Source organism: Agrobacterium sp. rho-13.3 (assembly GCF_033957765.2).
Taxonomy (GTDB): Bacteria; Pseudomonadota; Alphaproteobacteria; order Rhizobiales; family Rhizobiaceae; genus Agrobacterium.
This window is the reverse complement of sequence record NZ_CP192775.1, coordinates 1,105,172-1,335,857: the sequence shown is the minus strand read 5'-3', so window position 1 is coordinate 1,335,857 and position 230,686 is coordinate 1,105,172. Positions and strand designations below refer to the sequence as shown.

The 230,686-nt window shown below is 54.2% G+C and carries 209 protein-coding genes, 2 tRNA genes, 3 pseudogenes and 1 riboswitch (2 of these 215 cut by a window edge); of the genes and pseudogenes, 120 read left to right on the top strand and 94 right to left on the bottom strand.

Annotated elements, in window-relative coordinates; all coding sequences use genetic code 11:
* Together RMR16_RS21000 and RMR16_RS20995 are read right to left on the bottom strand one after the other, a co-directional pair.
* A protein-coding gene (locus tag RMR16_RS21000; RefSeq protein ID WP_320197556.1) for a PAS domain-containing protein crosses the window boundary here: on the bottom strand, window positions 1–504 show its beginning. Its footprint begins 2,433 nt before the window's first position; 504 of the gene's 2,937 nt are visible here — the first part of the coding sequence; it begins with the start codon at window positions 502–504; its stop codon lies off the left edge, out of view.
* Window positions 505–642: 138 nt separating this feature from the next.
* On the bottom strand, window positions 643–1,857 hold the full coding sequence (locus RMR16_RS20995) for a TIGR03862 family flavoprotein (RefSeq protein WP_320197555.1): 1,215 nt from the start codon (window positions 1,855–1,857) through the stop codon (window positions 643–645).
* A gap of 82 nt (window positions 1,858–1,939) precedes the next feature.
* Between RMR16_RS20995 and RMR16_RS20990 the strand changes: the two genes are divergently transcribed.
* From RMR16_RS20990 to RMR16_RS20980, 3 genes are read left to right on the top strand one after another with little or no spacing between them, the layout of a single operon-like run.
* Window positions 1,940–2,527 (top strand): IMPACT family protein, encoded by a 588-nt coding sequence (locus RMR16_RS20990; protein WP_320197554.1) that lies wholly within the window; start codon window positions 1,940–1,942, stop codon window positions 2,525–2,527.
* A 50-nt stretch (window positions 2,528–2,577) separates the two neighbouring features.
* Window positions 2,578–3,246 carry a pseudouridine synthase gene (locus RMR16_RS20985; RefSeq protein ID WP_320197553.1) on the top strand — a complete coding sequence of 223 codons (669 nt, stop codon included), beginning with the start codon at window positions 2,578–2,580 and terminating at the stop codon, window positions 3,244–3,246.
* Between the two features lie 8 nt (window positions 3,247–3,254).
* Window positions 3,255–3,887 (top strand): class I SAM-dependent methyltransferase, encoded by a 633-nt coding sequence (locus RMR16_RS20980; protein WP_320197552.1) that lies wholly within the window; start codon window positions 3,255–3,257, stop codon window positions 3,885–3,887.
* Here the strand turns inward: RMR16_RS20980 and RMR16_RS20975 are convergent, their stop codons facing one another.
* The gene (locus RMR16_RS20975; protein WP_320197551.1) at window positions 3,888–4,073 is read right to left on the bottom strand and encodes a hypothetical protein; all 186 of its coding nucleotides are present in this window, start codon (window positions 4,071–4,073) and stop codon (window positions 3,888–3,890) included.
* Window positions 4,074–4,310: 237 nt separating this feature from the next.
* Here RMR16_RS20975 and RMR16_RS20970 point away from each other — a divergent pair, with 237 nt between their 5' ends.
* Together RMR16_RS20970 and RMR16_RS20965 are read left to right on the top strand one after the other, a co-directional pair.
* Entirely contained in the window at window positions 4,311–5,498 is a 1,188-nt protein-coding gene (locus RMR16_RS20970) for a PQQ-dependent sugar dehydrogenase (RefSeq protein ID WP_413785939.1), read from the top strand.
* 118 nt (window positions 5,499–5,616) lie between these two features.
* Window positions 5,617–6,633: a DNA topoisomerase IB gene (locus RMR16_RS20965; RefSeq protein ID WP_320197549.1), complete on the top strand. Its 1,017-nt coding sequence runs from the start codon at window positions 5,617–5,619 to the stop codon at window positions 6,631–6,633.
* Between the two features lies 1 nt (window position 6,634).
* Here RMR16_RS20965 and RMR16_RS20960 read toward each other — a convergent pair whose 3' ends face one another.
* Window positions 6,635–7,237 carry a hypothetical protein gene (locus RMR16_RS20960; protein WP_320197548.1) on the bottom strand — a complete coding sequence of 201 codons (603 nt, stop codon included), beginning with the start codon at window positions 7,235–7,237 and terminating at the stop codon, window positions 6,635–6,637.
* Between the two features lie 327 nt (window positions 7,238–7,564).
* Here RMR16_RS20960 and RMR16_RS20955 point away from each other — a divergent pair, with 327 nt between their 5' ends.
* From RMR16_RS20955 to RMR16_RS20940, 4 genes are all read left to right on the top strand, one after another.
* A complete protein-coding gene (locus RMR16_RS20955) occupies window positions 7,565–9,226 on the top strand; it encodes a phosphoethanolamine transferase (RefSeq protein WP_320197547.1) in 1,662 nt (553 codons plus the stop codon).
* A gap of 84 nt (window positions 9,227–9,310) precedes the next feature.
* Window positions 9,311–9,964 (top strand): response regulator transcription factor, encoded by a 654-nt coding sequence (locus RMR16_RS20950; RefSeq protein WP_320197546.1) that lies wholly within the window; start codon window positions 9,311–9,313, stop codon window positions 9,962–9,964.
* A 4-nt stretch (window positions 9,965–9,968) separates the two neighbouring features.
* Window positions 9,969–11,297: a sensor histidine kinase gene (locus RMR16_RS20945; protein WP_320197545.1), complete on the top strand. Its 1,329-nt coding sequence runs from the start codon at window positions 9,969–9,971 to the stop codon at window positions 11,295–11,297.
* A 72-nt stretch (window positions 11,298–11,369) separates the two neighbouring features.
* Window positions 11,370–12,455 carry an RHE_PE00001 family protein gene (locus RMR16_RS20940; RefSeq protein WP_320197544.1) on the top strand — a complete coding sequence of 362 codons (1,086 nt, stop codon included), beginning with the start codon at window positions 11,370–11,372 and terminating at the stop codon, window positions 12,453–12,455.
* A gap of 91 nt (window positions 12,456–12,546) precedes the next feature.
* On the opposite strand, the gene RMR16_RS20935 is transcribed toward RMR16_RS20940, so the two are convergent.
* Window positions 12,547–13,458, bottom strand: coding sequence for a helix-turn-helix domain-containing protein (locus RMR16_RS20935; RefSeq protein ID WP_320197543.1), 912 nt, complete (start codon window positions 13,456–13,458; stop codon window positions 12,547–12,549).
* A 154-nt stretch (window positions 13,459–13,612) separates the two neighbouring features.
* On the opposite strand from RMR16_RS20935, the gene RMR16_RS20930 reads away from it, so the two are divergent.
* From RMR16_RS20930 to RMR16_RS20905, 6 genes are all read left to right on the top strand, one after another.
* On the top strand, window positions 13,613–14,842 hold the full coding sequence (locus RMR16_RS20930) for an ABC transporter substrate-binding protein (protein ID WP_320197542.1): 1,230 nt from the start codon (window positions 13,613–13,615) through the stop codon (window positions 14,840–14,842).
* Between the two features lie 88 nt (window positions 14,843–14,930).
* Window positions 14,931–15,839 carry a carbohydrate ABC transporter permease gene (locus RMR16_RS20925; RefSeq protein ID WP_320197541.1) on the top strand — a complete coding sequence of 303 codons (909 nt, stop codon included), beginning with the start codon at window positions 14,931–14,933 and terminating at the stop codon, window positions 15,837–15,839.
* A complete protein-coding gene (locus tag RMR16_RS20920) occupies window positions 15,839–16,690 on the top strand; it encodes a carbohydrate ABC transporter permease (protein ID WP_320197540.1) in 852 nt (283 codons plus the stop codon). Before RMR16_RS20925 ends, RMR16_RS20920 begins: the two co-directional genes overlap by 1 nt.
* Window positions 16,687–18,792, top strand: coding sequence for an alpha-galactosidase (locus tag RMR16_RS20915; RefSeq protein WP_320197539.1), 2,106 nt, complete (start codon window positions 16,687–16,689; stop codon window positions 18,790–18,792). The genes RMR16_RS20920 and RMR16_RS20915 overlap by 4 nt, the downstream gene beginning before the upstream one ends.
* On the top strand, window positions 18,785–19,876 hold the full coding sequence (locus tag RMR16_RS20910; protein ID WP_320197538.1) for an ABC transporter ATP-binding protein: 1,092 nt from the start codon (window positions 18,785–18,787) through the stop codon (window positions 19,874–19,876). The genes RMR16_RS20915 and RMR16_RS20910 overlap by 8 nt, the downstream gene beginning before the upstream one ends.
* A complete protein-coding gene (locus RMR16_RS20905) occupies window positions 19,876–21,807 on the top strand; it encodes a beta-galactosidase (RefSeq protein WP_320197537.1) in 1,932 nt (643 codons plus the stop codon). The genes RMR16_RS20910 and RMR16_RS20905 overlap by 1 nt, the downstream gene beginning before the upstream one ends.
* Window positions 21,808–21,915: 108 nt before the next feature.
* Here RMR16_RS20905 and RMR16_RS20900 read toward each other — a convergent pair whose 3' ends face one another.
* From RMR16_RS20900 to RMR16_RS20880, 5 genes are all read right to left on the bottom strand, one after another.
* Window positions 21,916–24,612, bottom strand: a complete 2,697-nt coding sequence (locus RMR16_RS20900) for a M16 family metallopeptidase (protein ID WP_320197536.1) — start codon at window positions 24,610–24,612, stop codon at window positions 21,916–21,918.
* A gap of 122 nt (window positions 24,613–24,734) precedes the next feature.
* Complete coding sequence (locus RMR16_RS20895; RefSeq protein ID WP_320197535.1) at window positions 24,735–27,602, bottom strand: TonB-dependent receptor; 2,868 nt, start codon at window positions 27,600–27,602, stop codon at window positions 24,735–24,737.
* Window positions 27,603–27,725: 123 nt separating this feature from the next.
* A complete protein-coding gene (locus tag RMR16_RS20890) occupies window positions 27,726–28,745 on the bottom strand; it encodes a FecR family protein (protein ID WP_320197534.1) in 1,020 nt (339 codons plus the stop codon).
* Between the two features lie 133 nt (window positions 28,746–28,878).
* A complete protein-coding gene (locus tag RMR16_RS20885; RefSeq protein ID WP_320197533.1) occupies window positions 28,879–29,358 on the bottom strand; it encodes an RNA polymerase sigma factor in 480 nt (159 codons plus the stop codon).
* A 286-nt stretch (window positions 29,359–29,644) separates the two neighbouring features.
* On the bottom strand, window positions 29,645–30,571 hold the full coding sequence (locus RMR16_RS20880; RefSeq protein WP_413785938.1) for a GNAT family N-acetyltransferase: 927 nt from the start codon (window positions 30,569–30,571) through the stop codon (window positions 29,645–29,647).
* Window positions 30,572–30,758: 187 nt separating this feature from the next.
* Between RMR16_RS20880 and argE the strand changes: the two genes are divergently transcribed.
* The 6 genes from argE (at window position 30,759) to RMR16_RS20850 (ending at window position 37,320) form a co-directional block, all read left to right on the top strand.
* Complete coding sequence (gene argE, locus RMR16_RS20875) at window positions 30,759–31,883, top strand: acetylornithine deacetylase (protein WP_320197531.1); 1,125 nt, start codon at window positions 30,759–30,761, stop codon at window positions 31,881–31,883.
* A 104-nt stretch (window positions 31,884–31,987) separates the two neighbouring features.
* A complete protein-coding gene (locus tag RMR16_RS20870) occupies window positions 31,988–32,911 on the top strand; it encodes a 2-hydroxyacid dehydrogenase (protein WP_320197530.1) in 924 nt (307 codons plus the stop codon).
* Window positions 32,912–32,932: 21 nt separating this feature from the next.
* Window positions 32,933–33,295 (top strand): cupin domain-containing protein, encoded by a 363-nt coding sequence (locus RMR16_RS20865; RefSeq protein WP_320197529.1) that lies wholly within the window; start codon window positions 32,933–32,935, stop codon window positions 33,293–33,295.
* Between the two features lie 31 nt (window positions 33,296–33,326).
* On the top strand, window positions 33,327–34,790 hold the full coding sequence (locus tag RMR16_RS20860; protein ID WP_320197528.1) for an aldehyde dehydrogenase family protein: 1,464 nt from the start codon (window positions 33,327–33,329) through the stop codon (window positions 34,788–34,790).
* Between the two features lie 14 nt (window positions 34,791–34,804).
* On the top strand, window positions 34,805–35,851 hold the full coding sequence (locus RMR16_RS20855) for a tartrate dehydrogenase (protein ID WP_320197527.1): 1,047 nt from the start codon (window positions 34,805–34,807) through the stop codon (window positions 35,849–35,851).
* Between the two features lie 11 nt (window positions 35,852–35,862).
* Window positions 35,863–37,320 carry an NAD-dependent succinate-semialdehyde dehydrogenase gene (locus RMR16_RS20850; RefSeq protein WP_320197526.1) on the top strand — a complete coding sequence of 486 codons (1,458 nt, stop codon included), beginning with the start codon at window positions 35,863–35,865 and terminating at the stop codon, window positions 37,318–37,320.
* Window positions 37,321–37,371: 51 nt separating this feature from the next.
* Here RMR16_RS20850 and RMR16_RS20845 read toward each other — a convergent pair whose 3' ends face one another.
* Together RMR16_RS20845 and RMR16_RS20840 are read right to left on the bottom strand one after the other, a co-directional pair.
* Window positions 37,372–38,649, bottom strand: coding sequence for an NAD(P)/FAD-dependent oxidoreductase (locus RMR16_RS20845; RefSeq protein ID WP_320197525.1), 1,278 nt, complete (start codon window positions 38,647–38,649; stop codon window positions 37,372–37,374).
* 27 nt (window positions 38,650–38,676) lie between these two features.
* Window positions 38,677–39,345, bottom strand: a complete 669-nt coding sequence (locus RMR16_RS20840; protein ID WP_320197524.1) for a haloacid dehalogenase type II — start codon at window positions 39,343–39,345, stop codon at window positions 38,677–38,679.
* Window positions 39,346–39,659: 314 nt separating this feature from the next.
* Here RMR16_RS20840 and RMR16_RS20835 point away from each other — a divergent pair, with 314 nt between their 5' ends.
* The 7 genes from RMR16_RS20835 to RMR16_RS20805 all read left to right on the top strand — a co-directional run bounded on the left by RMR16_RS20835 (window position 39,660) and on the right by RMR16_RS20805 (window position 48,177).
* On the top strand, window positions 39,660–40,493 hold the full coding sequence (locus tag RMR16_RS20835) for a GNAT family N-acetyltransferase (RefSeq protein WP_320197523.1): 834 nt from the start codon (window positions 39,660–39,662) through the stop codon (window positions 40,491–40,493).
* 14 nt (window positions 40,494–40,507) lie between these two features.
* A complete protein-coding gene (locus RMR16_RS20830; protein ID WP_320197522.1) occupies window positions 40,508–41,881 on the top strand; it encodes an aspartate aminotransferase family protein in 1,374 nt (457 codons plus the stop codon).
* A 189-nt stretch (window positions 41,882–42,070) separates the two neighbouring features.
* Window positions 42,071–42,841 carry an HAD-IA family hydrolase gene (locus RMR16_RS20825; protein WP_320197988.1) on the top strand — a complete coding sequence of 257 codons (771 nt, stop codon included), beginning with the start codon at window positions 42,071–42,073 and terminating at the stop codon, window positions 42,839–42,841.
* Window positions 42,842–42,973: 132 nt separating this feature from the next.
* Window positions 42,974–44,587, top strand: coding sequence for an ABC transporter substrate-binding protein (locus tag RMR16_RS20820; RefSeq protein WP_320197521.1), 1,614 nt, complete (start codon window positions 42,974–42,976; stop codon window positions 44,585–44,587).
* 130 nt (window positions 44,588–44,717) lie between these two features.
* Window positions 44,718–45,668, top strand: coding sequence for an ABC transporter permease (locus RMR16_RS20815; RefSeq protein ID WP_320197520.1), 951 nt, complete (start codon window positions 44,718–44,720; stop codon window positions 45,666–45,668).
* Window positions 45,669–45,670: 2 nt separating this feature from the next.
* Window positions 45,671–46,513, top strand: a complete 843-nt coding sequence (locus tag RMR16_RS20810; protein WP_320197519.1) for an ABC transporter permease — start codon at window positions 45,671–45,673, stop codon at window positions 46,511–46,513.
* Entirely contained in the window at window positions 46,513–48,177 is a 1,665-nt protein-coding gene (locus tag RMR16_RS20805) for an ABC transporter ATP-binding protein (protein ID WP_320197518.1), read from the top strand. The genes RMR16_RS20810 and RMR16_RS20805 overlap by 1 nt, the downstream gene beginning before the upstream one ends.
* A 66-nt stretch (window positions 48,178–48,243) precedes the next feature.
* Here the strand turns inward: RMR16_RS20805 and RMR16_RS20800 are convergent, their stop codons facing one another.
* A complete protein-coding gene (locus tag RMR16_RS20800) occupies window positions 48,244–48,720 on the bottom strand; it encodes an Lrp/AsnC family transcriptional regulator (RefSeq protein WP_320197517.1) in 477 nt (158 codons plus the stop codon).
* Window positions 48,721–48,948: 228 nt separating this feature from the next.
* Between RMR16_RS20800 and RMR16_RS20795 the strand changes: the two genes are divergently transcribed.
* A complete protein-coding gene (locus RMR16_RS20795; protein ID WP_320197516.1) occupies window positions 48,949–50,274 on the top strand; it encodes an NAD(P)/FAD-dependent oxidoreductase in 1,326 nt (441 codons plus the stop codon).
* Here RMR16_RS20795 and RMR16_RS20790 read toward each other — a convergent pair.
* On the bottom strand, window positions 50,271–52,499 hold the full coding sequence (locus RMR16_RS20790; protein ID WP_320197515.1) for a heavy metal translocating P-type ATPase: 2,229 nt from the start codon (window positions 52,497–52,499) through the stop codon (window positions 50,271–50,273). The genes RMR16_RS20795 and RMR16_RS20790 overlap by 4 nt on opposite strands.
* A gap of 214 nt (window positions 52,500–52,713) precedes the next feature.
* Window positions 52,714–52,859: riboswitch (FMN riboswitch) on the top strand.
* Between the two features lie 113 nt (window positions 52,860–52,972).
* Between RMR16_RS20790 and ribB the strand changes: the two genes are divergently transcribed.
* Complete coding sequence (ribB, locus tag RMR16_RS20785; protein WP_320197514.1) at window positions 52,973–53,614, top strand: 3,4-dihydroxy-2-butanone-4-phosphate synthase; 642 nt, start codon at window positions 52,973–52,975, stop codon at window positions 53,612–53,614.
* Window positions 53,615–53,685: 71 nt separating this feature from the next.
* Here the strand turns inward: ribB and RMR16_RS20780 are convergent, their stop codons facing one another.
* The 4 genes from RMR16_RS20780 to RMR16_RS20765 all read right to left on the bottom strand — a co-directional run bounded on the left by RMR16_RS20780 (window position 53,686) and on the right by RMR16_RS20765 (window position 58,121).
* Window positions 53,686–54,474 carry an SDR family oxidoreductase gene (locus tag RMR16_RS20780; protein WP_320197513.1) on the bottom strand — a complete coding sequence of 263 codons (789 nt, stop codon included), beginning with the start codon at window positions 54,472–54,474 and terminating at the stop codon, window positions 53,686–53,688.
* A 14-nt stretch (window positions 54,475–54,488) separates the two neighbouring features.
* Window positions 54,489–55,967 carry a sugar ABC transporter ATP-binding protein gene (locus RMR16_RS20775; protein ID WP_320197512.1) on the bottom strand — a complete coding sequence of 493 codons (1,479 nt, stop codon included), beginning with the start codon at window positions 55,965–55,967 and terminating at the stop codon, window positions 54,489–54,491.
* A gap of 119 nt (window positions 55,968–56,086) precedes the next feature.
* Complete coding sequence (locus RMR16_RS20770; RefSeq protein ID WP_320197511.1) at window positions 56,087–57,016, bottom strand: sugar ABC transporter substrate-binding protein; 930 nt, start codon at window positions 57,014–57,016, stop codon at window positions 56,087–56,089.
* 124 nt (window positions 57,017–57,140) lie between these two features.
* Window positions 57,141–58,121: an ABC transporter permease gene (locus tag RMR16_RS20765; RefSeq protein WP_320197510.1), complete on the bottom strand. Its 981-nt coding sequence runs from the start codon at window positions 58,119–58,121 to the stop codon at window positions 57,141–57,143.
* A gap of 234 nt (window positions 58,122–58,355) precedes the next feature.
* On the opposite strand from RMR16_RS20765, the gene RMR16_RS20760 reads away from it, so the two are divergent.
* The 5 genes from RMR16_RS20760 to RMR16_RS20740 all read left to right on the top strand — a co-directional run bounded on the left by RMR16_RS20760 (window position 58,356) and on the right by RMR16_RS20740 (window position 63,484).
* Window positions 58,356–59,165 (top strand): transketolase, encoded by an 810-nt coding sequence (locus RMR16_RS20760; protein ID WP_320197509.1) that lies wholly within the window; start codon window positions 58,356–58,358, stop codon window positions 59,163–59,165.
* Window positions 59,165–60,121 carry a transketolase family protein gene (locus tag RMR16_RS20755; protein WP_320197508.1) on the top strand — a complete coding sequence of 319 codons (957 nt, stop codon included), beginning with the start codon at window positions 59,165–59,167 and terminating at the stop codon, window positions 60,119–60,121. The genes RMR16_RS20760 and RMR16_RS20755 overlap by 1 nt, the downstream gene beginning before the upstream one ends.
* A 103-nt stretch (window positions 60,122–60,224) precedes the next feature.
* Complete coding sequence (locus RMR16_RS20750; protein ID WP_320197507.1) at window positions 60,225–61,694, top strand: FGGY family carbohydrate kinase; 1,470 nt, start codon at window positions 60,225–60,227, stop codon at window positions 61,692–61,694.
* Between the two features lie 20 nt (window positions 61,695–61,714).
* On the top strand, window positions 61,715–62,668 hold the full coding sequence (locus RMR16_RS20745; RefSeq protein WP_320197506.1) for a sugar-binding transcriptional regulator: 954 nt from the start codon (window positions 61,715–61,717) through the stop codon (window positions 62,666–62,668).
* Window positions 62,669–62,698: 30 nt separating this feature from the next.
* Window positions 62,699–63,484, top strand: coding sequence for an SDR family oxidoreductase (locus RMR16_RS20740; RefSeq protein WP_320197505.1), 786 nt, complete (start codon window positions 62,699–62,701; stop codon window positions 63,482–63,484).
* A gap of 61 nt (window positions 63,485–63,545) precedes the next feature.
* Here RMR16_RS20740 and RMR16_RS20735 read toward each other — a convergent pair whose 3' ends face one another.
* From RMR16_RS20735 to RMR16_RS20700, 8 genes are all read right to left on the bottom strand, one after another.
* Window positions 63,546–64,481, bottom strand: coding sequence for a dihydrodipicolinate synthase family protein (locus tag RMR16_RS20735; protein ID WP_320197504.1), 936 nt, complete (start codon window positions 64,479–64,481; stop codon window positions 63,546–63,548).
* 171 nt (window positions 64,482–64,652) lie between these two features.
* Window positions 64,653–65,372 (bottom strand): GntR family transcriptional regulator, encoded by a 720-nt coding sequence (locus RMR16_RS20730; protein WP_320197503.1) that lies wholly within the window; start codon window positions 65,370–65,372, stop codon window positions 64,653–64,655.
* Window positions 65,373–65,585: 213 nt separating this feature from the next.
* The gene (locus RMR16_RS20725) at window positions 65,586–66,896 is read right to left on the bottom strand and encodes an HlyD family type I secretion periplasmic adaptor subunit (protein WP_320197502.1); all 1,311 of its coding nucleotides are present in this window, start codon (window positions 66,894–66,896) and stop codon (window positions 65,586–65,588) included.
* Window positions 66,883–68,727 (bottom strand): type I secretion system permease/ATPase, encoded by a 1,845-nt coding sequence (locus RMR16_RS20720; protein ID WP_413785919.1) that lies wholly within the window; start codon window positions 68,725–68,727, stop codon window positions 66,883–66,885. Before RMR16_RS20720 ends, RMR16_RS20725 begins: the two co-directional genes overlap by 14 nt.
* Window positions 68,728–68,738: 11 nt before the next feature.
* Entirely contained in the window at window positions 68,739–69,593 is an 855-nt protein-coding gene (locus tag RMR16_RS20715) for a hemolysin (protein WP_320197501.1), read from the bottom strand.
* 124 nt (window positions 69,594–69,717) lie between these two features.
* Complete coding sequence (locus RMR16_RS20710; RefSeq protein ID WP_432355157.1) at window positions 69,718–72,384, bottom strand: TonB-dependent receptor domain-containing protein; 2,667 nt, start codon at window positions 72,382–72,384, stop codon at window positions 69,718–69,720.
* Between the two features lie 117 nt (window positions 72,385–72,501).
* The gene (locus RMR16_RS20705; protein ID WP_320197499.1) at window positions 72,502–73,476 is read right to left on the bottom strand and encodes a FecR family protein; all 975 of its coding nucleotides are present in this window, start codon (window positions 73,474–73,476) and stop codon (window positions 72,502–72,504) included.
* Window positions 73,477–73,574: 98 nt separating this feature from the next.
* Window positions 73,575–74,084 carry an RNA polymerase sigma factor gene (locus RMR16_RS20700; RefSeq protein WP_320197498.1) on the bottom strand — a complete coding sequence of 170 codons (510 nt, stop codon included), beginning with the start codon at window positions 74,082–74,084 and terminating at the stop codon, window positions 73,575–73,577.
* A gap of 240 nt (window positions 74,085–74,324) precedes the next feature.
* Between RMR16_RS20700 and RMR16_RS20695 the strand changes: the two genes are divergently transcribed.
* The 5 genes from RMR16_RS20695 to RMR16_RS20675 all read left to right on the top strand — a co-directional run bounded on the left by RMR16_RS20695 (window position 74,325) and on the right by RMR16_RS20675 (window position 78,850).
* The gene (locus RMR16_RS20695) at window positions 74,325–75,068 is read left to right on the top strand and encodes a FadR/GntR family transcriptional regulator (protein ID WP_320197497.1); all 744 of its coding nucleotides are present in this window, start codon (window positions 74,325–74,327) and stop codon (window positions 75,066–75,068) included.
* A gap of 271 nt (window positions 75,069–75,339) precedes the next feature.
* Window positions 75,340–76,362 carry an ABC transporter permease gene (locus RMR16_RS20690; RefSeq protein ID WP_320197496.1) on the top strand — a complete coding sequence of 341 codons (1,023 nt, stop codon included), beginning with the start codon at window positions 75,340–75,342 and terminating at the stop codon, window positions 76,360–76,362.
* Complete coding sequence (locus RMR16_RS20685) at window positions 76,362–77,246, top strand: ABC transporter permease (protein ID WP_320197495.1); 885 nt, start codon at window positions 76,362–76,364, stop codon at window positions 77,244–77,246. Before RMR16_RS20690 ends, RMR16_RS20685 begins: the two co-directional genes overlap by 1 nt.
* A 3-nt stretch (window positions 77,247–77,249) precedes the next feature.
* Complete coding sequence (locus tag RMR16_RS20680) at window positions 77,250–78,086, top strand: ABC transporter ATP-binding protein (RefSeq protein ID WP_320197494.1); 837 nt, start codon at window positions 77,250–77,252, stop codon at window positions 78,084–78,086.
* A complete protein-coding gene (locus RMR16_RS20675; protein WP_320197493.1) occupies window positions 78,086–78,850 on the top strand; it encodes an ABC transporter ATP-binding protein in 765 nt (254 codons plus the stop codon). Before RMR16_RS20680 ends, RMR16_RS20675 begins: the two co-directional genes overlap by 1 nt.
* Before the next feature lie 23 nt (window positions 78,851–78,873).
* Here the strand turns inward: RMR16_RS20675 and RMR16_RS20670 are convergent, their stop codons facing one another.
* From RMR16_RS20670 to katG, 4 genes are all read right to left on the bottom strand, one after another.
* Complete coding sequence (locus RMR16_RS20670) at window positions 78,874–79,569, bottom strand: FkbM family methyltransferase (protein WP_320197492.1); 696 nt, start codon at window positions 79,567–79,569, stop codon at window positions 78,874–78,876.
* An 84-nt stretch (window positions 79,570–79,653) separates the two neighbouring features.
* Window positions 79,654–81,609, bottom strand: a complete 1,956-nt coding sequence (locus RMR16_RS20665) for a putative bifunctional diguanylate cyclase/phosphodiesterase (protein WP_320197491.1) — start codon at window positions 81,607–81,609, stop codon at window positions 79,654–79,656.
* 9 nt (window positions 81,610–81,618) lie between these two features.
* Window positions 81,619–82,125: an oxidoreductase gene (locus RMR16_RS20660; RefSeq protein ID WP_320197490.1), complete on the bottom strand. Its 507-nt coding sequence runs from the start codon at window positions 82,123–82,125 to the stop codon at window positions 81,619–81,621.
* A gap of 265 nt (window positions 82,126–82,390) precedes the next feature.
* Window positions 82,391–84,592, bottom strand: a complete 2,202-nt coding sequence (gene katG, locus RMR16_RS20655) for a catalase/peroxidase HPI (protein ID WP_320197489.1) — start codon at window positions 84,590–84,592, stop codon at window positions 82,391–82,393.
* A 183-nt stretch (window positions 84,593–84,775) separates the two neighbouring features.
* On the opposite strand from katG, the gene RMR16_RS20650 reads away from it, so the two are divergent.
* The 4 genes from RMR16_RS20650 to RMR16_RS20635 all read left to right on the top strand — a co-directional run bounded on the left by RMR16_RS20650 (window position 84,776) and on the right by RMR16_RS20635 (window position 90,730).
* A complete protein-coding gene (locus RMR16_RS20650) occupies window positions 84,776–85,687 on the top strand; it encodes a hydrogen peroxide-inducible genes activator (protein ID WP_320197488.1) in 912 nt (303 codons plus the stop codon).
* 122 nt (window positions 85,688–85,809) lie between these two features.
* Complete coding sequence (locus tag RMR16_RS20645; protein ID WP_320197487.1) at window positions 85,810–86,367, top strand: TetR/AcrR family transcriptional regulator; 558 nt, start codon at window positions 85,810–85,812, stop codon at window positions 86,365–86,367.
* 73 nt (window positions 86,368–86,440) lie between these two features.
* Window positions 86,441–87,583, top strand: a complete 1,143-nt coding sequence (locus RMR16_RS20640) for an efflux RND transporter periplasmic adaptor subunit (protein WP_320197986.1) — start codon at window positions 86,441–86,443, stop codon at window positions 87,581–87,583.
* Between the two features lie 9 nt (window positions 87,584–87,592).
* Window positions 87,593–90,730, top strand: coding sequence for an efflux RND transporter permease subunit (locus RMR16_RS20635; protein WP_320197486.1), 3,138 nt, complete (start codon window positions 87,593–87,595; stop codon window positions 90,728–90,730).
* Between the two features lie 114 nt (window positions 90,731–90,844).
* Here RMR16_RS20635 and RMR16_RS20630 read toward each other — a convergent pair whose 3' ends face one another.
* The 5 genes from RMR16_RS20630 to RMR16_RS20610 form a co-directional block, all read right to left on the bottom strand.
* Window positions 90,845–91,165, bottom strand: coding sequence for a hypothetical protein (locus tag RMR16_RS20630; protein ID WP_320197485.1), 321 nt, complete (start codon window positions 91,163–91,165; stop codon window positions 90,845–90,847).
* Window positions 91,166–91,297: 132 nt separating this feature from the next.
* Entirely contained in the window at window positions 91,298–91,711 is a 414-nt protein-coding gene (gene mutT, locus RMR16_RS20625; RefSeq protein WP_320197985.1) for an 8-oxo-dGTP diphosphatase MutT, read from the bottom strand.
* Window positions 91,711–92,481, bottom strand: a complete 771-nt coding sequence (locus RMR16_RS20620) for a GNAT family N-acetyltransferase (protein WP_320197984.1) — start codon at window positions 92,479–92,481, stop codon at window positions 91,711–91,713. Before RMR16_RS20620 ends, mutT begins: the two co-directional genes overlap by 1 nt.
* Window positions 92,482–92,499: 18 nt before the next feature.
* Window positions 92,500–93,741 carry a bifunctional glutamate N-acetyltransferase/amino-acid acetyltransferase ArgJ gene (gene argJ / locus RMR16_RS20615; RefSeq protein WP_320197484.1) on the bottom strand — a complete coding sequence of 414 codons (1,242 nt, stop codon included), beginning with the start codon at window positions 93,739–93,741 and terminating at the stop codon, window positions 92,500–92,502.
* Between the two features lie 81 nt (window positions 93,742–93,822).
* Complete coding sequence (locus tag RMR16_RS20610) at window positions 93,823–94,689, bottom strand: peptidylprolyl isomerase (protein ID WP_320197483.1); 867 nt, start codon at window positions 94,687–94,689, stop codon at window positions 93,823–93,825.
* A 243-nt stretch (window positions 94,690–94,932) separates the two neighbouring features.
* On the opposite strand from RMR16_RS20610, the gene secA reads away from it, so the two are divergent.
* The 4 genes from secA to RMR16_RS20590 all read left to right on the top strand — a co-directional run bounded on the left by secA (window position 94,933) and on the right by RMR16_RS20590 (window position 100,703).
* Window positions 94,933–97,650 (top strand): preprotein translocase subunit SecA, encoded by a 2,718-nt coding sequence (secA, locus tag RMR16_RS20605; protein WP_320197482.1) that lies wholly within the window; start codon window positions 94,933–94,935, stop codon window positions 97,648–97,650.
* Between the two features lie 181 nt (window positions 97,651–97,831).
* Window positions 97,832–98,167 (top strand): hypothetical protein, encoded by a 336-nt coding sequence (locus tag RMR16_RS20600; RefSeq protein WP_320197481.1) that lies wholly within the window; start codon window positions 97,832–97,834, stop codon window positions 98,165–98,167.
* A gap of 148 nt (window positions 98,168–98,315) precedes the next feature.
* Window positions 98,316–99,203, top strand: a complete 888-nt coding sequence (locus tag RMR16_RS20595; RefSeq protein ID WP_320197480.1) for a DMT family transporter — start codon at window positions 98,316–98,318, stop codon at window positions 99,201–99,203.
* A gap of 219 nt (window positions 99,204–99,422) precedes the next feature.
* Window positions 99,423–100,703 (top strand): GNAT family N-acetyltransferase, encoded by a 1,281-nt coding sequence (locus RMR16_RS20590; protein ID WP_413785918.1) that lies wholly within the window; start codon window positions 99,423–99,425, stop codon window positions 100,701–100,703.
* Between the two features lie 49 nt (window positions 100,704–100,752).
* Here RMR16_RS20590 and RMR16_RS20585 read toward each other — a convergent pair whose 3' ends face one another.
* Window positions 100,753–101,298 (bottom strand): hypothetical protein, encoded by a 546-nt coding sequence (locus RMR16_RS20585; protein WP_320197479.1) that lies wholly within the window; start codon window positions 101,296–101,298, stop codon window positions 100,753–100,755.
* 677 nt (window positions 101,299–101,975) lie between these two features.
* Here RMR16_RS20585 and RMR16_RS20580 point away from each other — a divergent pair.
* Window positions 101,976–102,339 (top strand): annotated as a pseudogene (locus RMR16_RS20580) (NUDIX hydrolase); the annotation flags it as partial.
* A 29-nt stretch (window positions 102,340–102,368) separates the two neighbouring features.
* Here the strand turns inward: RMR16_RS20580 and RMR16_RS20575 are convergent.
* Window positions 102,369–103,421 (bottom strand): sensor histidine kinase, encoded by a 1,053-nt coding sequence (locus RMR16_RS20575; RefSeq protein ID WP_320197478.1) that lies wholly within the window; start codon window positions 103,419–103,421, stop codon window positions 102,369–102,371.
* Between the two features lie 247 nt (window positions 103,422–103,668).
* Complete coding sequence (locus tag RMR16_RS20570; RefSeq protein WP_320197477.1) at window positions 103,669–104,040, bottom strand: response regulator; 372 nt, start codon at window positions 104,038–104,040, stop codon at window positions 103,669–103,671.
* A gap of 424 nt (window positions 104,041–104,464) precedes the next feature.
* Here RMR16_RS20570 and RMR16_RS20565 point away from each other — a divergent pair, with 424 nt between their 5' ends.
* The 4 genes from RMR16_RS20565 to RMR16_RS20550 all read left to right on the top strand — a co-directional run bounded on the left by RMR16_RS20565 (window position 104,465) and on the right by RMR16_RS20550 (window position 107,089).
* Window positions 104,465–104,674 (top strand): cold-shock protein, encoded by a 210-nt coding sequence (locus tag RMR16_RS20565; RefSeq protein WP_320197476.1) that lies wholly within the window; start codon window positions 104,465–104,467, stop codon window positions 104,672–104,674.
* Between the two features lie 152 nt (window positions 104,675–104,826).
* Complete coding sequence (locus tag RMR16_RS20560) at window positions 104,827–105,102, top strand: hypothetical protein (RefSeq protein WP_320197475.1); 276 nt, start codon at window positions 104,827–104,829, stop codon at window positions 105,100–105,102.
* Between the two features lie 326 nt (window positions 105,103–105,428).
* Window positions 105,429–106,514, top strand: coding sequence for a hypothetical protein (locus RMR16_RS20555; RefSeq protein ID WP_320197474.1), 1,086 nt, complete (start codon window positions 105,429–105,431; stop codon window positions 106,512–106,514).
* A gap of 113 nt (window positions 106,515–106,627) precedes the next feature.
* Window positions 106,628–107,089 (top strand): hypothetical protein, encoded by a 462-nt coding sequence (locus RMR16_RS20550; protein ID WP_320197473.1) that lies wholly within the window; start codon window positions 106,628–106,630, stop codon window positions 107,087–107,089.
* Between the two features lie 225 nt (window positions 107,090–107,314).
* Here the strand turns inward: RMR16_RS20550 and RMR16_RS20545 are convergent, their stop codons facing one another.
* The 9 genes from RMR16_RS20545 to RMR16_RS20505 form a co-directional block, all read right to left on the bottom strand.
* Window positions 107,315–107,575: a hypothetical protein gene (locus RMR16_RS20545; RefSeq protein WP_432355146.1), complete on the bottom strand. Its 261-nt coding sequence runs from the start codon at window positions 107,573–107,575 to the stop codon at window positions 107,315–107,317.
* Window positions 107,576–107,922: 347 nt separating this feature from the next.
* On the bottom strand, window positions 107,923–108,228 hold the full coding sequence (locus RMR16_RS20540; RefSeq protein ID WP_320197471.1) for a hypothetical protein: 306 nt from the start codon (window positions 108,226–108,228) through the stop codon (window positions 107,923–107,925).
* Window positions 108,229–108,249: 21 nt separating this feature from the next.
* The gene (locus tag RMR16_RS20535) at window positions 108,250–109,134 is read right to left on the bottom strand and encodes a glycoside hydrolase family 43 protein (protein ID WP_320197470.1); all 885 of its coding nucleotides are present in this window, start codon (window positions 109,132–109,134) and stop codon (window positions 108,250–108,252) included.
* A 74-nt stretch (window positions 109,135–109,208) separates the two neighbouring features.
* Window positions 109,209–110,516, bottom strand: coding sequence for a glycoside hydrolase family 28 protein (locus RMR16_RS20530; protein ID WP_320197469.1), 1,308 nt, complete (start codon window positions 110,514–110,516; stop codon window positions 109,209–109,211).
* A gap of 15 nt (window positions 110,517–110,531) precedes the next feature.
* Entirely contained in the window at window positions 110,532–111,626 is a 1,095-nt protein-coding gene (locus tag RMR16_RS20525) for an ABC transporter ATP-binding protein (protein ID WP_320197468.1), read from the bottom strand.
* Window positions 111,627–111,665: 39 nt separating this feature from the next.
* Window positions 111,666–112,535, bottom strand: coding sequence for a carbohydrate ABC transporter permease (locus RMR16_RS20520; protein WP_413785937.1), 870 nt, complete (start codon window positions 112,533–112,535; stop codon window positions 111,666–111,668).
* Window positions 112,528–113,448: a carbohydrate ABC transporter permease gene (locus tag RMR16_RS20515; RefSeq protein WP_320197466.1), complete on the bottom strand. Its 921-nt coding sequence runs from the start codon at window positions 113,446–113,448 to the stop codon at window positions 112,528–112,530. The genes RMR16_RS20520 and RMR16_RS20515 overlap by 8 nt, the downstream gene beginning before the upstream one ends.
* Window positions 113,449–113,524: 76 nt before the next feature.
* A complete protein-coding gene (locus RMR16_RS20510) occupies window positions 113,525–114,787 on the bottom strand; it encodes an ABC transporter substrate-binding protein (protein ID WP_320197465.1) in 1,263 nt (420 codons plus the stop codon).
* Complete coding sequence (locus RMR16_RS20505) at window positions 114,780–115,463, bottom strand: hypothetical protein (protein WP_320197464.1); 684 nt, start codon at window positions 115,461–115,463, stop codon at window positions 114,780–114,782. The genes RMR16_RS20510 and RMR16_RS20505 overlap by 8 nt, the downstream gene beginning before the upstream one ends.
* A 568-nt stretch (window positions 115,464–116,031) precedes the next feature.
* Here RMR16_RS20505 and RMR16_RS20500 point away from each other — a divergent pair.
* A complete protein-coding gene (locus RMR16_RS20500) occupies window positions 116,032–116,769 on the top strand; it encodes a FadR/GntR family transcriptional regulator (RefSeq protein ID WP_320197463.1) in 738 nt (245 codons plus the stop codon).
* 197 nt (window positions 116,770–116,966) lie between these two features.
* Window positions 116,967–117,158, top strand: coding sequence for a CsbD family protein (locus tag RMR16_RS20495; RefSeq protein WP_320197462.1), 192 nt, complete (start codon window positions 116,967–116,969; stop codon window positions 117,156–117,158).
* 88 nt (window positions 117,159–117,246) lie between these two features.
* Here the strand turns inward: RMR16_RS20495 and RMR16_RS20490 are convergent, their stop codons facing one another.
* From RMR16_RS20490 to RMR16_RS20475, 4 genes are all read right to left on the bottom strand, one after another.
* Window positions 117,247–117,597: a hypothetical protein gene (locus RMR16_RS20490; protein WP_320197461.1), complete on the bottom strand. Its 351-nt coding sequence runs from the start codon at window positions 117,595–117,597 to the stop codon at window positions 117,247–117,249.
* Between the two features lie 643 nt (window positions 117,598–118,240).
* Entirely contained in the window at window positions 118,241–119,200 is a 960-nt protein-coding gene (locus tag RMR16_RS20485; protein ID WP_432355141.1) for a dihydrodipicolinate synthase family protein, read from the bottom strand.
* A gap of 1 nt (window position 119,201) precedes the next feature.
* Window positions 119,202–119,612: a hypothetical protein gene (locus RMR16_RS20480; RefSeq protein ID WP_320197459.1), complete on the bottom strand. Its 411-nt coding sequence runs from the start codon at window positions 119,610–119,612 to the stop codon at window positions 119,202–119,204.
* 496 nt (window positions 119,613–120,108) lie between these two features.
* Window positions 120,109–120,993, bottom strand: a complete 885-nt coding sequence (locus RMR16_RS20475) for a LysR family transcriptional regulator (protein WP_320197458.1) — start codon at window positions 120,991–120,993, stop codon at window positions 120,109–120,111.
* A 107-nt stretch (window positions 120,994–121,100) separates the two neighbouring features.
* Here RMR16_RS20475 and RMR16_RS20470 point away from each other — a divergent pair, with 107 nt between their 5' ends.
* Window positions 121,101–122,117 carry a YeiH family protein gene (locus RMR16_RS20470; protein WP_320197457.1) on the top strand — a complete coding sequence of 339 codons (1,017 nt, stop codon included), beginning with the start codon at window positions 121,101–121,103 and terminating at the stop codon, window positions 122,115–122,117.
* Window positions 122,118–122,515: 398 nt separating this feature from the next.
* Here the strand turns inward: RMR16_RS20470 and RMR16_RS20465 are convergent, their stop codons facing one another.
* From RMR16_RS20465 to RMR16_RS20455, 3 genes are read right to left on the bottom strand one after another with little or no spacing between them, the layout of a single operon-like run.
* The gene (locus tag RMR16_RS20465; protein WP_413785917.1) at window positions 122,516–123,046 is read right to left on the bottom strand and encodes a flavin reductase family protein; all 531 of its coding nucleotides are present in this window, start codon (window positions 123,044–123,046) and stop codon (window positions 122,516–122,518) included.
* Window positions 123,043–123,933, bottom strand: coding sequence for an aldo/keto reductase (locus RMR16_RS20460; protein ID WP_320197456.1), 891 nt, complete (start codon window positions 123,931–123,933; stop codon window positions 123,043–123,045). Before RMR16_RS20460 ends, RMR16_RS20465 begins: the two co-directional genes overlap by 4 nt.
* The gene (locus RMR16_RS20455) at window positions 123,933–125,090 is read right to left on the bottom strand and encodes an LLM class flavin-dependent oxidoreductase (protein WP_320197455.1); all 1,158 of its coding nucleotides are present in this window, start codon (window positions 125,088–125,090) and stop codon (window positions 123,933–123,935) included. Before RMR16_RS20455 ends, RMR16_RS20460 begins: the two co-directional genes overlap by 1 nt.
* A gap of 101 nt (window positions 125,091–125,191) precedes the next feature.
* Here RMR16_RS20455 and RMR16_RS20450 point away from each other — a divergent pair, with 101 nt between their 5' ends.
* The 6 genes from RMR16_RS20450 to RMR16_RS20425 all read left to right on the top strand — a co-directional run bounded on the left by RMR16_RS20450 (window position 125,192) and on the right by RMR16_RS20425 (window position 132,477).
* On the top strand, window positions 125,192–125,896 hold the full coding sequence (locus tag RMR16_RS20450) for a GntR family transcriptional regulator (RefSeq protein ID WP_320197454.1): 705 nt from the start codon (window positions 125,192–125,194) through the stop codon (window positions 125,894–125,896).
* Between the two features lie 209 nt (window positions 125,897–126,105).
* A complete protein-coding gene (locus RMR16_RS20445; RefSeq protein ID WP_320197453.1) occupies window positions 126,106–127,182 on the top strand; it encodes an ABC transporter ATP-binding protein in 1,077 nt (358 codons plus the stop codon).
* 92 nt (window positions 127,183–127,274) lie between these two features.
* Window positions 127,275–128,510, top strand: coding sequence for an ABC transporter substrate-binding protein (locus tag RMR16_RS20440; RefSeq protein WP_320197452.1), 1,236 nt, complete (start codon window positions 127,275–127,277; stop codon window positions 128,508–128,510).
* 102 nt (window positions 128,511–128,612) lie between these two features.
* Window positions 128,613–129,548 carry a carbohydrate ABC transporter permease gene (locus RMR16_RS20435; RefSeq protein ID WP_320197451.1) on the top strand — a complete coding sequence of 312 codons (936 nt, stop codon included), beginning with the start codon at window positions 128,613–128,615 and terminating at the stop codon, window positions 129,546–129,548.
* A gap of 4 nt (window positions 129,549–129,552) precedes the next feature.
* Window positions 129,553–130,407 (top strand): carbohydrate ABC transporter permease, encoded by an 855-nt coding sequence (locus RMR16_RS20430; protein ID WP_320197450.1) that lies wholly within the window; start codon window positions 129,553–129,555, stop codon window positions 130,405–130,407.
* Window positions 130,408–130,485: 78 nt separating this feature from the next.
* Window positions 130,486–132,477 (top strand): alpha-glucosidase, encoded by a 1,992-nt coding sequence (locus RMR16_RS20425; RefSeq protein WP_413785936.1) that lies wholly within the window; start codon window positions 130,486–130,488, stop codon window positions 132,475–132,477.
* Between the two features lie 84 nt (window positions 132,478–132,561).
* On the opposite strand, the gene RMR16_RS20420 is transcribed toward RMR16_RS20425, so the two are convergent.
* The 6 genes from RMR16_RS20420 to RMR16_RS20395 form a co-directional block, all read right to left on the bottom strand.
* Complete coding sequence (locus RMR16_RS20420; protein WP_320197448.1) at window positions 132,562–132,861, bottom strand: putative quinol monooxygenase; 300 nt, start codon at window positions 132,859–132,861, stop codon at window positions 132,562–132,564.
* A 3-nt stretch (window positions 132,862–132,864) separates the two neighbouring features.
* Window positions 132,865–133,821, bottom strand: a complete 957-nt coding sequence (locus tag RMR16_RS20415) for an ABC transporter permease (RefSeq protein WP_320197447.1) — start codon at window positions 133,819–133,821, stop codon at window positions 132,865–132,867.
* A 1-nt stretch (window position 133,822) separates the two neighbouring features.
* Window positions 133,823–135,427: a sugar ABC transporter ATP-binding protein gene (locus tag RMR16_RS20410; RefSeq protein ID WP_320197446.1), complete on the bottom strand. Its 1,605-nt coding sequence runs from the start codon at window positions 135,425–135,427 to the stop codon at window positions 133,823–133,825.
* Window positions 135,424–136,596: a Gfo/Idh/MocA family protein gene (locus tag RMR16_RS20405; RefSeq protein ID WP_320197445.1), complete on the bottom strand. Its 1,173-nt coding sequence runs from the start codon at window positions 136,594–136,596 to the stop codon at window positions 135,424–135,426. Before RMR16_RS20405 ends, RMR16_RS20410 begins: the two co-directional genes overlap by 4 nt.
* 121 nt (window positions 136,597–136,717) lie before the next feature.
* Complete coding sequence (locus tag RMR16_RS20400) at window positions 136,718–137,839, bottom strand: substrate-binding domain-containing protein (protein WP_320197444.1); 1,122 nt, start codon at window positions 137,837–137,839, stop codon at window positions 136,718–136,720.
* A 54-nt stretch (window positions 137,840–137,893) separates the two neighbouring features.
* A complete protein-coding gene (locus RMR16_RS20395) occupies window positions 137,894–138,706 on the bottom strand; it encodes a sugar phosphate isomerase/epimerase family protein (protein WP_320197443.1) in 813 nt (270 codons plus the stop codon).
* A 322-nt stretch (window positions 138,707–139,028) separates the two neighbouring features.
* Here RMR16_RS20395 and RMR16_RS20390 point away from each other — a divergent pair, with 322 nt between their 5' ends.
* The 3 genes and pseudogenes from RMR16_RS20390 (at window position 139,029) to RMR16_RS20380 (ending at window position 141,972) form a co-directional block, all read left to right on the top strand.
* Window positions 139,029–140,321: an ROK family protein gene (locus tag RMR16_RS20390; protein WP_432355135.1), complete on the top strand. Its 1,293-nt coding sequence runs from the start codon at window positions 139,029–139,031 to the stop codon at window positions 140,319–140,321.
* The gene (locus RMR16_RS20385) at window positions 140,318–141,337 is read left to right on the top strand and encodes a substrate-binding domain-containing protein (protein ID WP_320197441.1); all 1,020 of its coding nucleotides are present in this window, start codon (window positions 140,318–140,320) and stop codon (window positions 141,335–141,337) included. Before RMR16_RS20390 ends, RMR16_RS20385 begins: the two co-directional genes overlap by 4 nt.
* Before the next feature lie 98 nt (window positions 141,338–141,435).
* Window positions 141,436–141,972, top strand: a pseudogene (locus tag RMR16_RS20380) (response regulator transcription factor).
* A 188-nt stretch (window positions 141,973–142,160) separates the two neighbouring features.
* Here the strand turns inward: RMR16_RS20380 and RMR16_RS20375 are convergent.
* The gene (locus RMR16_RS20375; protein ID WP_320197440.1) at window positions 142,161–143,069 is read right to left on the bottom strand and encodes a LysR family transcriptional regulator; all 909 of its coding nucleotides are present in this window, start codon (window positions 143,067–143,069) and stop codon (window positions 142,161–142,163) included.
* 132 nt (window positions 143,070–143,201) lie between these two features.
* Between RMR16_RS20375 and RMR16_RS20370 the strand changes: the two genes are divergently transcribed.
* The 4 genes from RMR16_RS20370 (at window position 143,202) to RMR16_RS20355 (ending at window position 146,026) form a co-directional block, all read left to right on the top strand.
* Entirely contained in the window at window positions 143,202–143,681 is a 480-nt protein-coding gene (locus RMR16_RS20370; RefSeq protein WP_320197439.1) for a carboxymuconolactone decarboxylase family protein, read from the top strand.
* A gap of 66 nt (window positions 143,682–143,747) precedes the next feature.
* A complete protein-coding gene (locus RMR16_RS20365) occupies window positions 143,748–144,500 on the top strand; it encodes an SDR family oxidoreductase (RefSeq protein WP_320197438.1) in 753 nt (250 codons plus the stop codon).
* Between the two features lie 38 nt (window positions 144,501–144,538).
* Window positions 144,539–144,961 (top strand): cupin domain-containing protein, encoded by a 423-nt coding sequence (locus RMR16_RS20360; protein WP_320197437.1) that lies wholly within the window; start codon window positions 144,539–144,541, stop codon window positions 144,959–144,961.
* A 63-nt stretch (window positions 144,962–145,024) separates the two neighbouring features.
* A complete protein-coding gene (locus tag RMR16_RS20355; protein WP_320197436.1) occupies window positions 145,025–146,026 on the top strand; it encodes a mechanosensitive ion channel family protein in 1,002 nt (333 codons plus the stop codon).
* A 2-nt stretch (window positions 146,027–146,028) separates the two neighbouring features.
* Here the strand turns inward: RMR16_RS20355 and RMR16_RS20350 are convergent, their stop codons facing one another.
* The 3 genes from RMR16_RS20350 to RMR16_RS20340 form a co-directional block, all read right to left on the bottom strand.
* Window positions 146,029–146,517, bottom strand: coding sequence for an RrF2 family transcriptional regulator (locus RMR16_RS20350; RefSeq protein WP_320197435.1), 489 nt, complete (start codon window positions 146,515–146,517; stop codon window positions 146,029–146,031).
* A 276-nt stretch (window positions 146,518–146,793) separates the two neighbouring features.
* Complete coding sequence (locus RMR16_RS20345) at window positions 146,794–147,102, bottom strand: hypothetical protein (RefSeq protein ID WP_320197434.1); 309 nt, start codon at window positions 147,100–147,102, stop codon at window positions 146,794–146,796.
* Window positions 147,103–147,354: 252 nt separating this feature from the next.
* Window positions 147,355–148,578, bottom strand: coding sequence for an ATP-binding protein (locus RMR16_RS20340; protein WP_320197433.1), 1,224 nt, complete (start codon window positions 148,576–148,578; stop codon window positions 147,355–147,357).
* A 1,633-nt stretch (window positions 148,579–150,211) separates the two neighbouring features.
* Here RMR16_RS20340 and RMR16_RS20335 point away from each other — a divergent pair.
* The 3 genes from RMR16_RS20335 (at window position 150,212) to RMR16_RS20325 (ending at window position 153,787) form a co-directional block, all read left to right on the top strand.
* Complete coding sequence (locus tag RMR16_RS20335) at window positions 150,212–151,006, top strand: hypothetical protein (RefSeq protein ID WP_320197432.1); 795 nt, start codon at window positions 150,212–150,214, stop codon at window positions 151,004–151,006.
* A gap of 390 nt (window positions 151,007–151,396) precedes the next feature.
* Complete coding sequence (locus RMR16_RS20330) at window positions 151,397–152,905, top strand: alpha/beta hydrolase (RefSeq protein WP_320197431.1); 1,509 nt, start codon at window positions 151,397–151,399, stop codon at window positions 152,903–152,905.
* A gap of 144 nt (window positions 152,906–153,049) precedes the next feature.
* Window positions 153,050–153,787 (top strand): metallophosphoesterase, encoded by a 738-nt coding sequence (locus RMR16_RS20325; protein ID WP_320197430.1) that lies wholly within the window; start codon window positions 153,050–153,052, stop codon window positions 153,785–153,787.
* A gap of 14 nt (window positions 153,788–153,801) precedes the next feature.
* Here the strand turns inward: RMR16_RS20325 and RMR16_RS20320 are convergent, their stop codons facing one another.
* Window positions 153,802–154,536 carry a hypothetical protein gene (locus tag RMR16_RS20320; protein ID WP_320197429.1) on the bottom strand — a complete coding sequence of 245 codons (735 nt, stop codon included), beginning with the start codon at window positions 154,534–154,536 and terminating at the stop codon, window positions 153,802–153,804.
* Window positions 154,537–154,604: 68 nt separating this feature from the next.
* On the opposite strand from RMR16_RS20320, the gene RMR16_RS20315 reads away from it, so the two are divergent.
* Window positions 154,605–154,910: a hypothetical protein gene (locus tag RMR16_RS20315; RefSeq protein WP_320197428.1), complete on the top strand. Its 306-nt coding sequence runs from the start codon at window positions 154,605–154,607 to the stop codon at window positions 154,908–154,910.
* A gap of 45 nt (window positions 154,911–154,955) precedes the next feature.
* Here RMR16_RS20315 and RMR16_RS20310 read toward each other — a convergent pair whose 3' ends face one another.
* On the bottom strand, window positions 154,956–155,189 hold the full coding sequence (locus RMR16_RS20310) for a hypothetical protein (protein WP_320197427.1): 234 nt from the start codon (window positions 155,187–155,189) through the stop codon (window positions 154,956–154,958).
* Between the two features lie 114 nt (window positions 155,190–155,303).
* On the opposite strand from RMR16_RS20310, the gene RMR16_RS20305 reads away from it, so the two are divergent.
* Window positions 155,304–155,822: a PIN domain-containing protein gene (locus RMR16_RS20305; protein ID WP_320197426.1), complete on the top strand. Its 519-nt coding sequence runs from the start codon at window positions 155,304–155,306 to the stop codon at window positions 155,820–155,822.
* Window positions 155,823–155,836: 14 nt separating this feature from the next.
* On the opposite strand, the gene RMR16_RS20300 is transcribed toward RMR16_RS20305, so the two are convergent.
* The 4 genes from RMR16_RS20300 to RMR16_RS20285 all read right to left on the bottom strand — a co-directional run bounded on the left by RMR16_RS20300 (window position 155,837) and on the right by RMR16_RS20285 (window position 159,805).
* The gene (locus RMR16_RS20300; protein ID WP_320197981.1) at window positions 155,837–157,015 is read right to left on the bottom strand and encodes an AAA family ATPase; all 1,179 of its coding nucleotides are present in this window, start codon (window positions 157,013–157,015) and stop codon (window positions 155,837–155,839) included.
* Window positions 156,979–157,770 carry a hypothetical protein gene (locus RMR16_RS20295; protein WP_320197425.1) on the bottom strand — a complete coding sequence of 264 codons (792 nt, stop codon included), beginning with the start codon at window positions 157,768–157,770 and terminating at the stop codon, window positions 156,979–156,981. Before RMR16_RS20295 ends, RMR16_RS20300 begins: the two co-directional genes overlap by 37 nt.
* A 37-nt stretch (window positions 157,771–157,807) precedes the next feature.
* Window positions 157,808–158,275 (bottom strand): hypothetical protein, encoded by a 468-nt coding sequence (locus tag RMR16_RS20290; RefSeq protein WP_320197424.1) that lies wholly within the window; start codon window positions 158,273–158,275, stop codon window positions 157,808–157,810.
* Window positions 158,276–158,572: 297 nt separating this feature from the next.
* Window positions 158,573–159,805 (bottom strand): PD-(D/E)XK nuclease family protein, encoded by a 1,233-nt coding sequence (locus tag RMR16_RS20285; RefSeq protein WP_320197423.1) that lies wholly within the window; start codon window positions 159,803–159,805, stop codon window positions 158,573–158,575.
* A gap of 272 nt (window positions 159,806–160,077) precedes the next feature.
* On the opposite strand from RMR16_RS20285, the gene RMR16_RS20280 reads away from it, so the two are divergent.
* The 5 genes from RMR16_RS20280 (at window position 160,078) to RMR16_RS20260 (ending at window position 167,687) form a co-directional block, all read left to right on the top strand.
* Window positions 160,078–160,557, top strand: coding sequence for a hypothetical protein (locus RMR16_RS20280; RefSeq protein WP_320197422.1), 480 nt, complete (start codon window positions 160,078–160,080; stop codon window positions 160,555–160,557).
* Window positions 160,558–160,968: 411 nt separating this feature from the next.
* Window positions 160,969–161,724, top strand: a complete 756-nt coding sequence (locus tag RMR16_RS20275; protein WP_320197421.1) for an ImuA family protein — start codon at window positions 160,969–160,971, stop codon at window positions 161,722–161,724.
* Window positions 161,645–163,156, top strand: coding sequence for a Y-family DNA polymerase (locus tag RMR16_RS20270; RefSeq protein ID WP_320197420.1), 1,512 nt, complete (start codon window positions 161,645–161,647; stop codon window positions 163,154–163,156). Before RMR16_RS20275 ends, RMR16_RS20270 begins: the two co-directional genes overlap by 80 nt.
* On the top strand, window positions 163,153–166,401 hold the full coding sequence (locus RMR16_RS20265) for an error-prone DNA polymerase (protein WP_320197419.1): 3,249 nt from the start codon (window positions 163,153–163,155) through the stop codon (window positions 166,399–166,401). The genes RMR16_RS20270 and RMR16_RS20265 overlap by 4 nt, the downstream gene beginning before the upstream one ends.
* A gap of 188 nt (window positions 166,402–166,589) precedes the next feature.
* A complete protein-coding gene (locus tag RMR16_RS20260) occupies window positions 166,590–167,687 on the top strand; it encodes a hypothetical protein (protein WP_320197418.1) in 1,098 nt (365 codons plus the stop codon).
* A 195-nt stretch (window positions 167,688–167,882) separates the two neighbouring features.
* Here the strand turns inward: RMR16_RS20260 and RMR16_RS20255 are convergent, their stop codons facing one another.
* From RMR16_RS20255 to RMR16_RS20245, 3 genes are all read right to left on the bottom strand, one after another.
* A complete protein-coding gene (locus tag RMR16_RS20255; protein WP_320197417.1) occupies window positions 167,883–168,128 on the bottom strand; it encodes a hypothetical protein in 246 nt (81 codons plus the stop codon).
* 243 nt (window positions 168,129–168,371) lie between these two features.
* Window positions 168,372–168,914 carry a YcxB family protein gene (locus tag RMR16_RS20250; protein ID WP_432355126.1) on the bottom strand — a complete coding sequence of 181 codons (543 nt, stop codon included), beginning with the start codon at window positions 168,912–168,914 and terminating at the stop codon, window positions 168,372–168,374.
* A gap of 202 nt (window positions 168,915–169,116) precedes the next feature.
* Complete coding sequence (locus RMR16_RS20245; protein ID WP_320197415.1) at window positions 169,117–169,671, bottom strand: ankyrin repeat domain-containing protein; 555 nt, start codon at window positions 169,669–169,671, stop codon at window positions 169,117–169,119.
* 182 nt (window positions 169,672–169,853) lie between these two features.
* Between RMR16_RS20245 and RMR16_RS20240 the strand changes: the two genes are divergently transcribed.
* Window positions 169,854–170,117, top strand: coding sequence for a sunset domain-containing protein (locus tag RMR16_RS20240; protein WP_320197414.1), 264 nt, complete (start codon window positions 169,854–169,856; stop codon window positions 170,115–170,117).
* 616 nt (window positions 170,118–170,733) lie between these two features.
* Complete coding sequence (locus RMR16_RS20235) at window positions 170,734–171,597, top strand: alpha/beta fold hydrolase (protein ID WP_320197413.1); 864 nt, start codon at window positions 170,734–170,736, stop codon at window positions 171,595–171,597.
* A 929-nt stretch (window positions 171,598–172,526) separates the two neighbouring features.
* On the opposite strand, the gene alaE is transcribed toward RMR16_RS20235, so the two are convergent.
* Together alaE and RMR16_RS20225 are read right to left on the bottom strand one after the other, a co-directional pair.
* Window positions 172,527–172,988: an L-alanine exporter AlaE gene (alaE, locus tag RMR16_RS20230; protein WP_320197412.1), complete on the bottom strand. Its 462-nt coding sequence runs from the start codon at window positions 172,986–172,988 to the stop codon at window positions 172,527–172,529.
* Between the two features lie 170 nt (window positions 172,989–173,158).
* On the bottom strand, window positions 173,159–173,818 hold the full coding sequence (locus RMR16_RS20225) for a LuxR C-terminal-related transcriptional regulator (protein ID WP_320197411.1): 660 nt from the start codon (window positions 173,816–173,818) through the stop codon (window positions 173,159–173,161).
* 213 nt (window positions 173,819–174,031) lie between these two features.
* On the opposite strand from RMR16_RS20225, the gene RMR16_RS20220 reads away from it, so the two are divergent.
* Window positions 174,032–174,640: a recombinase family protein gene (locus RMR16_RS20220; protein WP_320197410.1), complete on the top strand. Its 609-nt coding sequence runs from the start codon at window positions 174,032–174,034 to the stop codon at window positions 174,638–174,640.
* Here RMR16_RS20220 and RMR16_RS20215 read toward each other — a convergent pair.
* Window positions 174,623–176,317, bottom strand: a complete 1,695-nt coding sequence (locus tag RMR16_RS20215; protein ID WP_320197409.1) for a flagellin — start codon at window positions 176,315–176,317, stop codon at window positions 174,623–174,625. The genes RMR16_RS20220 and RMR16_RS20215 overlap by 18 nt on opposite strands.
* 258 nt (window positions 176,318–176,575) lie before the next feature.
* Here RMR16_RS20215 and RMR16_RS20210 point away from each other — a divergent pair, with 258 nt between their 5' ends.
* The 3 genes from RMR16_RS20210 (at window position 176,576) to RMR16_RS20200 (ending at window position 180,174) form a co-directional block, all read left to right on the top strand.
* Window positions 176,576–178,480: a hypothetical protein gene (locus RMR16_RS20210; RefSeq protein ID WP_432355122.1), complete on the top strand. Its 1,905-nt coding sequence runs from the start codon at window positions 176,576–176,578 to the stop codon at window positions 178,478–178,480.
* 66 nt (window positions 178,481–178,546) lie between these two features.
* The gene (locus tag RMR16_RS20205; protein WP_432355120.1) at window positions 178,547–179,020 is read left to right on the top strand and encodes a hypothetical protein; all 474 of its coding nucleotides are present in this window, start codon (window positions 178,547–178,549) and stop codon (window positions 179,018–179,020) included.
* Window positions 179,021–179,211: 191 nt separating this feature from the next.
* Window positions 179,212–180,174, top strand: coding sequence for a hypothetical protein (locus RMR16_RS20200; RefSeq protein ID WP_320197406.1), 963 nt, complete (start codon window positions 179,212–179,214; stop codon window positions 180,172–180,174).
* Window positions 180,175–180,385: 211 nt separating this feature from the next.
* Here RMR16_RS20200 and RMR16_RS20195 read toward each other — a convergent pair whose 3' ends face one another.
* Window positions 180,386–180,784 (bottom strand): hypothetical protein, encoded by a 399-nt coding sequence (locus RMR16_RS20195; protein WP_320197405.1) that lies wholly within the window; start codon window positions 180,782–180,784, stop codon window positions 180,386–180,388.
* A gap of 252 nt (window positions 180,785–181,036) precedes the next feature.
* Here RMR16_RS20195 and RMR16_RS20190 point away from each other — a divergent pair, with 252 nt between their 5' ends.
* Window positions 181,037–181,243, top strand: a complete 207-nt coding sequence (locus RMR16_RS20190; protein ID WP_413785915.1) for a type II toxin-antitoxin system MqsA family antitoxin — start codon at window positions 181,037–181,039, stop codon at window positions 181,241–181,243.
* 124 nt (window positions 181,244–181,367) lie between these two features.
* On the opposite strand, the gene RMR16_RS20185 is transcribed toward RMR16_RS20190, so the two are convergent.
* Window positions 181,368–182,261 (bottom strand): LysR family transcriptional regulator, encoded by an 894-nt coding sequence (locus RMR16_RS20185; protein WP_320197404.1) that lies wholly within the window; start codon window positions 182,259–182,261, stop codon window positions 181,368–181,370.
* Between the two features lie 275 nt (window positions 182,262–182,536).
* On the opposite strand from RMR16_RS20185, the gene RMR16_RS20180 reads away from it, so the two are divergent.
* On the top strand, window positions 182,537–183,523 hold the full coding sequence (locus RMR16_RS20180) for an aldo/keto reductase (RefSeq protein ID WP_320197403.1): 987 nt from the start codon (window positions 182,537–182,539) through the stop codon (window positions 183,521–183,523).
* Window positions 183,524–183,694: 171 nt separating this feature from the next.
* On the opposite strand, the gene RMR16_RS20175 is transcribed toward RMR16_RS20180, so the two are convergent.
* Window positions 183,695–184,615 (bottom strand): LON peptidase substrate-binding domain-containing protein, encoded by a 921-nt coding sequence (locus RMR16_RS20175; RefSeq protein WP_320197402.1) that lies wholly within the window; start codon window positions 184,613–184,615, stop codon window positions 183,695–183,697.
* Between the two features lie 229 nt (window positions 184,616–184,844).
* Window positions 184,845–185,591 carry an SDR family NAD(P)-dependent oxidoreductase gene (locus RMR16_RS20170; RefSeq protein WP_320197401.1) on the bottom strand — a complete coding sequence of 249 codons (747 nt, stop codon included), beginning with the start codon at window positions 185,589–185,591 and terminating at the stop codon, window positions 184,845–184,847.
* Window positions 185,592–185,686: 95 nt separating this feature from the next.
* On the opposite strand from RMR16_RS20170, the gene RMR16_RS20165 reads away from it, so the two are divergent.
* Window positions 185,687–186,052, top strand: a complete 366-nt coding sequence (locus RMR16_RS20165; protein ID WP_320197400.1) for a winged helix-turn-helix transcriptional regulator — start codon at window positions 185,687–185,689, stop codon at window positions 186,050–186,052.
* 389 nt (window positions 186,053–186,441) lie between these two features.
* Window positions 186,442–186,948: a hypothetical protein gene (locus RMR16_RS20160; protein ID WP_432355115.1), complete on the top strand. Its 507-nt coding sequence runs from the start codon at window positions 186,442–186,444 to the stop codon at window positions 186,946–186,948.
* A gap of 99 nt (window positions 186,949–187,047) precedes the next feature.
* On the opposite strand, the gene RMR16_RS20155 is transcribed toward RMR16_RS20160, so the two are convergent.
* Entirely contained in the window at window positions 187,048–187,308 is a 261-nt protein-coding gene (locus RMR16_RS20155) for a hypothetical protein (RefSeq protein WP_320197398.1), read from the bottom strand.
* Window positions 187,309–187,515: 207 nt separating this feature from the next.
* Between RMR16_RS20155 and RMR16_RS20150 the strand changes: the two genes are divergently transcribed.
* The 5 genes and pseudogenes from RMR16_RS20150 to RMR16_RS20130 form a co-directional block, all read left to right on the top strand.
* Window positions 187,516–188,019 (top strand): GrpB family protein, encoded by a 504-nt coding sequence (locus tag RMR16_RS20150; RefSeq protein ID WP_320197397.1) that lies wholly within the window; start codon window positions 187,516–187,518, stop codon window positions 188,017–188,019.
* A 23-nt stretch (window positions 188,020–188,042) separates the two neighbouring features.
* Window positions 188,043–188,513 carry a GNAT family N-acetyltransferase gene (locus tag RMR16_RS20145; protein WP_320197396.1) on the top strand — a complete coding sequence of 157 codons (471 nt, stop codon included), beginning with the start codon at window positions 188,043–188,045 and terminating at the stop codon, window positions 188,511–188,513.
* Between the two features lie 138 nt (window positions 188,514–188,651).
* A complete protein-coding gene (locus RMR16_RS20140; protein ID WP_320197395.1) occupies window positions 188,652–189,191 on the top strand; it encodes a hypothetical protein in 540 nt (179 codons plus the stop codon).
* Window positions 189,192–189,250: 59 nt separating this feature from the next.
* Window positions 189,251–189,544, top strand: a complete 294-nt coding sequence (locus RMR16_RS20135) for a transposase (RefSeq protein WP_320197394.1) — start codon at window positions 189,251–189,253, stop codon at window positions 189,542–189,544.
* Window positions 189,511–189,816: pseudogene (locus RMR16_RS20130) on the top strand (IS66 family transposase); the annotation flags it as partial. The gene RMR16_RS20135 and the pseudogene RMR16_RS20130, both read left to right, overlap by 34 nt.
* Before the next feature lie 56 nt (window positions 189,817–189,872).
* Here the strand turns inward: RMR16_RS20130 and RMR16_RS20125 are convergent.
* The gene (locus RMR16_RS20125; protein ID WP_320197393.1) at window positions 189,873–190,268 is read right to left on the bottom strand and encodes a hypothetical protein; all 396 of its coding nucleotides are present in this window, start codon (window positions 190,266–190,268) and stop codon (window positions 189,873–189,875) included.
* A gap of 660 nt (window positions 190,269–190,928) precedes the next feature.
* Between RMR16_RS20125 and RMR16_RS20120 the strand changes: the two genes are divergently transcribed.
* The 5 genes from RMR16_RS20120 to RMR16_RS20100 all read left to right on the top strand — a co-directional run bounded on the left by RMR16_RS20120 (window position 190,929) and on the right by RMR16_RS20100 (window position 196,208).
* Window positions 190,929–193,244: a hypothetical protein gene (locus RMR16_RS20120; protein ID WP_320197392.1), complete on the top strand. Its 2,316-nt coding sequence runs from the start codon at window positions 190,929–190,931 to the stop codon at window positions 193,242–193,244.
* A 303-nt stretch (window positions 193,245–193,547) separates the two neighbouring features.
* Window positions 193,548–194,258, top strand: coding sequence for a helix-turn-helix transcriptional regulator (locus tag RMR16_RS20115; RefSeq protein WP_320197391.1), 711 nt, complete (start codon window positions 193,548–193,550; stop codon window positions 194,256–194,258).
* 75 nt (window positions 194,259–194,333) lie between these two features.
* Complete coding sequence (locus tag RMR16_RS20110; RefSeq protein ID WP_320197390.1) at window positions 194,334–195,020, top strand: acyl-homoserine-lactone synthase; 687 nt, start codon at window positions 194,334–194,336, stop codon at window positions 195,018–195,020.
* Window positions 195,013–195,228 carry a hypothetical protein gene (locus tag RMR16_RS20105; RefSeq protein WP_320197389.1) on the top strand — a complete coding sequence of 72 codons (216 nt, stop codon included), beginning with the start codon at window positions 195,013–195,015 and terminating at the stop codon, window positions 195,226–195,228. The genes RMR16_RS20110 and RMR16_RS20105 overlap by 8 nt, the downstream gene beginning before the upstream one ends.
* Before the next feature lie 299 nt (window positions 195,229–195,527).
* Window positions 195,528–196,208, top strand: a complete 681-nt coding sequence (locus tag RMR16_RS20100) for an SH3 domain-containing protein (RefSeq protein WP_320197388.1) — start codon at window positions 195,528–195,530, stop codon at window positions 196,206–196,208.
* Between the two features lie 104 nt (window positions 196,209–196,312).
* Here the strand turns inward: RMR16_RS20100 and RMR16_RS20095 are convergent, their stop codons facing one another.
* The 5 genes from RMR16_RS20095 to RMR16_RS20075 all read right to left on the bottom strand — a co-directional run bounded on the left by RMR16_RS20095 (window position 196,313) and on the right by RMR16_RS20075 (window position 201,808).
* Window positions 196,313–197,410 carry a hypothetical protein gene (locus RMR16_RS20095; protein WP_320197387.1) on the bottom strand — a complete coding sequence of 366 codons (1,098 nt, stop codon included), beginning with the start codon at window positions 197,408–197,410 and terminating at the stop codon, window positions 196,313–196,315.
* On the bottom strand, window positions 197,407–198,852 hold the full coding sequence (locus RMR16_RS20090) for a methyl-accepting chemotaxis protein (protein WP_320197386.1): 1,446 nt from the start codon (window positions 198,850–198,852) through the stop codon (window positions 197,407–197,409). Before RMR16_RS20090 ends, RMR16_RS20095 begins: the two co-directional genes overlap by 4 nt.
* Window positions 198,853–199,470, bottom strand: a complete 618-nt coding sequence (locus RMR16_RS20085; protein ID WP_320197980.1) for a hypothetical protein — start codon at window positions 199,468–199,470, stop codon at window positions 198,853–198,855.
* Between the two features lie 181 nt (window positions 199,471–199,651).
* Complete coding sequence (locus RMR16_RS20080; protein WP_320197385.1) at window positions 199,652–201,097, bottom strand: hypothetical protein; 1,446 nt, start codon at window positions 201,095–201,097, stop codon at window positions 199,652–199,654.
* Window positions 201,098–201,148: 51 nt separating this feature from the next.
* Window positions 201,149–201,808, bottom strand: a complete 660-nt coding sequence (locus tag RMR16_RS20075; RefSeq protein ID WP_320197384.1) for a thermonuclease family protein — start codon at window positions 201,806–201,808, stop codon at window positions 201,149–201,151.
* A gap of 231 nt (window positions 201,809–202,039) precedes the next feature.
* Between RMR16_RS20075 and RMR16_RS20070 the strand changes: the two genes are divergently transcribed.
* From RMR16_RS20070 to RMR16_RS20060, 3 genes are all read left to right on the top strand, one after another.
* Window positions 202,040–203,983, top strand: coding sequence for a plasmid pRiA4b ORF-3 family protein (locus RMR16_RS20070; protein WP_320197383.1), 1,944 nt, complete (start codon window positions 202,040–202,042; stop codon window positions 203,981–203,983).
* 261 nt (window positions 203,984–204,244) lie between these two features.
* Entirely contained in the window at window positions 204,245–205,078 is an 834-nt protein-coding gene (locus tag RMR16_RS20065; protein ID WP_320197382.1) for a DUF3800 domain-containing protein, read from the top strand.
* 98 nt (window positions 205,079–205,176) lie between these two features.
* Window positions 205,177–205,266: transfer RNA gene (locus tag RMR16_RS20060), tRNA-Trp, on the top strand.
* A gap of 626 nt (window positions 205,267–205,892) precedes the next feature.
* On the opposite strand, the gene RMR16_RS20055 is transcribed toward RMR16_RS20060, so the two are convergent.
* Both RMR16_RS20055 and RMR16_RS20050 read right to left on the bottom strand, forming a co-directional pair.
* On the bottom strand, window positions 205,893–207,791 hold the full coding sequence (locus RMR16_RS20055) for a UvrD-helicase domain-containing protein (protein WP_320197381.1): 1,899 nt from the start codon (window positions 207,789–207,791) through the stop codon (window positions 205,893–205,895).
* Window positions 207,773–210,013: an ATP-dependent nuclease gene (locus tag RMR16_RS20050; protein ID WP_320197380.1), complete on the bottom strand. Its 2,241-nt coding sequence runs from the start codon at window positions 210,011–210,013 to the stop codon at window positions 207,773–207,775. The genes RMR16_RS20055 and RMR16_RS20050 overlap by 19 nt, the downstream gene beginning before the upstream one ends.
* Before the next feature lie 353 nt (window positions 210,014–210,366).
* Here RMR16_RS20050 and RMR16_RS20045 point away from each other — a divergent pair, with 353 nt between their 5' ends.
* The 5 genes from RMR16_RS20045 to RMR16_RS20025 all read left to right on the top strand — a co-directional run bounded on the left by RMR16_RS20045 (window position 210,367) and on the right by RMR16_RS20025 (window position 216,400).
* The gene (locus RMR16_RS20045; protein ID WP_320197379.1) at window positions 210,367–210,537 is read left to right on the top strand and encodes a hypothetical protein; all 171 of its coding nucleotides are present in this window, start codon (window positions 210,367–210,369) and stop codon (window positions 210,535–210,537) included.
* Window positions 210,531–211,214, top strand: coding sequence for a hypothetical protein (locus RMR16_RS20040; protein ID WP_320197378.1), 684 nt, complete (start codon window positions 210,531–210,533; stop codon window positions 211,212–211,214). Before RMR16_RS20045 ends, RMR16_RS20040 begins: the two co-directional genes overlap by 7 nt.
* An 85-nt stretch (window positions 211,215–211,299) precedes the next feature.
* Window positions 211,300–213,612, top strand: a complete 2,313-nt coding sequence (locus tag RMR16_RS20035; RefSeq protein ID WP_320197377.1) for a Mu transposase C-terminal domain-containing protein — start codon at window positions 211,300–211,302, stop codon at window positions 213,610–213,612.
* Complete coding sequence (locus RMR16_RS20030; protein WP_320197376.1) at window positions 213,612–214,592, top strand: ATP-binding protein; 981 nt, start codon at window positions 213,612–213,614, stop codon at window positions 214,590–214,592. Before RMR16_RS20035 ends, RMR16_RS20030 begins: the two co-directional genes overlap by 1 nt.
* The gene (locus RMR16_RS20025) at window positions 214,589–216,400 is read left to right on the top strand and encodes a TniQ family protein (RefSeq protein ID WP_320197375.1); all 1,812 of its coding nucleotides are present in this window, start codon (window positions 214,589–214,591) and stop codon (window positions 216,398–216,400) included. The genes RMR16_RS20030 and RMR16_RS20025 overlap by 4 nt, the downstream gene beginning before the upstream one ends.
* Window positions 216,401–216,642: 242 nt before the next feature.
* Here RMR16_RS20025 and RMR16_RS20020 read toward each other — a convergent pair.
* Window positions 216,643–216,727 (bottom strand) — tRNA-Leu (locus tag RMR16_RS20020).
* A 255-nt stretch (window positions 216,728–216,982) separates the two neighbouring features.
* Between RMR16_RS20020 and RMR16_RS20015 the strand changes: the two genes are divergently transcribed.
* Window positions 216,983–217,498 (top strand): disulfide bond formation protein B, encoded by a 516-nt coding sequence (locus RMR16_RS20015; RefSeq protein WP_320197374.1) that lies wholly within the window; start codon window positions 216,983–216,985, stop codon window positions 217,496–217,498.
* A 6-nt stretch (window positions 217,499–217,504) separates the two neighbouring features.
* Here the strand turns inward: RMR16_RS20015 and RMR16_RS20010 are convergent, their stop codons facing one another.
* Both RMR16_RS20010 and RMR16_RS20005 read right to left on the bottom strand, forming a co-directional pair.
* The gene (locus tag RMR16_RS20010) at window positions 217,505–218,062 is read right to left on the bottom strand and encodes an HNH endonuclease (protein WP_320197373.1); all 558 of its coding nucleotides are present in this window, start codon (window positions 218,060–218,062) and stop codon (window positions 217,505–217,507) included.
* 99 nt (window positions 218,063–218,161) lie between these two features.
* A complete protein-coding gene (locus tag RMR16_RS20005) occupies window positions 218,162–218,809 on the bottom strand; it encodes a DNA-3-methyladenine glycosylase family protein (protein ID WP_320197372.1) in 648 nt (215 codons plus the stop codon).
* Window positions 218,810–218,870: 61 nt separating this feature from the next.
* Between RMR16_RS20005 and gluQRS the strand changes: the two genes are divergently transcribed.
* Entirely contained in the window at window positions 218,871–219,749 is an 879-nt protein-coding gene (gene gluQRS / locus RMR16_RS20000) for a tRNA glutamyl-Q(34) synthetase GluQRS (protein ID WP_413785935.1), read from the top strand.
* Here the strand turns inward: gluQRS and RMR16_RS19995 are convergent.
* A complete protein-coding gene (locus RMR16_RS19995) occupies window positions 219,720–220,628 on the bottom strand; it encodes a YihY/virulence factor BrkB family protein (RefSeq protein ID WP_320197371.1) in 909 nt (302 codons plus the stop codon). The genes gluQRS and RMR16_RS19995 overlap by 30 nt on opposite strands.
* A 284-nt stretch (window positions 220,629–220,912) precedes the next feature.
* Here RMR16_RS19995 and RMR16_RS19990 point away from each other — a divergent pair, with 284 nt between their 5' ends.
* The 7 genes from RMR16_RS19990 (at window position 220,913) to RMR16_RS19960 (ending at window position 226,289) form a co-directional block, all read left to right on the top strand.
* Window positions 220,913–221,746, top strand: coding sequence for an SDR family oxidoreductase (locus tag RMR16_RS19990; protein WP_320197370.1), 834 nt, complete (start codon window positions 220,913–220,915; stop codon window positions 221,744–221,746).
* A gap of 61 nt (window positions 221,747–221,807) precedes the next feature.
* On the top strand, window positions 221,808–222,005 hold the full coding sequence (locus RMR16_RS19985) for a twin transmembrane helix small protein (RefSeq protein ID WP_320197369.1): 198 nt from the start codon (window positions 221,808–221,810) through the stop codon (window positions 222,003–222,005).
* 15 nt (window positions 222,006–222,020) lie between these two features.
* The gene (locus RMR16_RS19980) at window positions 222,021–222,608 is read left to right on the top strand and encodes a cob(I)yrinic acid a,c-diamide adenosyltransferase (protein ID WP_320197368.1); all 588 of its coding nucleotides are present in this window, start codon (window positions 222,021–222,023) and stop codon (window positions 222,606–222,608) included.
* 20 nt (window positions 222,609–222,628) lie between these two features.
* Complete coding sequence (locus RMR16_RS19975) at window positions 222,629–223,405, top strand: rhomboid family intramembrane serine protease (RefSeq protein WP_320197367.1); 777 nt, start codon at window positions 222,629–222,631, stop codon at window positions 223,403–223,405.
* 181 nt (window positions 223,406–223,586) lie between these two features.
* Complete coding sequence (locus tag RMR16_RS19970) at window positions 223,587–224,333, top strand: electron transfer flavoprotein subunit beta/FixA family protein (protein WP_320197366.1); 747 nt, start codon at window positions 223,587–223,589, stop codon at window positions 224,331–224,333.
* A gap of 24 nt (window positions 224,334–224,357) precedes the next feature.
* A complete protein-coding gene (locus RMR16_RS19965) occupies window positions 224,358–225,287 on the top strand; it encodes an electron transfer flavoprotein subunit alpha/FixB family protein (RefSeq protein WP_320197365.1) in 930 nt (309 codons plus the stop codon).
* 120 nt (window positions 225,288–225,407) lie between these two features.
* Window positions 225,408–226,289, top strand: coding sequence for a 3-hydroxybutyryl-CoA dehydrogenase (locus RMR16_RS19960; protein ID WP_320197364.1), 882 nt, complete (start codon window positions 225,408–225,410; stop codon window positions 226,287–226,289).
* Here RMR16_RS19960 and tlpA read toward each other — a convergent pair whose 3' ends face one another.
* Window positions 226,290–226,958 carry a thiol:disulfide interchange protein TlpA gene (gene tlpA / locus RMR16_RS19955; protein WP_320197363.1) on the bottom strand — a complete coding sequence of 223 codons (669 nt, stop codon included), beginning with the start codon at window positions 226,956–226,958 and terminating at the stop codon, window positions 226,290–226,292.
* Window positions 226,959–226,982: 24 nt separating this feature from the next.
* Here tlpA and argH point away from each other — a divergent pair, with 24 nt between their 5' ends.
* The 4 genes from argH to RMR16_RS19935 form a co-directional block, all read left to right on the top strand.
* Window positions 226,983–228,383 (top strand): argininosuccinate lyase, encoded by a 1,401-nt coding sequence (gene argH / locus RMR16_RS19950; protein WP_320197362.1) that lies wholly within the window; start codon window positions 226,983–226,985, stop codon window positions 228,381–228,383.
* A complete protein-coding gene (gene lptM / locus RMR16_RS19945; protein WP_432355102.1) occupies window positions 228,365–228,676 on the top strand; it encodes an LPS translocon maturation chaperone LptM in 312 nt (103 codons plus the stop codon). The genes argH and lptM overlap by 19 nt, the downstream gene beginning before the upstream one ends.
* A gap of 11 nt (window positions 228,677–228,687) precedes the next feature.
* Window positions 228,688–229,956: a diaminopimelate decarboxylase gene (gene lysA / locus RMR16_RS19940; RefSeq protein ID WP_320197360.1), complete on the top strand. Its 1,269-nt coding sequence runs from the start codon at window positions 228,688–228,690 to the stop codon at window positions 229,954–229,956.
* A 177-nt stretch (window positions 229,957–230,133) separates the two neighbouring features.
* Window positions 230,134–230,686, top strand: the start of a protein-coding gene (locus tag RMR16_RS19935) for a TIGR02302 family protein (RefSeq protein WP_320197359.1). The gene runs 2,105 nt beyond the window's last position; the window shows 553 of its 2,658 coding nt (coding positions 1–553); the start codon lies at window positions 230,134–230,136; its stop codon lies off the right edge, out of view.

Below are 230,686 nucleotides of genomic sequence, written 5' to 3'. Positions count from 1 at the left end.
GCTTGTTGCCAGATCGGCAACGGCTTTGACCCTGTCGGTGTTTTCAAGCACCGTGCACAAGACACCATCGACAGTTCCGGCGTCGTTATGAATGGGTGTGTAAAACAAATCAAAGACGACGTCTTCCGGCTTGCCATTGCGGTTCAGAACCATCTTCTGATCGCGGAAAGACTGCACCAACCCACGAAAACCCGCTTCGAGGATTTGTTTGTTCCAGTCCCATATTTCAGGCCATATTCCCGGAACGGTGCCGCCGAGTGCTTTGGGATGGTAGTTTCCAGCGATTTCCACGTACCCGTCATTATAGACCATGACGTGATCTTCGCCCCACATCAAAACCTGCGGAATGGGGGAATTGACGAGCGAATCGACCTCGTGGCGAAGGTTTGCAGGCCATGACGCAATAGGACCAAGCGAGGTCTTCGACCAATCGAAGCTACGCACCAGATCACCGGTCTGGCCACCACCAATTGGCCACTGGCCCACTACAGATACATTGTTCATGCAAGACCACCAACAGAAGCTTCAGCTCCCGTCCACTAAGACATTTTGACCGACGAAACCGGTACTTTGTCGACTTATTCGAAGATTCTTATCAAGCGTTTTTTCAACGCCGACGCAATAGCGCATTTTGCGGTATGCTCAGTCCGGTTTTCCCAGCCATTCGATCATGCCCTTGGCCGCTGCTTTTCCAGTCGCAAAACAAGCGGTTAACAGATACCCGCCGGTTGGCGCCTCCCAATCCAGCATCTCCCCACCCACAAAAATCCCCGGCAATGATGTCAGCATATAACGCTGGTCGATATCCCTCCAATCAACGCCACCAGCACTGGAGATAGCTTCAGCGATGGGACGCGGGGATGTGACGACAATCGGCAATGCTTTCATCAGCGCCGCCATTTCTGGGGCAGAGAGTTCCGGCAGATTGGGCATACACTCTCGCAACAGCGCGGACTTTACAGGAGACAGACCGGCAGCTTTTCGCAATCGGTTCGAAAGACTGTCTTTTCGTGGGTGACGGGCAAGATCGTTGGCAAGGCGCTCTACCGTTCGACCCGGAGCAAGATCGACCGTCAAAGTCGGCGTCTCGCCATTGTTGAGAGCATCGCGAAGCGAGGCGGAATGGGCATAGACCAAACTGCCCTCAATGCCATGACGTGAGACGACAAATTCACCTTCGAAACGACCAGCATTCGACGTCAATGCCACGGATTTCAGCGGCTCACCTGCAAATCTCTCCCGGAAAAAATCGCTCCACGGCACGTCAAAACCGCAATTGGCAGGCTCGAAATCGTTGATCGCGATGCCTTTCTCTCGAAGCCACGGCGTCCACGCAGCATCTGAACCCAGTTTTGGCCAGCTTGCACCACCCAGCGCCAACAAAACGGCATCGCTTTTGATGAGCACGTTTCCGTCAGGCGTATCAAACCGCAATGCGTCACCTTCAAAGCCTGTCCAGCGATGACGGGTTTTTATCTCAACGCCTTGGTCGTGCAATCTCTTCAGCCATGCGCGCAATAACGGCGATGCTTTCATCGCGGTCGGGAACACCCGACCCGACGTGCCAGTAAACGTTTCCTGATCGAGCGAGAGCGCCCAATTGCGCAGCATATCGGGCGTGAAGTCATCCAGCGCAGGGCGGACGTTATCCTGCGTTGCCCCAAACCGGGTGACGAAGCGGTCATAGTCCTCAGCATGGGTGATGTTGAGGCCAGATTTGCCCGCCATCAGAAGTTTGCGCGCGACGGTTGGCATGGCCTCGAACACGGCCACACGCACGCCAGCCGCAGACAGCACTTCGGCGGCCATAAGCCCCGCCGGTCCGCCACCAATGATCGCCACTTGCTTGCCGTGCATAACTCAAATATTTCCGACGTCGTTGCTATCTCTGCGCTTTATAACGATTTGCCCGCTGGCGTACATGCGCTAATGACGTGGCATGTTCACGCTCAATCGTCTCGAAACATTTTCGCAGGACATCAAGAAAAGCCGGTTTATCGCGGTTGCGGCACCCGTTGCAGACGAAGACGCGGCAAAACGCTTCATCGCCGAGCATTCAGACGCCACGGCCAACCACAATTGCTGGGCATGGCGGGTGGGACAGACATACCGTTTTAGCGACGATGGCGAGCCGTCCGGCACTGCGGGCAAACCAATTCTTCAAGCCATAGACGGACAATCACTCGACTGCGTCGTCGTGGTTGTCACGCGATGGTTCGGCGGCGTTCTTTTGGGCAGCGGCGGGTTGATGCGCGCCTATGGGGGAACAGCAGCAACCTGTTTGCGAACAGCCGAAAAAACATTGGTTATCCCGACGATTTCAACGGAAATCGCCTGTGGGTTTTCCGATCTGGCGCTCGTCAAATCAAGGCTGCTTGCCGTACCAAATCTCAAAATCGAAACGGAAACCTTTACCGCTGATGGCGCTACACTGAGCTTGTTCGTTCCCGTGTCTGATGCCAGCGACGTTGCCAAAATGGTGATGGATTTGAGCAATGGTCGCGTGACCATGCCCCTTCCCGATTGAGAGAACGGTTGGAAACCTCGCCATTTTTAAAATCCATGCTATGAGGCAGCATGACATTCGAGCTTGTTACCCCGGTCTATAATCCTCCGATGGAGCCATACGTTTCGATCCTATATCGGGACGATGACCTTATCGTTTTGGACAAGCCAAGCGGCTTGCTTTCCGTCCCCGGTCGCAATCCTGCCCTATTTGACAGCCTTGCGACCCGGGTGCAGAAACAGTTTCCCAAGGCGCTGATGATCAACCGTCTGGACAAAGACACGTCCGGCATTGTCCTCATGTCGTTGAACCGCAAAGCCCATGCTGCGATAGCTTTGCAGTTCGAGAACAGAACAACGCAAAAGTCTTATATTGCCGTGGTTTATGGCGAGGTCGCTGGTGACAGCGGGCATATCGATCTGCCTCTTGCCATCGACCCGGACAACAAGCCGCGCCACCGTGTCGACCATGAAAACGGCCGCGCCGCGCAGACCGACTGGCATGTGCTGGAACGCCTGCCGCTTCCTGCCGCAAGGGTGCGACTTCACCCATTGACGGGGCGAACGCACCAGTTGCGTGTCCACATGAAAGCCCTCGGCCATCCCATCCTCGGTGATGAGTTTTATGCCGATGGTGTAGCTCTCGCCGCCTCAAACCGGCTGCTGTTACACGCCCAGGAATTGAGCTTTCGCCACCCGGACGGTCGCGATGTCACGTTCACGGTCCCCTGCCCCTTTTGAGATAGATGATGCCTGAAAAAGATCGCGACGAGAGTTTCATTGTGGATTTTGTGGGCGGTGCCGTCGGCCATCGTTTGCGCTCCGGCGAAGGGCGCGGCCAAGCCCTGGCAAAAGCGGCGGGACTGAAAAAAGGCAAGCTGCCGAAAATCGTCGATGCCACAGCAGGCCTTGGGCGGGACTCGTTTTTGCTCGCATCTCTCGGCGCGGACGTCACGCTGGTAGAGCGATCACCAGACATGCACGCCATGCTGGCCGAAGCGATTGAACGTGCGCGGGCCAAGGGTGGCATCTATGAAGAAATCGTGTCCAGAATGACATTGCTGCACGGAGATTCGCGCACGCTTATTCCCACGCTATCACCCGAAGTCGTGCTGATCGACCCTATGCACCCGCCGCGTCACAATACGGCTTTGGTCAAAAAAGAAATGCGGGTGTTGCGGGAGTTGGTTGGTTCCGACCCGGACCAGACTGAACTTATGGAGGTTGCGCTGGCCCATGCCAGCAAGCGGGTGGTTTTGAAGTGGCCGCTGCGTGCCGAGCCAATGCCCGGCATCCGCAAGCCTTCCCATCAACTTCTTGGCAAAAGCACCCGATATGACGTGTTTATGATTTTAAACAATACGAACACAGAGCACTCCTAATCAGCGAAACGTCGGTTTTCGCTGCGCATTCATCAAGAGTTCGTGGCGGGAAGCAAAGTCCCCGAACAATGTGCGAAGACGTGCTTCTTCAGCCTCATCCAGCCGATAACGGTGGCAGAATTCGACGACGCTCTGAATTGGCTTGATCTCGGTTGCCTCGATTTCCCTGTTGTCTATGATTTGCATGACACTTTCCTCCGAACAAATTTCAACTGAGAAAAACGCGCTTTGAAACTGGGAGTTCCATCCAAATTTCGACCCGCAAAATATGAGAAGCGGTGAATTTACACGGCGTCTTCAAGTTTTGTTGAGAGAGGTGGATGAAACGAAAATGCCTCCCACATGTTTGCCGCCCGCAACAAACAAATGGAAGGGAGATCTATGCTCCGCGCTCAGCACCTGTTTACGACCACTGTTATTTCGATGCTCATGATCGCACCCATTGCTACGCAGGTCAGTGCGCAATCGAGCGGCCCCGCCGAAACAAAGCAGGCGAACGCGCCTGATCAGAAACCCGCATTCGAAGGACAGACGCGCGCGCCGCAGCCGGCCAAAATGCCGTCACTGCAAAAGACAGTGGTTGCAGATGATCTGCCGCAACTCTGGTCCATGGAAATTCTCCCGGATGGTCGAATGCTGGTTGCCGCCAATGCGGGCGCCATGCACATCGTAGCAGATGGAAAGGCAGGACCGGCTCTGGAAGGTGTTCCAAAGGTCGCCTCTGCCGGACAGGGCGGATTGCTCGACATCGCACTTGCACCCGATTTTGAAACATCCGGAATGATTTATTTCTCGTTCTCAGAACCGCGTGACGGCGGCAACGGCACCTCCGTTGCATCGGCAAAACTGGTCGAAAGCGGCGGCAAGGCTGCGCTGGAAAACACAAAGGTGATCTTCCGCCAGATGCCGACCTATGACGGCGACAAGCATTTCGGCTCTCGCCTCGCATTCGGCCCGAACAAGGAACTGTATGTCACGGTTGGTGAGAGGTCCGACAAGGAACCCCGCGTTCAGGCTCAAGACGTTTCCAGCGGGCTTGGAAAAGTCTTCCGCATCGATACCGAAGGCAAGGCTTTCGAGGGTAATCCGTTTATCGGCAAGGAGAATGCCTTGCCGGAAATCTGGAGCTATGGCCACCGGAACATGCAATCCGCTACAATCGACGGTGAAGGACGCCTTTGGACCGTGGAGCACGGCCCTAAAGGTGGCGATGAACTGAATCTGCCAAAAGCCGGGCTGAACTACGGCTGGCCGGTCATCACCTACGGCGTCGAATATAGCGGCGGAGCGGTTGGAGAGGGTGCCACGGCAAAGGACGGCATGGAACAGCCGGTTTATTATTGGGATCCGGTGATCGGTCCTTCCGGCATGGCCTATTATGACTCTGACGCCATTCCTGAGTGGAAAGGCTCGCTGATCGTCGGCGGTCTCGTCAGCCAGGGTATCGTTGTTTTGAAGGTGGAAGCCGACAAGGTCGTGTCCGAAGGACGCCTGCCGCTTGAAGCACGGATCCGCGATGTAAAGGTTGGCAGCGATGGTTCTGTCTATGCCGTGACCGAGCAGCGTGGCGGTGGAAAATCGCAAATCCTCAAGCTCACACCCGGCGCTTAAACATGTTTTCGGCGAAGCCGCCTCTTCGCGGCTCCGCTGTCGCCAATTCGACGGGCAAACTGGAACAGACGGGATTTTGACGCATTATTCCTCACGACAATGAGGAGCCAAAACAACAATGAACGAGCTTCCAATACGCATTCTGAACAAGGTCGGGCTTACCTATGTCAGCGATCAGGAACCCGGCATTTCCCGCTTGCGGCGCGGCAAAGGATTTTCGTATCGCATGCCCGATGGCATGGTCCTCTCAGACCAGGTCGAGATCAAACGGCTGAAATCGCTGGGCGTCCCACCAGCCTATGAAAAAGTCTGGATTTGCACCGACCCTACCGGTCATCTGCAAGCGACAGGGTATGATGCGCGCGGGCGCAAGCAATATCGATATCACCCCAATTGGCACGCCCTGCGTGGTGAAACGAAGTTTTATCAACTGAAATCCTTCGGCGAGGCGTTGCCCGCAATCCGGCGGCGCGCAACGTCCGACATCGCCAAACATGTCCATGGCGAAAACGTCACCCTCGCTGCCCTCGTACTGCTTCTGGATGCGGCCTATTTGCGTGTTGGCAACAAGACATATCTCGAAACCAACGGCACCTATGGCGCCACGACGCTGTTGAAAAAACACATTTCTTTTGGTGAAACAATCGAACTGCGCTTTGCTGCCAAAGGCGGACAACGCGTGAAACGAAAGCTCAAGCACCCACGTTTGCAGCGTATTCTCGAAACCATCGCTGACCTACCCGGCAAACAATTGTTCGTATGGCAGGACGCAGAAGGCTTCGTACATCCTGTCGATTCCAGCGCTCTCAATGCCTACATTTCAGAGATTGCGGGAGAAGGCATCTCGGCCAAAACATTTCGCACATGGGGCGGCACACTTGCAGCTTTCGGTTACGCCACCAGAGCGCTTGCCAGTGAAGAGCTGCCCACGATAAAAGGTATGTGCGAGGCCGCTGCCGAAGAGCTTTCCAATACGCCAGCCATCTGCCGAAAAAGCTATGTCCACCCGGCGGTACTGGACCTTGCGACGGAGGAAAAATCCGTTAAGCACTTGAAAAAAATCATGAGTATGGAAACAAAATCCATCGCCGGATTAAAAGCCGATGAGCGAAGGTTGTTGGACTTTTTGCCCTGAACTACTTCAGTGCCGCATCAACAATGACTTTTGCGGGATTGATAATTTCATAGGTGCAATGGAAGGCTGCTTCGGCAACGCGATACGTATCACTTTCATCGGTCGGCACCTGCACGATAGCATCGCCCGGCAGCGCCACCATTGGCTCATCCCAAGGTGCCCTGAAGTTGAACGGGCCAATGTCATCCGTGACGATGAAATAGCTCATTTCCACACCCTTCGGTTTGAAGGCGCTGTAGCCTGCGGCGTTGGCGTTTGAAAGTGGCTCCCCATAACGTGTCGAAAAATTGCGCGCTTTCACGAGAATTTCCTCGTTGCCGGTTTCTTCGCAGCGATTGCGAACAACCCAGTCGCCTTTTTCAGCGGGCTTGGAGCGAGTCTCCACCCCTTGTCCCTTGATGAAGGTGATAACAATTTCGCCCGGAGAGGCCGGGCGGGCATCCACTTCCTTGGTTTTTCTGGCGATGCCGACAAGGTGGCTTCTCTTGGCTTGCGCCATCAACTCAATCTGATCTTTTCTCGGCACGTCTTCCACCGCAAAAGCAACGGCGGGAAAAAGGACCGATATCAAAAAAAGTTTTTTCAAAAGCGTGATCGAAGCCATCTGAAATTCCGTTCAATGCGGCGGACAAGCAGGGTTGCAAGAGGACGACCTGAAAGTGCGAAACGGCGGTAAAAACCGAAGCTCACATAAACGTGAAACTTACAGATATGACGACAAAGGAAAACCACGCATTTTTAATGGTCGTTTTTAGCAATCATTTGTCTGCTTAATTCCTGTGCAGTCTCCTTGACGCACACATGCTTTGCAAATGGCGAACGTTCAGCTTCATGTCAGCTACGTGACACAAGCCCGTTTTCATATCGCCGATTTTTGCGCATGTGTGGTGTTCGCTGCACATCTGCCTGTCGGCACAGCGGGAAGATAAACATGGCATCCACATTTATAACAAACAGAAGCGGTCGCAGTGCAATCAAAAGGCCAGTTATCGGCAGCGTAACGCTCAGTATTCTATCAGCATTATACTTGTTGTTTTTTACAAATCACACGTTCTGGGCCAAGATTCACACCTATCTATCGCCGTATCCGGTTGCGATCTTCTCGCTTTACGTCGCCATGAGCGCGATATTTTCCGCAGTCTTCATTTTCTTTTCCGCAAAGTACATCACCAAACCAGTTTTTGCGGTGCTGATTATCATCGCCGCCGTATCGTCCTGGTTCATGGACCGTTTTGGTGCGATCATCGATAGCGATATGATCCGGAATGCTGCCGAGACCACAACCGCCGAGGCGGGAAATCTCATGACGCCGGGCTTTGCTTTACATCTTGCGATTTTCGCAGGCATTCCCATTGCCATACTCATCTTTATTCGTATCGATCATCGACCGATTTTCGGCAAACTGTTGTGGAATACGATCGGCATCCTGGGTTGTCTTGTGATCGCGGGCTCCATTGTCGCCGCAAATTCCAAGACATTTACCACTGCGGTGCGCCAGCACAAAGACATCGCGAAAACACTGAACCCGCTGGCTCCAATTTCGTCCACGTATCATTATGTCTCGCAGGTCGATCATGAAGCCAACCTCACGGTCACACCAACAGGCCAAGATGCAAAGGTCATGCCCGCATTGGGCGGCGTGACTAAACCCCGGATCACTGTCATCGTGGCGGGTGAAACAGGGCGTGCTGCCAGCTTTTCTCTCAACGGCTATGCTCGTGAGACGAACCCGCAACTGAAAATGCGGAATGTGACCTACTTCCCGAACACGACAAGCTGCGGCACGGCCACGGCCATTTCCATACCTTGCATGTTCTCCCGGTTCACACGCTCGGAATATAGCCACAGCAAAGCACTTTCGAACGAAAACGTGCTCGATGTTCTCGTGCACGCTGGCGTCGATGCACGCTGGTGGGACAACAATACCGGCAGCAAAAATGTCGCCGATCGCGTTCCCTATTTCGATCTGAACGCGACCCTGGATCCGAAATTCTGCCCGACCGGCGAGTGCCGTGACGATATTTTTCTCGACAGGCTGGACAGCTGGCTCGACGGCATAACGAAAGACAGTGTCATCGTTCTTCACCAGTTGGGAAGTCATGGCCCAACCTACCATCTGCGATACACGGACGAATTCAGGAAATTCACGCCGGATTGCCAGACGGCGGAACTGGCCAACTGCAAGGATTCGGAAATCGTCAACGCCTATGACAACACCATCCTTTACACGGACCATTTTCTTGCCAGTATCATCGACAAGCTGAAGGCACGGTCTGCCAAGCTTGCGACAGGTATGATTTACGCATCCGACCATGGAGAATCGTTGGGAGAAAACGGGCTGTACCTGCACGGCGCCCCCTACATTCTGGCACCCGCAGAGCAGACCCATGTGCCATTCATCGTCTGGTTTGACGATGATTTTGCCAAGTCGATGGGACTTGATGCGGCATGTCTTTCAAAAGAAGCCAAAGCTGGTGGTCGTTCTCACGACGACTTCTTCCACAGCATTTTGAGCATGATGAACGTCTCGACATCCGTTTATGATCCGTCTCTGGATGTTTTCAGTGGATGCAAACGCAGACCGGCTGCTTAGGATATACGACGCTTGACGGAACAAATCGCAAAGCCTACCCACTATCCTGAATTATCCGTAATCGGGTCTGGAAGTGAGGTAGGCTTGCGTGTTCTCCTTGTCGAAGACGACTATGTACTGGGTGAGGCACTTCGTGACCATGTGGCCGCAGCGGGCCATGCCGTAGACTGGTTCAAGACGGTTGCAGATTCCATCGCAGCGACGCAAACGGTGAGCTACGGGTTGATCCTTCTCGATCTAAGACTGCCGGACGGCGAAGGTCTTTCTGTGTTGCGGGGCTTGCGACAGAAGAACAATCCTACCCCGGTGATCATCCTCACCGCGCATGATCAGGTTTCCGACCGCATAGAGGGCCTGAACGCGGGCGCCGACGACTACCTTGTCAAACCGTTCAATCTGGGTGAGCTGACCGCACGCATGCTCGCAGTTTCGCGCCGTTATGACGGCAGATCAGCGCCGGTGGTGAAGTTACCCGGCATAGAAATCAATCAGATCGCCCGCAATATCGTCGTCAACGGCCAGGCATTGACGTTGAGCGCGCGCGAATGGGCCGTTCTGGACAAGCTGGTGGAAAGACCGGGTGCCGTTGTTTCCAAGGCGCAGCTGCATGAAACTCTCTATGAATTCGGTGCGGAAATCGAAAGCAACACCGTCGAGGTTTATGTCAGCAGATTGCGCAAGAAAATCGGCGCAGACAGAGTAGAAACGGTGCGCGGCCTTGGCTACACGATCAGGTAATGTCATGAAACGCAGCAACAGCATGACCCGGCGAATGGTGATTGCACTGACCAGCGTAGTTGCATTGTCATGGCTGGTCGCATCTGGTCTCGGCATCATGGTGATGCAGGACGAGTTTGCGGAGATTTTCGACAGCGGCGTGCAGGAAACCGCTGAACGCTTGCTGCCATTGATCGCCGATGATCTCAAGGAACGCAGCCCCGAGGCTGAACGCCGTCTCGTGCAACCGGTCAACGGACATGAGTACCTGACCTATCAGGTTCGGGACCGTGAAGGTGAGGTCTTGCTGCACTCCCACGACGGCGCCTCCGAGCCATTCGATGTTCCGTTGACGCCAGGCTTTGCCGATACGGCAACACAACGCATTTACACCGTCGGCACACCGGATGGTGGCCTTTATCTTCAGTTGGCAGATGCTTTTGCCAACCGACGCGAAGCGATTGTCGAGGCAGGAACGGCGTTAATTCTGCCACTGCTTCTGCTTATTCCAGCCAGCATGATTGCGGTTGTTCTGGTTGTCAGGCGCACGCTTGCGCCTATTCAGACATTGCGGGATGAAATTGGCAGCAAGGACAGCGGCAATATGGCCCCCGTGGATGCCATCCACCTTCCCGGCGAGCTGCACCCCATTGCCAGATCGGTCAATCTTTTGCTGGGACGCCTGCGGGCCGCGCTTGAATCAGAGCGAGCCTTTGCCTCGAATAGCGCCCATGAACTTCGCACGCCGATCGCTGGTGCATTGGCGCAGGCGCAGAGATTGCAAGCGGACATTCCGCCGGAATTTGCGCCACGCGTCCACCAAATCGAACGTTCGCTGTCTCATCTGGCACAACTTTCTGAAAAGCTTCTGCAAATGTCGCGCGCCGAAGCGGGGATCGGCGCTTTCGAAACCGAAGTCGACCTTCTGCCCATTGTCGAACTGGTTTTGGAGGATATTGGCCGTTCTGAAATAGGCGGCGGTCGCATTCGGCTGCATCTTGCAACCGATGGCAAGCTATCCGGCATGATCAATCCCGACGCATTCGGGATCGTGGTACGCAATCTGTTGGAAAATGCACTGGTCCACAGCCCCGAGGACAGCTTTGTCGATATTCATGTTGACGACAACAATGCACTTCGTGTCATCAACCATGGAGCCGTTGTCGAGCCGGCACTTTTGCCCAAACTGACCACCCGGTTTACGCGAGGCGCGACACAGGCAAGCGGCTCGGGACTAGGGCTCGCCATTGTAAAGCATCTGGTTGAGCGCATGAACGGCTCACTTGTTCTCGCATCTCCTGCCGCTGACCGCAGCGATGGTTTTGAAGCGAGAGTACTGCTCCCCAAGCTGTAAAAAGACGGGGCAAAAACATATGAAAGCCAAATCCTAAATTGCTTTCATATGCGCCGTATTCTATCAAATTCTATGCTTTACGACGTCCACCACCTGCCACTTCAAAAACTGATTTCGCCGTGCGTTCGCGCAACGGAAGCGCTGGCACGGTTGGATGAACGCATTTCCCGTTCGCCGCTCAAACAGGGTTTCCTGGAGCGGCAAGATTTTACCGATGCGGTGTCATCCCTTTGGGTCGATGGAGAACTGGTGCATATCGAAGATCTGGTTCTCCACGATGCGCATATGGATATTCGCGCGCCGACCCATGAAATGACCATCGCAAACCAGATTTTGCGGACACGCAGGCAGATCATTGGCAATGAACCCAAATGGGCATTGAGCACAGCTGGCCTGTCTCGTCTGCGTGGCGATGAAACAAAAGCTGAAAAAATGGTGACGTCACAGGTCACTATAAGCGATCCTGATGATGATGACGCCCCGTTGAGCGACGAACTTTCCGAAATCGACAAGCTGATTGCGCGCAGCTCTGCAACTTTGGACTCCATCGCGACAGAACAAAGGCATTCACAATCGTCCAACACAGATACGATCATCCGCGACCCAGACTGGAACGAGGACGAGAGGCTGGATGCATGGAGGGCAGTCTTGAAGGCCACCAACGGCCTTCCTCCAACACTGCGCGCCGCGATCGCGCTCGATGCCTGGCACAGACTTGAGGTTCTACAGCGAAGCGCATGGCTTGGACGACAACTTGCGGCAGGACTTTTGAGAGAAGAGATGCTTACCCTTGCCCATCTCACCGCCTTCAATATCGGCTTACGCGCCATCCCTCGTGAACGCCGACATGCACCCGGTCAGACTGAACGGCTGATTGCTTTTCTGGACGGCGTCCACGAGGCAGCAACTCTTGGCATGAAAGAACATGATCGCCTGCTGAATGCCAAAAGCCGCATGGAACGGCGGTTGGTGGGAAGAAGATCAAACTCGCGTCTACCAGACCTCATCGCGCTCGTTCTGGCACGTCCGGTCGTGTCCACATCGATGATCGTCAAGGCCTTAGGCACGACACCGCAAGGCGCAGTCGGCCTCGCCAATCAACTGGAACTGCGCGAAATGACAGGGCGCGGACGTTTTCGAGCGTGGGGCGTGCTGTAACGCCGGTTTTCAGCGCGAGTACGTCTTTGCTCTCAATGAGAAAATTCTGTTTCTGAAGCATGACAATTTGCGGAGCTGAATACCTGCTCTCTTATACCTTGCTTCGCATACTTGCCCGGTACTGTTTTGGGCGCATCGAAAATCGCTCCGAAAATGCCTGATAAAAACGGGACACAGAACCAAAGCCGGATTCGAAAGCCACATCTGTAATCGACAGATCAGTTGCGATCAGCAGAGATTGGGCGGTATCCAGCCGGTGCCGAATAATAGCCTGATTGATCGTCATGCCCACGGCGCGCTTGAACACAGACATCGCATAATTGGGATGCAGCCCCGCATCTCGACCTACATCATCGGCAGAAACATCGTTAAGCGCATTTTCGGCAATGTAGCGCAACATGCGCTCCACATGTTCGATCCGTTCGCTATCGTTCATGCCGAGGCTTGCAATAGCCGAGCCCTCTTCCCGCAAATCACGCCATCCGTCGCGCTCGATACGCAGTACGCGGGCGCCCAGTTCATTGCGAACGATTTCGATCAGGCCTTCATCTCCTGAGCGCAACTCATCGCGCCAACGCTGGAAGATTTCGTTGTCATACGAACGCAACTCCAGCGCCTCGATCATAGCACCGCGAAAAACCGCGTCTCTAAATCGTGTGAGGCTGGCGAGACCGAGAAAGAAGGACATCGGCACATAAAGACAGACAAACCGCGTGCCCTCGGCGCGGGCAATCACCTGATGCGGAATCATTCCCCAAAACAGGCAGAGGCGCCCCTTGTCGATCGTCAGTTCGCGCCCATCGAACCAGTAGGTCATCTGGCCTTCAAGAACGAAATTCAGCTCCACCTGGCTGTGCATGTGCGGGCCGGGCATGAGCTGAACATAAGATGCTTCGCCACCGCAAAAGCGATGATCCCCGAAAACAACCAGCGGATGGCGGGGGTCATGATTGGGATGAACCGGCACCGATTCATCCTGCGGAATAGGCTGCAACGCCACCATAAACTTAGAATCCTAGAAAAAATACCCGAAAACTCGGTAGATTATTGCGGGTTTCAAGACAATGATCAATACGAACTATTATTCACGCTCATGACGTGCGCGCAAAATTCGGCACTCGTCACGGGCAAAGCATAACGGTCATAGGGAGGAAAACATGACCCTTTTGAAAAGCCTTAGCGGGCTTGCGCTTTCTGTCGCGTTGTTCTCATCTGCCTTTGCAGGCGAGATCACCATCAATTCGGATCATTCCGATCCCGTGCCGAAGAAGGCGATGGAAGAGCTGATTGCAGACTTCCAGAAAGCCAATCCGGATGTGACGGTGAAGTGGAACAACTTTGACCACGAAGGCTACAAGTCTGCCATCCGCAACTTCCTGACCGCCGATGCGCCCGATGTCGTTGCCTGGTATGCGGGCAACCGCATGGAGCCTTTCGTCAAGGCTGGCCTGTTTGCTGACGTAACGGACGTATGGGACGCCAATAAACTCGGCGATCAATTGAAGTCCGCCTCCCCCTCCATGACCATCGAAGGCAAGAAGTGGGGCGTGCCCTACACCTATTACCAGTGGGGTATCTATTACCGTAAGGATATCTTCCAGCAGCAGGGCATTACACCGCCAAAGACATGGGCCGAGCTTCTCGCTGCCTCCAAGACGCTGAAGGATGCGGGCATTACGCCATTCACCATCGGCACGAAGGCACAATGGCCAGCCGGTGGCTGGTTCGATTACCTCGACCTGCGCGTCAACGGGTATGATTTCCACATGCAGCTGACATCCGGCAAGGTGCCTTACACCGATCCACGTGTGAAAGCCGTGTTTGAAAAGTGGGCCGAGCTGGTCAAGCCGGGCTATTTCATTGAAAACCATGCCGCCATTGACTGGCAGGATGCCGTGCCACAACTGGTGCAGGGCAAGGCCGCCATGTATCTGATGGGCAACTTTGCAGTGGCAACGTTCAAGAACGGCGGATTGAAGGAAGAGCAGATCGGCTTCCTGCAATTCCCTGAAATCACCCCCGGCATTCCGGTTTCTGAAGAAGCACCGACCGACACGTTCCACATTCCGGCAGGTGCGAAAAACAAGGAAGACGCGAAGAAATTCCTCGCCTATGTTGCCTCTCCTGACGTGCAGTCCAAAATGAACGCAACGCTTGGCCAGCTGCCTGTCAACAACAAGGCGGAAAAGCCGAAGGACGTGTTCCTTGCGGAAGGCTTCACGATGCTCTCCAACGCGCATGCGCTGGCGCAGTTCTATGACCGTGATGCACAGGCAGAAATGGCAAAGGCAGGTATGGAAGGCTTCCAGGAATTCATGGTCAAGCCAGACAAGATCGACGCCATCCTCGCACGTCTCGAAAAGATCCGCGCCCGCGTCTATAAATAATATCTGATCCTCCCAGCAGCGTGTGCCGTGAACGCATCGTTCACGGGACACGGTCGCAATTCCATTCTTTTTTTTAAAAGGTGCCGCGATGAGCAACACCGTTTCACTATCGCCCAGTTTCTGGAAGCGAAATCAGCAAAAGCTAGCGCCTTTGTTGTTCCTTGCGCCCGGCATGTTGATGTTCGTCATCTACGTACTGGTGCCGATCTTCGAATCGATCTGGATCAGTTTTCATGACTGGGACGGAATGGGCGATATGGCGTGGATCGGCCTTGGCAATTATGCCGAGCTGCTTAACGACGACACCTTTTACGTCGCCCTGAAAAACAACCTCATCTGGTTGGTGTTTTATCTGCTGTCCATTCCGGCAGGCCTCGCAGTAGCGCTGTTTCTAAACCAGAATGTGCGCGGCATAAGGCTCTACAAGTCACTGTTTTTCTTCCCGTTCGTGATCAGTCAGGTCGTCGTCGGCCTGATGTTCACGTGGTTCTATGCACCGGATTTCGGGCTGTTTTCCAAGCTGCTGGAATGGGTGACCGGCCAACAAATCGCAATCCTCGCGGATGAGCGGTTTGTAACCTACGGCATCATCATCGCAGGCCTTTGGCCACAGACTGCCTATTGCATGATCCTGTATTTGACCGGCCTTAACAACATCAATTCCGAGCAGGTCGAAGCAGCGCGCATGGACGGCGCCAAGGGCTTTAAGCTGTTGTGGAACATCATTCTGCCGCAGCTCGGGCCCGCGACGTTCATCGCCATGGTCGTCACCGTCATCGGTTCGCTGCGTTCCTTCGACCTCGTTTCGGTCATGACGGCTGGCGGCCCTTATGGCTCCAGCACGGTCCTCTCCTATTTTATGTATGAGCAGGCGCTTTCAGAATATGGCTTCCGCATGGGCTACGGCGCGGCCATCGCCGTCGTGCTGTTCATGATCATGATGGTCTTCATCTCTCTCTTTATCGTGCGCATGCTCAGCCAGGAAAGGAACTCCTGATGTTCCCCGCACCCATTCAAACAGCATCCCCCCTGATCCAGCGGGGCTATAAAATCTTGCTGCCTGTGGCGCTCATTCTCTGGCTTCTGCCATTGATCGGCGTTGCGCTGACCTCCATCAGACCCGCTGGCGATTTTGCCGCTGGCAATTATTTCGGAATTCCATCCGGCTTTGCAGGGGTTGAAAACTACACCGCGGTCTTCCGGGATTCCCCGATTGGTCTCTATATTCTGAACTCGTTCAAAGTGACGATCCCCACCGTCATCGGTGCAGTGGGACTGTCATGCCTCACCGGCTTTGCGCTGGCGGTTTACAAGTTCAAGGCCAATCTCATCCTGTTTTTCATGTTCGTTGCGGGCAACTTCATCCCATTCCAGATTCTGATGGTGCCGGTGCGGGATATGACGCTGCGGGCAGGTCTGTATGACACGACACTCGGCCTTGTGTTGTTCCATGTCGCCTTCCAGACCGGATTTTGCACGCTGTTCATGCGCAATTTTATCAAGGGCTTGCCCTTTGCACTGATCGAATCCGCCCGCGTCGAGGGCGTGTCCGAGTGGAAGATTTTCCGCCACATCGTTCTGCCCTTGATGCGCCCCGCCATTGCTGCACTGTCCGTTCTCGTCTTCACCTTCGTCTGGAATGACTATTTCTGGGCAACGGTTCTGGTGCAAGGCCAGCACGCCATGCCCGTCACCGCCGGTCTTTATGCGCTGAACGGCCAGTGGGTTGCCGCATGGCATCTGGTTTCCGCCGGGTCGCTTGTCGCGGCACTGCCGCCAGTTCTGATGTTCTTCCTGATGCAAAAACACTTCATTGCTGGCCTCACACTGGGAGCGACCAAGGGATGAGCACAATACTCACAATCGGCAAAGGCCGCTTTGCGCTTAGCCTTCGCTTGCCTCCATTCGGAATGCCGGAAATCCTGTCCTTCGGGGCAGAAGCCGTTGCTACGGATGCCCTTTTCGATATCGAACGTTCCAGCCGTGTGAACGGCATGGATATCGCCGTGCCATCTTCGGTACTGCTGCCAACTGGCGGCCTGGGTTTTTTCGGCTGGCCTGCGATATCAGGCCACCGTCAGGGGCGCGATTTCACGCTTCAATTCGGGGAGTGGACAGTTGCAAATGAAGATAAGATCACGACACTGAAAGGTGTGGATCGGATTGCAAAGATCGATATCGCAATCATTTTGACCACACACGACACGGGCCTGATTTCGAGCGCGACAGTTCTGACCAATCGTGGCGACACGGACTATCAGTTGGACCGCTGCATGGCCGCAACCTTTCTCGCACCCGCTGGCGAGGTTGAACTCACCAGCTTCACCGGCATGTGGGGACGCGAGTTCCAGACACGCCGGGAGGTTCTCGGCAATGGCGTATGGTCGCAGGAAAGCCGTCGCGGTCGCACCTCGCATGACCGTTTTCCGATCCTCTTTATCGAAGGCGCCGGCCAGCGTTTCGGCGTCACTCTAGGCTGGAGCGGCAACCACCAGATTGTCATCGACCGCACGGATGATGGCCAGCGACTGATCCATCTGGGAGAACTGTTCGAACCAGGCGAAATGAACCTTGGCTCGGGCGAAAGCTATAGCAGCCCTGTTGCCTATGCGGGCGCGGACACAGAAGCATTCCACGCTTTCGTTCGTGAAGAGCTTGTCACGTGGCCGGGCGGCACGATGTCACCGCGACCTGTTACGCTCAACACCTGGGAAGGCAATTATTTCGACCACCAGATGGATTCGCTTCAAGCTCAAGCGACGGCTGCGGCTGACCTTGGCATTGAACGTTTCGTTCTGGATGATGGCTGGTTCGGCAAGCGTGATGATGACACGACCAGTCTTGGCGATTGGGACATCGATGCCCGTAAATATCCCCACGGTCTGACGCCACTGGTCGATCACGTTACCGGGCTTGGAATGCAGTTCGGCATCTGGTTCGAGCCGGAAATGATCAATCCCGTTTCGGAGCTTTATAAGGCGCACCCAGACTGGGCGTTGCAAATCGAAGGCCGTCCGCTTCTGGAATCCCGCACGCAACTGGTGCTGGACCTGACAAGACAGGACGTGTCCGACTATCTGTTTGCCAAGATCGACGCCGTTCTGGCCAACCACGCTGTTTCCTATGTGAAGTGGGATATGAACCGCGATCTGACCCACGCGGGCGGTCGCGACGGCAAAGCGAAGATCGCCGCACAGACCCGCGCCGTTTATGCGCTGATGGACCGCGTTCGCGCCGCTCACCCCAATGTCGAGATTGAAAGCTGCGCATCGGGTGGTGGGCGTATCGATTTTGGCGCGCTGAAACGCACCCACCGCGTCTGGACATCGGATTGCACCGATGCGCTTGAACGGCTGGAAATTCAGCGTGGCGCAACGATGTTCGTGCCACCGGAAATCCTCGGAAGCCATATTTCCGCATCACCCAATCACCAGACAGGTCGGCGTCACACGCTTTCATTCCGCGCACTGGTGGCCATCGCTTACCATCTGGGCGTCGAGCTGAACCCGCTGGAATTGGCAGACGAAGAGCGTGCCGAACTCAAGCTTTATATTGAAACCTATAAGCGCTTGAGAGGTCTGTTTCATGCGTCTGGCTCTGGTTTCCGGCTGGAACCTCTGGATGGTCGTTATGTCTGGGGTGCGGCCAACGCGGAGAAAATCGTCGTGATCGTCGCTCAAGGCCCGCAGATGGTGGGCGAACAGCCAGCACCTTTGAAGCTGCCGGACAGCGTGACGAAACTCGGCGGCACATGGAAAATCACCAACACGCTTCCGGCACAGCCGGAATTCATTCGTATCTCCGAGGGGCAGACAAAGCTGCTGTCCGGCGACATCAGTTTCGCGCTTTCAAGTGCTGGCCTTGCAGGCCTGCCATTGCCGATGCTGAAGCCGGAAAGCGCACTGCTCCTTGAACTGGAACCTGTAAAGGGAGGCAAAACCCATGGCTGACGTAAGCCTGCGCAACGTCAAGAAAGAGTTCGGCGCACTCAGCGTCATCAAGGGCGTGGATCTCGACGTCAAGGACGGAGAATTCTGCGTTTTCGTCGGCCCATCCGGCTGTGGCAAGTCCACGCTGCTGCGGATGATTGCCGGTCTTGAGCAAATCACATCCGGCGCGCTGTCGATCGGTGGACAGGACATGACGAAAATCGGCCCGTCAGAGCGCGGCGTGGCCATGGTCTTCCAGTCCTACGCCCTTTATCCACATATGAGCGTGGCTGAAAACATCGGCTTCGGCCTGAAGATGACCGGTCATTCCAAGGACATCATCGCGGAGCGCACGGCAACCGCTGCCAAAATGTTGCAGCTTGATGCGCTTCTTCAGCGCAAGCCCGGTCAGCTTTCCGGCGGTCAACGCCAGCGCGTTGCGATTGGCAGAGCCATCGTTCGCAACCCGGAAGTTTTCCTGTTCGATGAGCCGCTCTCCAACCTCGACGCCGCCTTGCGCGTTCAGATGCGCAGTGAGCTTTCCAAGCTGCATCAGGACCTCAAGGCCACGATGATTTATGTGACGCATGATCAGGTCGAAGCCATGACCATGGCAGACAAGATCGTGGTGTTGTCCGCCGGAAAAATCGAGCAGGTGGGAACACCCCTCGAGCTTTATCACCGTCCTGCCAACCTCTTCGTTGCGGGCTTTATCGGTTCGCCGAAAATGAACTTCTTGAAAGTTACGGCAAAGGCGGAAGGCAGCAAAATCAACGTCGCGCTTCCGGGTGGCGTATCGCTTCTGCTAGATGCCCCGGATGGTGCGACGATTTCCGATGCCACTTTTGGTGTTCGCCCGGAACACATCAGTGCCGCCGGTGAAGGCGATGTCGTCATCGAAGGAACGGTGCGGCTTGCGGAATATCTCGGCTCGGAAACGCTGTTCTTCGTCACGCTTGCTGATGGCTCGGACATTTCTGTCAAGGCTGACGGTCTGGCCAGTGCCAAACCCGGTGACACGCTGAGGCTCGGCATCAATGCCAAGTCCTGCCATCTGTTCAACAAGGATGGCCATGCCGTCATCAACGGGGATTTGACGCGATAATGCTGGGTGTATGTTATTATCCGGAACACTGGAATGAAGAGCGCTGGGCAGACGATGCCCGCCGCATGCGTGAATTGGGCATTTCCTTCGTGCGCATCGGTGAGTTCGCTTGGTCCCGTTTGGAGCCCTCGCGCGGCAATTTTGATTTTGGCTGGCTGGACCGCGCCATGGATGTGCTTGCCGCCGCAGGCCTGAAGATCGTGCTTGGCACACCCACCGCCACGCCACCAAAATGGCTGGTGGATGAATATCCTGACATTCTGCCCTATGACGAGCAGGGCAAAGTGCGCGGCTTCGGCTCCCGCCGTCATTACACATTTTCCTCCGACACATGGTGGCGCGAAAGTGCGCGCATCGTCGAGATCATCGCCAAGCGTTATGGCGAACACCCCGGCCTCGTCGGCTGGCAGACGGACAATGAATATGGCTGCCATGACACCACCCTTTCATGGGGCGCAGAAGACCTGAAATCCTTCAAGCGCTGGCTGCGGCTGCGCTACCAGTCCACCGAGCAATTGAATGAGGCTTGGGGCTCGGTTTTCTGGTCGATGGACGTGAACAGCTTCGACGAGGTTTTTCTGCCGAACCTCACGGTTACAGAAGCCAATCCTGCCACGCGGCTCGATTTCTGGCGCTTCCATTCCGATCAGGTCGCCGCCTATGACAAAATGCAATGCGATATCCTTCGCAAGCATTCGCCTGATCGCTGGATCACCCATAATTTCATGGGCTTCGTGTCGGATTTCGACCACTTCAAGGTGGCCGACAATCTCGATCTGGCATCGTGGGACAGCTACCCCATCGGTTTTGTCGAGAAGTTTCCGTTTACGGAAGACGAGCGCAATCGCTGGGCAGAAACCTCCCATCCCGATATCGCCTCCTACCACCACGATCTCTATCGCGGTGTCGGGAAAGGCCGATTCTGGGTGATGGAACAGCAGCCCGGCCCGGTCAACTGGGCACCGTGGAACCCGGTGCCGAAGCCGGGAATGGTCCGCTTGTGGACGTGGGAAGCGCTTGCCCATGGTGCGGAGGTCGTCAGCTACTTCCGCTGGCGTCAGGCACCGTTTGCGCAAGAGCAGATGCACGCCGGCCTCAATATGTCCGGTCTGGACGAGCTTTCCCCCGGTGGAATGGAAGCGCAGCAGGTTGGCGAAGAACTCAAGGCGATTGCTGCGCTGCCTGAAAGCGGCAAGGCACAGGTCGCCCTTGTCTTCGACTATCAGAGCTACTGGACAACGATGATCCAGCCGCAGGGCAAGGATTTCCGTTACGAAGAACTGTGCTTCCGCTGGTACGAAGCCCTTCGCCGTCTCGGTCTGGATATTGATTTCGTTCGTCCGGGCAATTCGCTTGAAGGATACGCTCTGATCGTCGTGCCGTGCATGACGGAAGTGGACGTGGCGACGGAAGCAGCGCTTCGCAAAGCCACCGGCCAGATTCTGGTTGGTGCACGCACCGGCTCTCGCGACCGCAATTTCGTCATTCCCCACAACCTCCCGCCGGGTCCATTGGGCGAACGCACGGGCAACCGGGTCATTCAGGTTTCCACTCTGCGCCCCGGCCTATCGGACGCGGTGGCTGGAGAGGTATCCGGCGCAGCAATCCGTTGGCGTGAAACCGTGCAGACCACATCGAACGTTCTGGCGCATTTTGCGAACGGCGATCCGGCTTTGACGGAAAACGACAATATGCTCTATCTGGCCTGCTGGGCAGATGAAGCCCTGCTGTCAGACGTAATCGCCCTCGTAGCCCAGAAAGCTGGTCTCGATACGATTGCCTTGCCGGATTACATCCGTATCCGCCGTCGCGGCAATCTCACCTTTGCCTTCAACTACGGTACTATGGCATGGAGCATTCCAGCAGGTGTGACACTGGTGCTTGGACGTGATGTGCTTGAACCACAGGCCGTCTCGGTGTGGACAGCCTAATCGCGACTGACTGAAATAAAAAAGGCTGCATTTCCAACGATAACATTGAAAATGCAGCCTTTATCCTGAACACATTGGAATGTTACGACGTAATTGCTGCCCTGGCGTTCATTGCACCACCGCATCGCGGGGAAGCCTGATCATCGTCGCAATATTGTCGGTCTGGAAAATCCGAACCGCATCCGCTTGGAGAGTTTGCACGTCAAGCCGATCAGCAATGCCGCGCATCGTTTGCAGATATCGCGCATCGTCGTACCGCCGGTAGCTGAGCGCCATTCGCCGCAGCCAAAGGTTTGGATCATCCTGCTTGCTGTGTTCTGCAAACACAATATCCGCCCGCACCCGGTCTATATCCGCACTGCGCACGATCTCCGGCATGCGCTCAAAAACGCGCAGCGCTGCATTCTTGAGTTCATCTGCGCGCTCCGGTTCGCAATTGAAAGACAGAACGCCTATTGCGCGATTGGTGTCGGGATCAAGACGCAGCTCGAACTTCGTGCTGTAAACGCCACCAAGCGTTAGCCGCAGTTCGTTTTTCAACGCCTGTTGCGCGATAGGCGTGAGCGTTGAGACCGCAAATGCCTTTTCAGGTGTCCACTCCATGTCCGAGAAGAAGGATATGTCCACCTGCGCACGGTCTTGAGACATCGTCTTGACCGTGGCCGTGTGAGTACCGCCCCGCTGCAACGCCGCATTCGCCGTCACCCCTTCGCGTCGCGAAACTGCGCCGATAACGCCGCCAAAAGCGTCGCGAATTTCAGGTCCGGGCTTTGGTCCAACCGCAAACCAGGTAACAGGCTGGGCGAGCAAATGGCGGGCGGCATCTTCAAGCTGCTGTTGCTTGATATCTTTCAATTCTTCGACCGCCGAAATCGCATGGTCCTCGCCATAAAGCAACTGCGCATAATCATCGGGTTCAGACCCTGGCACACTCTCACTCTTTCGCAGTCCCAATGCGTCCAGCGCATCCTCTCTCACGAGACCGAAGGCAACCGTTGACGCATAAGCGTTCAACATTTCCGGCAGGTGTTTGGGGAGCACGGCGATTCCTGCATCAAGCGACCCAGCCTTCAGCTCGAAACTCCATGAGGCGGGTTGCGCCTTGCGCCAGCGGTCATAATCATCCTGAGACCAGAAGCGGTATCCGCTCTGCGTCCACAATTGCACGCCAACCTGCGAGGTGGCACTTCCAAACTCGGCATTCTGGAAGCCGGGATGGGATTGGCCAGAAAGATAGATTTTTCCATCTGCATTATTGCGCGCAAGCCAAACGACCTTATCGCCATTCGACAGCGTCCACTCACTAATATCGAGATTATCGGCGATCTTTTCAGAGACAATTCGGCCGTCGCTCGACAATTGCGCGTCCTGTGGCCATGCGGGAAGCGACGCTTCCGCTCTTTCTTTTGGCGCGTCTTGAAGCGCTGCAAGTGCAGGCAAGGTGGCAAGTTTCGATAAGGTTTCTCGCCGCGACATAACATCTTCGACCTGAGGAAGCTGAACATCCGCATTCCCTCCAGCCTGAAACAAAACAACCTGATCAGATGCGCGGAGCATTTGGCGCAAAGTTTGATTGAGAGTATCAATTGTCATGCGGTCGAGCAGTTCGCGTGTCCGAAACGAACGTTCCTGTGGGCTTTCCAGTACCGCGCCCATCAAAATGGCCGAGGTAATCTTGTCTTCCCACTCGGCAAACGTCCGGCCGGACGCCGCTTCGATATTGTTTTCGTTTATTTTTCTGGCGGCAGCAATCTCTCGCTGCACAGCGTCCGGCGCGAGGCCTTCCCGCCTCAATCTCTCGATGACCTCCATAAGCGCGTCCAGAGAGACATCATGCTGCGTGGAGCGGGCATTGAAAGCCAAAATCAGGCGCTGTTCAGTGGTTTCCTGCGCCACGAACCCTAAGCTTCCAGCAGATTTGGCATAATGAGGCGCGAGCGCCTGTACGCGATCACGAATGAGCTTCCACAGAAGATATTTTTGAAGATAGGCGAATTGACCCTCTGTAGTTGCCCGCGCTGGCATTTCGGTCCGAAACGCATAGGTAACCTGCGAGGTCGAGCCTTGCGCATCCTGCACAAGCCCAACCTTGAGTTCATTATCCAGCGGCAGAATGACATAGGATCGGTCTGGAGGCATCTTTTTCGGCGCAGACCCGAAAAGACGAACGATTGCTGCTTCGGCAGCGGATTGATCTATCCGCCCGGACACGACAAGCGACATGTTGGATGCAACATAAAAACGCTGATAAAACGCCTGAATATCCTCAATGGTCGTCGCTTTGATGGTTTCTTCCGTTCCGATCGTCGGGCGGTCGACATAGCGCGAACCAATGCGAAGCAGTTCCTTCTTCTGTCTGTTGACGCGGTCCGCAACACTGTTGCCCTGACCCAACTCCTGAAGAATAACCGAACGCTCTTTCTGCCAGTCCGCATCAAGCAATTGCGCACCAAACGCCATATCGGCCACCAACGTGAGAGCGCCCTCTATATCCAGCGCATCTTCCGGCCGGGTCCGGATCATGTATTGGGTTTCTGTCTCGCGCGTTACAGCATTGACCTGCACGCCGGTACGCCAGCCAATCTGCTGGAAATAACGATGCAAAGTTTCCGGATGCGCCTTGGTGGATTGAAAAACCATGTGCTCCAAAATATGCGCTACACCACTCGGCTTATCCTCATCCACAGAGCCGGCATTGACGATCAGCCGGATGTTAAACGGCTCATCGGTTTTGCCACTATCATAGAGATAATAGGAAAAACCGTTGGGAAGCGTACCGTGCCTTACGCGCTTGTCCCATGTCATATCATCCCCCCACGCAGGCGGAGATATGAGCGCTGACAGCAGCAAGCAGAACAAGGACACAATGAAAGAACGTCTATCACGTGTAGACATGACGACCTTATAACCGGCAAAGATATGCATGTTTAAAATGCCGCCTTCGCGCCAACCCATACGGTGCGTCCGATAACCCATGGATTTACGGTGCTGGCGGTCGCGTTACCAGCATCGTCAAACAGGTTCAACACCTTGAAATTCAGAGCAAGATTTGTGTCCTCTTTCTGATAGACGACATATCTCGCGGAAAGATCGACGGTGAAAGTGGGGCTGAAATTAAAATCCTCCCATATGGTATGGTTGATCCCACTCACTGTGATACCCGTTTCTGTATCTCTCACGCCCTTATAGGCAAAGTTATAGTTGCCAGAGAGATCAACGAAGAGGCGCTCTTCGAGCCAAGTTGTCGAAATGCCCGTCTGAAAACGCAAGGGGATATCCAGATTGCCGGTCACAACATTGAAACCTGCTTTCGTATAGGACGTATCGTTGTACCAAATATTATCATCTTCATAGTCATCTTCATAATAACTATCACTTGAAACCTTGGATTTAGACCAAGTGATCGACGTGTTGAATGTAACACTATCGAGTTTCGGCACAGAACCTGTATCGAATTGCTTCGAATACTCCGCCGTTGCAGACTTATAGGTGCCAGACGCATCGTTTGTAAGAGTATAATAATTGGCGTTCGTTTTATCGGACGCGAACTGATCTTTTGCGAAACGATGGAGATAACGCAGGCGCCAGTCGCCGCCAATCAACGGATCTTTGCCGGAAATTCCTAAGGTAATTTCATCATTGTAGGGCGTCTTGAGATCGGCTGCGATCGTTCTGTACGGTGTAGGAGGAGCGCCCACGGTCCAATTATCGCTAACGACCCCTCCTGTCGCTGCAGTTCTGGTGGAAGTAACCTGTCTTGGCTGCTGATCGCGAATTGCGAAGGCCAGACTGTTGGCATTATAATAGCGGTTGAAGCCGGCGGAAAATGAAAGATCGTTTCCGGGTGTGACGGTGCCCACAATGCGAGGCGCCACGTCCAGATTGTTCATATAGTCATTATAAGAGAAGCGCGCGCCCGCTCTCAAATTGAACCAGTCCCACGATTGATCAATTTCCGCATAAGTGTTGAACTCATTCAAAACTGCACTGACATCGAAAGCTGGACGGGTAACCCTTGAGCTGGCGAACATATCTGCATTGCATTCCACGACAGTATTGCAAACATAGTTGGACGTGCTGGAAAGCGGTTGGGCTGTATAAGCCGCGTAATACGTCACCTCTTCAGGTCGACGGCGCCTTGCCTCGGTGTGAGTATATTCTCCACCCAGCTTGAATGAACCATTTCCAATATCGCCATTAATATCCTGAGACCAGCTTGTCTGGTCTTGAGACTGCTCTAAGTCTCCCAGAGCACCATAAAAGCAGTTTGTATAGGCAGTAATACCGGCAATACGTTGGCACCAATCGGAAATTGAATCTATACGATTACTGCCCGTTCTTATAACTCCGCCAACATTTGCGTTTGAATCGTTCATACTCTTGGAACGACTGTAACTGAGCTTGGACGTCAGCTTGACGTTGGAGATTTCAACGCCGCCAATGCTGAAATCTTCGAACTCGTAATCGTTCTGGATTTTGGATGTGAATGAATCTTTCGCAAGATTGATATTCATGTCGCGCCATCCGGCGCTTTCCCAAACCATGTTGTAGTCAGTATAGAAACCTTCAACGGTGAACGTCCCCAGGTCTGTATCAGCTATCACCTGCCCCCGATAAAATTCGTTAGCCGAGTCCTCTTCAATCATGCCTCCCTCCACATATTGTGGATATTTGGCCTTATGCGTTACAGCAGTTTCTTTGCTGTACTGCCCAAGAACTGCAATATTTTCTGTTATCGGGCCTGAAACGGACACAGACAGGCGACGCTTTAGAAACTCCTGCTCAGCAACGTTATTTGGATTAAGGCCTGTCGTTGTGGCGATGTGATAATTCGCCCAGTCGCTTGTGGTGTATTCTGTGCTGACACTGCCGGAAAGTTTCTTCCTGTTCGCATCTTCCAACCTGTATGAAACCACACCGCCCTGAAAGTTGCCGTACTGAGCCGAGGCGTTGCTGTCGATCACGGTTGCTTCGGACAAAAAATCCCCAGGAACATAAATTGTCTGGGAGTGTAGACCGTACATTCGAGCGTCATTCAGCACCAGAGTGTCAGTTAGAGTATCAAAGGAAGCTGAACCGTATCCCTCCTGGGTTCCCGTAACATCGTTGATAGCAATCCCGTTCAAGATGAAGTTGTTTTCGTAAAGACGCGCGCCTGCGATCGAAACCTCGCGTGGACGCAGATCGATAACACTGAGGTCCGTCACACCCGCATCTTCCGAAACATCATTTTGGTACTGTATGTTCGGAAGGTTGCGCAGAATGCCATTGGCGTCGTTGCCCTCCACACGCGCGGCGATCTGCCCGCCGGAAATCGTACTTGTGCCGGTGTCGGCAATGCTGCTCGTTCCAAGCGCGACGCCGCTGCCTGCCGACTTGACGGTGATTGTTTCAAGGACGGTAGAACCATCTGCTGAGTTCGTCTGGGCCGCCGATGCTTCGATGAGTGAAACGGTGCCTGCGCCGGTCACGCGAACGGTGATGCCGGTGCCGGAAAGCATGGCTTGCAACGCAGCAACCGGCGCGTAGTTGCCCGCAATCGCGGTCGACTGTCGCCCTGCCGTCATCGCGCTCTGATATCCCAACTGCCAGCCGGTTACGCGGGCGAAAGCGTTCAATGCGGATGCCAGAGACTGCGACGGAATGGAAAAATTGACCTGTTCAGAGGCCGAAACTATGCTTCTGTTTGCTTGGGCAGATGCGGGGTCTGTGCCAGCAAGTGCAATTTGAAATGCTGTTGATACCAAAAAAAATGCCGTGCGTGTCGCCCACCGACCGTTCGCCCGAAATGCCATGCCCTTAACCCCACACTACACTACTGCCCGGATCCATCCCGGGTTGCTCCGAGCCTTTGTTTTTTAGGCTCTCAGTAGCGTGGACGTTTGAGTTAAGGCGATCTCACAAAAAAAGTTGAGAATTTAACGAATGATTATGAAGCCGCCCGGCAAGTGCGTTGTGTTGCCGCCAGCAGCGGCCACAACGCTGTCTATCGCCGCCTCGATGTTATCGATGCGATAGTTGCCGCTGATGGTGACATTTGCCAGCGATGGATTCAGCGTAATGATCTTGCCTTGATAGTACGCACCGATCTGCTCCAGTGCCGCACGCAGCGGCGTGCCGGTCAGAATAATTCTTCCATCCTTCCAGCCAAGAGCCTCATCCGGATCGAAGGTCGTCACCTCGGAAAGCGATGTGCTTGATGCGCGAACCATTTGTCCGGGCTGGAGATTGACGGGCGCGATGTCAGGTTTTTCGTGTCTGGTCACGACCGCGCCACGCTCCAGAACGATGGTGTCCACACCGGCGCGCACATCCACGGCAAAAGCCGTACCCTTCACCTCGACATCGCTAAATGTCGCAGCGACATGAAAGGGTCGAGAGGCATCGTGAACCACATCGAACCACGCCTCGCCCTTCAGCAACCGCACACCGCGCTTGTTTCCTTCAAAATCCAAAGCGACCGCGCTTTGGGTATTGAGAAGCATGCGCGAGCCATCGGGCAAGGAAATCTCCTGCAACTGCCCAGCATCCGTCCGGTAATCCGCCTGCCAGCGTATTGAGACAGCGTTCAAGATCGGTTGGCCACCAATCAACACCACGGCAGCGGTTGCTGCCGCCAATGCGCCAACCCGCACTCTTGTTCGCATGGAGAAGCCTCTGCGTGAACGAGGCGGTATTGGCGGATTTCGTGGCAGTGCATTTCCCAAGCCAGCTGATGCCAGCAAAACCTCGGGGCTCGCCCATATCCCGGAAATCTCTTCCCAAGCACTTTTATGGTTTGGATTTTCGTTAAGCCAGGCTTCGAACGCGTTGTTTGTTTCAACCGACGGCTTGCCGCTCGCCTTCAGCAAAACGGCCCAATCCAAAGCCTGATCGACGATCGGATCGGCATGACGATATCCCACCGCGTCTTTTGTGTCTGGCATATTGCTGCTCATGGTAGTGATCCGAATCGATGCAATTTTTGCTCTCTTGTCATACAAGACGCATGAGAGGGGTAAAATGCACAAATTTTCTTATCCGGACAGTGAACACATATCTGTGTTTGGGTCGGCATTCCTCTCTCTCCCCTCATCTCTCCAGCTTTGCGCGAAGACTGTACAGAACAGCCATCACCATCTTGATGTCATTGAAAACGGTGTTGGGCGACACACCCAGATGCGCAGCAATCTTGGGGTATGGCCACGCCTGCATACGGCTTAAAAACCACGCATTCTGGGCACGCAACGGCAGTTTTTCCAACGCCTCACGCAAAAGCCGAACATGCTCTTTGTGGATCAAATGCTCTTCTAGCGAAGCTTTTTCATCGGCTATATTTTCGATTTCGAAAAAATCATTGTCCGGCGATTTACCTCGTGATCGGACTTTTTCACGCCGAATATGATCGAAGGCCAAATTGCGCGCAGTTGTCCAGAGGAATGCCTCGATGTTCTGCGGCACAGTCGCCTCGATAGCCCGTCGGGCCCTGAGATAAGCCTCGTGCGTCAGTTCCTCGGCAATCGCTATATCGCCAACGATCCGCAGCAACCTTTTAAACAGAGTCTTCTGCATATCGACAAAAATCAGATCGAGCCGAGTTGCATCATTCTCCATGGAGAGGGAGGGCTTTCATATCGCTGGGAGCGCTTGCTTTTTATACAAGACTATTAAGGTCAAGTTTTATTAACGAGGCCTTTTCATTCTTTCAATAAAAATCTGAAGCTTTTATTACTTCTTGAATGACAGCATTGTTTGCCTGAAATTTCTCGATTTCCGGCATCGTCAGACAAACGCGTCTGACGCTAAAAAAGCGGATGTCCTTATCGACATGGTGGTGGCATCGACGGGTTGATCTGATTTAGCTGAAAGCCTGGCTGGCAAGCGCCCATGTTTTCGGTGCCGCTCCGGTCTCGGCTTCACCATCATGCATCCATGTGCCGCCTAACGACATGGTGGTGACCGTGTCGTAGACCGTCATGCCTGATTGGGCGAGATAGTGAGCAAATGCGCCAGTTTCCTCGCGCGTATCGATGCGCAAGAATTTGCCCGCATGTTCGACGATGTGTGGGTGGATGACGGCAATCGCGTCTGTCTCGTTGGATGCGACGACCGGGCCAATCAGCGCCCCGCGCCCAAAACGGCGACAGAGCGAGAACGCCTCGATACGCTGCCCGCGTACCAACACCAAACCCTTGGAAACCGGCAAAAGAGAGCCATACAAAGCGGCTCTGCCCGCGCCAAAAGCCTGCGCATCCAGCGCAATCACCGCATTAAAATCGGCAGGTGTCATCGCCCGCAACTGGGCACCGGCGGGCAGTGACGGGGTTGCAACCGGTGTAGCCTCGCCCTGACACTGAAACACCGTTTTTTCAATGGTGAAACCCATGGACTGGTACAGCCGTTTTGCGGCCCGCGTCGCGTTAAGGCCGAACCGTCGTTTGCCCGCTTGCTGCATGATATGCAGCATCATCCAGCGGCCTGCACCTCTGGCTTGAAGGCGCGGCGGTGTGATGACCATGCCGAGGGTGGAGAATGAAGGGCCATATTCAAACCACATGGCCGAACCCGCCAGCCGCCCAATGGCATCGACCGCCACAACGCCCTTGCCGTTTTCCAGCAACATCTGCCAATCCTTGGGGCGATGTGGCCAACCGACGCCAATGGAAAGGGCATGCAGTTTTTCGATTTCGACAGTCGCAATGTCCTGAAGTGTCAGTTCAAAGGCTTCAAGCTGTATGGTGTCATGATTGGCCACCGCACCCCCTTTGCAGGTTTCCTGCGCCATCTGCGCACGGCCCGCATCTTCCATCTTGCCGGTTGCTAAAAATCCATTCTTCAAGCTTTAAGCGATCTCAAGCAAATATTTCTCTTGAATCGCGAGGTATTTCAGCAGTTTCCACTGAAGCGACGAGCTTTTCGGCGGCATTTGAGGCAATCGCAGCGTATTTTGAGATAAACGGCAAGAGGCGACCATGACGGAACACGACATACTGGAACGGCTGGTTTCATTCCCCTCCGTCGTTGGACAGCCCAATGCCGACATCGTTGAATGGGTTCGTGATTACGCGCAGAGCCACGGGGCGCATGTCACGGTGGAGATGGGACCGGAAGGCGACCGCGCCAACCTCTTTGCCAGCATCGGCCCACGCGATGTGCCAGGTGTCATCCTTGCCGGCCACATGGATGTAGTTCCGGCTGGCGAGGCGGGATGGACCAGCGATCCATTCACGCTGCGCGCCGATGGCGACCAGCTTTTTGGGCGTGGAACCAGCGACATGAAAGGTTTTTTGGCCTGCGCGCTCGCGGCACTGCCCGAACTCGCGAAAATGCCGCTGAAATGCCCAGTACATCTTGCCTTTTCTTACGATGAGGAAGCCGGGTGCCGTGGCGCGCCGCATCTCATCAAACTGATCCCTTCACTGTGCGCGCTTCCAGAGATGTGTATCGTCGGTGAACCCAGCGGTTTGCTTGCCATTCGCGCGCATAAGGGTAAAGCAGCGGCACGCATTACCCTGCGCGGGCGCTCAGGCCATTCCTCCAGGCCCGATCAAGGCCTGAATGCCATCCATGCCATGAGCGAGGTTTTGGCTAGCGCGGTGAATACAGCCAGCGCCCTGATGCAAGGACCGTTTGATAGTCATTTCGAGCCGCCGTATTCATCACTACAGGTCGGCACCATCAGTGGTGGGCAAGCCGTCAACATCATTCCCGATCTCTGCGTTGCGGATATCGAAGCGCGGGCGATTTCTGGTGTTTCGCCTGCCAACCTGCTTGATCCGCTGCGACAGGCAACCGAGGCGCTAAGGGCAAAAGGCTTCGACACAACATTCGAAACCCTGAGCGAATATCCCGCTCTTTCCCTTTCCGCTGACGCACCTTTAACTGCCCTGATGCGTGACCTGACTGGCATCGAACCACTTGCGGCGGTCAGTTACGGCACCGAGGCTGGGCTTTATCAGGCCGCTGGTATCGACAGCATTATCTGCGGTCCCGGTGATATTGGCCGTGCCCATAAGGCCAACGAGTACATCCTACGCGATGAGCTGGCCGCCTGTTACACGATGATGCTCAACCTCGGAACGCGATTGAGCATCTGACACCCGCAAATCGGTCAGATATGCTGTGATGTGTTGATGCTTCAGTGCATCCTGCCGAACGAAATGCGCCAACTTTGACCACACATCAAGGCAGGGACCGGCGTATGACATTTCTGTTCAATTCCGACGCAGCACGCGCGAAAGTCTTCGCAGCACAATTCGCCAAAGACCTGCCGGAAGTGCCTTTTGCGTCCGATCCAGCATTGGTCGATCCTGAAAGCGTGCGCTATCTGATGACGTGGACTCCACCGGCTGATCTTGCCCGCTACACCAACCTGGAAATCCTGTTCTCGATTGGTGCGGGCGTTGACCAACTCGACGCGTCCAAACTGCCCGCGCATGTCAAACTGGTGCGTATGGTGGAAGGCGGCATTATTCGCATGATGCGGGAATATGTGACGCTCGGCGTTCTGGCCCTGCACCGTCGCTTGCCGGAATATCTGGCGCAGCAGGCGCGAGCCGAATGGAAACCGCAGCCGGTAAAACAGGCGCATGAGCGCCGTGTCGGTGTGCTGGGTCTCGGCCATCTTGGCAAAGCTGTGCTGGAGCAATTGAGGCCATTCGGCTTTCCTCTCTCCGGCTGGAGCCGCAGCGCCCATGAGATTGATGGCGTGACCTGCCATCACGGTGCAGATCAACTCGATGGCTTTTTGGCCAACACCGATATTCTCATCTGCCTGCTGCCGCTAACGCCCGAAACACGTGGTCTGCTGAACGGTGAACTCTTTGCAAAGCTGCCGCAGGGTGCAGCGCTCATTCATGCCGGTCGCGGGCCTCAGCTTGATCAGTCGGCACTCATCGCAGCGCTCGATAGCGGCCATCTGTCTGGTGCAGTTTTAGACGTCACCGACCCGGAGCCATTGCCTTCAGATCACCCGCTCTGGAGACACGCCGGCATTATCATCACCCCGCATATCGCCTCTGTCACGCAGCCGGAAACAGCAGCGAAAGCGGCGATTGAGAACATTCGCCGCCACCAGAACGGGCTTGAGCCCATTGGCCTGATTGATCGCAGCCGCGGTTATTGAACATTACAGAAAGGACTTTCCATGTCGCTTATCACCCGTATCGATACCAACCCGCAGACCACACCCAAAGATGCCAAGCCAACGGCTGAGCGTCTCATCTCCGGTGATCCGTCCTTCAAGACATGGGCGCTGGACGATTGCCGTGACGGCACTGTCCACACCGGCATCTGGGAAGCAACGCCCGGCGAAACCCACTCCATCAAAGGCACGACATACGAGTTTTGCCACATCATTTCCGGCGTTATCGAACTGGTGGAAAAGGACGGCGAAACCGTGACGTACCGCGCCGGTGACAGCTTCATGATGAAGCCGGGCTTCGTTGGCATTTGGCGCACCATCGAAACCGTGCGCAAGATTTATGTGACCGTGACCGATCCGGCATAACGCCGCGCAGTCCAATCAGAAAGATCTGGCAATGACGCTCAGTTTCGATCCCGACAAAATTTCGCTGCCGCACTATCATTTCATCGGCGGCGAAAAGGTGGATGCCACCGAGGGCATTGCCATGCATCGTCCATCCGATGGCGTTGCCTTTGGTGATTGCCCGATTGCCGATGCCGGTCTGGTGGACCGCGCAGTGCAGACTGCAAAGGCTGCGCTGAAAAACAGCAATTGGGGTGGCGTGCGGCCGCGTGAACGCACGCGCGCACTCCAACGATGGGCCGATCTGATCGAGCGCGATGCCGAATATCTGGCAAAGCTTGAGGCGGTGTCTTCCACCCGCCCCGTCGGTCATCTCGTTGCAGGCGATATTGCCGTAACGGCCGAGCAAATCCGCTTTTTTGCGGAGTTTGCGGACAAGGAAGGCAGCGATCTTGTGCCGACTTCCGATAGCAGCCTCGGCATGATCGTGACCGAACCCTACGGCGTTGTCGGTGCCATCACGCCCTGGAATTTTCCGCTGTCCATGGCGGGTTGGAAACTGGGACCAGCCCTTGCGGCGGGCAATGCCGTGGTGATGAAGCCGTCCGAGATGACGCCGTTTTCGACGCTGCGCATCGCCGAACTTTCGATTGAAGCGGGCATTCCTGCCGGTCTCATCAATATCGTGCTGGGCGATGGCATGGTCACGGGCAGCGCCATCACCGGTCATCCTGATATTTCCAAAGTCAGCTTTACCGGCTCCACTGCCGCCGGTTCGTCCATCATGCAGAACGTCGCCAAAACCGGCATCAAGCCGATGACACTTGAGCTTGGGGGCAAAAGCCCTCAGGTGGTGTTTGCCGATGCCGATATTGAGCGGACGGCCAAAGCTGTTGCGCAGAGCATTATTTCCAATGCGGGACAGGCCTGTGTGGCCGGCTCCCGGCTGATCGTCGCCAAGGAAATTGCCGAAGAGCTGATTTCCGCCATCACCGCCATCATGCGTCGGGTCGAGACTGGCCCGACATGGGATGAAAAAAGCCAATATAGCCCGATCATTTCGCAAAAGCAGATTGAGCGGATCGACGCCATCGTGCGTGCCGCCATCGGCGCCGGTGCCGAATGCCTGACCGGCGGGCAGATCATGGACCGCGAAGGTTATTTCTATTCCCCCACGTTGCTTGGCAATGTGACGCAGGATTCGCCTGCCGTGACCGAAGAAATTTTCGGACCGGTACTGACGCTTCAGACTTTCGAAGACGAGGAGGAAGCGCTGGCGCTGGCAGACCACCCGACTTACGGCTTGGCCGCTGGCCTCTTCACTCGCGATTTGTCCCGCGCCATTCGCGTCACCAGAAAATTGCAAGCTGGCACGATCTGGGTCAATCGTTATGGTCGTTCGCGCGACCATATCCTGCCGACCGGCGGTTATAAAAGCTCCGGCATTGGCAAGGACTTGGGACGTGAGGCCTATATGGCGAACCGCAAATCGAAAAGCGTATTGATCGATCTTTAGAACGGATGCAGGACATGAAAAATCACTCCATCGCACTTATTCCCGGTGACGGTATAGGCACCGCCGTGACCGAAGCGGCCTGGCAGGTTTTGCAGGCAGCGGCCAAAAAAGATCGCACCTTCTCCTTGAAGGAAACGACGTTTCCATGGTCCTGCGCCTTCTACAAGGAAACCGGGGCAATGATGCCGCCGGATGGAATCGAGACGTTGCGCGGTTTCGATGCCATCCTGCTCGGTGCCGTTGGCTGGCCTGCTCAAGTGCCGGATTCTGTATCGCTGCACGGCCTCTTGCTACCCATCCGCAAGGCCTTCGTGCAATACGCCAATATTCGCCCGCACCGGCTGCTGCCGGGTGTTCATGGCCCGCTGAAAAAGGAAGGCTTCGATATTCTCTGCATCCGCGAGAATACGGAAGGCGAATATTCCGGCGCCGGCGGGCGTGTACATGTCGGCACCCCTGACGAAGTGGCGGTAGAAACCTCGATTTTCACCCGCACCGGCGTTGAACGCATTCTTCGTTTCGGGTTTGAGCAGGCCCAATCACGCCGGAAGAAACTGGCATCGATCACAAAATCCAATGCCCAGAAATACTCGATGGTGTTTTGGGACGAAGTGACCGCGCAACTCAGCGCCGAATACCCGGAAGTCGAAGTGACGAACTATCACATCGACGCCATGGCAGCGCGCATGGTCATGGCGCCGGAAAGTCTGGACGTGGTCGTCGCGTCCAACCTGTTCGGTGATATTTTGACCGATCTGGGTGCTGCCATTCAAGGTGGACTTGGCTTTGCGGCATCCGCCAACATCAACCCGGATCGCAGCGCCCCTTCGATGTTCGAACCTGTGCATGGTTCAGCACCTGATATCGCCCATCTCGGCATCGCCAACCCCATCGCCGCCATCTGGTCTGGCGCGATGATGCTGGATCATCTGGGCGAGAAACAAGCCGCCGCCGATGTGATCACCGCCATCGAGGCTGCGACGGCAAAGGGCATCGGCACCGTGCCGGGCAAAGACAAAACAGACGTAATTACATCAGCCGTGCTGGCAGCGCTGATATAGGAGGCAGTCATATGGGTTTTCTCAAAGACAATGGTTTGTTCCGTCAACAATGCCTGATCGGCGGTGAGTGGATTGATGCAGCATCGGGCAAAACGGTCGATGTCATCGATCCTGCTACGCAGAAAGTCCTGGGCACGGTGCCTGATGTCAGCGGTGCGGAAACACGCGCCGCGATCGACGCTGCCGCCAAGGCTTTCGCCCCATGGAAGGTAAAAACCCATGCAGAGCGCGCAGCGCTTCTGGAAAAGTGGTTTGCGTTGATGATCGAACACGAAGACGATCTTGGCCTGCTGCTGACCATGGAACAGGGAAAGCCGCTCACTGAGAGCAAGGGCGAAATTCGCTATGGCGCCTCCTTCGTGAAATGGTTCGCTGAAGAAGCCCGCCGCATCAGCGGCCACACCATCCCCTCCCCCACGGCCGACCGTCGCATCATCGTGCTGAAAGAAGCGGTTGGCGTTTGCGGAATCATCACGCCGTGGAATTTCCCGAATGCGATGATCACCCGCAAGGTCGCCCCCGCCCTTGCCGCAGGCTGTACGGTCGTCATCAAGCCATCCGAGTTCACGCCCTACTCTGCGCTGGCACTTGGCGTTCTGGCGGAACGCGCCGGTATTCCGGCAGGTGTGATCAACATCGTCACTGGCATGCCAACGGAAATCGGCAATGAGTTGATGGCCAATGAAACGGTGCGCAAGATTTCCTTTACCGGCTCCACCCGCGTCGGCTCGCTGTTGATGCGCGGCGCGGCAGACAGCGTGAAGCGTCTGAGCCTTGAGCTTGGCGGCAATGCGCCGTTCATCGTTTTCGATGATGCGGATCTCGATCTCGCCATCGAAGGCGCCATCGCCTCGAAATTCCGCAATGGCGGACAAACCTGCGTTTGCTCCAACCGCATTCTGGTGCAGGCCGGCGTTTATGATGCTTTCGCGGCCAAGCTTTCCGCAAGAGTATCGGCCATGAAGGTTGGTGCCGGAACGGATGCGAATGTCGATATCGGCCCGATGATCAACGCCGCCGCTATCGACAAGATCAACCGCCATATTGAAGACGCGCTTTCCAAGGGTGCGACGGTGATTTCAACGCGTCCGACGTTGCCTGAGGGCGCGCAGTTTACAGCGCCCATCGTGCTCGGGGGGGCAACGTCCGATATGCTTTTGGCAGAAGAAGAAACCTTCGGGCCGGTTGCGCCGCTCTTCCGGTTCGAGACGGAAGAAGAAGCGATCACCATTGCCAATGGCACGCCGTTCGGTCTTGCCGCTTATTTCTACACGGAAAGCCTCAAACGCTCCTGGCGGGTAGCAGAAGCACTGGAATTTGGCATGGTCGGCCTGAACACAGGCTCCGTTTCCACGGAAGTCGCACCTTTTGGCGGCGTCAAACAATCCGGCCTTGGCCGTGAAGGCGCGCAGTGCGGTATAGAGGAATATCTGGAAATGAAGTCATTCCACATCGGTGGATTGAACTGACACAAAAAGGCCCGCAACGGTGACGTTGCGGGCCTTTTAAATTCCAGATGCTTACTGAAATTTATCGAGCATCTTGTAGTAAAAACCGACCATCGGCAGGAACCATGGCTTGCCGGAATAGCCCGGCACCGCGTTCCAATCCAGCCCCTTCAAAGGGTTGCGATCCGGCTTGCCGAGCAGCTTATCAGCAATCAACGTTCCCATGTGAATCGACAGCTGCGCGCCGTGGCCGGAATAACCCATTGCGAAATTCAGACCTTCGACTTCACCTGCACGCGGGAAACGGTCGCTGGTCATGCCCACCAAACCGCCCCAGCAATAATCGATATCCACGCCACGAAGCTGCGGAAAAATCTCGCTCAGGGTCTCCTTGAGGATCGTTCCGCTTTTGGCGTCCGAACTGGCGTCGGAGGTCGAGGAAAACCTTGCTCGACCTCCGAAAATCAGGCGGTTATCCGGCGACAGCCGGAAGTAATTGCCGATGTTCATAGAGGTCACGCAGGTGCGGTTGCCCGGCATGGCCGAGGCAACTTCCGCGTCGCTTAATGGACGTGTTGCGACGAGAAAACTGCCAACCGGAATGATGCGCCGCTTGAAATAATCGAAGGGGCCGGACGTATAGGCATTCGTTGCAACGAGAACATTGCGTGCCTCGACAAAGCCGCGTGGAGTGGTCAGGCGATGGATGCCACTTTGCTCACTGCGGCCCGTGACGGGAGCCTTCTCGAAAATCACCGCGCCGTGGCGTACCGCTGCTTCCGCAATGCCATGAACGAAACGGCCCATATGCATCATCGCGCTTTTCTTCGAGAGCATCGCGCCGTGGAAATTGTCCGAACCAATCTCGCCTTTCAGTTCTGCCTTCGAAAGTAGCGCCGTATCGGGATCGATTTCGCGATGAACGACTTCAAAGTTCTTCGCAATCGCATCGAAATGCCCCGGCTTTGAAGCGAGCTTCAATTTACCCGCACGCCGAAAACTGCAATCGATAGTCTCTTCCGCCACAATGGCTTCAATCGTATCGACGGAATCATCATAGGCCCGGTAGAGCGCGCTCGCACGCTCTACGCCCAGATGCTGTTTTGCGGAAATGAAGCTGTGAGCGATGCCGTTGTTGAGATGTCCTCCATTGCGACCGGAGCCGCCAAAGCCGACATGCTGCGCCTCCAACACCACCACCTTCGCACCACCCTTTGCCAGACTGCGGGCTGCCGAAAGCCCGGTAAATCCGCCGCCGATGATGGCGACATCAAAACTTCCCTCAACCTGTCCCGGTGCGGCAGAGGTGAAAACCAGAGCGGTGTCGTGCCAGTAGGATTTGAACTGCATCGTTCTCATTCTTCCCTGTAAACCGCGTTAAAGCCCGACGACGCCGGGCAGACCGGAAATATCCTTGATTTCGGTATAGCCATAATAAGGGTTTGCCGGCTCATGACCGCGATTGACCCAGACCTTGTTTTTGATGCCCAGATCATGTGCCGACATCAGATCGTAGCGGAACGACGAGGAGACATGCAAAATGTCTTCCGGATTACAGCCCAGCATGTCGAACATATATTCGAAGGCCTGGAAGCGCGGCTTGTAGGCGTTGGCCTGCTGGGCCGTATAAACCGCATGGAACGGTGCGCCCAACTTCTCGACATTGTGCATGATCTGCTCATTCATGGCATTTGAAAGAATGACCAGCGGAATTTCATGGGCGATTTTTGCAAGGCCTGCCGGAACATCCGCATGTGGACCCCATGTCGGCACCTGCTCATAAACGAAACGGGCGTCCTCATCCTTGAAGGTCACACCGTTCTTGCGGCAGGTGCGCTCAATGGCATTGTGGACCACTTCATTATAGGGTTTCCAGTCACCCAGAATTTCATCCAGACGATAGGCCGCAAAGTTCTTGATGAACTGCGCCATTTTTTCCGCATCCAGCTGGTCGCCATACAGTGTCTGTGCTGCTTCAGCCATCTGGAAGTTGGTCAGCGTGCCGTAGCAATCGAAGGTAATGTACTTGGGGCGAAACAGGCTCATATCTTCATATCCTCTGGATTGGCCGTGCGGCTGTTTATGACCACTATAATATGTGGGGGAATCCCATTGCGGTCACCGCAATGGCCCTCAACCAAAGCAGATTGTTCCGTATAAGTGCGCTGCTTTGGCAGAGAGTTGCGCGAAGTCACGTCCATACGCCCGCCATGGCCAACCGGTTTCCTTGCGCAGCATAAGATGCGGCGGCCACCGTTGCAGACAGTGTAAACATATCGAACCGTGGCTGAGGTCAGGACGATCTTCTTCGCTCCACGGGCTATCACATAGAAAAGCAACATGCCGCGAGGGAATACGCCATGCTGGCAAGCGAAATCGAGCTCGTTGAATTTACACCCGCGCACCTGGAAGGCGCTTTGATGCTGTCGCAACAGGCGCAATGGCCTCATCGCATCGAAGATTGGGCCATGGTCCTCTCCCTCAGCCGCGGCGTGGCGGCCATCGGCCATGGTCGCGTGGTCGGCACTGCCATGGCGACACTGTATGGAGATGACGTCGCGACCATCAACATGGTCATCGTCGATGAAGCGATGCGCGGGCTTGGCATCGGCAAGCGTTTGATGGATTTTGCGCTGGATGCCGCAACAGATCGTGAATGCAGGCTGGTCGCCACACAAGACGGTTTGCCGCTGTACGAGAAACTCGGCTTTCGCGAAAACGCCCGTATTGTTCAGCATCAGGGCCAAATCGCCGCCATATCTGCCCCTCAAGGCGTGGAATGGGCGACCGCTGCCGATGTGGCAGAATTTGCCGCGCTGGACCAAGCCGCATGCGGCATGAATCGCCGTAACCTTTTTGCTTTGCTGGCCGAACATGGTCGCTTCGCCGTCATCCGCCGCAACGGCCATATTTCTGGTTTCGGCGTACTGCGCAGCTTCGGGCGCGGCGAACTGGCCGGTCCGGTCGTGGCAGATAATGCTGCCGACGCCAAAAATCTGCTGTCCTTCCTGCTTGCCGGACGCGAAGGCAATTTTCTGCGTGTCGACACCTATGATGACAGCGGCCTTGCCACTTGGCTTACCGAAAGTGGCCTTTCCCATGTCGGCGGCGGCATCGCCATGACACGCAACGCGGCGCCGCGTGAAAACACCACCATTCACACATTTGCACTGGCCAGTCAGGCCCTCGGTTGATCCTGGAGATCGTTATGCTCAGCAATTCCCTCATCGAACTCGACCGCGCCCATCTGGTTCATCCCGTCGCATCGTACAGAGGCCATGAAAAACTTGGCGTGCGTGTGCTGAAATCGGCCAAAGGCGCAACTGTGACGGATAGCACCGGCCATCAGATGATCGACGGCTTTGCTGGTCTGTGGTGCGTCAATGCTGGTTATGGGCAGGAAAGCATCGTCGAAGCGGCAGCAAAGCAGATGCGGGAACTGCCCTACGCCACCGGCTATTTCAGCCTCGGTTCGGAATCGGCAATCCGCCTCGCCTCGGAATTGGCGGACCGCGCACCGGGCGATCTCAACCACATTTATTTCACGCTGGGTGGGTCCGATGCGGTGGACAGCACGATCCGCTTCATCCGTTATTATTACCACTCAAAAGGTACGCCGCAGAAAGACCAGTTCATTTCGCTGGAACAGGGTTATCACGGCTCGAGCACGGTCGGTGCGGGCCTCACCGCACTTCCGGTCTTTCATGCCGGTTTTGGCTTGCCGTTTGACTGGCAGCATAAAATTCCGTCGCACTATGCCTATCGCAACCCGGTCGGCAACGACCCGCAGGCCATTATCGCATCTTCCGTTGCCGCTCTCCGCGCGAAGATCGAGGAAATTGGCGCAGAGCGCGTGGCAGCCTTTTATGTAGAGCCCATTCAGGGTTCCGGTGGCGTTCTCGTACCACCCAACGGCTGGCTGAAGGCAATGCATGAGGTTTGCAAAGAGTATGATGTTCTGCTGGTTGCCGATGAAGTGATTACCGGATTCGGTCGTACCGGGCCTCTGTTTGCCTGCTCGGACGACGATGTCGTTCCAGATTTTATGACCACCGCGAAAGGTCTGACCTCCGGTTACGTGCCGATGGGCGCTGTATTCATGTCTGACCGGGTGTATAATACCATTGCCGATGGTGCAGGCAGCGCCGCTGTCGGCCACGGCTACACCTACTCTGCCCATCCGGTCAGTGCTGCCGTTGGTCTGGAAGTTCTGAAGCTTTACGAAAACGGTCTGTTGGAAAACGGGCGCAAAGCCGGTGCACGTTTGATGACTGGCCTTGAAAGCCTGGCTGATCACCCCTTGGTGGGCGATGTGCGTGGGCGTGGCATGTTGGCGGCCGTTGAACTGGTAACCGACAAACAGAAGAAAACACCGCTGCCTGCCGCTGCCGATCCGTCACGCCGCATTTTTGACCGCGCCTGGGACAATGGCCTGGTCATCCGCGCTTTCGGCAATGGTGTTCTCGGATACGCACCACCTTTGTGCTGCACGGAGAGCGAAATCGACGCGATTGTGGAGCGCACGCGCATGACACTCGACCAGACATTGGAAGACCCGGACGTCCGCGCTGCCATGGCGTGAAGCACAGTCTGCGCTGGATATACCGGTTTGCGGTGATATTCAGAAGATTGTGCCGCAGGACTTTGGTGTTTCAGCGAATTCAGTGACAGTTTCTTGAGATGATTAATCTCAATAAGGCGGATTACATGGAAAACATGGCCACCGCCAAGCTGGGAACACAGCGATTGCGGGTTGGCTTTGCAGCATAGAATTCTGCGACGCCCACAAGACAGTCCGCAGACCGCTAAAAACAGGAGCATTGATTTGTCCAAGAGTTTTGCAGATTTCAAATATCTGAGCTTCGATGTGGTTGGTACGCTGATCGATTTCGAAAGCGGATTGACGACGTGCTTGCAGAAGATCGGCGCAGAACATGGCGTTGCTGTCGATGGCGAAGCGGCTTTGGCGCTTTATCGCAAAGCCCGTTATCTGCCTGAAGTCGGCCTGTTCCCAGATGATCTGGTGCGTGTTTACCTGGTGATCGCGGCTGATCTCGGCCTGCCAACCGAGCGCAAATTTGGTGAGCAACTTCGCGAATCCGCCAAAAGCTGGAAGGCATTTCCAGATAGCGTCGAGGCCCTTGCCCGCCTTGGAAAACGCTACAAACTAATTGCCATGACCAACGCACAACGCTGGGCTTTCGAGTGCTTCGCACAGGAGCTTGGCAACCCATTCTACAAAGGCTTTACCGCCGATGATACCGGCACGGAAAAGCCGGACCCTGCCTTCTTCGACCACGTCTTCGATTTCGTTCAGTCCGAAGGCAACTCGAAAGCCGACATTCTGCATGTTGCCCAGAGCCAGTACCACGATATCGGCATTTCCAGAAAACTCGGCATGACCAATTGCTGGATCGAAAGACGCCATGCGCAAAAGGGTTATGGCGGCACGATAGAGCCTGAAAACCTCACGACACCTGACTTTCACTTCACGTCCATGGCGGCTCTTGCCGACGCGGTTGAGGAGAAAGCGGACGCTTAAAGCATATCGCGCAAAAGTGTGCAGCGGTTTTGCGGTAACGACATGCGCATATCTAGAGCCTGCCCGATAGGGGTAAAGACGGCGTCCATAAGCCGTTCAACCCGAATGAGATCAACAAAAAGGGGAATGAACATGACCGACAACACACTCATGAACTGGACCTCCGCAGACGATGCGATGGTTGAGAACGCCATTCGCCGTGGCGCGAGCCGTCGCGAACTTCTCAAGATGCTGATGGCCGGTGGCATTGCCATGACCGCAGGTTCGGCCATTCTCGGCCGCGCCGGTCAAGCGCTCGCAGCGGCACCGGTTTCCGGTGGTGCGCTGAAGGCCGCAGGCTGGTCCTCGTCCACGGCTGACACACTCGACCCGGCAAAAGCATCGCTTTCCACGGATTACGTTCGTTGCTGCGCCTTCTACAACCGCTTGACGACTCTCGATCAGGCAGGCGTAACGAAAATGGAACTGGCCGAGAGCATCGACAGTAAGGATGCCAAGGTCTGGACCGTCAAGCTGCGCAAGGGCGTGACATTCCACAACGGCAAGTCCCTGACTTCAGCAGACGTTGTTTACTCCCTCAAGCGTCACCTTGATCCGGCTGTTGGCTCCAAGGTCAATTCTGTTGCCAAACAGATGACCGGCTTCAAGGCCGTTGACGATCTGACGATTGAAATCACGCTGGAAAACCCGAACGCCGACTTGCCCACCATTCTGGCGCTGCATCACTTCATGATCATTGCCGATGGCACGACAGACTTCACCAAGGCCAACGGCACCGGTGCTTTCGTTTGCGAAGTGTTTGAGCCGGGCGTGCGTTCGCTTGCTACGAAGAACAAAAACTACTGGAAGTCCGAAGGCCCCTATCTCGACTCCTTCGAATTCTTCGCGATTTCGGATGATACCGCCCGTGTCAACGCACTGCTGGCTGGCGATATCCAGCTCGCCGCCTCCGTTAACCCACGCGCCATTCGCCTGATGGAAGGTCAGCCGAACGTCGTTATTTCCAAGACGACTTCAGGCAACTACACCAACCTCAACATGCGTCTCGACATGGCACCGGGCAACAAGGCCGATTTCGTGCGGGGCATGAAGTCCCTGATCAACCGCGAGCAAATCCAGAAATCCGTGCTGCGTGGCCTTGCGGAAATCGGCAACGACCAGCCGGTTTCGCCTGCCAACATGTACCACAACAAGGATCTCAAGCCGAAAGCCTTCGATCCTGACAAGGCGAAGTTCCACTTCGAAAAAGCCGGTCTCATCGGTCAATCGATCCCGATTGTCGCATCCGAAGCTGCCAGCTCCTCGATCGACATGGCAATGGTCGTGCAGGCCGCAGGCGCGCAGCTTGGCATGAAGTTCGATGTCCAGCGCGTACCTTCCGACGGTTACTGGTCCAACTACTGGCTGAAAGCGCCGATCCACTTCGGAAATATCAACCCGCGCCCGACACCGGACATTCTGTTCTCGCTGCTTTATGCGTCCAATGCACCGTGGAACGAAAGCCAGTACAAGTCCGAGAAGTTCGACAAGATGCTGGTGGAAGCCCGTGGCCTGCTCGACGTCGAAAAGCGCAAGACGATCTACAACGAAATGCAGGTGATGGTGGCAGAAGAAGCCGGTACGGTCATTCCTGTCTACATCTCCAACGTCGATGGCATTTCCTCCAAGCTCAAGGGTCTGCAGTCCAGCCCGCTCGGCGGCATGATGGGTTATGCCTTCGCTGAACACGTATGGCTTGAGGCCTGATCCCGGAACTTCGCCCGCCGCTATACATGCGGCGGGCACCCTCCGCTGCTTGCCTCGCATTGCTATCGGCGCCAATTCGCCGGACAATGATGTTTGAGGAAGACAGGATCGTTTCTGAAAGAGAGGCCGCATGAACAGACACGTCCTTGCACTAGTGATGAACCGGCTTTTGGTGGCGATCATTACTCTGCTGATTGTCGCCTTCGCCGTATTCTTCGCGACCGAGATGCTGCCGGGCGATGTCGCGCAAATCCTTCTCGGCCAATCCGCAACGCCAGAAGCGGTGGCGGGCCTGCGAACCGCCATGCATCTCGATGAACCGGCGTTTTTGCGTTTTCTGCGCTGGCTTGCTGGCCTGACCGTGGGTGACCTTGGAAAATCCTACGCCAACAACATGGCAATTGCCGATCTCATCGGCGGACGCCTCGCCAACACGATGAAGCTAGCCGCCGTCACCGCCCTGTTTTCCATTCCCGTGGCGCTGACGCTGGGCATCACCGCTGCCATCATGCGCGGCACAGTTTATGACCGCATCGTCACGACCATCACGATCACCGTCATTTCCGTGCCGGAATTCATGGTGGCGACCTCCGCTGTGCTGATCTTCGCCGTCTACCTTAAATGGCTACCCGCGCTGGCCTTTGCCAACGAAGTTCACTCGTTTGGCGAATTGCTGCGCGTCTTTGCCATGCCGGTCATAACGCTCAGCTTCGTCATTTCCGCGCAGATGATCCGCATGACTCGCGCCGCCGTTATCGAAACGCTCGACACGCCTTATGTGGAGATGGCGTTGCTGAAAGGCGCATCGCGCTCCAGAATGGTGCTGCGTCACGCATTGCCCAATGCACTGGGGCCAATCGTCAATGCGGTGGCGCTTTCCGTGTCCTACCTGTTGGGTGGTGTCATCATCGTTGAGACGATCTTCAATTATCCCGGCATTGCCAAATTGATGGTGGACGCCGTTTCTACACGCGACCTCCCGCTCATCCAGACATGCTCGATGATCTTCTGTATCGGTTATCTCGTTTTGATTACCATTGCCGACATCATCGCCATCGTCGCCAATCCGAGGCTTCGCTGACCATGGCACATTTTGCTCTTTCTCCCCGCAGGCTTGGTTATCGCTTCAACGCCGTCGGCGCGATTGCCCTGACCATTATCGTTTTCTGGGCATTGATCGCGATATTCGCGCCGCTGCTGATCCCCTACCCCGTGGGCGACATTGTGGATTTCGATTATTTCGGGCCAATGTCGAAACAATTCGTCATGGGAACGGACTATCTGGGCCGCGATATCTTCTCGCGCATTTTGATGGGTGCCCGTTACACGGTCGGCATTTCTCTGGCGTCGGTCGCCATCGCCTGTTTCAGCGGCGTCACCCTCGGCATGTGCGCAGCCGTTACCGGTGGCTGGTTCGATACGTGCCTGTCGCGCTTTCTTGACGCGCTGATTTCCATTCCGAGCAAGCTTTTCGGTCTCGTTATCGTTGCCGCCATGGGGCCGTCCATTCCGGTGCTGATCATGACGATGGCGATTATCTACACGCCCGGTTCCTACCGGTTTGCCCGCTCGCTGGCCGTCAATATCAACACTATGGATTTCGTAACGGTTGCCCGTGCACGCGGCGAAGGTGTATTTTACATCATCCGCTCAGAGATTTTGCCCAATATTCTTGGACCAGTGCTTGCCGATCTGGGCCTGCGCTTCGTCTTCATCGTGCTGTTGCTGTCTGGGCTGTCCTTCCTTGGGCTTGGCGTGCAGCCACCCAATGCGGACTGGGGTGCCTTGGTGCGTGAAAACATTGGCGGACTGCCATTCGGCGCACCTGCCGTGATGTTTCCGTCGCTGGCAATCGCGACACTCACCATCAGCGTCAATCTGCTGATCGATAATCTGCCGCAGAAAATTCGGGACCGGAGTGCTTGATGGCCAATCTCGTTGAAGTTCGTGACCTTAAGGTCGAAGCGAAAACCGACACTGGTCGCACGGTGGAAATCATTCGCGGTGTCAGTTTCGATATTGCCGATGGTGAAATCGTCGCGCTGATCGGTGAAAGCGGATCAGGCAAAACCACAATCGCCCTGACCATGATGGGTCACACGCGCCCCGGCTGCAAAATCGTCGGCGGCTCGGTTCGCTTGGGCGATAACGACATGGCGGCGACGTCGCAAAAGGCACTGTCGAAACTGCGTGGTACGGAAGTCGCCTACGTGCCGCAAAGCGCGGCCGCAGCCTTCAACCCCGCGCAACGCATCATGGATCAGGTCATTGAGGTCATTCGCATCCATGGATTGATGAGCGACGCCGAGGCCAGAATACGGGCCGTCGAACTGTTCCGCGCCTTGGCGCTGCCAAACCCGGACACCATCGGCCAACGTTACCCGCATCAGGTTTCCGGTGGTCAGCTTCAAAGACTTTCCGCCGCCATGGCGCTGATCGGCAATCCACGGCTGGTGATCTTCGATGAACCGACAACAGCACTTGATGTGACTACGCAGATTGAAGTGCTGCGCGCGTTCAAATCCGTCATGAAAGCCGGAAACCTTGCGGGTGTTTACGTGTCGCACGATCTGGCAGTGGTTGCTCAGATTGCCGACCGCATCGTCGTTTTGAAGGGCGGCGAGGTGCAGGAAATCGGCACGACCGAGCAAATCCTGACCGCCCCCAAGCACCCTTACACGCAGGAACTGCTCGCGGCCTTCAAGCCCCATATCCACGCTAGCGCAGCGAACAACGTCGAGACACTCAGAAAGCAGCCGCTGCTTGAGGCCAAGGGCATTGTCGCCGGTTACGGCCCAATCCAGCCGAACGGTATGCCGCTGGCGCTGGCTCTGAAATCCGTCGATATCTCGCTGGAAGAAGGCCGCAACCTCGGCATTATTGGTGAATCCGGCTGCGGAAAATCGACCCTGGCCCGCGCTATCGCCGGAATCTTACCGCCTGTTTCCGGCCATATCATTTTTGACGGCAAGGAACTTGCGCCAGATGCGCGCCAGCGCCAGCGGGAAGAGCTTCGCAAGCTTCAGATCGTGTTTCAGTTTGCCGATACGGCGCTCAATCCGTCCAAGCCGATTGGCGATATTCTGGAGCGCCCACTGGCTTTTTATCATGACATGGACAGGGCAGCCCGCGAGGCGCGGGTCGACCAGTTGATGGACATGGTGCGGCTGCCGCGCACGCTCAAATACCGCCGACCCGGCGAATTGTCCGGCGGGCAAAAACAGCGCGTCAACCTGGCGCGGGCACTTGCCGCAGAACCCAAGCTGATCCTGTGCGACGAAATCACCTCCGCGCTTGATACGGTGGTGGCTGCTGCCATCATTGATCTGCTGAAGGAATTGCAGCGTGAGCTGAAACTCTCCTACATCTTCATCAGCCACGATCTGTCGGTCGTGCAGGCCATCTGTGATGAAATTGCAGTGATGTATGCGGGCGAGAAGGTCGAGCAAATGCCGCCGTCTGCTATCGGCAAAGCCGACTCACACCCCTATTCCAAACTTCTCTTCTCCTCCGTTCCACAGCTCAATACCGGCTGGCTGGACGGGTTGGAGCGCGACCCGGAACTGGTGAAGGCTTTCGCGCAGCGTTAAAGCATGTCGCGCAAAAGTGTGCAGCGGTTTTGCGATAACGACATGCGTATAAACAAAAATAGAGCGTTACATCGGGAAAAGGCTGGTGAGCGGCATATGCGGTTTGACGATGGGCGATTTCAGCACCACGAAGCTGAAATATTTGTCGATGCCGATATCCATATCGATCAGCCGCTCCATGATCGTCTGATATTCACCGATGCTGCCGGTGACGAATTTCAGCAAATAATCATAACCGCCTGAAACAAGGTGGCATTCGATGACGGAATCCAGCTTCTCAACAGCGGCCAGAAACCGCGCAAAATCGATCTGCCGGTGGTTCTTTAGCGTCACTTCGGTAAAAACAGTCAGTGTCTGACCAAGTTTGCCGATATTGATCTGCGCGGAATAGCTGGTGATGAAGCCTTCCGCCTGCAATTTTTTGACCCGCATAAGGCAGGGACTGGGAGAAAGGTTCACCAGATCGGCCAGTTCCACATTGGTGATGCGACCGTTCTTCTGGAGTTCATGGAGAATCTTGACATCGATCCGGTCGAGTTTCATATCACCAAACATCCTGCTTTTGCATCACACGACAGCATAATATGCGGCGCAGCCTCATGCGCAAGCAAAACCGCTCATATGGAACGATGGTAATACCCGAAAAAATCAAATTTGGCAGAATGATGCGGCGGCGCGCAGGCTTACAGAATAAAATGCTGCGAACATTGCGTCTTGCGGCAGTCGCAAACCGGCGAGGCTGTTAGAATGCCGCGTCGACAGGAGAACACAATGCCCGCACCGCTTTACAGGATCGAAACCTCACCACAATTGCCGAAAGAAGCCGATGTGGTGGTTATCGGCGGCGGGATCGCTGGCGTGTTTTCAGCCTATTATCTGGCGCAGCGCGGCATGAAAGTAGCTCTGTTGGAAAAAGGGCTGATCGGCGCCGAACAGAGCAGCCGAAACTGGGGCTGGTGCCGCCAGCAGAACCGTGATGCGCGCGAATTGCCGATGTCCACGCACAGTCTGGCGCTTTGGGAACGTTTTGCGGAAGAAACGGGCGAAGACACCGGCTTTCGCCGTTGCGGCCTTCTCTATCTCAGCAACAATGAGGCAGAGCTGGAAGGCTGGGCGCGCTGGCGCGATTTTGCCCGCACAGTGGGCGTCACGACCCACATGTTGAGTGCTGGCGAGGCGAGGGAAAAAGGCCGGGCGACCAATCGCGATTGGAAGGGCGGCGTATTTTCGCCCACTGATGGTATTGCCGATCCATCGCGGGCGGCTCCCGTCGTGGCGCGCGCCATTCTGAAAATGGGTGGCACGGTGCATCAAATGTGCGCTGCGCGTGGTCTGGAATTACAAGGTGGTCGCGTCAGCGGCGTTGTCACTGAAAACGGAGCCATCGCCACAAAAGTCGTGGTTCTGGCAGGTGGTGCATGGGCGTCGTCATTTTGCCACCAACAGGGCATTCGTTTTCCGCAGGCCTCGGTGCGGTCTTCCATCCTCTCGGTCACGCCCGGTGCGAAAGGCCTGCCGGATGCGCTGCACACGGCGGACGTGTCTATCACCAGCCGTGGCGATGGCGGTTATACGTTGGCCATCAGTGGGCGGGCGCGTGTCGATCCCTCGCCGCAGCAACTGCGTTTCTCCCGCGAGTTCGTTCCCATGTTTCTCAAGCGACGCAAAAGTCTCGCTCTTGGCGGCTTGGAGGGCTGGAAAGCGGGGCATGAAACATTGCGCAAGTGGCGTATGGATGCGGTTACACCGATGGAGAAAAACCGTATTCTCGACCCCAAGATAGACCGGACACAGATCGACGAAACATATCGTCGTGCTCTAAGCCTGTTGCCTGAATTGCAAAAGACCAAAATTGCCAGCGCCTGGGCTGGTTTCATCGACAGCACGCCGGACGGTGTGCCCGCCATTGGCGAGGTCGAGGGCATACCCGGCTTCATCCTAGCCGCCGGTTTCAGCGGTCATGGTTTCGGGATAGGACCGGGGGCTGGTCATCTGGTGGCCGATATCGTCACCGGAGCAACGCCAATTGTCGATCCTGCTCCCTACCGCCCAGACCGATTGAACACCTCGGTCTGGGGCAAGGTTGCAGAGTTTTAAGCTGTTGGATTGCGCAGCAACCTCAAAGCATTCAGCGTAACCAGAACCGTCGCACCTGTATCGGCAAGGATCGCAGGCCACAGGCCGGTGATGCCGAGAATTGTCGTCACCAGAAAAACGGCCTTTAACCCCAGTGACATGGCAATATTCTGGTGAATATTGCGCATGGTGCGCTTGGACAAATCCACCATCCGGGCGACATCGCCAACGCGACCGTGCAGAATGGCGGCATCCGCCGTTTCCAGCGCCACATCCGTTCCGCCACCCATGGCGATGCCGATATCGGCAGCGGCGAGTGCAGGCGCATCATTGATACCATCGCCAACCTTGCCAACCACGAAGCCTTGGCTTTTCAGTTCGCCAACAATCCGCTGCTTGTCTTCCGGCATCAATTCGGCCCGCACCTCGATGCCGAGCTTTTCACCGATGGCCGTGGCCGTGCGCTTGTTGTCGCCTGTCAGCATAACAATCTTGACACCGCGTTCTTTCAGCAGCTTCAGACCCTGAACGGCATCGGCGCGAGGCTCATCCCGCATGGCAATCGCACCGGCCAGCTTGTCGCCGACGAGCAGAACCGAAACCGTTTTGCCCTCATCGTTCAGTGCGGCGATGGTGGTCAGATGCTGCTCCGGTATCATCACCCGCTGGGCAGCCGCTTTGGGTGAACCGAGGAATATTTCCTGCCCTTCCACGACAGCCGTTACACCCTTGCCACCCAAGGCTTTCGCATCATTGGCAGGCGGAACATCCACACCATTCTCTTCCGCCTTGGCCAGAATGGAAAGCGCAAGGGGATGGCTAGAGCCTATTTCGAGGGCGGCGGCAAGGCGGAGGATTTCTCCTTCGCTCAAATCAAAAGGCACGATGTCCGTAACCTTCGGCTTGCCTTCCGTCAGCGTTCCGGTCTTGTCCAGGGCAACTGCCGTCAGCTTGCCGAGACCCTCCAGCACCGCACCACCCTTCATCAGAAGGCCGCGACGTGCACCGGCGGAAAGTGATGCGGCAATGGCGGCAGGTGTAGAAATCACCAGCGCGCAGGGGCAACCGATCAAGAGAATGGCAAGACCTTTATAAACCCATTCATTCCAATCCGCGCCCGCAAAGAGCGGCGGAATGATCGCGACCAATGCGGCCACGACGACGACAGCTGGTGTGTAATATTTTGAAAAGCGGTCGATGAAGCGTTCCGTCGGCGCCTTCTTCTCCTGCGCTTCTTCCACCAGTTTCACCACGCGGGCGATGGTGTTGTCTTGCGCGGTAGCGGTTACCCGGACGCGCAAAGCCGCATCACCATTGACGGTGCCTGCGAAAACGACGTCGTCAACCACCTTGTGAACCGGCACGCTTTCACCCGTCACCGGTGCTTCGTCGATAGAGCTTTCACCGGAGACAATGACACCGTCTGCGGAAATCCGATCGCCGGGGCGAACGAGAATGGTTGATCCAACGACGAGGCTTTCCGCAGGCACTTCGCGTGTCTTGCCGTTTTCTTCCAAGAAAGCCGTTTTGGGAACGAGGGCGGCAAGGGATTTGATGCTGTCGCGTGCTTTGCCTGCGGCAACGCCTTCCAGCAACTCGCCGACAAGGAACAGGAAAACAACGGCTGCCGCCTCCTCCGTGGCATTGATGACCAGTGCGCCAATGGCGGCAATCGTCATCAACATTTCAATGGAAAATGGCGTCCCTGCCAGCGCTGCCATAATGGCGCGCCGTGCAATCGGCACCAGCCCGACAAGCATTGCGGCAGCGAAAGCATAAAGCTGAATGGACGGAAACAGATGGCCGACGCCATATGCCACCACCAGCGAAAGACCAGCCAAAATGGTCGCCCGCCCCTTTTTGCCTTTCCACCATGGCCCGCTGCTTGGGCCGTGGTCGTGACCATGCAGACCCTCGACATCGGCTTTGGCCGCGGCCGACCCGTGCGATGTGTGATCGTGATGATGATCATGGTTACAGCTGGCACCATGATCATGGTGCTCTTCGGTCTTTACAGAAGTCCCAGCCCCGAGTTGCTGAACGGCATACCCAAGTCCGCCGACTTTTTTCCCGATGGCTGTCAGGTCGCTCTTCTCATCATGGCTAATGGTCATCGTCCCTGCGGTGACGGACACGGACACATCCTCGACACCAGGCATACGACGCACTGCGGTATCGATCTTGGCGGCGCAGGAGGCGCAATCCATGCCCTCCACTCGAAATCTGGTCTGTAAAGCCGTGCTCATGGGGCATTCCTTTCGTTTATACCCACGTCTTACGACCTCTAGTAACTAGAGCTGCAAGAGGAAAAAGCGCGATTATGGATTTAATCGGATGTGATCGCGGTGAGACACCTGTGATTTTTCGCCTAATGCCGCATCACGCAAATTCTTTTCCCAAACCCGCCTTTGCAAGCAAGCTTTGCCTCTTGCTTCACATCACATCAATGACTTATGTTCACTTTGTTCTCAGGGCGGGGTGTAATTCCCCACCGGCGGTATCGGGATTTTCCCGGAGCCCGCGAGCGCTTCCGGTTCTACCGGAGGGTCAGCAGATCCGGTGAGATGCCGGAGCCGACGGTATAGTCCGGATGGAAGAGAACAAGGTGGCAGAGACCCGCACGCAGCGGGGCAATGTTACGTTGTTCGCCCAAGGGAAATTTGGCGTTTTCAAAAAACGCGAAAGTGCTGGAGACAGCATCACCCTTGAAAGGCATGAAATGACTATTTCTAAAATTGAAGATGCGATTGCAGCCATTGCACGCGGTGACATGGTCATCGTCGTGGATGATGAAGATCGTGAAAACGAAGGCGACATCATCGTCGCGTCCGATAGCGTCACTCACGAACAGGTCGCATTCATGATGAACCACGCGCGTGGCCTCATCTGCGTGGCGATGCCGGGCGAACGTCTGGACGAACTCGATATTCCACTGATGGTGCCCCGCAATACCGAGTTTCACAAAACGGCATTCACCGTTTCCGTAGACTATATTCCAGGCACGACGACCGGAATTTCCGCAAGCGACCGGGCCAAAACCGTTCGTGCACTGGTGTCGCCAGATACCAAGCCGGATGACTTTGCACGGCCCGGCCACATCTTCCCGCTGCGCGCCAATCCTCTCGGCGTGCTTGGCCGCACAGGTCACACGGAAGCTGCTGTCGATCTCTGCCGCCTCGCTGGCAAGTTCCCTAGCGGAACAATCTGCGAAGTTGCAAACGACGACGGCACCATGGCCCGTCTTCCGCAGTTGGAAGTCTTCGCCGACCGCCATGGTCTGCTGGTGGTGACGATCAAGGATCTGGTCGATTATCTCACTGTGCGTGAGCACGGCGACATTGCTGAAAAGCAGGTTGCCTGATCCGATCGAAGCCTGAAAAGCAAATGCGCCCTTTAAGGGCGCATTTTTCATTTCGATAATTGTTTACAGCGTTACCAGCAGCAGAATCCGCCATCCACCAAAAGATCAACGCCGGTAACGTAGCTTGCGGCATCCGACAGCAGGAAGATCGCCGGGCCAACCATTTCGTCCACATTCGCCATGCGCTGCATGGGTGTCTGTTCTTCAAACAGCTTTGTCTGGTGCACCATCTCGGGCCGTGTGTTCATTGGCGTTGCGGTGTAGCCGGGAGAGATGGTGTTGACGCGGACGCCGCGAGCCACCCACTCCATGGCCATGGACTTCGACATGTGAATGACACCCGCCTTGGACGCATTATAATGGCACTGCATCAAGCCGCGATTGACGATGACACCGGACATGGACGCGATGTTGACGATGGCACCGCGACCGTGTTTGAGCATGGCCTGCGCTTCCGCCTGACAGGACAGGAAAACGCCCTTCAGGTTGATGTCCATCATGGTCTGGAACTGGCTTTCGTCCATCTCCTCCGCCGGATTGGCGTTGGCGATACCAGCCGCGTTGACCGCCACCGACAACGCCCCAAGGTCTGCTTCCGTGCGGGCCACCGCATCGGTCAGCGCCTGTTTGCTTGTCACATCGGCAGCGATCTGCACGGATTTGCGGCCAGCCTTGGCAATGAAATCTGCCGTCTGCGCCAAACCATCATCGGTGCGGCGATCCAGCAAAGCCACGTCGGCACCGGCTTGCGCCAGACCCATGGCAATGCGCTGGCCGATGCCGGAGCCTGCGCCGGTGACGAGCGCGACTTGCCCTGACAGATCAAAAAGTTTTGGCGCATTGAGCGTGATGTTGGACATCGATATTTCCTTCTTTAGATTGTCGCCAGTTCCATGACCGAAACGTCATTGGCTTCGTCGCGGTTGAGGATGCCGGCCTGATTTCCCTGGGCAAGAACCAGAATACGATTTGACACGCCGAGCACTTCTTCGAGGTCAGAGCTGACCACGATAACAGCCACGCCCTGTTTCGCCAGATCAACGATAATGTCGTAAATGCCTGCGCGTGCGCCGACATCGATGCCACGTGTCGGTTCATCCAGAACAACGACACGCGGATGACGCGCCAGCCATTTGGCAATCACGACCTTTTGCTGGTTACCACCGGAAAGATCGGAGGCCGACTGTTCACTGCGGCCTTTCACGCCGAATTTGGCAATAGCAGCCGCGCTGAATTTTCGCTTGACGCCGGGCGTGACCCAGCATGTGCCCAACTGATCGAGATTGGCATAAATGATGTTCTCACCAATCTCATGGTCGACCACCAGCCCCTGAAGCTTACGATCTTCCGGCACCATGGCGATGCCTTCCGCGATGGCGTCAGCTGGGCTTTTTAGCGCGAGCGGCTTGCCGTTCAGCAAAATCTGCCCTTGGCTGATCGCATCTGCACCGGCAATGGCCCGCACCAGTTCGGTGCGGCCAGCGCCGATCAAACCGGCAATACCCAGAATTTCACCTTCGCGAACGCTGAAGCTGACATTGCGGAAAGCATTGTTTGCCCCCGTCAGCCCTTTAACCTCCAGCACCAGCTTGTCTTGCGGCTGCGGCAATGCGGGGAACATGCGCTCCAGCGAACGCCCAACCATGCTTTCCACTACGGTGCGGACAGGCGTTGCGCTATCGGCAAATTCGGCAACCCGCTGGCCGTCCCGAAGCACGACGATGCGGTCCGTGATCTGGCGGATTTCTTCCATGCGGTGGGAAATGTAGATAATGCCCACGCCCTCGGCGCGCAGCTTGCGCACCTGCTCGAAAAGCGCCTGCGTTTCTGCACCGCCAAGAGCCGCCGTCGGCTCATCGAGGATCAGAAGTTTGGCATTGAGCGCCAGTGCCTTGGCAATTTCGATAAGCTGCTGATTGGCGGTCGAAAGACCTGCCACTTTACGGGTCGCGGGAATGTGCAGATTGAGACGCGCCAGTTGCTCCTGCGCACGACGCACCATTTCCGCCCGGTTCACCACGCCGTTCTTCATGGGCCAACGGCCAATGAACACGTTTTCGGCGATCGAAAGCTCCGGCAGAAGCTTCAGTTCTTGGTGGATCAGGACCACGCCCTTGTCGATGGCATCCCGCGGAGAAGCGGGCGCGTAAGGCTGGCCTTGCCACGTCATCGTGCCTTCGGACGGCTCTCGCGAACCCGCGATAATGCCTGAAATCGTTGACTTGCCCGCGCCGTTTTCACCCAGCAGAGCAAGCACCTCTCCCGGATAAACATCGAGATCGACGTTCTTCACAACTTCGAGCGGGCCGTAGCGTTTGGTGATGCCACGGAGCGAAAGAACCGGCTCACGCATGACGGGGAACCTCCCTTGAGCACTTCAAATTGAAGAGCCACGATCTCACATCTCGTGAGACGGGGCTTCAAGACATCGAAGCGCCGCACCTCAACAGAAGGCGCGGCGCTTTGAAAAGATTAAGGATGGTTGGCGATGAAGCCAGCAACATTATCCTTGGTTGTCAAGGTCGCATCCATCAACTGAACCGGAGGAACCTTCTCGCCAGCAACGATCTTCACGGCCATTTCAACCGCGGTGCGGCCCATCTTCTGGGTCTGCTGTGTGGCTGTGACGTTGAAGACGCCATTTTTCAAAGCTTCCAGAGCAGCCGTGTCGCCATCAAAACCACCGACGATGATCTTCTGGGAAGGATTGCCAACCTTGATGGCCTGCGCTGCGCCAAGCGCAAGACCGTCCGCCTGTGCAAACACGATGGAAACGTCAGGGTTTGCTTGAAGAAGGTTCTGCATGATCTGGAAACCTTCGTCCTGGCTCCACATGTTCGACCACTGTTCTGCAACAACCTTCACACCAGAATTGGCCTTGACGGATTCCATGCAGCCCTTGGTGCGGTCCACTTCCGGCGTCGTGCCCTTCTGGCCGTGGATGATGACCATATTACCTTTGCCGCCCGCTTCCTTGATGATGTGATCGCAAACAGCCTTGGCGGATGTGACGGAATCGGTTGCCAGGAACGTATCGCCCGGTGCGCCGTCCGCATTGCGGTCAACGTTGATCACTGGAACGCCAGCAGCCTTGGCAAGCTTGACCGGAACGGTGGCTGCTGCTGCACCGGCAGGAATGTAGATCAGTGCATCAATGTTCTGCGTCAGAAGATCTTGGATCTGGTTGACCTGCGTTGGGCCATCGCCCTTCGCATCAACGGTCACGACAGAAATGCCGCGGGTCTTGGCTTCAGCTTCAACCGCCTGCTTGATCTGGTTGAAGAAGTTTGCTTGCAGGTTGGCAACGGCCAGGCCGATTTTTTTGACTTCAGCCGCGTTTGCGGAACCGAGAGACAGTGCCAGAAGTGCTGCGGATGTCAGCAGGATGCGCGAAAATTTCATTGTTATTCCTCCGGTTTGTTATGGCCTTCGGGAGACTATGCCTCCTCCCCTCTGGCCGTTTATCCTCTCCCCAACCGGGGAGATGGTTCTTCCAAGGCAGAAACTCTCCGCCAAAGCTGTAGGATCAGGCCTTTCTGCGGCGCAAGGTTTCAGCACCCACGGCAAGAACAATGACCACGCCGATGATAACCTGCTGCAAGAAAGGGGAAACGTTGAGAAGGTTAAGGCCGTTGCGCAGCACGCCGATGATCAACACACCAATCAGCGTGCCACCGATGCCGCCTGCACCGCCGGAAAGCGACGTGCCGCCAATGACCACCGCAGCAATCGTGTCCAGTTCATAACCGAAACCGCTGGAGGGCTGCACGGAGTCTAGACGCGCCGCAAGCACGATACCGGCGAGACCAGCCAGTACGGCGCAGGCCACGTAAACAAAAATCGTCACCAGTTGCACGTTGATACCGGCGAGGCGAGCAACCTCAGCATTGCCGCCAACCGCATAAACCGTTCGACCTTCCGCACGAAAACGCAGGAACAGCCACGACACCAGCGAGACAACCAGCATCAACAGCACGGTTGCTGTCAAAACACCGAAATGGCGGTCGATGGCGAGCATCATGAACCAGTCTGGAAAGCCGACGATCTGCTGACCGTCCGTAATCATATTGGCGACGCCACGCGCCACAGACATCATGGCAAGTGTTGCGATGAACGCCGGCACACGGAAGGTCGTGACGAGAACACCGACGATCAGGCCGCAGACGGCTGAGGCGAGAAGCGCCAGAACGATTGCAGCGCCCATGGGCATACCAGCAATATTTGCCGTCCAGCCCATGATCATCATCGAGAGAGCCAGAACCGAACCGACCGAAAGGTCGATACCGCCCAGCAGAATAACGAAGGTCATCCCGATGGCCATAATGCCGAGAACCGTGATCTGGTCGAGAATGTTCAGACCATTGCGCAGAGACAGAAAATTGTCGCTGGCGAAGGACAAAAACAAACATAGCAGCACGAGGCCCACCAATGGTCCGGTCGCACCACTCAACCACGCGAGCGGATTTCTGACCTGACTGACCGCGTCCTTGCGCTCTACCACAGACATAACTCCTCCCACCATTTGACGATACTTGCGATTTTTAAACCGATTAGAATATTTATTCACAGTCGGTGAAACATGCATAAAGCAGTTTTGAGAGGCTTGTCAATAGTTATGGTGGCGGCGGAAAAGGAATTAAAATGGGCTGACCAATATGGATTAAGCTTGACAGGCTTTCCAAATTTGCAATTATATAGGCATATGTATAAATATTCACACATGTATCATAATGAGGATGCCATGGAACCCAAAGAGCTGGAACGCGTCGCCCGACAGATTCGTCTGCGCGATGTTCAAGCCGTATTCGAAGCTGGCGCGGGTCATGTGGGCGGAGAAATGTCAGCTATCGACATCATGACCGCACTGTATTTCCGTGTGTTGCGTATTTGGCCGGATGAGCCGAAAAACCCGGCCCGTGACCGTTTCGTGCTGTCGAAAGGTCACACGGCTTGCGCACTTTATGTGACGCTCGCCAAGCGTGGCTTCATTCCGGAAGAGGAAATTTCAACCTTCCTCAAGCCGAATTCCCGTCTCAACGGCCATCCGAACTGCAATAAGGTTCCGGGTGTGGAAACCAACACCGGTCCACTCGGCCACGGCCTGCCGGTTGCCGTCGGCATGGCAAAGGCCGCCAAGCTGTCTGGTGCAGATTACCACACCTACGTCATGACCGGTGACGGTGAAATGCAGGAAGGCTCCAACTGGGAAGCCATTATGGCTGGCGCGCAGTTTGCACTGAACAACCTGACGCTGATCATCGACCACAATCGCTTCCAGCAGGGAGCATCCATCTCCGATACCAATGATGTTGCACCGCTGCGCCCCAAGCTTGAAGCCTTTGGCTGGGAAGTAACCGAAATCAACGGCAACGACATGGCGCAGGTGGTTCCAGCACTCGAACATCGTGGCACGCGCCCGCATTGCATCGTCGCGCATACAAATAAGGGCCACGGCATTTCCTTCATGCAGGATCGCGTGGACTGGCACCACAAGGTTCCGAGCAGGGAACAATATGACATTGCCGTCAAAGAACTTTCGGAGGCATTATAATGAACGCGCCCGTATCTGCCGCCAAGCTTTATGATTGCCGTGACGCCTTTGCCGAAACATTGGAAACGCTTGCAGCCAACGACCCGCGGATTGTTGCCGTTTGCAATGACTCTGTCGGCTCTTCCAAACTCGGCGGTTTCAAATCGAAGTTTCCAGAACGCCTCATCAATGTCGGCATTGCTGAACAAAACATGGTCGGCGTCGGTGCTGGTCTTGCCAATGGCGGGCAACTGCCTTTCGTCTGCGGCGCATCCTGCTTTCTGACGGGCCGTGCGCTGGAGCAGATCAAGGCTGATCTGGCGTATTCCAATGCGAATGTGAAACTGGTCGGCATTTCCTCCGGCATGGCTTACGGTGAACTTGGACCGACGCACCATTCCATCGAGGATTTTGCATGGACTCGCGTTCTGCCCAACCTGCCAGTGATCGCACCGTGTGACCGCATCGAAACCGCAGCGGCGATCAAATGGGCTGCGGAATATGCTGGCCCCTGTTTCCTGCGCCTTTCGCGTGTTGGTGTGCCGGATCTTCTGCCGGAGGGCCATGTCTTCGAGCTTGGCCGCGCCAATCTGTTGCGTGACGGTTCAGACATTACACTGATTGCCAATGGCACGCTCACACACCGCATCGTCAAAGCTGCCGATCTTTTGGCAGAACGGGGCATCAAGGCGCGTGTGTTGAACATGGCAACCGTGCGCCCGATTGACGAAACTGCCATTATTGCCGCGGCGAACGAAACCGGCGCAATCCTGACGGCAGAAGAACATTCGATCTTCGGTGGCCTCGGCTCCGCTGTTGCCGAGGTGGTCGTGGATCATGCTCCCGTGCCCATGAAGCGTCTCGGCGTACCGGGCGTGTTTGCTCACACCGGCTCCGCAGAATGGCTGCTTGATGAGTTCGGCATGGCGCCAGCCGCAATCGCGGATGCTGCCGTGGCTCTGCTGAAAAGAAAATAAGGTCTCTCCCAAGCCGCTGCGTGTCTTGCCGATGCGTGGCGGCTCCCTTTTTTTTGTGACCGTCCTTCTTCGAATTGCTCCAGTTCAAGGCTAGAATATTTTGATGCGCGCTATTCTCTCCGTCGATCAGGGTACGACAAACTCCAAGGCTATTCTTGTGTCCGAGAAGGGCGCACTGCTGGCCAGAGGTTCATCACCTGTCGGCATCACCTACCCGCAACCGGGTTGGGTTGAGCAAGACCCCACGCGCATTTGGGCATCCGTCTGCGAAGCGATTGCCGCTTGCCTTAAAACGGCACCGAACGACATCACCGTCGAAGCCATCGCCATTTCCAATCAGCGCGAATCCGTTACCATCTGGGATGCCGAAACCGGAGAGCCGCTTGGCCCGGTTTTGAGCTGGCAGTGCCGCCGCACGGCGGATGAGTGCGCAGATTTGATCAACAAAGGCCACTCCGAACGCGTCATGGCGCTGACCGGCCTGCCCATCGACCCGATGTTTCCCGGCGCTAAAATGCGTTGGCTTCTGGATCGTGCTCCAAAGGGACGTAGAGTGCGGCTCGGCACGATCGACAGCTGGCTCATTCACTGCTTCACCGCCGGCAAAGTCCATGCTTGCGACGCCTCGAACGCCGCCCGCAGTCAGGTGCTGAACCTCAACCGGCAAATTTGGAGCCAGGAGCTTTGCGATCTGTTCAGCATCGATCTCGACGCTCTGCCACAGGTTCGCGACAGCAGTGGTGACTTCGGCACGACACTTAACGTTCCGGGCATCAAGGACGGCACGCCCATTCTGGCCGCGATTGGCGACAGCCACGCGGCATTGTTTGGCCACGGCGCCTTCAACCCCGGCGATGGCAAGGTGACGTTCGGCACCGGCTCTTCTGTCATGACCACGCTGCCCCACTTCATCGCGCCTGAACGTGGCATCACCACCACCGTTGCATGGCGGCTGGGCGGCAGGCCAACCTTCGCATTCGAAGGCAATATTCTGGTTTCCGCCGCCTCGCTTCCATGGATGGTGGAAATTCTGGGACTGCCAGATGTGGCAGCGCTCGTCGATCTTGCCGCAACGGCAGCACCGGGCGGTCCCGGCTTCGTGCCTGCCTTCGTCGGCCTCGGCGCACCCTATTGGGATTCCGACAGCCGCGCCCTGTTCTCGCAAATTAACTTCTCCACAACCCGTGCACAGATGGCGCGTGCGGTCACGGATTCCATCGCTTTTCAGGTCCATGACGTGTTTGCCGCCATGGGCGCGCAATCGCCTACCGGTTTTGGACGCCTGTTCGTGGATGGCGGCCCCAGTCAGAACCGTTTTCTGATGCAATGCGTGGCGGATATGCTGGAACATCCCGTTATTCAGCGTGACGCGCCGGAAGCGTCGGCCCTTGGTGCGGCTTACCTTGCGGGGCTTGCGCTGGGCATCTGGTCTGATCTTGAGACCATCGCGAGTCTCAATTCTAGCGGCAACACGATTGAACCGGTACCATCCAGTCGAAATGAACGACTTGCCACATGGGCCGATGCAATTGCCCGCTCGACGTTACCGACGGCCTCGTCTAATGGTGAATAAAAATTCACCATGGAGGGCTTATGGGTAGGGTCAACGAATTGCGCCTCATCTCGCGCGTTGCGCAGATGTATTATAACGAGCACAGGCGACAGGCAGAAATTGCCGAACATCTTCATCTCTCGCAAGCCACCGTTTCGCGGATGCTGAAACGTGCCGAAGCCGAGGGCATCGTCCGCACCAGCATCATTCCGCCGGTCGGCACCTTTGGCGATCTGGAAACACGCCTGCGCGAACGCTTCAATCTGCCGGAAGCCATCGTCGTGGATTGCAGCGAGGACCGCGACGGCGCGATCATGGCGCGTATCGGTGAGGCGGCAGCGCATTTTCTGGAAGTGACGCTTTCGCAAAATGAAGTTATCGGCGTTTCGAGCTGGAGCCAGACCATTTTCAAGATGGTGGAGAACATCCACCCGCTGAAGGGTGCGAAGGCAAAATACATCGTGCAGACGCTGGGCGGCATGGGTGATCCATCGGTGCAGACACACGCCACACAGATTACCACGCGGCTGGCACGGCTGACGGAAGCAGAACCCAAACTGCTGCCGGTTCCCGGCGTCTCGACGTCGCGTGAAGCCAAACTACTGATGCTGGCTGATCCTTACGTACGGGAAACCATCGATCTTTTCGGCACGATTACGCTTGCCATCGTTGGCATTGGTGCAGTGGAACCGTCCGAACTTCTTGCCCGCTCCGGCAACATTTTCTCGGCGAAGGAACTGGCCGATCTTTCACATGCGGGTGCGGTTGGCGATATTTCGCTGCGCTTTTTCGACAAGGACGGCAAACCCGTCAAGACACCACTGGACGAGCGGGTGATTGGGCTGCCGCTTGAAAATCTGTCCAACGTCGACCGCGTGATAGCGTTGGCAGGCGGCGCCAAGAAAACCGAGGCGATAGCAGGCGCACTCCGAACCGGTGTGATCGACGTTCTCGTCACCGACAAATTCACAGCTGAACGACTGGTCGGCACATAGACACAACACAGATTTCCATGAGGAGGAGAGATGAGACGCTTTGAAGGTCAATCCGTTTTCATTAGCGGCGGCAACAAGGGCATAGGGTATGGCATCGCCCGGCGTTTTGCCGAAGAAGGCGCCAAGGTGGCAATCGCCGCCGTGGAGAAAGACACACCGGACATCGCCGCCCGTTTGGGGCAAGACACCGGCGTTGCCACATCCGGCATCACCCTTGATGTACGGGATGCCGAAGCGGTACGCGCAGCCTATGATGAGGCCGAAAATGTCTTGGGCGCATTGTCTATTTCTGTGCAGAATGCGGGCGTCATCACCATCTCCAAGATTGAGGAACTGACCGAAGCACAGTGGGACCTCAATCTCGACGTCAACACCAAGGGCGCATTTTTATGCTGCAAGGAAGCCATTCTACGTTTCCGCGCCAGCGGCACCAAGGGACGTCTCATCAACACCGCATCCGGCCAGGCACGCCAGGGCTTCATCTATACGCCGCATTACGCGGCTTCGAAATTCGGCGTCTTGGGTCTCACGCAGAGCCTTGCCAAAGAACTGGCACCAGAGGGTATTACCGTCAACGCCATTTGCCCCGGCATTATCCAAACCGAAATGTGGGACTACAATGACCGCGTCTGGGGCGAAATGCTGGGAGACTACAAACCCGGCGAGTTGATGGCGGAATGGGTGCGCAATATTCCGATGCGCCGCGCCGGAACACCTGCCGAAGTTGCAGCGCTCGTTGCATTTCTGGCTTCAGAAGATGCAGCCTATATCACCGGCCAGACAATCAATGTCGATGGCGGGCTTATCATGTCCTAAAGGACATTCAGTCTGCTTTGCCACTCGGTGTTATGCACCGAGTGGCAAATAACATGTTCAATCAGTTCGGGTAACGCGATGCGTACCAAGCCTTGAACAAGGAATACTGATTTTCAAGCTGGCGACGCTGGGAAGCGCTCAATTCATCTGTTTCATTGAAGTGCAGCGTGTATTCCGTGTCGCCGTTCAGCACCATCAGATACTTGTAATGCAGAACGAGGTCAGGGCCTTCATCGTACTTGGAAAGCACGGTGAGCGCTTCTTCCAGCTCCAACGCATCGCGACGTGCCGTTGCGTCACCCTTGGCAGCCTTTTCGCAAAGTGAAACAAGGTGCAGAACCTGCTGAGGCAGCGCATTGCCGATGCCGGTGATAGCACCGCCTGCACCGCAATTGACAAAGCCATGGTAGACGCCTGTATCGACACCGACCATCAACGTCAGATCATCATCGCCAGCGGTGATATTTTCCGCAGCATAGGTCATATCCTGTTTGCCGCCGAATTCCTTGAAACCAATCAGGTTGGAATAACGCGAGCGAAGATCGAAGAACAATTCTGCACGTGTGGCAAAGCCGTAATAAGGGCTGTTGTAGATAACCGCTGGCAAGCCGTTCGCCGCTTCAAGAATGGCCGAGAAGTGTGCCTTCTGCGCGGAAGAGGAAGAGCCGCGAGACAGCACACGGGGGATAACCATCAAGCCCTTCGCACCAACTTTTGCAGCGTGAGCCGCATGGCTGACGGCCGATTTCGTATTGATGGCGCCGGTGCCGACGATAACGGGAATGCCCGCTTCCGCCAAGCGACGCACGCCTTCCTGACGCTCATCATCTGTCAGAAGCGGCCAGTCACCCATCGATCCACAATAAACCACCGCCGACATGCCAGCAGCAATCAAATCTTTGCCCTTTTTCACCAAGGCATCGAAATCGGGCGTGCGGTCTGCCTTGCAGGGCGTCATGAGAGCGGGAATACATCCCGTAAAAATCGTATCAGCCATTTTCTCTAGCCTCGTGTAACAAGTGGCGTGAACGCCAGAACCAATCTGGTTTTGTTATTTATCACCAGAGTAAGATTTTGTCGACAAATAAAATACAAAAGATTTTAATGCAGAAATCAGCAGCGCACGGACTGTAAGATGGGCCGCAACGGCACGGTTGGCGCAGATCGATTAAAGCGAAAGGCTTAGACTTTGGCGAGAGTCTGCTGCAATATATGAGCGGATCTGCTGAACGATCTGGTCAGCGTGAGCAATGGCAATGCGGTCGGCTTTTTCGACATCGCGCTCTATGATCGCCTGTATCATATCCTCATGCTCCGTCACATAGTGGCGCGGCAACACATCGCTGAATGACGAGTAATAGAGCCGAAGAATGCGCCGGCCTTCGTCCAGCAATCGGGTAAAAAGCTCGATGTAATGGCGGTTGCCACCGGCCACGGCAATGGCGACATGAAAATCACGATTCGTCGTGATCATGCCTAGCACGTCCCGTTCATCCACAGACGTCTCGAAAGACTTTTGAAATGCACGGATGTTGATGATGTCCTCGGGTGTATGCCGTGCAGCGGCAAGCCGGATCGTTACACGGTACATCAACGTCAATGCGTCAAAAAACTCCGGTAGGCCCAAGAAATCGATTTGTGAAACGATGGTTGCGCGGTTCGTCAGTGTGGTAATCAGCCCTTCAGAAGACAGCTTGACCAAGGCTTCACGGATTGGGGTTCTTGAAAGCTCGAAGCGTTCGGAAAGTTGAACCTCATCAATCGGGCTTCCCGGCGCAAGCTTAAGCTCGATGATTTCATTGCGCAGGGTTTCATAGACGGTCGAAACGCCAAATCCGCGACGATGCGTCTGCTTTTCTTTGTCGTCCGTCTTTTCCTTAGCAGTCATCCGGCACATACCCCGCAACCATATCGATATGTCCATTTACGATATTCAAGGTCATAGCGAAATCCCCATAAAACGCTTGCCCCTGGGCGTGGACCGAACTTTTGGAACCGCCAGTAAGCTTTAGCTGGTCGAGAAATCGGCTTAGCATCACAAGTAAGGTCAGGATCGTGGACTTTGTTCGCTAAGCTAGAGCTTCTGACTACAAATTTATTATTATTCCTCACGAAATGCTCGGTTGATCTGGTCGGACAGCGGCTTCATAAGATACGAAAGCGCGGTGCGATCTCCGGTCTGGATCATAGCCTCTGCCGGCATTCCCGGAACCAGCGTCAGTTCTCTCAGCTTTGCCAATTCGGCCTCCGGAACGGTAAGACGCACGACATAATAGGACATGCCGGTTCGTTCATTCGTCGTCAGGTCTGCGGCAATACGGGTGACGTGTGCATTCAACTGCGGTGTGGTTCGTTGGCTGAAAGCAGACATTCGCAACACGACCGTGTGGCCAATGCTGATTTGATCTATATCCTTCGGTGCGATTTGCACTTCAAGCGCCAGATCGTCTCCTTCCGGCACGATGGACATAATCGGTTCTGCTGGGCTGATGACACCACCCACCGTGTGTACCGTCAATTGATGGACCACACCGGACTGAGGCGCAATAATATCGATGCGCTTCAGATTGTCCTCTGCAGAGACTTTACGCTCGACATATTCACCAATTTGCGCCTGAACTTCTCTCAATTCGCGCCCAACCTCACTTTTCAAATCCTGATCGATTTGAAGAATTTGAAGCTTGGTCTCGGATATACGCCCTGCGACCTGAGCCTGGTATGCGATCTTCTCCCCACGTTCCCCGCCGAAGGTCGCAACCTGCGTTTTCAAACCATTCAAGCGTTGATCGGACACGACACCCTGTTCTCGAAGGCCGGTCAGAGAGGTGATTTCCTTGTTCAGAACCTCCATGCCGTCTCTGTAAGCAGCCTCTTGCGCTTTCAGCCCTTCAATCTCATGGAGAAATTGTGCGATGCGCTCCGAAAGCTGTGCCTTTTTCCCTTGCCGGGATTCCTTGCGAAATTCGAAGAGGCGCGTTTCACTATGGATGGCAGAGGCCACATCCACGTTGGCACGGCGCGCGAGAATGGATTCGGGAAAAACAATCTCGGCCAGATCATCACGCTCTGCTTCCAGCCTTGCAAGGCGAGCGTTCATTTCATCCAGCCGTTTTGTAACGATCGAGAGATTGGCGCGGGTCTGCGTGGCATCAAGCCGCATGAGTACGTCACCGGCTTTCACCACATCGCCATCGCCCACGAGGATTTCTCCGACCACACCGCCCGTCGGGTGCTGCACCTTCTTGACGTAGGAATCGACAACGAAGTGACCCGGCGCGACAACGGCACCGGACAGTGACGTGACAGACGCCCACGCACCGGCCCCGCCTACCAACACCACGCCCGCAACAACACCTGCAAGCAAATGGTGACGAATGGATCGGGAAACATCAAAGGGTTTAGTGTTTGACATCTTTTGCCTCTTCGGTGTCCGGTCCAGTCGTTTCAACGTCTTCAGGCTGTGCGGTCGGCTGTGCAACAGCACGCAGCGGCCTCATTCCATAGCCCGTCACTGGAAAGCCCTTTGCCGCCGGTGCAGTTGCCCCACCGCCTTTGAGAACCTTCGAAAGAATGTCATCACGAGGACCGAACGCTTTTTGCTGACCGTTATCCATCATCAAAACGAGATCGACGACCCCTATAGCGCTTGGGCGATGCGCAACCACGATGGCAATACCGCCGCGAGCCCGAACCGACGCTATCGCGTTGACAACCGCCGCCTCACCCTCGGCATCGAGATTGGCGTTTGGTTCGTCCAGCACCACAACGAAGGGATCACGATAAAGAGCGCGTGCCAGCCCGATGCGCTGCCGCTGGCCTGCCGAAAGCGCCGATCCAGCTTCGCCGATGCGGGTTTCATACCCCTTCTCGAAACGCAGGATGAGATCATGCGCACCTGCCGCCTTTGCAGCAGCCACGATTGCTTCGGCATCGGCGTCCTCCTCAAACCGGGCGATGTTTTCGGCGATATTGCCGTCGAAAAGCTCAACGCCCTGTGGCAGATAGCCGATGTGGCGACCAAGCACCTCACGGTCCCATTGGTCAAGACTTGCCCCATCAAGCCGCACCTTGCCGGAGGCTGGCACCCAGGCATTGACGAGGGCGCGTGACAGTGTCGACTTTCCAGAACCGGATGGCCCGATAACACCCAGCGCACTGCCCGCCCGAACAGCGAAGTTGAGCCCCATGACCGTGGGCTTCTTTTCGCCGGGCGGCACGACAACAACGCCTTCGACACGAAGTTCTTTTATCGGCGCAGGCAAAGCGGTGACGGGCAAATCTTGCGGGATTTTTGCCAGCAAATCCTGCAACCGCGCCCAACTTTGGCGCGCCATCAAAAACGGCTTCCAGCTTGCAATGGCCAGATCGACCGGTGCCAATGCTCGCCCCATCATGATGGAGCTTGCGATCATGACGCCGCCGGTGACTTCCTGACGGATCACGAGATAAGCCCCGACACCCAATATTGCCGATTGCAGCATGACTCGCAGCGTTTTCGAGATGCCACCCAACACGTTGGAAACATCACCCGCCGCCCGGTTGGCCGCAAGGTAGTCGCCGTTGGCGTTACCCCAAAGGGACGCGATACGCTTGCCCATGCCCATGGATTGAACGACTTCGGCATTGCGCCGCGCGCCTTCAAGCAGGGCATTGCGTTTCATGTTGTGCGTGATCGTATCGCGAATAGGCTTTTGCGACAGCGCATTCGTCAACAGCGTCAGCGCGACAAGAATAACAGCGCCGACAAGCGCAGTAATGCCGATCCAGAAATGAAAGAGAAAACATATGCCGAGATAAAGCGGCATCCAAGGCAGATCAAAGAACGCGGTCGGACCCTGCCCCGACAAGAAACCGCGAACATTATCCAGATCCCTCAACGGCTGAAGCCCATCTCCCGGCATCCGCGTCAACAGCGGCAAACGCACGACGGCGTTGTGAACGTTGCCCGATAATTGATTGTCGAACTGCTCACCAATGCGCAGCAGCACACGCGCACGGATGATTTCGAGGGCGGCTTGAACAGTATAAAGTCCGACCGCGAGGATTGCGAGCCCGGCCAGCGTCGGCACACTGCCGCTGGACAGCACGCGGTCATAGACCTGCAACATGAAGATGGGCGAGGTCAATGCGAGAACATTGACCAAACCGCTTATCAGAGCTATTCCGAAAGACGCTCGTCTGAGGGGTGAAACGACCGTCGCAGCCAAAAGCTGCGACGACGTTTGCTGTGGCGCTTGCGACACTACAGCGTTCCTCAGGCGGCTTCTGCCAAGGCAGCAGCGGGCGTAAACAGGAAGTTGCTTGCTGCAAGCGCTGTCTTCGTGACGCCTTCAAGCGTTACCGAACCAAGGCTGCCGAGATCGATGACAGTGTTGGAACCAACCTGCGATGACGCAGCATAAACTTCTGCAAACGTATCGAACGCAGCACTTTCAATACCGCGGAAATCGATCCAATCACCACCAGCACCAGCCGTAAAGCCTGTGACTGTGTCGTGACCGACCGTGCTGGAGAGTGCGCCATCGATATCTCGGTCGAAGACGAAACGATCACGTCCGGCACCACCATTCAGCGTATCGTTGCCATCGAAGCTGTAAAGTACGTCATTGCCAGCAGTACCGTTCTGAACCGTTCCGCTGTTGCCGAAGAAGTCAAATAGACCGGCTTGCTGGTTACCACTTGCAGCTGTAACACCTGTGAAGCTAAGAAGTGGGTCAGATGCCTGATTTGCATTGTGTGTCAGTGAATAGATCGCACCACGGAATGAGGCATCTGGCACACCGCCACCCAGGTTAACGCTGACACCGGTATTGGCGAGGCTATAACCAGTGCTCGCCGAGCCGGAAAGACCGGTACCAAAATACAGATTGTTGACGCTTCCGGTGAAAGCTCCACCAACGCCGTAGCTGAATTGACCATCGAAGATCGCACCGCTTCCGCCGGATACACCTTCGGCCCATTGCGAATAAGCATAGCCCGAACCGGCAGGGGCAGCAACCAAGTTACCATTGCCAACGTAGGAACCGAGACCTTGCGCCCATGTCGTAAGGCTTTGAACCAGATTGAAGCTGGTTGCTCCCGCTGCGGCATTAATTGTGACGACTGGCATTTCCTTATCCTTTTAGTTTTCGTGCTTTCACACTTCTCTTCATATGTTCGCCTTCTGGCGAACCTCCGGGCCACGACATCTCTATCGTAACGATAACGCAGGCTTTTTAAACCCCAAGATTGCACTAGAATTTCACGCTCAACGATGCAGTGAATGTTCTTCCTGGTGCCGGAATTGCACTCGTCCCAAGCGAGGGCCAATAGGCTTCATCCGTGACATTGTTCACCGCAAAACGCAGCTTGGTATTTTCGTTGAAAGCATAAGAACCGTAGATGTCATAAACTCTATAGGCATAAGCAGAGTACGTGGGCGCAAGCACGCCAACGGTCGGCTGGGTTTGCTGAACGTAGGTCATCCGTCCTCCGAGCACAAAACGCTCATCCAACATGCGAACACCAGCATCCAGTGAGAAACGTTCTTTGGGCACGACAAAGATCACAGACGAACGAATTTCGTTTCCACTCCCCGGCGTCGCGTTGATATCACTTGGGCCATCATAGGTGTAAGTGCTGGCTAGATCCGTATTGGTTCTGGTGTACGACACACCGCCATAAGCAAGCCCAATGTCGTAATTCACCTCAAGTTCCAGGCCACGCATACGCGTAGTTCCATCGAGATTGACATTCACGTCGTAGACCTTCTCGAATGGCGCATAGTAACCTCGCGCCATAGCAATATAGTCGGTGATATCACGACGGAACCAGAGGGCCTTTAAGCGAAAGCTATCATCACTTGATAATAGCCCATCCGTCTTGATATTGGCTCCGAGCTCCCAGGTTTTGGCCTGTTCAGCCCGCAAATTAGGGTTCGGCATATTTGCTGTAGGCGATGTATTGGGGTGCCCGCCCGAAAAGAGCGTCTCCATGATCGAAGGGGGGCGATAGCTTTCGCTATAATTGACAAAGGGTTGCAACCAGTCGAAGGGCTTGATGGAGATAGAGGCCGATGGCAACCAAGCCCCGCCAGACTTATCGATCTCAAAATTTGTATACGGAGCAGGCTCCTGTCCCAGTTGCTCATCGATTTCGATGATACAAAATGTCGGATCAAAATCGTCCCATAACTCACAGCCCGCTGGACTGATGACAAACGATTTTCCGACACCCGCTATTTGAGTAGCGCCTTTCAAACGGTAATGATCATAACGCAGTCCGCCCCGAACGGTCAGCCAGTCATCGTGCTCTAAGGTCGCATTGAGAAACCCACTCGCCATATCGGCGCGACCAGACGGGTTCATGCCCTTGTAGCCATACGCTTCGTCAATACCTGAGGCGTTGATGCGGGCTATTGCGTCGGTCTCACCACTATCCCGGAATGCCTCCACTCCGTAATTCAGAGAAAACGCGCCGACAGGCAATTCGAACCGGCTGGTGTTTTCAATACTGCCACCCCAACTTCTCATGCCGTAGGACACAGGATCGGGGATGGTGTAATTGCGGACTTCGTCATTCTTGGTATCGGAGAACCAAAGTTTTGCCTTGAGGTCAACGAGTGCCGATTCTGGATCCCACGAAAGAGACGATGTAATTGTATTGTTCAGATAGTCTTCGTCATCGATACGTGTACCTTCGCTAAGCGACGAGGTAATATCGTATCGCATCCAGCTGAGGTCGATCTTGACATCATCAACCGGCGTGGCCTCCATCTTGAACAGGGAGCCAACACTTTCAAAACCGGTGGAAAGAACTTCGTCCCCGACAATCGTCGACCATTCAATCAACTTACTGTCGCGCTTACCGACCTTATATTCGCCCAGCCTCTTGTGGCTGACGCCACCAAGGATGGAAAAATCCTCTGAGAGACGAATGCCTGCGATAACATTGCCATCGAAGTCGAAGGCATTGGTGCCGCTACCGGCGGTAATCGTGCCACCCCATTTTTCTCCGGATTTGATGATGTCATCTGCGGTAACTGAGCGGAAGTTGACTGAACCGCCAAGCGACCCTGCACCGCCAACGCCAGAGCCTGTGGCTTTTTCGATTTCCACGGAGCGGATGAACGAAGAGTCCACGAATACTTGCTGCGAACCACCATGACCGGCGCGTTGAAAATTCTGTCGCGCGCCATCGATCATAGCGACAACGCGGTTATTGTCTTGAAGGCCGCGAATGTTGACCTGAACGCCGGGTTTCTGCGATTCCGAACGGTTGACCTGAACACCGGCCACATGATCCAGCACATCACGCGCACTGCGCGCACCAGAGTTTTCAATGGCTTCTTTCGAAACCACACTCACACTCGCAGGTGCTTCGTAGACCCAGTCGGGTGTTCCCTGAAAGCCTGACCCCGTCGCGGCGTTGCGGTCTGTTTTACCGGTGACAACGATGGTTTCGAGGACGGTTGAGCCATCTAATGTCTGCGCTCCGCCGACCGTCTGGCGTTCACCGATAACGGCTGCGCCATTTCCAGTGAAGTAGAAGCTAACGCCAGTACCGGCCAATAATTTTTCCAGCGCCTGCTGCGGTGTGAAACGTCCGCTGAGGGTATTGACCCTCACACCCTGCTGCGTGGCGTTGGCAGCGGAGGTGATTTGCATACCGGATTGGCGGTTAAATGTAAGAAGTGCGGATTGGAGTGGCTGGGCTGGAATGTTGAAATCCCGCGCGACAGGGGATGCCTGTTGCGGCGTCTGCGATCCCATTGCTGTTTGCGCGACAGCGCCGTTGATATTGGCAAAAACGGCAAGTGCAACAGAACCAGACAAGAAGGCGCGTTTCGCCTTTATCAATCTTTGACTATCAACACGCTTACTGACTGACCGGCACTTCATAACGTCTTGGTATCCCCACATCCGCACCGCCTCATGGGTGCTTCCGATGTGATAGACACTTGGTCGAAGCCGTTTTTTCACCGTCTGAGCGAAAAAATCGCTAAATCATGATTTTTATTGTCAAATTTATTATGCAGTTCAAAACCGGGTTACGATGCGCGCGAAATCAGAGACTTTACGCACTTTTCCACCATAGGGATCAACCAGGGCTCCGAGCGCTTTTTCTGGGTCATCCAGATTATAGATTCCGCTAACCCTTTGCTGTGAAAGAGAAATATCCGGAGTTGAAATCCATGCCGGATGATATCGCTGAATTTGCTCAATGACTGTGCCGATTTTTTCGTTGGTGACGATGAGGCGACCAGTCCGCCACGCGCCGATGCCAGCAACGCCGATCATCTCGTCACTGATAGCCCCAGTGCTGCGATCTACCGTCAGCAACTCACCGGGAACGAGTACCCGGTCTATGACCGCGCCCGCAACCTCACCCGTGGCTTTTACCGAGCCATGTTCCAGCCCGATCTGGGTGTTCTCACCCGTCAGGCTGACGTTGAAAGCGGTGCCGAGAACGGCAACCGTCAGCTTTCCAGCCTCGACACGAAACGGTTTTGTTGTGTCAGGCGCCACATCGAAATAGGCTTCGCCCTCCAACAGTCTGACCTTTCTTTCGCCTGAAGAAAAATCGACGGCGAGCGCACTTGCGGGTGAAAGAAAAACTTTGCTGCCATCTGCCAGCACCACCTCCCGCGTTTGCGCGGTGGCAGTCGTGTAGTCGGCTTCGAAACGAAGCAACAATGTGGGTGCCGCGAGGGCGACAAGACAGATTGTGATTACCGCTGCACCAACCGCGCCGACCGCGCGCGACATCCACTTTCGTCTTGAGCGAACCGGCACCGAGGAACGGTTCTGCTGATCTTGCGGTATCTCACCGACGGCCCGCCACATTCGGCAGGTCTTTTCCCATTCACGACGATGCTGCGGGGAGGCAAGAACCCAGCTTTCGAACTCCGCACGCAAACCTTGCAGATCAGGGTTTTCCCTTATCCGTATCAGCCAGTCGGCTGCCTCATCTGCGATTGCTTGCATGCGCTGGCTGTCTTGATCGGATGTCATCTTGCAAACTTTTCAAAGTTCAGTGTCCGGATGATAATAGACACTTCGGCGAGGGATTTTTTTCACGGCAACGCAAATTTTTATGAAATATTGCCTTTTCAAAGATCAATCGCCATTTTTTCCCTAATCGTCTTCATCGCTTCTTTCAGCAGTCGATGCACCGTGGATATGGAAATATCCATGCGTTCCGCGATGTCTTCCATCGTTTTCCCCTCGAAACGATAGAGCTCCATGACCAAGCGCATTTGTGGCGGAAGATTTTCCAGCACATGTGCCGCAATTCTGACCTGCTCGCAAAAAAGGAGATGGTCCTCCGGCGTGTCTACGGTTTGATATTGCGTCCACCAGGGCAAGTCATCGGGGTGGGCGGCATTCTTCACTTTCTGGTGGCGCTTCCGGTTGAACGACAGATTACGCACGATGCGAAACAGATATGCTTTCGGCGGCACCGGCTGGTCGTGTTCTTTTGGCATGAAATGCAGAAATGCCTCCTGCACCACATCCTCAGCCTCATCCCGTGATTTGGTCAGCGGGGCGGCATAGTCCACCAGTGCCCTGCGGTTTTGCAGGTACATGGCATACCATTCATTCTTTTTACCCAAGCCCATAGGACAACCTGAACACGCGGAATCGCAACAAGGCGACCCGTCCAACTTTGAGGTGTTTCGGATCGCACGATACAAAATGCTGTAGCATCACTCTGTCTCGGAACCAACAAAGTTGATTAAATAAATCATATTATTTCCGCAACCGTTGCTGTCTGTGATTCAAGCCTCGTCACAAGAAAACTTGCATTGCTGCAACGAATTGCTAACATATCAGACAAGTAGGAAGCAGATGGGGCAAAAATGGACGCCGTGCGCACATACGAGCAAGGAACATCACTCGCAGCCAAAATCAGCACCGCATTGCGGCGCGATCTGGTCGGCGGTGTTTTCCGTCCTGGCGACAGGCTTCCCAGCGAAAGCGCCCTGACGCGGGAATATTCCGTCAGTCGAACGGTTGTTCGGGAGGCTATTGCCATTCTGCGCGCGGATGGATTGGTGGAAGCCCGCAAGGGTGCTGGTATTTTCGCCCTCCAGATCCAGCCAGCAAAAGACGAGCCTTTCAAGGATTTAACGACAGAGCGGATATCCTCCGTCATTGAGCTTCTTGAATTGAGAACGGTTTTCGAAGTTGAATCCGCCGGTCTAGCTGCGTCCAGACGCTCCGCCACTCAGATCGAAGCCATTCTTGACGCCCACAATCAGATTGGCACCTGTCTCGCGGAAGGGAAGTCCACCCGCGATTCGGACTTCGACCTGCACTTCAAGATCGCAGAAGCCACGCAAAACAGGCGTTTTCCCGAATTTTTGCGGTTGATCAGGTCGGGCATCATTCCCCGCGGGGAATTGCAGGGTGCGGCACCCGGCGCTCGCCCCAAGGATTATAACCTGCACTTGCAGGAAGAGCATGGGCGGATCGTCGATGCGATCATCGAAGGCGACGCAGAAGCCGCGCGTGAGCAAATGCGCGTTCACCTGCGTGGAAGTCTTGAGCGCTATAAGGTGCTGTTGAGATCCAAGACCGCCAACGTGGAAGACAAGGCCTAGCGTCTGCCCAACCGCATAAAATAGTGTTTATTGCTTTGCGGACCCCCCACTCAATTAGATCAAACGATCTCATCAAGCTTCGCGCCGAAGTCTCACCATGTCTGAGACGCATATAGAGAGAGTGAAATCGATTTTCCACATCAATCTCACCTGACATGTATCGCAACCCAGCACGCCCGCGCTTGACAGATACGACAACATGTGACAGGTTTTGGGAAATTTGTCAGACATGAAGCCTTTCGCTTTCTGAAGACTGACAGAGGGAGGAATTATGCACATACGAAGCCCGCGCCTTGCTGGCGCGGCCGGGCAGGTTGGTACTATTGCCATCACGCTACTCGGCCTGCTTTTGCTCACCTTCTTTATCGGACGCCTGATGCCTGCGGACCCTGTTCGCGCTATCGTCGGTGAAGATGCGACCCGTGAAACCTATGAACAGGTCTTCCGGTCACTGGGCCTCGACAGGCCGGTTTGGGAGCAGTTTTTCTATTATCTCGGTGATGTTTTTACCGGCAACTTTGGTACTTCCATCCGCACGGGCCAACCTGTCATTCAGGATATCCTGCATGTCATGCCTGCGACGATGGAACTTGCGACATTTGCGATCATCATCGGTGCCGGGCTTGGCATACCGATGGGCGTCTTTGCGGCCGTCAACAAGGATCGCTGGCCTGACCACCTCGTTCGCGTCATTAGCCTGTTCGGCCACTCCATGCCGATCTTCTGGACGGGCATGATTGCGTTGATTGTTTTCTACGCGAAACTCGACCTCGTCGGCGGAAGCGGACGAATGGACCAGTTCTACATCGGCCTTATTGACGAGCGCACCGGCTTCCTGCTGATAGACAGTCTTCTGGCTGGCGATATGGACGTCTTCTGGTCCGCCGTGAACCATTTGATCTTGCCTGCATCGCTCTTGGGCTATTCATCGTCTGCCTACATCACTCGCATGACCCGCAGCTTCATGCTCGACCAGCTTGGTCAGGAATATGTGACGACGGCGCGTGTGAAAGGTCTTTCCAGCAGACAGACCATCTGGCGGCACGCCTTTGCCAATATCCGCGTCCAACTCGTTACCATTGTCGCCCTTGCTTACGGCTCCTTGCTTGAGGGTGCGGTGTTGATTGAGACCGTGTTTGCATGGCCCGGTTTTGGTCAGTACCTGACCAACAATCTTATTATTGGCGATATGAATGCCGTTATGACCTGCGTGTTGATCGTCGGCGTCATCTTCATCGGCCTTAATCTTCTGTCCGACATTCTTTATCGCTTCTTCGACCCGAGGACACGCTGATGACCGCGAAAGCAGAAAAAATCAGGCTGCCAGCCTCCGTGAATGCGTTGAAGAACATCATTCTTTTCCTTCTGCGCAGTCCAACGTCAACATTCGGCTTGGTGGTTCTCTCCATCCTCATCTTCGTCGCAGTCTTCGCGCCGTTGATTGCCACGCATGATCCTTATGTGCAAAACCTGGCAAATGTGCTGAAGGCGCCCGGCGACGGACATCTCTTCGGCACGGATGACCTGGGCCGCGATATCTTCAGCCGTCTGGTTTATGGCGCACGTATCACGCTGACCATCATCTTTCTGGTGTCCATCGTGGTCGGCCCGATCGGCCTTATCATCGGCACGGCTTCGGGTTATCTCGGTGGAAAGTTCGATACGGTCATGATGCGCATTACCGATATCTTTCTGTCCTTCCCAAGTCTGATCCTGTCGCTTGCCTTCGTTGCGGCGCTTGGACCGAGCCTCAACAATGCGATCATCGCGATTGCTCTCACATCATGGCCACCCATTGCACGTCTTGCACGCGCAGAAGCCATGACGTTCCGCAACGCCGATTACATTGCAGCTGCCCGTCTTCAAGGTGCTTCGCCCGTCCGCATCATCGTCAAGTCAATCATGCCTATGTGCCTGCCTTCAGTGCTCATTCGCCTCACGCTGAACATGGCAACGGTCATTCTGACCGCGGCTGGTCTTGGATTCCTTGGCCTCGGCGCGCAGCCGCCATTACCGGAATGGGGCGCCATGATCGCAACGGGTCGTCGTTACATGCTGGACAATTGGTGGCTGGTGACATTTCCGGGCATTTCGATCCTGACCGTCAGTCTTGCTTTCAATCTTCTGGGTGATGGCTTGCGTGACGCGCTCGATCCCAAGCAGATGAACCGGAGATAAGCCATGGAACGGACAATACTGGACGTCAAAAATCTCCGCATCCGCTATGGCGGCTCAGAAACAGAAGCCGTGCGCGGCGTTTCCTTCACACTTGGCCGTGAACGGCTGGGCATCGTTGGCGAAAGCGGCTCGGGAAAGTCCACCGTTGGTCGTGCACTTCTACGCCTCCTGCCGGGTGCTACCATCACTGCCGATACGCTTCGTTTCGAAGAGCTTGAACTGCTTTCCCTCTCGGAAAAGGAAATGCTGAAGGTTCGCGGCAGACGCATGTCGATGATCCTTCAGGATCCGAAGTTTTCGCTTAACCCCATCAGACGCGTTGGTGATCAGGTAGCGGAAACCTATCTGCGGCATTTCAAATGCGCAAAATCGGAAGCCAAGGCAAAAGCGCTTGCGATGCTGGAAGCGGTGAAAATCCGCGATCCCGAGCGTGTTTATGCGCAGTACCCGCATGAGATTTCCGGCGGCATGGGCCAGCGCATCATGATCGCCATGATGCTTCTCGCGGACCCCGATCTGGTCATCGCCGATGAGCCAACCTCGGCACTGGACGTCACTGTTCGCCTGCAAGTGCTGAACATTCTGGATAGTCTGGTTCGAGACCGCGGCATCGGCCTTATCATGATCAGCCATGACCTCAATCTCGTGCGCAATTTCTGTGATCGCGTTCTCATCATGTATGCCGGTCAGGTCGTTGAAACCCTGTCTGCCGGCGAGTTGGATAAGGCCCAACATCCGTACACACGCGGCCTGCTGGCAGCTCAGCCCCGCATCGGAGGCTCACGCTCACAGCTTGCCGTGCTGGACCGCCGCCCGGAATGGATGGAGGAAAACGTCTAATGTCAGTTTCTGTTGAAATCCGTGACCTGTCGATTAGCTTCGGCACCGGTCCCACAGCAATAAAAGTCCTGCCTTCCGTTTCCTTTTCCGTCAATCCGGGCGAATGTTTTGGCCTCGTCGGTGAATCCGGCTCGGGCAAATCCACCGTCCTGCGCTGCGTCTCCATGCTGACGGATTTCTGGAGCGGCGACATACTGATCAACGGAAAATCCGTGCGCGACATGCCATTGATCGACCGTTGCCGCACACTGCAAATGGTGTTTCAGGACCCCTATGGCTCGTTGCACCCGCGCCAGTCTGTCCGAACTGTGCTCAGCGAACCACTGACCATCCACAAGCTTGGCGACAAAGAAGAGCGGATGCGCAAGGTCATCACCGATGTTGGCTTACCGGTCTCGTTTCTGGATCGTTTTCCGCATCAGCTTTCCGGCGGTCAGCGTCAACGTGTGGCGATTGCCCGTGCGCTGATCCTTGAACCGTCGCTGCTGCTGCTGGATGAACCGACATCGGCACTTGATGTTTCGGTTCAGGCCGAAATTTTGAACCTTCTTCAGCGCCTGCGCGAAGAACGGGGTTTCACCTACATCATGGTGACGCACGATCTCGCGGTCGTCGACCATATGTGCGATCGTTTTGCAGTGATGTTGCGCGGCGAAGTGACAGAAATACTTCCGCGTGAAGCCATTGCCCGCAACGGTGCAACGCACCCCTACGCCCGCGAACTCATCGGCGCATCGCTGGAATATGAAGGCGTAAATTCTTAAACGCCTTCATAGATTAAGCTATATCAATCCACCTCGGGATCATATTCCCGAGGTCCGTCGTCTTTGGTGAACAGAACACAGGGTCCGCGAGAGCCACGCGGATCATAGGAATATCCCTTCGCCGCCAGAGCTTGGGTGATGTCCCGGATGCCAGACAGGCTGTAGAGATGATCGTGCAGTTCCACGAAGATGCGCTCGACACCTTCAAGCTTGGCGTTCTGGAGCAAATCATGCTCAGCGCCTTCGATATCCATCACCAGCGCATTGATCTTGTGGCGTTCGATAAACTCATCGATGTTTTCAGAGGGGATGTCGATGCGATGCTCATAAGGCCCCTGTTGCTCATCCATGGATGACATCCAGAGGTCTTTACGAACGTAAAACGCATGTGTGTGTGGCGCGTGCGCAGTCAGAAGCCCTTGGGAAAAGGCAACGTTATCCTCGCAGTTTTCCCGGATCACCCGCTCGGCCAGCGCTGCGGTTCCGGGGTTTGCTTCGAACGCCCAAACCGACACGTCTTTAATTCCGGCAATGATGGATGTGATGATCCCGATACCCGAACCAAGTTCAAGAACGCGATCTCCGGGCTTGATGGCTTTTAGAATGCTGCGGGCTTCTTTCGCTTCATAGCTGCCATCTTCCAGCGCCTGCCAGATGATTGGCGAAACCTCATCTCGCGATAGCTCCAGCTTCACGCCATGCACTTCAAGCCGTTCCATTCAAAAATCCCTAATTAATGACCAACCATGACGCAAGCAGCAGTACTGCTCTGCTCGCTTAACGACACGTTCAATGACGAACATTCAAGAGACATTGCGGCCATTCTCGCCCGAACGAATGCCAAAAACATGGAGCTTTTCCGCTGGTATAGGCCTGCCGATCAAATAGCCTTGCATTTGATCGCACCCAAGACGAGAGAGGCATTGGTATTGCTCTTCGGTCTCGATACCTTCTGCTATCGTGGTCATGCGCAGGCTGCGCGCCATTCCCACCACGAATTCAACGATTGCAAGCGCGTCCGTATCCGTCGTGACGTCTCTGAGAAAAGACTGATCGATTTTGATCTTGTCGAAAGGCACGCCTCTTAGATTGCCGAGTGAAGAATATCCCGTGCCAAAATCATCCATGGCGATCTGTATGCCGACGGCTTTCAGTTTGCGCAGCGTATCCAAGGTCTGATCGCTTTTCGCAAGCAGTACAGACTCCGTAATCTCAAGCTCAAGCCTGCTGGGGTCGAGACCACTTTTGTCCAGCGCGCTAACGACATTGTGGATGAGATTGGTGCTGTGAAACTGGACCGGTGACAAATTGATCGCCACCTTGAAGTCTCCACTCCATGTCGTGGCTTCCAGACATGCGGTTTCCATAGCCCATTTTCCCAGCGAATGGATCAGGCCTGTTCGTTCAGCGACAGGAATGAACGCCGACGGCGGCACACTGCCGCGCACAGGGTGCGTCCAGCGCAAAAGCGCCTCGAAACCACAAATCTCACGGTTGGGTGTCAGCACCTGAGGCTGGTAATAAACTTCCATCTCATTATTCTGAAGCGCCATCTGAAGATCGGCCTCAAACGACCTCTTTTCCGTCAACTGCCTCTGCATGTGGACTTGAAAGACGCTGGCGCGTCCAGGGCCAAGTGCCTTGGCTTCGTAAAGCGCCAGGTCGGCTCGCTTGAACAATTCGTCGGCATTCATATCGCCACAGGACACGGCAATACCAACACAGGTGCCAATTTTGATTTCCAGTTCGCCCAGATTGTAGGTCTGGCTTATCTGCGAAATCAGTTGAGTCGCAAGATCAAGCGCTTCGTCCTCATTCTCACCGCTGGAGATGACCGCAAACTCGTCGCCGCCAAGGCGGCAGACCATATCGTCATCGTCATGCAGGGCAGACAATCGCAAGGCGACGGACTGGAGCAGGGCGTCACCGACGTCATGGCCGAGTGTGTCATTGATGTCTTTGAACCCGTCCAGATCGAGCAACAGAATGACGGCCGTTTCTCCGCTTGCGGAACCAAGCCTTTCATTCAGCTCTCTTCTGAACAGTGCGCGGTTTGGCAGTTCGGTTAGCGCGTCGTGATAAGCATCATGCGCCAACCGAATGTTGTTTGCTTGCAACTCCAATGTCGCCGCGCGCAAATCGTCGGTCAAACCGCGCATATCTTTTTGCGCACGGTCCAGCAGATTATTGTGCCGATTCAAAAGGAAGATCAGCGCAACGCCGCAGACAATCAGACCGCCCGCCAAGGCGGTATAAATGATGTGAAGCCTGCGAACTTCAGACTGGGCAGCATCAATAAGATCAACATCGTAAGCCACCGATGACGACGCCAGCGTGGTCAAAGGTCCGTCCAGAGCGCTCATGGACCGAATGAGAGGCGCAACGTCGGCAGGTTGCAAATTTTCGAGATTTTTGTCGAGATCGAAAAGAATTTTATTGAGCTGTGCGACCAAATCGCGCGAGTCAGGATGCTCTCCGATAAAAGCGCCCAGCTTTCCATTCTTTAAAAGCTCCAGCCGGCCCAGCATCAGATCAAGACGCAGGCGCAAATCATCCCGGCTTATCCGTTCCGGGTCCAGCACGAAACCGGACAGCTTGTTCTGAAGGCGCAAATATTCGGCGACGGTTTGGCTTACCGCCCAAGAATCATTGTACCGCGCGAATTTTTGCAGCGCAGTTTGCCGCTGTGCAATGACGTAGGCGAAATAGCCTGTTGCCAGCACAAAGCAGCAAATGATAACCGCAAGTATCTTTCGCAAACGGCACCTTTACTCGACTATCAGCTTTGCAACTTGCCACGCGGAGCGTGTGTAATAGGTCTGGGTTTGAAGTTCGGGGGAACTGTCGTAGGGGTAGATGACAAACAGGGGGCCTTTTTCGCGGACTTCCATGTAGTTTCCATCACGCTTCATAGCGAGAATAACATTAAATTTATTGAAATCTTCCATCGGAATCGTACTGACATAATCATTCAGGGCAACAGCCGTCACAATGGTGCCTTTGGCGCCCACGAATGCCATTAATTTCTTGAGCGGTACACCCTCAAAACGTACCCGTCCGTCATACCATGGTGAATTTGTTTCTACGGCCACGACGCCAATAGATTCCAACATCTCACGATCAAACTGAGCCGCGCCATTGATGTTGGTGTTGGCGATGTTTCCAGATATCGTCAGAATGGTTTTGCCTGCGGGCTTCGGTAATGTACCCGCTTGAGCGCAGGAGAGCCATGTTATTGACAGAATCGCAGTAATGATTAATCGCGAAAAGCTCATTGTTTGTGTCCCTCGAAAGACGTCAAAAGCTAGCAACCCGCCAATATGCGAGTTCGGCGCATGAGTCTTATATCAGGAATCAATACAATATTGTTACCGAGATTTGATCGGTATTTTAGTGGTTTATGAAACCTCAGTTCGATACCGCAGTCACGGCCTACCAAAATCTCCAATAATTACAAATAAAACGTGAAAATATCTTTCGTGCAATCAAATTCGTATTTACCGGGCGTGCTTTTTCATCACGCCCGGCATTCTTTTCACGTTAGTTCAAGTCGAACCGATCTGCATTCATCACTTTGTTCCACGCCACGACGAAATCCTTCACGAATTTCGCTTTCGCATCGGCAGACGCATAGACTTCCGCCAAAGCGCGAAGTTGGGAGTGCGAACCGAAAATCAGATCGACGCGGGTGCCAGTCCATTTGGCTTCATTGGTGGTGCGGTGACGCCCTTCGTAGACACCGTTCTTGCCGGGAACCGGCGCCCACTGTGTATCGATATCGAGCAGATTGACAAAAAAGTCGTTGGTCAAAGCTTCGGGGCGGGAAGTGAAGACACCATTCTCCGGGTTTCCTGCATTCAGTACACGCAAACCACCGACGAGGATCGTCATCTCAGGTCCAGTCAATCGCAGAAGCTGAGCGCGATCAACCAACGCCTCTTCTGGCTTCATGAACTGGTGTCGGCTTGTGCTGACGAAGTTGCGGAAACCGTCTGCGCGTGGCTCAAGAGCTGCGAAGGACGCAACATCCGTCTGATCCTGAGAGGCGTCTGTACGACCCGGCGTAAATGGCACGGTAACATCATGCCCGCCCGCTTTCGCAGCCTTCTCGACACCCGCAGCACCCGCAAGGACGATCAGATCGGCAAGCGATATTTTTTTCCCGCCTGTCTGAGCCGCATTGAAATTACTCTGAACACCTTCCAGAATACCAAGCACCTTTGCGAGCTGCGCGGGCTGGTTGGCCTCCCAATTTCTCTGTGGCTCAAGACGGATACGAGCGCCGTTAGCACCACCACGCTTGTCAGAACCGCGGAACGATGAAGCAGAGGCCCAGGCTGTGGAAACCAGTTCCTGCACGGTAAGACCCGTTGCAAGCACTTTGGCCTTGAGGTGGGCAATATCCGTATCATCGATTAGCGGATGATCGACCGGAGGGATAACGTCCTGCCAGATCAGGTCTTCTGCCGGAACTTCGGGTCCGAGATAGCGAACCTTCGGCCCCATGTCGCGATGGGTCAGCTTGAACCATGCGCGGGCAAAGGCATCTGCGAACTGGTCCGGGTTTTCTAAGAACCGGCGCGAAATCTTTTCATAGGCCGGGTCGACACGTAGCGCCAGATCGGATGTCAGCATGGTGGGCAGATGCTTGCGCGATGGATCATAGGCATCGGGAATGGAGGCTTCGGCGTTCTTCGCGACCCATTGCTTGGCACCCGCAGGACTTTCAGTGAGTTCCCATTCGAAAGCGAAGAGATTTTCGAAGAAGAAATTGCTCCATTGCGTGGGTGTTTGCGTCCATGTCACTTCCGGGCCGCCGGTAATGGCGTCCTTGCCAATGCCGGTGCCGAATTTGCTTTTCCAGCCGATACCTTGATCTTCAATGTCTCCGCCTTCCGGCTCTGCACCAATGAGCGAAGGATCGCCTGCACCATGTGTCTTGCCGAACGTATGGCCGCCGGCAATCAGCGCAACCGTTTCCTCGTCATCCATGGCCATGCGCGCAAACGTAGAGCGAATGTCACGGGCAGAGGCCAACGGATCGGGGTTGCCGTTCGGTCCTTCGGGGTTGACATAGATCAGACCCATCTGGACGGCGCCCAGAGGCTCGGACAATTCGCGTTCACCACTATAACGTTCATCGCCGAGCCATGTGCCTTCCGGTCCCCAGAAAAGCTCTTCCGGCTCCCAGACGTCAGCGCGACCGCCGGCAAAACCGAAGGTTTTGAAGCCCATGGATTCCAGCGCCACATTACCGGTCAGGATCATCAGATCCGCCCAGGAAATGCTGTTGCCGTATTTCTGTTTGATCGGCCACAGCAGGCGGCGCGCCTTGTCCAGATTGGCGTTATCAGGCCAGCTATTGAGCGGCGCGAAACGCTGCTGACCGGCACCGGCGCCACCGCGTCCGTCAGTGATGCGGTATGTGCCCGCGCTGTGCCACGCCATGCGAATGAAAAGGCCACCGTAATGGCCAAAGTCCGCTGGCCACCAATCCTGAGAATCGGTCATCAGTGCGTGGAGGTCTTGCTTCAACGCGTCAAGATCGAGCGCCTTGAACGCTTCGGCGTAGTCGAAATCCTTACCCAGCGGGTCGGAAAGGGAAGAGCCCTGATGAAGAATCTGCACATTCAACTGATTGGGCCACCAGTCCCGATTCGATCTGCCACTTTTGGGCGTCGATGTCGCTATCTGGCCGTGGGCCACGGGACACTTGCCTGCGCTATCGGTTTTCTGGTCCATGATTTTCTCCATATAACTTCATTCATACGAGGCTTTGAAAGAGAGCTTACTTGACTAAATCGACAGGCCGAAAATGGTTCGCCCGCCATGTCTTGAAATACCTACGCTTCCGTCATGTCCTTTTAACGAATGATGCTCATAAATTTAAGTTGGATTTACTGATCAATACGATAAGCTAAGATTATGACAAATCTGACGCTGAAACAGCTCCGTTATTTTGAAGCGCTTGCGCGCCACAGACGTTTCCGAATTGCAGCTGATGCCTGCGCCATTTCCCAACCGGCACTTTCCATGCAGATCAAGGAGCTGGAACAGGACGTAGGACACGACCTGTTCGAGCGCAGTGCGCGGGATGTCAAACTCACCGCTTTTGGCCAGATATTTGCATCCAGAGTTCGCGAAATCGTGCGCGCCGTGGATGAGTTGGGTGACTTGGCCCGCGCTTCGAAAAACTCGTTTCTGGCCCATTTGCGGATCGGCATCATTCCAACCGTCGCACCCTATCTTCTGCCCACTGTTATAAACGATCTGAACAATGCGTTCCAGGGTATAGAAATCCGCGTTCGTGAAACACAGACTGCAAAACTGATTGAGGAACTGAAACAAGGCGATCTGGACCTAGCGATCGTCGCCTTGCCAATCTCCGAACCGTCCCTTACCGAGTTGACCTTGTTCGATGAGGAATTCGTGCTGGTCAGACGGCACGAAGACGAGGGAAAACCAGTGCCAGACCGTACCGCATTGCCGCACATGCGTTTGCTGTTGCTGGAAGAAGGACACTGCTTTCGCGATCAGGCGCTGTCTTTCTGCCATGTCGGCTCATCCCAACCGCGCGAAGTCATGGAGGGCAGTTCGCTGTCCACTTTGGTCCAGATGGTCGGCGCAGGCATTGGCATCACGCTTATTCCCGAGATGGCCGTGCCGATGGAAACGCGCTCCGCGCATGTGTCGATATCGCGCTTCGATGCACCAGCGCCTGTCCGCACCATTGGAATGATCTGGCGCAACTCAACATCGTTGACTGCCCAGCTGCTCCAGATATCCGAGGTTATCCGTCGCTCCTCGGAACGGATTAGACAACTCTCCACCGCTTGATCCCTAAGCCTCACCCACCACAAGACCTTGAATAGCATCCATAAAAGTCAGCTACATTTTTTCCGCTTGATTAAAAACACGAACGTTCGTATTTAAATCAACTTCCGAGATTGTGGACGACTATGGCCAGAACACGAAAAATTACCGCAGACGAGATTTTGGACGCAGCCGAGCGCGTGATCCTTCGCGTCGGTGCCGCTGGTATTTCCATTGACGCGGTGGCGCAGGAAGCTGGCATCAGCAAATCGCGTGTCGTTTATGATCACAAGTCCAAATCGGCCCTTCTCGAAGCGCTGATCGATCGGCGCCTCAATGCTGAGGAGCAACGCGTTCGCGCATCTGTGCAAAGCAATTCCGACACATCGCATCCCGAGCTTTTCGGACGGATTGCCGTTGCCGAAAAAGCGCCAGATGACACTGACAAAGCCGTCTGCCTTGCCATCAGCGCGGCGGTGTCCAGCGAAGAAAAGCTTCACGACAGAATGCGTGAATGGACACGCAAAGACTTGGCAGACATAGGCAAGGGCGCTAGACCAAAAGCAGCCCTGATTGCTTATCTTGCTCTGACCGGTTTTTGTTGTACCGAATATTTTAATTTATACCAATGGGAAACAGAATCCAGGCTGGCCATTCTCGACAGTATACGTGAAATCTACACCACTTCTCCCGACGAAACATGACGATCACCTTGGGTGATATGACGAGGACTATACAATGCACAGCAGAATAGCTCTGCCGAGACTGCTAACCTTGATGACTGCCGGTCTTTTGGTGTTGGCACCAACCATGGCGCACGCACAGGAGGGCATGCAGATGCCGCCCCCCGGCGTCAGCGTCATGGAACTGACCGCGAAGTCGGTTCCTGTTGTCAATGAACTTCCAGGCCGCATTGCTGCAACCCGCGTGGCCGAAGTTCGCGCACGGGTTTCCGGAATTTTGCTGGAGCGCGTGTTCCAGCAGGGAACGCTCGTTCAGAAGGACGATGTCCTCTACCGTATCGACCCGCGACTGTTCAAAGTGCGTGTGACGAGTGCCGAAGCTTCCTTACAGCGTGCCAAGGCAACGCAAGACAATGCCCGCCAGCAGCTTGAGCGCCAAAAGAACCTGCGCGAACGCAATGTCGCAAGCGGCATAGATTTCGACACGGCGGCGGTCAATCTCGCGCAGGCTGATGCAGATGTGCTGCTTCAGCAGGCAGCACTGGAAGAAGCACGCATCAACCTCGAATATACCGAGGTTCGCGCTCCGATTACTGGCATTATCGGTGCCGCACTGATTACCGAAGGCGCGCTCGTCACCGCCGATGGCACACAGAACCTTGCGCTGATCCAGCAGATTGATCCAAGCTACGCGGACTTTACGCAGTCGGCGCAAGATATGATGGCGCTAAAGCGTGCGGTTGCGGAAGGAAAGCTTGCCAGCCCCGCCCCTGATCAGGCCAGCGTGCGCTTGGTCTTCGATGACGGCACTATCTACGCCGATGCGGGTCGCCTGCTGTTTGCCAGTGCCAGCGTCGATTCTACCACCGGTCAAGTCACGCTGCGCGCGGAGTTCCCGAATGCACACCGCGATCTTTTGCCCGGCATGTATGTGCGGGTGAGAATTGAACAAGCCGTTCGTGAGAACGCCATTACCGTTCCACAGCGATCCATTGTTCGCGCAGCGGATGGCAAGCCATCGGTGTTTGTGGCCAAGGCTGACAACACAGCCGAAGCCCGCCCCATCGAGCTTGGTCAGACGATTGACGCGGATTGGGTTGTCGAGAAGGGTTTGACTGCAGGTGAGAAGGTCGTGGTTGACGGCGCACAAAAGGTTCAGCCGGGCGGAAAAATCGCGCCGGAACCTTGGCAGCCGGAAAAAACCGCTGACGCCCCCGCACAAGCGCCCAAGCAATAAGGTTCTCCCATGGCACAGTTATTCATAAGACGGCCAATCCTCGCCTGGGTTTTCGCGCTGTTCATCTCCATTGCAGGGCTAATCGCCCTGCCGTTTCTGCCGATTGCGCAGTATCCGAAGGTTGCGCCACCGCAGCTGACGATTTCGACCACCTATCCCGGCGCTTCGCCGCAGGATATTTATCAGGGCGTCACCCGGCTGATCGAAGATGAGCTGAACGGTGTGGAAGGCTTGATGTATTTCGAGTCCACCTCGGACACTTCAGGTCAGGTCTCGATCAACGCCACGTTCCAGGCTGGCACGAACATCAATCAGGCCTCGGTCGACGTACAGAACGCCATTCGTCGCGTCGAGGCACGCCTGCCCTCCGCCGTTGCCGCACAAGGCGTAACGGTCGAAGAGGCCGCCTCCGGCTTCCTCATGTTCATCACGCTTACCTCCACCGATGGCACGATGGATGAGGTGGGGCTGGGTGATTACCTGAACAGAAACGTTCTGGGTGAACTGCGCCGTATCGAAGGCGTGGGACGCGCGCAACTGTTTTCCGCACAACGCGCCATGCGCGTGTGGATCGACGCTGACAAGCTGGTCGGCCTCAACCTCACCGCTGCCGATATCAACAGCGCCATCACCGCCCAGAATGCGCAGGTCGCAGCAGGCCAGATCGGCGCGGCCCCAAACCCCGTCACGCAGGATCTTACCGCCACCGTTCTGGTCAAGGGACAACTGAGCGATACGGAAGAGTTCGGCAACATCGTGCTGCGCGCCAACCCGGATGGCAGCAGTGTTCGCCTCAAGGACGTCGCCCGCCTCGAACTCGGTGCGGAAACCTATAACTTTTCCAGCCGCCTGAACGGTCAGCCCAGTGCCGCCGTCGGTATCCAGCTTTCCTCCGCTGGCAATGCGGTTGCCACATCCAAGGCCGTCTCGGCAAAATTGGAAGAACTGTCGCGCTTCTTCCCCAGCGGCGTCTCCTATGCCGTTCCCTATGACACCAGCCCGTTTGTCTCGGCGTCGATTGAAAAGGTCGTCAGCACACTTATCGAAGCTGTCATTCTCGTGTTCGTGGTGATGTTCGTCTTTCTTCAGAACTTCCGATACACGGTCATTCCCACGCTCGTTGTGCCCGTGGCACTGCTCGGCACCTGCGCGGTCATGTATGCCACCGGGTTTTCCATCAACGTTCTGACCATGTTTGCCATGGTGCTCGCCATTGGTATCCTCGTGGATGACGCCATCGTGGTCGTCGAAAACGTCGAGCGCATCATGGCGGAAGAAGGACTTTCGCCGAAAGCGGCAACGCAAAAAGCGATGAGCCAGATCACCGGCGCCATTCTGGGTATTACGCTGGTTCTCGCCTGCGTGTTTATTCCCATGGCGTTTTTCCCCGGCTCCACAGGCATCATCTATCGTCAGTTCAGCTTGACGATGGTTGTGTCGATCCTGTTCTCGGCCTTCCTTGCCTTGTCTCTCACGCCTGCCCTTTGCGCCACGTTCCTCAAGCCGATCAAAAATGGACACCAAGAGAAGCGCGGCCTTGGCGGCTGGTTCAACCGTAAGTTCGATAGCGTAACAGAAGGCTACACCAAGGCGGCAACCACAAGCGCACGCCGCGCAGGCCGCATGATGGTCGTCTATCTGGCGTTGGTGGCAGGCCTTGGCTATCTCTTCATCAACCTTCCCGGCGGCTTCGTGCCGGCAGAAGACCAAGGCTATCTCATAGTTGACATTCAGGGACCACCGGAAGCCAGTGCGAACCGCACGATCGCTTCGATCAAGCAGATCGAAAAAATCTTCGCGGCTGAACCTGCGGTCAAGGACGTCATCGCCATTCAGGGCTTCAGCTTCTCCGGCAATGGTGCAAATGCAGCTCTGGCCTTCATAACATTGAAGGACTGGAGTGAACGCGGCGCTGGAAACTCCGCGCAGGATGTCGCAAACCGCGCCAACATGCAGTTGTTTGGCCTGAAAGATGCCCAGACCTTTGCTCTGTCTCCACCGCCAATTGAAGGCTTCGGCACGTCCGGCGGCTTCTCCTTCCGCTTGCAGGACCGCAACGGCATCGGTCAGGCAGCCCTTTCGGCTGCTGCCGGAGAATTGATGCAGAAGGCAGGCCAAAGCCCGATCCTTGCTGGAATGCGTATCGAAGGTCTGCCGGATGCAGCTCAAATCATATTGGTAATCGACCGTGAAAAGGCCAACACGTTTGGCGTGACTTTTGCGGACATCAACAACACCATTACGGCCAATATGGGATCGTCCTATATCAACGACTTCCCGAATTCCGGTCGTATGCAGCGTGTTATCGTTCAGGCGCAGGACCGCGACCGTCTTCAGGTCGAGGACTTGTTAAAGCTGAACGTGCGCAACGCCAGCGGCGGCATGGTGCCTCTCAGTTCCTTTGCGATTGCGCAGTGGCAGAAGGGTTCTCCGCAGATCGTCGGTTACAATGGTTATCCAACGATCCGTATCGCAGGCGCCCCTGCCCCCGGCAACTCAACGGGTGCAGCCATTACCGAAATGGAACGTCTCGCGTCGGAACTTCCCGGTGGCATCGGCTACGAATGGACAGGCCAGGCGCTGGAAGAGATCAAGTCGGGCACACAAGCGCCCTTCCTCTTCGGCCTCAGCATTCTGTTCGTCTTCCTGCTGCTCGCGGGCCTCTATGAAAGCTGGTCGATACCGCTTGCCGTTATGCTCGTGGTGCCGCTTGGGGTCATGGGTTCGGTGCTGGCAGTTATCCTTCGGGATATGCCCAACGACATCTACTTCAAGGTGGGCTTGATCGCGATCATCGGTCTCTCGGCAAAGAACGCGATCCTTATCGTGGAATTTGCCAAGGACTATTACGCCGAAGGAAAATCGCTGCTGGAGTCCGCCGTGCTGGCCGCAAAGGTCCGCTTCCGCCCGATCATCATGACGTCACTTGCGTTCACACTCGGCGTGGTGCCGCTTGCCATCGCAACGGGCCCAAGCGCGGCCAGCCAGAACGCCATCGGCACCGGTGTTCTTGGTGGCATGATTTCGGCAACGGTCCTCGCCGTCTTCTTCGTCCCGGCATTTTTCGTCTTCGTCCTGAAATTGATGAGAACGAAAAGACCGGAGGAACACACCGTTCCAGATGAGGCGAAACCGATAGAGCCCTGATGCAGAAACAGAAACGCCGCAGACATCGTCTGCGGCGTTTCTGCATGTTCCCTCATTTCTGTCACAAAGACAGGAATGAGGGATAGCGCAGGATAAATTTTCAGTTCGGGAGGATCAGCAATCGCGGTCGTTAGCGTAGCCTTCAACGATGCAGACCGCACCGGGCATGGGCTGTGTGACGCTGCGGCGGATGCTGTAGGATTTCTTGGGCTGGTCACCACGATTGATCGAGCCGGTGCTGATCATGTCGAAATTATCCGGCACCTGCGCAAAGCGCGCAGGCGGCGTCTTGCCTGCCAGCATGGGTGTCACGATCAGTGACAGCGCAATCGCCACCATGCCGAACAGCAAGGCGACGTTCAACACGCCGATCCTGCGCGATTTCTCGGAATAGGATTGGCGATCCTCAACAGTTTTCCAGAAATCCTCGTTCATATCAGGCCTCGCTACGCGCCATTTACCAATTGTTCAGCTTCTGAATTTGCCAGAGGCTGCTAAACGAAAGGTTAATACCGCCCCGTTTTGATACGGCGAGGCTGTGGGAAACCACTATTCCACAAAATGCTTTTACAAAAGATCCTGGAGATACGGGATAAGCGGCTCGTCGGCGGGAGGCATTGGATAATCTCTCAGCGCTTTTGGCTTTACCCACTTGATCGCTTGGCCTTCCGCGCCATGTGGAATGCCTTCGTAACGACGGCAGACATAAAGCGGCATCAGCAGATGAAATGTCTCATAGGTATGGCTGGCAAAGGTCAACGGGGCGAGACAGGCAACCTTGGTTTTGATACCAAGTTCCTCATCGAGCTCGCGGACCAACGTTTCTTCCGGCGTCTCACCGCTTTCCACCTTGCCGCCGGGAAACTCCCACAGACCGGCAAGGGATTTTCCTTCTGGCCGTTGCGCCAGAAGAATGCGTCCATCCTGATCAAGCAACGCGCATGCGGCAACGAGCAGTATTGTTCTGCCGGTGGCCTCCATCACGCAGTATCCTTTTGCCAATAACGGTAGGTGTAAGCCGTCGAGAAACCGAATTTCTCATAAAGCGCGATGGCCGGAGCGTTGGTCGTAACGACCTGAAGCCAGGCGGTTTTTGCGCCGCTGATCCGTGCCCAGCGAAGCGCCGAAGTCAGGATTTGCGTTGCGGCACCCTGACGTCTCGTCTCTGGTGCCACGTCGAGTGACAGAATGCCTGCAAGATCATTATCCTGCACGCAGATCACCGTCGCCTGCGGCTCGCCTTCCACCTCTTCTTTTATGAAGAGACCAAGCGTCGGCTTGATGGAGCTGACGATCTCGGCAATTGGAGAACGCAGCGACTGATCTTCGCCGCCGACTTTCAGGCTGGCATCGACAAAACGTCCGATATCGTGCGTGGGAAGATAGGACATGATTTCCGGCAAATCCGCAGATACGAGGTCTGTTGTCATGACATTCACCTCCTCGAAAACGGTCCAGCCGTCATCAATGAGATGAGCCCGAAGCTGCGGCGGCATCAAAGCCGTTTCACGCACGACCAGCGGGCGTCCGAAATCTTCAAAACGCTTGCGGGCCTTTTCAAGCCGCACATCGCTGTTGCCGTAATCCGATGGGTCAAGCGGCACGACACAATTGATTCGCTTGGATGGATGCGAACCCGTCAAACGTATCTGCCAGCTACCATCATAGATAATCGAAGACGCAGGCCAGGCCCGAAAGCTCACCGCTTCCAGACGCCGCACAAGGGGAAGATTAACGGCATTGCCGTGCATATCGACAGCCACCACCAATCAGCTCCGATAATCGCCGTTGATCTCGACATATTCCTTGGTCAGATCACAAGTCCAGACGGTGGCCGTGCCGTTGCCCAGACCAATATCCACCTTCACCGGAATATCTTCGTTTTTCATAACGGCGCTGGCGTCCGCTTCCGAATAATCAGGGTCACGTTCGCCGTTTACCGCAACGCGCACATTGCCGAACCAAATGGCAAGACGATCACGATCTGCCAGTTCGCCGGACTTACCCACGGCCATGACAACACGGCCCCAGTTGGCGTCTTCACCCGCCACAGCGGTTTTGACCAGCGGCGAGTTGGCGATGGACAGGGCGATTTTTTTGGCCGCCGCATCATTTTCGGCACCAGTCACAGTGATTTCCACCATCTTGCGCGCGCCTTCGCCATCGCGAACCACCTGAAGCGCAAGATCCTTCAACAGATCATTCAACGCTTCGCGGAACGAGCCAAGCCTTGTATCGGCAGGGTCTTCAACGCGGACCTGTCCGTCGGCACTGGCAGCACCTGTTGCAAACAGCATCAGCGTGTCGGACGTAGACGTGTCGCTGTCCACCGTCACGGAATTGAATGTCGGCCCAACGCCCGCAGACAAAAGCGCCTGCAATGCCGGTGCAGCAATATCCCCATCCGTCACGACGAAGGAAAGCATGGTCGCCATATCCGGTGCTATCATGCCTGCACCCTTGGCGATTCCATTGATCGTGACCGTCACGCCACCAATCTCCGCAGTGCGCGTAGCAATCTTCGGATATGTATCCGTGGTCATGATGGCTTTGGCAGCCTCCTGCCAGAAATCACCAGAGGCATCGGCATTCATCTGGCCGAGAACGCCTGAAAACTTCGTGGCATCCAGTGGCTCACCAATAACGCCCGTGGAAGCAAGGAACACTTCGTTTTCCGCGCAATTTACAGCGGCGGCAGCGGATTTTCCTGTCAGCTCGGTCGCGGCCTTACCCTTGACGCCGGTAAAGGCATTGGCATTGCCGGAATTTACGACAACCGCACGGGCAACGCCGCCAGCCAGATTGACGCGGCAAAAATCAACAGGGGCAGAGGGGCATTTCGACTTTGTGAAAACGCCTGCGACGCTGGCTGGCCTATCAAAAACGATCAATAAAACGTCGGTGCGGTTCTTGTATTTTATGCCCGCGGCAGCCGTTGCCATACGCACACCGCGAAGGGCGGGCATGTCAGGATAGGATTTGGGGGCAAGCGGAGAAACGGCAGCGGACATATTGGCGGAACCTGCATTCAAACGAGAAGAGATGAAATGAAAACGGGGCGGCTCGCCGCCGCCCCCTCAATCGCAAAAGACTTACTGCTGTGCAGGCGGCTCAGCCTGCTGCTTGCTGGCTTCTTCATAGCCCTTGCGCAGCGTCTCATCAGGAATTTCGATCTTCTGGTCGGCCTTGGCCTTCTCGATCAGGGCAACATATTTGTCGCGCATGACCAACTGACGAACCTGTGCCTCAACCTGATCGTAAGCTGGTGGCGGCGCTACGCGGGTGTCTTCGAGCTTGATAACGTGGAAACCAAACTGCGACTTGACCGGTTCTTTTGTGTACTCGCCCTTTTTAAGTTTGAAAGCAGCTTCTTCGAACTCCGGAACCATGCGGCCTTTGCCAAACCAGCCCAGATCGCCGCCATCATCCTTGTTGGAATCGGTGGACTTTTCCTTGGCCAGTGCTGCGAAATCCTTGCCAGCGTCCAGCTGCTTGATCACATCCTTGGCTTCCTCTTCGGTCGCAACGAGAATGTGGGCAGCCTTGACTTCTTCTTCCTGCGGCAAGCCTGCGACTTCCTTGTCGTAGCGCGCCTTCACCTCTGCATCGGTCACGGCATCAACCACATGCTTGCGGAAATAGGCATTGTGCAATTCGCGATCGGAAATAAAAGCGAGACGCTTCTTGAAATCTTCTGTCTTCTCCAGACCTTCGGCAGAAGCATTCTTTACCAGGAGCTTCACGTCGATAGCGCCGGAGAGAGCAGCAACTTTTTTCTGCTCGTCGGGAAGCTGGGCAAGCTGCGGATCGAGATTGCTCATCGCGAGATCAAGTTCGGACTGGCGAATCTCTAGATTGCCGACCTTTGCGACAACAACATCTTCCTGCGCAAAAGCGGGAAACTGAAGACCAAGCGTTGCCACGATGACAGCCGCCGCAATTCTATTATAGCGCAACATATTAAACCTTTCGGAGACATTGCCGGCTCCAGACGTGGTTTTCCGGCTGAAAAAACTTCCAAACACCGGAATGTGGCCATTCTGTAACGGGCAGAACCGTTGACATCATTTGCCCCCCCTCTTATCTGTCGCGTAACCTCGCGTCCAGATACGTTTCAGGGTGAAGTCTGTCATTTGTGCGTTATTGCAGGCGTCAGACGGAAAATGCCACGGCGAAACGGAATTTCAGAAAGGGCCACTAAGATGGTCAGTCTCGGCGGAATAGCCCGCAAGTTTTTCGGCTCGGCAAACGATCGCCGTGTCCGGTCCTACCGTAGCAATATCACGGCCATTGCCGCGCTCGAAGAGCAGATGAAAGCCCTGTCCAACGAGGCGCTGACGGCGAAAACGGTGGAATTCCGTCAGCAGCTTGCCGACGGCAAGTCGCTCGACAGCCTCCTCGTCCCGGCATTTGCCGTGGCCCGCGAAGCATCGCGCCGTGTTCTTGGCATGCGCCCATTCGACGTGCAGCTGACAGGCGCCATGATCCTGCACTCCGGTGACATCTCCGAGATGAAAACGGGTGAAGGTAAAACGCTGGTCGCAACGCTCGCCGTTTACCTCAATGCCCTGGAGGGCAAGGGTGTTCACGTCGTCACGGTCAACGATTATCTGGCCCAGCGCGATGCCGCCACCATGGCACGCCTTTACAGCTTCCTCGGCCTGACAACCGGTGTCATCGTACACGGTCTGGACGATGACCAGCGCCGTGCTGCTTACGCCTGCGACATCACCTACGCGACGAATAACGAGCTTGGCTTCGATTATCTGCGCGACAACATGAAATACGACAAGCCGCAGATGGTGCAGCGTGGCCACAACTACGCCATCGTCGACGAAGTTGACTCCATTCTGGTGGATGAGGCGCGCACACCGCTCATCATTTCCGGCCCGCTGGACGACCGCTCTGAACTTTACAACACCATCGATGCGTTCATTCCGATGCTTTCGCCGGAAGATTACGAGATCGATGAGAAGCAGCGCTCTGCCAACTTCTCCGAAGACGGTACCGAAAAGCTCGAAAATCTGCTGCGTGATGCGGGGCTTCTCAAGGGCGAATCACTTTACGATATCGAGAACGTCGCTATCGTTCACCACATCAACAACGCGTTGAAGGCTCACAAGCTGTTCCAGCGCGACAAGGATTACATCGTCCGCAACGATGAAATCGTCATCATCGACGAATTCACCGGCCGTATGATGCCAGGTCGCCGTTATTCCGAAGGTCAGCATCAGGCGCTCGAAGCTAAGGAAAAGGTGCAGATCCAGCCGGAAAACCAGACACTGTCTTCCGTCACCTTCCAAAACTACTTCCGCATGTATGCAAAACTTGCCGGCATGACGGGTACGGCATCGACCGAAGCGGAAGAATTCAACAACATCTATGGTCTGGACGTTATCGAGGTTCCAACGAACCTGCCGATCCAGCGTATCGACGAAGACGACGAAGTTTACCGCACCGGCGAAGAAAAGTTCAAGGCGATCATCGAAGAGATCAAATCTGCCCATGAACGCAACCAGCCTGTTCTCGTCGGAACGACATCGATCGAAAAATCCGAACTTCTGGCAACCATGCTGCGCCAGACCGGATTTGAGAATTTCCAGGTTCTGAACGCCCGTTATCACGAGCAGGAAGCCTATATCGTTTCGCAGGCCGGTGTGCCGGGCGCTGTTACCATCGCCACCAACATGGCGGGTCGCGGTACCGACATTCAGCTCGGCGGCAACGTCGATATGCGTCTTGAGCGCGAGCTTGAGGGCATTGAGCCCGGTGAAGAGCGCGACACCAAGGAAAAGGCGATCCGCGAAGAGATCAAGGTTCTGAAAGACAAGGCGCTTGCCGCAGGCGGCCTCTTCGTCATCGCTACCGAGCGTCACGAAAGCCGTCGTATCGACAACCAGCTTCGTGGCCGTTCTGGCCGTCAGGGCGATCCGGGTCGCTCCAAATTCTATCTATCGCTTCAGGATGACCTGATGCGCATCTTCGGCTCTGACCGCATGGACAGCATGTTGCAGAAGCTTGGTCTGAAGGAAGGCGAAGCCATCGTCCATCCTTGGATCAACAAGGCCTTGGAACGGGCCCAGAAGAAGGTGGAAGCACGCAACTTCGAAACCCGTAAAAACCTTCTGAAATACGACGACGTGCTGAACGATCAGCGTAAGGTTATCTTCGATCAGCGTCTGGAACTGATGGAAGCCGACAATATCGGTGAAACCGCAAGTGACATGCGCAACGAAGTCATCGAAGCTCTTGTTACCAAGCATGTGCCTGAAAATGCCTATGCCGAGCAGTGGGATATCGTTGGCCTCAAGGCTGGCATTGAGCGGTTCCTCAACCTTGATTTGCCTGTCGATGAGTGGGCCAAGGAAGAAGGCATTGCCGAAGACGATATTCTACAGCGTGTAACCGAAGTCGCAGACAAGGCCGTAGCTGAGAAGACCGAGCGTTTCGGCGCAGAGGTCATGACCTATGTTGAACGTTCCGTAATCTTGCAGACCATCGACCACCTGTGGCGCGAGCATATCGTCAACCTCGACCACCTGCGCTCCGTCGTCGGTTTCCGTGGTTATGCCCAGCGCGACCCGTTGCAGGAATACAAGGCCGAAGCTTTCGAGCTTTTCCAGGCCCTGCTCTCCAACTTGCGTGAAGAAGTCACGGCACAGTTGATGCGTGTGGAACTGGTGCGTGACGCCCCACCACCTGCTGAATTGCCGGAAATGACCGCGCATCATCTTGACCCGGTCACGGGCGAAGATGACTTTGCCGAACATGCCCTCGACACCTCTGCGGTGTTCGTGCCGCCAGAACAACGCGACCCGAACAATCCCAAAACGTGGGGAAAAATCGGCCGCAACGAGGCGTGCCCCTGCGGCTCAGGCAAAAAATACAAGCATTGCCACGGTGTGTTTGAGCAGGCTTGATCGAACGGTTGAATATAAATGACAAGAAAGGCCCGCAAATTTATTTGCGGGCCTTTTTAGTGAAAAATCAGAGCGATCGCTCTGTGCCAAAAATGGTCACGTCGAGCGCTCGAAATGCACTTACCGGGAATCTTTTTTCTGCCTAAAGAAGATCAGACGTCTTAAATCTGGGTAGAGAAAAATGAAAAATCTGAAAATTGCATGTCTTGCGGCAGCGGCTTCAATTGCCATCGCTAGCCCTTCCTTTGCGGAAGACCTCGTCTTTAGCTTGAAGAACGGCACGAACTCCGTCCTGACCCATTTCTATACATCGCCGGTTGGCGAAGACAGCTGGGAAGGCGATGTGTTTGGCAAGCAGACGCTTGACCCCGGCGAGAGCATCGAAATCACCATCGCTGATGGTCGCAAGGTCTGCAAATACGACATGCGCTTCGAATTTCAGGGCAGCGCCGATTTGGACACCACGACAGATACGCAGAATCTGTGCGAACTTGGCGAATACACGATCGAAGAATAATCTGTATGGGTTGGTGATCTGGCCCCAATCCATTGCGCGAAAGCGGCCAGATCACGCGCAGGAAAAGCAGCGGCAAAATTCGATTGACGGCGAGCGTCGGCTTTCATAACCCTATGCTTCTGCTCATACCATTATTGGACATCACGACATGAAACCCGGTGAACTGGCCGCCTATATTTTTCTCGCCTTTGCGTGGGGATTATCGTTTCTGCTCGTGTTGCATGCCGTAGCAGCCTTCGGATGGGTCGGCGCGGTGACATTGCGTTGCTTTATTGCCAGTTTCACACTGATTGCCATCGCTCGCATGGCGAGGCGCAAACTGGATTTCAGCGCAGGATGGCGCGCCTTCGCAGCTGTTGGCGCCACCACTGTGGCCGGTCAGTTGATCGGCTTGTCCTACGCAACACCGGTGATTGGAACGGCCATGGCCGCCATTCTCGTCGCGAGCATACCGCTGTTTTCTATGCTAATCAGTCAAATCTGGGGACTTGAGAAGATATCACTGCAAAGCATGTTTGGTATGTTTCTGGGTTTCAGCGGCATCATTATTCTTGTTGGATTTCCCGCAGTGCCAGTCACAACAGCCTTCATCCTCGGCTGTGTTGCCTGTTTGCTTGGCTGTATCTGTGCAGCGTTTGGCAGCAATTATGCCAGCCGTTACCTTAAAGGCTCGGGATCATGGGAAATTACCATCGGTTCCTTCCTTGCCGGTGGCATCCTGACACTGCCATTTCTGATCGTGGTGCCTATTCCATCCACACCCAGCATCATGGATATCGCCTATCTTTTCGGCTTGGCGATCGGCATGAGTTCTCTCACTTACATCACCTACTTCAAATTGGTGTCGGCAATCGGTGCGACCAAAACCATCAGTGTCGAATTCGTTGTAACGGTCATCGCCGTCATCATCGGCGCGGTTATTCTGGATGAGCCACTTTCTGCGATTCAGTTCGTTGGGGCAGCTATTATCATTCTTGGTTGCATGTTTGTTTTGGGCGTGGTTCCGAAGCGCAGAGCCGTAACAATGCTGCCATAAGTTTATTTCAGACAAAAATCGCTCAACATATATGAGTATTTCCTTGAAAAAGGGGTCTCAACATCTGGGATGTTTCGATGTATGATTGAAATACCCTGGGTCTGACGATGAAAAATGTGATAAAGATCGGCTCTCGCTGATAAGTTGTACCGCAAAAAGAGCTGATTTCTGTAGCTACCGTGACATCCAAACGCATGAGAAAGACGGTATAAAACCGGCATGGCAAGCGATCCGAACGATCCAGATATGCGAGACAATCGCTTTGCAATGCTGCTGGCAAAGGCTGGGGCTGATCGCCCCGAAGCCGACAGCAGCATTCGCGTCGGGGGTCCGGGTCGCGAATTTTGCATTTATCCGGCACAACTTGGTTATGAGCTTCAGGAAGAACTGGATTTTCTGTCAAACCGGGTGATGGAGCCAAACATCTTTTTCACCGGCAAGCTTCTGGCTCCCGCCATGCCGCGTGTGGATGACCGCTCAGTCCGTTTTGCGTTGATGCGCGATGAGAATGGCTCTCGCAGCCGTATGCGTTTTCTGATGCCCTTCACAGTCGAAAAGCCTGGGTTTTCCGTCGGGCCTTCCATTTTGCGCGCTTGGTCCAATCCCTTTGGGCCACTTGGCACACCGCTTGTGGACGCCGAAGGTGCTGCGGAAACGATTGACAATCTGCTTGACGCATTGGCCCAGCCGGAGCTTCTTTTACCGAATGTTCTTGTACTGCCCACTTTGCGGCTGGACGGAACTTTCGTTCGCATGATCAAGGCAATAGCACTCAGCCGCAACCTTCCCTTGGCGACTGCTGAGCCGCACCGCCGGGTGATGCTGGAGAGCGATGTGGACGCCCACGACTATCTGCAAAAAAATCTTTCCTCAGAACGGTGGGAAGAGATGCAGCAGAACTGGCGTCAGTTGGAGGCAGCAGGAACTCTCTCTCACGAGGTTGCCCGACAGCCTCAGGACATCAGGTTGCGCACGGAGGAGTTTCTGGCACTGGAGGCCAGCGGTTCAAAAGGCCGCAAGCGCTCCGCACTCGTCAGTGACCGTTACAGAGCAGCGTTTGCGCGTGAAGCCATCACCAACTTGGCAGAGACTGATGCTGTGCGTATTCACACCCTCAACCTTGATGGTGAGGCCGTGGCATCCGCGGTGGTATTCATGACGATGGGTGAGGCCTATCTTTGGAAAATGGCTGTTAACGAGGATCATTCCCGTCATTCCATCGACCGGATGTTGATGCAGAAACTGACCGAGTGGCATCTGGACGACGCCAACATTCTGAGAACAGACAGTTGTGCTGCCGATGAAGACGGTATTCTCAATGGTTTCTGGAGCGAGGCCCACGAAATGGGTACTCTGGTCATCGGTCTTTCGCAAAATAGTGACCGCGATGTGAGACAGGTCGCAGCACAGGTTCATATGTATCGAAACACCCGCAATCTCGCGAAAATGCTGCGGGAGAGAATTATGTCATTGGGCCGCAAGAGCAGCGGAACGACATAAGGTGCAAAAAGGAAGAAGGGCTTCACGCCCCTCTTCGCTTCATGAGATGTCAGCGAGACGCTGTCTGGATCATGCGACATAGCTGCGTCAACGCGGCGTCATATCCCCCACCCAGAATATCGACGCAACGTTTTGCAAGCCTGAGCTGCTCGGTGCGCGACATATCATTGTAAGCGGTGATGGCATTACGAACCGCACCCGGAGATGCTGTTCCGGGAGCGCCCGGAGTACCCGGCGTGCCAATCCCCACGCCAACACCAACGCCCACTCCCGTCGTTCCACCAACGCCGACATTGACGTTCGTGTTGAGGCCACTTCTGCCACCCACGGACGCGTTTACATCCGCATTGACACCACTTCGACCGCCAACCGATGCATTGACATCAGCGCCCAAACCGCCACCGCTGCGCCCACCTATATCGGCACCGGCATTAACACCACCGCTGCCCCCAACAGACGCACTGGCGCTTACTCCGCCCCTGTCGTTGCCGCCGACACTCGCACTCACTCCCCCAACGCTGACATCCAGCGCATATGCGTTGAAAGGCAACGCAAGACAGGCGGTCAAAAACAAAGAAGATGATATTTTTCGCATGGTTCTCTCCTCCTCGTGGGTCTCGTTGAACACATAAAGGCAAGCTAACCCACTGGAAGAAATAATATATAAGTATTTCCTTTAATTGAAATCCCTAATAATAAGATATAACTAATGTTTCATTATTGGCAGTTTCACGGCCTGTATCATTGTGACACTGTTTGTAGGAAACGATGACAGAAGAGTAGCGCGCGCTTCAAGGACAACTTGACTCGTGACGCGAAGAGCGAGCGAGAAACCCACGCCGAAACAAAAGAGGAATAAAATTGTTCCGCAACCTGACACACATCGAACCGAAGACCCGCAGGGGTCGGTCGAATTCAGGCAATTTCCTCAGAGCCTTACTTTCCAAAAGGATGCCACCCGGCGGCTAGTGCCTAAGGCGGCTTCTGCGCAGAAGCCATTCATTCTGCTTTTCGAATTTTTTGGATGACTTGGGTCCAATGTAGCTGATGGATTTCATATTGTGGCAATGAAGCACTAAGAGACGGCTTTCTAGCTGTTGTCGACTTGATTGAAAGGACAGCAAGTTAGGTCAATTCCGAAAAGTTTCGTAGTCTCCCGGTCTGAGCACCTCACATTGCTTATGGTCGCCACTCTACGACGCGGCATTGACTCGTCACTATACAAACAGCCTGGGACGTCAACAAAAGTTTGACAACGCAGTGACTAAGAAAATGAAGCAGCCCACTGCCCAATCCAAAACCTTGTTGCAGCGGCTTGCCGCTATGCCTGACAAGCTGTTCAGTAGTGCGTTTGAATTTCAGTATGGCGCCATATGCTATCAGAAAACACATGACGGGTCTGATATCGAGGTTCTTCTCATAACGTCGCGAGGTACCGGTCGTGGGATCATCCCAAAGGGCTGGCCTGTGGATCAGAAGAAGCCGCATCAGGCAACCCAGATCGAAGCGTTGGAAGAGGCTGGTGTTATGGGCCGGGCGCGCAAAAAACCGGTCGGTCGGTACACATATCTTAAGTGACTCGAGACCGGATACGTCGCGCCATGTTATTGTGGACGTGCTCCAAATCGAAGTAACATGGTGTCGTTCTGCGGGAGCAAGCGTTTCCTAAGCAGCCGTGGAGAGGTCTGTTTGGGAATCTGCGGAGTCCCTGTGGCTGATCGTGACGATGGTACCAGGGCCAGCATCCGTCAGATGTATCTCTCCTTGCAGCTTTTTGACAAGCGCCTCCACAATGCCCGTCCCAAGTCCGCCCTTGGGCGCCTCGTCGCCAACAGACATACCGACGCCGTTGTCCGAGATCGAAAGCGTCCAGGCATCGCCGGTCGAATGATAGGCGATCTCGATCAAACCCGTGCGCTCATCGGGAAAGGCGTGCTTCAGGGCGTTTATGACAAGTTCGGTGACAATAAGCCCCAGGCTGATGGAAACGTCCGCTCCAACGACACTTTTATCGACCGTTACCTGGATCGAGAGTCTGTCAGGATCAGCGATCATCGATGCCCCAAGGCTCTGGGAGAGCTGGGTCAAATAGGGGCGGAGTTCCACGTTGCCGCCGTCGGTCGCAGAGAGTTGCCGTTGCAGCGTTGCGATCGACATCACCCGGTGGTGGGCGTTTTGGATATGACCGCGGGCCTCGTCCGACTGAACGCGGCGCGCACTCTGCATCAGAACACTTGCGATGATCTGGAGGCTGTTTGCGACCCTGTGCTGAACCTCCTGGAGCAGCATGGCCTTGTCGCGAACGAGGTCCTCTTTTAAACGCGCTTCCGCCCGCATTTCGGTGACGTCCGTTATGGCCACAAGCAGACGAATTCGGTCGACATCGCCGTCATCGAGTCTCTGAGCATTGACCACCAGTTGCCGTGTCTTCTGGTCTGGCCGTTTGAGATCGATTTCGTAGGCTTCGATGTTTGCACTTCCCGATGCGGTCGCGCTCAGCAGCGACGCCAGCTTCGGCATTGCCCATTCGCCGTTTCCAAGGTCACCGAGGCTTTTACCGCAAACCGTCGCGGGATCGATGCCAAAGGCTCGACAGAACGAAGCGCTCGCCGCAATCACCGTCTGGTCGTCTGACAGGAAAAGCAACGGCTCGTTGGATGAAACAACGACGGCCAACGTGCTCGCCGCTTCGAAATGTGCTGTCGGGGTCATTGGCATAGGGCCCTCAAGGGCCGGAGACTCACGGAGCGAGTCATCACTCGGCAGATCAACTGATCAGCAACAGTGCCAACGTCGACATTCTTACCATAACACGCCTCGTGAGCAGTTCGGTCATATTAAATGTATGGGTGGGCGACCGTTGCTACAGCACTGCATCAATTGGTTTGCATGGATTGATTTCGCGTTGACAGCTTCATACACAAGGAGCGCCTGTGAGGGCAGCCAATTCCCCGCTTCCGGTTGCTTAGCCAGCGGCCACCATCTCCCGGATGGCATTGATGACGCGGGAACGGTCGTAAGGTTTGCTGAAGAACCGGCCTTGAACAGGCAGCAGGTCGTCACTCAACTGCTGATGACCAGACGTCACAATGATCTGTACCGGTGGCCATCTGTCCCGCACCGCCGCCGCGAGCTTCAAACCATCCATGGTGCCCGGCATGTCAACGTCGGTGAACATAACTTTGATGTCGGGATTTCTATTAAGAATGGCGATCGCCTCATCGGCGTCAGCCGCCTCGTGTACGGTGAACCCTTCATCCTCTAGGAACGTCGTGATGTCCATGCGAATGAGAATTTCGTCTTCAACGACGAGCACCGTGATCCCATTATGCGCCATCCCTCACCATCCCCTGCCCCTTTGTGCCGTTGGTATGTCTTTTTTATATGTCGGACGAACTCTTGTAACGCGCCAAGCGATGGAATGATCCGTAGGAAAAGCCATATTGTCATACTACTCTCCGCTGGAACTCCGACCGGATGCACGGCGGTCGTCTTACCTCGGTATCCGGCGATCGTCAGTGTAGGCAAAGAGTGGTTTGCGCGGTACATCCAATGGTAGATATACGCCGAGGAAAAACTAAAGGTTGACAAAAGGCCGTAATGGTCATATTCATTCAAGTGTCGATATTTTCTTGCTGAGCTTTGGTTATTGCGCGACTGGCACCGCGCCCTGAACGAACCCTCCCTTTAAGACAATCGCATCATCATCCGCAACGCTTACGCGTGGCGGTCTTCTATATATTTCTATGAAAGGGTTCATCATGACCACTGGCACAGTTAAATGGTTCAATTCCACAAAGGGCTTCGGCTTCATTCAGCCTGACAACGGCGGCGAAGACGCATTCGTTCACATTTCGGCCGTAGAACGCGCCGGAATGCGCGAAATCGTTGAAGGCCAGAAACTGAGCTACGACTTGGAGCGCGACAATAAGTCGGGCAAGATGTCGGCCTGCAATCTTCAGGCTGCTTAAATCGGTATCTGCTTTCCTTTGACCACGGATGTACTGGCACTGTCGAAAGCGAATTACCAATGAGGTCAGGCAGATTGCCTGGCCTTTTTTTGTGCGTGATGGCTATGCAGCTCACGAAGGTTGATCATGTGCCGCAATACCAGGAGGTTCCTATGACGGACCAAGCCAACGAACTTCAGGCGATCAACACGGCCTGGCAGATCGCCATTCAGGAAATCCTCAGGATGGTCGTCCGCGATGTTTACAAATCCGGGGACGAAGCATCCTTCCACGCGCATATCAAACGCATCGAAGAGGCAGCGGTTGACAGCATCTATACCGGGCTGATGCTGCGAGGTACCGATGAATGGACCGAGGTTCTCGTTAAAGAAAAGGCCAGCAATTTCGTGACGACGCTTCTGACATCGTTTACGTACGACAAGGTCTGATCATCTCTACGGCGCACTCCCGACTTCTCCGGATACCACCGTGTAGCGTATCGGAAAAGAAGGCAAGTTGATTTCTGACCGACCCCCGATAAGGCCGCCTCTCTTGGTGTGGTCACTTCATTTTAATCCACTCGCCTAGTGTGATTAAAGAGAGATGCAACCTTTTTGAGCAAGGGGAGTTTCCTCAACGGTTTACACCTGCTTTTGTAACCCGCCACGCGGTGGGTTCTTTATCTTCCGAGGAGATCCTGTATGAACTCAATCATTTATTTGGTGGGGCTAGTCGTCGTCGTATTGTTTGTTCTCTCACTTTTGGGGCTACGTTGATGGTAGATTCGACCGGTATTGAACCAAACAACAACCGCAGCTATGTCGATTGGCCTGCTATCTTTGCAGGTGCAGCGATCTCATCAGGCGCTGTAGCAGTCCTCACCGCTTTTGCCGGGGGACTGGGTCTCAGCTCGATCTCTGCGAATGACGGCGGAGACATAAGCACGATATGGCTGATCATCACGGCGCTGTTCGTCGTTATTTCGATGGTTGGTTCTTATATGCTCGGCGGCTATATAACGGGTCGCATGCGCAGGCCAGCCGGGTCAGCTGACCGAAATGAATTAACGATCCGCGATGGTGTAAACGGCCTCGTCGTATGGGGCCTTGGAACCGTTGTTTCCGCTGTTCTGGCATTGAGCGTCGTCACCGGTGCAGCAAAGGCAGTTGGAAGCGTAGCGCAGACTGCGGTTGAGGCGACGGGATCTGTGGTTGGTGGCGCAGCACAAGGCGCTGGTCAGTTGGCTGGCGGTATCGCCTCAGCAGCCGGGAGCGCAGTTGGTGGGATTGCACAGGGTGCAGGCCAAGCCGCGGCGCCGACTATCGAACAAGCTCTGCCCCAGGGCGCGAAGTCGAACCCTGTCGACTATTTCACTGACGTATTGTTGCGCACGGATCCCCAAACCACGCAACCTGGTGACCAGAATGTCGTGGATTTCCAGCGCCAGGCTAGCGGCGTACTTACCAATCTCCTTACTACGGGCGAAATTTCCGATGCCGATCGGACATGGCTTGCAAACCAGATTGCAGCGCGCACGTCGATCAGCCAAGCTGATGCCCAAACTAGAGTGAACGAGACGGTGGGACGGATACAGGCTATCAGGACTGACGCACAAAAGAAGGTGGATGACGCCAAAAAGCAAATCGAAGATTTGCAGGCTCAAGCCGCTAAGGCGCTTGAAGAAGCCAAAACCAAGGCCGCTGACGCAGCGGAAAAGGCGAGAGTTGCTGGTATTCTCTCAGCGTTCCTCCTCGCTGCCTCGGCCCTCATATCGGCTGCTGCTGCCTATATCGGAGCGGTCCATGGCGGTCGCCACCGGGATGAGGGTCGGATCTGGGGCGGTCTGAACTACAACAAGTAGTCGCTCATCTTAAAACGACAGGCCTTCCCTAATCAAAGGAGGCCTGTCTTATTGTTTACGAAGAAAACGCTTTTCGCAATGTACATATCTGCGACGTGATGACTCCCTATATCTTGACCGCAGATGAACCCGCGTTAAACAACACCAAAGAAGGTCAGCCGTGTCTGGCCTTTTTTGTTGCGCAGAAGATAATCATGTCATCGCGCGAATATTCTCAGACGGACATCATTGTAATTTTGACGGTCAGCGGCGACGGCCCATTTTGCCACCTGACCTCAATGCTTCCGGACGATCTTCGCGAGTCTCCGCGACACACTCGCAACCCTTTCCTGATCTCATGCATTTATCGGCCTCTATGCAACTCGATCTGGAGCACGCACATGACAAAACAACCACGCAAAGAATATGTCAGGGGCCAATCGCCTCGTGGCGATTTCGAAACCACCAAAACATCTGCAACGAATGCAGAAGATGAGCGGGTTACTGCAAACCGAAAGAAGACGAAAGCGTTGCAGGCTGCAAGGCTTGCAAGAGAAACACAGTTCCCGACCATAGCTGTAGAATCCACTGACTAGGTGAGAAAGCCCAAAGCTGTCACACACCTGGGACGTGTGTGTCATGCTGCCGACGCAAGCCAGGCCCGTAGCGAGGGCGATCTATATTTCGTCGAGTTTGTTGCAAAACCATGAAAAATAAAATCCAAAGGGAAATCAAATGCAAGCCAGGTGGTTTGGACGCGCCAATTCAGGATTCCGGCGTGACATGCGTGTTGTGGACGGCAAAAAGACCGATGGTTTGATCTATGTTCTGGAGGTCGAGTACGCGTTGTTTATCGCCATGTAGATCAGGGCTGCCTTGACCGCCGGGGCGATCCCGATCTGCGGCCGCCAGAATCCGATGAATTCCTTGAACTGGTGGGGGCCGAATGCCAGAGCTGTAATTCTCCCTTGGCCGGGGATGGTCATATCGGTGGCCCAGCCTAAGATGATGAACGTGCCGTTCGTGCAGACGAAGGCCAGTGACGCTACCGAGCTTGACCGGCACTCGGCTTTCGATCGCATCGTCAATCTCGGAAAACCGACGGCCTTTGGAACGTCCTATGGAGGTGGTTCACGCGCCGGAGGTATGAAACCATTCCCACCTCTTCCTTGAACGGATGCCGTGCTAATTTTTCCGGCATCACGATCCTTACCCAACGCTATCGATAACGCAGTTTGCGTGGCCGACCCCTTTCAGTTTACCGAGATCGTAGTCTTGGGGGAGAGACAGCGCTAAAGATTACATTGGGTACAGTTACTAAGAGACTGGGCTCTTTCAAGGTGCTTCGGTCTCTTGATCTTCAAATAAAGGAGCGCAAGTACACGCTTCGCATCCTGAGCGTATTGGTAAATACGAGCGACGGAGATATCTATTTTGACAAACACCCCATCGGCACACTGGAGCCCAAGGAGCGTGACATCTGCCGACCTTCCGCGAGGCCATTGGCGTGCCGGCCGCAGATGGCTCCCCCCCCCACGGCAGGTGCCGTTGCATAGTTGGCCAGATCGTCGTAGCAAAGGACGATATCGGCGACCGTGCCAAAGCGGACTGTCCGTGCCAGCCGCGTCAAGGTCGCCCCAAAGCTCATCACTTCGATGTCCGTGTCCTCGCCTGAAAGGCGAAAACCCGAAACTTCTACACCATCGATTTCGCCAAGCCTACGCCGCAGGATCACTTGATGGTCTTTCTTTTGGGGCTATAGCGCGGTCAGTCGCAGATAGGTGGCGTAATTGATGGGCATGATGCTGCCGTGATTGGCCCCTTCGGGGATCGAGATGCGGTCGGTCGCATCATACCAGTGTTCAAAGTCGCGGGTTGCGACAGCACCATACTTGCCTAGTCGATACTGATCAAACAAGACGATCGTCTCATCACCAAGGCGGACAGCAGTAGGCCCCTCCACCCAATCTTTCGTGATCGGGTCTGAAATACGTCCGAAGGGCCCAAATGGGCTTCGGGCCGCAGTCCAGCGGATGTTTTTGTTTTCCGGCATACTGCGCTCGTCCTTGATCAACAGCACCAACCCATCTGCCGTACGCAGAAAACTGGCATCGATCACATTAAAACCCGGATCGAACAGAAGACGTGGCTCCGAGAAAGTTATGAAGTCGGGCGTGGTGACGCAGTAAATACGGTGATCGCGGATGTTCGTGCCGGTGTATACCCCGCCTCGGTCATCGACAACGGTGCTCGACCAGAAGATGACGAACTGGTTCGATGTCGGGTCGTGGATGATTTCGGGAGCCCAGCAATTGCGCACGCCGGGCATGGCGTCCATCACCGGCAACGAACGTTGCTCGGACCATCGCACCAAATCGGGCGAAGAAGCGTAGCCGATGGTCTTGCCACTCCAGGAAGTGGTCCACACCAGATGATAGACTTCGCTGTTGGGATCCGCGAGCACGAAGGGGTCCCGCATCAGCTGCGATTCACCCACTGCCGGTTCCAATAAGGGGCGGCCCTGATTGATCGGCCGATAGGTCAATCCGTCATCGCTGACCGCGAGCCTCATGCCCGATTTTCCATCGTCCGAATTGGTAAAATAGCTGAACAGGAAGAAATTCTCGGCGGCACTGGTCATGGGGCACTCGTTTGAGGAGAGAAAGGTGGACCGACAATCGTATTCCACCTCCCTCATCACGGCTCGGGGAAGTTTCAGTTGATGACGATGACATTGGGGTTCCAGCCATCCGGAACTGGCGATGGTCGCGTTATCTCGACATCGGACAGTGACAGGTTGGCGACATTGTAACTGAACAGGCCCGGCATGCCGCCCGGATAATCGTTGAGACCAATAATGCGGCCATTATCGTCACGTACCCAGGCGCCAACACGGCCCGCGGCGTCCTTGGACGGGGTAAGGTCTGCCTCGGTGGGCCGAATATCCTGCTGTTGCCCGGTGCCCAAGACGCCCGGACGTTGAGTGAGCCTAACACCATTAATCGTGACCTCAGCAATATCACCCGGCCGGGCCGCATAGAAATTGACAGCCCCTTCATGCACGCCTGTCATGTTCTCAACGAGGATGCGGCGCACTTTGCCGGCAGGAACACTAGAACGCCGGTCGAGCTGCGTAATGGTCAGAGCTTCACCCGAGCCCCAGAAGCCGAAAGGGGTCTCGCGACAATCCAGATCGACATTACGATAGCTTATGTCACAAATTTCCCCGCCATCGCGCGACAGGATACCGAGGCCGCGGTTGCATCCCTCTAGAGTGCAATTGTCGACGCTGACGCGCTCAACATTGCCAAACGTTTCCGTGCCGATCTTGATAGCGCAGCTGCCGCTTTCGATGATGCAGTCGGTGATCGAGATGTCGGTGCAATGCCATTGCGGCTGACTCTGGCAGGTCTTGAGAACCACGCCGTCGTCTGCTGTCCGGATTACGGAATTGCGAACACTGACGTTGACGCATCCATCCAGGACGAGCCCGTCTGTATTGGGCATTCGCATGTCGTTGAGCACCTTGTAGCCATCGACAGTCACGTTGGTGCAGTGGATGAGATGCATGGTCCAGCTGGAGGCTTCGCGCAGCGTCAGCTGCTCGATGCGGACGTTGCTGCTCTCTTCCAGAACCACGGTCCGCAACCTGGGCTCAAGGGGAATATAGACGCCAGCCTCGGCGTCGTCGCCGGCCACGAAATGTGAGCCGCCACCATCAATCGTGCCGAGGCCTGTGATGGAAACGTTTTCAAGATTTTGACCGAGGATCATGCATCTCTCGCTTCCCTCGACACGCATGGTTGAGATGTTAGCTTCATACAGAGCGTGATCAGGAACGGGTGAGAGCACGGCACCGTCCTCGAGGTGAAGATCAATGTCACTCTTCAATTGCAGTGGGCCGCAGACGTGCTGGCCGGGGAGCAGCCTGACCTGTCCGCCACCGGCGGCGGAGAGCTTGTCTATTTCGCCCTGTAGGTGATCGGGTGCGGAACCCGGTGCGATGTTGATTACAATTGTCATGATCAATCCTGGTCCTTAGCGGATGCGCTGTCCATGAGTGTCAAAGAGACGCGCCTTGACCGGATCGAACCCCAAATACACCTCGACGCCCTGTTCCGGCGCCTCGGTATCGCGGAGTTCGACGACGATCGGCTCGCCGTCCCTGGTGGTGCAATACAGGTAGCCGTTGGTACCCAGATATTCCGCGTAGTCGACGCGAACGGCAAAGGTGGCCGCACTTGCGGGTGTAACGAACAGATGTTCGGGCCGGATACCCAAGCGGACCGTATTGCCTTCCTGCTGCGCGCCGGAAACGGGAACGGCGACTTCTGCGCCCTGGCAGATGATTGTTCCCCCGGCTTTTACGCTGCCGGGCAGGAAGTTCATACGTGGCGAGCCGATGAAGCCGGCGACGAACTCGTTGTCCGGATCTTCGTAGACCTGTTTTGGACTACCGACCTGTTCGATGCGTCCATCGCGTAGCACGACGATCCTGTCAGCAAGCGTCATGGCCTCTGTCTGGTCATGCGTCACGTAGATCATCGTATTGCCGAGCCGCTGGTGCAGCTTTGCGATTTCGATGCGCATGCTGACGCGCAGCTCGGCATCGAGGTTGGACAGTGGCTCGTCGAAGAGAAAGACCTTGGGCTTGCGTACGATGGCGCGGCCGATTGCCACGCGTTGGCGCTGACCGCCAGAAAGCTGACGCGGGCGGCGGTCAAGCAACTTGGTGATCTGCAGCACCTCGGCGGCCGCTTCCACCTGACGCTCGATCTCGTCCTTAGGTGTGCCTGTGACTTTAAGACCATAGGCCAGGTTCTGTCTTACGCTCATATGGGGATAGAGCGCGTATGACTGGAATACCATCGCAATGCCGCGCTTGGCCGGTTCTGCATCGGTGACGTCGGCCCCGTCGATGATGATCGTGCCTTCCGAAACATCTTCCAGCCCGGCGATCGTGCGCAACAACGTGGACTTACCGCAGCCCGAGGGGCCGACAAACACGATGAAATTGCCACCCTCAATTTCGAGGTCGAGGCCGTGGATGACTTCCAGGCTGCCGAACCGCTTGCGGATGGACTTGAGAGAAATTCCGGCACGGGTGCCGTTGGAGACGGTGTTCTGGGACATACGTTTATCCTATTGCGTCGCTGGCGATAAGCGCGCCGCTTACTTGAGACCGGTGGTGGCAATTCCTTTGACCAAATATTTCTGGCCGAAAAGGAAAGCGAAGAAGACAGGAACCAGAGACACAATCGACATTGCGAACATCGGTCCGAAGGATGATGATCCGGTTGCGTCAATGAAACCGCGCAGCGCCACAGGAACTGTGCGAACCTCGTTTTTTGTCAGGTAGATCAGGGCGCTGAAGAAATCATTCCAGGAGCCAATGAAAGTGAAAACGGCAGTCGCCGCGAGTGCCGGCATCATCAACGGCAGGATGATCTGGAAGAAAATCCGGAAGTGATTGGCACCATCGATGCGGGCAGCTTCATCAAGTTCCCGGGGAATGCCGCGGATGAACTGCACCATCAGGAAGATGTAGAAGGCGTCGGTCGCAAGGAACTTTGGCAGGATGATCGGCCAGAATGTGTTCACCATGCCCATCTGAGCGAACATGATATACTGCGGCACTATGATCACGTGGATCGGGATCATGATGGTCACAAGCATGATCCCGAACATGATTCGCTTCGCAAAGAACTCCATGCGCGCAAAGGCATATGCCGCCAATGCACAGGAGAACAGATTGCCAATCACGCAGCCGATAGTGACGATTGCGGAATTGACGAGGTAAGTGCCGAACGGGCTCTGCAGCGCCGTCCACCCGTTGACGTAATTGCTGATGTCGAAAGACAGCGGCCAAATGCTCGGGTTACGGAAGATTTCGTCGCTCGGACGCAGTGAGCTGACCAATAGCCAGAGCAGCGGATAGATCATCACGACGCTTGCCGCGATCATGACACCGTGTCGGCGGAACGAAACGTACCAAGGTAAATTGTGAGTCCGGGCCACAGTAGTTACAGTTGGATCAGTCATCGTAGAACACCCAATAGCGAGCCGCGAAGAAGTTGATGGCCGTAAAGGCGCCAATGATGAAGACGAGCCCCCAAGCCAGCGCCGATGCGTAGCCCATGTCGAGCTGCGCAAACCCCTTCTGATAAAGATAGAGCGTATAGAACATGGTGGAATCCACCGGTCCGCCGTCGCCCCCCGAAACAATGAACGCTTGGGTGAAGGACTGGAAGCTGCCGATGATCTGCAGCACGAGATTGAAGAAGATGATCGGTGTCAGCATAGGTAGAGTGATCGTGAAGAACTGCTGCCGCTTGGACGCCCCGTCGACCCTGGCCGCCTCATAATAAAGAGACGGAATCTGACGCAGACCTGCCAGGAAAATCAGCATCGGCGCGCCGAAAGTCCAGACATTGAGCAGAATGATCGTGCCGAGGGCAGTGTCGGGGTTCGAGATCCAGCCCATTCCCTGAATTCCGACCATCCCCAGCACCTGGTTGACCAATCCCTGAGTGCCGAACAGCTGACGCCACAGAATGGCAATGGCGACGGACGAACCAAGCAAAGACGGGAGGTAGAAGATCGACCGGTAGAGGGCCAGTCCACGCATGCCACGATCGAGGGCGACGGCGACCATCAGGGCGAAAAGCAGCTGTAGCGGCACCGAGACCAGAACATAGGTGAATGTCACGCGGAGCGAATTGAAAAGCCGCGGATCCGAGAACATGCGCAAGTAATTGTCAAAGCCGATAAAGCGCGGAGGCTGAATCAGATTGTACTTGCTGAAGGAAATGTAAAGCGAAGCGATCATGGGCCCGAGGGTCAGGACGACAAGGCCGATTAGCCAAGGCAGCAGAAAAGCATAGGCAACCAGCGTGTTGCCCTTGCCGCGACGGCTTTGGCTACCCAGGGAGCGCAGTTCGTTAAGGGCACTCATTAGCGTTACCAATATTAGGGGTGACCGCGCCGATGCACGGTGGGAAGCCCGGACACGAGGGGCCGGGCCAGGATTTTTACTGAACGATATTGTTCTTGAGTTCGCCGATCATCTGATTGGCAGCATCTTCGGCGGAAAGGCGGCCGAAGAGGTACTGAGCGGTGTAACGGCGGAAGATATCGCGGAACGTGCCGTAACCGGCAGGGGGAAGTGGAGCAGAAACGGCTTCTGTGCTCAACGTGCCGATGAAGTTGGCGGCAACCGCATCGTTGGGGGAAAGATTATTGGCAATCGCGTCGCGGACATCGCTGTTTGGCGGCGTTCCGCGCACGATCAGCAGGGTCTTGCCAGCGTCCACGTCGTTGACGATGAAGTCGAGTAGCGCCTGGGCTTCAGCGGGATGGGCTGAGCGCGACGAGACCGACCAATACTGCGCTACGCCGATCGACATCTGATGGGTGCCGGCTTTGCCGGTCATGCTCGGCAGACGCAGGAGTATCAGATCTTTGCCCGATGCCTTGGCAAGAGCGGTAAATTGTGCTGAAGCCCAGAAACCCATTGCCGCGGTATTGGTCGCAGAAGGTGTCTGCTCGACCTGGAGTGCGATGACTTCCGACGAGGTTTCAGCGCCGTAAGAGCCGCCTTCCTTGATGATTTTCTTGGTTAGTTCAAGGTAGGGGATGACATCTTCAGGCTCGATGAGGATATTACCCTGAGCATCATACACCTGGGAGCCATTCTGCCGAAGATAGGCTTCGAACGAGGTAAGATCGATTCCAAGAGCCTGGGTGCCAACGACACCCGGCGCACTGCCTTCCGAGATGGCCTTGGACGTGGCCGCAAAGTCATCCCACGTCCAGGTCGCATCGTCCGGAAGTGGTACATTGGCGGCATTGAAGAGGCTCTTGTTGGCAACGATTGCCGTTGCAGACAGGCCTGAGGCTACGGCCACTTGCTTGCCGTCGATATTGGCGGCCCGCGTGGTGGCGGCATCCAGCTTTTCCAGATCGACCGCATCGAGATTGAGCAGCGCGCCGCCAGATGCAAGCTGCGACACATATTCGATCGGCAACTGGATCACGTCGGGTGCATCATTTGCCGCGATCTGGGTGGAAACCTTGTCCATATATCCGTCGAATGGCAAGGCTTCGGCCTGAACATCGATATCTGGGTGGCGTGCTTCGAACTGCTCGATCGCCTTAAGCGTCGCACTCGTGCGGCCCTCCGATCCCCACCAGACCAAGCGCAGCGTCACCTTGTCCTGCGCGAACGCTGCTGATGCGAGCAGGGGGACGCTGGCCACTACAGCCAGCAATAAACCCTTCACAAGTTTAGACATCATTCTCCTCCTGAAGCAAATTTCGGTTCTTCTCCGAACGACTGTCGTGGTGATCGAAAGCGCCATCGATCATGCAATTGACCGAATCCTCGAAATTGGTCTCCCCTTCCCGAGCGATGGCGGCATAGACCTGGCATGATGCCTGTAGCCTTCTAAGGCCGGGATCAGGCTCGTTGACGCAGAATGGATTGGGGTTGTCCGAGAGAGCATAAACGGTGCGGAAACCAAGGTCCCGCATATCAAGTCCGCCGTTCACAGGGCGCGCGACATCGTCCCGATCGTAGAAATTGCGAGTGTCTCTCGACGACTTGGGCGGAAAGACCGCGTACATCGTATCAGGCCGGACAGGCGCATTGAGGCGAATGGATACATCAGCCGTTGGAAGGAATCCCATGACACCGTGCCCGCGCGCGCCTTCAACAATATTGCGCGTACGCTCAATGTTCTCGAACTGGATGAAACTCCAGCTCTTCTCGTTCGAGATGGCGCTGAAGTGCACAATTTCGTCGACGCTATCCACGGTGTTGGCATTGACGAGATCTATTTCCACAACATCATGCGGATCGCGTGCAAGGCGAACATCGGTGGCGATAACACGACGGCCAGCAGCCAGCATATGTGCATGCAGGTGCATCGCTGAAACGGCGCTTGCGCCCGTCAGTAGTATCATCGTCATCTGCACCGCCTCCCGCCGGTGGCCTATGAATGGCAACTGCCAGCACCCCTGTCAATAATAAATATTACTACTTTTAAATAAATCGTATTCCTTGTCAATTTTGAGGATCCATGGCTATTTTCTGTATTACTCCTTTAACGGCGTCCGTTTGACTTCCCCCTTCCGTAAGCGTCAATCTTCGGAATCGCCTGTCCCGATGATTGACGCCGGCGCTGAATATTGCGGAGGTGGCCGTTGAATGTTTTTCAGCGACTTCCAAACTCACGGATCACATCGTCGAATTCCTCGGAGCAACCATGCCTTGCTTCGGTGGGCCGGACGTTTGCAAATTCTACGTCACTAGTCTGGATTAGGGGCTGCCTGGTATGGAAAAGGACGGAATCTTCAGTTTCGGGTTCGCTGTCGCGGGACTTGCGCCCCATATTTGCGGAAGGACCTCGACAAAGTGACAGAGCGCCATGCGCTGCCTTGGCTGTCGCATGTCACGCATGAAACGCTTCAGTTGGTTGTTGTAACTGCATGCCCTAAGAAGTATGAACCATTTGAAATTTGAGAGGTGTCAAATTCCATGAACCCGCCCGTACCGGCCCGCCTTACTGATCAGGTGAAGGCCGGAATCGTGAAGATGATAGAAGAGCAGGGTCTTGCTGCCGACGCTAAGTTGCCGACTGCCGAACAGCTTTGCACAATGTTCAGCGTTAGCCGCACGGTAGTCCGGGAAGCGGTCGCCAGCTTGACCGCAGAAGGGTTGCTCTGGTCTCGCCGTGGCAGCGGCGTGTTTGTAAGATTGGCCGAACGGCCGCGGATCAACTCACTTTGCATGCAGGAGCCTCAGGACGCAGGCGCCGTTCTTGAAATGATGGAACTGCGAATGAGTGTGGAAACCGAAGCTGCGGCCCTCGCGGCCGAGCGGCGAACAGAAACACACCTCCTGCGTATGGAGTCCGCGTTGAGGTCCGCTGGAAATGATCCACTCACAGTGTCCGGCGGCAGCAATACGGATCGCATTTTCCACCGGGAGATCGCCATCGCCACCGGAAATAGCCGATTCCTCATGTTTCTCGACGACCTTGGTTACCTGCTCATTCCGCGCCATGTGCTAGATACGTCGGTCGAGAGCGAAGACGACCGCCGTAAATTTTTGGCTGAAGTCCATGCGGAGCACTATGGAATCTATGAGGCTATCACATCGCGAAATTCTCTCGAGGCGCGAGCGGCCATGAGAACGCATCTTGAGAAGGGCCGCAAACGCTACCGCGAATGGACCCTCTTGCAAAACATGGGCATTTCAAACTCAGTCCTCTAGTGGTGAGACAAGAAGATGTAGGTTGGATCGGTTCATTGTTTAATGGGACTAAATTCTGCCGGCACAGGTTGGACACACCGTCGACAACGTCAGGATTGGCAAAGTCGGCGCGACTAGCGAAATTTCCGAGGAACCATAATACGCTTTTGTCCGTTGTTTTACCAATCGAGCAATGCGGCTCTAAAAGGAGAACGATAATGGGTAGCACCATGGACAAGATAAAAGGCAAGGTCAACGAAGTTGCTGGCGAAGCTCGTCAGGCAATAGGCGATGCGACCGACAACCGCGAGATGGAAGCCAAGGGTGCGGCCCAGGAAGCCAAGGGGCATGCACAGCAGGCCAAGGGCGAGGCAAAAGAAAAAGTCAAAGACGTCATCGACCGGGCATAACGGTCAAGACCCCAAAAGGCTCCGAACTTAGTTCGGGGCTTTTTTCGATTCAGGGGACGAATTCGAAGAGCCTTAAAGACTGAAATGGCTAGTTTTCCAGATGAGGCATTTCGACAGGCGACACCACATACATGCTACCGTGATCGTCATCCGTCCAAATCAAATAGACCGACATACAATGTCTCGTGGGGACGAAGCCGAAATGCGGTTTGACGAGAAAGTGCCCCTTTGAGCCGATGCTCCGGCCAGCTTCGATAGCAGCTGCACAAAACTCTTCGAGTTTGACAAGTTTTGCAAGGTGGGTTTGTCGAAGCTCTTGATCTTGTTCCAACGCATAGATGTTGGCGAGTTTGCTGCGGTAGTCCTCGCATCGGACAAGGTTGTTCCACGCTATTTCAACGTTTTCGAGTTGATAAGCATACAGGTTTTTTACTTTCATGATGATTTACGTTGAATCCTAAAACTGCGATATCATCGTCTTGTCGTCAGCTTGAGTAGCGCATCGTTGAGCCAACTCTGAAGACATCGTTCACCTCCAAATTTTGGCTCCGGATTCTCCAACAGACATGACTCGACCGTCCGCCGCTCTCCGTCCGTGCGAAGCGAATGGCCGACGCTTTGTCGATAAATATGCCCCCCACAAGCCCTAGCGTGTCACAGACAAGCCAGCGTCCGTTTTTATTGCAGCCGATGGTGAACCGACTTCGTGGTGATGGGTCAGGTTCGTTTTGCCGTTCCATTTGTCTTTTCCTTTGCGCAGAAATCGCTCTCTGCTTTTGATGATAAAAGGACAGGTCGTTTTCCGTTACTGAATGCTGCCCATGATAAGCGACACCGCAAGGATCAGCCCGCCGACGACTGCCACCAGACGAACGAACATCGTTAACTCGGTCACCGCTGGCGCACGTTTGAGGGGCACTTTGTCTCCCTCTGCCTGGTCTGAGACAACTCTCCGCCGTAGTTCTGACTGCAGCCTGTAGTAAAATCCCAATCGTTCATGCATTTGCGAGATGTCCTGATGCAGGAGGTATTTTTCAAGATCGTGGCGTTGATGGCAGGGAAGGTATCGGCGTAAGAAACCTTCAGAATGACGCACCATGGGCCTTTGAAGTGCGTGCTGTCCTTGCTTCCAAGATCAAATGCGATTGAGGAACCTTGACGGGTGCCGACCGCAGTGGCTTCAGCGCTCTCATAATGGCATCGGCTGTAGCGTCGCTGATGTTCGTCATTGGCAGGCGCACTGAATCATCGATACCGCGTAGACAAGACAATGCGTGCTTGACCGATGCAGGAGGGCTTTCCAACGACAGCGCTCCTGCCAATACATGCAGTTGTTGATGTGCCTGATGTGCCTGGTACAAATCACCCATCCTTATTGCTCGATGCATCAACGACACCGTTGCAGGACAAAGATTGGCCACAGCAGACATCGATCCATTTGAGACTGCCAGCATGTCCTCGACTGCCAGATCATCGCCAGACAGATAGACGAAATCTCCAAATTGGGCGTTGCGCCCGCTAATGCAGGTGTCATCAACAAGACCGATGACACCCTGAATCTGCAAAAGTCTTGCCATGGTGCACATGGCGATTTCGACAGCGGCGTGGCGGGGATCGTTGTGGATGAAAACGGGGAGCTGGACGCTCCTCGTCACCTCTTGAAAATGGTGAATGATGCCGTTTTGGCTTGGCCGGCTGTAATACGGCTGAACCACGAGTATGGCGTCAGCACCGAGTTTCTCGGCTTCGACCGACCTCTCAATTGTTGTGGCCGTGCTGTTGGTGCCTGTCGCGGCTATAACCGGAATTCGGCCTCTTGTCAGGTGAACGCAGCGACTGATCAAACTCCGGCGCTCTTCAGTTTTGAGGGTTGGTCCCTCCGCTATCAAAGTGTTCAGCACCAGGCCGCTCATCCCCTGATCAATCTGCCACTCCACTAGATGATCGAATGCAGCATAATCGACACCACCCCCGCGGAACGGCGTAATCAGGGCGGTCATCGGGCCTGAAAAACGATGATGTGCGTGCAAAGTTCTCTGCATTTCAGACTTCCTTGACGGTATTGATAATGGTCTTCATTTCAATTCTCCGCAGGCGCTTCAGGATGGCGAAGAGTGCGATAAAAACGGCCCCCTCCAAATCTGCATGTCGGCCGACTGCCTTCCAGGAAGCCGCGTCATTTGCAAAAGAGGCCGAGCACATCCAGCCGTCACCTGTTCTCCGCATGGTTTCGAGGCAAACAGACGGACGCAGCGCCGACACGGCGAAAAGCAAAGCATCAAGAAGTGCGTTTGCCTGGAGAAGTGCTCCAAAGCGTCTTCCTGATGTATTGTTTGTCGAACAGAGCTGCGGAAAAGCCTGCTTTGCCAAAACCCAGACGTGGTCTTCACGCAATCTCGTGCCATTCTGGAGACGTTGGCAAAGGTCGGTGATGTTTAAGATATTTGACTGCATTGAAACCGCTACACTGTAAACGGTCTACGTTTTAGTCCTGATCGGAATAGGAATTCGATTGGGTAAATGAGACTGAAAAATAAAGAAATAATAAGTACAAGCCCTGTGGACTTCATCTGCCCTCTGAATCTCGACCCAATCAAATAGTTTGGCACGTAGATGGCCACCGCATTTTCCGAACACTACGCTATTCCTGTGTGGGCGCGGCGAGAAGCATCCTACGCCGTCCTCGGAGACGCAACGCATTTCAAAATATTTAGCGCCGTCAAACCGGCGGCAGTGTCGATGTCCTGTGCATGTGTCTACGAAACGATGCGGATCTGCATGCGCTGTTTGCGGATGGCGCCCTGTTGCGTGCACTCGGTAGGGATAAAATCATCATCAACCATGCAACTGGTGATCCGATCGAATCCGAAGCCTCTGACTACCTGAACGAGTTACCAGCTTCGTATCACGCTAAATAACGCCATATCGATCACCGTAGCCCTTGCTGTTTTCATTTGGCTTGATGACAGACATCGAGAAGTTTCAGCGCAGCTTTGCTCGCATGGCGCTCTTTGTGCCTCAGGAGGCGAAACTCGCGCGCCGATACTACGAAATTGACCTCGCACAGCTTGCCGCTCTCCAGATATGGCTGTGCTGCAAGCCGCGAGACGGCAGCCGCACAGGACCCCGCCAGCAAGGCACATAGAATGGCTTCATTTGAAGGGAGGACCAGTGCGATATCAAGCATGCCGGTTTTGATATCAAGGCTATTCAAGGTTTCCTCAAAGGCGGATCGAGTACCAGACCCGATCTCGCGCATAACCCATCTGCCTTCCTTTACATCTTCGGCTTCGAGGGCTCTCTTTCCCACCCACGGATGAGAGGGAGCAACAACGACCACCAGTTCGTCATGGGCTACGATGGAGGCTGCAAGCGCAGGTTCGTCGAGCTCTCCTTCAACCAAGCCTAGATCGGCCTCGCCGCTGATGACCGCATCCGCAACGGTGCGTGTATTTCCTATGGTCAACCTCAACTCTATGCCGGGGAAGTTGTTATGAAACTCCATCAGGCGCGGTGGCAGCCAGTAGCTGGCGATTGTCTGGCTGGCAAAGACACTGAGAGAGCCGCGCTGCATGCCCCCAAGCTCACTGAGAACCAGTTCCACGGATCGCGACCGCGCCAGAAGCATACGGGCTTCATCGAGGAATATACGCCCTGGATGGGTGAGTTCAATGCGCCGGCCAATCCGGTGAAATAGTTCTACGCCATAGTGGTGTTCGAGATTGCGTATTGCCGCACTGACGGCAGACGGCGTCAAGTGGATCGCGGCGGCAGCCTTTGTCAGATGCTCTCGTTCCGCGACGGCGACAAAAATTGCAAGTTGTTCGAAAGTCATAGGAAATCATTCTGTTTTTCCGAATGAAACGTAGAAGATTATTCGATGGAAGTAAATTTGATTAGCTGAAAAATCTGTTTCGTAAGATTAGCAGAAACAGGTCTTTTATGAATTTCTCCAGAATCCGCCAGATATCTCCCGGCCTTGCCATCTGCGTCGCGGTCGCAGGCGCGGCCTATGGTTTGGAACGCATCCAGCATGCCTTGCTTGGTGCTGGCTTCCTGGAGGCGTTAGTCTTTGCGATTATTATCGGTATCGTGACGCGCATCGTCTTTTGCGACCGACAGGCTTGGCGGCCGGGTATCAATTTCAGCTCCAAGACACTTCTGGAGATTGCCATCGTTCTGCTCGGAGCGTCGATCAGTTTCGCCACCATAATGAGTGTTGGTCTGACGCTGATCATTGCTGTAGCAGCGATCGTTACACTGTCGATTTATGTGAGCTTTGCGGTAGCTCGGTTTCTTGGCCTGTCTCCTCGGCTCGCAATGCTCATTGCCTGCGGAAACTCAATCTGCGGCAATTCGGCAATCGTTGCCGTTGCACCGGTCATCAAAGCGAATTCCGACGAGGTTGCCTCCGCGCTGGCTTTCACCGCAGTTCTGGGTGTCGCTGCTGTTCTTCTTCTGCCGCTTCTTTACGTCTATGCGGGCTTAGGCGCAGCGCAATATGGTGCGCTTACTGGACTGACTGTCTACGCCGTTCCGCAAGTTTTGGCTGCTGCAGCGCCCGCCGGTCTGGTCTCCGTCCAGACCGGAACGGTCATCAAGCTCCTTCGTGTTCTTATGCTTGGGCCGGTAATATTCACTCTGGGGATTTTTGAGGGAAGGGCTGCCCAGCGCGAAGGCCGAAAGACATCTTTCAGTAATCTTGTTCCCTGGTTTATTATAGGCTTCATGATCGTCGTGGTCGCACGGTCTTTTGGTCTTTTCCCGCCCGACGTCGTGAAGATGCTGCTGAAGATTTCCAGCGGACTAACCATTGTCGCCATGGCCGGGCTTGGGCTCTCTGTCGATATCCGTACTGTGGCGAGCGCGGGCGGGCGTGTTATTCTGGCATCCTCGATTTCGCTGCTTCTGCTCGTGACCGTCAGCTATTTTGTGGTGATTTCCGCGCTTCAAGGGTAGTCGCTTCCGCCTTTAAACTTACTCGGCTGCGTCGGATTGAAGATGCCGCAATCCAGGCGCGTGCGTCTGGGACATTAATCGCTCTGCTTACTCGCGGTCTCTACTGCCGGAACACTTTACAGTGTGCGCAGTGGATGGGTTTAAAATGCAGGAGAATATGATCGTTAATGCATATTTCGCCTGTAATCCGACCGATATATGCGAAAGCAGTTTGGGCGTTTCCAGCAACTGAGAGTGGTCACGCACAAATCTACGCCAGTGCAGCCATAGAACCAGGCAAGTGTCAAAGCGTGAGCAGGATTGGGGCACAAATGCGAACGAGAGCCTGACCGCGCTCACCGTCGTAACTTATCTACAAGCAGACCGAATATATTACTCGGTCTGCTGGGGTCGCGACTTCAAGACGCGACCGCGAACCGCCCAAAGCCACCGCGCGCAAAGCACAAGGGCTCACCGTCGCGGTGGGCTGCACGCAGGACGCGACCGAGGATAATCGAGTGATCACCTCCATCATAGATCGACGCGCGTTCGCATTCAAACCGACTGAGTGTGCCCGGAATGATAGGAACGCCTTCCGGGTTCGCGTCCCAAATAAACTCCTCGAAGCCAAGACCGCCCCGAGTGAAGCGACCGCTGAGCGCACCCTGATCGGCACTCAGAACATGGATGGCGAAATGGGTCGCGCCAGCGAAAAAATCATGGCGAGATGATGTTTTGGCCGGTGACCACAATATCAAAGGCGGGTCGAGCGAGACGGAAGAAAAGCTGTTGACCGTCATTCCGATTGGCCCGCCAGGCGTCTGGGCGGTCACGACCGTAACACCTGTTGGAAAGTTCCCAAGCGCAGTACGAAAGCTGCGCGTGTTTTCCGCATCTGGAACAAACATGTGTTCATCGTAGTGTTGCATGCCGTTCATGGATGTCATCATGGCACCTCTTGACCAATTGCAAGCGAGTAAAGTTCGAACCACATTTGCCGATCCATGACGACCTGGCTTGCCTGCGAGATCGCGGATATGCGCTGGAGATTGTTGGTTCCGAGCACGGGAAGTAGCTTCGCCGGATGCTTGAGCAGCCAGGCAACGGCAACAGCGGCGCTGTCCACACCCTGAGCCTCCGCGATATTGGCCATCTTGTCGGAAAGAGCACTACCTGCGGTCATCAGCGACCCTCCGCCAAGAGGCGACCAGGCCATGACGGGAAGGTTGCGCTCTTGTAAATAGGCCAGATCACCATTGGTAAAAGGAGATGTTGCCGCAAGGCTGAGCTCGATCTGGTTGGTGACCAGTTCGTTTTCCATATGCGTTTGCAGCAAAGAAAAATCCCAAGGCCGGAAATTCGAAACACCAACGCTACGGACTTTTCCTGACGCGACCAGTTCATCGAGTGCAGCACCCGTTTCATCCGGATCCATCATCGGGTCAGGTCGGTGAATGAGCAGCAGGTCGATATGTTCGACCGCCATGTTACGCAAGGACGCATCGACGGACGCATTGATATGTTCCGCCGTCGTGTCATAATGTTTGACGCGCGCGGCTGAATGTCGGCCCGCAGGTGCGACAATGCCGCATTTTGTTACGATTTCGATCTTGTCTCGAAGTGAAGGTGCAGCCTTCAATGCATTGCCGAGGATCGCTTCTGCGGTGTAACCACCGTAGATATCAGCCTGATCCATGGTAGTAATGCCCTGCGCCAGACATGCCTCTATCTTGGCTTGTACATGCCGCGATGAGGTGTCGGCGTCATCTCCGATGCGCCACATGCCATAGACGAGGCGGCTCAGCGACAGGTCGGGTGTGATTTCGATGCGATCCATTAGTGGCGCTCTCCGTTTCCAAGGGGCGTTGCAGGTGTTGACGCAGGCACACGCCCGTGAACATGCGGCAGAGAACACGTCTTAAGCTGTGGCAAAACCTTGGTTCCGAAATGCTCGGCTTCGTCCAGATGCGGGTAGCCGGAGAGGATGAAGGCCCGAATGCCCATCTTCCGATAGTCCTCAAGTGCACTCAGGACCTGATCGGTCGATCCGACGAGAGCGGCACCGCATCCCGAACGGGCACGTCCAATACCTGTCCAGAGGTTTGGCTCGATATAGCCAAACTTGTCCGCCAATTCGCGGGCGCGTGCCTGATGCGCGACGCCAAGCGAGATGCTGTCGTGAGCGCGACTGCGAATAAGTTGACCGAATTCGTCATCGAGTTTCGAGACGAGATGCTCGGCATATTCCTGCGCTTCTTTTTCCGTATCGCGGACGATCATGTGAACACGAAGACCGTAATCGAGTGTTCTGCCATGGGCTTGCGCGCGGGCATGAACGGCACGCATCCGCTCGGCGAGCTGTTCTCTCGCCTCTGGCCACATGAGGTAGACATCGCATTGCGCACCACAAAGCTCCAGAGCATCCGGTGAATAGCCGCCGAAATAGAGCAAAGGTCCGCCATTTTGCTGGTAAGGGCGCGCTGGTTCGGTCGAAACACCTTTGAACTGATAGATTTCACCGTCGTGATCGATCGTGTCGCGTGTCCACGCCTGGCGCAAAATTTCCACGACCTCGTGGCTGCGCCGATAACGATAGGCACTGTCTGCGACTTCGCCGGGAAAGTCGGAGCTGATGACGTTCAGCGTCAAGCGACCTTTGAGCATGTGATCAAGCGTGGCCACGGTACGGGCCAGCATGATGGGTTGCATCTCACCACAGCGAATAGCGGCCAGAAAATTGATCTTGTCGGTGATCGGCGCACAACCAGCGACGAAGCTCAGCGTATCCTGTCCCACTTGATAAGAGGACGGGCATAGAACGTTGCGAAAGCCGAGTTCTTCTGCTTTTTTGACGATTGAGGAGCAGTGGTCCCAGCTCGAACGAAGAGAGCCCTCTGGAACCCCAAGATAGGTATAGTCGTCTGAGCAGAGTGCTGAAAACCACGACACTTCACTCGCATCAAGATCACCAGACGTTACAGGAACAATGGTCATTAAAATCCTCCTCAGGACCGTTGCTCATTTAACTAGCATCCGATATTAAGTAAATCAATAATGTATCAATTTTTTCTGCAGAGGGCTGAAAGGCGTTGAAAATGCGAAGTTCTAAGGGAAGTTTGCCAGTGTATCTCCAGATTGCCGAAACCCTCGTGCGAGACATAACGGCTGGCCGGCTGATTGATGGAGAGAAACTTCCCCCGGAGCGCGATATGGCAAATGAGCTGGGGATCGCAGTTGGAACGCTGCGAAAGACACTTGCCGAGCTTCACAATCGTGGTTTGCTGGAACGCATTCAGGGTTCCGGCAATTACATCCGCGCAGTCACTGACCCTCAGAGCGTGTACGCCATGTTCCGGCTGGAGTTGATTAGCGGAGGCGGCTTTCCGACAGCGGAGGTTTTGAGCATCAGTCGCGAAGTCAAGCCAGAAGAACTGCCTCCATTCGGCACCTCAAAGGAGGGGCACCGTATTCGCCGGCTGAGGCGTATCGCGGGCAAGGCCGCTGCGATTGAAGAGATATGGCTGGACGGATCATACACTAACGAAATCGAAGTTGGGGACTTGTCCGAATCTCTCTATCTCTATTACCGGACGCGATTGGGGCTATGGATCGCAAAGGCAGAAGACCATATCGATTTGGGTCATGTCCCGGACTGGTCACCCGATACCTTCAATCCCAAATGTGGTGAACCCATCCCGCATGTTTTACGCATCAGTTATTCACATGAGGGAGGGACGGCAGAGATTTCTCACACCTGGTATGACCCTAGCGTGGCCCGATATGTTAACCGGCTTAGATAGCGTTCACCAGCGAAATCCTTTTTGATCTGGATCATATTGGACAATATGTGATTTAAAAAATATCCGGAATTGTTATTATAAATCAACGAGAATTTTTAAATTTCAGGGAAAATAAATAAAATTGATACACCATTGATTTCCATAAATCCTTGCGTATTCTTTTGCTTAGAGGAGCCCGGAGCAGCACAGCCGAGGGTTGGGAGATAAGAATGGCATCAGTTAAGCTTAACAAGCTGGACAAAAGTTACGGGTCTCTTCGGATCGTGAAGGGCATTGATCTGGAGATAGCAGACGGTGAGTTTGTAGTCTTGGTCGGTCCCTCGGGTTGCGGCAAATCGACGACATTGCGAATGGTGGCCGGACTGGAATCGATCACCGGCGGTGAGGTAAGTATCGGGGATCGTGTCGTTAATCGTCTTGCGCCGCGTGAGCGAGATATCGCCATGGTGTTTCAGGACTACGCACTCTATCCCCATAAGACGGTGCGGGAAAATATGGGCTTCAGCCTGAAGGTGCGCGGCATTGCAGCGGGTGAGTCTGCGGCGCGCGTGGATGAAGCTGCCAACATGCTCGGCATTTCTCATCTGCTGGATCGTCGTCCGGGACAATTGTCTGGCGGTCAGCGTCAGCGTGTTGCCATGGGTCGCGCCATCGTGCGGCGACCGCAGGTTTTTCTGTTCGATGAACCTTTGTCTAACCTTGATGCCAAATTGCGTGGTCAAGTTCGTACCGAAATCAAAAAACTTCACCAGCAGCTCGGCACGACGATCATTTACGTGACGCACGATCAGGTCGAGGCCATGACGCTGGCTGATCGTATTGTCATTCTAAGAGGTGGCGATATCGAGCAGGTTGGCACGCCTGACGAGGTTTATAACCGCCCCAACAGTGTTTTCGTGGGTGGTTTCGTTGGTTCGCCAGCGATGAATTTTGCCCGTGCCAAGGTCCAGTCCGGTTGCCTCCACTTTACCAGTGGCGACAGGCTTTCCCTGGATGTCATGCGCGCCGGTCGCGAGCCTCTTCAGGATGGGCGTGAGGTGATTGTCGGCATTCGCCCAGAACATTTCGGCCCGGTGTCGGACCCGGCGATGGCGCTTTCCGTAAAGGTGCAAGTGGTCGAGCCGCTGGGTTCCGATACGCTTGTGCATTTCGGTGTTGGCGGCGACATGCTGACAGCCCGTATGTCGCCAGAAACCCGCCCTAATGTGGGTGCGGAGTTTAGAATAGGGGTCGATCCCGCAAAAATTCATCTTTTCGATGCCGCAAGCGAACGTGTCATCGATTGACGAACGTGAGGCAGGCTTTGCCTGCTCACCAGAGCTCCATGCACGAAGGGAGGCACGGTGCTTTGCGCAGAAACATTCAATGGGAGGATAGGATGAATATCAGATTTATGGCGGGCGCATTCGCCACCGCAAGCATGCTCGCTTTTTCGGTTCCGGCTTTTGCCGATACCCAGCTCAAGGTTTTCGTGTCCAGCCAGCATCAGCCTGCTGTCTGGCGCAAGGTGTTCGACAAGTATGAGACGGCCAATCCGGGCGTTAAAGTTGCCATTGAAACCGGCGGCAACACCTCCGAAGCACAGGCGCAATATCTCAACACCGTCATGTCGGCCAAGGATACCAATCTTGATATTCTGATGCTGGACGTCATTCGCCCGGCGCAATATGCCGCTGCTGGCTGGACATCCGCATTTACCGGCAAGGATATGTCCGTCTATCTGCCTGCCTATAATGAAGCCAACACGGTGGATGGCAAAGTAGTGGCGCTACCGGCTTTCGCCGATGCCATGTTCCTGTATTACCGCAAGGATTTGCTGGATAAATACGGTATTGCGGCCCCCAAGACATGGGAAGAACTGGCGGCTGCGACGAAGAAGATCGCCGAAGGCGAAAAGAACCCTAATCTTCAGGGTCTTTCGTTTCAGGGCAAAGCCATCGAAGGTGCCGTCTGCACGTTTCTTCTGCCTTACTGGAGCCAGGGAAAAAGCCTTGTCAAAAACGGCAAGCTCACTTTCGACCACGACGCTGCCGTTAAATCTCTGAAACTGTGGAAGGGATTTGTTGACGAGGGCGTGGCCAAAAAGAACATTGCCGAAGTCGCGACCGATGATACCCGCAAGGAGTTTCAGGCGGGCAGCGCGGTCTTCGCGGTCAACTGGTCCTATGCCTGGACGCATTTCCAGAACGCGGAATCGGCTGTTGCCGGTAAAGTGGGCGTAGCACGTCTGCCAGCACTTGGCGGCGGCGAACAGGCAAGCTGCCTTGGCGGCTGGGAATTTGGCGTTTCCGCCTATTCCACGCATCAGGATGAAAGCAAGAAGCTGGTGGAATACCTCTCCAGCGAAGACGTATCGGTGTTCATGGCAGTCAATGGTTCGCTTTTGCCCACCTATGCCGGTGCCTATTCAAATCCAGATGTTCTAAAGGCTGCGCCATGGTTTGCGGATGCCTTGCAGGTTGTCGAGACAGCCAAGTCGCGTCCCGTTACGCCACGCTATAACGAGGTCAGCGAAGTCATTCGCACCACGGTCAATGCGGTTCTAGCCGGTGTTTCGACACCTGAAGATGGCGCAACACAGATCGAGGCCCGGCTGAAGCGCATCCTGCGCTAAGCAAGAACGCCGTTTATAAACGGACTTCACAAAACCGGAAGGGCAGGCCGTTGATGCCGCGCCCTTCCGCTTCGCAAGCCTGATCTATCGGGAGTAGCACCGGTGACGAATTCCTCCATCCTCAACGCACCTCAACGCGCCGACCGAGCCCCGCCAGCGTGGACGCGATGGCTGGATCTCGGCGACCGTTCGCTGGCCGTGGTGCTGCTGGCTCCGGCAGCCATTCTTCTGGCGCTCATCATCGTTTATCCGGTGGCGCGGCTTGGCTACACCAGTTTGTTTAGCCTGTCGCTGACTTCGGGTCTGCCAGCGGAATTCGTCGGACTGGAAAATTATCGGCTGATGATCGACGATCCCGTGTTTTGGGATGCGACGTGGAACACGGTGCTGATCACGCTGATCACCGTTCCGGGCGCACTTTTTGTCGGTCTTGCACTGGCGTTGCTGGCAAACCTTCCTTTTGGTGTGCAGTGGCCCGTCCGCCTTTCGCTGCTTATTCCATGGGCCTTGCCACTGTCCTTCGCCGGGTTGATTTTCGCGTGGTTTTTCCATTCTGAATATGGAGTGGTCAATGATGTGCTCAACCGGCTCGGTTTCGAGGGCATCATCTGGTTCAATTCTCCGGGCTGGGCGTTTGCGGCCATTTGCGTGACGATCATTTGGAAAACATCGTCCTTCATGGCCCTGATTATCTTAGCGGGACTTCAGACCATCCCGCGTTCCCTGTACGAAGCCGCAGATGTTGATGGTGCAGGCCGCATCAGGCAGTTTTTTGAAATCACGCTGCCGTTGCTTAAACCCGCAATCGTCGTGGCGCTGATTTTCCGCACCATTACGGCACTTCAGACCTTCGACATTCCCTACATGATGACCGGCGGCGGGCCGGGGACATCCACCACCACGCTTGCCATTTACATCCACCAGAACACCGTGTCCTTCCTTGATCTCGGTTATGGTTCCGCCCTTGCGATGGTGATGTTCGTCATGTCGATGTGCGTGACGGCGGTCTATCTGCGTGCCATCAGGACCAAGGAATAAGATGATGTCTCAAGTTACTTCTTCCGGCCTCTCGTCCTTTTTGTCTGGACGTCCCCTGCGTTTGATCGCCGCTGCCGCCCTCATCATCAACGGTATGTTTCCAGCACTGTGGATTCTCTTCACCTCGCTGAAGACCGAGGCGGAGTTGACCGCCAAGCCGATTACCTGGGTGCCGCATGTGCCAACCCTTGCCAACTATATGCAGGCCTTTTCAGACCAGCCGCTGCATCTCTTCCTTTTCAACAGCTTCATGGTGGCAATTCTGTCCACCTGCCTAACGCTGCTGGTCTCGGTCCTGGCCGCTTATGCATTGGCGCGGCTCGATCTGCGCTATCGCGGCCTCATTTTATCGACCATCATTGCGGTGTCCACATTCCCACTGGTGACGCTTCTGGTGCCGCTGTTTGAAATCATGCGCACCTTGAACCTGCTCAATACTTGGATTGCGTTGGTGCTGCCTTACACGGTGCTGTCTCTGCCCGTTTGTACGCTGATGCTCGTGTCGTTTTTCGAAGGTATTCCCCGCGACATCGAAAACGCCGCCATGATCGATGGCTGCACCCGCATCGGCGCTCTCTTCAGGGTTGTGGTGCCGCTGTGCGCGCCCGGCGTATTTACCGCGGGCATTCTTGCTTTCGTGAATGCCTGGGATGAGTTCCTGTTGGCGCTATCCTTCAACTCCAATCCGTCGTTGCGCACATTGCCCGTTGGTATCCAGCTTTATCAAGGCGAGTTTGCCTTCCCCTGGCCGGTCATTTCGGCAGCTCTTGTGGTGGGTATCGTTCCCGTCGCTGTGTTGATTGTCATATTCCAGGAGCGTGTCGTCTCCGGTCTCACAACCGGAGGGATCAAAGGATGAGCGAAGCGAACAGGCGCGAACTTCTTTGTCGATGCGGGCCTATCCAGAACGGATGATACAAAATTGAAAGACATGACGTTGAAACTCCAAAAGACAGACACCGGCTTCACGCTTTCCATCAATGGCCGGACGATCATCGATCACAGTCTTGCATCGCCCGCTATCTTTGTTGGCCATGGCCAAGAGCGGATGGACATGTATCGCGGCAACTTCGATATTGAAGACTACGTCATCGAACGGCGCTCACTTGCTTATGCGCAGGTCACAGATAACAGGGTGTCGCTGTCAGATGCGCCCGGCCAACCGGTCCGCATTGTGCTGACCGTGGATAAGGGCAATATTGGTTTTGAGGCACTAGACGCATCGCTCAACCGGCTATGGGTTCGTGTCGTCGCTGATCGGGACGAGCATGTTTGGGGTGGCGGAGAGCAGATGTCGTATTTCGACATGCGCGGTCGCCGTTTTCCACTGTGGACGTCAGAGCCCGGCGTCGGGCGCGACCCCACTAGCGAAATCACCTTCAAATCCAATATCAAAGACCGTGCGGGCGGCGATTATTTCAACACCAATTACCCGCAGCCGACCTATGTGTCCTCGGCGCTCTATGCGTTGCATGTGGAAACATCAGCTTATTCCGTCTTCGATTTCCGCCACGCGGGCTTCCACGAGATCGAGATTTGGGCCATCCCGGAACGGATCGAGCTGTTTGCGGCCTCAACGTTCATTGAACTGGTCGAAACACTCTCGGAACGTTTCGGACGCCAGCCACCGCTGCCTGATTGGATCTACAACGGTGCGATTATCGGCTTGAAGGATGGCGAGAATTCCTTCCAGCGCCTTCAGGTCATGCGTGATGCGGGTGTCAAGGTTTCCGCCCTCTGGTGCGAGGATTGGGTCGGGCTGCGGCAGACCTCATTCGGTTCCCGGCTGTTTTGGGATTGGCAAGCCAACGAAAAACGTTACCCGGGCCTGCGACAGAAAATTGCCGAACTGAACGATGATGGCATAAGGTTCATGGGCTACGTGAACCCCTATCTCTGCGTGGATGGCCCATCGTTTAAAGTCGCAGAAGCCTTAGGTTATTTTGCCACAGATGGTGCGGGCAACACCGCGCTTGTGGATTTCGGTGAGTTCGATTGCGGCGTTGTGGATTTCACCAACCCTGCTGCGGCCGAATGGTTTGCTGAGGATATTGTCGGCAAGAATATGCTGGACTTTGGCCTTTCCGGCTGGATGGCGGATTTTGGTGAATATTTGCCCATCAATGTACATCTTTCAAACGGCATCGATGCCAAGCTGATGCACAATCAGTGGCCAACATTGTGGGCCGAGGTGAATGCCAAGGCGGTTGCCAGTCGTGGCCAAACCGGCGAAGCGCTATTCTTCATGCGTGCGGGCTTCACCGGCGTTCAAAAACATTGCCCGCTTTTATGGGGCGGCGACCAGTCGGTCGATTTTTCCCGGCATGATGGGCTTGTGACAGTCATCTGCGGTGCACTGTCTTCCGGCTTGCTCGGCAATGCCTATCATCATTCCGATATCGGCGGATACACCAGCCTCTTCGGCAATGTCCGCACACCGGAACTCTTGATGCGCTGGGCAGAGATGGCGGCGTTCACGCCTGTGATGCGCAGCCATGAGGGAAACCGTCCGCGTGACAACGTCCAGATCGATCAGGACCCGCAAGTGCTGTCGCATTTTGCCCGTATGACGCGGGTTTACCGGCACCTTGCTCCCTATCTGAAGTCTCTTTCGCAGGAAGCGGTTTCACACGGTTTGCCCGTGCAACGACCGTTGTTCCTACACCATCAGGACGACCGAGACACTTACGCAATTCAGGACAGCTATCTTTACGGTGCAGATATGCTGGTCGCGCCTATTTGGCAGGCAGGGCAGACTGATCGTGTCGTTTATCTGCCTCGGGGGGAACGGTGGGTTCACGCCTGGACAGGAGAGACTTTTGTGGGAGGTCAAAACGTGACAATCCCAGCACCTTTGGGACGTCCACCCGTTTTCTATCGCGAGGGCTGCATAAATGAATCCCTGCTTGCGGGGCTGAGACGTTTCTAGCGATATCCAAGCGTTATTGCGTTCCTGAAGCGTTATTACTACCGATACACATGCCATTTTCGTTTCAAAGGCATACGGGTCGTTTTAAAGGCGACTAAGCATAACGAGATGGCGGATTTCTATCGGCCTTAGCAAAAGCCGCCCAATCTGGCCAAGCAAGGGCTTTAAATGGGGCATATTCATATGAGTATCGAGATCAGACTGGCTACGCCAGTTTTCGTAGAAGACAAAGACGCAGGAATCCTCTGAATCCACATGAAAGTCGTAGTTGATGCAACCAGGCTCCGCACGTGTCGGCGCCACTTGGGCCTCCAGTAGATTTTGCAATTCCTCCCGCGTTTCGGGTCTAGCGATCACTGTGCCGATAATCGTGACCGGAGGCATGGCTCAGTTCCGCTTCTGTGACAGGGCAACGGCGAGGATGATGATGCCACCGCGTGCGATGAGCTGCTGGGAGAATTCCAGTCCCATGAGGATGAGCCCGTTGTTGATCATCCCTATCATCAAAGCTCCGACAATGGTCCCGATGATGGTTCCCCTGCCTCCGAACAGGCTCGTGCCGCCGAGAACGGCTGCTGCGATGACGGAAAGCTCGTCGCCTTCACCCAGCTGAAAGCGGCCGGATTGAAGACGGCCGGCGTACAGCATACCGGCGAAGGCCGCGGCCGTGGATGACATGACGAGAACGCGGAACTTGATCGCCTTCGTATCGATCCCCGAATAACGCGCTGCTGTTTCACCGCCGCCTGTTGCAAGAATCCGGCGGCCGAATCCGGTCCGACGCAGAACCACATGGCCGATGGCACCAAACAGGACCATCCAGAACAGCAGCACCGGAATTTTCGCTAGCGATCCGCCGCCGAACAGCCAGGAATAGCCGGGGCTGAGGATGGGAACGGCGGCCGTGTTAGAAATCCACATCGCCACGCCCTTGGCGATGCCCATCATCGCCAGCGTCGTCAGAAAGGATGGGATACCGACACGCGTTGTCAGCCAGCCATTGAACATGCCAACGACTATACCCGTCGCAAGACCCGCGAACACGCCGGCAACAGGCCCGGCTACCGCAATCGCCATGGCAACAGTAACCGTCGAAAGCCCCGCAACCGCACCGACCGAAAGATCGATCTCTCCGGCCGAAAGAACAAAGGTCATGGCAATCGCCATCACCGCGATCATCGCCGTCTGGCGGACGATATTCAGCAGATTGTTGAGGTTCAAAAAGCCCTTATCGTTGAGGGTCAATGCGAAGATCACGAAGATGACCGCAAAACCGATATAGATGATGTTCTGGCGCCAGTTGGCCCGAAAGCTTTGAACGAGCGTTGGATTTGCGATGGTCATGTCAAACCTTCTGCCCTTGCTTCAGGGCCTCCTGAATTTCGATTTGCAGGCGCTGTTCGGCAGCCTGGAGGCGATGAGCCGTGTCGTGCTCCGGGATCGCCGGATCGTCGAGTGTGTCGCGCGTAAGATCGGTGAACATTTGTCCCTCCGACATCACCACGATGCGGTCGCAGGCCGTCAGGAGCTCACTCAGTTCCGAAGAGATGAAGACGATCGCCTTTCCGGCAGCAGCCAGATCGCGCACCAGCTTGATAATTTCGGACTTCGAGCCGATATCTATGCCCGCTGTCGGCTCGTCCAGAACCAGGATATCGGGATTAGTCGATAGCCATTTGCCAATGACCACCTTCTGCTGGTTACCGCCCGAGAGTGTCGAGACCGCATGGTCGCGGCTCGCGGTCTTCACCGACAGTCTCTTGATCATGTCGTCCGTGACGGACCTGACCTTGTCCGCATCAACGAAACCCGCAGACGAAATGCTATCGAGAACCGCCAGCGTCATGTTGGATGCGACGGAATGGGCGGGAATGATCCCTTGCGTCGCCCGTGCCTCCGGCACCAGCGCCACGCCCGCGGCGATTGCATCGCCGGGCTTATGGATGATCACCCGTTCGCCGTTAATCAGGATCTCGCCAGATTTGGCCGGCTCGATACCGGCGATCACCCGTGCGAGCGCCGAACGGCCGGAGCCGAGCAGGCCCGCAAGGCCAACGACCTCGCCCCTATGGACCGCAAAGGATATGTTGTTTGGCTTGTATCTGCCCGAGACATTGCGAAGCTCGAGCAGGACTTCACCCTTGGTGGCGGTGCCGCGCGCCACATCGGAGAGCCCCTTGGAACGCTTGCCGACAATGTGCTCAATCATCGTGTCGATCGGCAGTGATGACATGGGTGCCGTGATGACATGGGCGCCATCGCGCAGGATCGTGGCCCGGTCACTGATGCGGGCGATCTCGTCCATCCGGTGCGAGACGTAGATGATGGCGACGCCCTTGGCCTTCAGCTTTCGCAGGAAGGTGAACAGGCGATTGACATCGCTGACGGACAGCGCCGTCGAGGGTTCATCGAGCACCAGCACTCGAGCGTCCTGCGAGATCGCCTTGACGATTTCGGTGAGTTGCTTCTGCCCTGCGCCGAGATCGCCGACCAGCGCTTTCGGATCGACTTCGACCTCCAGCATTCCGAACAGTTCGGCGGCACGCCGTTCCGCCGTCCGGTCGTCGATCAGACCCAGACCGCCTCTGGTTTCGCGGGTGAGAAATACGTTCTGCGCCACGGTCAGCGTCGGGATCAGGCTCAACTCTTGAAAGTTCATGGCAATGCCAGCCGCGCGAGCCGCTTCCGGGGTGATGTCCTCCAGCAAGTTGCCACACACCGTGATGGTACCGGAATCCGGCCTGTGAACGCCGTTCAACACTTTGAGGATCGTCGATTTTCCCGCGCCGTTTCCGCCCAGCAGGGCGTGAACTTCGCCCTGCTGGACGTCGAGGCTGACATCGTTCAAAGCCCGCACACCGCCAAAGGATTTGGAAATCCTTTTCATACTAACGGCCAGAGGCGTGCCGTCGGGCAATGGCATGTTGACGATAGCGGCCTTGGTGTTCATCTGCCTACGCGCTCCCACGCTCCGGTTTCTCCTGAGCGGATGAGGGCATCCGCGACCAGTTCCGTCAACAGACCGTCGTTGAAATTCGGCGATGGCTGCTTTCCGGTCTTGATTGCCGTGAAAAAATCGAAGCACTCAACAATCTTGGTCTCGGAGTAACCGATGCCAAGCGCCGGGATCGGCCAGAGACCGTCACCGTAAGGGTGCGCCGGGCCGGTATAGACAGTGCGAAACCCGCGGCTGTCGGCCGGGTCATCTGCAAACATCACCTGCAGTTCATCGCGGCGCTCATAATTGAAGTGGATCGAGCCCTTGGTGCCGTGGATTTCCAGCGTGATGAAATTGTTGCGACCATAGGCGTTGCGTGTCGCCTCGAGGCTGCCGATGGCGCCGTTTTCGAAACGCAGCATGCTGATGACTTCATCGTCCACGTCCACCTCGCCGCGCTCGACGTCGCCGGAGGCTTTTTCCGACGCACCCAGCTTGTCGACGCCGCCCTGCTGCAAGGGGCGGGTCTTGTTGTAGGTGGTGGTGATTGCATTCACGGTTTCGATCGGGCCGACCAGATAATGCGCTAGATCGACCACATGGGTGGCGATATCGCCGACAGTGCCAGAACCGGCAATCTTCTTTTGAAAGCGCCAGGACAGCGGGCCGTCCGGGTCGGCGGACCAATCCTGCAAGTAGGTGCCTCGGAAGTTGAGAATCCTACCGATGCGGCCTTCCTCGATGTATTTCTTGGCTAGCGCCACCGCCGGCGTGCGGCGATAATTGAAGGCAACCATATGGATGACGCCGGCTTTCTTCACGGCGGCGGCCATGGCCCGGGCCTCATCGACCGTGCGGGCGAGCGGCTTTTCGCAAATGATGTGCTTGCCGGCCTCGGCCGCTGCAATGGCGATTTCGGCATGTACATTGTTCGGTGTGCAGATGTCGATCACATCGATATCCGCCCGGGCGACGACCGCGCGCCAGTCGCTGGACGCTTCCTCGAAGCCGTAGCGGTCACGGGCGGTTTCCGCCATCGCATCCGTGACGTCGACGACGACCTTGCGGTGGGGAATAGCAGGCGCAGGCCAGAAGAACATCGGCATGGAAGCATAGGCCATGGCATGCGCCTTGCCCATGAAACCGCCACCGATCATGGCGACGTTCATCACTTTGGTCATCATCTTTCTCCGTCAATGAAAGGTCGGGCCTCGGCCCGGTTCGTTCCGGAAGGCCCATTGGCCTTCAGGGGCGAGCGGCGCAAACGCCGCCCGCAAAACCGTCGTCACTATCGGGACAGGTCTACTGCCCAAGACTTGTTTTTACATTGGCCGTCGGTTCGGTGTTGTAGACGGCCTTCCAGCCCTCAACCAAAGTTTCCTTGGTGACGGGAAGTGCCGGCAACGCCACGAAAGCAGGCGCCACCTTGCCGAGCAGACCATAACCCGCCAGTGTCGCCTCTGTCACACCCTGCGAATAGGGACGCTGTGCGCCAAGGCCCTTGACGAAACCGCCTTGCGCCATGGAGATGGCGACGTTCTCGCCAAGATCAACGGTGGTGATGACGAGGTCGTCGCGACCGGCGGTACGGGCCGCAGAGATAACGCCTTCGGCTGGCACATCCCAAACGGCCCATATGCCGTTGAGGTTAGGATTGGATGTCAGCATTGCGCTGGCCGCCTTGTCGGCATCACCGGAAAAGTCCGGACCGCCAATGCCTTGTTCGGCCACAATTTTAATATTGGGATAATCCGAAGCGATCGTCGCCTTGAAAGCTTCGTAGCGTTGCTTGGTGACGAAGAAATCGGCCGCATGAAAGACGAGGCCAATCTCGCCCTTGCCGCCCAGCGCCTTAGCCATCAGATGCGCCGAAGCGACGCCGTTGCCGTAATTATCCGCCGAAACGACGGATACATAATCCTTGCCAGCGGTGAAGCCTGCCGGAACGTTGTCCATAAACACCAACTTCACGCCTGCGTCCGCAACCGCCTTGTAAGCACTGGCCGTTGCCACGGGATCTGTTGGGATCGATACGATGATGTTGGGCTTCTGCGCCATGATGGTTTCAAGATCGGCCACCTGTTTTTCTGGTTTGAACCCAGCGTCTGTGACAGCAATCACCTTGATGCCCATGGCTGCAAACTGGGTCTGCAATCCATTGATCTGCGCCTGGCTCCAATCATTGCCACCATAATGCATGACGATGGCTGCCGTTGCGTTCATACCCTTGATTTTGACCAGTTCGTCGTTGGTTAAGGTGACCGAAGATGCGCTGGCCGGTTCTTCGCCTTTTGGCCCCTTCGACAGAACGGTGGCTTGTAGCTTGGCAAGGGCCGCATCCGGATCAGCAAATGCTGGTGCAGTGATCGAGATCGTCAGCACCAGGGCGGCGCTGGTTGCAAGCAGGCTTCGTTTCGTTATCATGTTTCTTCTCCTCCCAAGAAGTCGAGGCGTCTTTTCCTCGAAAGTTTATTGCGATCAGGCTCTTTTCAGATAATCCATGCTGATACGGGCTCCCTCTGCGGGATCTGGCCAAGCATCGAGTTCCGTGCAGACCCAACCCTTGAACCCCGTCTCGCGAAGTGCGGCGAGGATGGGCCCGGTTGGCACGTCGCCGCGATCAAGCGGCGTGAAAGCGAATGGCTCTGTTTGGAAGCCCTTCAAGTGGACGTAGGAAATGCGCGATGCATGATCGCGAATGAGCTTCGCTGGATCGCCGCCAGCAGCAGCCAGATGCGCCGTGTCCGGACAGAAATCAATCGACGTTAGACCGAATATCTGGTCCACCGTCTCCGGCCCTTCAACGATCGTCGACAGGTGTGGATGATAATGACCGCGTAAGCCACGCTCCTCCGCAATCGCCTTGACCTTGTCCAAGGCAGTACCGAGCTTCACATAATCCTCGTCGCGGATGCCATCGTGACGTTTAGCCCCTCCCCCGACGACCAAATGTAGTGCGCCGAGTTCAGCGGCACGGTCGGCCGCCCGGGTCACACGGGCCAGTTCTTCTGGCAGGATATCGTCAAAGATGAAATTACCACCGGCATAGGCCGCCACCAGCGTCAGGCCGGTATTGGCGAGAAGCGTGCGGAGATCGGCTGCGCTGTAGTCAAGCAGATTTCCATCGAACAATTCGACGCCTTCGTATCCTGCCGCAGCAATGTCGGCAAAAGCACGATCCATGTCACCGAACGTTCGATAGCTGAGATCTGTGATTGAGGTCACACCCTGCGCATTGCCTCCGAGCATACCCCAGCAATTGGCGTGATACGCCAGCTTCCAGTCCGACATCTTATTTCCTCCGCAGCGACCGAGGCTCCTCGCCCCTCTTTCGCGATATCGCCGCTCTCCGGGTTTGAAGTTATGGCTGCTTAATATGGAAGTCAACATTATTTCTACATAAGTCGGCAAACTTTTGCTGATTTACGACATAAGTTTGTACTTGCCCCGCACAGCCATCCGTTTTATCCAGTGAAAACGATGGCCGCGCTGACGACAAAACCCGAAACGCAAACACCGAAGGGAATACGGCAAAATGCCCATTGCCTCGACATCCCCGAACCGTGGAAAAGGCCGCCCGACAACGCGCGATTCCGCCGCCTCAAGCCTTGGTATGATCCTCAACTTGATCCGTTTGGGGAAGGCGACGACGCGGCAGGAACTTGAACGGGAAAGCGAACTGGGGCGTGCCGTGGTGGCTGATCGGCTAGCGACCCTTTCCGAGATCGGCCTGATCGTCGAAAGTGAGCTCGGTATCGCCAGCGGCGGACGAGCGCCGCGCCTCGTTCAGTTCAGGAAAGATCGTGGCTGTATTCTTGTCGCGACTCTCGACCAGTCGGCATTGGGCGTCGGCATCGCTGATCTTTCAGGCCGGCTGTTCACAGAACATCACGAGGCCATCGATCTTGGCGCGGCTGCTGTCTTGACCTCGCAACGCATTTTGTCGCTGTTCGATTGGCTGATCGCCAAACACGCCCCTGATACGCCAGTCTGGGGGATTGCGGTATCGGTGCCAGGTCCCGTCACAGAGAGCGACGAAGTCCCTTTCATGAATCAGACGCCTTCCTTCCTTCCGGCATGGGAGGGATTTCCGTTCGTAGAAACCCTTGTGGATCGATTTGGCGCGCCAGTCTGGCTCCGCTCGAGCATTGAGACTATGACAATGGGAGAACGCTTCGCCGGTGCTGGGCAAACCGCACGCAATATGCTGTTCGTCAAAGTCGGAAAACGCATCGGCGCCGGGCTGATATTCGACGGGCGGCTTTATCGCGGTGCACAGGGTGCCTCTGGGCTAATCGGCCAGATGCCGGTGCAGGCCAGCGATCGCACATCGACGCTTGACGCCATCGCCGGCAGCGACATGATCGCACGCGAAGGTCTGGCGGCGGCACAATCCGGCAAAAGTCCGTTGCTCGCCGACACATTGCGTCGAAGCGGCGATGTCGGCGCCATCGAAGTGAGCCAGGCCGCCCAATCGGGCGATCCGGCATCCATGGAAATTCTCGGCCAGAGTGGACGGTTAATCGGGCACTCTGTTGCGATGCTCGCCAATATGCTCAACCCTGATCTGATCGTCTTGTCCGGCAACATGGCGCAGACCAATGACCTGCTGCTGGCAGCCGTCCGTGAAACCGTATACGGCGAAAGTCACCCACTGGTCACCCGTGACCTGATGATCGTCAAGTCGCAAATGGGCAGTTCTGCGGGCCTGGTCGGCGCGGCGATGGTAGTCGTGGAAAGTTTGTTCGAGCCGGGATGCCTGAAGGACTGGATTGCGCAGGGCATTCCACTCGCCCACCCCGAATTCTTGACAATACGAGAAGCAAGCTCCTTGCGTCACGCCGGCACTATTGCCGAACAGGACCAAAAAGCGATCGCTCCGCCAACCAGGAGATCAACGCAATGACCATTTCTGGATTGGGCCCACACGGTGAACGCGCAGCGCCGCCCGAGCGCATTGCGTTGTTTCCAGATGACAATGCAGCTGCCCGTGCTGGGCGATTTCGCGTTGCAATCGTTATGCATACCTTAACCAGCGACTGGGCAAAGCAACAGATCGCTGGCATCATGGCGACCTTCGGTGAATGTGAAACAGCCGTCATTGAGGTCGTCGATTGCGGCTTCGCGCCGGAAGCTCAGATCGCTGCGCTAGACCGCCTGCGTGGAGAGAAGCCCGACGCGATCATTTCGATTCCTGTCGCCAATTCTACCGTCGTGGAAGCGCATCGGCGCGTTTCACAGGCTGGTATCCGGCTGCTACTCTTGGATAACGTCCCGACCGGACTCCTTCCCGGCTCCGATTATGTCGCACTCGTCTCCGCCGACAATTTCGGCCTTGGTACGATAGCAGCTGCGTTTCTGGCGGAAAGACTTGCGAAGGGTGCAGCAGTCGGCGTGCTGTCATACCATGCCGAATTCTTCGCAACCAATGAACGCGAAATCTCCTTCAATAAATGGATGATAACAAACCGGCCGGATGTCCGAATGTTCGTGCGCAAATTCGATAGCATCCAGACCGCCGGTTCGGACGCCCTGACGTTGTTATCAGATCACAAAGATCTCGCCGGCCTCTTCGTCGTCTGGGACACGCCTGCGATGGAAGTGGTCAAATCGCTGGAGCGAGCGGGCCACCATCTACCGGTCACCACGGTCGATCTGGGACGCGAAGCCGCCATCAATCTCGCTTCCGATGGCATGATTTGCGGCATCGGCGCTCAGCAGCCCTATCTTCAGGGTATTGCCGTGGCGCAAACTTGCGTGCTTGCACTTCTGGGAAAGCAGACGCCCGACTGGGTTGCACTTCCCGGCCTCGCCGTATCCAGCGACAATGTTGTCGAGAGCTTTCAGAAGGTCTGGCGCAAACAGGCACCGCGCGAAGTCCTTATCAGCGCCAAGCTGGTAAAGGATCACTCGACTCCATAAATACTCCTCGGAACGCAACTGCCACCCATAAACTTCCAAGGCCTTGATGGGAATCTAACCGACGACACGTCCGGTTTCGACCGAAGAAGGTCCAGTTTTTGGGGATCAGAGCACTCAGCGCTGAAACACATGGCTCCGTGAAAGAATTTATGGTCGCAGACGATCCTGAAAAAGCCGGGTGCATCGTCCTCGACATCCGCCTTCCCGGCCAAAGCGTGCTTGAATTTCAGGAAGCGTTGGCCAAAAGCGGTCTTCCCAGGTCCGTCGTCTTGATTAGCGCGCACGTTGATGGACACATGGCAGTGCGGGCGATGAAGGCGGGGGCTATCGACGTTCTTAGCAAACCCGTCCGGGAGCAGGATCTGTTGGAGACCGTCAACCGCGCAATTGCCGATGACGCCACTCGCCGCAAGGAGAGAACAACGAAAGCTGCGATCCAATCGAGATATATGACGCTCACGGAACGGGAGCGATAGATCATGGCGTTAGTGATCGCCGGTAGACTGAATAAACAAATTGCCGCAGAGCTTCTGATCTTAGAGCCAACCGTTAAACTACACAGGGGCCACATGATGCAAAAAATGAAGGCAACATCAGTCGCCCGTCCCGTCAAGATTACGGACGGTCTGTTGTAGGCTCAAATGGAAAATCCTAGAGGCATGGCTACGAGCGTCGTCGAGGTTGCAAGCGTGATCGGGCATCAGCTACATCCCCCCACATCCGACGGCCCAGCCAATACATTGAGATAGTAAAAGCTCGAAGGGTGGCAATACCATGAGCGGACATGAAACTTCGGCCATCACACCATAGGTAGTGACCGTTGTTACCAGGCGACACCACTCATCATATCGTCCTCTTTAACCGCATCGGTGAGAAAATCGAGAACCGTGCGCACCCGTAGCGGCAGGTTTCGGCGCGAAGCATAAACTGCGGTGATCGGCAGCCGTGTTGGCGGTAAACAGGGCAGAACGTTGATGAGTCGGCCTGATGCAATGTCTTCGGCCACAAGTATGTGAGAGAGAATGGACAGTCCCCCGCCGGCGATGGTCGCTCTATGGACGGCAGTCGCATTGTTGAACACCATCCGTGGGGTAATCACTACACGCACATGATCGGCGCCGTTGACCAAAACCCAAGTCCGCGTTTCTCCGCCACGGCTGTAACAGATGCAGTCGTGCTCAGCGATCTCATCCGGCCCGGCGGGTATACCCCGATCATCAACATAGCCGGGTGATGCAACCAGGAAAGCGGTGGTCCAGCCAAGCCGACGACAGATGAGACTACTATCGGAAACCTCGCCGAGACGAACCTCGATGTCTATCCCCTCTCCGACGAGATCTGACGGCTCCTCGCAAAACAGGGTTTCGACCATCAGGCGCGGATGTCGTTTTAAAAATGCAGGCAGCTGTTCACTAACATGCATGCCGAGCGGCGTGGGAAGGCTGATCCTCACCCGGCCAGACGTCGTCACGCTTTCGGCCGCCGTTGTATCACCTAGTGCCTCCATGGCGTCGATGACCTTGCGCGCCATCGGGATCATCTGCTCGCCTTCAACTGTCAGAGACAAGCCATTGGTGCTTCGATGAAGGAGCCGAGTGCTATAGTGCGCTTCCAGCGATGAGATTTGCCGGGACACTGCAGGCTGCGTCAGTCCGAGGTCCAACGCAGCGCTGGAAAACGAGCCCGTTTCGGCAACCCTCAAGAATGTTCGCAGAGCCGCAACCACATCCATCTGTCATCCCCTCATACTTTCCCGCATAAAGTTTATGCGGGAAGCTTAGACCGGTTTTTGTTGCACGTCCATCTATTACGGATAGTTTATATCCATAAGGATATTTAGAGTCCTTAATAGATGGAGATAACCATGACACAGCGCCTGAACTACGCAGCCCAATCCCCGGAATTCTTCAAGAAGCTGTCTGACCTTAGCCAGTCACTCAAAGACAGCGTCATCGAGCAGCCGATCCGCGATCTGGTAAACATACGAGCTTCCCAGATGAACGGCTGCGGCTTCTGCCTCGACATGCATGTCAAGGAAGCCAAGATCCATGGAGAGAGCGAGCGTCGCCTTTACCATGTTGCCATCTGGCGGGAATCGAACCTGTTCGCTCCGCGCGAGCGCGCAGCTCTTGCCTGGACCGAAGCCGTCACCAAACTTGCTGAAGGCGGTATTCCCGATGAACTCTACGAGCGGGTTCGTAGCCAGCTGTCGGAGAAAGAAGTCTCCGATCTGACCTTCTCGATTATGACCATCAATGCCTGGAACCGTGTCAGCATCGCCTTCAAGGCCGTGCCAGGCTCGGCCGACAAACTCTACGGACTGGAGAAAGCCGGTCTCAGCTAAGGTGCGCTTCCACAGCACACGGCACCCCAAATCCATTCCGCATGCATTCCTAGAGAAAGAACAGAAATGAAAATCGTCATTATCGGCGGAACCGGCCTCATCGGATCGAAGACGACCGAGCGCCTTCGCGCTAAAGGCCATGAGGTGATCGCCGCCTCCCCGAACACCGGCGTCAACACCATCACCGGCGAGGGCCTCGCCGGAGCACTGCAAGGCACCGAGGTCGTACTCGACCTTGCGAACTCACCATCTTTTGAAGACAAGGCTGTCATGGAGTTTTTCGAGACCTCTGGCCACAATCTGCTGACGGCGGAAAAAGCAGCCGGCGTCAAACATCATGTTGCACTTTCTGTCGTCGGGACAGAGCGTTTGCAGGAGAGCGGGTACTTCCGGGCCAAGCTCGCTCAAGAGAAGCTGATTAGGGAAAGCGGCATTCCCTTCACGATCGTTCATTCCACGCAGTTCATGGAATTCGTCGGAGGTATCGCTCAATCGAGCATTGTCGAAGACAAGGTCCATCTGTCATCCGCTTTCGTTCAGCCGATCGCCTCCGATGACGTCGCCGATGCGATGGCGGAAGTTGCGCTTGGTGTACCGGTCGCCGGGATTGTGGAAATCGCCGGTCCGGATCGCTTCCGTCTCAACGAACTCGTTGCCCGATATCTGGAATTGACCGGAGACCGCCGCCAGATCGTTGCCGATCCCGAGGCGAAATATTTCGGGGCACGTCTAGAAGACGGAGCATTGGTCACTGACAACGATCCCAGGCTCGGCAAGATCGGCTTCGACCAATGGTTCGCAACGGCGCCGCGTCGGTAAGACAGCCACCTCCTGCGAATTCGGAAAAGGACACGATAATGAACAAGCTCAGCCTTGCGGCCTTCGTTGCATTTTTTCTCATTGCCGGCACGGCCGGTGCTCATGACACCTCGAGCGGTTCCGCTGCGAAGGTGACACTCGTCTACGAACGCGAATTGCCGAACGTGCCCGGCAAGAGCATGAAGGGCGTACTCGTCGAATACGGCCCAGCCGGTTTCTCAGATGCCCACACCCATCCTGATTCGGCCTTCATCTATGCCACAGTTCTGGAAGGCTCCATCTTAAGCCAAGTCAACGATGGGCCTGTGAAGGAATACAAAGCGGGCGAGAGCTTTTCGGAATATCCGGGTGACCGCCACGGCGTCAGCAAGAATGGTAGTGACACAAAGCCCGCCAAGCTTCTCGCCGTGTTCGTGGTCGATACCGCTCAAACGGAACTGACCTATCCGATCAAGAAATGAGACCAGCCAAGGACCGGTAGCGAAAACACCGCCGGTCCCTGTGCTTATTAAGGCAAGGGTTCCATGATGGCTTACAATTCGATGATGCCAGCCTTTCTGACCGTCGATCTTCTTGGCCTTTTTGGGATTCTCGTGTGGCATCTACAGGGACGGCAGAGGCCGACGGCCCGCCTTATCGTCCAGATCCTGTTCTTTACCTCCATGACAGCGGCGTTGATTGTGAGCGGCATTCCGCCGCACCGCGTGATCGCCGGCGAAACCGACGGGTTTGCTGTCTATATGGGCACTGCGGCTCGCGTCCTGTGGTGGGTTCATCTTGCCTGGGCGACCATTGGCTTCATCCGTCTTTACATCGTCCTCGATCGCCGCCCACAGGAAGCGCGGCTGATCCAGGACCTTATCGTGGCCGGGGTTTACCTCGGGGTGACCCTCTCGATTGTTGGTTTTGTGTTCGGCGCCCCAATCGGCACCTTGGTTGCCACGTCCGGTGTCGTGGCGATCATTTTGGGACTGGCATTGCAGAACACACTCGGCGACCTGTTTTCCGGGATCGCACTGACGCTCGGACGGCCTTTTTCGATCGGAGACTGGATTCTGCTTGCCGATGGAACCGAAGGGCGCGTTGTCCAAAACAACTGGCGATCGACGCAGGTGCTGACACCAGCCAACAATCTCGTTGTGCTTCCCAACAGCACACTTGCCAAAATCGGCCTGACCAACCTTACCAAACCTGACGAAAGCCATCTCGTTATCCTGCCGATCCGCATCACGTCCGACAGTCGCCCGGCCGAGGCCGAGGCAATCTTGAAGGCGGCGTTGCAAACGTGTCAGTGCATTGTCCAGTCACCGGCTCCCATCATCGCACTCAAAGGCATCGACGCGATCGCAATCGATGTAGAGCTTCAGTTCCGGGTCACGGCTCCCGCAGCCCGCACACCGGCGCGCAACGAGGTCATCGAAACGGTCCATCAGCACTGTTTGGCTCACGGCCTGTCATTGGCGATGCCTGCGCAGAGCTACCTTGGGATTGCCGGAAATTCACCGGGGAAAAAGGCTCCCACCTGAGTTTATCCGGCGCGCTTGAGAACCCACTCGAAGGTCCCGGACCAGATTTCTGGGGTAATTTCCTTTTGCAGAATGTTACCGAGATCCGCGAACGTCACCTTTCGAAGGGCGGAGCGCCAGGCATCGTCGGCTTCCCACATGATGCGAGCAATGGCGCAAGGACCACTTTCGCAAAACCCTTTCGGACGGCATGGATTGTTGGCTCGGATGTTCTGGCAGACAAACGTCCGACCCCTGCCCTCGACTGCCTCAACCACGTCGAGAAAAGTCAGCTCATTTGCTGTCTTGGCAAGGCGGTATCCACCGGATGGGCCAAGCGTGGTGTGAACAAGGTCCGCTTGTGACAAGCTTTGCAGAGCTTTCGACAGGTATTCCTTCGGAAGCCCATGGAGCTCGGCGAGGGCCTTTGTTGACAGGTATCGGCCTTCGGGGAGGCCCGAGAGAATGGCACAACAGTGCAGTGCCCACTCGACTTGGCTTTTGAGAATCATGCGAACATCCGGGCAGCAATTACGGACATATGATATCCCTATTTGCCCTGCCTGTAAATGCAGCTTTTGCCCTGATGGTGCTCTTGAAAGGCATGAACCCTCGACCATGCTGATTTGATTCCGGTACACATATGGTGGGTTAGCTCCGGCCTCCCGATCGGCAATGTGAACGCCAACTTCGGCCCGTTGGCAAATCCCTGATCCGGGAAAGACGCGGATGTCGTGTCCGCGTCCCTGCGCCGTAGACGTCTTGCCTTGCTGCGATAGCGGCAAACTTCAGCGCCGGTGACCAAGCATCCTCAGCATGAATTTAGCATCCCATTCTGGGGCTTCGAGCATTTCGAGGGTTCCGCCTCGGGTCAATTTCCAGCCGAGGTTTGCGCTGTTCGTAGACGTCATCCGCACGTTGCTGCCCCAGAACCAACTGCCCGGCAGACCGGAGGTCGTCGTAGCGTCTTCGATAAGACCCTTACCATGCAGTATCTGGCCGATCCGGAGGGACACATCCGACCGAATGAAGAACTCGGATGCTGGATAGTACAGGCCTGCAAGGCCTTCTGGCGTTTCGCCCTTCAGGGGCCGCATCGGCTACGGGAAGTCCTAGAAGGGGCAGCCAACAGTTAAAAGCGCACGTCGTGCCAGGTTCTCAGAATATGGCGGTGCTGCCGCCGTTAGTACGCCAGCTTATGGATTATTTGGTTGTTGGTTTTCCGAAACATGCTTGGTGGATTGAAGGAACCTACCTCTGAAGGGAATTGAACCTGAGCCCCATTTTTTGTCGCCGTCGGACTTCCAAGAACGCTCGCGCGTCTGGAGCCTAGAGAGAGTTCCTAGGTCCTAATGCCACAACGCCGAGATTGGCACCGCGGATAAGCGTTCTCCGAATGGAATTACCTTGTGGTGGTCGTAAAGGACCATGCCTGATACGAAGCGCTCTCCGCATGCTTCGGCCAAAATTCGCAATCCAGAGAAATCGGAATTTGTGACGGATGCTGCGGCTTTTATCTCGATACCGACAATCCGCCCTCGCCTGTCTTCAATGACAATATCGACTTCATTCTGCTGCTTGTCACGAAAATGCGAAAACTCAAATCGTGTTTGTGCGGCGCTGGCGAGTTTGAGGATCTCCCCAAAAACGAAAGTCTCCAGCAACGCCCCGAACTGCCCTCTGTCGTCGCGCATTCTCTCGAGAGACAGGTCACGAAGAGATGCGAGAAGACCAGAATCGAGAAAATGTATTTTGGGGGTCTTGGTCAGGCGCTTCAGTTTGTTGGAAAACCAAGGTTGAACGGTTCGCGCGAGGAACAGGCTCTCGAATATGCCGACGTATTTCTGGGTTGTGACGTGGTTCATCCCCATGGTGGCGCCAATTCCGGAGTAGTTCACGAGTTGTCCCGAATGCTCAGCTAGGATGCGCAGCAAGCGCGGCATTTGCGCAATCTGCTCGATTTGGGCGACATCGCGAACGTCGCGTTGAACGATCGCCTGGATATAATCCGCATACCAGTCGTGTTTGCGGCCCAACGTTTTGCGGCCCAATGCCTCGGGATACCCACCGGCAAGGACCGCAGCCATCAAGTCGTCGCCGATGATGGGTTCTCCACCCTTTGCTTCATTTTGAAAGGCGTCGCTCAGGAAACTGCTGCCGGCGGTTCTAATCTCGCTCTGCGCAAGCGGCAGCAGTCGAACGACCTCCATGCGCCCTGCGAGCGAGTCCGCCACGCGTGGCAGCGTCATGAGATTAGCTGAACCGGTCAGGAGGAAACGTCCCGGGCGCTGGTCGGTATCCACACTTTCTTTGATTGCTAGCAACAGCTCGGGGGCGCGTTGAATTTCATCGATGACGGCGCGATCTATACGTCTTACGAAGCCGACTGGATCCTGACGGGCTGCGTCCAGGGTGGTCGCATTGTCCAGAGTGTAATACTCCATGGCCTCGTTTGCTATCTTCTTTGCCAAAGTCGTTTTTCCTGATTGTCGGGGACCGACGATCATGATCACTCTCGTGTCTGACATGGCATCGGCAACGCGTTGCTCGACGAGTCTTGGATAAAGCGCCATAACGACATTCCTTTCAGTGACCAATTGAAACTACGTTGCCGACTAATTGAAAGTCAAGATGCGACCATTTGAAATCGACATGGCGACCAATTGAAACGATGGGTCAGAAGTAGGTGGCATGAAATGGCAAAATCTTAGGCAGGCGCCGCCTCCCGCTGATTTATCACCGAAACTGATCTAGCTGAAACGCGCCGAGGAATCTGGCTAAGAACGATACGAAAGCAAATTCGTGTGTACGTTGATCACAACGAACACCTTACCAAGCAAAAGAAATGAACACTTTGAGGGGGGTTAGAAAATGGTGGGGCAAAAATCGTGGTGCGGCCCCTAACGAATTTCCCTAGCGGAAGTCCACTGTTGAAATCTTTGTATTTTTTTGCTTTCGTGTCTCTGTGACTGCATAGTATGAAAAGAAACAGCGCCCCCCGAACAACTTTCCCCAGTGTATTTCGGGATGGAATTAAATCCCTGTGGGCACGCGAATTTTCCCCACACATCCTACATCTATGCGAATTGCTGCGTAGCTGTAGCACATGCGGCAAAGGACCAGCCATCAGACCTTGACGGAGCGGAAGAAATGCGGCGGCTCTTTACTGCCTCTGACATCATTCGGAAGCTTGCACTTCACTTCATCAAGACTGAATTCGCGTATTCCGAATCTTACTTATCCGACACGACCTGAGTTCCTCACATCAGGCATCCGTTAGAGCCATGTGGCAATCATAGCCACGACGATGCTGATGATCCCGAGCACAAGAGCGGTGTGTGTTTCGAAAAACAAGATGTTCCTCGCCCATGTTCGTAGTGGCCTATCGGGATTATCAATTATCTCACGTGTGATATGTGACGGGGGCCCCGACGGGAACTTCTCATCGTTCCCATAAAATTCCAGCACACTGCTGAACCATCCACTCGAACGGGCTTGAAAAACAGCAGACAAAGCGAAAAACCCGCTTGCCGTGTCTAACCATTTCGCAGTCGGAATGACGCTAAAATGCAGACCGGCAATACCCACTGCCGTGCACGCGCAGGCGGCGGTAAGAAGGACTAATAACAGGCGTCGATCAAAAAGTGTCGTCATGGTAGTCCAAAAGCTATGTTGAGAACGATGACGATATGACTTTTGCATTCAGCAAAAATGAAAAGTCTGAGTCAGTTTTTCGAAAGACGCTGCGCTGATGGGCGCTTTCGCGATAATCCAGCCACGCACTTCCAATGACATCTATAAACGACTAAAGTACATTGCGGGTCTCGTTGGCGATTGAGACCCAAAGCTCCGTCCCTTCCGAGTAGGTGGTCTCTATGCCATCCCGGCCAATAGGGCAAATCTCGTAAGGCTGACAGGTTGTCGAGATGCGTTCGATCAGCTGCGGAAGGTCACTCAGGAAGTCAACGGCGGCTTGTTACAAGGGCTTCGCCATGTTGCCCTGAATTGTTTGCCTTCACCCCAACTCATGCAGGTCATAATGGAGTCGAACCTGCGGAGTAGGAAGTTAACCGACTTTCACCCTTGAGCATTCGCTGTTGGACATATACTGTTCGAACCTTTGACTTGGTGTGAACTCAAAGAAATCGTTGCAATATGCAATCATGACATGTATTCAGAGATTGTAAAATTGCAAAGGTGATTACAATGCACTATACAAGTCCCGTTTTAGTCATCTTTATTATTGTTTGCCTATTCATATTCACAGTCTTTAGTAGGCAAATCGGCCGTGGATTTGGTGAAGCATTAGTCGAAATATTTTTCGGAATTAGAGATGCTATAAAATTCTTATTTAGTAATTTTATTTTTTTAATAAATTTTGTTTTATCTTCTTTCTTTACTTCGAAATACAATACTCAATCAATCAAAATGGTAGACCTCAAGCGGTTTGTACGCGAGGAAATTGAATCTGACCCCGAATTCCCACATATCAGAACGCGCCTCGGTAGAGTTTATGAAAATGACACCGCAAAAAATTTGACGGGGTCATTGTACGAGCACAATTATCTCACCAATAAAAATTGGCTTAGTGTCGTATCTTTCTATGGCAGGCACGGCTATCGACTGAAGCAGAACAGAGAAACGGACGCCGTTTATGTGCAGCCGCACCGCTATCAAGACGCAAAAGGTAGACCGCTTTTTGATCTATTGGTGATGGCGGATAATTCAATTCGAATTGTTGATGCAACCGACGATAAAACTAAATCGGGTCCCTTATTTACTAATCTGATAACGCCAATTTGGAATCCAAAACTAGTTTCCAAAGCACTTTTTACAAGGCTATCCAAGAAACTCGACGACCTTGACCGCTTAGACAAGAAGGCTGAAGTTCGTCAGCAGAAAATCGCTGCTGGAGAGAGCAGAAAGGCCATAAAAGCGGCTAGAGCAACGGAAGAGGCCGAGCTTGCAAGTAAAGCTGCCATTGAGCGCTTGAAGAAGTAACTTTGCCTTCAGCGTTCGACCCTTAGCCTTGAAGAATTCAATCCAACTGGTCATCACAACATATGTTCTCTCCCGGTAATCGGGAAAAGATAGCAATGCTAGAATTTCTACGCGTCTCAACGTCAGAGGAAATCTGAGCCGCACGAGTGTGATCGACTGCGGGGAGGAATCTATTTCGTACGGGATGAGGCAAGTAATCCATTAATAGGCACCTTAGCTAAAAGTAATTCTCTCCGGCCTACTCTGCAAGAGACAACACTGGCTTTGCACAACATTGATTTATGGAAACGTCCTTTCATTAATCGAAGCAACTAACCCTTAGGTTTTATCAGGTAGACGCCACTACCTGACCCAAGTTCTTCAAAGCTGCTGACGACAGAAGAGTACAGAATGGCCGATAGTGATCACATCGAGTGGCTTAAACAGGGACGTGCTGCATGGAATGGCCGACGAAAGCTCATCAAGTTTTCTCCCGATCTGTCTGGCTTCGATTTTCAACAAGTTTTCGATGAAATTCCCTTACATCTAGGAAACGATGATTTTTCTCGTTTTAATTTCGCTGATGCAAATCTTCGTGGTGCGAAATTAAAAGGTTTAGACTTTTCAAAAGCACGCTTTGAGAGGGCTGATCTTTTTGAAGCCGATTTAAGTTCAAGTCGCTTCACACATGCGAAATTCAACAAGGCAAATATGAGGGGGGCAGTCGCTGAAGGTGCTTCGTTCGAAAACGCAACCTTTATAGGAACACTGGGCGCGAAAGAAGTGATTGCTCAGTCGTTTCCACATCAAGACACAGATGGAACACGATGGCGTTTCCTTGATGGAGGTTTTCAAGAGGAGCGACTCCCTGATTTCAACTTAGCGCAAAGCTATCGTTTGAAATCCCGTGCCGCTGCACCTGACACAGAGGCAATTGACACGATGCGTGCTTCGCAAAAGGAGCCAACTTATCTTGTCACATTTGCCACAAACCGGATCGTCATTCGAGACTACGGACAGCTTATCTTCGGTGACGAGCGTGATGATGAGCTGCACTATGGTGCTTGTCAGGTGCACGTCCCGCTTTCTCACAAGGTGGGCTCACTTGGCTCGCCATTGTGGAAACGCTTACTAAAAGGAGATGACAGATTAAAGATTCGACAAATTTATGAATTAAGTGGCGATTTATACTGGCAGTTCGTGCATCAGAACTTCTCGGAGTTGTTCGACGCAACGCCTCCAACCGTGATCATTCACGGCTATAATGTTGGGTTTGAGCGCGCCGTACTCTGGGCAGCCCAGATTGGCTACGATCTGGGCTTGATGCGAGGGATAAACCTTTTTAGTTGGCCATCCCGAGATCGAATACACTCATACCAGGCGGATGAATCAACCGTCGAGTCTAGCAAATATCACCTCGCTTCCTACTTACTTGACTTCATCGAACGCGCTGGTGAGCACAAAATAAATGTCATCGCGCACAGCATGGGCTGTCGGTGCCTCGCGTCAGCACTCGAAGTTATCGGGTTAAGACATCCAGAAAAGCTCAGCCGCTTCAACCACTTGATATTCGCTGCTGCTGATGTAGATCAGGAAACTATGCGGAATGTCGGCGCGCACGTAATTGGAAATTCCGGGCGGACGACATCTTACATCTGTTCAAAAGATAAAGCAGTGCAGCTTTCTGCAGTGATCCACCAATTCGCACGTGTCGGATTTCTACCTCCCGTATTCCTCCTGGACGCCATGGACACGGTCGAGGTTGAGAAGGGCAATCTTTGGGAACTCGGTCACAGCTACGTTTCAGACGCGAAGGAGCTGCTGATGGATATCCACCAAATTCTCAAAAGTTCGACACCACCCGCCGAGCGGTTCTCTATACGGCCTGGGACTTCAGGTCATTGGGTCCTTAAAGACTAAAAATGGATTGTTGTTGATAAAGAAACGATCTTTTATCGCAAGCGTCCTCTCCGCAGTTAGATGGAGATGTGACCCACCCTGAATCCTGAGCACGCAGGACAAGGCTCTGACAACACCAATCCGCCGGAATTCTATGGGGCAGAAATGAACTTGATAGCTATTGGCGACATCCACGGAATGACGCAGACGCTAGAACTCCTCCTGCTTGCTCTCAGTAAGGAATTTAAGCCGGAAAATACCCGCTTCGTGTTTCTTGGCGACCTCATTGATCGCGGTCCGAATTCCCTACAAGCTGTCGATCTAGTTTGCGATGTCATGGACCGGTACCCAGGTTCAGTGTGCATTCGTGGAAATCACGACATGTACATGGACTGTATGTCCAACCTGTCGATTGCTCGTGATGAAGCCGCCACCTGGATGTGTTTAGGAGGAAAGACGACGCTTGAATCCTACGGCCTTGATCCCGACGATCTGATCGATTCTGGAAAGAACTTCAACAGATCACATCCACGACACATGTCGCTCTTTAGAAACGCGCGCTCTCATTTGCAAACCGAAAGGTATTTCTTCACGCATGCTGGCGTGGACCCATCTGTGCCTCTGTCGGAACAGGACGACCATGTTCTGATGTGGATCAGAAAAGGTTTTCTGGACAGTACCAAAGTCTTGGAAAAGATCGTAGTGCACGGACACACGATCACAGGAAGCACCCTGCCCGAGATATATGAAAATCGCGTAGCGCTGGACGTGGGGTCCTACCGAACTCATAAAATCGCCGCTGCAACTTTCGTCGATGATGAACTGAACGGATTTTTTGTCAGCCAAGTCACCGCAAGCTTGAGTGAACTACGCCGTTTCGACAAGCAAATGAACGAGATTTAGCAAGAAGCTGATAGCTACTGCACTTCACCTGAGGGTGCGTTTTTTTTGACGTGTTGATCATCCCAAAATCGTGCACTGAAGTTGTTCAATCGGCCAGAGCGATCCACCTTGAGCAAAAAGTTCTCGGGTATCGCATTGCCATCTCCTCCTTCGCCAAAATAATCGCGCAATGTGCAGAGTATGGTACTCACCATGCCTTCCCACGTGGAGACCAATTCATTCTCATTTAATCGCGCCTGCTTGGCAGCACTCAGCTTCCGCTTTGGCTTCGTAAGGAGGTAAGAGTGATCGCGGGTAACCCTATGTCTGAAAGTAGTCTGTCCAAATATCCATTCGTCTTCCCCCCTTTCTCGCCACCGGTACGAAACCGTTGCTGTGAGGTCGTTTGTGAAGCGGAATGGCGGGTAAACGTTGTCATCTATGTAGAAGAGCTGTCGCTGCTTTTCCTCTGTCTCTACCCGATCCTTCATTTGTCTGACAGCGAACAGTAAACGATGACCGTAACGGTGAACCTCAGAGAACTTGTTTTCTCTGTTTTGCGCTGATTTAGCTTGTTTGTATCGAGACAATGCATCCTGGAATGAGCGCAACTGCGTTCCAATATGGTCACCCGCTTTTAGTAAAACCTCACGGGGGAGAACTTCGAGATTCTCTTCGCGCATCGCCAAGTCAATTTGCTTGTCCAATTGACGTTCATCAATTGACTTAATGGCGAGGGTTTCAGTTTGTGTAAGATTGATGACACTCATACTTCTTCTCTGCGAAAAGCACCGTGCGAAAAAAAAGATCATTCGGGAATTGATAGAGCAGCAAACACATGTCCTCGCAATCGCTCTTTTTTTACAACTTAGGATGCAGCCCTCCTCCGCGAGAAACTTTCTCGAATCGCTGGAAATACTCGGGAGCCTCTGAAAAGATCGTGGTTCACGGGCACACAATTACGAAGAGCGAGTTACCTGAAATCAATCAAAATCGGATCGCGCTCGACACCGGTTCATATCTTAGAGGTCGCATCGCCGCTGCTGTTTTTGTGGATGATCAGGTCACCGGATTTATTCTGAGCGAGGCCACGAAGCGTGGTGATAAAATAATGCGTTTCGATGAGAATATGAGAGCTATTTAGCGACGCGGTATCAGTCGTTTGCCGCGCTGTGTTCAGGCCCCGCTCCTAAGACCCGTCACCGGAGATTGGGCCACCCCGCGTCAGAAGTGCGCGCGCTTCGTCTGAAATGTGCACCAGAGAAATCTGTATTAGAAACCGGCCAGCGCCATCGTTGACGGTGACGTCGCCTTTGTTGCGTAGGAGGTCAAAGAAATCTCGCAGTTCACCATCAGCAGGGATGGTGATCTCGCCTTCAGCGATGCTGCCCTCAGATCGTGAGAAACCGTCGTTTACAGTCATGATTTTTTCCAGTTACGATCAAGATTTCACCCGTGAATTTCGTTATGGTGCATATTAATTATACTTTAACCACAACTCCGGACTGTGAGGACATTGCTAAACGAGTGTATTTAGATGCCTAAGGGATTTATACTTGATACATGCGTAATTAGTGAAACAAGCAGGGTAAAGCCTCATCCACAGGTTATCCGGTTTATTGAAACAGCATCAAATCTTTTTATCCCAGCAGCCGCGATCATGGAGTTTCAACAGGGCATAACGCAACTGCAGTCACGCGATCCAACAAAAGCCGCCCAATTGGCAGGATGGTATCAGAAACTTCTTTCGTCGGGGATACCGATATTGAACACTGGAAGAGAAATTGCCGAGACGTGGGGAAAATTGTCTGCCGACCCCAGACTTCGTAACCTTCTTGTTTCTCGTCCCGAAGCGAAACGGATTAGACATGGCCAAGATTTGCATCTGGCAGCCGCAGCCTTAATCAAAGGCATTCCGATAGCGACCTTTAACATCAAAGACTTCCTGCTCATTGACACGTACTATCCACTCCCTGGGATATATGACCCTCAACTGGACAAGTGGTACAGCAGCACGATAGCCCCATGCCCGCCAGCGCTACATATGGCAAGTTGATATGAACTGAGACGTCAATTCGCCCGTCGCCGTTGCGGTTTTGCTTTGATAAGTCCGGTTCTGATTTCGTACACCCTGTCTGGTGAGAGCCGCCCAGCCGCATCGAGTTCCTCTGACAGCTCTAAGAGGAGCGATTTGTTATCCTCCAAAATAGTCGTTGCTCGTTCAAATTGGTCTGCGAGGACCCCCTCTACACGGCACTTGAGATCAAGGTCGGAGTGCCTCAGCTTTTCGAGTTCACTATCCGTCTCTGCCTGGCTATGCAGGAAGCTGATCCCCATGCCAAGCCTTGCTTCCATCATCGTCGCGATACGGGTGGCTACGGCTAGATCAGAGCTTTCGCCTGCACCGGCACCATCACTCGTGTCTCCGTAGATCAGGCGCTCTGCCGCCATCCCCGCCATCATCACTGCGATACAGTTGAGATAGAATTGCTGATTTCGGCGAGCAACCTGAGGGATATCGAAAAAAGCAGCCCCACCTCTCTGGTGTTTCGAGTCCAGCCTTGCGAAATTTGCAATCTCGGTGCCCATGTATGTGCCGTAACCCAGCTCAGTGCCGACTACTGTGTGACCCGCCTCGTGAATGGCAATCGACCGTCGGAAATCGCCAGAAATACTGACGACCTCTGGAAGTCCTGATTGCAAGTCTCCCAAACTCAGGCCGCGCTTTTCACGTCGTGCAATGCGACGAGCGTCCCGAACGGCTTTTGCCAAGTCAGCTCCTGTCATGCCCTGTGTTGCAGGGACGAGCTTAACGAGATCAGATACTGCGATACTGTGATCCGTCAACTGTGTAAGGATCGCAATCCGATCTGGAGCCGACGGCAATGGGATTTCAACGTGGCGGTCGAGCCGACCTGCGCGGATAATAGCTGGATCGATACGATCAATATTGTTTGTCGCTCCGACAACCACTACGCCATCTCGTCCATCGAGACCATCCAGGCATTCGAGAAGCGCGTTGACGACCTGAACGCTGTAATCTTTGTGATCGTGCGTAAAGCCTTCTCTAGAGCCGAAGGAATCGATTTCGTCGATGAACAAAATAGACGGAGCATCTTTACGAGCGCGTTCGAAATCACCACGCATCGCTTTTAACAGGTCTCCCAAATGGCCCTTGCTTTGCCACCTTCCAAGCGATGCTGCGACCAGATTTACCTTGCACTGTTTTGCGAGCGCACTGGCGAAAATGCTTTTGCCAACACCAGGAGGTCCGCTGAGGACGATGCCTTATCAACATCAGTCCAGTCGATCTTGCCAGCTCGCCAGTCGGCCAAGTCATTTGCTAGTTGGATGCCCCATTCCTTGGCGGAACCGTAACCGTACATGTCCGCGAGTGCGAGGATTTCCGGCGTTGGCTTTCTTTTCAGAGTTTCCGTCACAGGATTTTCCTGTGCGACCGGAATCTCTTTGAGGCGTCGCATGGATTCGCTGATGGAACGTCTTGTACGAAACGCTGCCCACAGGTGTTCACGTGGGTAAGTCAGGGCGGCATTGGCCTGTTCGTCAGACATCGTCAGGCGAAGCACCGCTCTGCATGCTGCCTTAAGATCATCCGCAGCAATTGGGGGAATATTGATTACGAGGTCTGTCGCCAGTTGAATAAGTGGGGTCAACGTCACGCCTCGTTCAACCACAGCAATGACACGATCTCTCTTGTAACACTCTGAATATTCGTCATCAAACTTTGACGGCTTATCAGTCAGAGAGACGAGGATGCAGCCCACGTCCTCGCTCCTGTAGAACTTGTCGTCTTGATAAAGTTGGTCGATAACGGACGATCTGTAGTCGGATGGTGAATATCCATCAGGTGTGAGGAGGACCAAAAAACCAGGGCCTCCTGCTGCAAACAACGGATGCTCCCGCAGGACGCGGGTAATGATGCTATCGAAAACGTATTTGCGCATAGATTTAGGCGCGCGGCTCTGCTTTTTGCTGCGTGACATGATAATCCCTTGGCGATCTGGCGTGAGAATATGGAGTTTAGCGGGAGAATTTGCGGACGCTGGTTTCAGGTCCTAGAAGCGCGGTATCGAGATCAATTTCGATAAATCGCGCTACAATCATATTGGCCACTGCGCATATTGGCTGACTCTCGCGCACCAGCTGCAGGCACTCTGAAAGTGTGAGGCTGCCCTGATCTTCGAGAGCAGAAAGCAACCGAATGCGGTCGCCAAGACGGGCCTCGGTACCAGCGTAACGAAGCAGGTCTTTGCAATTTTTCAGACGGATCGGATCGATATCGCCGCGCGACCATGTTTGATAAGTGTAGTTCTCAGCTCGGACAGCGTTGGCGATCCATGGTGGTAGAGTGCCTCTGGTGATCACATCAATGATCAGAATATCATGATCGCGCTCAACCACGAAGTCAGGACGATGGGTGTCAAAACCACTCCGGAATTCGAGTGACTGGCATGCCCACCCCGAAGCAACTTCCTCGAAATCCAACATGCAGGACACGTCCCGCGCCAGTTGATTTCTGAAACGGACAGGCCCGACGCATCTGACAAATTGATGTGGGTGATAGACTTGTGACATCCCGCTATGGGAAGGCAACTGGATACTCATCTGCAATACTCGATACACGCAGTTAATCACAGCCTCAAAAGAGGCAGCGGATCAGCGAGATATTCGTATGAGGTGCAGAGCGATCTTTTTCATGATTGGAACAAATAAAGAACACATGCAGGAGAGTCAATATCTTTCTGCGTCCATTTGCAGTGATCAATGCAGCAGATAACCGCCGTCTCATGCGATTTCCGGTTTTTGCTGTTCCACAAGTTGCTGGTCCATCTCAAGGATCGCATACATCAGGTGTTGAAGTTGTTCACTTTGAAAGCTCGACCAAGCTAAAGAAACGTTCGTTTCTTGACCTTCGAAAGACATTCCCGTCGCTTGGGTGGCTGTTAATAGATCGCGGCTGAATATCGTTGCAAACTGCACTCCCATGGGCTTCACGACGCCTTGGAAAAGCTTCGGGTTCGCCATTGCAGCCTGATAAACATAGGATCGCATGGCGCTGTCGCATGGCCCGAGAATAAGCGATAGATTTACTCGGCCTGGAGTATTTGGATATGTCTTCACCTCGAAAAGTAATCCCCTACCGGTCTTCGTCCATTTAGTTGGATCAGCTTTCACCAGTTGGAGTTCCGTATCCCAAACATCCGGAGTGAAACGGAGAATATTGCTGCCTGTGCTTTCAATGGTTAGCCCTTCGACGGACTCAATTCGCTCACGCACAACAGCAAGCAAATTTCTTGGCTCGGGTCGGCAATTGTATATGAAGTCGAAAGCCTCTCTGTGCCGTTCGTAGAGCCTGATGGCAAGTGATCGCAGTCTTTCATCGGTCACGATGTGTCTCCTCACCAGGTCGATGTAGTGATTTATGATGAGCACCGTCTCCGATGGAAGTGGCTCCAGCGGATTGGTGATTATACTCTCCAGCGTTTCCACGATCCCACCGTAGTCATATGCAACGTATCCGGCATGGTCTGGGGTGGTCCCATCTGGTGTTAGAAATACCATCAGTCGTCGGTGGTCCGGGTAGAGTTTTTTAAGACGGACGTCGTACCGCTCCAGTTGTCCATCTCCTGCTTTGCTGCCAACTTTGTTTTCTATCGCGACCACAAAATTGAGCGACGGCAGTTCAACGATGATGTCGATATCGTCTCGCTCCCGATAGACAATTGCGTCATCAAGGTCACCGGCAACAAGCTCCAAGGCCATGATCGGCCGCTCATTCGATGGAATGCGGCTCAGAATAGAACGTAGAACGGCGATCAGTGGCATCGGTCCAAGGCCGTGTGGACGGCTCGGAGACAGCAAATATGCGAGAAAATTCGAATGACGAAGCTCGGCTCTGACAGCTCCAACTGCTTCGAAAAGATTGAAGGGTGACATCTGCCGGTGGACAGTGTTGAAATCCGCATCGTCGAATAAGTCGCCGAGCTTTTGTTCTAACGCTAAAGCAACTGTATCCATTTGAAGACTGCCTAAATTCAAATCACTGTCGCACTCTATCGGAACGACATTTGATTTAAACCCATGGCAAAAACTGGAGGATCAAAATTCTCCTGCCCTTCAGCCACGCTTAGGGCTGCCTGATCCCTTGACCAATCACATTTACAGGCAGACGAGAGGCGGTGAGCGCACTCAGATTTCCGCTGTGGATCGCCATTTACATTTGAGTTTGAGTCCTTTCATACTGCCGACCGGGTGATCTGAACAATTCTCAACTTGTAGAAAGAGGGCAAATGGCCAGTACAGCCGCTGAGAAAGCACTTTTGATAATTGAGAAATGTGGTGATGCCAGTAAACTCCGCCAAATGGCTGTAAATGCGCGAGAACGCGGCGAGATATCAGTCGCGCATGCTGCCGACCTTAGACTTTACGATGTTTTGCCATCGGAAAAGCCCGGCACTTTTGAGCATGACGTATGGAGAAGTATTCACGCGTTAGAGGGAACCCTCACGAATGAACGTGTAAAGACTACACGCTTGGGGAGAACGCGACCGAAGATCGCTCGCATTGGGGAAGTAGAGACTCTCAAGGATTTGATCATGCGAAAGGAGCCGTCCGAAGGCTTCTTTATGCTCTTGGAGCGAGAGATGGCTGACCTAACGTTCGAAGCAGTTGCGCTGCGACATCCTGATCGGTTCGACACTGCGGTCCTCGACGCTGCGGAGGAGAGATTAAGGTCAGCTGGAATTGAAACAAAGCCGAGAACACCGTGATAGATGCGACACGCTTACCGTTTCCCTTAGAATCGAGGAGGTAGTCATGCCTCCAAGCATTTGCGTCTGGCGATGGCGATGAAGCTTGGTGAGTGGGATGGTGAAGGGTCGAAATCACGAGGTACCAAAGGGTCTCCCGAAACGTTAGATTTTTGACCATCAACGGAAGTCGCAGTTAACAATATCGCATCACGTGTCGACGATAAACTTTTTTCAGCGAACCGGACCTGTGGATAGTTGGCGTCTACTGCATTGATTCAGTTCCACATAAGGCTCCATCCACCCTGTGGATCGAAGGACCTCTTGACCTCTCCCTCTGAATATGACGATTGACTCAAATATCGAGAAGGAACAAATAGAGAACGTAGGAGCTAAGCCAGACTGAAAGTTCCACCTCAATTGGAGTTCGCGATGAAAATTGGCAACGCAAATCCCGTGATTGCCGGACTTCGGGAGCAAATTGAACATCTTGAAGGCGTGGTTTCGAGACAGAAATCCGTATTGCCTTTCGGTGTGGATGACATTGACGATTGTTTGCCAGGCGGGGGTTTGAGCTATGGAGCAATCCACGAGTTTGCAGGTGGCGGTACCGGCACCGTTGATGGGGCAGCAGCTGCTTTGTTTGCCGCTGGCATCGCAGCTCGAACCAAGGGAAAGATCGTTTGGTGTCTGACTAGGCCCGACCTTTTCTTCCCAGCGCTGGCTCAGGCCGGTCTTCATCATAACCGCGTGGTTTTCGTAGAAGTCGACAAAGAAGAAGACGTCCTTGCCTCATTGGAAGAGGGTCTGTCATTCGGTGGTCTCGGTGCCGTCGTCGGCGAATTGGTTCGTTTGCCAATGACGGCATCCAGGCGGTTACAGCTGGCAGCGGAAAGAACGGGCACGATAGGCCTGATCGTTCGCCGATGGCGCAGGCAGACGGAAGCATCTGATTTCGGTCAACCTACGGCGTCGACGACGCGATGGAGAATATCTGTTTTGCCGTCGGAAGACCTTCCAGTGCCGGGTGTTGGTCGACCGCAATGGTTTATCGAGTTGATGAGAGTGAAAGCAGGCGAATGCGCAGAGTTTACTGTAGGAGCGTGTGATGCCTCGGGTCGTATCGATTTATCTGCCGGACTTGTCGACGGACAGGGTCAGACGCGACGATCCCAGCATTCCCGCTGAGCAAGCCATTGCTGTGATCGCCAAATCAGGTTCGAAGCGATGGGTGTCGGCGGTGGACCCTGCAGCGCGAGCAGCAGGTCTGAAGGTCGGAATTCCGGCTGCCAAGGCACAGGCTATTTTTCGAGGTTTGCTGATGATCGATGCTGATCCAGTGGCCGACCTTGCGGCGCTCGAACGGATTACCTTTTGGGCCCTTGGCAATTATTCACCAATCGTCGCCGTCGATGAACCAAGCGGTATCGTTATGGATACGGAAGGAGCTGACCACCTCCAAGGCGGCGAGCAACTCATGTTGACGGGAATTGCCAATCGTTTTCGGTCAAAAAAGCTGGCTGCCCGTGTCGCCATTGCCGACACCTGGGGCGCAGCGCATGCATGTGCCCGAGCCATCCAACGTGAAACAGTGATTGTTCCTATTGGCGAGACCGTCCGAGCAGTTGAGAATTTACCTCTGTCGCTGCTCAGGCTTCCCACAAAGATCGTTGATGATCTTCATACGCTCGGGTTCAAAAGCATCGGTGAACTGTCAGCAACTCCTAGGGCACCGCTTGCTCTTCGTTTTGGGCCTGAAATTGGACGACGTATCGACCAGATGTTTGGGCGAGTTTCCGAGCCTATCAGTCCAATAAGAACGCCCGATGTTATCGAAGTCAGTCGAACATTTGCCGAGCCGATTGGATCAGCAGAGACCATCAACAAGTATGTCGGTCGTCTGGTGGAGCAGCTTGTGATCGAGCTTCAAAAAAGAGGTCTCGGTGTTCGTCGTACTGATCTCATCATTGAGAAAGTAGACGGCACTCGCCAAGCCATTCGTGCAGGAACTGCAAAGCCAGCCCGCGATGTCGCCTGGCTGACAAAACTCTTCCGTGACCGCACAGAGAAGATCGATCCCGGCTTCGGCATTGAGAAGTTGACGGTATCTGCGGTCATGACGCAGCCACTACAAGAAGAACAGCGGTCATCCGAATTGACTACGGATCAGGATGACGACATTACGCCGCTGATTGATATTTACGGTAATCGCGGGCAGCGCGTTTACAGGTTTGCACCCGTCGCTTCCGATGTTCCAGAACGCAGCGTTGCGCGAATCGCAGCAGCGGCACCCGATGTTCAAGCAATATGGGTTCACCAGTGGCGAAGGCCAATCCGATTGCTGACCTATCCAGATCAAATCGAAGCTATTGCACTTTTACCGGACCATCCGCCAGCGAGTATAACCTGGCGCGGAAAACGTCGGAAGGTCAAACGAGCCGATGGTCCTGAGCGGATATTCGGAGAGTGGTGGACACGCGACAGCGAACTGAACGCTATCCGCGATTACTTTGTAGTGGAAGACGAGGATGGCGAACGTTTCTGGATTTTCCGCCTTGGTGACGGTGTCGACCCTAACACTGGCTCTCATCAGTGGTTCCTGCATGGAATATTCGGATGAGCTACGCCGAGCTGCAGGTCACGACCCATTTCAGTTTCCTGCGCGGTGCTAGCAGCGCTGAGGAAATGTTTGCTACGGCTAAAGAGCTTGGCATTCAGGCATTGGGCATAGTCGACAGGAACTCTCTCGCCGGAATCGTTCGGGCCCTTGAGGCATCTCGCGCCACAGGTGTTCGACTGGTGGTTGGTTGTCGGCTCGATCTGGAGGACGGGATGTCAATTCTAGTTTACCCAATGGATCGGCCTGCCTATTCGAGACTGACACGACTTCTTACACTTGGGAAAGGGCGTGGCGGCAAGGCCAATTGCATTCTCACCCTCGAAGACGTTGCGCTCTATGCCGCAGGAATGATTGGCGTTCTAGTACCCGACCTTCCGGACGAAACTTGCGCTGTTCAAGTGCGCAAAATGGCCGAGATTTTTGGAGACCGGGCGTATGTCTCGCTCGACCTCCGGCGACGACCGAATGACCAGATGAGGCTCTTTGAGCTGTCAAACATGGCTGTGCGGCATAAGGTCAAGGCCGTGGTTACGAATGACGTCCTGTTTCATGATCCAAGCCGTCGGCAGTTGCAGGACGTCGTCAGCTGCGTCCGCAACAACACGACCATTGATGAGGTAGGCTTCCACCGCGAAAGGCATGCTGACCGATACTTGAAGCCACCGGAGGAGATGCAAAGACTTTTTACGAGATATCCTGAGGCTCTCGCCAGAACGATGGAGATCGTCAATCGGTGCAAGTTTTCTCTTGAGGAATTGACCTATCAATATCCGGAGGAGGCGCTCGTTCCTGGGATGGATGCGCAGCAGTCGTTAGAGCATTACGTTCGCGAATGCGTTCCCGACAGATATCCCGAAGGTCTGCCTCAGAAGGTAATTCAGGCTGTCAGGCATGAACTCGATCTCATCAAGGAGATGCGGTATGCGCCGTACTTCCTGACAGTCTACAGCATCGTGAGGTTTGCCCGGAGCCAAAACATTATCTGCCAGGGACGTGGATCGGCAGCGAATTCCGCCATCTGCTACATCCTTGGGATTACCTCAATCGATCCCGAGACCAACGATTTGCTGTTTGAACGGTTTGTGTCGAAAGAACGCGACGAACCACCGGATATTGACGTTGATTTCGAACACGAGCGGCGTGAGGAAGTGATCCAGTGGATATACAAAACCTACGGCACACATAAAGCGGCCCTCTGTTCGACCGTCACCCGCTATCGCGCCAAGGGAGCAATCCGTGACGTGGGAAAGGCACTAGGGTTACCGGAAGACATCATCAAAGTTCTGTCCTCAGGCATGTGGCATTGGTCTGAAGAAATGGTCGGAGACCAGAAGCTGAAGGAACAAGGTCTCAATCCACAGGACCGACGTCTCGCTCTGACCTTGAAGCTGGCACAGCAGTTGATGGGTGCACCACGTCATCTCGGACAGCATCCGGGCGGGTTTGTACTCACCCAGGACCGTCTTGATGACCTTGTGCCCATAGAACCTGCGACCATGATAGATCGTCATATTATCGAATGGGACAAGGATGACATCGAAGCCCTGAAAATGATGAAAGTGGATGTGCTCGCCATTGGGATGCTGACCTGCATGGCAAAATCCTTTGCCCTCATCAAACAACACAAAGACATTGATCTCGATCTCGCAAGAATCCCTCAGGAGGACCCTGCGACGTACGCCATGATCCGCAGAGCAGATACTCTCGGCACATTCCAGATCGAGAGCCGTGCACAGATGGCGATGTTGCCAAGGTTAAAGCCTCGTACATTCTACGATCTCGTCGTTCAGGTCGCCATTGTGCGGCCTGGACCAATCCAGGGCGACATGGTTCACCCATACCTCCGCAGACGCGAGGGTAAGGAAGCCGTCGAATATCCAACACCGGAGCTGGAAGCGGTGCTCGGCAAGACGCTTGGTGTGCCGCTGTTTCAAGAGAGCGCGATGCGAGTGGCGATGGTTTGTGCTGGTTTTTCGGGTGGTGAGGCTGATCAGCTTCGCAAGTCGATGGCCACCTTCAAATTCACGGGTGGTGTCAGCAGGTTCAAAGACAAGCTTGTGTCAGGTATGGTGAAGAATGGTTACACGGCAGAATTCGCCGAAAAGACTTTCAGCCAGTTGGAGGGTTTCGGAAGCTACGGTTTCCCAGAAAGCCACGCAGCCTCGTTCGCGCTGATCGCCTATGCATCCTGCTGGGTGAAGCTGCATCATCCTGACGTTTTCTGTGCGGCATTGGTGAACAGTCAAGACATGGGCTTTTATGCCCCGGCCCAAATCGTTGGCGACGCCAAAAACCATGGCGTCGAAATCCGACCTGTCTGCGTCAACCGATCTCGTTGGGACTGTACCTTAGAGAAAATTGAAAACTCCAATAGGCATGCAGTCAGGCTGGGTATGCGCTTGGTCAAAGGCCTTGCGGCTGCTGACGCTGCCCGGATGATTACCGCCCGCATGAACCAACCATTTGAAAGCGTAGATGATATGTGGCGGCGCTCTGGCGTTCCTGTTGCGTCATTAGTGGAGCTTGCCGAAGCTGATGCATTCAGGCCATCGCTAAATCTGGAGCGTCGGGAGGCTTTATGGGCCATCAAGGCTCTACGCGATGAGCCCCTTCCTCTTTTTGCTGCGGCTGCGCAGCGCGAATCTCGGGCCATAGCAGAACAGCAAGAACCCGAAGTTGAACTGCGGCAGATGACGGAGGGACACAACGTGGTTGCGGACTACAGCCATATAGGTCTGACACTGCGCCAGCACCCGCTTGCCTTCCTGCGTGACGATTTAACGAAGCGCCAGATTGTCACCTGTGAAGACGCTATGAACGCTCGCGATGGGCGCTGGCTCATGACAGCAGGACTAGTCCTTGTTCGGCAAAAACCAGGTTCTGCCAAAGGCGTGATGTTCTTGACAATAGAGGATGAAACGGGGCCAGCAAACGTGGTCGTTTGGCCCACACTCTTTGAGCGGAGACGCAAGATCGTGCTGGGCTCATCGATGATGGCGATAAACGGTCGAATTCAGCGCGAGGGCGACGTTGTGCATCTGGTCGCGCAGCAATTATTCGATCTTTCCGACGATCTATCACGTCTTTCTAATCGCGATCTGGATTTCAAACTACAGACGGGACGAGGAGACGAATTTGCGCATGGGTCACCTGGCACGGATGCCCGCACGCCAAAGCCTCGCGACATCTTCGTGCCTGACCTTCACATCGACACGTTGAAAGTGAAAAGCAGGAATTTTCATTAGAGGTGCGCCAGTGAAACATGAGCTTTTTCTGCTGAAAACCAGGCATTTGCATTTCTGAACTTTCAACAGGCAAACAATGCGCAATAGAGAGACGCCTGTGCATTGAACTGTCTTGACCGATTTTGACGCTTGCTTAGCAGAGACCTAGCGGCTTAGTTGTATCAATTAAGACGCAGAGGACGTTCGGAATGCCATCAGCAGAATTCGAAGGATATCCGTATCAATCGGATAAGGTCTTCATCCATTTCGACGTAGCCGATCACCAGATTGACCTAGAGACCTTCGTTTCTGTTGCCAAAAGTGTGAATGATGCAGTTATCGCTCTCAACGTAACGCTGTTTCACGTTGATTTTAGGGTCCAGATTGTTGTGGTCCCTCCCAAAGAAGGTTCGTTTCTACAGACACTAAAAATCGTTGTTCCTTCATTGGCCGCTCTCGTTTTGTTTGTTGACAGCGATACTCCTGCTGCATTCGTCAAAGGATTGACTGGAAAAACGCCTTCCGAATGGGCCTTAGATGCAGGTATCGACACCTACGATTTGCTCGTCGAGGAGTCGAGAAGAGCATACGAAGGTTTTACGGACGACACGAATGCTAGCTTTCCCGATCCAAGACCCGATTTCGACAGCCTGATATGCGAAGCAGGAGCGAAGATGCTCGCTGCCATGGTCAAAGAGGTTTTTGAGAAAGAGGCGGAAGATTTGATTTCTTTGGGCGGTGACGAGATCGAGCTAGACGCGTTACTGAATGCACGGGCAGATTTTTACCAAGCCTGTATTTCCAACCGAGAAATTAAACGTGTAGGTTTTGGTCCGGACTCCGACTTCCCAATACCTCGAAGTACATTTCCTGCGCGTGCTCAAAGACCGGCAAAACGGGAGCCTGACGAAGAGGGAGGCACGTGGCACACAGCGATTGAAGACGTGTTTGTAAGTTCGCCCAACTGGGACGAAGATGATCAGCACAGCCGTCAATGGAAGGGTAAAAATACCCTCGGTCGCACCTGCTACTTTGTGATTAACGATGAGGTTTTTTGGAAACTTGCTGAAAGTCGCCATCTCCAAGTAGGCGTTCTAGACACTTTGAAAGTTCAGTGGATTTATCAGACAACTGAGGGCAAAACGAAAAACCGACAGGTTCTTCGCGTGCTCGCGATAAACGGAGAAGTGTTGTCTTCCCCTATGTCGCTCGATAGCGTCTCCGATATTCTCCATAAACGCGCCGCGAGGCTCGAACCAGAAGGAGGTCCGACACTGTTCGACGATCTGGAAGATTGGGGCAAATAGCGTTCGCAACCTTACTTTTTCTAGATGGGAAAATTCAAACGTCCTCAAGGGATCGAAAGGAGACATGGGTATCGGCTCATTATCCTGACAGACATTCGCGGTAGATCGCTCGCATATCGTCGTGTATCGGCAGCTCAGCCACAATTGACAGACCGGTCAGAACCAACGCGATTAGCTTTCTGTTTTCTTCATCACTTACTTCTGGATACTGTCACACGAAACGAGCATCTTTTCATTTGTTATAAAATGGGTGCCGTCACCGCGCTGCGAGATCGTCCGCAACCAAAAGCTATGCGTGTCGGAAATCAAATCGTTCCGAATTAAGATGGCCGGTGTGGGGGCAATCGAGGTGTAAGTTTCCGCAAATTGCCTCGCGGAATCTAAGTCGGGAAGTTCTAGTGCGACCTGCTCATCGCCATCATCACCCACCAGGTGATACATGTTCGCTTCGTCCGATATCTGAGAAAGACTGAACTGAACCCGTCGACCAGACAAGTCTGCACATATGTCGGCTGAGGTGCATGTGGACCAGACAGAGCATGTCCATGGTGGTTGACCGGGCTGCATAACAGCGATTGCCGCCGATGCCGGGAAAATGAACATGAGTGAAACAATAAATCTCAAGGGTGCAATCCATCACTAAAATTGGCAACATGACGCGTTTTGCGACGGTTGCGCTTACCGTCAAGAAGACACTCGTTCTGATGCATAAACCACGGCCGCGTTGAAATCCTCTTCTGACTTAAAACTACGCCTTGGCAAAATGAGCGCTTCTCGTTCTGAAATCGCAGCAATCATATGGTCTTTCTCCCGCAGCACTCGTTTTACCGTGTTCCATGGAATTACAGAACTGGCCACAGAAGACCGGCTTTGAATGCCTGTCTCGTCCATCGTGATAGTGATGGTCGAACCGGCAGAGGCCAACTTCCTATAGTGAAGATACGAGACTCCCCAGACGATCCATTGATTGGCAATCGTGACCGCGCACACAAAGATCAAAAGCGCTGTAAAAGCGGATGCCGAAATACTATCGGCGGCGACCCTGCGCATCATTTCTAGTGGGTCGTAAATTTTCATGAAGAAGACCATCAAACACCAAACGGAGGCCACTAGGAGCGCGAATGTGTAGAGATTTCTGCCGAACGACCGTCTCGTAATAGCCGACGTCATCGCGGCATAATCGCGTGGGGTTAGGGTGTACGTGATTTCAAATGTCTCATCGTTCATTGTGATGACCCAATTCGGCAGCATATTCCTCCTCGTTTGTGTCGTAAATTTCCGTGTAATATCTGTCACCGGAGCCCGCCTTTCTCGTTCTCGCGAGCATGATAATCGCGACAACCGTAATTCATACAATGATCGATTTTGGCGAGACAACGTCGTCAGCAAAATGAGGCCGTGCGGTAATCTTGCGAGCGTTGAAGCACGGTCACTTTTTCGCGCCGTTGGCTGTAAGGATGTCGCTAAAGGATTCGCTGCCCGTTTCTGTTGCAAACGATAGAGCCGTTTCCCCATCGTTTCCGACTGCATTCGGATCGGCTCCGTGCGCGAGAAGGGAGGCAACTACATCAGGCCCATTCTCCTGATTGTTCGTCTGCATCATCAAAGGCGTCCATCCTCGTTTGTCGCGGGCCTCGACATTAGCGCCTTTTCTTACCAGCAAAGACACGGCGTCAGGATCGGTGACAATGTGAAGAATGGTAACGCCCTCATCGTTCACCGCGTTGATGTCTGCTCCATTTGCAAGCAAGAGATTAAGCACATCTTCATCGGGATACATATCGAGGAGATGTATCGGCTGAAACCCGTTTTTGTTCGCCGAGATTGCCAGCTGTGAATCAGCTGCAAGCATAGTCCGAACCGTTTCGGTCTCGCCAGCGTGTACGGCGTCGTGAAAGGCTTTCATCGCGTTGCCATCCGACGCGGTCGCTGACGCGGCGGATAATGCTACAATAGGCAAAAACCGACAGAGCCATCGCAACATATCTATCTCCTCGGTTTTTCTCGCCATCTGTCAGCCCGTAGGCCGCTCACTCGAATGGTATTTCCATTTGATGTCCGCTTCTTTCGCCTGCCACCAGGCAATGGAAAAGGCCAAGCTTCATAAGGCGGATTTTAATCTTCCAAGCAACGGAATTTGAAGAATGATTCCTTATATCGCTAGGTATGAGCAACTTCGGCTTGATCGTGATGGCTTCATCTAGCGCCGTATTTCTAGCCACCGGCGGATATACGTTGGTACCGCGCGAACTATGGGATGCTGAGTGCAACATTAAAGGCAATATCAGCATCAATTCCCGGGAGCGAATTTTCCACGTTCCCGGCCAGCTCGACTACGCCTCCACCACGATCAGGACTGAATATGGCGAGCGTTGGTTCTGTTCAGAAGCCGATGCCCGTGCCGCTGGCTGGCGCAAAGCAGGCAGGTGAGCGACAGTATGTGGGGATGCGCATGAGCCGTCTTAGAGGACGTTTTTTCAGGTATGCAATCATCATCGCGTTGGCCGTCGGGCTTCCTTTTGCTTACCTTTTTTATCTAATCGCTACCGACGACCGCAAGGACCCGGCACGGGTTGCTTTCATTATGAACATTAAGGAACTGCCACGGTCGGTTCGAGATATCGAATGCTCAGCATCTGCCGTCACCGACCTAATCGTAACTTGCGCGTTTAGAATTGACCCTGATGACTTTCAAAGTCTCCTGAGCGGATGGCAGTTCACGAGTAACAGGGTCTCCGGTAACGGAAGAGATTACGGTACGGACGCGAAGGTAGGTCCATCTTTCGACGCGGTGCTACGGTACTCTGTCTATCCAGCAAGCTTCAAGAGGGGTGGCCGTGTCGACCTCGTGACCAATAGAGACCAGACTTTGGTCGTGGCGAACCGATACGAGGAGTGAAATCTCCAACCACCTATTGTTGCGCGAAGCAGACATCGAGTGAGAATCTTAATCCGGAGGGCATGTTCTTAGTCCTGATCCGTCCCTAGGAACCGAGCGCTTCCCAGATGCGTATTCCAGAGAAGATCAAAATAATTAGGACAGACAATGGCGGATTTCTTTGAGGATTTCACGGAAACCTTCGTCACGACATCGCGGGGCGAGATTCGTGTACGGTGTGGCGGGACCGGCTTTCCCATTTTGCTCCTTCATGGACATCCGAGGACGCACACCACCTGGTTCAAGGTTGCCCCTCAACTTGCACGTAACTTCACGGTGGTTTGTGCGGATATGCCTGGCTTCGGGCGTAGCTATCAGCCCGAAACCATCGCGGCTAGCTCGGGAAAGGCAAAGGCTGCGGCACTACATGAATGCATGGTAGAGCTTGGGCACGACAGGTTCGGTGTCGCTGGCCATGATCGCGGATCATATCGTGCGTTCCGGCTCGCAATGGATTTCCCGGAAAGTGTCGCGGGCCTCGTCGTAATGGATGGTATTCCGATTTACGAGGTTTTGAGCCGTGCAGATTGGCGCTTTGCGAAGGAGTGGTGGCATTGGTTCTTTTTTGCCCAGAGTGAAAAAGCGGAAGCAGCGATCCAAGCCAACCCTGACCTCTGGTATCCTGCTGACGCAGCTCTTGGTCCCCGAAATATTCTGGATTACCTCGCCGCTACTCGGAACTCTGAGGTGGTGCGCGGGATGCTCGCGGACTATCGAGCAGGACTTGAGTTCGATTATGACGACGACAGGCGTGACAAGGAGGCGAGTCGACGACTGCAATGTCCTTTGGGAGTTTTATGGTCTGTGCACGACGACATGGAACGCCTGTACGGCGACCCAGCTAGTCCTTGGGGCGATTGGAGCGACCAGATAGTCCTGAAGCAGGGCATCATCAGCGGACACCACATGGCTGAAGAAGCTCCCGATGCCGTTGCAAATCACATCGAATGTTTCTTCGCAGGTCGACGATGAGCGCCCGCCTATCATGCATTCCTGTCTAGGCGGCAAATGACCCGATGGAGACGTTGCAAACCGTTGTTTCCGCATCTAGCTTCTAGATTTGGTCCCCGAGCCATGCGAGGAGGGGTCGGATGGGTGCAATCGAGGTTATTACTGAATTGCCCAATATCCCGGGGCATCGTCCATCGACAAAGTAAGCCGTCTACGAACGGCAACATATCCTGACCTACGTTACCGAAAGAAAAAGCAGAATGACTAGGAGACCGGAATTTCTGATGGGCAGAATTATACTGTTCGTGGCGTTTCTCTTCGAGTATTTTTTCTGGAGGATAGCAGCCAGCCGCCTATCGAATATTCTGTATGGAAGCATCATTGCGGTTTTCAGCCTTCCCTTTTGTGTACTGCTGGGCATCCCGCCAATTTCCAGCTTCGCCGTCCTCATTCTAACCGTGGTGGTAAATCCCGCCCAATACCTTCTGGCACTTCGCGAACGGCGAATGCTATATTGGTCTACCTATGAATACGATCTAGCGACGTACGAGGTGTACCGGGTCAAAAAGCTTCGCAATAGGTGGCGAAAGAAATCAGCTGGCAGCAGCACGTAGCCGTCTAACTTATCTCCACGCCCTTCTGCGGAAAGCAGACCAATAGTTGTCCAGTTGATGTGAGTGAGCCATCGTGGCACGAAAAGAACCGAAAGCCCAAGAATACACCTGGTCCATCATTAAGCTTATCTGGACGGCTTCGATTGTTATCGCATCTACAGGTGCAGGAGCGCTGATCGGCTGGGAGAGCCACGGAACGATTGGGGCGGTAGCATTGGGTTTAGTCGGCCTCGTGATCGGTGTTCTCCTCAGCTCACCTATGCTACTATTGCAAATGATCTCGTAAACCTTGCGGTCGAATTTCTCACGCGTATTGCCGCGAAGGCACCCTTCTGTTTAAACGTCGAGTGACATTGGATTTTGACCCCCAGGCGGCAAACCAAAGTGGTGTCTTATCCAGTTCAGGAATGCACCATAAGGTCGGCCCAGTACAATCATCATCACCGCTGCACCCAGCACTCCTCTTATCAACCCTTCCCCGGTGGCTCCGCTAAAGGCGATGATCGCCGCGTAGATCGGCACTTGAAAGCTCATCAGCGCCAGGCTGTCCCACATAAGCTGAGAAAACCGTGCTTCTTTCGCATGGCTCATCATCCAGTCGCGCCACATACCATAAGGTCGCCCTACCGGAACCATGAGAACGCCTCCAATCAGGCGAGCATGAAGGACCTGCTCCCACGTCATTCCTGCGACAAATCGTTCATTGATAATCCCGGTTGTGGTAAAGAATAGGACCAAAGCCAGCGTATCCGCGACGTACGCCCATGCATTTTCTGATCTCGTCTTCGTCTCGGCCAAGCGATTTCTTTCCAGACAAATTTATCTCACTTGGACATAGCGCCTCAAGGTTTGATTTTGTTCCGGAGCAAGAAGGTTATCCAGTGTTCGGTTGGCGAACAGTGTCATGACAGAATTTGGCCCTGAACCGACTTGATCCAAATCCGGCTCCTTTCAAATTCTCGTTACGTTTAAACGCGGACGGATATCCAGAGAGCAACCAGATGGTGAAGGTTTTTTGCCCCTACCCTTTCCTTGAGCCGCTCGATTCTGTGCTCAATCGTGCGGGGTGATAACTTCAACCGAGCGCCGATTTCCTTTTGAAATGCACCCTCCGTCAAAAGCTGAAGGATACTCAGGTCAATGCCGTCCGCTTGGAACTGCTGCAATGCAGCAGGGAGCACGAGATCAATTTTTGAAAACAGAATGCACCACTCGCATTGCTGGATCGCGTTTTTTTGAGGAATAAGCAGCATTTCATAGAAAATTTTGCAGCCGCCGCAGGCTGTATTCCCTTTTGAAAGTGATGGTCGTCTGCCGTTCATCACCCTGCTTAACGCGGGAATGACGCTGTCTCTCAGATATTTCTGATCCAGAAAACTTCTCAGATCAAGCGGCTCCTGCCATTGCAATTTCAGGAAATCAAATGCGGTGGTCGCGATGCTGTACCGGTGAATGAAATCGACTGAAAAAGTCCCGATCTCGGAATCTCGACAATCGACGACGGCCAGGACTACATTCGGTTGGGTGGGTCCCATCACGGCCTGATAAATATCAGTAGCCTGAGCCCCTTCCCTGCTTGTGATCCAGGCATCCATCAGGTCATGCACGCAGGTCGCAAACGATTTCATCCCCCGCACGATTATAATCTCGTGCCAGGAAATTCAGTATTGAGTTGGGACAAAAGGAACCAATTTTGTCATCCAGCCAATATCTATTTCGTAGCTTGCTTAAATCCTTGAGAGCCTTGATCAAACACACTTGTCTCACTGCGACAAATCCGACCGGACAAAATTGGTTGGTTATGTCAATCGTGCAGACGCCAAGGAAATCTCAGGGCAAAAATGAAAATCGGCTACGCAAGAGTGTCGACCTCCGACCAGCACTTGGACCTGCAACTCAATGCGCTGAACGCCGCCGGTTGCGAACTCATCTTCAAGGACCATGGCATCTCCGGCATCAAAGTGAAACGCCCAGGATTATCACAAGCGATCAGACGCCTGAAACGCGGTGACACCCTGATCGTCTGGCGACTGGACCGTCTGGGGCGCTCACTTATCCATCTCGTAAATACCATCACGAAGCTCAGACGGCGCGGAGTTGAATTTCTGTCGTTAAGCGAATCGATCAACACGGCCAATTCGGCGGGATCACTGATTTTCCATATTTTCGCAGCACTGGCAGAATTCGAGCGGGGTCTGATCTCTGAACGTTCGGCAGCGGGAATTGCGGCAGCACGCGCAAAAGGTCAGCGCCTTGGTCGACGACCGAGCCTGGGACCGGAGCTGCTGGCCGAAATTAAACGAGCTTACAGCGATGACCAACGATCACTTGCTGATATTGCCGATCACTATCACGTACACCCTCGGACGGTCAGCCGATACCTTCAAAAGAACGCTCCAGGTCTCGGTGTTGCAGAGGTGGAGCGGCATCGTCTACCGGAAAAGCTGTAGCAGTAGTGATGGATTTTCATTCGCTATGTTCAGCGCCTGCAGCGTCAACTGCTGCTGCGTTTGTAAGGCCTTCAATCTCGTTGAAGCTTCGTCCATGTCCGCATCAATCAATCGTCCTACACCCCGACTGACTGAATCGATGAGCGCTTTGTTGAAATTCTCCTGCATTTCAAGCCGTGTCTTCATGGCCCCGAGTGCCGCTGCCCCATCGATTGTTCTGTTCAGCATTGACTGAACACCGTTGATATAGCCGTCCAGGCTATAGTTCGACGTGACGTCTACATCGAGAAGTCCGAACGCTTGCGGATTACCAATGTTGTCGGTAGCTCCCTTGACACCTAACGAAGTCTTGCGACCAGCTTCAGGTCTTGCCGCTTCAATCAGGTCATATCTTATGAGCCCCGATCCAAGGTCGGATGCGCTGATACCCATTCCCTGATTGGCGAAAGCGTAGTTCAGCACCTGTATGTAATCGGCAGCCGAAATCACCTGGCCATTTGTGGTGCCGAGTGCTGCCATAACGGTGTCTCGCGTCAAGGTCAGTGTTCTGTCGACACCGTTTTCTGTGATGGCAATATAAGCCTCCACAGCCGGTTTCAGCTCGAATTGCTGATCCCAGATGCTGTAGGTGTAGGCCCGTGTGCCATAAATGGGTGCCGCACTGTCTTGCAACCCGCCGGTTTTGCCGCTTGCAAGAGTCGAACTGAAACCAGTCATCTCGTAGGACGAGCCTCGTGCGGAGTTTTCTGCTGTTTGGATTGTGTATTTAGATGGATTCGACGAATCCTGAAGTATGCGAACAGAGTTTCCGACAACCGATTGTATAACCTGACGCCACTGTCCGCGCGTTGAGACGACTCCGTTCCAGCCTGGGTTCACAGCATCAATCGTATCCCGGTCAATCGTGTAGGATTGTGTCGCGCCAGCTTGGGCACCGGTCGTTGTTACTCGATTGTCAGCATCCAGGGTTAATGTGAATGAGATTGCTGTGCTGTTATCTGTAAACGTAAGGGGCCCGTCGAAAACGTAGTCTTCCCAGGCTGATCTCCCGACCGGATCGAAATTATAGATCGTATTTCTGATGCCACCGATTGAACCCGGGCTCCGGTCATCGGCTTGGAGAAGTCCACCGCCCGTCGAGTTATACAACGAGACCTTGGACAAATCGAATTCGGCAGTCTTAATCGATACAGCACGATTCACCGCTCGTACGAATGCACTGGTTAGATTCGTTTTGGCTTCGGCGGTGTCATAGATATTGTTGATCGAGGTGTTGAGCCAATTGACGCCATTGAAGCGGGCTGACTGCGCCATACTCACTGTTTGGCTCTTGAGACCTTCAAGTTCACGTTGAACTTTAGACCGGTCAACGCTCTCATCCTTAGCAGTCACCAGTTTTGCCTGAAACTCTGACAAGACATCGATGGTGGAGGACATTGCGGCGTAGGCAGTATCTACTTTCGCAAAACCAAGGCCAAGAGCATCCTGAACGGCTTCCATCGCTGACCCGTCAGACCGCATGGTTGTCGCGATTGACCAATATGCGGCGTTGTCGGAGGCGGTATCAACACGTAGTCCAGAGGACACTCTATCCTGCGTATCAGCAAGATTGCTTGAAATTGACCGCAAGGTCCTAAGGGCGGCGATAGCGCTCGTGTTGGTCAGTATGCTGGTCATTTATATCGCCGATGGTCATGCATGCGGCGTCTTCATGAGCCCAGAATCCAGCGTTGTGCTGCATCCCTACATTGCATCCGAAAGAGTTAATCAAGTTCCGAAAGTCGCAGGGGGAAACTACCCTGGGTGCGCCCTGAATTGTCCAAATGGACTGTCGGACAGAGGGTAAAACCCCCCTCCGGTTGTGGCCTCTTTATCAATTGGTCGCGTGTACCCGTGATTCCAAGTACGACTTGTACTGGGGTAACGGGGTCAACCATGAGAATTTGCAATCACATCGCCGCAGCGATAGTAGCGCTTCTGGCAAACACGGTTACGGTAACGGCGCAGGACAGCCAGGAATATTACACGGGTACATTCACCTGCGCTCAGACCGTGTTGAACACAGACTGGGTTGCAAACAGAAACCTGGGCGGCAGCTCTTCTGTAACCGTCTACTATCAGCAGCGGGGCGCGACCCAAGTTCAATGGTTGAAGCTCACTGAACAGGAAACCAGCAACAACCGTGTGTTGGTCGATGATCGTGGAAACGTCCGGCTCCTCTTGTCCGAAAACGATGCCGCGATCAACGCGAGCTGGAAAGAAGGCTCGCCTTACAAGAGCTGTGAACCATTCAACGTCACAAAAACGGATAGCGTAAAATCAAGGCTCGACAAGCTGCTCTCGCTTCTCAATACCGCCCTTCCAACTGCTGAAGATGCGAAGAAAGCCACAGAAGCTTTGGACTCGACACCGATTGTTTTCGCCCTGCCCGAACTCGACCAGCAGCCTTACATGCAGCGATTGTCTACCGCTGTCCCGGAATTCTGGAAGCGGTACCGCAGCAGCGTGGCGGACGGTGCGAATATTCCTTTGGATACCGAGGATGCCAGGAAAAATTACGTCATTCGCATTCATCATATACTGGATGATACACTACCTGCTCTGATGAAAAACCGCCGGGACGCAACAGCGCGCAAGGACACCGCGCTTGCGCTGCAGATGGCATCGGATCGTCTTGCCGATGCTGGATATCCATTGGCAGCCGCATACGACGTTTCGAACAGCAAGGTCATGTGCCAGCGGCTTTCCCTGATGAACAAGAGCTTCTATCAGCTTGACGACCTGGAACTCGCCGTTGGCGTTTCCTTTGATTATTGGACACGCGAACTCGCCGAAAACGTTCTTCGAGGTTCCAAAACGTGCGAAAATGCCGAACACTATGTGCGAAGCTTGACGGAGGGCTGGCCACGCATTCAGGAGAAGCAAACGAGGATCGCTGCTTTCAAGGCAGAGCGAGATCGCCTTTTGGCCTTGCCGTTGACATTCGCCACCCTTGTAGAAACCCGAAACTTGCAGCCCGACCGTAAGCAGATCAACCTGAAACATAGCGAGCAAGACTTTGTCGCCCGTTTTTTCGGTAAAAATCTGGAATCTCGCCGAAACGAATTGGAGGCTGCTTCGCTCAACGAGATCGCTCTCGTTGCAGCATCAAACGGCATCGACCAATCTGAAAACGTCAAAAAACTTAGCGAGAACTGCAATCAGCTTCGTCGACTGGAAAGTTCTCAGGCGCAGGACACGATAACAGCTGCATGTACAACCGCTCTTGCTTCAGCGGCCAAGAAGCAGGCAGAAGAAGGTGTCGCACGCATAAACGCGGCTTTTGATACGGCAGAGCCCCTCGCACCTGCGGCGGATCAAGCCCGTCAACTTTGCAAAGACCTTTCGGACGGCTTTGTTCTTCGAGATGCCGTCCCAGCGCTTCGAAGCGCCTGCCAAAGTGGTGATCGAAAACTCAAGGAAAAGGAGGAAGCGCAACGGTGTGTTATCGCCGTCGAAAAGTCTGGTGCTGACGCCGATCTCCTGGACGCAACCATCGTTGTGAAAGGTTCTGGCAGCGATAATCGCACCACAATCAAAGAACTTGTTTGCGAGGCGTCTAGAAACGATTTCCAGATCATTTTCCGCTCCGAAGGCGCTTTGATGTGGTCAAAGCAAGTGATGACACTGCATAGCATGCCGGGAAGCGAGGAAGCGTTCTCTGTAGAACTGGCATCGGCTGAAGGCGAAGCGGACTGGAAGGTATCGTCCTGGATCGGAGATCAACAAACCGGTTCAAACGATACGCCGCTCGATCAGATTACTGCATGCCTTGTGGGGACGTCGAGCTGTAAAGACTGAGATCGTTGTTATTAGCGAAGATGAACGCAGATTTTGATCGCTTAGGGGCGACTTGCCGGTTCTGTTATGCTTTTAATCACGATGATTGAACACGGAGGATTGGGTTTGAATTTGAAGATCAGAGTTTGCATCACCATCATCGCAGCAACCTTTTCTCCAATTGCGTATGCCGATGAAATCGACCTTAAAAGCATTAATATTCCAGGCGTCAGCGCTCTGAAAGCGGTAGACTTCCTCGTGGATCGCCCAATCGAACCGCGTGCTACATACGTGGTTGTCGCACTTGGCAAAGGTCCTGAAGGGTCAGTGGTATCCATCAACACGAGGTACTCGAATGCGTCAGGCTGGGTCTATACGACACGTGCAGTCAAATGCAGCAGTGGACAGATGAGGACGCTTGGGAGCGGCGAAACCGTGAATGGAATGTTGAAGTCTAAGAGTGATCCATCGTGGGGACCTCTCGTCAGCGGTTCGTCGGCGACGCAGGTCGCGGAAATAGCATGTACCCAGAGCGGCACGCGGCTGGCAGGAGTGCGCTGAGATGAACGAGAAGGTGAATGAGGGAGCACGAAACCTGTCTGCTGCCGCTAAAACCAGACTAGCAGAAACCAAGTGGTCTCGTCTACGCAGTGTCGACCCAACCGGTTCGTGGGCGTATACGTCCGCGCGCTGGCTAGTTCGTAGTCAACGACGCCAAAGACATGTATCTCATCTTTGTGAGGAAGTGACCCGTGGACAAGCTCGTAAAGAACGCTATCGACTCGATAGAGGTTGGAGTTGAAGATTTCCAATCAGATGACGCTCGTCGAGACCTGTCGGCCGTCAGAAACGTCTACGCTGGGGTACTTTTGCTCTGCAAGGCAGTGCTGTGGAAACGGTCGTTGAGCACGGACGGATCACTCATTTTTGTCCGGTTTGAACCCAAGATCGCGAAGGGAGGAGACATTGAATGGGAAGCGGACAAGCGCAAGACCGTTGATGTCGCCGACATCAAGTCGCGGTTCAAGTTGCTAGGGATAAAGTTCGATTGGAAGAAGCTTGATGAGTTCGGCAAGCATCGGAACAACATCGAACACTTGTATCTCACCTCGACCAACGAGGCGGTCAAAGCGGCTCTAGCAGACGCGATGCCGTTAATCACGACAATCATGACCAACCTCCTTTATCTCCAGCCGGAAAACGAGTTCACGCCGGAGTGCTGGAACGCTCTTCTCCAAAATGCTGAAATTCAGGAGGCCATTAAGAAGGAGTGTGAGGCATCTTATGTCGACATCTCCTGGGACTCCGAGGAGGTTTATTTCCCCTCCGAGCACTTCTCCTGCACGAGCTGTGGTTCGAACCTTCTTAGACAGAAGGATGAAACGAACACCAAGCCCTCCCATATAGAGTTCGCATGCAAGGGCTGCGGTGAAAACGATATGGAACTGGGCGAGGTTATGGAGGTCGCGCTCGCTATCGCGACAGAAGGCGACGCGTACCTTGCTGTGAAGGATGGCGGTGATCCGCCGTTGGCGGCATGTCCGGAATGCGGGCTGGACACGTTTATCCGGGACATAGCCGAATGCGTCGTCTGTGAAGGATCGATACCTGGTAGTTGCATCGTATGTGGTGCGGGAATCTCTCCGGAAGAATACGACGTCGATTACCCCAACTTGTGCGGCTATCATGCTTATCAAGCGCAGAAGGTCGACTGATCGTCAGTTCTTATGCTTGTTGTCCATTATTCCTACGATGAGCAGGTCCCTCTGCTTCGGCGTTCTCTACTTCGCCCCACGAGCAGAGCAACAGCGTGGTGGAAGTAGCGATTTCGCAGAAATGACCGCTTAGGGCCAGGAAGGCTAACGGCCCTAACGTCGGCGGGGTGCCTGTCAATAAGTCAAATTGAAAACCGCTCATGGCGATGCTTCAGATGGCTTTATCGAATGCGTCTGCCTCATCTTGGGTCGTGAAGGTGAATGTGACCAGTTCACTGTCATCGTCCTGACGAATGCCAATTGCAGTCACGATCAACCGAGCGATTTCATCCTGAGCTTCACTTCCCGACCGAGACGATTTCACCGTTTTCTCGATGGCTGACGCGAATACTTCGCTGATTACGCCGAGGCGCATATTGTGTCTCATGATGATATCGCGGTCCTCGATGATCGCCGCCTGTTCAGCTTTCGGGAGTCCGGCATTGTCCATTGCGGTTATCGTGGCATTCGTCGCGAGCCTAATCGGACCTTCCTCAAGCCAGCGATCAACCATCTGATGGAACTGCCGCATACGCGCAGCAGGGATTGTTTTCTGTACGGTGATCGACATCTGCGTTCCTTTGCCAGCTTCTATTCATACTGAAACACGCTCTCTCAATGAGGGACCGGCCATCGCAATCATCAATAACTTGCGCAAGCAGCGTGTATTGGGTCGAGCAACATGCTTCAAGGCATTTGTGTTGAAGGTCAGCCCGCAGTGGAGGTAGTGCGGAGCGAAAACGACGATTTCCAGCCGTAACAACATTGCGCCGATAAAGAAACGAACGCTATAATTTCACTGGCTGAAATATTGGAGATTCACATGTCGTGCCAAGTTTGCGGGAGTAGAAACGCAAAGCCGACTATCCTCGACCTCACTTACGAGTTTGAAGGAAACACCACGACCATTCAGGGAGTTTCTGGTGACGCCTGTGATGATTGCGGTGAATTCTTAATTTCGAGAACAGATACTCGCCGCGTGTCAGACGAACGGTTTAGGTTCAGAAACGGATACTTACCTACCGACTGATCCGTCTCCCAATTTTAAGCAATGGCCGCGTTTTTAGCCATACGAAAACATCTTGCGGCATTTGCTACCTAATTCTGAGAACTCGCGTAAACTCGACCTGCGCCCAATAAAGGTCCAAAATTTCCTATCCACGATAGCGAAGTGTATCCAGGATCAAAGAAAAGGCAGGCGTCGGTTGGCGACGGCTTGGATAGTACAGGTGGTAGCCAGATGCTGGAGGTGACCAATCGACAAGCACCCTGATCAAATGACCGCTCGCAATGTGTTCACCAACCACGTCTTCAGGGAGATATGCGAGCCCGACGTCCGCCAACGCCATGTCGAGAGCAAGCCCGATGGTATTGAACGCTGCGGGACCTTGTGGGCGGACCTTCAATTCACGCCCGTCTTTTGCAAACGGCCATGACCATAGTCCTCCTGATGTGGGTAAGCGAAGCCCGATACAAGCGTGGCTGGTGAGATCATGAGGTGTGATTGGGGCTGGTCGGTTGCAAAAATACGTGGGAGAGCCAACCACTGCCATTCCGAAATCCGGCCCGATCCGAACTGCGATCATATCCTGGGCAACTTGCTCACCAAGGCGAATTCCCATATCGAAGCGATCCGCCACGATATCGGTCAAACTATAGTCGTTGATAATTTCGACGTTGATTTCAGGATACTCTGGAAGCAGTTTCGCCAGAGCCGGAGCCAAGATTGTCTGTGAAGCGTGTTCCACGGATGTGATCCGGAGATTTCCTGAGGGACGATCTCGAAGTTCTCCTAAAGCTGCCAATCCGGCTTCGATCCCGTCAAAATGGGGACCAATCGTCTGTAGCAGACGCTCTCCAGCTTCTGTCGTCGATACGCTACGCGTGGTCCGCGTCAGCAATCGCACACCCAAACGGTGCTCTAACTCACGGATAGTTTTGCTTAGAGCAGGCTGAGAGATGCCCATCTGCGCGGCGGCTCGTGTGAAGCTCTGCTCCCTCGCCACGACCATGAAGGCAATGAGATCATCGACTGTCTGGCGTGTCATTTATATTCCAGAGTTATAAGACCAAGACCACAATAGCGTCTAATCGTATAGGTCCGCCACTGTTATCTTTTGGTAAGTCAGAAGCCTGACGGAACCTTGAGGTGATCATGAGCAGAGACAAAACATCAAATGACCTGGAACGGGACCACATCGAAGGCCGCCGTCAGTTTTTGAGGACCACGGCGTTGCTCGGCGCGGCTGCTGCCGCCCCGTTTTGGGGTCCAGCCTTAGCACAGGCGCAAAACCCCACCCGCAGATCATCAGGAAGCAAAACAATGAACATACGGAAACTAGGCGATTTCGAAGTCTCGGAACTCGGGTTCGGATGCATGAGCCTGAGCGGTAATTATAACGCTCCTGTGGCTAAAGACCACGGCATCAAAACAATCCGTGCCGCGTTTGAAAACGGCGTAACACTGTTCGACACAGCAGAAGTCTACGGCCCCTATACCAACGAAGAGCTTGTGGGCGAGGCGCTACAGCCCATTCGCGATCAGGTTAAGATTGCCACGAAATTTGGTTTTGCCATCGACGGCACCGTCGCGCTCGATAGTCGCCCTGAACGCATCAGAAGAGTGGTCGAGGAGTCTTTGAAGCGACTGCGCACGGACCATATTGATCTCTACTATCAACACCGCGTTGATCCGAATGTCCCAATCGAAGATGTTGCCGGTGCGGTGAAGGACCTTATCAAAGAGGGGAAGGTTCTCGGTTTTGGTCTCTCTGAGCCGAGTGTCAAAACCATCCGCCGCGCTCATGCTGTGCAGCCGCTGACAGCAGTTCAGAGCGAATATTCTCTTTGGACCCGGAATGTGGAGATCAACGGCGTTCTTGATACGTGTAATGAGCTAGGCATCGGTTTCGTGCCATGGTCGCCCGTTGGAGCAGGCTTCCTGACAGGCAAGTATGACCTCGCGACCGAGTTCGATGCGAAGACGGACTTCCGCGCTGGGTTTCCAAAGTTCTCCAAGGAGTTCATGCCGCTCAACATGCCGATCATCGAATGGCTGACAAACTACGCGGCAACAAAGGGCGCGACTCCATCGCAGATCGCTCTTGCTTGGTTGATGGCGAAAAGCCCCAACATTGTTCCGATCCCAGGCACGCGTAGCGAGGCACATCTGATTGAAAATCTAGGTGCGCAATCCATCAAGTTCAGTGCTGCAGACATCCAGGCAATCGACACTTCCTTGTCCAAGTTCCCGGTCTACGGCGACAGGATGGGTAAGGACCATATGCTCTCGATTGATTACTCCATCTAACCTAATCCTCGGCAGACCGACCGATGATAAATCGGTCGGTCTCTGGTGAGGCTTTGACAGTCTCACACTTGTCTGCTTTAGGCAAACCGCTGCCTTCGCAGCTTTGCGCCAATTGCGGTCATAGCGGCTATCGAAGCATTACATATTCCGCGACATCCGCCGACGTGGGCCTTAGGCGACCGCTTTTGGTTGGCCAGCTCTCATCAGTTCGATGAGTTTTTTGAAACGCGTCACCCCATCATTAGCCTCCAACATTTGCTGCTTCGCTTCGATGCTGCCCGATAGCAACGGAGCAACCGTGTCAGCTAAAAGGCTAGGATCGCCAATAGAAGGTAGCCGGAAGCGGGATTTGGGGCCTGACGGAAGCGCGGCAAAATCAACCTTGGCATAGGTCTGGTAGCTATCGAGAACGGCACTGGAGAGTGCAGCCGCCTCCGCAGAGTGGCCACGATGCTCTTCGATGGGCACAATCTCAGCCGTCAAGCACGGACCATCTATCAGTCGAATTAGCCCAGTCCGCTCAAGCCCCCGCACAGTAACTTTTAGCGTTCCATCCACCTGGGTTTGGCGGTCGATCAAGTTCGCTATCACCCCGACTGAATAAAGGGCTTCGAGATTGTCGGGAGAACCATCTTTGCCATTTCTCTGGGTGACTATCAGGATACGCTGATCGCCGGAAAGTGAGCGTTCGACAGCATGGCGAGACTTCTCGCGTGCCACGAAAATACGAGAGATCATATGCGGGAATAAAACAAGATCGCGCATAGGAACTACGGGGATGCCGGTTTCGGACGGCGTAGCGATAAGGACTTTCATTGACGGAGCAGGCGGATGCGCCGCTTCGTTGATCCTTGCTGCCAATACGTTCCAGTCACGAAAGCCGAAAATACGAGCTACTAACTCTTGGCTCTCACTGGTGGTCAAGATTACAGATTTGACGTTAAGCGCATCACGTAATGTTTTCGCCATAGCTTTGGCATCGCAGAAATCGCGCATGAGATGATCCTTTGCGTGAAACGAACGAATATTGCCAGGGGCTTGCGTTGCTGACCCGTTCGTCCGGGCAAAGGGAGCCATGGTGGCTCGATACATTCACCGTACCCCAACGGGGCGCAAGCAGCAGGCTGTATCTACCGAACCCTGATTGTGCCCAAAAGGTCTATTTTTGTCAATCTCATGCCGAAGGTCTGCAAAGGGCCAAATGCTGCCTTGGCAGCGTTGAGCAAGTAGCGGACATTGCGATTTCAAGTAAGGCAGTATGAAGAGCCGGTTCTCGTTTCGGGGAGGCCCCGAGGCAATGACGCTCGGAGCCTTCCAATTGTCAGACCTGCGCTGCGCCACCGTCGGCGAAGACTTCGCTGCCGGTCATGAAGCTACTGTCCTCCGAAGCAAGGAACAGTGCTACAGCCGCGATCTCGTCGGGATTTGCGACCCGGTCGAGCGGATTCTGCGCTGCCAGACGTTCAAGCAAAGCAGCCTCCTCTGCAGGTGTTACAAGACCCTTCAGGCCGGGCGTTTCCGTGGCCCCAGGAGACAGCACGTTGACCCGAATACCTGACCCCTTTAAATCCAAGGCCCAGCTACGGGCAAAGTTGCGGATCGCTGCCTTCGTCGCGCTATAGACGCTGAACGCTGCTGTTCCCATGGAGCCGGTTGTCGATCCGGTAAGGATGATCGATCCACCCGCCTGCATCAGAGGCAGTGCTTTCTGCACCGTGAACACAGTACCTTTGACGTTGACGCTGAACGTCTGATCGAATGACGCCTCGTCAATCGCACCAAGGGGCGCGAACGTACCCAAGCCCGCATTGGCGAAGAGGATGTCTATACGACCGCTCCTTTCGCGCACCGTTTCGAACAGTTGGTCGAGATCGTCCATCTGCGACACGTCGCCCTGTACTGCGGTCACTCCAGCGCCAATTGTTTCGACCGCCCTATCAAGTTCCTCATGACGGCGTCCGGTAATAAAAATCTCAGCCCCCTCCGCAACGAACCGCTTTGCCGTCGCTAGACCTATCCCACTGCTTCCGCCGGTGATGACAGCGATTTTCCCTTGAAGTCTGCCCATCGAAATCTCCTTTATCGTATGTGCGAGATCAATATAGACACTAGCTTTCTAAACAGCTAGTATGCACCTTTTGGTAAGTATAAGGAGCATACTGAATGGCTTCATCCAGTTTTGTCTGCGGGCTCGACGCCTCACTCGCTGTCATTGGCGGTAAATGGAAGCCTTTGATCCTGTTTCACCTAGCTCACGAAGCTCGACGTTATGGCGATCTCAGACGTGCTATCGGCCATGTCAGCGATAAGATGCTCATCCAGCAGCTCAAAGAACTAGAGGCCGACGGGATTGTTGATCGGCAGGACTTCAAGGAAATCCCTCCAAAAGTCGAATATTCGCTTACTCCATTTGGCGAAACGCTCGCTGAGGCGCTGAAGCCTCTTTGTGCTTGGGGAACACGGCACATGTCGGAGGTTGAGAAACTGATGTCACGACGAGAGCCTATCGAGTTGAGTCAGATCGCCTGATATCTTTCTCTGGACGACCGCTTAGGGCCGATACTGTTGAAAAACTCCGGCAGGCGGCTTTTCCTTCGGGATCGCTGAAATAATATTGCGCATGCCAAGCTCGCCCTGCATGGAACACGCAAAGTGGTTTCGCCTCTACCGAACCGTCAGAAAATTATACCGGACGATCCGGCCGAGGAGTGCCACTGCAGATGCTCAGTGGAGTTTTTCAACAGTATCGGCCAAAAGGCGACGTAGGCGCTTTGCGCCAATTCCGGACATTGTGCCTGCCGCAAAACTTCCTATACTGCGACGTCGCAAAAGCTAGGGAAACAAGTCTCGCTTTAATTGGGATTTTTGCGACGATTCAGCAAGGCAGTTATATTCTTAGGCCGAGGAAGAGAGATATAATGTGGATGCGCATACCGGTTATGAGCGCCATATGCGTTGCATATTTGAATATTGGAGCAGCCGCAGCGATGCCGGAGAACATGACGGTAGATCGCCTTCTCGCCATCTGCGACGCGACTGATGTGCAGGCTGCGACGGTGCAGGGCGATAAACTTGGCTGGCAACGGCTGACCGATGCGGAAACGGAGGGATGGCGTACTGATGTCGTGGGCTACAATGGCGGCTCTGTAGAGGTTGTAGGCTGGCGGCGGGAGAGTGCAGGTCGAACCGATTCATTTTCGTTCTGGGTCGCGGTCGGTCAGAACGGACACAAAGCATGTACATATTCGACGGCGAGACCTGCCGGGTTGCTGGATGCCTTGTCGGCGCGTCTTGGCCCTCCTAACACTCTGGACAAGGAGGACTCTGTAGAAATGATATCGGCTTATTGGAAGCAAGGTGCGGTCGAGTATTCCTTCACTCAGATAGGATCGTCCGCTACCATCGCTGTCGGACCGAGCAGATGAGTCAGCCGACGCATCGATAGACGGTCGCACAATTCCTAACTTGTGCCACGGCCAACGACCGGTTGGGGCGAATGCGAACATTTACATCAATACAATGTGCTACGAGCGGCGCTGGTATTCATTGGCTGCCGAACCATAACGCAACTGGTCGTAGTAGCGCACGGCGGTATCCTGTGCAGTTCCCAGCACAGTAGGATTTTGCCAGATCGTTACGCCGCCGATAATGAGAGTGGCCACTAACGCAATGCCGATTAGCTTGCGTACGACAAACATCACAAGCCAAATCGTGATAACCGCGCCGACAGCCATCACCAACATGGAATAGAAGTCGTCAGGTATATAAGTCTCAAAGGTTTCCATCTGCACTTATAGTTAGAGCGTTTTGGTCGAAGAAAGGCAGCGCAGTGAGGGGGATGCCGATAGGATCAGCCGACCATTGAGTCACGCCTTCGTTGGAAAGGCAGATGACCGCATTGGGCCGGAGCCTCCAACAACTGGCTCACGTCAAAAGTTGTCTTTCAGACTAGCTTCCCTTGCGATAGCTTCTGCCTGCTGATGGAGGCTTCAATGGCGTTGACCAGTCAAATCAAACCTTACGATGATCGATGGCCAGTCATGTTCGAGGTTGAAAAGGCGCTTCTACAGGTGGTGTTCGCGCCACATTCCGTGGAAATCCAGCATGTCGGAAGCACAGCGGTTCCTGGCCTTGCCGCAAAGCCTGAGATCGACCTCTTGATAGTCTCCGATCACCAAGATGAAGATCGGGTTGATCAGGACATGGCTTCACTTGGATACGAACGAGGAAAGGACCTCTCCAATGGGCACATGTTTTATCGACGTGATGTTGGAGGCATCCGGACCCATAAGGTTCATGTGTTTCGACCCGGACATTGGCAGATTTTCAGGATGCTACGCTTTCGCGACATGCTCAGACAGGACGACGAACTGCGGCTCCAATATCAGGTGCTGAAGCTGGAACTAGAGTCGAAAAACGAGAGCGGCATCAAGGAATACTTATCTCAGAAAGCACCCTTTATCGACGCCGTGGTAGGATTGCTACCAAAAGGCTGACGACCGCTTCGAGCCGACTAGCCATGGCCTCCAACACCGACTTTGTATTCATCATACTGCGAGAGACTACTGATTTGAAGCTGGTACAAGTATTGAGCCAACCTGAATGGGAAGCATATCATCGAATTCGACGGTATGTGCTGTTTGATCTGCGCGGACTGTCTGGATACGACGATCATCATCCTGACGACAGGAAGCCGGAGCATCTTCCGCTAATTTTTGTCGATGGCGATGAGATTGTTGGTGCCCTCCGTCTTGATCTCACTTGGAACGGGAATGGGGTAGTTCGCACGGTGGCAATCGTTGCGGAGCGCCAGCGGCAAGGTATTGGCCGAGCTATGATGACCGCTGTCGACACACTAGCAATGGCTCACGAGGCATTCAGGCTAGAAGCTCATGCAGCGCCCGAAGCAGTGGGGTTTTATCTCAAGATTGGCTGGGAACTCGTCGATGCACACCGGCCTAATGCACTTATGGCAAAGCTTTTGAAATAACCGAAATAGCCCAGGAATAGTCTCGGAGATCACCGAAATTATCGCGCATTTCGTGTCAGATTTTTACTCTATATTGCCATTTCGACCTCACAGCCATGGCATATTGTCACGAACATTCGAGGGACTTAAACAGGTGAGATGAAGCGTTTATTTATAGCCTTATCAGCAGTGTGCTCACTCGGTGTTTTGGTGTTCGTTTGGCTGCAATCCGACTCTGACAGATTTAGGAACAATGTTCCTTGTGGAATTGAGGTCGAAAGCACTGGTTTTGCTGCATCCGATTACACCGGCATTGGCGGTCCAGGAGATTTCTTCGTGATTTTCGCCGTATTTGATATCGCGGAAAGCACCGCCGAGCACGTCAATAATAGTGGCGTTAGCTTCCTCCAAAATCTTCACTGTCAAAAATCGACACTTCATCATCAAGGAAGGCCGAAAAAGTATTTTTCTTGGAAGACGAGCCCAAGTTTATTGCAAACGCAAAATACGAAGGAGAAATTTGCTTCGATAAGCGAGTATCTTTCAAAACGAAATATGTATCTCGATATCCCGCCTGAAATCCTTATTGCGGCTCAGAATGCATTGTCGACAAGTGGTAATTTTATTGGGGAGCAGAATAATGGATTTTTCATCTTAGATTCGGGGAATAAAAAAGCCTATTACCTCTTTTCGAATTAGAGTAACCCGTGTTCTGCCCGCACATTGCTCGCTTCCGCCTGATCTGTGATCGACCTTCCATGGATGAAGAACGGGAGTTTCTCACAAACAGGAAGCCTGTGCGTGAGGTTCATCGTCAATGGTCGGACGAGGTCAAAGCGAAGATCGTTTCGGAAAGCCTGAGGCCCGGCACGAAGGTCAATGAAGTTGCGCAGCACTATGGATTGCGGGCGAACAGTCTTTCCGCCTGGCGGACGATGGCGCGGCAGGGCAAGTTGATCCTGCCAGCACCGGAGGATGCGGTAGAGTTCGCAGCGGTGATCGTCGCCGACATGCAGACTTGGCTTATATCTCCAAATACTGGGATGGTCTGAAGCTCTTCCTGACCGACGGGCGCATCGAGATCGACAACAACAGCGTCGAGCGCACCATCCGACCCATAGCCCTCAACCGGAAAAACGCGCTCTTTGCAGGGCACGACGCGGGAGCCGAGAACCGGGCGACCATCGCCTAGCTGGTTGAGACCTGCAAACTCAATGCCGTCGATCCACAGGCCTATCTGACACATACCCTCGCCGCCATCGTCAACGGCCATAAGCTGAGCCGGATCGAGGAACTGCTGCCTTGGAACTATCCTGTAGAGTAGCGCGGGCACAGAACCCACAGTTAGACCAACACGGACATTCGTACGCTTTGGCAATTCTAGGTCTCGCTAGACATCTCTTCGTCCTCGGACGTTGCATAATAGGTCACTTCAATCGCAATTCTGCTTTTCCCGGCCAGTTCACACAGTTCAGCAGGAATGGTGATGGAGGAGGCGTAATTCCGTGGAAAGTAAAATGGCATTCCAATATCAAGCTTAGCTATCCCAACGGCACCGTTGTCGATCATTTCCGCAATGCCGCCGCTGATTTCGCGGACAAACTGCGTCAGGATATCCCAGTTAATGTATTTATCGTCAGTCAGGTTTACTAGGGCAGATTGTGAACCGTCGCGCATCGTTCCCCATTGTACAGGGCAACCCAAATTGCTTTCGATTATCGCCTGAGAGGTGGCGATGCCGTGTATCCTCAGCACAATTCCTATTGTTTCAATCAACGCCGGTTGCTTTCTTTGACCACTTGGACAGGGAACATCTCGGACGTTGGCAAACAGAAATGCATAATCAGTTAATACATCTGCAATGACTGCTTTTGCCGTAGAGTTGCCGTGAATGTCTAGGTCACTGGTCCTCTACGCAGACACAAAACTTCCGGTCAACGTGCCAGGGGGACACCGCTTACGAATTAGAACCAACAACGCTCGTTAATCCGCTGTGTCTCACTAATCCCATCTGAAATCTCCCAGAGGTCATTTAGACTAGGGGAGAGTGGCATCCAAACTTCGCAGAAACGGGACACTTAACTCTGTGGCTACAGACAACGTCAAAGCTGATAAAAGGCGCGACGCCGCTGGTCGGTTAGAAATGCGACACTAGTGCCCTATCAGCCCGACGGTACCGGCTTCGTCAGGTTGCAAAAGCGGGGAGGTTGGTGGAACACCGTGTTCGGCTCTAGCTTTCTCCGTTGCCGGACAGCGTTGCGTTATTTGCTGACGAAATCAGCTAAACTACATGAGTTTGCAACCGGAATTAACCCAACTCAGCATTTGAAAACCTGCAGCGAGACATTGCTCCGTCATGTCTGTTTAGATTTGATTAACCTGTTTCCCTTAGCAAGCCGCGCCCGGGCTGGGCTGTAATCTGCAAGGGAGACCTGAATGACCATAGAGCAATCGGCAATCGCCTTTCGGCGGAAGATTGTCTGTTTCTGCGAAATGAAGTTGGCACCGCTTACAGATGCAAAGCAACTTCGCGCATTATTAGAATACATGATCGGTCTCATTGACGACCGGATGCCTCCTCCAATGTTAGGCAGGCAGGTCAACTGGGATGAAATCTCGTTCGCATGCGATCTTGGGCAAACATCGGCAGAACTCAGGAGAGTCGCGCGGTACGGTTTCGATGCCATCTCACGCTGGCTCGCTGAAACGGGTCCGAGCCACAGAAAGCCCCCGGTCACAGGCAAAGCAACAAAGACACGTAGCCACGCAAAAAGTCTCTCAAGCAAACGCAAACCCATGACGGCCAAAGCGAGCAATCGCCTGAAACCTGGTCCGAAGCCCAAGCCCATCGAAGAGTTCCCGGAACCGCTCTTCGAAACTTACGACGAACCCGTATCTTTTCAGGCGGCTCTCCAATTCCATATCGACCGTTTCGGTGAGAGCTATTATCATTTGCATCGTGCCATATTCCGAGACGGTGATGCGCTTGAAGCAACAACATTGCTGAGCTGGTTGAAGGGAACGACGGTGCCGCGCAGTGTGGCAAACCTGGAAATTCTCAATCGAATAGAGCGACGGTACCGACTGCCACTCGGTTATTTCAAGGAAAAGCTTCCGCATCAGTCTCGTGCCGGGGTCGGATATGACGTAGGTCACGATATCTCGCCCGCAGAGCGTCGGCGTCTGGCGTGGCATTTGCCGGATGATTTCAACTTATTGCCAGAAGAAAAACGTGCCGAAATTCTTGAATGGGTAAGGCGCGTTATCTTAACCGGTGCGACGGACTACCGTCGTTATCAGGCGCTGGCGACGAAGCAACGTTATGCGATCCGCTTCCCTGGCGTGACGTATGGCGGCTCTCACAGACCGACCACCTTATCCCGTAAGGTGATCGATGAATGTAAAGACGAGCTGGAAGACCCCGATATGCTTTCCGGGGTAATCGACGCGCCTGCACACTTGAGGCTTGAAATGGCCAACCTGATGTCGTTCAAGACCGCGACCCTGACGGAGGTTGGATACAAGCGCAATGGAGTGTGGGGAGAGGAGACGGCATCGCAGAAGCTCGAACATCTTGGCTTGATGTTCGGCGCTCTCGCTGCTTCACCTGAAGGCGAAGTCGCTGGCAGAGGCTTGCCGCTCAGCGCGTTGACTTTCGGCCTCTTAGTTTTTCCAGGTGTATGGGATTGGTATCTGCAGTGGCGTGAGCGGCGACGCGGTTTCTACACTGCCTGGGAGGCAGACATGCTGAGCATTGCGTTGTCACTGACGCGAGAGGAAACCGGATGGATAAGGCAGCATCCCGAACTCATCGAGCGAGCAGTGCCAGTAGATGGCCTGGTTACGAAAGAGGAGATCGACTTCGCACGGCGTGATTGGCACGCTTGCTGTGATGCCTTTCATGCTCATGCAAGGAACCGCATCAAAGAAATACAACGAGTGATGCGGGTTCACCGCGATCCGTTCGAGCCGATCATGTGCGTATTGGAGGCACCGAGTCCTCTGGCCGAATACCGCAAGATCACAGACGAAATCCTTTTGCGTATGCCCGACAAAGACCGCTACCCAAGAGCTGCCGCAGAATCCGTACGCTCGTTTCTCATGTTGCGGCTGGGTCTCCATCTCGGCCTACGACAAAAGAACCTCCGGCAACTACTGTTTTGCCCGCGCGGTCATTTCCCCACCTCTGAAAGGCGTTTGGAGGAAATGCGACGTGGAGAAATTCGGTGGAACGACAGAGAGAATGGCTGGGAGGTATTGATCCCATCGGTCGCATTTAAGAACGCCAACTCCTCGTTCTTTGGGTCGAAGCCCTTCAGGCTGATCCTGCCTGACCTGCTCGATCTTTATTACCACATCAACACCTACATCGAACGCCACCGGAAGGTTCTGCTCGGTCATGCGGTTGATCCCGGCACTTTCTTCGTCAAGACCGTCAAACTATCGAGCGCTGACGCGGCCTATAACCAAACGACGTTTTATGAGGCCTGGCGTCTCATCATCCAACGCTACGGGATTTATAACCCGTATACCGGACGCGGAGCGATCAGCGGCTTGCTGCCGCATGGTCCTCATAATGTTCGCGACGTGTTGGCAACGCACATCCTGAAACTAACCGGCTCATATGAACAGGCGAGCTATGCGATCCAAGATACGCCAGAGATGGTGCAGCAGCATTACGGGCGTTTTCTTCCACAGGACAAAGCCGCACTTGCGGCAAAAATACTGAACCAGGTTTGGGAAGCGGCTTAAAAGAAATCGTAGGACCGGGGAGCCTTTGACGAACCTGGCTCTACGACTGCGAACATCACGCCCGCTGGTTTCGATAAAGAAATGGTGCCCTATTTGTCAGCGCCCGGCCAGTCGTCAAGAGGCTCGTCTACTGCATCTGAGGCGGGGTCACTCGTTCAAATTCTGTATTGATACGCCTTAGTATTAATCGCATCCCTGAGTTACTCATTTTCAATTTATACAGCTTATCTCAGTTCAGTATTTTATAGTTCAATTTGGGTGCCTGCCATGGAAGATCGCGGTCACAACAGGTCGGCGAACGTTATGTTCGATTTCATTGGGGCGATGAAACAAGCGAAAACATCAGACGCCATATTGTCGGAGTTGGCGCTTGTCATGGCTGAGTTTGGATTGACGAGTTTTGCGATTTCAGGAATTCCATTGCCTGGCGAAAACATCGCCCCGTATGTTCTTTTGAATGGCTGGCCGACCGAATGGTACGAGAGATACGTCTCTCAGCACTATGTCCACATCGATCCCATTATTTATCAGGCAAGAACATCAGACGATGTTTTTGTGTGGTCAGAGGTCATCAACAAACACTCAGTCACACCCCGCGCAAGAAAGCTCATGGATGAGGCAGCTGATTACAAAATGTTTGACGGTTTCACTGTTCCCCTTCATCTGGCTGGGGGACTGCAGGCTATCGTCACTTTTGGTGCGGAAATGATTGAATTGCCCTATGAATCCAGGGGTATTTTGCAACTGGTTGCCATCTATGCCCATAACCGTTTGCGTTCGCTTTCAAGTAACACCAAAGGCAATCGGCAGAAAACAATAGCGATGGTCACCGCTCACGAACGCGACGTGATTTATTGGTGCGCGGAGGGAAAGACGACCTGGGAGATTGGCCAGATTTTGGGCCGATCCCAAAACACCGTTCAGCATCAGTTGCATAGCGCCCAGCGAAAGTTTGATTGCGTCAACCGAAGCCAGATGATTGCTGAAGCATTCCGGGCTGGTCTTATTCGTTGACAATAGCCAATTCCGGCTATTTTCAGATTTTATCATTTCGGCGAGTTTCATCCCGTAAGTAACGGGGGTAAACCAATGTTGAAATGTATTCTTGGCAACGCAATCAACGGTTCTGAATGGGCAGAAAGCGTCTGGCGATTTCGTCATAAGCATTTTGTGGACCGTCTCGGATGGGAAGACTTACGAAAAGCAGATGGTCTGGAGATCGATCAGTTCGATACCCCAGATGCTGTGCATCTTGTGTTGATCTCGGATGGCACGGTGGTTGGATACAGTCGACTTCTGCCGACGACCCGACCCCACTTGCTTTCGGATGTTTATCCAGAAGTCGCACACGGACACGACTACCCCAAAGGGCCGCTCGTCTATGAATGGACGCGGTGCATCGCAGAACCTGACACCTCCATTTTGGGTGTGTTGGCAGCCAACATGCTGCTGACGGGTGTGCTGGAGTTCTGCCTGGTTACAGGCATTGAGGCTCTGATCGTCGAGACCCATCCGAAACTCGTCAATCTGCTGGTGTCAACGGGTTGGGATGTGGAGCCTTTTGCCGCTCCGTCAGATTTATCAGGTCATCTGGTGGTGCCGATATGCGCAAAGCCCTTGAGAAGTGCGTTGACCATTAGCCATGAGCAGCAAGGCATCAATGGCAGTGTTCTCGACATCGCTGATGGCGATACCAGCCCGTTAAATGGGGAGCAACTTCGTCCATTTCTCACAGCTCACACCAAAACAAATACTCAGGTGGTCGACTATGCATGAAAGATTTGAAGAGAAAGAAGCGATGGAATTTGTCGCGGAGCACGCGGGCGAGCTGATCACAATCTTAAAACAAAGCGAAGGCACGTCCAAAGTTTACGTCCTTGCTTATCTTCTTGCAACGGTGCGCGACGAGGCGCTTTCCGCACTCACTGTATTGCAGCCGGGCATGTTGGCACCGGCCCAAAATCTACAACGCGTATCGATGTAACAAAATTCGGTCTTCACTACGCCCGATGTAGCGGCAAGCCGCATCGGGCTACCGATAGGCCTGATAGGCAATAAATCCAATAACAACAACGAACAGAACACTTATTGCTTTGATTGCTCCTGAACGAGACGGCGGAGTGGAAGCATAGTGGTTGTCCGGTCCCGGATTTTTGTCCCATCCACTCACCATTTTTTCCTCCCTGTAGCCTACATACTCACTTAACGGTTAGGTTGAGAAATTGGCAAGTGCTACTTGCCGAATACGCGAGCTTTCGGCAATATCTGCCTTGGGGGCTTTCTATGAAGAAACGGTACTGGCTACTACTATGTGGGCTGATGTTGTTTGGCATTTCCAAACTCGGAGACTCACCATCAAATTCCAACGTGGCAACGCCGTCGCCCAGCTATCCATATAACGTGACGCCGACATCACAACCAAAGGCATTAGACGCAGAAAAGTCCTTTGAAACGCCCATTCCAAAGAACGTTGCGCCAGAGCCCTCTTTAAGTAATTCGCGCTCGAACGAGACGGCGGCGACAAAGTTCATTAGCGGTAATCGGATAGCACTGCGCGACGCTCCAAACGCCAAGGCTGGGATCAAGGATAGACTGGACGCAGGAAAAAAGGTTAGTCTGCTAGGACAGGAAGGCCAATGGTCTCGGATCAGGGACAGCCTGACACAGAAAGAAGGCTGGATCGCAAGCCGCTTCTTGAGTGACAAGCTACCTCAAAAGGAACGCATCGCAAAACCGGCAGAAACAACCGTCAAGTCACCACCGGTGATTTCGCCCTCAATCATCATTCAAAGAATAATTGCAGAGTCGCTCGCCAGCTATCCTGGTTCATGTGCCTGTCCCTATAGTACAGATCGCGGCGGTCGCAGATGCGGCAACAGGAGTGCCTATTCAAAACCGGGTGGCTATGCGCCGATATGCTTTGCTGGTGATGTCACAAAGTCTATGATTGAGGCGTATCAATGATGTCTCATTGTCCTAAAGGCATATTTTGCCTTCGTTTCTTGGTGATGAACGACGCCTCCCCCGCTTAAACCACACTCGGATGGATTATCCACGGACGGTTGCCATTACTGTCCGGCAGTTACCCCATTTTGCGTAATTGTTGCATTTTCGCCCCGGCGAATTCTAATTTCAATTCGTCTACGTGTTTCGACGTTCCCTGCCTGCCCGGAGCTAATCACGTCGCCGGGCAACACCAGTTGCGCTGCGGAAAGAGGTAGGATTTTTACCCCTTCAAGATCAGGGTTTGAGCGCAAGATGTTGGAAACGGAAATTGCTCTTGCTAAACCAAGGCCTGCATTGTCGGCCGGAGCGAGCTGTTTGACAGGAGCCTTTGAGGACAACACTTCGAGCGAAAGATCGTCCATATTGGACACTCCACGACCTAATGGTTGCTCATCAGTATGCCCAATCACCTCTACGATATCGACGCCATAGCGCTTGAGGCTATCTGCGATCTGGGTCGCAACCGGACCATTAAGATTGCTCGTGAAGGTATCAGTCAACTCAGCGCTGCCGGATCGGAAATAATATCCGCTGGCTTCACTTAGGCTGATGATTGGAGGCCATTCATGCGGCTTCGACGCCCCACTCTCAATGAGTTTCTTTTCGGCTTCCGTCAGCCGAGCAGCGAGGTCGGTAGTCGAGGCTTCTGATGCCTTTAATTTTTCCTCCAAACGAGCCAATAGCTCAAGGGATTTGCCTGCGTCCGCAAGGGCAGCGAGTTTTTCCTCAAGTTCGACTGGTTTTGTTGGATCAAGCCCAAACTTTTTCAGTATTTCTATACTGGAGACAACTTCTTCAATTTGCGTCGTTTCGATTCCAGTATCGGCCAATTGTTTGACGGCCGCCCTCGCCTCAACGAGTTCACGCCAGTCTTCATCCAATTTTCGCTTATCGACCAGTGACAACTGACTTGAGAGCGCCTCAAGCTTCGCCTTGAACACCTCCTCCTGGGTAATCTTCTCGGTTAGCTGAGCCTGCAGCCGTTTTGCTTCTTCAACGGCTGTTGTGGCCTTAAGACGTTCATTGGAAATGATTGCACCGGCGACAAGGAGCAAACAAAATACGAGCAGCAACATGGATTCCGCCATCGTGAACCCGAGAATGAGTCCTCGATTGTAGCCTTTTTGCTCTAACTTCGTCGCCGTTTCTTGATTGGTCATCTAAACCAACCCCGCTTCAACTTTTCGGCCTCGGCAGGTAATGGCACGGTCGTGACAGCAGGGATGCCTTCGAAATTGATGCCTCTTCCGGCACCGATTTCACGTGCAGTTCCTTCATCATCTGTTTGCGTCGGAGTGTTTGAGGCTTTGACTGTCGCCAATACATTCTCAATCAATGTGGAATGCCTTGTCGAGGCCACTCCCAAGTCTTTCACATTTGTTGATATCGTTGCCGATTGGTTCGCGAGGGAAGTAAGAGATTCCGACAACTTGGTCGTGGCTTCCACTTGAGCCTTGGACGCATCCTGCGAAACCGCGCTGTAATTCTTTATATCGGAAACGAGAGCCGTTGATGCGTCTGCAAAGGACTGAGTATTTGCGGAAATAGTCTCCCATCGCTCCAGCATGGATTTGATCGCGTCTGTTGAACCGATTGCTGAGGCGTTTACGTTTTCCAGTTTGGCCGCCAAAGCTGTAAGCGTGGCGTTCGTTTGTTTGAACGGTGTAATCGCAGTTAGAACCCTCTTTGTTACATCACGGTTAGCAGCAGCAGTTTCGTGGGCGACCTGATTCTGCTCCGCGATGATAGATCGAAGCGACGTAACAACGGGCGCAATTTGCTCCGCGAACAATTCATCTGGTGACTTCGAACTTTTCAGTCGTTCTACAACATCATCTACCGCCTGGCCAAGTTTCGTAGTTCCTTCATTCACCGTCGCGACCGATGCATTGAGCTTCTCACTCATCTCTGAAACCGACTTCGCGTTCAAAGCGGCGAATTCAATGATCTGCTGATGTGTCGTACTCAAGGTTGCCGACAATTTGTCAGCTGCTTCTTGAATGGTTTTGGTTGCTCGAAGCGACATGGATTCAATAGATGCGCGTACAGCATCGCCACTCTTCTCAGCCTGCTTTGCGATTTCATCAAAACCTTCAAGCAGCATCTGGTGACTTGTTCTGCGATAGGTCGAAAACTCCATTGCCGAGCTATCGAGTTCGGTGCGCACTCGCCTCGTCATTTCAGCCAGATCGTGCCGAACTGCCCGCTCAATGTCGACCGGATCACGACGCATCTGGTTGAAGAGAATGCGGAGCGAAATGCCTGCAATGGTCGAGGAGATTGCGACGCCGAAATTACGCACGACGTCCTCAATTGAAGCCTCTCCTGAGAATTGGTAAAGGGATACACCGAGGCTCGTCAAAGTGAACAAGAATCCCATGTAATAGAGGTTGTCCCCCGCTTGTTCATTGTGAAGCGAAAGACCAGCTGCAAAAAATGAAATCACAAAGTAGAGAGCCATCATTCCCAGCGGGATCAGCGTGATCGTGACGGTATCAACTCCGTATAGCTTACCAAACCATATGATCGCCGCGCCGATAAATGTCATAAGGGCAAACAAGATGATTGGCCCGTTCTTACGGACAAAATTTCGCGTGCTCATTTACTTCGTTCCCACCAGGCGTTTGTAACCGCCCCATTCGCCACCGTTTGACCGAACCCATTGCAACCAGAACTCTGGTAGTCGCGCCAATTCCAGCGGACTTTCACGATCAAACGCCAGGACATCAAATTTGATTCCATCCAATGGCGTTCGGAACCGTTCTTTCGCGTAACTCTTTTCGAATGCGGTGTAGTCAACGCCGCTTTTATATATTGAGAACAAAGACGTGTGCTCGATCATATCGGAAGCAACGATCAATGTTTTTGGCCTATTCTCATTCCGAAGATCGGAGAAACTCTCGATCACAATTCGCTGGACGCCCGCCATTATTGGAGATTGCTTACCCTCTGCGGCCGCGCCCATTTGATCTTCAATCTCTTTGAGGGGTTTATTGAACGCCTTATCCCACCGCTCTTGAATGCGTTTGGGATTGGAAGTCAGTTGATCGGCACTTGCGCCATCACCCGGATTGCAGCCTCTATAAGTTCGTTTGAGAGTGCCTAGCTCGTCAGAGAGTGAGTAAACCTCAACGAGACCACCTTTTTCCACAGCAGACACAATGCGTTGAAAATTCCGCTGTAGGTCCACCTTCGTAATATCTGAGATTGGGTCAGTCACGTCCAATAGGACTGCCGTGACTGAAGTCGGACCATCTGCCACGGAGCATAGATCAGCGTCTAAGGCCCCCGTCCCGGATTTGCTCCACAGGTACAACAACCCTCCCCCGGCACCTACAATGCAAAGGATGAGTGAGACAGCACCAAATATGGCACCTGCTGAAGGTCCCTTTTTTCTCGATCTACGCCTTGCCATTGTTGGTCTCCGGGAAGAGGTCATCCAACTGACGGTAAGCTGATACAGCGGCCTCGAATTCATTGCCGATCTGTTTCATCTGGTCAGCAAGTTCCGCTTCTGCATGCTTGATACGGTCAGCCAATTCTTGGTCGGTCCACTCGTTTGCTGAGGAGATCACCGCCTTACGTCGTTCAAGCTTGAATTGATTTGAGAAATATTTTGGTTCGGGCTTCGTGCGAGCTTGCCGATTGGCTTCGCGATAGGTCCCGATGAGGGTTCGAGCTACTTCTTCGAGACGATCCTGCTGTTCGTTGAACAGTCGGATGATCCTGGCTCGGTTCTCTATAATTGATGCACTCTCTCGACGCCGAATAGAGAGGTCACGGATGATCATTTCCACTTTGTCGTTGTGGTCGTCACGGATAAGTTTCAGCTCTCCGATCAAGTCTTCCTTCTGGAAGGCATAGTTCTCTTCGGCATCTACGTACCGCTGATAGACACCGCCATATCCGGGGTAGATATCTCGAATGCTAAGGACATCCAACATCGCAATCACGGAGAACATGAAGCCTGCGCCGAACAGCATCCAAGAATCAATTTCTTGGAAGTCGAAGGTCGCAGTTTTCAGGCGATCCATGACAAGGGCGCTTATCTGAACGTCATTCCCTGTCGAGGCCTCTCGATAATGCGCCATCGCCAGATTGATGCCTATAGCCAAGGCCAGCCAGAGAAGAACTCCCAAACAGCCCCACAATTTACGGAAGAAAGACCTGTGAACGATGTTTGGGATAATCGTCCAGGCAATCACAACCGTGCCCAAAACATTGGTGATAGCAAATCCCATCGCGATGGCGATGCCGCCGATCACACCCTCATCGCTGCCTTTAGCCAAATACAGACCATTTACAACGGTCTCGAAAATCAAAAGCAAGACGATGACAAGCCACTTTACGATTGTCGCGAACTGCGATTTGGTCTGAGCAACCCGGCGAAGCCCATTCCGGTCCTTGAAGTGAACCAACTCCTCGTCAGCTTCACGAAGCTTTTTGCGAAATCCGAAAAGTACGTCGGTTCCGCCAGCGACGTCGGCTTTGAAATCTGTCAACGAGGAAACATTTGCCTGGCGGATGCGCCCGAAATGCCCATCGAAATCGAGGTTTCGCATGCGTGAGCTGTAGGTGTGAAGTTGGTCTTCAAGTATCTGATACGATGCGTCACGCTCCGTCTCCACGCGCGCAACGATGCTCTGTTCAGCCTCGTCGCGAGATTTAGCAGATGGCACAGGCTTGTTCTCAACGCCATTCTCAGTGCCTTTTCGTGAGATATCGAGTGTTTTCTCCACCTTCTCGGCGTCAAGCGGAGGAAATGGATCAGTCGTGATGCGAAAGTCGTGATTTGAATCACGTACACTGTCCATCAGGCGATTTAGTGCTTCGAAGCGTTTTGCCATTTATTTCACGATTGTAGGTGTTGAAATGTCGGTTTGGAGAGTCTTGTTGCGTTACTGACTTCCCCAAAAGGGAGCACGCCATCCAGCAGCGATAGCTTCCGCTTCAGAGCAGAACCATTTTTCGCCTTTTGAGGCATCAATTTTGGTCTTGTTGTAGTCCTTTGACCACGGGACGTGATAAATGCGCTCATTTTTCCGGTTGATATTACCCTTGATCGGGCAATCTCCATTGTCTCCGCTGTTTACAGAGACATTCCATTTTTGAGCACGAAAATCCCACGCGGTTTCGGTCTCGAACTGCCAGATGCCAATCGCAGCTTCGCGCGCAGAATCTTCGTGTTCAACGTAATCCAAGGAGTATTTGCGGAACGCCCATGCAAGGCCGACATTGACCATGTGCGCATTGATTTCTTGCTTGCCAGCCCAGCACGCAGCGAGAATGCGACCGTAAATATCTTGGCCTCGATCTTCACATCTCACTGTTTGTCCGGCGATAAGGTCTTGCAATTCTTCCGTCGACTTTTGACCGCAAGCCCACTTTTCGCCTTTTGGCAAATCGCACAATTGGCTTGCCTCAGGTGCATCGATCCCATGCAGCCTGTATGTAATTCCATTGACCTTGAGAGTGTCACCGTCGACAACGCGGGTATTCACATCCGCATGCGTCGCACTGACAAACGCCAGCGTGAATAATATGTACAAAATTCGCAAAACCAACCCCTTAGCCCTGTAGCGGACGCTAATTCAACAAGAAGGGGATAGCAACAACAGTATGACTTAATACTTATGAAAATGGTGAAGAACTGAATTGACGGCGTTCTCTATTGTCTTCGGAAACCCATGCGCGACTCCTTAACGAACTGACTGAACCACGGCGTTTGCAAAATACGCAATGTTGCGTATATTAAACACGATCATGCGCTTTTGTTTGGGTGTATTCAGATGAGTTCAGGAAAAATTTACACCGCAGCGCGTGTTGCAGCTCGCCTCAATAAGGCTGAAATGGCGAGACTGTGTGCGCTGCCCGTTAGCATAATCCGTGCATTGGAAGCAGGAAAAGATCAAGACAGTAAGATCGCGGTGCAGCGAACGCTCGCAACGCGATCTGTGACTGTCTATGAAGACGACCAACTTGTTACTTTTCCCAAACAGTCTAAAAATGACTTCGGGTACGTTATCTCTGTCGCACGTGCGGGTGCTGGGATCAGTCAGGCTGATTTGGCGACCTTCTCTGGTGTTTCGTTGCGGTCAATCAATGGCACCGAAGGTGGATCAGTTTTATCAACAACAGCGGTTCAGGATGCAATTGTCGCCTGCCTAGCGCGACGCGGCGTTGAGATAACCCTTGAGCGCAATGATCGTTGGGGAGTTCACATTGTCAATGCACAGGACGTCCAACCTGGTGAGCGCCGGTTTCCGAACGGCGAAAGTCCCTTTGAAATCGCGATGGACAGAATGAAGCAGCAAGCTTCGAATCCGCACATTCCCGAAATGCTTAGGCTGCGTATCGAGTTGACCGGGACCCGGCCCTTGATCTGGCGTGAGATACTAATCCCGGAGAATGCAACGTTTGCGGACCTTCATTGCACCATCCAAACAATATTCGGATGGCGATGGGCTCATCTCCATGAGTTCCATTGTGGTCTTACCATTGGGAACATCAAAGAGCTTAGTGGGGGGTCGATTTCCGATTCTCAAGCGATTGATGAACGATTGATCGCCCTCAATCAGGTCCACGACCTCTTTCCAAAGTTTCAATATCTCTACGACTTCGGAGATAACTGGACACACTTGATAAAGGTCGCCGACAAAATTCCACGTCTTGACCGACCTGTACGGCCGGTTCTAGTAGATGGCTCCGGTGGCTTCATCGTGGAGAATAGTGGAGGCTCCAAGCATTGGAACGATCTTGCTACTGCCCTACGCAAAGGGAAAGCCGATGCTGGGACACTCGATTGGCTGCAGCAGTGCGGATATGGCCGCAACTTCGATCCTGATGCCCTCGACATCGATGGGATAAACGAGGCCCTGCTCTCCACCGATTTTGATATTCCAGCAACATGGCACGATGAGTGGGACCGTCGCCAGAACGTCAAGATCACGGCGCAGCATCTGCGGGAAGAATATCCAAGACCCACGATTCAATCCCGCTATCCAAGTAACGGTGTCACGGTGATAGCAGTCGAGGACTTCACTGAAGAGGACTTTGACCGGGACTGGATCAGTGATGTAATTGACGGAATGGCGTTCACTCAATCGACCAAGATGGGGAAGACAGTCCCGGTCCGATCTCTCCTTGCTGATATCAGCCCTTTTCTTGATTTCAGCGGCGACGTGGTGTCGTTCAGATCGTTCCCGAAAGCATTCCGATGGAAGGACGACAAACGTGCGGGCGTCTTCCATCCTGATCTGGCTATCGCCCCAAAGCGCGGAAAAGAGGTTCTGGTCCATTTCGCATTGAGCGAAGAGGAAGCCGATTTCGTAAAACGGCTGTCGAAACAGACCCGTGTCAAAATTCATCTCTTTGGCGGCGGCATTGTTGACGATCAAATCGCCCGCAACTGCTATGAACTTCGACGCTTGTCACGGGGCGTACGCGACGAAATCGATGACGTCAGAGCTGCGCTGAAGGAGCAAGACCTCTCAAAAGGTATTTCCATGACAGGGGCTGTGCGGTTGCTCATCAGCAAAGGTGTGACGGAATTATCCGGCTTCACCGGCAGAAGTCCGGAGCACCGGGCCAAATCCCGCATAGCAACTGCGGTCGCTCAAAAAGCTATCGGGATCAATATGAAGGTGCCATTCGATATCACCAGAATTGGCGAACCCGGCTTGACTGCAGAGACCTGCCAATTTTGGGAGACAGCAGAATTGTATCGGCTATAGCGGTATTGGACCCGGTTTGTGATGAAGTTTCTGCTAGCTTCTGACATCCATAACAATCGCGTGGCCGTTCAGAGGATGCGGTCGCAAGAAACGAACGATTGATAATCACCTCTAAAAACAACTAAAGCCACCTTTCGGTGGCTTTAGGAACTGCCGCCCGTGACCGGTTCGGCGTAAGCTTTTTTGCTACGGGTTGAATATATGACGGTTGCATCATCGCGTCAACCCATGCTTTAAACTCTTCACCTAACGGAGAGTTCCATGAAGATTTGCTATGTTGACGAGTCGGGTTGCACCGGGCAACTTCCATCAGCGACATCAAACATTCAGCCTGCTCTCATTGTAACAGGTATTATCATTGATTACGCTAAGCTTCATGAGATAACAGAGCGATTACTCACCCTAAAGCAGCGCTTTTTCCCCAAGGCGCTGCCATCAAAAACCACCCACATGGCTTGGATATTACATGAAATAAAGGGCTCTGAGCTTAGAAAGAAAGCGTGCAGTGACAATAGAAATGAACGAAGACATAGCTTAGGCTATATGCAAGAAATCCTGAATATCTGTAAAAGTTGCAATGTTAAAATTACAGGGCGTCTGTGGGTGAAATCGATTGGCACCCCAATTAACGGGGTATCCATCTACACGTTTTCCATTCAGTCGATTTATAATGATTTTCAAAATTATCTCGCGACCAATAATGATGTCGGATTCGTAGTCCTCGATAGTAGATTGAAGCACCTAAATACGCCTGTAGCTCACTCGATTTTTACCCAGAAATTCAAAGGTTCGGGTGACGCTTATGATCGTATAATTGAGCTTCCGGCCTTCTCCCACAGCGATAATCATGCGGGATTACAGCTCTGCGACACGATTTGCTCGTCAGTTGTCACGCCTATGGCTATCCACACATACTGCAGTGGACACATTACAAGCGTTCACGTGAAACCGCGTTACATTAATATCAAGGATAGATTCGCGGCCGACGTAGCTTCCCTTCAGCACCGTTATACGGAGGCAAGTGGTCGAGTTAAGGGTGGGCTTATAGTTTCGGACCCCTTGGGAAAGAAACCTGGCGGAGCGTTGTTTCGCTAATCCGGAAACGTCGCAGAGATTTGTGTCGCTCATAACTACACGCAAAACAGGAAAAATAATCCTTGCATCCTCGCGACGGAATTGTATAAGCGCCACATGGTGGGCTGGCAGAGCGGTTTATTGCTGTTGACTCCAAATCTTCCGGACGTTCGCGCGTTCCATGGGTTCGAATCCCATGCCCACCGCCACCTTTGAAGCTCATCTTGAGCCCTGAAAAGTGTGGTGTTAAGCGGGGCGCGCGAACTAGGCCCCGCTTAACAACTTAAACCAAATAATTGAAAGTTTGTTGGGCAGCATTCGCGTGACTGTAGGAGATTTACTGAGCAAAAGGCACAAAAAAGGCCGTGCAAACACGGCCTTTCCTGAATGGTTACCCACCGCCACCCAGACAAACTGGGAGCGAGATAAAATCTCGCATCAGCATCAGGACCGTCCGCACTTGTGCGCGACCGTTCGCGTTTCCTTCAGCTAACAGCGCCCATTATAGGTCATAAGCCGCTCATGTCAATGTCAAGCCGTTGCAACCCGTTTGAATTGATACTGGGTGGGTACGACTAGTCCCTTACTATCCAGACAGCGCTCCCGATCACGGATTGAAGCACCTGATGCCATTGAGAGCGGCTTGAAACGACACCGCTCCAGCTGGCGTTCGCATCAATAGTACCTATGTCCAAGCTTCGCCTCTTGGACCAGGTTCGAGAAGACCCGCGCGCCCGTTGTCCCCAGTCGGTTGAGACCGAATGAGATTTTCGGTGAAAGCGTAGGAGAACTCTGTTTACCCCACCTTCATAATGAACTACTTCCGACCGCGCATTTAAACTTCCACAACGTTCTCTTTTTCAAACCACGCCTCCGCTTGTTTTAAAACAGCAGGTGTGGGGTTTTGGAAATAGACAGCCAGTACGTCCTTCGCCCGAGTGCAGCAAACGTAGAACAGCTTGCCGGTCCTCTCTCTCACACTATCCTTGCCACTACCCTCGAACAAATATTTGAAGTTGTAGTTATTCCATCCTCCAGCATCGAGAACTACGAGAACGCGGTCGAATTCTCGCCCCTTGATTTTGTGCTGCGTGGAGAATGTGGTGCGCCCTTCCAGATAGGCATAGAGATTCTGAAACGATGAAAATTTGACGCCAGCGAGCCGGTCGAACAGGTAGCCTTTTTCTGCCCGGAAGTTGATGAACTTATCGTCTTTGATGCACAGGCCGTTATCGTGCGCAAAATCGATCACATTTAGAATCGGGCTATCTTTCATTGCCACAACTGCTTCGACGCATTTTTGAAGACGAAGCTTGTCCTGTGCATTGGTCAGGCGAAATTCTGTTTTGCGCAAAAATTCGTTAAACCGTCGCTGTTCGTAAAGATGTATGACAGACTGAATCTTGAAGACGTGTTTCACAAAATCGCACCTCTTCGAACCCTTACGTGCAATTTCCTCCTCGGTCTGCTTCTTGTCGTCGATCAACTGATCTTTATCGACATATAATCGCCTAAGGTCGTGAAAATCGGTGCCATACGCGCGCTTTAACAAATCAGGGTTCGCATCAATGAACGTTTGCATCGTCGGCGTTGGGCTTACCGCCTGAAGGGCTTTTTCTGTCTTCCCTTGTTGAAGAGAAGCTACGACCTCGCCGAATGTTTGTAAAACGTAGTCATTGAGATCGCCGTTTTCCTTGATGAACTTCACGATACGCTGTTTAAAAGCAAGAATACCGTCCTTGTCGTAAATTTCCATCAATTCGCCGAAACCCGCCTGTGGCGCGATCAAGTTGTGCGTCAGGTTCAGCTCTTTTGTTTCCGCCACGTCGGAAAAGTCCCAGCCCAGGTGGTCACGGACTTGCTGCAACTGACTGACATCACCCATTGAGTGATAGAACTTGATTGTCCCATCTTTAACATTGCCCTGAACCATGTTGGGCGCATTGAGGTCCGCCGACGGACCCTGGACAATACCGTCTGTCCGCAGATTATTGGCCAATTCAAAAACCAGACGTGGATTTCTACGGTTTTGCTGTTTTCTGACCTCGCTAACAGACCCAGCAGCAACGTAAGGCTGAATCGATCCGACACCTTCATCATAAATCGATTGCATCGCGTCGCCGAAGAAGCCGCACACACCACGACGCAAACTCAATGGAAGCCAATCGAGAAGGATTTTGACGACTTCCGGTGCAGTATCCTGATATTCGTCAACCAGGATGTAGCGGTAACGGTCGCGAAGAATGTCGCGAATTTTCGGGTAGGTTTCAAACATGGCATGGGCGATGATGATGACCTCGTCGTGCGAAACGATACCATCGCCAACCCGAGCGAATTCTCTGTACTGGACCGTTTTCCCGGAGAACATATCTTCTGAAACGGCAACTGTTCCGGGCTCAAGCGCAGGCTCATCTCCGCTCAGCAGCCCCACCAAGACATTTCGGAGTTCCTGCTGAAACGGGCTCACCACGTCCCAAAGGAAATCATGGATTGTTCGTACGGTAAGGCGCTCGTTGGAAATTCGTGACTCGACCTCACGGACTGCGGCGTTCGTAAACGTGATGCATGCCACGAAAGCGCTAGGATCGTTCCGAAGCAGCTCCCCAATTACCTGGACGAGCGAGTACGTCTTGCCACTTCCAGCCCCACCGCTCAAAAGGAAATTCTTCCCGGCGGCAACATGCTCCATTATCTCGATCACTTCCGGTTCAAGATTCAGCCCGCCTTGATCCATCGAAGGCCCTCCTCAATGTAACCGGGGGTACTCCAATTGTTAAATTCAAACGAAAATTCCTTTGGTGGCCCCAAAGGAGCCATCACGCTAGACGTGGTCGTCGCACTGTTGAGGAGGATTTCGATGGCAAACGACGGTTTCCTGGTGATCCCATTTTCGGCCATTTCGAAGGACGACCCACCGGCGAGATATTTTTTGAGGTGTTTTCCTACCAGACTAGGAAAACCGGCCTTCTGAGCGTCTGGGTCTTCCGCCGTTGAGTTGCTTATAAACGCTCGATTGACATGGAAGAACGCATCCTCAAAACTGCGGGCGTGGTACCCATTTCCATCGCCATCATTTTCGGAAATCTGGTAAGCGCAAAGGACCTGCCCTTCAGCTTTAGGTCCCCACGTCCCCGTGGCAGGGTCCTTCGCCACGACCTTCTGTTCAAAAGTTAAGCCCACGAAGTAAGAGAGGTCAGGCCCCACACCATGGAAGAACTGAAGCGCGTGGTTTGTGGTGTGTGTCGCATTTTCGATCCCGTGCGCTCGGACGGTCTTCTTCTGCTCGCCCTGCTTATTCATCATGGGGGTTCCAAGATCGTCGAATTCCAGCTCCTCTATGGCGGAGTCAATATCCGTGATTATGAGCGTCTTGACGCCGATGAACTGAAGAAAGATTTCATAAATTTGCGAATGCGCACCGACCTCGATTATCGAGATGTTCTGCGAAAGAAGGGCGACTTGCTGGACAGCGCCCTCCGCCCAAGCCTTGGCTGTGTCGATCTGGTCAATTTTCCGCATCATCGCGGGGAGCAGGATGCGCTCTGTATCTCCCTCCACAAGAATCGCCTTGTCCGCGAAAAAGAGCTGCGATCTGTTCAAGGTCAAATACTGTTTCAGAAAGGCGTAGTGTCCCGTTTTTCCAGCCGCCTTGTAGAGGCCGTCCAGTTCTCTCAAACTGCGCGACTGAGTGAGACCTTCAATGCGCCTAAAATATTTGATGTCGTCGAAATCGGACTCGGCGACGATATGAGATGAATGCGTCGAAAGAACCGTCTGCAACGGCCGAGAGATGCCGTCGGCATTCCGGATGGCTCGGCCTACCAGACGTTTAATGTTCGCTATGAAAATGGCTTGCATCTGCGGATGCGTATGAGCTTCGGGCTCTTCGATAAAGAGCAAATTGATGTCTGCCGGTCTAGGCTTCTGGCCACGCTTGAACTCATTGAGGATGATCTTGATCTCGAAGATAATCGAGATCAGGTTCAGATATCCCAGGCCATTGTGATTTTCGGGCAAGGTCAGATCAATCCCCTGACCATACATAACAGTCGTATTCTCCTGCAGCAGATCACGATGCTGCAAGGTTGACCTGATCTTAATTTCCGTGTCGCCTTCCCTGATTCCGCCGAAACTTCGGACGTCGGAGATCACCTCCTTGAACAGGTTGGCATAAATGCCATCCAACTGGTCGTCGGTGTTGGTAAGCGCTTCCTTGAAGGTTTCAAAAACTTCTTCGTCTCCAGCGTCAGAAGCCATGGCGTTATAGATTTTTGCCGACATTGCCGAAAGGCTGCGATCTGAATCTTTGTTTGAAACTGATCTGCGGGCATTGATTTTTTTAAACGAAATGATGTCGTCGATCCGCACCGCTTCGTTCAGCAAGTCGACGTATTCTTCCTCCCGCACGGTTCCGGTAATATGGTCGAAGCGAACACTCCGGCGACCAGGTTTGAAATGTTTTCCTTGTTCTTCCCTAAGGAATTTCCGCGCGTCTTTTGCTTTTCTTCCTTCCTTTGCCTTTTTATCTTTGTGCTCCTGAAACGCACGCTTCATGGAGGCGAGGTTCTCAGAGGAGAGCTGATACAGGAAATCCAGGATGATCCATCTGTTCTCCGGAGCAAGGTCCATGACAACGGCGTTACCCACATTCGCTAGGTCGTCGTGATCATCGTATTCGATGAACAACCGCAACGATATTCCACAGAAGGGATACGGGTCCCCCGGCTGAACTGTTCCATCGAGGAGATCGACCAAATAATTTTGAAATTCAGTGTTAAAATCATCAAAATCAAAACGAGGAAGTGCACTGCTGGCTAAAAAGCGCTCCAGGACGAGAAGGAGCGATGTTTTTCCTGAGTTATTTTTTCCGACAATAATTGAAAGGTATTCCTCTAGGTCCACCTGAAGATTCTTCAATGATCGGAAATTCTTGATACAAATCTTGGTCAGCTTCACGAAATCACCCGGCGTCTGTCGTTAGGTGAAACATCTATAGCAACGCAAACTGATTCGCGTAAAACGCGAATTAGCAAAACAAAAAAATAGCTGAATACGGGAAGAGAAACTGAGCTTAGGCCCAGGATCGGATTGGTCGCAACAGACTTGCGTTAACCATATTGTGAGTTCGCGTTCCATCACGCTAGACACGCGGTACCGCCTCTGACTATCTTCCGTCCCAGTTTAAAACATGGAGCCCCACGATGATACGCATCGTCATTCTAGGAAAGACCTTCCTCAGCTCTATCTGAAGTCAGGACATCGTGTCCTCACCTCCGATGGGCTGCCCCAGCGCACCCTAGGAGGTATATATGCGCCCATCGAAAAATGTGCTGCACCACGTGTTGGTGCGTCGTGCCATTCTGAACGAATTGCGCTCCGGTGCCGGAGAAGACATCCGCTCCAGATTCGAGGTCTTCCAAGACACCGGATCGGACGCGGATAAGCAGGCAATCGTCGGGATGCGTACGTCGCGATGGTAAGCAGTTCCAAATCCCCCATTCTTATTGACGGCGAACCGATGCTGTGGGTTGAACCGCTCCGCCATGGTGGTGTGCGTAACGTAACTCCTAAGCATCTTTTGAACACGAACGGTTCGTCCGTGTTCAAAAATCGTCAAGTGCAACACGAAAGTGGCACTGAACAAAAAGTGGCCACTGTTCTCAAGGCTCGGCCAGGCGTCGTTGAAGTGCGTTCGCAGTTCATGACTGTTGAATTTCACGACGAGAACGGTGTGGTTCACAAACATACGCTCGACTACTGCGTCCGTTATCAGGACGGGCGCTGGGAGGGCGTTGCCGTCAAACAGGAGAAGAAGAGGGCGGAAGTTCAGGCCGTTTTTGACGGCATGCTTCCAGAGCATCGTGCTCTTTTCGACAAGTTGACCGTTATGACAGAACTCGACGTTCCTTGGTGCGTCGTGCGCAACGCGGCGAGCATCCTGTACTACCGGGAACTCCACGACGATCATCACGTCCGCGCGCTGCTGGACGAGCTTCAGCAACGAGGAAAGACCAAAGTGTGCTTCTACCAGATGTACACGCCTCGCATGGACCGCCCGTCTTGCACAACTGCGATATGGCGGCTCATCGACCTTGGGCACCTAAAGCCTGAACCAGGTCTCATCAATGAGCTGACCTGGTTCGTGGTCGAAATCTAATCGCCCCTTAGCCCACAATCCATTCCATCCCAGCCACTTCGACCCCCTTTCGGAGCACGGCGAAGCTATGTCCAAGGAGGACACCATGATCGACAATTCAAACACCAGCCACAAGCACGAACTGCGTCCCGCTCCGGAGAGCACACCTTCTATCCCTCTTATGACGTCGAACGACCGTTTCGTATATGAGGGCACGCCCCTCATTGCGATCTCCTACCGTGCTACGGATACCTTGTTCTTTCACGAGAACGATCCCATGGCGCACAAGCGCATCAAGCACACCGAAATCGAACTCGCCATCGATGAGGGTCGCGCTCAGTTTTACCCCGGCTTTCACACCGAAGTGGGCTCAAAAGCCTATGATCGTTTCGGAAACAAGAACGTCAACGAGTTCAAGCCCGACGCTGTAGCTGTCGCACGCTACCACGAATTCCTCGTCTTGAAACACCGTGCCTGGTGTGTAGAGGTCGGGCAGTACGTCCCCCGCAGCCTGAAACCAGCGTCGGAAATGCCTGGCGGACGCTCCATGGAACAGTTGTTGCTCCAATGGACCACCGACTATCAACTGCTGCAGAAGGAAACGAACGAGGAAACCGGAGCAGTACGAAAGAAACGTGCCGGTAAGAAAACCAACGGGTTTGAGGTGCCCACACTTCGCAGTTTCAACCGCTACGTCAGTATGTACGAAAGTTGCGGTGAGGACGTCCGTGCTCTTATTCCCCAGCAGAAAGGTCCGAAACGCCGCCATTTGCAGGTGGAATGCGCTGAGAGTTACGCAATCTGGCGGCAGGCTGCTGCCGAGTACGCGTCAAAGCGCAAGGGGCCGATGTTGAAGGTTCGGAAAATTGCAAACGCCCGTATTTACGAAGCCAATAAGAGGCGAGCAACTGACCAATCAAAACTGATCTTCGTTAATCGTAAGCGCTTCGAGAACATGATCAAAGAACTGAGAGCATTCGACGTACTCGCGAGTCGCGAAGGTGATGCCTACGCACACGCAGTTTTCAAACCGAAAATGGATTCTTACGATGTGGTTCGCCCCGGTGAACGGGTAGAATTTGATGACTGGAATGTCGATTGTATCACCCTGATTAAGGAAACCGGGGTTTGGTTGCGCCTTCCCCCTAAGTTCCAAACAATCCTCGAAAAAGCTGCAGCAGACAAACCTCAACGCATTTGGTTTGTAGGCGCAATTGATGCTGCGACAGGGATGCCGCTGGCGCTTAAGGCAACTCGAAAGCCTTGTGCCTCCGCTGTGGTCGAGGCCCTAGAAATGGTGATGTCGGACAAGACACACATTTCGATCCTGGCGGGCGCAACAACCCCCTGGACCGCAAAAGTTCGTCCGGAAAACGTTTTCACCGATAATGGGTCGCCCTACATCGCGGAAATCACGCGAGATGCGTTTTTGATGAGCGGCATCTCCTTGACCCGCCCACCAGCAGGTCAGGCCTGGAAACGTCCCTTCATTGAATCGTTGTTCAAGACATTCGCCAAAGACTTAATGTCGTATTTTGACGGCCGAACCTTTTCCAACGTCGTTGAACGTCATGATTACGATTCCGTTGCTAACGCAACGCTTATCGTCGACGAGTTCATGGTGGTCGTGTACCGCTGGCTTTGCGACGTGTTCATTAACACGCCCAGCGCCCGCTTGAACGGGTTGACGCCATACGAGGCGTGGGAGTTGAAGAAGCGCACGTATCCGATGCGCCCAGTTCCTGGTCGCCACGAAAAACGTCATATCTTCGGAACTGGGAAGGAGAGGACCATCGGCAGTGAAGGCGTGGTCCTCCACGGGATTCCGTACAACTCCGATGTACTTCAGTCTCACCGTCGCAAACATGGCTCAAGCAAGCTCTTTCCCGTACGATTCCACCCGCGTGATATTGAATCCATTTCGGTCCTTACTGAGGACGGATGGTTGACGGTTGGAAACAGCATTAAAGTGCCTCCGCATATGTGCCTCGAAGAATGGTACTTGGCAAAAAAGGAACTTGAACGCCTCAACGAGGAACGTTCGGCCCGCTCCGCGCCCACTATGTACGACGGCATCAATTGGGTACACAGCGTTGTAGATGCGGCAGCTCTGCGTAGCGGTATTTCCCCGCACATGCGCAGTGCCGAAGAAATGTCACGCGCTACCGAAAAGCTCTTCGAAGGCCGCCCTATCACTAAGGCCGAAGCTGGTGAGCTGGCACTTTTGTCCGCACCCGCTCCTCAGGAAAACGCTTTGCTTCAAGGCGGCGTTGACGGGCTTCCTGTCGAAATCTCGGCAACGAAAGCCCACAAAAAGAAGGCTGTTGAGCCCGAGGTGTCCAACATCCTCGATGTCGATGATGCAGAGATCGACCCCGATGAAGAAGATGAAGATTCCCAGTTCGGAGACTACAAGTGATGACCAATTTCAACGGCATGTCGATTGAGGACCGCAAGCTTCATATTGAGCAGCAATACATCTTGCAGCCAAAGGACAAAGAATTGGAGAGCCTCATGGCAACGTTCACTGAGAACGCAGAGCGCGCCCTGAAGGGAGGTGGTTCTAAGATGCCAATTCTCTTCGTCATTGGTGAATCGAACACAGGGAAAAGCCATTCCTTGAAGCGCCTCTTTTCAACAATGGAAGCGTTTCAACCTCGCGAGGATGCAAGCGGTGCCGTGGAGAAACGCTTGTTAAGCATGGACTGCGAAAGCGATTGTTCCCCGAAAGCGCTCGCTGAGGCCATCCTGGATAAATGGAACATCACAGTTAGTGGCCGAACGAACGCTCCCGGTCTGTGGGGAATGGTGAAGCGGCAATTGCGCCACCAAAAAATTCTCTTTCTTCATCTTGATGAGATGCAACACGTAACAATCGGCGACACCGATCTCGCGATTAGAAAGGTGCAAAATGCAGTTAAGAGCCTCACACAAATCGAGGGTTGGCCGCTGCATCTGATTGTTTCTGGCATGCCGGACGTTGTTAAATTCATGGAAAGCAAAGAGGTCAAGAACCGGGCGCAGGCGCAGTACCTTGATCTGATGGACGTGAGGGCCAGCACCGTGTCTGCGATGGAGAAGGTTGTATCAATGATCGTTTGCGACCATGCCGGTCTGCGATGCGAATGGTCAAAAAAAGATGAGGTTCCTGGACGCCTGATTGTCGCAGCTGGCGGGGAGTTCGCGACTTTAATCTTGCTAGTACGCGAGGCCTGCTTCAGGGCGCTCGATAAGGGAAGCGACATCGTGACGTTGGATGATCTGGCTGCCGTCTACAAAGCCCGAAATGCGAACTTGAAGCGAGATAACCCTTTTACTGCCATAGACTGGAAATCCATCGTCCGAGCCAATTCTACTTCTCATATTAATACTACTTCTGCTCGCCGGAGGCACAAATGAGCACATCCGGCCGCCTCCCAACATGTGTACAGTTTCACAAAAATGAAACGCCCGAAAGCTTGATGGACCGGATTGCGCGAGCCAACAGCTTCTATTCTCTCGCTGAGTTCTGTGAGTTTACAGGACTTCCACGCGCTGCAATCGTCGCCATGGATGCCGACCACAGGCATCAGATCGCTGATTGGACTGGCGTAGAGATTGTAGACTTGATGAAATTCGCCAACCGGTCGGAGAAAATCATCAAGTATGGCAGTGATCGTGTCAGAAAAACGCAGCTGAGGGCGACAGGTCGGAGATATTGCCCACGTTGTTTCGCGCTTGATTTGGAACGCGGCAGTGATCAATCAAACGCTCGCATTTACATGCGGGCAACGTGGCGCTTCAACATGATTTCCGATTGTCCAGAGCATCATCTGCCGCTTAACGATCTTCCTGATGATTTCGACCTTCTTGACCTGCGTGATTTCGCGGTGTCAAGAGAACCAGAGTTAGAAGGGTTTGTCTCTTCGCCTCACAATGGATACTTTTCCGGTCGCCTCCTTGGCCGAGTTGGCGGATCGTATCTTGATAGCATGCCGGTGTACGTTGCTGCGGAATTGTGTGCGGTTCTTGGTGCGCTCCAGCAAAAGATGTCAGACAACAAAATCACTGAACACGTTCCGCTCGGAATGGCAAATCAGGAGTGCATCGCCTCTGGATACCGCATCGCCTCAATGGGGCGTGAAGCAATTTGGGATTTCCTGACATCCTATGTGGTGAAGATGGTCGGCCGAGCAACCAGATACCCGATGGTATATTCATTGCCCCTAAGGTGGCTGCGAAATGAATTACCAGAGGGAGATTTCGCTCTGGTTCGAGAGCTTTTTCAGGAACACGCTGAGAGTCATCTGCCCTTGGAAACAGGCGAGGTCTTCTTGGAGAAAGTTGCGAGAAGGCGTGTTCATACCGCGTACACGGCAGCCGTGGAGTATGGATTACCGGAATGTCGTATCCGGGATATTCTGATCAACCAGGACAGCGGAAGGACCTTGATCACCAAGTTCAAGGGTCGGAGCATTTTGTTCCGCCGCGATGACGCACATGCGCTATTGGCACATGGCTCTCTTCAACTCACGACAAAGGAAGCCGCTGAGCGCCTCGGATGTGCCATGACTCAAATGGAGACACTGCTAAGCAACAGACTTCTTAAGTTTTCGACAAATGGTGTGTCGTCAGGGCGAATCTACAGGTGGGTATCCGCTCACGAGGTACAAAGTTTCAGGGAACGAATTGGGTTGCGTCTCTCTGAGATGCCAACGCAACATAATCTCGTTCCGATCATCGTTGCCACAAAAGTGTGCCGTCGCATTTTTGCTGAGATCATCGCTCTGATTATAGACGGAAAATTGGCTCGTGCTTGTATGGGAGGGCCTGAGTTCCAGTTGACTCGTATCATGGTCGATCCAGCAGAAATTGACGGCCTCGCAAGGGCAACTGCCGAGGAGGGTTACCTTAGTCGCAATGACGCTGCAGTGTTTCTCCAAACCGGAACTGAGACCATCAAGCATTTGATTGACATGAAATTACTCTCTGCCACAGTTTTTCCTCATAAGAAAACAAATCTGCCTATCGCGATGTTGCGTCGAGAAGAGCTGATCGAGTTTACAAGGCAATATGTCGCATTGGATAATCTGGCTAAGGCGCGGAAAGTACGGTCAATCAAAGTGAGTTTCGAACTCAAGAAGTTAGGCGTTTTCCCGGTCTATGAGGGAAGTCGTCACGCGAGCAAAGTCTACCGAAGAACTGACATTGAACGGGTCGGATTTTAATGTAAAGGCCTCAATTTCGCATTAAACAGCCCGCTTTGGCGGGTTTTTTTGTGCGTGGTTCTTTGGCGGGGATTCGGTAGGAGCACAACTTTTGAACAGGTGATCGCGGGGCTCCAGGGCGAATACGGTCGGGGAAAGTTGTTACAGGGCATTCGCCCCCTAAGATAGGCTCCAGGGAAATTCGTTAGGGGCCGCACCAAATCGCATAAAGCGAAGCTATTTCAATATGTTGGGTTAAGCAGTGGTGCCCCCTGCCGGAATCGAACCAGCACTCCTCTCGGAACCTGATTTTGAGTCAGGCGCGTCTACCAATTCCGCCAAGGGGGCAACTCGGAACATCGTTCCTTGGTATGCGGCGGGACTATACGAACCGCGTGTACCACGTCAATAGATTTTTGCGAAAATTTCGATTTCACGAAATTTTGCTGACCCTCCTTCTGCTCCAACTCAAGGAAGCATTTGCAAGCAACATGGGACTGGATTAGAGGCATGAGGCGGCATTTTTGAATGATTGCTGCATCCCGCTTATTATCCACCTGTTCAGGTGTCTCATGACCTTCCGCCGAATGTGAAAGACAGACCATGGCAAATACAGTTTCTGTAGAGAAAAACCGCAGCGCGTCGGCCATTCTGGTGACGGTGGGAATGATTTTTACCGTGGGTTCGGCACTCGGTTTTCAGCATATTGGCGGTTACACCCCTTGTGCGCTGTGCCTCTTGCAGCGTGATCCCTATTATTACGCCATCCCGGTCGGCATTTTGGCCATTGCCGCGAGCCTCTTCAAGCTGCCTGCCTGGATTACACGCGCAGCGCTTGCTCTCGTTGGCATCGCCATGTTGATCGGCGCTGGCCTTGCTGTTTATCACTCCGGCGTGGAATGGGGCTTCTGGCCCGGACCGATCACATGCTCGACAGGTGCGCCTTCGGTGACGACCAATGCGGGAAATCTTCTGGGAGATTTGAATGCCATCAAGCCGCCATCCTGCAATGATGCGGCGCTGCGCGTTCTTGGTCTGTCTTTTGCGGGCTGGAATGTCATCGCCAGCGTCGTTCTTGCGGCCATCGCCTTCTTTGGCGCCAGCCGCAAAAACGCCTGATAATGATCAGGGCTGTAGCTCGGTATCCCAGTAGAGATAGTCCATCCAGCTTTCGTGCAGATAGTTGGGTGGAAACGACCGGCCGTTATTGTGCAGATCCTGTACCGTCGGCTGGTAAGGCTTCTGGTGTGGGAACATGCCCGCCAGCCTCGGCAGCTTGCTACCCTTTTTGAGATTGCACGGTGAACAAGCCGCCACGACGTTCAGCCATGTCGTTTCACCGCCATGGGCACGCGGAATGACGTGATCAAACGTCAAGTCATCACGGCATCCACAATACTGGCACTCGAACCTATCTCGCAAAAACACGTTGAAGCGCGTGAATGCGGGATTTCGGGTCGGTTGCACATAGGTCTTGAGGCTGACCACGCTGGGCAACCGCATGGAAAAACTGGGCGAACACACCGCGTGATCATATTCCGCGATGATATTTACACGGTCAAGAAACACGGCCTTGATCGCGTCCTGCCAGGACCATAACGACAAGGGATAATAACTAAGTGGCCTGTAGTCTGCGTTCAAAACGAGCGCAGGCAAAGCCTGTGGTGAAACGGCAATCGTCAAGGGCGTCTCCTGACCGATTCTGCATCTACATCTGTATATTAGGTCCGTTGTTACAGGATTGTGAAGCCCATAAATGAAGCGCTGAAAGAAAGGCTTATTTCAGGCGATCGGCAAGGCATCACGCCGCGTGATTGACGCATAATAGGCCCAGAAAAGTCGTGCCGCGACAGATCGCCACGGCGACCATAAAAGCGCTATTTCCGCCAGCGCCTTGGCGCTGGGTCGTGCCTCCATTTGAAACGCGTGGGTAATCGCCGCCTGAAGCGCGACATCGCCGGACGGAAAGACATCTGCATGTCCGCCGCAAAACATCATATACACCTGCGCCGTCCATGGGCCGATGCCGCTGAGCGAAATCAGATCATTATAAGCCTGCACATCATCCAGAAGGTTCAGCGCATCAAGATCGAGCCTGCCTTCAACGATGGCGGTGGCAATGCCGTATAGCGTTTTCGCCTTGGCGCGTGATAGCCCGAAGCCTGGCGCATCGATTGGCGCTGATGCAAGATAATTCTGCGCTGTGACTTCGCCGACGGCATCTATGATTCTGCGCCAAATGGCATCGGCACTGGCCCGTGACACCACTTGCGATACGATGATATGTGCCAGTCCTGCAAAACCCGGCTCGTTCAGCCTTAATGGCAAGGGACCGGCCACTTCTGCAACCGTTTCAAGACGCGGATCGATCCTCAGAAGAGTTGCTAGCCCCTCTTCGATATCCACCGAACTCTGGATAATTTTTACCACGCGAACCCACCAAATGGCGCATCGCCTTGGCGAAGCATCTGAAAACGTGGCAGAAGAAACCATGTCTTCGCTTTCAGGTCAAAAGCCGGTTTTTCGTTTCGCGCCCAGCCCAAATGGGCGGCTTCATCTTGGCCATGCGCTCTCTGCCATTCTCAATCATGATATGGCGAAGGTGGTCGGGCGTTTTTTACTGCGCATCGAAGATATCGATCTTACCCGCTGCACACCGGAATTGGAGCATGGGATTTACGATGATCTGACATGGCTTGGGCTGACCTGGGAGCAGCCGGTGCGCAGGCAATCGGAACATTTCGATGAATATCGCGCCGCACTCGAAAAGCTGATCGGTATGGGGCTGGTATATCCCGCGTTCATGAGCCGGAGCGAGATCAAGGCGTTTGTCCACACTTACGAAGCAGGAGGCAAAAAATGGCCGCGCGACCCTGACGGCGCACCCCTTTATCCGCCGCTGGACAAGCGGAGGCCTGCCGAGGAGGTGGCAACACTTTTATCCTCAAACGCAACACACGCATGGCGGCTGGATATGAAAAAGGCCATGTCCCGGCTTGTGGCGCCGCTAGACTGGGAGGAAAGCGGCAGTGGCGAGAAGGTCCGCATAAAGGCTGATCCAGCAGCGTGGGGAGATGTCATACTGTCCCGCTCGGATGCGCCGTCGAGCTATCATCTTTCCGTGGTTCTGGACGATGCTTTGCAGGGCGTTACACATTTGGTGCGTGGCATGGATTTGTTTCATGCCACGTCAGTTCACAGACTGCTTCAGCACGTGCTGGAATTGCCTGCGCCGGAATACTATCACCATCGACTTGTGCTTGATGAGAACAATAAAAAGCTGTCGAAAAGCGAAGGTAGCACCAGCCTTCAGGCGTTGCGGGACCATGGCTCTACGCCGTCAGATATCCGCCGCCTCCTCAGCCTCTAGGGCTTCTCTCAAGCTGCCATTGTGGATGCCAGCTTTGATGATGTGCCGCACGCGGTATTTCATCAGCGCAGCGTTGACCTCTGCACCCAGCATGAAGATGACGCCCACCATGTAGAGGAACACGAGCACGATCATCACCGAGGCAAGGCCCGCATAGGTCGCGGCATAATTGGCGAAGGTTGCCAGATAATAGGCAAAAATACCGGCACCGATAACCCAGAAGATCAGTGTCAGGATTATGCCAGGCAGCACATCCCATATGCGGCGGCGGCCGGCAGGAAGCCAAAGATGTGCGGCAGCCAGACCCACGGCCAAAACGATGATTGTGCCATAGAGGCCCAAATTGGAAATCGTCTCCAGAATATCCTTCATGAACGGAAACCGGGTTTCCGCAAAAGACAGCGCGACAGGCACGGCAACAAGCACAATGCTGATGGCTGCGAAAATCGTGACGGCAATGACAACATAAAACAGGCTGAGCAGGCGTGTAATGTACCACCAGCGGGTTTCGCTCACCCTATAGGCGCGGTTGAGCGATATTCTGAGCGCTTCCACACCATTGGAGGCGAAGTAGGCGGCAGCGAGAACGGAAATCGTCAACAATCCACCACGCGGTATGGTCAGAACCTGTTGGACCTGCGCGGCCAACGGCCCGGCAATTGCTTCTGGCCATGTGTCGAAGATGATGTGGACGGCAGTTTCTGAAAACTGATCCGCACCCAGAAAACCGGCCAATGCAGTGCCGAAAATCAGAAACGGAAACAGCGCAAGCAGAATGGAAAGCGCAACATGGCTCGCCATTGCCCAGCCATCGTCCTCGGCAAAATGAAAATAGGCATCAAAGGCGACTTTTCGGACGAGGCCCAATGCGGCAACCATGTCACCTCCTAAAAGCATGTCGCGCAAATGTGGGTAGCGGTTTTGCGATAACGACATGTGACAACAAAAAATCTATATCTCATAAACACGTCTGAAACATCGTGATGTCGATCGGCATTTCATTTGTAACCCACGATGAGATGTGGGAAGCACATCCCTGCTTGTACAGCGCACAACTATGCAGGCAGGTTCCATTCTAAAAGAAGAATTGTGCACTATCGAAATTCTCCTCACAATTTCTCACGTCACCTTCACACTACGTAACGTCTCAGGAAACGGATTTCATGTCTGAAAAACCGGTTGTCATCATTACTGGCTGTTCCTCCGGAATTGGCGCTTATTGCGCCAGCGCTCTTCACAGGGATGGATGGCGCGTTTTTGCGACGGTGCGACGCGTTGAGGACATGGCCGAGCTGGAAAATCAGGGCATCGAAGCACTGATCATGGACTACACCAAACCGGAAACCATCGCTGCATTGGTGGATGAGGTCGCCGCCAGAACGGGCGGGCGGGTCGATGCGCTGTTCAACAATGGTGCGTACGGCCAACCGGGCGCCGTCGAAGATATCTCCGTGGATGTTTTGCGCCAGCAATTCGAAACCAATGTTTTCGGCTGGCATGACCTGACATGCCGCGTCATTCCATTCATGCGCAGGCGCGGCAGTGGGCGCATCGTGCATTGCTCATCCATTCTCGGCCTTGTGCCCTACAGATATCGCGGCGCCTACACGGCATCGAAATTCGCGCTCGAGGGACTGGGCATCACGCTGCGCATGGAGCTTCAGGGCAGCGGAATTCATGTCAGCCTTATCGAACCCGGGCCCATCGCTTCGGAGTTCACCGCAACGGCCCTGAAACACATCAAGGGCAATATCGACCTTGAAAACTCCGCCCATGCCGAGGACTACAAACGTCAGCTTGCGCGTCTGGATGGCAGTGGACCGAAGAACAAACACAAGCTTGGACCAGACGCGGTCTATGAAGAACTGAAGCACGCTTTGACGGCACCAAGGCCAAAACCACATTACGTGATTACCGCGCCAGCCAAACAGGCGATGATTTTGAAACGGCTTTTGCCCGCCAACTTGTTTTATCGTTTGCTGCGCAAGTTCGACTAGCGTTCTCGCAACGCAATCAGATACAAAGCTCTACATATAGCGTTCTTGGGAGGGTCAAAGCATGTCCAGTTTCACCATGGTTCTTTCAGTCATCGTCATGGGTCTGGTGGTGCTGGTGCTGATCCGCGGGTTGTTCAACATGCTGAAAGGCACGGACGCCAACAAATCCAACAAGCTGATGCAGCTTCGCCTTTTGTTGCAAGCCATTGCCATCATACTCATCATGTTCACCCTGTGGCTCACCGGCGGCGGGCGATAAGGGGAGCGTGGCACGATGGTCAAACTGAACAAGATATACACCCGCACAGGCGACAATGGCACGACGGCGCTGGTTTCCGGCCCGCGTCGTTCCAAAAACGATTTGCGGGTGGAAAGCTACGGCACCGTGGACGAGACCAATTCCGCAATCGGTGTTGTACGGCTTCACACGTCAGGTCTGCCCGAGCTGGACGCCATGCTGTTTCGTATCCAGAACGATCTTTTCGATCTTGGCGCAGATCTGGCCACCCCTGATATGGGTGAGGTTTTGGCTTATGAGCCACTGCGCATTGTCGAAGCGCAAGTCACGCGGGTTGAAAACGAAATCGATGCGCTGAATGCCGATCTGTCGCCACTACAATCCTTCGTGCTTCCGGGTGGCACGCCCGCTGCTGCCTATCTACATCTTGCCCGCACAATCTCCCGGCGTGCGGAACGCCAGATGGTAGAGCTGTCGCAGACGGAAGGCGAGATCGTCAGCCCGGCGGCGCTGAAATATATCAACCGTCTCTCAGATTTCCTGTTCGTCGCCGCCCGTTTTGCCAATGATGCGGCAAATTCTGACGTGCCCGACACTTTGTGGGTTCCCGGTCAGAACCGCTAACCGTTTGAGGTCGTTTTCGCATGTTCATTCCGCTGCACGATGCGAATTCGCTCAAGCACATCAAACTGCAATATGTGACGCTGTCGCTTATTGGCATCAACATACTTGTCTGGTTGCTGACGGGGGCTTTGGCCAGCGATGAAGCGGCCAATGCCGCAGCACTCGGCCTCGGCTTCATTCCCGCCGTGGTGTTTGATATTGCGTCGCTCGATCCATCCCTACAAATCGTGCCGGATGATGCAACGGTCTTCACCTACGCCTTCTTGCATTTAAACTTCTGGCATCTCGCGTCCAACATGCTGTTTTTGTGGGTGTTCGGAGACAATGTGGAAGATGCGCTCGGGCATTTCCGTTTTCTGCTGTTTTATCTGGCGTGTGCGGCAGCAGGCGCGCTGCTTCATGGTTTTGTTGAACCCACGTCCCAAGGTCCGTTGATTGGTGCGTCCGGTGCAGTTTCGGGCGTTATTGCGGCCTACTTGCTGCTACACCCCAAAGTCCGTGTCTGGGTTCTGGTTTTCATGCGCATCCCCATCCCCCTGCCCGCCTTCATTCCGCTGGCGCTCTGGGTCGGCCAACAGTTCTTCATGCTGGTATTCGGTTTTCAGGATAATGTGTCCTGGGGCGCGCATGTCGGCGGAATCATCACCGGCGCTGTGCTGGTGCTCTTCCTGAGAAGACGCGGCGTGCCACTGTTTGATCGCACGATTGTTACGCCGCGGGCCGTCGCCCATAAAAATCAGGGGCCGGAAGCGGCTGTCGTGTCGCAAACGGAACGACCTTTGGATAGCTTAAGGTGAAGATTACAACAAGGATTGAAATTTACGTTCACGTTAACGTAAGATATCCGCGAAGCGCATGAGATCATGAGCATTGCTCCGTTGAATTTGCGGGAAAAATGCGTATCCATGTCGCAACTTGATTATCAGGAGGACCGTGCGGCGTTTTGCCAGCCCGGTCAGGAGTTAAGGAAGACTGCCGATGAAGATCCTCGTCCCTGTGAAGCGTGTGGTGGACTACAACGTGAAAATCCGCGTCAAGGCGGACGGTTCCGGCGTTGAGCTTGCCAATGTGAAAATGTCGATGAACCCCTTCGACGAGATTTCCGTTGAGGAAGCTCTGCGTCTCAAGGAAGCGGGCAAGGCCGAAGAAGTCGTCGTGGTGTCCATCGGCCCGGCAAAGGCAGAAGAAACGCTTCGCACCGCACTCGCCATGGGCGCTGACCGCGCTATCCTGATCGAAACCGACGAAGCCATCGAGCCTCTGGCTGTTGCCAAGCTGCTCAGGGGCGTGGTTGATGCGGAGGCCCCCGGCCTCGTTATCGTCGGCAAACAGGCCATTGACGATGATTCGAACCAGACAGGCCAGATGCTTGCAGCGCTTTTGGGCTGGGGTCAGGGCACATTCGCCTCGAAGGTCGTACCTTCTGATGGCAAAGTTGCCGTGACCCGCGAAGTGGACGGCGGTTTGCAGACGGTGGAGTTGAAGCTCCCGGCAGTCGTCACCACCGACCTTCGCCTCAACGAGCCGCGTTATGCGTCTTTGCCCAACATCATGAAGGCGAAGAAAAAGCCGCTCGACAAAAAAACACCTGCCGATTTCGGCGTCGACATCGCACCGCGCCTGAAAGTCCTGAAGACCGAAGAGCCCGCAGGCCGCAAGGCTGGCGTCAAAGTCGGCTCCGTGGCTGAGTTGGTTTCGAAGCTCAAAGCTGACGGCGTCATCTAAGGAAAGCGAAAGGGAGACTCTACCATGGCCATTCTTCTTCTGGCAGAACACGACAACGCAACCCTTTCCGACCAGACGGCAAAGACGCTGACCGCAGCCACACAAATCGGTGGCGATGTCACCGTTCTCGTTGCTGGTTCCGGCGCAAAAGCCGCAGCGGATGAAGCCGCGAAGCTTTCCGGCGTTTCCAAGGTCTTGCTGGCCGATGACGCATCCTATGGCAATCAGCTTGCAGAGCCGCTTGCGGCGCTGATCGTTTCGCTGGCACCGTCCTATGACGTGATCATCGCGCCTGCCACCGCATCTGCCAAAAACGTCCTGCCGCGCGTTGCGGCACTTCTGGACGTTGCACAGGTTTCGGAAATCATCGAAGTCATTTCCGCCGACACCTTCAAGCGTCCGATCTATGCGGGCAACGCCATCCAGACCGTTCAGGCCAGCGATGCGAAAAAGGTCATCACCGTTCGCACGGCAACCTTCGCACCTGCGCAGGCTGGCGGTTCTGCCTCGGTTGAAGCCATTGCGACGGCTGAAAACCCCGGCGTTTCCTCCTTCGTTTCGGACGCGCTGGCATCGTCTGACCGTCCTGAACTGACATCTGCAAAAATCATCATTTCCGGTGGTCGCGCACTTGGGTCTTCGGAAAAGTTCAAGGAAGTCATTCTGCCTGTGGCCGATAAGCTGGGCGCTGCCGTTGGTGCATCCCGCGCTGCCGTCGATGCCGGGTATGCTCCCAACGACTGGCAGGTTGGCCAGACCGGCAAGGTCGTTGCCCCGCAGCTTTACATCGCCGCAGGTATTTCTGGCGCGATCCAGCATCTTGCAGGCATGAAGGACTCCAAGGTCATCGTGGCCATCAACAAGGATGAAGAAGCGCCGATCTTCCAGGTCGCCGATTACGGCCTTGTGGCTGACCTGTTCGAAGCCTTGCCAGAGCTTGAAAAAGCACTCTGATCATATCAACCATCCAAGCGGCGCGTTTTTCCAACGCGCCGCTTTCGTTTTGCGGCAATATGGGTAACATCCTTACAGATGAGCCGTGCCTCAGCAAATTTCCTATAGGAGAAACACATCATGGCCGTTCAAATTAAGAACATCGGCATTATCGGCGCCGGTCAGATGGGCTGCGGCATCGCGCATGTGTCTGCACTGGCGGGTTATAAGGTCCATATCTACGATCTCGCCAAGGATCGTATCGAAGCGGGCCTCGCCACCATCAACGGCAACCTTGCCCGGCAGGTCAGCAATGGCAAAATGGCGGATGAGGACCGCAAAGCGGCGCTGTCCCGCATTGCTGGCTCCTCCGATGTGAACGATCTTGCCGCCATGGATCTGGTGATCGAAGCCGCAACCGAGCATGAAGAAACCAAGCGCAAGATTTACGCGCAAATCTGCCCTATTCTGAAACCCGAAGCGCTGCTCGCCACCAACACCTCTTCGCTTTCCATCACCCGCCTTGCCTCCGCCACGGATCGCCCAGAACAGTTCATGGGCATTCACTTCATGAACCCTGTTCCGGTGATGAAACTGGTGGAACTGGTGCGCGGTATTGCCACAGGTGAAGACACATTCGATGCGGCCAAGGATTATGTGCGGTCGCTGGACAAGGCGATCACGGTTGCGGAAGATTTCCCGGCCTTCATCGTCAACCGCATTCTTTTGCCAATGATCAACGAAGCGATCTACACGCTTTACGAAGGTGTAGGCTCCGTTGAAGCCATCGACACCGCCATGAGGCTTGGTGCAAACCACCCGATGGGACCGCTGCAACTGGCAGACTTCATCGGTCTCGATACCTGTTTGTCAATCATGCAGGTGCTGCATGATGGTCTGGCTGACAGCAAATATCGCCCCTGCCCGCTGCTGGTCAAATATGTCGAAGCCGGATGGCTCGGTCGCAAATCGGGCCGCGGCTTTTACGATTACCGCGGCGAAGTACCGGTTCCAACGCGGTAATTATTTCGCCTTCGCAGCCGTCACCAAGGCCTTCGCATCCTCGCTGTCCCATGCGGCCGGTCCGTTCATGGAAGCGAGGAGGCAGCCATTGTCGTCGATGAGCAATGTCGCAGGAAGGCCGAAAGCAAGGCCTTCCTTTTTCAGCACATTGAACACGCCCATGGAACTATCGCGATAAAGCTTGAGCGAATCGATTCCGTATTCACTCATAAACGACTTCGGTTTTTCATCGCCGCCCGTATCAATATTGATGGTGACGACCTCGAAGTCGTCGCCGCCATTGTCCTTCTCAAGCGCGTTGAGGGCTGGCATTTCTTCCCGGCATGGCACGCACCATGTAGCCCAAAGATTGAGAAGCACCGTTTTGCCCTTGAGATCGGCTTGCGTCATCGCTGCATCCTCCGGTCCCTTGAATGACAGCGGGATGACGCGCGGACGGTCACTGGCTGACATGGCCGCGATGTGACCCTTCAAAAGCGGTTCTATGGCGGTGATGCGCTTGGCTGCACCCTCACATAAACCCGCATCCACCACCGCTGCCCCTTGAACCTGACCTTCAGACCCAATATGCCTGAACACCATCACACCCGCGCCGCAAACAATGCCGGCGACGGCAGCAATTGCAACAAGTTTGGCGGACGGAAGCCTGAGCGGCTTTTTTTCTGTCATTGAATACTCCAGGGCAGGCAAAACATGGCTGATGGTACCGAACAGAAATCTTCCAACCAGATGTGGGGCGGACGTTTCGCTTCCGGTCCTTCGGCCATCATGGAAGAGATAAATGCCTCCATTGGTTTCGACAAGAAGCTTTACGCACAAGATATCCGCGGCTCAGTGGCGCATGCCACCATGCTGGCTGCAAAAGGCATTATTTCCGGTGAAGATAAAGACAAGATCATTCACGGCCTGAACACGATCCTGTCAGAGATCGACGCTGGTCAGTTCGTGTTCTCGCGCAAGCTCGAAGACATTCACATGAACATCGAGGCCCGTCTGGCCGATCTCATCGGCCCTGCTGCTGGACGCCTGCACACCGCCCGCTCGCGCAACGATCAGGTGGCGCTCGATTTCCGCCTGTGGGTCAAGGAAGAGCTTCAGAAGACCGAAGCGATGCTGACATCGCTGATCGCGGCATTTCTGGACCGCGCCGAAGAACATGCTGATACCGTCATGCCAGGCTTCACCCATCTGCAGACGGCGCAGCCGGTCACGTTCGGCCATCACTGCATGGCCTATGTGGAAATGTTTGGCCGTGACCGCGCTCGCGTTCGCCACGCCATCGAACATCTGGACGAAAGCCCTATCGGCGCCGCCGCACTGGCCGGCACCGGTTACCCCATCGACCGCCACATGACGGCCAAGGCTCTCGGTTTCCGCGAGCCGACCCGCAACTCCATCGACACCGTTTCCGACCGCGATTTTGCGCTGGAATTCCTGTCGATTGCCTCCATCTGCGCCACACATCTTTCCCGCCTGGCAGAGGAAATCGTCATCTGGTCCACGCCGCAGTTCGGTTTCATTCGCCTGTCGGATGCCTTCTCGACCGGCTCTTCCATCATGCCACAGAAGAAAAATCCGGATGCCGCAGAACTGGTACGCGCCAAGACCGGTCGTATCAACGGCTCTCTCGTCGCCCTTTTGACCATCATGAAGGGTCTACCGCTGGCCTATTCCAAGGATATGCAGGAAGACAAGGAACAGGTTTTCGATTCGGCTGAAAGCCTTGAACTGGCCATCGCCGCGATGACCGGCATGGTTCGCGATCTGGAAGTCCGCGTCGATAAGATGCGCGCTGCTGCCGGTTCCGGTTATTCCACCGCCACCGATCTGGCTGACTGGTTGGTGCGCGAGGCAGGCCTGCCCTTCCGTGATGCCCACCATGCCACGGGCCATGCGGTTGCGCTGGCGGAACAGAAAGGCTGCGATCTGGCCGATCTGTCGCTGGAAGAATTGCAGTCGATCAATCCGGCGATTACTGCTGGCATTTTCGACGTTCTGTCCGTCGAGGCATCCGTTGCCAGCCGCACCAGTTTTGGCGGAACGGCACCTTCGGAAGTGCGCAAGCAGATCGCCTGGTGGCGCACGAAAAACTGATTGAATTGACGTTATGTCAGCATCACAAGAAACAGGGTGCACAAGCGCCCTGTTTTTCGTTATCAGGGATGCAGAGATTTCCTTTGGACAGGCCCATGCTTTCAAAAACCTTGCGTACCTTCATCGTTCCGGTCGGCGTAATGCTTGCCGTCGGCATCGCTCTTTCAGGCTGCGGCCGCAAAGGCGACATCGATCCGCCGAGCACCCCGAGGGAGCAACGCAACATTCGCTCCACCGATGGCAAGGTGCAGCCTACGCCTGAGCGGCCTTTTATTCTCGATAAGCTTCTTTAAGGTCCATTGCCGTGAACCATTTTCACTATATCGACGGCGTGCTTCACGCTGAAAACGTTCCCGTGCCTGAAATTGCCAAGGCGGTTGGAACGCCCTTCTATGTGTATTCAACGGCAACGCTGGAACGACACTACAAAGTCTTCTCGGAAGCCTTTGCCGATGTAGACGCCATGGTCTGTTACGCCATGAAGGCAAATTCCAACCAGGCCGTTTTGAAAACCTTGGCAAAGCTGGGCGCAGGTATCGATGTGGTCTCCGGCGGTGAACTGCGCCGTGCTCTGGCCGCAGGCGTTCCCGCCAGTCGCATCATGTTTTCCGGCGTTGGGAAAACCGTTACTGAGATGGATTTCGCACTGGAAGCAGGTATTTATTGCTTCAACATTGAATCCGAGCCGGAACTGGAGGTTCTGAACCTTCGCGCCATCAAGGCTGGCAAGAAAGCCCATGTGTCCTTCCGCATCAACCCGGATGTCGATGCTGGCACCCATGCCAAGATTTCCACCGGCAAGAAGGAAAACAAGTTCGGCATTTCCTATGAGCGCGCCCGTGCCGTTTACACACACGCCGCCACCCTGCCCGGCATTCAGGTCAGCGGGATCGATATGCACATCGGCAGCCAGATTACGGAATTGCAGCCTTTCGAGGCTGCCTTCCGGCTGCTGCGGCAACTGGTGGAAACGTTGCGCGGCGATGGTCACACCATCAGCCACGTCGATATTGGCGGCGGCTTAGGCATCCCTTATCGCGAAGACAACAACCCGCCACCGCTGCCGGATGCCTATGCCTATATCGTCAAAAATGAGCTGAACAGCCTCAATTGCAAGATCATCACAGAGCCGGGCCGCCTCATTGTCGGCAATGCCGGAATTCTGGTGACAGAAGTGATCTATGTGAAGGATGGCGGCGAAAAGACCTTCGTGATCGTTGATGCTGCGATGAACGATCTCATTCGCCCCACACTTTATGAGGCCTATCACGGCATTCGCCCGGTGGTGCAGCCGTCTGCCGACGCGCCACGAATCAAGGCCGATGTTGTCGGCCCGGTATGCGAAACGGGCGACTATCTGGCACTGGACCGCGAAATGGCCGCCCCTCAAGCGGGTGATCTGATCGCCGTCAGCTCGGCTGGTGCCTATGGTGCCGTGCAGGCCGGAACCTACAATTCACGCCTGCTGGTGCCGGAAGTTCTGGTGAAGGGTAACCAGTTCCACGTCATCCGCCCGCGTGGAACCTATGAAGAGCTGATAGCGCTCGACTCCGTTCCTGCATGGCTTGAGTGATATTTAAGCGATCACAATTCAGCGAATTGGCCTGAAAAGTGGGGGTGAGCGGATGCTTGCCCTCGTCTTCGCCATAAAGAGTGTTATCTTCACCGCTGTAGCACTGAATTCAATCATTGTGCCGGGCGCTGTTCCGGGAATGGCGAAATCGGGTGGCCAGACCGGGAGAACGGATTGATGACCACAGCCAAGCAGGGCGAAAACGGCGCTTTTAAAGACAGGCCAGCACTTGCGCGCCGCGTGGCGTCGAAGCGTTTTTTCGCAAAGCTTGTTCTCGTTGCTGAACATCTTGCACCCAAAACCCTGGCTCCGCTCTCCATCGCTGCCGTATTCGTCTCTTTGGCTTGGTTTGGCCTCTACCGGCAGATGCCGGATCTGCTGCGGCTGACCATCGTTTTCCTCCTCATCTTCGCGTTCATCGGTTCTCTTTTGCCCATCGTTCGGTTGAGATGGCCAACGAAGGACGAAGCCTCGCGTCTGCTGGAAGAGCGCAATAATTTGCCTCACCAACCCGTTGGCGTGCAGGAAGATGAGCCAGCGTTTGAAACACCATTTGCAAGGGCGCTGTGGAAAGAGCACCAGATCCGCATGGCGGAGCGTATCGCCGCACTTGATGCCGGTTTGCCAAAACCCGATATCGCCCGCCATGACCAGATGGCACTGCGTGCGATCCCGGCGCTGCTGGTCGTCGCCGCTTTCGGATTTTCTTTTTCCAATGGCGCGGGCGATG

Coding starts and splice junctions, on each gene's coding strand:
- RMR16_RS20995 (WP_320197555.1), bottom strand. CDS start 1,857: ATGCACGGCAAGCAAGTGGCGATCATTGGTGGCGGACCGGCGGGGCTT.
- RMR16_RS20990 (WP_320197554.1), top strand. CDS start 1,940: ATGTTCACGCTCAATCGTCTCGAAACATTTTCGCAGGACATCAAGAAA.
- RMR16_RS20985 (WP_320197553.1), top strand. CDS start 2,578: ATGACATTCGAGCTTGTTACCCCGGTCTATAATCCTCCGATGGAGCCA.
- RMR16_RS20980 (WP_320197552.1), top strand. CDS start 3,255: ATGCCTGAAAAAGATCGCGACGAGAGTTTCATTGTGGATTTTGTGGGC.
- RMR16_RS20975 (WP_320197551.1), bottom strand. CDS start 4,073: ATGCAAATCATAGACAACAGGGAAATCGAGGCAACCGAGATCAAGCCA.
- RMR16_RS20970 (WP_413785939.1), top strand. CDS start 4,311: ATGCTCATGATCGCACCCATTGCTACGCAGGTCAGTGCGCAATCGAGC.
- RMR16_RS20965 (WP_320197549.1), top strand. CDS start 5,617: ATGAACGAGCTTCCAATACGCATTCTGAACAAGGTCGGGCTTACCTAT.
- RMR16_RS20960 (WP_320197548.1), bottom strand. CDS start 7,237: ATGGCTTCGATCACGCTTTTGAAAAAACTTTTTTTGATATCGGTCCTT.
- RMR16_RS20955 (WP_320197547.1), top strand. CDS start 7,565: ATGGCATCCACATTTATAACAAACAGAAGCGGTCGCAGTGCAATCAAA.
- RMR16_RS20945 (WP_320197545.1), top strand. CDS start 9,969: ATGAAACGCAGCAACAGCATGACCCGGCGAATGGTGATTGCACTGACC.
- RMR16_RS20940 (WP_320197544.1), top strand. CDS start 11,370: ATGCTTTACGACGTCCACCACCTGCCACTTCAAAAACTGATTTCGCCG.
- RMR16_RS20935 (WP_320197543.1), bottom strand. CDS start 13,458: ATGGTGGCGTTGCAGCCTATTCCGCAGGATGAATCGGTGCCGGTTCAT.
- RMR16_RS20930 (WP_320197542.1), top strand. CDS start 13,613: ATGACCCTTTTGAAAAGCCTTAGCGGGCTTGCGCTTTCTGTCGCGTTG.
- RMR16_RS20925 (WP_320197541.1), top strand. CDS start 14,931: ATGAGCAACACCGTTTCACTATCGCCCAGTTTCTGGAAGCGAAATCAG.
- RMR16_RS20920 (WP_320197540.1), top strand. CDS start 15,839: ATGTTCCCCGCACCCATTCAAACAGCATCCCCCCTGATCCAGCGGGGC.
- RMR16_RS20915 (WP_320197539.1), top strand. CDS start 16,687: ATGAGCACAATACTCACAATCGGCAAAGGCCGCTTTGCGCTTAGCCTT.
- RMR16_RS20910 (WP_320197538.1), top strand. CDS start 18,785: ATGGCTGACGTAAGCCTGCGCAACGTCAAGAAAGAGTTCGGCGCACTC.
- RMR16_RS20905 (WP_320197537.1), top strand. CDS start 19,876: ATGCTGGGTGTATGTTATTATCCGGAACACTGGAATGAAGAGCGCTGG.
- RMR16_RS20900 (WP_320197536.1), bottom strand. CDS start 24,612: ATGACATGGGACAAGCGCGTAAGGCACGGTACGCTTCCCAACGGTTTT.
- RMR16_RS20895 (WP_320197535.1), bottom strand. CDS start 27,602: ATGGCATTTCGGGCGAACGGTCGGTGGGCGACACGCACGGCATTTTTT.
- RMR16_RS20890 (WP_320197534.1), bottom strand. CDS start 28,745: ATGAGCAGCAATATGCCAGACACAAAAGACGCGGTGGGATATCGTCAT.
- RMR16_RS20885 (WP_320197533.1), bottom strand. CDS start 29,358: ATGCAGAAGACTCTGTTTAAAAGGTTGCTGCGGATCGTTGGCGATATA.
- RMR16_RS20880 (WP_413785938.1), bottom strand. CDS start 30,571: ATGGCGCAGGAAACCTGCAAAGGGGGTGCGGTGGCCAATCATGACACC.
- argE (WP_320197531.1), top strand. CDS start 30,759: ATGACGGAACACGACATACTGGAACGGCTGGTTTCATTCCCCTCCGTC.
- RMR16_RS20870 (WP_320197530.1), top strand. CDS start 31,988: ATGACATTTCTGTTCAATTCCGACGCAGCACGCGCGAAAGTCTTCGCA.
- RMR16_RS20865 (WP_320197529.1), top strand. CDS start 32,933: ATGTCGCTTATCACCCGTATCGATACCAACCCGCAGACCACACCCAAA.
- RMR16_RS20860 (WP_320197528.1), top strand. CDS start 33,327: ATGACGCTCAGTTTCGATCCCGACAAAATTTCGCTGCCGCACTATCAT.
- RMR16_RS20855 (WP_320197527.1), top strand. CDS start 34,805: ATGAAAAATCACTCCATCGCACTTATTCCCGGTGACGGTATAGGCACC.
- RMR16_RS20850 (WP_320197526.1), top strand. CDS start 35,863: ATGGGTTTTCTCAAAGACAATGGTTTGTTCCGTCAACAATGCCTGATC.
- RMR16_RS20845 (WP_320197525.1), bottom strand. CDS start 38,649: ATGCAGTTCAAATCCTACTGGCACGACACCGCTCTGGTTTTCACCTCT.
- RMR16_RS20840 (WP_320197524.1), bottom strand. CDS start 39,345: ATGAGCCTGTTTCGCCCCAAGTACATTACCTTCGATTGCTACGGCACG.
- RMR16_RS20835 (WP_320197523.1), top strand. CDS start 39,660: ATGCTGGCAAGCGAAATCGAGCTCGTTGAATTTACACCCGCGCACCTG.
- RMR16_RS20830 (WP_320197522.1), top strand. CDS start 40,508: ATGCTCAGCAATTCCCTCATCGAACTCGACCGCGCCCATCTGGTTCAT.
- RMR16_RS20820 (WP_320197521.1), top strand. CDS start 42,974: ATGACCGACAACACACTCATGAACTGGACCTCCGCAGACGATGCGATG.
- RMR16_RS20815 (WP_320197520.1), top strand. CDS start 44,718: ATGAACAGACACGTCCTTGCACTAGTGATGAACCGGCTTTTGGTGGCG.
- RMR16_RS20810 (WP_320197519.1), top strand. CDS start 45,671: ATGGCACATTTTGCTCTTTCTCCCCGCAGGCTTGGTTATCGCTTCAAC.
- RMR16_RS20805 (WP_320197518.1), top strand. CDS start 46,513: ATGGCCAATCTCGTTGAAGTTCGTGACCTTAAGGTCGAAGCGAAAACC.
- RMR16_RS20800 (WP_320197517.1), bottom strand. CDS start 48,720: ATGAAACTCGACCGGATCGATGTCAAGATTCTCCATGAACTCCAGAAG.
- RMR16_RS20795 (WP_320197516.1), top strand. CDS start 48,949: ATGCCCGCACCGCTTTACAGGATCGAAACCTCACCACAATTGCCGAAA.
- RMR16_RS20790 (WP_320197515.1), bottom strand. CDS start 52,499: ATGAGCACGGCTTTACAGACCAGATTTCGAGTGGAGGGCATGGATTGC.
- ribB (WP_320197514.1), top strand. CDS start 52,973: ATGACTATTTCTAAAATTGAAGATGCGATTGCAGCCATTGCACGCGGT.
- RMR16_RS20780 (WP_320197513.1), bottom strand. CDS start 54,474: ATGTCCAACATCACGCTCAATGCGCCAAAACTTTTTGATCTGTCAGGG.
- RMR16_RS20775 (WP_320197512.1), bottom strand. CDS start 55,967: ATGCGTGAGCCGGTTCTTTCGCTCCGTGGCATCACCAAACGCTACGGC.
- RMR16_RS20770 (WP_320197511.1), bottom strand. CDS start 57,016: ATGAAATTTTCGCGCATCCTGCTGACATCCGCAGCACTTCTGGCACTG.
- RMR16_RS20765 (WP_320197510.1), bottom strand. CDS start 58,121: ATGTCTGTGGTAGAGCGCAAGGACGCGGTCAGTCAGGTCAGAAATCCG.
- RMR16_RS20760 (WP_320197509.1), top strand. CDS start 58,356: ATGGAACCCAAAGAGCTGGAACGCGTCGCCCGACAGATTCGTCTGCGC.
- RMR16_RS20755 (WP_320197508.1), top strand. CDS start 59,165: ATGAACGCGCCCGTATCTGCCGCCAAGCTTTATGATTGCCGTGACGCC.
- RMR16_RS20750 (WP_320197507.1), top strand. CDS start 60,225: ATGCGCGCTATTCTCTCCGTCGATCAGGGTACGACAAACTCCAAGGCT.
- RMR16_RS20745 (WP_320197506.1), top strand. CDS start 61,715: ATGGGTAGGGTCAACGAATTGCGCCTCATCTCGCGCGTTGCGCAGATG.
- RMR16_RS20740 (WP_320197505.1), top strand. CDS start 62,699: ATGAGACGCTTTGAAGGTCAATCCGTTTTCATTAGCGGCGGCAACAAG.
- RMR16_RS20735 (WP_320197504.1), bottom strand. CDS start 64,481: ATGGCTGATACGATTTTTACGGGATGTATTCCCGCTCTCATGACGCCC.
- RMR16_RS20730 (WP_320197503.1), bottom strand. CDS start 65,372: ATGACTGCTAAGGAAAAGACGGACGACAAAGAAAAGCAGACGCATCGT.
- RMR16_RS20725 (WP_320197502.1), bottom strand. CDS start 66,896: ATGTCAAACACTAAACCCTTTGATGTTTCCCGATCCATTCGTCACCAT.
- RMR16_RS20715 (WP_320197501.1), bottom strand. CDS start 69,593: ATGCCAGTCGTCACAATTAATGCCGCAGCGGGAGCAACCAGCTTCAAT.
- RMR16_RS20710 (WP_432355157.1), bottom strand. CDS start 72,384: ATGTGGGGATACCAAGACGTTATGAAGTGCCGGTCAGTCAGTAAGCGT.
- RMR16_RS20705 (WP_320197499.1), bottom strand. CDS start 73,476: ATGACATCCGATCAAGACAGCCAGCGCATGCAAGCAATCGCAGATGAG.
- RMR16_RS20700 (WP_320197498.1), bottom strand. CDS start 74,084: ATGGGCTTGGGTAAAAAGAATGAATGGTATGCCATGTACCTGCAAAAC.
- RMR16_RS20695 (WP_320197497.1), top strand. CDS start 74,325: ATGGACGCCGTGCGCACATACGAGCAAGGAACATCACTCGCAGCCAAA.
- RMR16_RS20690 (WP_320197496.1), top strand. CDS start 75,340: ATGCACATACGAAGCCCGCGCCTTGCTGGCGCGGCCGGGCAGGTTGGT.
- RMR16_RS20685 (WP_320197495.1), top strand. CDS start 76,362: ATGACCGCGAAAGCAGAAAAAATCAGGCTGCCAGCCTCCGTGAATGCG.
- RMR16_RS20680 (WP_320197494.1), top strand. CDS start 77,250: ATGGAACGGACAATACTGGACGTCAAAAATCTCCGCATCCGCTATGGC.
- RMR16_RS20675 (WP_320197493.1), top strand. CDS start 78,086: ATGTCAGTTTCTGTTGAAATCCGTGACCTGTCGATTAGCTTCGGCACC.
- RMR16_RS20670 (WP_320197492.1), bottom strand. CDS start 79,569: ATGGAACGGCTTGAAGTGCATGGCGTGAAGCTGGAGCTATCGCGAGAT.
- RMR16_RS20660 (WP_320197490.1), bottom strand. CDS start 82,125: ATGAGCTTTTCGCGATTAATCATTACTGCGATTCTGTCAATAACATGG.
- katG (WP_320197489.1), bottom strand. CDS start 84,592: ATGGACCAGAAAACCGATAGCGCAGGCAAGTGTCCCGTGGCCCACGGC.
- RMR16_RS20650 (WP_320197488.1), top strand. CDS start 84,776: ATGACAAATCTGACGCTGAAACAGCTCCGTTATTTTGAAGCGCTTGCG.
- RMR16_RS20645 (WP_320197487.1), top strand. CDS start 85,810: ATGGCCAGAACACGAAAAATTACCGCAGACGAGATTTTGGACGCAGCC.
- RMR16_RS20640 (WP_320197986.1), top strand. CDS start 86,441: ATGACTGCCGGTCTTTTGGTGTTGGCACCAACCATGGCGCACGCACAG.
- RMR16_RS20635 (WP_320197486.1), top strand. CDS start 87,593: ATGGCACAGTTATTCATAAGACGGCCAATCCTCGCCTGGGTTTTCGCG.
- RMR16_RS20630 (WP_320197485.1), bottom strand. CDS start 91,165: ATGAACGAGGATTTCTGGAAAACTGTTGAGGATCGCCAATCCTATTCC.
- mutT (WP_320197985.1), bottom strand. CDS start 91,711: ATGGAGGCCACCGGCAGAACAATACTGCTCGTTGCCGCATGCGCGTTG.
- RMR16_RS20620 (WP_320197984.1), bottom strand. CDS start 92,481: ATGCACGGCAATGCCGTTAATCTTCCCCTTGTGCGGCGTCTGGAAGCG.
- argJ (WP_320197484.1), bottom strand. CDS start 93,741: ATGTCCGCTGCCGTTTCTCCGCTTGCCCCCAAATCCTATCCTGACATG.
- RMR16_RS20610 (WP_320197483.1), bottom strand. CDS start 94,689: ATGTTGCGCTATAATAGAATTGCGGCGGCTGTCATCGTGGCAACGCTT.
- secA (WP_320197482.1), top strand. CDS start 94,933: ATGGTCAGTCTCGGCGGAATAGCCCGCAAGTTTTTCGGCTCGGCAAAC.
- RMR16_RS20600 (WP_320197481.1), top strand. CDS start 97,832: ATGAAAAATCTGAAAATTGCATGTCTTGCGGCAGCGGCTTCAATTGCC.
- RMR16_RS20595 (WP_320197480.1), top strand. CDS start 98,316: ATGAAACCCGGTGAACTGGCCGCCTATATTTTTCTCGCCTTTGCGTGG.
- RMR16_RS20590 (WP_413785918.1), top strand. CDS start 99,423: ATGGCAAGCGATCCGAACGATCCAGATATGCGAGACAATCGCTTTGCA.
- RMR16_RS20585 (WP_320197479.1), bottom strand. CDS start 101,298: ATGCGAAAAATATCATCTTCTTTGTTTTTGACCGCCTGTCTTGCGTTG.
- RMR16_RS20575 (WP_320197478.1), bottom strand. CDS start 103,421: ATGCCAATGACCCCGACAGCACATTTCGAAGCGGCGAGCACGTTGGCC.
- RMR16_RS20570 (WP_320197477.1), bottom strand. CDS start 104,040: ATGGCGCATAATGGGATCACGGTGCTCGTCGTTGAAGACGAAATTCTC.
- RMR16_RS20565 (WP_320197476.1), top strand. CDS start 104,465: ATGACCACTGGCACAGTTAAATGGTTCAATTCCACAAAGGGCTTCGGC.
- RMR16_RS20560 (WP_320197475.1), top strand. CDS start 104,827: ATGACGGACCAAGCCAACGAACTTCAGGCGATCAACACGGCCTGGCAG.
- RMR16_RS20555 (WP_320197474.1), top strand. CDS start 105,429: ATGGTAGATTCGACCGGTATTGAACCAAACAACAACCGCAGCTATGTC.
- RMR16_RS20545 (WP_432355146.1), bottom strand. CDS start 107,575: ATGCGATCGAAAGCCGAGTGCCGGTCAAGCTCGGTAGCGTCACTGGCC.
- RMR16_RS20535 (WP_320197470.1), bottom strand. CDS start 109,134: ATGACCAGTGCCGCCGAGAATTTCTTCCTGTTCAGCTATTTTACCAAT.
- RMR16_RS20530 (WP_320197469.1), bottom strand. CDS start 110,516: ATGACAATTGTAATCAACATCGCACCGGGTTCCGCACCCGATCACCTA.
- RMR16_RS20525 (WP_320197468.1), bottom strand. CDS start 111,626: ATGTCCCAGAACACCGTCTCCAACGGCACCCGTGCCGGAATTTCTCTC.
- RMR16_RS20520 (WP_413785937.1), bottom strand. CDS start 112,535: ATGACTGATCCAACTGTAACTACTGTGGCCCGGACTCACAATTTACCT.
- RMR16_RS20515 (WP_320197466.1), bottom strand. CDS start 113,448: ATGAGTGCCCTTAACGAACTGCGCTCCCTGGGTAGCCAAAGCCGTCGC.
- RMR16_RS20510 (WP_320197465.1), bottom strand. CDS start 114,787: ATGTCTAAACTTGTGAAGGGTTTATTGCTGGCTGTAGTGGCCAGCGTC.
- RMR16_RS20505 (WP_320197464.1), bottom strand. CDS start 115,463: ATGACGATGATACTACTGACGGGCGCAAGCGCCGTTTCAGCGATGCAC.
- RMR16_RS20500 (WP_320197463.1), top strand. CDS start 116,032: ATGAACCCGCCCGTACCGGCCCGCCTTACTGATCAGGTGAAGGCCGGA.
- RMR16_RS20495 (WP_320197462.1), top strand. CDS start 116,967: ATGGGTAGCACCATGGACAAGATAAAAGGCAAGGTCAACGAAGTTGCT.
- RMR16_RS20490 (WP_320197461.1), bottom strand. CDS start 117,597: ATGAAAGTAAAAAACCTGTATGCTTATCAACTCGAAAACGTTGAAATA.
- RMR16_RS20485 (WP_432355141.1), bottom strand. CDS start 119,200: ATGCAGAGAACTTTGCACGCACATCATCGTTTTTCAGGCCCGATGACC.
- RMR16_RS20480 (WP_320197459.1), bottom strand. CDS start 119,612: ATGCAGTCAAATATCTTAAACATCACCGACCTTTGCCAACGTCTCCAG.
- RMR16_RS20475 (WP_320197458.1), bottom strand. CDS start 120,993: ATGACTTTCGAACAACTTGCAATTTTTGTCGCCGTCGCGGAACGAGAG.
- RMR16_RS20470 (WP_320197457.1), top strand. CDS start 121,101: ATGAATTTCTCCAGAATCCGCCAGATATCTCCCGGCCTTGCCATCTGC.
- RMR16_RS20465 (WP_413785917.1), bottom strand. CDS start 123,046: ATGATGACATCCATGAACGGCATGCAACACTACGATGAACACATGTTT.
- RMR16_RS20460 (WP_320197456.1), bottom strand. CDS start 123,933: ATGGATCGCATCGAAATCACACCCGACCTGTCGCTGAGCCGCCTCGTC.
- RMR16_RS20455 (WP_320197455.1), bottom strand. CDS start 125,090: ATGACCATTGTTCCTGTAACGTCTGGTGATCTTGATGCGAGTGAAGTG.
- RMR16_RS20450 (WP_320197454.1), top strand. CDS start 125,192: ATGCGAAGTTCTAAGGGAAGTTTGCCAGTGTATCTCCAGATTGCCGAA.
- RMR16_RS20445 (WP_320197453.1), top strand. CDS start 126,106: ATGGCATCAGTTAAGCTTAACAAGCTGGACAAAAGTTACGGGTCTCTT.
- RMR16_RS20440 (WP_320197452.1), top strand. CDS start 127,275: ATGAATATCAGATTTATGGCGGGCGCATTCGCCACCGCAAGCATGCTC.
- RMR16_RS20430 (WP_320197450.1), top strand. CDS start 129,553: ATGTCTCAAGTTACTTCTTCCGGCCTCTCGTCCTTTTTGTCTGGACGT.
- RMR16_RS20420 (WP_320197448.1), bottom strand. CDS start 132,861: ATGCCTCCGGTCACGATTATCGGCACAGTGATCGCTAGACCCGAAACG.
- RMR16_RS20415 (WP_320197447.1), bottom strand. CDS start 133,821: ATGACCATCGCAAATCCAACGCTCGTTCAAAGCTTTCGGGCCAACTGG.
- RMR16_RS20410 (WP_320197446.1), bottom strand. CDS start 135,427: ATGAACACCAAGGCCGCTATCGTCAACATGCCATTGCCCGACGGCACG.
- RMR16_RS20405 (WP_320197445.1), bottom strand. CDS start 136,596: ATGACCAAAGTGATGAACGTCGCCATGATCGGTGGCGGTTTCATGGGC.
- RMR16_RS20400 (WP_320197444.1), bottom strand. CDS start 137,839: ATGATAACGAAACGAAGCCTGCTTGCAACCAGCGCCGCCCTGGTGCTG.
- RMR16_RS20395 (WP_320197443.1), bottom strand. CDS start 138,706: ATGTCGGACTGGAAGCTGGCGTATCACGCCAATTGCTGGGGTATGCTC.
- RMR16_RS20390 (WP_432355135.1), top strand. CDS start 139,029: ATGATCCTCAACTTGATCCGTTTGGGGAAGGCGACGACGCGGCAGGAA.
- RMR16_RS20385 (WP_320197441.1), top strand. CDS start 140,318: ATGACCATTTCTGGATTGGGCCCACACGGTGAACGCGCAGCGCCGCCC.
- RMR16_RS20375 (WP_320197440.1), bottom strand. CDS start 143,069: ATGGATGTGGTTGCGGCTCTGCGAACATTCTTGAGGGTTGCCGAAACG.
- RMR16_RS20370 (WP_320197439.1), top strand. CDS start 143,202: ATGACACAGCGCCTGAACTACGCAGCCCAATCCCCGGAATTCTTCAAG.
- RMR16_RS20365 (WP_320197438.1), top strand. CDS start 143,748: ATGAAAATCGTCATTATCGGCGGAACCGGCCTCATCGGATCGAAGACG.
- RMR16_RS20360 (WP_320197437.1), top strand. CDS start 144,539: ATGAACAAGCTCAGCCTTGCGGCCTTCGTTGCATTTTTTCTCATTGCC.
- RMR16_RS20355 (WP_320197436.1), top strand. CDS start 145,025: ATGATGGCTTACAATTCGATGATGCCAGCCTTTCTGACCGTCGATCTT.
- RMR16_RS20350 (WP_320197435.1), bottom strand. CDS start 146,517: ATGATTCTCAAAAGCCAAGTCGAGTGGGCACTGCACTGTTGTGCCATT.
- RMR16_RS20345 (WP_320197434.1), bottom strand. CDS start 147,102: ATGCGGCCCCTGAAGGGCGAAACGCCAGAAGGCCTTGCAGGCCTGTAC.
- RMR16_RS20340 (WP_320197433.1), bottom strand. CDS start 148,578: ATGGCGCTTTATCCAAGACTCGTCGAGCAACGCGTTGCCGATGCCATG.
- RMR16_RS20335 (WP_320197432.1), top strand. CDS start 150,212: ATGCACTATACAAGTCCCGTTTTAGTCATCTTTATTATTGTTTGCCTA.
- RMR16_RS20330 (WP_320197431.1), top strand. CDS start 151,397: ATGGCCGATAGTGATCACATCGAGTGGCTTAAACAGGGACGTGCTGCA.
- RMR16_RS20325 (WP_320197430.1), top strand. CDS start 153,050: ATGAACTTGATAGCTATTGGCGACATCCACGGAATGACGCAGACGCTA.
- RMR16_RS20320 (WP_320197429.1), bottom strand. CDS start 154,536: ATGAGTGTCATCAATCTTACACAAACTGAAACCCTCGCCATTAAGTCA.
- RMR16_RS20315 (WP_320197428.1), top strand. CDS start 154,605: ATGTCCTCGCAATCGCTCTTTTTTTACAACTTAGGATGCAGCCCTCCT.
- RMR16_RS20310 (WP_320197427.1), bottom strand. CDS start 155,189: ATGACTGTAAACGACGGTTTCTCACGATCTGAGGGCAGCATCGCTGAA.
- RMR16_RS20305 (WP_320197426.1), top strand. CDS start 155,304: ATGCCTAAGGGATTTATACTTGATACATGCGTAATTAGTGAAACAAGC.
- RMR16_RS20295 (WP_320197425.1), bottom strand. CDS start 157,770: ATGTCACGCAGCAAAAAGCAGAGCCGCGCGCCTAAATCTATGCGCAAA.
- RMR16_RS20290 (WP_320197424.1), bottom strand. CDS start 158,275: ATGTTGGATTTCGAGGAAGTTGCTTCGGGGTGGGCATGCCAGTCACTC.
- RMR16_RS20285 (WP_320197423.1), bottom strand. CDS start 159,805: ATGGATACAGTTGCTTTAGCGTTAGAACAAAAGCTCGGCGACTTATTC.
- RMR16_RS20280 (WP_320197422.1), top strand. CDS start 160,078: ATGGCCAGTACAGCCGCTGAGAAAGCACTTTTGATAATTGAGAAATGT.
- RMR16_RS20275 (WP_320197421.1), top strand. CDS start 160,969: ATGAAAATTGGCAACGCAAATCCCGTGATTGCCGGACTTCGGGAGCAA.
- RMR16_RS20270 (WP_320197420.1), top strand. CDS start 161,645: ATGCCTCGGGTCGTATCGATTTATCTGCCGGACTTGTCGACGGACAGG.
- RMR16_RS20265 (WP_320197419.1), top strand. CDS start 163,153: ATGAGCTACGCCGAGCTGCAGGTCACGACCCATTTCAGTTTCCTGCGC.
- RMR16_RS20260 (WP_320197418.1), top strand. CDS start 166,590: ATGCCATCAGCAGAATTCGAAGGATATCCGTATCAATCGGATAAGGTC.
- RMR16_RS20255 (WP_320197417.1), bottom strand. CDS start 168,128: ATGTATCACCTGGTGGGTGATGATGGCGATGAGCAGGTCGCACTAGAA.
- RMR16_RS20250 (WP_432355126.1), bottom strand. CDS start 168,914: ATGAACGATGAGACATTTGAAATCACGTACACCCTAACCCCACGCGAT.
- RMR16_RS20245 (WP_320197415.1), bottom strand. CDS start 169,671: ATGTTGCGATGGCTCTGTCGGTTTTTGCCTATTGTAGCATTATCCGCC.
- RMR16_RS20240 (WP_320197414.1), top strand. CDS start 169,854: ATGAGCAACTTCGGCTTGATCGTGATGGCTTCATCTAGCGCCGTATTT.
- RMR16_RS20235 (WP_320197413.1), top strand. CDS start 170,734: ATGGCGGATTTCTTTGAGGATTTCACGGAAACCTTCGTCACGACATCG.
- RMR16_RS20225 (WP_320197411.1), bottom strand. CDS start 173,818: ATGAAATCGTTTGCGACCTGCGTGCATGACCTGATGGATGCCTGGATC.
- RMR16_RS20220 (WP_320197410.1), top strand. CDS start 174,032: ATGAAAATCGGCTACGCAAGAGTGTCGACCTCCGACCAGCACTTGGAC.
- RMR16_RS20215 (WP_320197409.1), bottom strand. CDS start 176,317: ATGACCAGCATACTGACCAACACGAGCGCTATCGCCGCCCTTAGGACC.
- RMR16_RS20210 (WP_432355122.1), top strand. CDS start 176,576: ATGAGAATTTGCAATCACATCGCCGCAGCGATAGTAGCGCTTCTGGCA.
- RMR16_RS20205 (WP_432355120.1), top strand. CDS start 178,547: ATGCTTTTAATCACGATGATTGAACACGGAGGATTGGGTTTGAATTTG.
- RMR16_RS20195 (WP_320197405.1), bottom strand. CDS start 180,784: ATGTCGATCACCGTACAGAAAACAATCCCTGCTGCGCGTATGCGGCAG.
- RMR16_RS20190 (WP_413785915.1), top strand. CDS start 181,037: ATGTCGTGCCAAGTTTGCGGGAGTAGAAACGCAAAGCCGACTATCCTC.
- RMR16_RS20185 (WP_320197404.1), bottom strand. CDS start 182,261: ATGACACGCCAGACAGTCGATGATCTCATTGCCTTCATGGTCGTGGCG.
- RMR16_RS20180 (WP_320197403.1), top strand. CDS start 182,537: ATGAACATACGGAAACTAGGCGATTTCGAAGTCTCGGAACTCGGGTTC.
- RMR16_RS20175 (WP_320197402.1), bottom strand. CDS start 184,615: ATGTATCGAGCCACCATGGCTCCCTTTGCCCGGACGAACGGGTCAGCA.
- RMR16_RS20170 (WP_320197401.1), bottom strand. CDS start 185,591: ATGGGCAGACTTCAAGGGAAAATCGCTGTCATCACCGGCGGAAGCAGT.
- RMR16_RS20165 (WP_320197400.1), top strand. CDS start 185,687: ATGGCTTCATCCAGTTTTGTCTGCGGGCTCGACGCCTCACTCGCTGTC.
- RMR16_RS20160 (WP_432355115.1), top strand. CDS start 186,442: ATGTGGATGCGCATACCGGTTATGAGCGCCATATGCGTTGCATATTTG.
- RMR16_RS20155 (WP_320197398.1), bottom strand. CDS start 187,308: ATGGAAACCTTTGAGACTTATATACCTGACGACTTCTATTCCATGTTG.
- RMR16_RS20150 (WP_320197397.1), top strand. CDS start 187,516: ATGGCGTTGACCAGTCAAATCAAACCTTACGATGATCGATGGCCAGTC.
- RMR16_RS20145 (WP_320197396.1), top strand. CDS start 188,043: ATGGCCTCCAACACCGACTTTGTATTCATCATACTGCGAGAGACTACT.
- RMR16_RS20140 (WP_320197395.1), top strand. CDS start 188,652: ATGAAGCGTTTATTTATAGCCTTATCAGCAGTGTGCTCACTCGGTGTT.
- RMR16_RS20135 (WP_320197394.1), top strand. CDS start 189,251: ATGGATGAAGAACGGGAGTTTCTCACAAACAGGAAGCCTGTGCGTGAG.
- RMR16_RS20120 (WP_320197392.1), top strand. CDS start 190,929: ATGACCATAGAGCAATCGGCAATCGCCTTTCGGCGGAAGATTGTCTGT.
- RMR16_RS20115 (WP_320197391.1), top strand. CDS start 193,548: ATGTTCGATTTCATTGGGGCGATGAAACAAGCGAAAACATCAGACGCC.
- RMR16_RS20110 (WP_320197390.1), top strand. CDS start 194,334: ATGTTGAAATGTATTCTTGGCAACGCAATCAACGGTTCTGAATGGGCA.
- RMR16_RS20105 (WP_320197389.1), top strand. CDS start 195,013: ATGCATGAAAGATTTGAAGAGAAAGAAGCGATGGAATTTGTCGCGGAG.
- RMR16_RS20100 (WP_320197388.1), top strand. CDS start 195,528: ATGAAGAAACGGTACTGGCTACTACTATGTGGGCTGATGTTGTTTGGC.
- RMR16_RS20095 (WP_320197387.1), bottom strand. CDS start 197,410: ATGACCAATCAAGAAACGGCGACGAAGTTAGAGCAAAAAGGCTACAAT.
- RMR16_RS20090 (WP_320197386.1), bottom strand. CDS start 198,852: ATGAGCACGCGAAATTTTGTCCGTAAGAACGGGCCAATCATCTTGTTT.
- RMR16_RS20080 (WP_320197385.1), bottom strand. CDS start 201,097: ATGGCAAAACGCTTCGAAGCACTAAATCGCCTGATGGACAGTGTACGT.
- RMR16_RS20070 (WP_320197383.1), top strand. CDS start 202,040: ATGAGTTCAGGAAAAATTTACACCGCAGCGCGTGTTGCAGCTCGCCTC.
- RMR16_RS20065 (WP_320197382.1), top strand. CDS start 204,245: ATGAAGATTTGCTATGTTGACGAGTCGGGTTGCACCGGGCAACTTCCA.
- RMR16_RS20055 (WP_320197381.1), bottom strand. CDS start 207,791: ATGGATCAAGGCGGGCTGAATCTTGAACCGGAAGTGATCGAGATAATG.
- RMR16_RS20045 (WP_320197379.1), top strand. CDS start 210,367: ATGCGCCCATCGAAAAATGTGCTGCACCACGTGTTGGTGCGTCGTGCC.
- RMR16_RS20040 (WP_320197378.1), top strand. CDS start 210,531: ATGGTAAGCAGTTCCAAATCCCCCATTCTTATTGACGGCGAACCGATG.
- RMR16_RS20035 (WP_320197377.1), top strand. CDS start 211,300: ATGATCGACAATTCAAACACCAGCCACAAGCACGAACTGCGTCCCGCT.
- RMR16_RS20030 (WP_320197376.1), top strand. CDS start 213,612: ATGACCAATTTCAACGGCATGTCGATTGAGGACCGCAAGCTTCATATT.
- RMR16_RS20025 (WP_320197375.1), top strand. CDS start 214,589: ATGAGCACATCCGGCCGCCTCCCAACATGTGTACAGTTTCACAAAAAT.
- RMR16_RS20015 (WP_320197374.1), top strand. CDS start 216,983: ATGGCAAATACAGTTTCTGTAGAGAAAAACCGCAGCGCGTCGGCCATT.
- gluQRS (WP_413785935.1), top strand. CDS start 218,871: ATGTCTTCGCTTTCAGGTCAAAAGCCGGTTTTTCGTTTCGCGCCCAGC.
- RMR16_RS19995 (WP_320197371.1), bottom strand. CDS start 220,628: ATGGTTGCCGCATTGGGCCTCGTCCGAAAAGTCGCCTTTGATGCCTAT.
- RMR16_RS19990 (WP_320197370.1), top strand. CDS start 220,913: ATGTCTGAAAAACCGGTTGTCATCATTACTGGCTGTTCCTCCGGAATT.
- RMR16_RS19985 (WP_320197369.1), top strand. CDS start 221,808: ATGTCCAGTTTCACCATGGTTCTTTCAGTCATCGTCATGGGTCTGGTG.
- RMR16_RS19980 (WP_320197368.1), top strand. CDS start 222,021: ATGGTCAAACTGAACAAGATATACACCCGCACAGGCGACAATGGCACG.
- RMR16_RS19975 (WP_320197367.1), top strand. CDS start 222,629: ATGTTCATTCCGCTGCACGATGCGAATTCGCTCAAGCACATCAAACTG.
- RMR16_RS19970 (WP_320197366.1), top strand. CDS start 223,587: ATGAAGATCCTCGTCCCTGTGAAGCGTGTGGTGGACTACAACGTGAAA.
- RMR16_RS19965 (WP_320197365.1), top strand. CDS start 224,358: ATGGCCATTCTTCTTCTGGCAGAACACGACAACGCAACCCTTTCCGAC.
- RMR16_RS19960 (WP_320197364.1), top strand. CDS start 225,408: ATGGCCGTTCAAATTAAGAACATCGGCATTATCGGCGCCGGTCAGATG.
- tlpA (WP_320197363.1), bottom strand. CDS start 226,958: ATGACAGAAAAAAAGCCGCTCAGGCTTCCGTCCGCCAAACTTGTTGCA.
- argH (WP_320197362.1), top strand. CDS start 226,983: ATGGCTGATGGTACCGAACAGAAATCTTCCAACCAGATGTGGGGCGGA.